Genomic DNA, 223,782 nt, shown 5'->3' on the forward strand with positions numbered 1-223,782 from the left:
TGTCGCAGGGGCGCGCTCTTTCTGTTGTGCGTTATATGGTTGACGCGTTGGGCATACCGCCGGATCGTTTGGCGGCAAACGGCTTTGGGGAATACCAGCCTGTGAACCCAGCGGATACGCCGGAAGCGCGCGCGCAGAACCGGCGGATTGAGTTGAAATTTACCGAGAAATAGATGCCCTCATGGCGCTGAGACGAAAAAGCCCCCGCGAGATGTTCGCGGGGGCTTCTTTATTCATATCGGCTGCTTCTGTTTAATCCGCAGTCAACAGTGGTGGTTTTTTCGAGGACAGGCGCGGGGTTCCCGGCTTTTCGATCTTGAGATCAAGTTTGCCGTCTTTCACGCCGACCTTCACCAAACCACCTTTCGCGAGCTTGCCAAAGAGCAGTTCTTCGGCCAGAGGCTTTTTGATGTTTTCCTGAATGACGCGGCCAAGTGGGCGGGCGCCCATCTTGTCATCATAGCCTTTGTCAGCAAGCCATTCCGCCGCAGGGCGGGTCAGCTCAATGGAGACATTGCGGTCTAGCAATTGCGCTTCGAGTTGGAGCACGAACTTCTCGACCACTTGCAAGATCACCTCTTTGCCGAGTGGCGCAAAGCTCACAACCGCATCAAGACGGTTGCGGAACTCCGGCGTGAACGTACGCTCGATGGCGGCGGTGTCCTCGCCCTCACGACGGTCACGTCCGAAGCCGATGGCCGCTTTGGCCTGTTCGCTCGCGCCAGCATTGGAGGTCATGATGAGGATCACATTGCGGAAATCCACAGTGCGGCCGTTGTGATCGGTTAGCTTGCCGTGGTCCATCACCTGCAACAGAATGTTGTACACATCCGGATGCGCTTTCTCGATCTCGTCAAGGAGCAACACACAATGCGGGTGCTGGTCAACGCCATCCGTGAGCATACCGCCCTGATCAAAACCGACGTAACCCGGAGGCGCGCCGATCAGGCGAGAGACAGCGTGTTTCTCCATATATTCGGACATATCAAACCGCAAAAGCTCCACACCGAGGGAATCGGCGAGCTGGTTGGCCACCTCGGTTTTCCCGACGCCGGTTGGCCCTGCGAAGAGGTAATTCCCGATGGGTTTTTCGGGTTCGCGAAGGCCGGCACGGGCCAATTTGATAGCGGAGGCCAGTGTTTCGATGGCCGTATCCTGTCCGAACACAACGCGTTTGAGCGTTTTCTCCAGATCGCGCAGCACTTCGGCATCGTCCTTGGAGACGTTCTTCGCCGGAATGCGAGCAATTTTGGAAATGACGGTTTCGATTTCCTTAACGCCGATAGTTTTGCGACGGCGGCTCTCTGGCAAGAGATGTTGCGCCGCGCCAGCTTCGTCGATCACGTCAATCGCTTTGTCCGGCAGCTTACGGTCTGTGATATAGCGCGCCGAAAGCTCAACGGCGGTTTTAATCGCGTCGTTGGTATAGCGGATATCGTGATGCTCTTCGAAATATGGCTTGAGCCCCTTGAGAATCTTAACTGCATCCTCAACCGCAGGTTCGTTCACGTCGATCTTTTGGAAGCGGCGCGATAGGGCGCGGTCTTTTTCGAAGTGCTGGCGGAACTCTTTATAAGTGGTTGAGCCCATGCAGCGCAGTTTGCCGCCTTGGAGGGCGGGTTTAAGCAGGTTGCTCGCGTCCATTGCGCCACCGGAAGTTGCACCAGCGCCGATTACCGTATGGATTTCGTCGATGAAGAGGATCGCGTCGTCGTGGCTTTCCATTTCGGTCATCACGGCTTTGAGGCGCTCCTCGAAATCACCGCGATACCGTGTGCCAGCCAGAAGCGCACCCATATCGAGCGAGTAGATCGTGGCTTTGGACAAAACCTCGGGCGTTTCGCCATTAATGATCTTGTAGGCCAGCCCTTCGGCAATGGCAGTTTTACCAACACCGGGGTCGCCAACAAGCAGCGGGTTGTTCTTGCGACGACGGCAAAGCACCTGAATGCAGCGCTCAACCTCGTGGCTGCGGCCGATGAGTGGGTCAACATCGCCCTTTGCGGCTTTGACGTTCAGATCAACACAGTATTTCGCAAGTGCGCTCTCTTTGGCATCGCCCTCATCAGTGATGGTGGCCTCTTCCTCTACATCGGTTGTACCGGTGACGGGACGAGATTCGCCAAAAGCAGGGTCTTTGGCCACACCGTGGGCGATGTAGTTGACCGCGTCGTAGCGGGTCATGTCTTGTTCCTGAAGGAAATAAGCGGCGTTGGATTCACGCTCCGCAAATATTGCGACAAGAACGTTTGCGCCGGTCACTTCTGTGCGGCCGGAGGATTGAACATGGATCGCGGCACGTTGGATGACGCGTTGGAATGCGGCCGTTGGGACGGCTTCGGAACCTTCAATCGTGGTTTCGAGCGAGGAGAGATCATCGTCGATGAAATCTTCAAGCGCAGCGCGAAGCGCATCCAGATCAACGCTGCAGGCGCGCATAACCTGAGCGGCATCCGGCTCGTCGATTAGGGCAAGCAGGAGGTGTTCCAGCGTGGCAAGTTCATGTTTGCGCGCGTTCGCCAAACCGAGGGCGTTGTGGATCGCGGCTTCGAGCGTGTTGGAAAATGATGGCATTCCACTTTCCTTTCTTAGGAATTGCGGACGCAGGCGTGCGCCCGTTCTTATAGAGTTCGGCTTTCTGGCGCAGTCTTCAAGAGGAAACACCAAATCATTGCAATTATTCTTGAGTTTTGCACTTTTTCGTTACCGCACTCCTAATAATAGAGCGCCTTTTTTCACTTAAACGTTATTCCGCCGCTCGCGGAGCTCGGTAAAGACGGCAAGATCGTCGGCGTTTTCCATTCCGAGCGTCTTTCGGATGTCGGGGCTGCCACATCTTAAGAAGGGATTCGTTGCCAATTCTTCCGACAGAAGAGATGGAACCGAAGGTTTGTTTTCTGCGCGGAGAGCTTTGGTTTCGGCAGCGCGATTGACGAGGTTTGCGTTAGACGGCTCCACCGTCAAAGCCCAATTCAGGTTGGTCGTTGTGTACTCATGGCCCGAGCAAACCAGCGTTTCTGGCGGAAGTTTTTTCAGTTTTTCCATAGATTTAAGCATCATCTCCGGAGAGCCTTCAAACAGGCGGCCGCAACCCATCGCCATAAGACTGTCTGCTGTAAAGACATAAGCTGACTGAGGAAGGTAGAGCGCGAGGTGGCCGATCGTATGGCCCGACACGTCAAAAATCTGGGCCTTTTCACCGCAAAGTGTCAGCGGGTCGCCTTCGGAAACCGCGAGGTCAAGGTCCGGAAGGCGATGCGCGTCGGCCTTGGCGCCAATAATGCGGGCATTTGAAGCGCCGTTGATGTCGCCAAGGGCGTCTACGTGGTCCCAATGGTGATGTGTCAAAAACACATCGGTCAAGTGCCAGTCGTTTTCCGCAAGCACCGCGTTGATAGGCGCGGCTTCGGGCGCGTCAATGAGAGCGGTCTCTTTGGTTTGGGAGTTGTGGATCAGATATGCGTAGTTGTCCTGAAGGCAGGGGATCGTCTTGAGTTCAAGGGGCATGGTCATTTGGCTTTGCTTTGGTATGGTTGCTTTGAGTTTTGCTGATTTGGCTCGCTATTCCAAGGGGAAAGCCAATGCACCTTGATGTGCGCGACCTGAAATCTTTTTACTACCGCAGCGCGCTTGGGCGAGCCGCGCAAAAGGCTGTGCGTGATCAGCTTGTTGAGTATTGGCCCGAAGCCAAAGGCCAGACAGTGGCTGGGTATGGTTTTGCCGTACCTTTGCTGCGGCCCTATCTGGAAGATGCGCGTAGGATTGTGGCGCTTATGCCGGGGCCACAGGGCGTTATGCCGTGGCCTGCTGGGCAAAAGAATGTCTCGGTCTTGTCGGAAGAGGTGAATCTCCCGCTCGATACCGGGTCGGTTGATAAGTTGGTTTTGCTCCACGGTCTTGAAACAAGCGAGCACCCTACGGCCTTGTTAGATGAATGCCTGCGCGTGCTCGGGCCGGGCGGACGGGCGCTTTTCGTCGTGCCGAACCGAGCAGGGCTTTGGTCGCGGAGTGATAAAACGCCCTTTGGTTATGGGCGCCCGTATTCACTTGCGCAGTTAGAGACCCAACTTAAGCAACACGCCTTTCTTCCGGAACGTCACAGCGCAGCGCTGTTCTCGCCGCCATCAAGCAAACGGTTCTGGCGACGGGCTGCACCGATGTGGGAAAAGGCGGGCCGCAAGGTTTCGCCATATCTTGCGGGTGGTGTTTTGATGGTTGAGGCCAGCAAACAAATTCATGCCCCAACGCGCCCGGGTTTGCCCGAAGCGATCCGCAAACCGCTTGGCGTTCTCGAAGGGATGGTCGCTCCGGAAGGCAAAACCGCACAAAACCCGACTTGAGCGGTATTTCCTGATTCCAATTTGCTCGGGTCGATACGACGAGATCGGCGTTTTCGCTCCGCGCCGAGCGCAATCAAAAGGCGAGAGGATTCGGCTTTAGAGCGGTTCAGCGCCTTAAAACCACTCACGGCGGGGCGAAATCAGCAAACTCCGCGGTGAATTCGCAAGATGCGTCGGTTTGGCGCAAAGGAAAATCTGCTGGCGCTTGGGCGTGCGAAAGGGGTGTGGCGGCGAAAAAGGCCCATAAAAAGAGGGGTTAGCCGAGGCTAATAGTCGCGGTTCATACAAATCAGGGTGCCGTGGGGAAAAATGATGCCTCATTAGACGCTATAGAGTGTTGCGACGTGGCAAAGGCTCTGTTACATCACAGCCGATTTTAGGCACATGTGCAAACATGTGTGACTTAGGCTGCCCCAAGATGATCTGCATACCGCAGTATACGGAAGGGGCACTGACAAGCGGAAGGGTGGACGTGTCCGAACCAGCTTCGATCTCCTTGGGCATTGCCGTGCGCTATGCCACGGCCGTGTTTGATCTGGCCAAAGAAGGCAAGAAACTGAAGGCTCTTGAGGCCGACATTGATGCGCTTGAGGGCGCACTTGCTGAAAGTGCTGATTTTGCAGATTTGATCAATTCGCCTGTGTACACACGCGATGAGCAAAGCGCCGCAATCACAGCCATTGCCAAGAAAATGAAACTTTCTCCCATCGTGTCCAACACGCTGGGATTGATGGCCGAAAAGCGTCGTCTTTTCGTGCTGCCCCAATTCGTACAGGCGCTGCGCGAGCAGCTCGCTGACGAGAAGGGGGAAGTGACTGCTGAGGTTACGGCAGCTAAGAAGCTGACCAAAGCTCAGTCTGACGCGCTCGCCAAGACGCTCAAAGCGTCCGTCGGCAAAGATGTCATCGTGAATGTGGTCGTTGATGAATCCCTCATCGGCGGCCTTATTGTTAAGGTGGGCTCGAAGATGATCGATACGTCGATCGCCTCCAAGCTCAATAACCTCCAGAACGCAATGAAAGAGGTCGGATAATGGGTATCCAAGCAGCCGAGATTTCTGCGATCCTTAAGGACCAGATCAAAAACTTTGGCCAAGAGGCCGAAGTGGCCGAAGTTGGCCGTGTATTGAGCGTAGGCGATGGTATCGCCCGTGTTCACGGACTTGATAACGTTCAAGCCGGTGAAATGGTTGAGTTCCCCGGCGGTATCGCCGGTATGGCGCTGAACCTCGAAGCAGACAACGTTGGTGTTGTTATCTTCGGTTCCGACCGCGACATTAAAGAAGGTGACACAGTTAAGCGCACCAACTCGATCGTGGACGTTCCTGCTGGTGACGAACTCCTTGGCCGCGTTGTTGACGGTCTTGGTAACCCGATCGACGGCAAAGGCCCGATCAAAACAAAGAACCGCGCCATTGCGGACTCCAAAGCACCGGGCATTATCCCGCGTAAATCGGTTCACGAACCGATGGCGACAGGCCTCAAATCTGTTGACGCGATGATCCCGATTGGCCGTGGCCAGCGTGAGCTTATCATTGGTGACCGTCAGACAGGTAAAACTGCCGTTGCTCTTGACGCGATCCTCAACCAGAAGTCTTACAACGAAGCTGCTGGCGACGACGAGAACAAGAAGCTGTACTGTGTTTACGTTGCGGTTGGCCAAAAGCGTTCGACTGTTGCTCAGCTCGTTAAGAAGCTCGAAGAAACCGGCGCGATTGAGTATTCGATCGTTGTTGCTGCGACAGCTTCCGATCCTGCGCCAATGCAGTTCCTCGCACCTTACGCTGCGACTGCGATGGCCGAGCACTTCCGTGACAACGGCCGCCACGCTCTGATCATTTACGATGATCTTTCCAAGCAAGCGGTGTCCTATCGCCAGATGTCCCTGCTTCTTCGTCGTCCTCCTGGACGTGAAGCTTATCCTGGTGACGTTTTCTACCTTCACTCCCGTCTGCTGGAGCGCTCCTCCAAGCTGAACGAAGAGAACGGTTCCGGCTCGCTCACAGCGCTGCCGATCATCGAAACCCAAGGTGGTGACGTTTCTGCGTTTATTCCGACCAACGTGATCTCGATCACCGACGGTCAGATCTTCCTCGAAACTGAACTCTTCCACCAAGGTATCCGTCCTGCGGTTAACACTGGTCTGTCGGTGTCTCGTGTGGGCTCCTCGGCGCAAACAAACTCTATGAAGTCTGTTGCCGGTCCTGTGAAACTTGAGCTTGCTCAGTATCGCGAAATGGCCGCCTTCGCGCAGTTCGGTTCTGACCTCGACGCCTCTACACAGGCGCTTCTGAACCGTGGTGCTCGTCTGACCGAGTTGATGAAACAGCCACAGTACTCGCCGCTTACAAACGCCGAAATCGTTTGTGTGATCTTTGCGGGTACAAACGGTTACCTCGACAAGATCGACGTAAAAGCGGTTGGTCGTTTCGAAGCGGGCCTTCTCAACCACCTCCGCGCGAAACATGCGGATCTGTTGCAGTGGATCACCGACGAAGACCCCAAAATCAAAGGGGAAGCCGCCGACAAGATCTCCGCTGCTCTGGATGAGTACGCCGCAGATTTCGCCTAGTAACCGTTTCTTAGGATAGGATTGGATACATGCCAAACCTGAAGGACCTAAAAAACCGGATCGAGAGTGTCAAATCGACACGTAAGATCACCAAGGCCATGCAGATGGTTGCCGCGGCGAAGCTTCGCCGCGCGCAAGATGCTGCAGAAGCCGGACGTCCCTATGCAGAGCGTATGAACTCTGTGTTGGGTGGTCTGGCGGCGGCCTCTGGTGGCTCGAATTCCGGTCCGAAACTTCTCACAGGAACTGGTTCAGATCAGACTCACCTCTTGGTGGTTATGACGTCTGAGCGGGGTCTCTGTGGTGGTTTCAACTCGTCGATCGTCAAACAAGCGCGGGTTCACGCGCAGGAGTTGATCGGTAAAGGCAAAACCGTGAAAATCATCACGGTTGGCAAGAAAGGGCGCGAACAGCTCAAGCGCGAATACGCAGAGAACATGATCGATCACGTCGATCTCTCTGATGTAAAGCGCATTGGCTATAATGACGCGCACAAGATCGCCCACGATGTCCTGCACCGCTTCAACGAAGGCGAGTTCGACGTTGCGACGATTTTCTACAACCGCTTCGAAAGCGTGATCAGCCAAGTGCCAACCGCACAACAGGTGATCCCGGCCTCGTTTGAAGATACGGCCGACGAAGCATCAACGCTCTATGACTATGAGCCAAGCGAAGAGGGCATCCTTGCGGACCTTCTGCCGCGTGGTGTTGCCACACAGATTTTTGCTGCTCTCCTAGAGAACGGCGCATCCGAGCAAGGCGCTCGTATGACTGCGATGGACAACGCGACACGGAACGCTGGCGATATGATCGACGCACTGACAATCGAGTTCAACCGCTCGCGTCAGGCCGTGATCACCAACGAGCTTATCGAAATCATTTCGGGCGCTGAAGCGCTCTAAAGGACCGGAGAAACAAAATGGCAAAAGCGAAAGCTACCGGTAAAATCACTCAGGTGATTGGCGCCGTTGTAGACGTTAAATTCGAAGGCGAGCTGCCTGAGATTTTGAACGCTCTCGAAACTGACAATAATGGCAAGGCTCTCGTCCTTGAGGTTGCACAGCACCTTGGCGAGAACACAGTCCGCACAATTGCGATGGACGGGACCGAAGGCCTCGTTCGTGGCGCTGAAGTTGTGGACCGTGGCGAGCCGATCTCTGTTCCCGTGGGAACAGGTACACTTGGCCGTATCCTCAACGTTACCGGCGATCCGGTTGACGAGCAGGGCCCTGTGAAAACAGATACAAAACGTGCGATCCACCAGCCAGCACCAGATTTCGCCGAGCAGTCCACTGCTTCTGAAATCCTCGTGACAGGCATTAAGGTGATCGACCTTCTCGCCCCATATACAAAGGGTGGTAAGATTGGTCTCTTCGGTGGTGCGGGTGTTGGTAAAACAGTTCTCATCATGGAACTCATCAACAACATCGCCAAAGTGCACTCTGGCCTCTCCGTGTTTGCGGGTGTTGGCGAGCGTACACGTGAAGGTAACGACCTTTACCACGAGATGATCGAATCCGGCGTTATCGTTCCTGATAACCTCGACGAGTCGAAAATTGCGCTGGTTTACGGTCAGATGAACGAGCCTCCCGGTGCGCGTATGCGTGTTGCTCTCTCCGGTCTGACACTGGCCGAGCAGTTCCGCGACGAGACTGGTTCTGACGTTCTGTTCTTCGTTGACAACATCTTCCGCTTTACACAGGCGGGTTCCGAGGTGTCTGCGCTTCTTGGCCGTATTCCTTCGGCTGTGGGCTACCAGCCTACACTGGCGACAGACATGGGTGCGCTGCAGGAGCGGATTACATCGACCAAAGCCGGTTCGATTACATCGGTTCAAGCGGTTTACGTCCCTGCGGATGACCTTACCGACCCTGCGCCAGCGACATCGTTTGCGCACCTCGATGCGACAACCGTTCTGTCGCGTGCGATCTCGGAGCTTGGTATCTACCCTGCGGTGGACCCACTCGACTCCTCATCGCGCCTGATGGACCCTGCGGTTCTTGGTGAAGAGCACTACAACGTTGCCCGTGACATCCAAGGTATCCTCCAGCGCTACAAGTCGCTTCAGGACATCATCGCGATTCTCGGCATGGACGAACTTTCCGAGGAAGATAAGCTGACCGTTGCTCGCGCACGGAAAATCCAGCGTTTCCTCAGCCAGCCGTTCGACGTTGCGAAAGTCTTCACAGGCTCTGACGGTGTTCAGGTTCCGCTCGAAGAAACAATCGCATCGTTCAAAGCCGTTGTTGCCGGTGAATACGATCACCTCCCAGAAGGCGCCTTCTACATGGTTGGCGGCATCGACGAAGTGATCGCCAAAGCCGAGAAAATGGCTGCTGACGCTGCTTAATCTAACGGGTCTGCTCTGGTTCGGGTTTCCGAGCCAGAGTAGCGCCGCTGAAGGAGGCCAATATGGCTGATACACTGCAGTTTGATCTGGTATCCCCCGAGCGCAGCCTTGCGTCGTTTCAGGCCACCGAGGTGCAAATCCCCGGAGCCGAAGGCGACCTCACAGCAATGGCCGATCACGCGCCGCTGATTACAACGCTGCGCCCTGGCATCCTCAAGGTTGTGGGCAAAGACGGCACTCAGGAATTCGTCGTAACTGGCGGGTTTGCAGAGATTTCTGCTGAAGCGACTTCTGTTCTCGCAGAACGCGCCATGCCGGTTGCCGAAGCGACACAAGAGGTTATCGACGAAGTGTTTGCCGAGTTTGCGGCTGCACGCGAGACAATCTCTGCAGATCGCCAAGACGCGCTGAACAAGCAAGTTGCCGATCTGAATGCGATCGCAACACAGCTTGGACTTGCTACAAAATCTGCCTGATACCAGTCGGATCAACAAAATTCAAAAGCCCTGCGCCACAAGCGCGGGGCTTTTTTTGTTTCCGTTAGACAAGTATCGTTGTAGCGCGCAATCGATCTCGCACCGCGTAGCAGTTCGTGGGGCTGGTTATTTCAACAAATCACCAACAATGCCCACTGCATCGATAACGGTTGAAACGTCGTCGGTCACTTCCAAGATTTCGTCATCTACGCGGATGTACCTGTTGCCTTTACCTGGGGGCTTCAGCTTCCACTTCGAAAGGTCCCCGATATCTGTGTATTTTAGATCGACCGGTAGCTTTGCGCCGCGGGTATAGCGTTTGATCTGGCCTGGAGGAATTGCTTTCGGTCCCTTGCCAGGCTTGTCTATCTGAACTTTTTCACCTTTTGCTTTTCCGCCTTTTTCATTTGCATCGGCCATATCTGCGCCGCCAAGCGCTAAGGATATTGCGAGGGCAAAGGATAGTGATGAGGCAAGTCTCATGGGCGGCTCCTTAGAAAGGTGGGCTGGGACTTTGAAGGTAATGTCGCAAAGACGTACTATCAACCCAACTTGGATTTAGGAGCGCTGGTAATTGAATCTTAGGCAGTGGATGCTTTGAAGTCACGGCGCGGTACCCGTTTCCGCGGTCCCCCTATTTCTGCCATGATTTCCGGTTTATCCTTGCTGCTATACGAGTACGGCCGATTTTTGAGTGATTGATTATGATGCGCATGCAGCCCCATATGCTTGGGATTCAACAAGATACAACAGTTCTATTCTCTGATTTTCAGCACAACGGAGAGATGTGGACAGGGACTGGTGATCGCGAATTCCGTAGCGAAATCACGTTTGAGGAGCCGTTTCTAAAGCCGCCCATCATGCAGGTGAGCGTGGAGCTTTGGGATTTTGATCACGAAACGAACCAGCGCGCTGAGTTGGTTGCCGAGGACATTGGCAAATCCGGCTTTACGCTCGTTTTCAAAACATGGGGTGACACGCGCGTCGCGCGAATGCGCGCGACGTGGACAGCGTTTGGGCCTGTTAAGAATGAGGATGATTGGGACGTCGAATGACAACGCCCCAAATGCGTTTAACCCGCGTAGGTGCCTTCGTAGATCGGGCCGAGGGTTTCGGCCTCAAACAGCGAGGAAACCGAGGTACCGTTCCATGTGTTGAGGATGGCTTGGGCAAACATCGGAGCCGTTGGCACGATCCGAATGTTCGGTGTGTTCTTGACCGCATCGGTTGGCTGGATTGAGTCAGTGATGACAAGCGATTTCATGACCGACTTTTCGACGCGCTCAACAGCGGGGCCAGACATAACGCCATGGGTGATATAGGAATGCACTTCCTTTGCGCCATTTTCCATCAGCACTTCGGCCGCCTTACAGAGCGTACCAGCGGTATCGACCATATCGTCCACGATGATGCAGGTTTTCCCTGTCACATCACCAATCACCGTCATCTCGGCAATCTCGCCGGGCTTCTCGCGGCGTTTATCAACGATCGAGAGCGGCGCGTTGATCCGCTTGGCAAGCTCGCGTGCACGGCCAACGCCACCAACATCGGGTGACACGACCATGATTTCGTCCATGCGGCCTTTGAACTCGTGTTCGATATCAAGGGCGAAAACGGGCGAGGCGTAGAGGTTGTCTACCGGAATATCAAAGAAGCCCTGAATCTGTGTTGCGTGCAGATCAAGCGTGAGCACCCGCTCAATTCCAGAGTTTGCGATGAGGTTTGCCACCAGCTTAGCGGAGATCGGTGTGCGGGCCTTTGTACGGCGGTCTTGGCGGGCATAGCCGAAATAGGGGATGACCGCTGTGATACGCGCAGCAGAGGAGCGGCGCAGCGCATCGGCGATAATCAGCAGCTCCATCAAGTTATCGTTTGCAGGGTTCGAAGTCGGCTGGATGATGAACATATCCTCGCCGCGTACGTTTTCGAAGACTTCGACGAAAATCTCCTGATCGTTGAAGCGCTCGACGCGGGCATCCACAAGCCCAACATTTACCCCGCGATGCAGGGACATGCGCCGCGCGACGGCGGAGGCAAGTGGGCGATTGGCGTTTCCGGAAATGAGCTTGGGAGCAGTTGTGGTGGGCATGGCAGCGGTTCCCCAGATTGGATGTCACATGACAGAATCGTAACGTTGACACCGCTTACCATCCGGTTACGGTCTTGCCAAAGAAAATGCCTCAGGGAGCGCTAAAATGACCCAGATTGACTATTATTTCGCAACAATGTCGCCGTTTACCTATCTTGCTGGTGGGCGACTTGAGGAGGTCGCGGCAAAACACGGCGCTACTGTGAAATATAAACCGCTGGATATTATGGCGCTGTTTTCCCGCACCGGTGGCACTCCGCCAAAGGATCGCCATCCGAACCGCATCGAATACCGGCTTCAGGAACTCAAGCGGGTCGCGAAGCACAACGACATGCCGATCAACCTTAAACCAGCGCATTGGCCCGGGAATATGGCGCCGTCGGCCTATGCAATTATCGCGGCACAGAATGCGGGCGGCGGTGATGTTGGAGGGTTAACTCAAGCGATCTTGCGCGCCTGTTGGGCCGAAGAGAAAGACGTTGCGGATGAAAGCGTGATCCGCGAGGCGCTTTCGGCGCATGGTTTCGATCCGGAACTGGTAAACTCAGGCTTGCTAAGCGGCGCGGAAACCTATTCGCGCAACCTTGACGAAGCGGTCGAGGCCGGAGCCTTTGGCGCACCGACCTATATCGTGGGCAAGGAAGTGTTTTGGGGGCAAGATCGCCTTGATTACCTCGATGACTATCTTGCCGAGATCTCCTAGCTCTTAAACAAGCCAAGAAACTGGTCGATGGCCGAGCGGTCGATTGACCAGTCGCACACAAATCGCGCCAGCAACGGCTCATCAGGGTCGGCACCTTCGAGCGTGCCTGACATGATGTGATACTTCGCGCCACCTTCCTTAAGCCGTTTGTGCGTGGCGCGGGGCAGGTTAGCGAAGATGATGTTGCCGCCGATCGGTTGGGTGATCTCTGCTCCTTCTTTGCGCAACCCTTCGGCCAGATAGGCGGTTGTTGCATTGGCCTGTTCAGCATTTTTGAGCCAGAGGTCGTCCGTCAGGTAGGCTTGCATTTGCGCGGCAAGATAGCGGTTCTTGGAAAAGAGATGCGCCGCCCGTTTGCGACGAAGTTCGAATTGGGCCGCAAGCTCGGGGTTAAAGAAGATCGCCGCCTCAACGCCCAGCAATCCGTTTTTCGTTCCGCCAAAGCTCAGACAATCAATGCCGGCTTCCCACGACATCTCTGCGGGGCTGCATCCAAGCGTCGCGACGGCGTTGGCAAAGCGCGCGCCATCCATATGCGTGGAAAGCCCATATTGCGTGGCAACGCCCGTGATAGAGCGGATTTCTTCGAGGCTATAGATCGAGCCGGTTTCGGTGATCTGGGTAATGGAAACAGGGCCGCGCTGGGGCCCGTGAACGCCGCGGTTCTCTTCCAGCAGCAGTTTGGCTTCAAGATCGCCGGCCGTCATCTTGCCGTCGGTTGTTGGCACCAAAGTGAGCTTCGCGCCGCCGGTAAAGAACTCGGGTGCGTTGCATTCATCTTCGTGGATATGTGCGCGATTAGAACAGAAAATGGTTTCAAACGGCTTGGTGATTGTCGAAAGGATCAGCGAATTCGCCGCCGTTCCTGTGGCCACCAAATAGACAGAGGCTTTAGGCGCCTCAAATAGCTCGCGTATCTTCGCGGATACCTGTGCAGAGAGCGGATCAGAACCATAAGCCGAGGCATAGCCCTCATTCGCATGAGAAAGAGCAGCCAGCACAGATGGGTGCGCGGGGCCGGAATTATCGCTTTCAAAAAACATCAGTCGAGGTCCTCTATGATATAGTTTTCCCATTCCTCTTCGGGGATTTCGAATTCGGGCACGGTCCAGCCGCGCACGGATTCTCCGGCTTCGTGAACCGTTTCGGGGGTGCCGGAAATCAGAGGATGCCAATCAAAAAGCGGCTTGCCCTCAAACAGCAACCGGTAAGCGCAGGTGCGCGGCATCCAATAGGCCACATCCTTGATCGTCTCGGGTTTCAGCACAACGCATTCCGGTACGAATTGCTTGCGGATGTCATATTGCGCACAACGGCAACTGTCGTCGTCAAGCAGGCGGCACGCCACGCGCGTAAAGGCAACCTCGTTGGTGTCAGGGTCTTCGAGCTTGTTGAGGCAGCATTTTCCGCAGCCATCACACAGCGCTTCCCACTCCTCGGCGTTCATTTTGGTCAGGGGAATTTTTTCCCAGAATTTGGACCGCAGCCCAGTGCGTTTGATCGGGTCTTTCATGGGCGGCTCAAGGTGTTTCTAGCGCATCAAGGATGTTCTGCGCTTCTTGGCAGTCCTTGTTCATCTGGGTGATGAGCGCCTCTACGTTTTCAAATTTCACTTCGGGGCGCAGGTATTCCACAAGCGCGACTGACAAGTTCTCGCCATAAATGTCGCCTTTGAAATCAAAGATATAGCTCTCGAGGTTCGGGAGGTTTTCGCCAAACATAGGACGAACACCCATAGAGGCCGCACCGCGGTACTGCCCTTTGTGTGGTCCGGTCAGAATTTCGACCAACACAACGTAAACGCCGAACTTTGGCGGGTGTAGACCCGTGATCGACATATTTGCGGTTGGATACCCAAGATCGCGGCCGCGTTGGTCTCCGCGGATTACGGGGCCTTCGATGCGGTGGTGGTGGCCGAGCATCCGCGCGGCGTCGCGCGGGCGGCCTTCGGAGAGCGCTTGGCGGATGGCGGAAGAAGACACTTCCTCGCCGGCGTCATGCATCAATTCGGCGATTGTGACGTCAAAACCAAGTTCGCGTCCAAACGCGATAAGATCTTGTACGTTGCCGCCACGGTTCTTTCCAAAGCAGAAATCCGCACCAACGGTTACATGTTTAACGCCCAGATTTTCCGCGAGGATCACCTCGGCAAACTCTCGGGCGGTCAGGTTCGAGAGTGTGTCGTTGAAGCTGAGTTCGTAGAGCCGCTCAACGCCAAGTTTCTCGAGCCGATGCGCTTTGGCCTCTGCATTCATCAGGCGGAAGGCGGGTGCTTTGGGCGCGAAATACTGACGGGGGTGCGGCTCGAATGTCAGAATGCCAAGCGGACAATCCGGCGCAGCGTTGCGCGCAATGTCGATCACCTTCTGGTGGCCTTTGTGCACGCCATCGAAATTGCCAATGGCAATGCTGGCGCCACGATCGGCAGGGGCTAGGAATTGGTAATCACGATAAATGCGCATGGGTTCGACATATCTTTGGCACCCACCGCACGCAAGGGTTAGTCGAACTTTCGTGACGTAGCGAGGACTTGCGCCTCGCCCTTCAGCACGGGCTTGTCTTTGATCGTGCAGATGCAATCCAGCGCAACGCGGCGGTTGGTGTAGTTAATATCCGCAACCGTAACTTCGGCGCGAACAACATCTCCGGGGCGTACCGGCGCAAGAAACTTAAGCGACTGGCCAAGATAGATCGTGCCATGGCCGGGAAGTTGCTCGCCGATCACCGCCGAAACGAGTCCTGCGGTTAACATCCCGTGGGCGATGCGGCCTTCGAAAATCGTGTCGTGCGCGTAGTCGTCATCCAAGTGAACAGGATTGTGGTCGGTCGAGACTTCAGCAAATAGCGCGATATCCCGATCTGTTATTTCCTTTTGGAGATAACGCGACATACCGACTTCCAAATCTTCGATACAGATCGTGCCGCGCGGGAGGTTGTCGCGGTGCGGGGCAAGCGGTTCTATGCTTGAAATCTGGGTCATTTGGGTGTCCTGCGGCAAGATTTGGTAAGCAACAAAAGTTCCGTAAATCACACATTACAGAAATTTTATTACTTTGCAACTGCAGAAAGCCCGGAGGCGTCAGCGCAGGAAGCCAATCGAATAAGTGGGCGAGAGGCTGTGTTTCGCGAGGTAATTGTCCAGAAGCTGTGGGTCTGGCTGTGTTTTGGTTGCCGTTTCAGCGGCTGCGAGGCCACCAGTGATGAACAGGCAATCAATATTCTCGCCAATCGCGCCTTGAATATCGGTATGGATGCCATCGCCAATCGCCAATACGCGGGTATCGGGGATGTTTGGATCAAGCTCTGCAAGGCGGCGGCGGGCGAGGTCATAAATCGGCGCATGTGGCTTGCCGAAGTAGAGGCTTTCGCCGCCCATTTCCGTATAGAGTGCCGCCAATGCGCCGGCGCAGTATTCGCGGCGATCACCACGGTCCACGACGATATCGGGGTTGGCACAGAGCAATTTCAGACCGCGCGCCTTAGCCGAGAGGAACGTGGGGCGGTTTACTTCGGGTTCGGCTTGCGCATCCGGTGCGCCGCAACAGACGATGCCCTCAGCCTCTTCGAGCGGAACAGTCGTGATTTCGTGGGGATTGTGCAGGAGGTGCAGCGGTTTGAAAAACGCAGCTTTCTCTTCTTCGGTGCCCATGAAATAGACCTTGTCCCCAACGATGCCTTCAAACATCGCCGCACGCGCGGAATCGCCAGAGGTTGCAATGGTGTCCCATGCGTCAGTCGGAACGCCGAAGCCCTTGAGCTGAATTTCGACCGAGGCGCGAGGGCGGGGTGAGTTTGTCAGCAAAACAACCTTACCGCCGGTTTTGCGATAGGCTTGGAGGGCCGCAACCGCATCGGGCAGAGCCGCGACACCATCGTGGACACAGCCCCAGAGATCGACGAACAGCGCGTCATAGGGGGCGGAAATCTCGGCCAGCGATTGAACGATACGTGTCATGGGGCACCTGTTTGGAAATGCGAATTTGAAAAGCACCTCGGGGCAGAATGGCCCGCCCCGAGAGTTTGTCTGGATCAGACCTTGAGGTTTGGAATGATCTGTTTCTTGCGGCTCATGATGCCTGGCAGGACAACGCTGTCGCCCTCAACGGTTGCGCCAAAGCTCTTCTCGGCCACGGATTTCACGGTTTCGTTTGGAATGAGAAGCGTGGCCTCTTCGTTGAGGATGTCGACAACAAAGAGCAGCACGTGATCAACGCCATCTTCCTTGGCAACGTCACCACAGGAATTCAGCAGGCTTGCTTTGCGGTCCAGAACGATAGCGGGCGCAGTCGTTTCCAGTACGGACACGCGGAATTTGGTGCCGTCCACGGCATATTCCTTGCTGTCCATGCGGATCAACTCGGCGTCGCTAAAGGCCGAAACGTCGGACTTTGCAGCGAACATTTCAGAGGCATACTCAGAGATGTCGAGGCCCAATTCACCGGCAAGTTTCTCGGCCAGTGCTTTGTCTTGATCTGTCGTTGTAGGGGAGCGGAATTCCAGCGTATCCGACAGGATGCAGGACAGCATAACGCCCTTAACCCAATCTGGCATTTTCTCTGCGTTTGGTCCCATCAGGTTGTGCATGATGGTTGCGGTACAGGCCAGCGGGCGGATTGTGATGTTGATCGGGCCTTTTGTCTCGATGCCGCCAACGAGCTTGTGGTGGTCGATGATCGCCTGAATGTCAGCGTCGTTGATGTTATCAGGCAGCTCGGCAGGGTTGTTCGTATCGACGATCACAACCGGTGTGTCTGCAGAAACTTCGGAGATAATCGAAGGCTTGGTTAGGTCCCAGCGTTTCAGAACAAAGGCGGCTTCGGTGTTGGGCTCGCCCAAGAGAACGGCTTCTGCTTTCTGTCCTTTGACATCGTTCAGATACCACGCCCAAATGATCGCGGAACCGAGGCTGTCTGTGTCGGGGGACTTGTGGCCAAATACGAGTGTTGTCATGAGTTTTTCCATATCGAGAGGGAGTTTGCCCGCCTTATAGGCCCGTTGGCATGGCTTGTCACCCTGTCTGCGCGTGATAGGCTGTGAATGGCCAAAGCAAAGTAAAACAAGCGGAACGGGTGGCGTGGCAAAAGCGGGCAGCAGCAAAGAAAAGGCAGCGAAAACAGGGTTTGCCCGTGAGGCTGATCTCTACCCACCGATCAAGACTTATCTTGAGGCGCAGGGCTATGAGGTCAAGGCCGAAATAGGTGCTGTGGATGTTGTGGCCATTCGCGGAGAGGAGCCGCCTGTTTTGGTCGAGATCAAGCGCGGATTTACGCTATCCTTGCTGCATCAGGGCGTTGCGCGGTTGGCCATCAGCGATGATGTGTATCTTGCGATTCCGCGCGGTAAGGGGAAGGCTTTTCTTACAGCACTCAAGGGGCACAAAACTCTGTGTCGTCGCCTTGGTCTTGGGCTTATCACCGTGCGTCCGCGCGATAATTTCGTCGAGGTGCATCTCGATCCCGGGCCGTATACGCCGCGCAAATCAAAGCTACGGCAAGGGCGATTGCTGCGTGAATTTGCTCGCCGTGTGGGGGATCCGAACGCTGGCGGCCAAACACGCAGTGGCATCGTAACCGCCTATCGCCAAGACGCGCTCAAGGTCGCGGCCTATCTTGCTGCAACAGGGCCAAGTAAAGGCGCTCATGTGGCCAAGGCCACGGGGGTTGAAATGGCCACGCGGTTAATGGCGGATGATCATTACGGCTGGTTCGAACGGGTAGAGAAGGGGATTTATGCGCTCACTCCCAAAGGAGAGGCCGAGCGTGGCGCTTTTGAAGGCGCGCTCCCAACAACTACTCCATCGGCGTAAGCGTATAGCCCGCTTCGGCGAGCAAATTCAAAACGCCTTCATCTCCTGCCAAGTGAGCCGCTCCGACCGCCACAACAACAGTTGCGTCTTCTGCAGCAGGGAGAAGCACATCCATCCAGTTTCGGTTCCGCCCGTTGATCATCAATTCCTCAACTTCTGTGAGCATCTCCGTCACCTCTTCACGCGTGGTTCCCGGCGTTTCGTAGGATTTCAGGCGGCTGAACTCCCAGATCAAGCTGTGCTCCCCCTCGAAATAGGCATCAACCAAAGTGACGTTCATATCTGCGCTGATGTCTGCTTGGGCGAGGGCGGTCCGAAGAAAATCCAATGCAGTTTCATCTTCACCCTGATCAAAAAAGGTAAGAGCGGTGTCATAAGGCTCAAGTCCGCTGGTCGGGATACCTTCACCCTCGGCATAGGCCATGAGCAGATGATCCAGCCCCTTGGCCTTACCGGTTAGCAGTTCAGAGGCGCAGGGCGGCACGGAAAGTGTCATCATCGCATAAGATGGTTTGAACTTGCTCGCCAAAAACGCAGGTATGCCCCGTTGGGTCATTTGATCGGAAAGCAACTGCCATTCCTCTTCAGTCAGCAATTCAGGCAGCGACGGCCCGTCAGTTATAAAGAGAAGTTCGGGTTGGCTGCCAATCGCGTCTTGTGCCTTGGCAAGGTCCTCGCTGTTGGCTTCGAAAAATACGATATCGCTTGCGTCAATCAGCGGCTTAAGCTTTTCGATCTGCGCTTCGTGGCGCGCATCGGGCATATGAAGCGTACCCTGCACGTAAATATCGCTTCCGTCCTTCTTTGCATGCCAAAGATTTCCAACGGGAAATGGCTTGGCGTGCGCCGTAGAAACAAGGGCTTCGCGCTGGTCATCCGGCAGGGCGGCAATCAAGTTTTCACCCTCGCAGGCCGCAGCGGCGGGAAGGGCGGAGAGAAGTAAAAATGCAATTGATTTCAATGTTTTGCGCATGCCGCCTCCAATGTCTTAACCTAACTTAATGCCCAATCGTTCAAATGCAATTTGGTTTCCGAAAAAAAATCGTATCCGCGCTGTTGACAGAGCATGACCCGATACATAGGTTCCGTTCGTTATCACTCGCACGTGATGAGTGATAACATTGATTGAAACCTCGAACGAAGGAGCGTTCAGAGATGGCATTTACCCCGTTGCACGACCGTGTTCTGGTCCGTCGCGTTGAAACCGACGAGAAAACCGCTGGTGGCCTCTATATCCCCGAAAGCGCAAAAGAAAAACCTGCCGAAGCAGAAGTTATTGCAGTTGGTGAAGGTGCCCGCAAAGACAGCGGCGAGTTGATCCCGATGTCTGTTAAAGCTGGTGACAAAGTTCTCTTTGGCAAGTGGTCCGGCACAGAAGTGACCGTTGACGGCGAAGAGCTGCTCATCATGAAAGAAAGCGACATCCTTGGCCTCATCAGCTAAGCGATCACTTTCCAATTTTTTAGAATTCTAGGAGTTTGAAATGGCTAAAGAAGTCCGTTTTGATACCGACGCCCGCAATAAAATGCTCGACGGCGTGAATGTTCTGGCTGATGCCGTCAAAGTGACGCTCGGCCCTAAAGGCCGCAACGTTGTGATTGAGAAATCCTTCGGTGCGCCACGCATCACAAAAGACGGTGTATCCGTTGCCAAAGAGATCGAGCTTGAAGACAAGTTCGAGAACATGGGCGCACAAATGGTTAAGGAAGTTGCTTCCCGGACCAATGACGAAGCAGGTGACGGTACAACAACCGCGACTGTTCTCGCACAAGCCATCGTTAAAGAAGGCCTGAAGTCGGTTGCCGCTGGCATGAACCCGATGGACCTGAAGCGCGGTATCGACCTTGCAGTTGCAAAAGTTGTTGACGCGATCAAAGCGTCCGCACGCGCTGTTAAAGACAGCGACGAAGTCGCTCAGGTTGGTACAATCTCCGCCAACGGCGAAGCAGAAATCGGCCGTCAAATCGCCGACGCTATGCAAAAAGTTGGCAACGAAGGCGTGATCACTGTTGAGGAAAACAAAGGTCTGGAAACAGAAACAGACGTTGTTGAAGGCATGCAGTTCGACCGCGGTTTCCTCTCCCCTTACTTCGTGACAAACCCAGACAAGATGATCGCCGAACTCGACGATTGTTTGATCCTGCTTCACGAGAAGAAACTCTCTTCGCTTCAGCCAATGGTTCCACTGCTCGAAACAGTGATCCAGTCCGGCAAGCCACTCCTCATCATCGCTGAAGATGTTGAAGGCGAAGCTCTTGCAACTCTCGTTGTGAACAAGCTGCGCGGCGGTCTGAAAATCGCTGCTGTTAAAGCTCCTGGCTTCGGCGATCGCCGCAAAGCCATGCTGCAAGACATCGCGATCCTTACAGGTGGTCAGGTGATCTCCGAAGAGCTTGGCATGAAGCTTGAGTCCGTCACTATGGACATGCTCGGCACTGCGAAAACTGTTTCGATCACAAAAGACGAAACAACTATCGTTGACGGTGCTGGCGAGAAAGCCGAGATCGAAGCACGTGTTGCTCAGATCCGCACTCAGATCGAAGAGACTTCTTCGGACTACGACCGTGAGAAGCTTCAGGAACGTGTTGCGAAACTCGCAGGCGGTGTTGCAGTTATCCGCGTTGGCGGCATGACAGAAACAGAAGTGAAAGAGCGCAAAGACCGCGTTGATGACGCTCTGAACGCGACACGTGCCGCTGTTCAAGAAGGCGTAATCGTTGGTGGTGGTGTTGCTCTGGTTCAGGCTGGTAAAGCACTTGTCGACATGACAGCAGCTAACTCCGACCAAGAAGCTGGTATCGCCATCGTTCGCCGCGCTCTCGAAGCTCCGCTTCGTCAGATCGCTGAAAACGCAGGTGTTGACGGCGCAGTTGTTGCTGGCAAAGTCCGCGAAAGCGACGACGTCACATTCGGCTTCAACGCTCAAACCGAAGAATATGGCGACATGTTCTCCTTCGGTGTGATCGATCCTGCCAAAGTGACACGGACAGCACTCGAAGACGCTGCTTCCATCGCTGGCCTTCTGATCACAACAGAAGCAATGATTGCTGAGAAGCCTGCTCCTGCATCCGCACCTGCTGGTGGCGGCATGCCAGACATGGGCGGCATGGGCGGCATGATGTAAGCCACCCGGCTATAACTTACGAAAGGGCTCGCCATGTGCGGGCCCTTTTGCTTTTCCGGCTCACGCTCAATTTTCGGTGACATGCGCTTGCCTTACAGTTCCAGTCCCGTATGAACCCATTATGAAACTCATCCTCCTTACCGCTCTCACGATGGTTGCCTTTGCGGCCAATTCGGTTCTGAACCGTCTGGCACTGGCTGACCAAGCCATCGATCCGGCAAGCTTTGCGGCTATTCGGATTGCGGCGGGGGCTCTCGTTCTGTGGCTTCTGGTTCTGCTGCGAAAAGGAGTGATCCGGTTCCACTTTGGTGGAGTAGTGTCGCTTGCGGCTTATATGCTTGGCTTTTCCTTTGCGTATGTCTCGCTCGATACGGGCGTTGGGGCGCTCATCCTCTTTGGCGGCGTTCAAGTTACCATGTTCCTCGGGGCACTCGTGAATCGCGAAGCCCTTCCGCCTGCGCGGTGGCTCGGCGCTGGTGTCGCTTTTGCCGGCCTTATGGTGCTTGTCTGGCCAGGTGGCTCGGTTGCGATTTCGCCCCTAGGCGCTGGGCTAATGGCTGCCGCGGCTGTGGGGTGGGGCGTCTATTCGCTGATCGGCAAAGGCGCTTCTGATGCGCTGGCCAATACGGCGTCAAACTTCATTTTTGCACTGCCATTTGGCCTCGTGGCGTTGCTGATTGTGCCGGAGTTACACGCCACTGGGTCTGGCGTTGTTTTGGCGGTCATCTCTGGGGCCGTGACGTCTGGTCTTGGTTATGCGCTTTGGTATGCGATCTTACCGCGTATGTCGGCTTCTATAGCGGCTATTGTGATGCTTACCGTGCCCGTGATCGCGACTGCGGGCGGTGTAATCTTCTTAGGTGAGAATGTTGGTCTGCGCTTCGCCACCGCGACGGTGCTTGTGCTGGGTGGTGTGCTGATTGCCGCCAAACCCGCGCGAACGTGATGTTACCCAAACGTCAACGCCCCTCGTAATTGCCGCGATGCATGGCTAAGCTTGGGGTATGAGATTTGTTTTTGCCTTTCTACTCGGCTTCGTCCCGTCACTTGCGCAGGCCGATTGCGTTGTGCTTTTGCACGGGCTGGCGCGGGGTGCCGGCTCTATGCTTGGGTTGGAATATGCTTTGCAATCAGCGGGATATCAGGTCGTAAACAACGGTTATCCGTCAACCTCCGCTGATGTACAAACTCTGGTGGACGAGGCTATTCCGCCCGCCGTTGAGGCTTGTGGCGACCAAACGGTGCATTTTGTGACCCATTCCATGGGCGGTATCCTCGTTCGCGCATGGCTAACCCAAAATCGCCCCAAAGATATGGGTCGCGTTGTAATGATGGGGCCGCCCAATCATGGCTCCGAACTCGTTGACATTTTTGGAGACTTTGAGCCGTTTCAGTGGATTAACGGCCCAGCAGGGCTTCAGCTTGGAACGGATGAGGACTCGGTCCCGTCGCAGCTAAGCTTCCCCGCCTTCGAGCTTGGCATCATAGCAGGGGACCTTTCACTCAACCCGATCTATTCCGCGCTCATTGAAGGGCCGGACGATGGCAAGGTTTCGGTTGAGAGCACGCGCCTTGTTGGCGCACGCGATCACATCGTACTCCCGGCCACCCATACATTTATGATGACCGACGCGTTGGTGATCTGGCAGGTGGTCGAGTTCCTCAAGACTGGCAGTTTTGACCGCGAAACAACTTGGACAGAAGCGGTCGAACATCTCCTGCTTGAGTGATCAGCCTGCTGATTTCTTGATCCGGTTGACGTGGCCCATTTTGCGGCCCGCTTTGACTTCGGCCTTGCCGTAAAGGTGTAGCGCCGCGTTCCCTTCAGCGGAAATCTCGGGGACCTTGTCCATATCATCGCCAATCAGGTTCAGCATCTCGACGTCGGCATGCCGCGTGCCATCGCCAAGCGGCCAGCCAGCCACGGCGCGAATATGCTGCTCGAACTGGTCAATCACACAGCCGTTCTGGGTCCAATGCCCTGAATTGTGCACACGCGGGGCGATTTCATTCACGATAAGCCCTTGCGGTGTAACGAAAAGCTCCACACCCATGACGCCTACATACTCAAGCGCATTGAGGATATTTGCAGTCAGGAGAACCGCATCCATCCGCTGGCTCGCGGTCAGGTTCGCTGGCACAGTGGTTGTGTGCAGAATGCCGTCGCGATGCACGTTTTCGCCGGGGTCAAAGCACGAAACCTGACCGGATGCAGATCGCGCACCAATGACAGAGACTTCGTGGCTGAAGTCAACAAACCCTTCAAGGATCGCGGGCGCGCCAGCCATATCTGCGAGCGCGTTGGCGGCATCTGCGGGTGATTTCAGGCGAGCTTGTCCTTTGCCGTCATAGCCGAAGCGGCGTGTTTTCAGAATCGCGGGCGTGCCGATTGCGGCAATCGCGCGGTCCAGATCTTCTGCCGTATCCACGGCCATATAGGGCGCAGTTTGCAGCCCCAGATCGCGGAGGAAATCTTTCTCGGTGATGCGGTCTTGGGACACGCGTAGCGCCTCGCGGCCGGGGCGGATCGGGCGCAACTTTTCGAGGTGGTTGAGTGCCTCTGTCGGGATGTTTTCAAACTCGTAGGTGATCACATCCACGGCCGAGGCAAAATCGGTGAGCGCACCAAGGTCGTCATAACCTGCTGTCGTAACCTGCGCGGCAACGTCGCCTGCAGGCGGATTGGCCCCCGGTTCAAAGATGTGCGTTTTGAAGCCGAGGCGAGAGGCCGCCACAGAGAGCATACGGCCAAGCTGTCCGCCACCCAGAATGCCGATGGTCGCGCCGGTTTGCAGGATGAAATCAGTCATCTTGTGGCTCGTCCGGAATCGAGGCAGCGAGGGCTTCACGCCAATCGTCAAGCCGCTCGGCAAGCGCGCTATCCTCATTGGCGAGGATACCTGCGGCCATCAAGCCAGCATTTGCCGCTCCTGCGGCGCCAATAGCCATCGTTGCAACAGGGAAACCTTTGGGCATCTGGACGATGGAGTACAGGCTATCAACGCCTGAAAGCGCCTTGGTCTGAACAGGAACGCCAACAACTGGCACACGTGTTTTGCTGGCCATCATGCCGGGCAAATGTGCCGCGCCGCCAGCGCCCGCGATGATGACTTTGAGGCCGCGCTTCGCAGCGGTTTTGCCGTAGGACCAAAGGCGATCCGGTGTGCGGTGGGCCGATACGATCTTTTTCTCATAAGGCACGCCCAATTCATCAAGAATTTCGGCTGCAAGCTTCATCACAGGCCAGTCGCTCTGGCTTCCCATGATGATTCCAACTTTTACATCTGTCATAGTATTCCCGTCGCAGGGTTAAAGTGCCGTAAACGGCGGCGGCAATCGAAGCGGCACTATAGCTATCTCGTACCGCTAGGCAATGATATCAGGGGTTAGTTCGTCCTCGATTGCGCGAATTTGGTCTTTGAGAGCCAGTTTTTGGCGCTTCAGGCGGCGAACTTGTAGCGGATCGGTCGACCGTTTCTCCTCCAGCGCCTGAATCGCAGCGTCTAGGTCGCGGTGTTCCTGTGTGAGAACTGAGAGCTTCACACGCAGGACCTCTTCATGAGACATTTCAGCAGAGTTTTCGGTCATAGTGTTCGTACGAGTCGCTCGTTAACTTTCGTTAAAACTAGCCCATATCGTGAGCGGCGGAAAGAAAATAGGGATGCTGCCGAAGGTGATGCGCCCGAACCCTTGCGACTCAGCCTGTGCCTCCCCATATTGAAAGAGAACGGTCGCCGGATGGTCGGGGCCTGCTTTGGACAGTCGCTTTTGAAAAGGACGCGTCGATGACGAAACTTACACTTGGATCGCACCCATTCCTATTGGGGTTCGATCAGCTTGAACGCCTCGTGGAACGGACCGCAAAGTCTGGTAACGATGGCTATCCTCCTTTTAACATTGAACAAACGAGCGATAACAGCTACCGCATTACGCTTGCTGTTGCTGGGTTTGCGGATGACGATCTATCGATCACGGTCGAGGACAAACAGCTTGTTGTGCGTGGCCGTCAGAGCGAAGACAGCGAGGGGCGTATCTTCTTGCATCGCGGAATTGCCGCACGTCAGTTCCAAAAAAGCTTTGTGCTTGCAGAAGGGGTTGAAGTTGGCGGCGCCAAGACCGAAAACGGCCTCCTGCACATTGATCTGACTCGGTCCGTGCCGGATTCGATCGTTCAGACGATCAAAATTAACAAAGGTTAAGAGTAGGAAAAGGGCTTGAAAATGCACACTAAATTCCAATTGCCCGACGCTGACAGCCGGATCGTATATGTCCGCGCTGTTGATGTGGCCGACCTTCCTCAGGATATCCGTGACGAGATTCCCGATGTGGATCAGGTCTATTCGGTTCATAAAGCAGATGGCGAGCAGCTTGCATTGGTAAACGACCGTCGTACGGCGTTTTTCCTCGCACGCGAGCATGACTATACGCCAATGACGGTACACTAACCGTCGCAAACATAATCGGAAAACAAGAAGGGCGCAGCCGAAGCTACGCCCTTTTTTGATGCTTTGTTACGCTTGGTTAGGCTTTGATCAAGCCGAGGCTTTCCAGCTTGAGAATGACCTGATGCGCGCAGTTGTCGACATCCACATTCTCTGTTTCTACTGAAAGTTCTGGGTTCTCAGGAACGTCATATGGGTCTGAAATACCTGTGAACTCTTTGATCTTGCCTTCGCGCGCAAGCTTGTAGAGACCTTTACGGTCGCGGCGTTCGCACTCTTCGATACTGGTTGCCACGTGCACTTCAACGAAGGCTCCGAATTGCTCGATATCTTCGCGAACAGCGCGGCGGGTTGTGGCGTAAGGTGCTATTGGCGCACAGATTGCGATACCACCGTTTTTCGTAATCTCGCTTGCAACATAACCGATGCGACGAATGTTCAGATCGCGGTGTTCTTTGCTGAAGCCAAGCTCGCTGGAGAGGTTTTTCCGCACGATATCGCCGTCAAGCAGCGTTACGGGGCGGCCGCCCATTTCCATCAGCTTGACCATAAGCGCGTTAGCGATGGTCGATTTACCGGAACCGGAGAAGCCGGTGAAGAATACGGTAAAGCCTTGTTTTGCCCGTGGTGGACGGGTGCGGCGTAGTTCTTTCACAACGGATGGGAAGCTGAACCACTCTGGAATTTCCAGACCTTCGGCCAAACGACGGCGCAGTTCTGTGCCCGAGATATTAAGGACAGTTACGCCCTCTTCGATCTCGTCGGCGGGCTCGTATTGCGCGCGTTCCTGCACATAAACCATGTGTTTGAAGTCGACCATTTCGATGCCCATTTCTTCCTGATGCTCGCGGAAGAGGTCTTGTGCATCATATGGGCCGTAGAAATCTTCGCCGGCGGAGTTTTTGCCGGGACCAGCGTGGTCGCGGCCAACGATGAAGTGGGTTACGCCGTGGTTTTTACGGATCAGGCCGTGCCAAACAGCTTCGCGCGGGCCAGCCATACGCATAGCGAGGTTTAGCAAGCTCATGCTTGTTGTCGATGCTGGGTACTGGTCGAGTACGGCTTCGTAGCAACGCACGCGGGTGAAGTGATCAATGTCGCCCGGTTTGGTCAGACCCACAACAGGGTGAATCAACAGGTTGGCCTGTGCTTCCTTCGCGGCGCGGAACGTGAGTTCTTGGTGTGCACGGTGCAGCGGGTTGCGGGTTTGGAAGGCAACGATCTTGCGCCAGCCCATTTTGCGGAAATACGCGCGGAGCTCGTTTGGCGTGTCGCGGCGTGCGCGGAAATCATAGTGAACAGGCTGTTGGATGCCGGTGACCGGGCCGCCGAGGTAAACTTTTCCAGCTTGGTTGTGCAGGTAATTCACGGCAGGGTGGGCGGAATCATCGGCGCCGAATACTTTCTCGGCTTCGCGCGCTTTGTTCGGCACCCAGTTGTCAGTGACTGTCATTGTGGCGAGGATCACGCCTTCTTGGTCACGCAGGGCGATGTCTTGTCCGGCCTCAAGGCCAGCAGCAAACTCTTCGCTCACGTCAAGTGTGATGGGCATGGGCCAAAGGCTTCCATCGGTCAAACGCATTGTCTCTACAACAGAGTTGTAGTCCTCTTCGGTGAGGAACCCTTTTAGCGGGTTGAAGCCGCCATTCATCAGAAGCTCCAGATCGCAAATCTGACGCGGTGTCAGATCCCACGACACGAGGTCGGCTGCTTCGAGTTTCAGTTTTTGGGCGCTGTCATAGGAGACATAAAGCTCTGGAATGGGCGCAAGAGGCGTTTGAGACATGGCGGTTATGGTCCAAATTAAGAAAGCCCCGATAATTGGGGCGCATAAGGTTTGACGCGGCATAGCCCGTAAAAAGGACGATATTCAAGTTGTCCGTGGGCTTTTTAGAAATTTTAGGCGGAAATCGTTCGAATTGCAGGGATTATGGGAAGAATTTCCGAAAGTTGCAATTGTTCTGAAACCCGCTGAAGAAATAATTGGGTCTTTATGTGCTTGCGGCAGCGCTTGGCCCCCACAAGCGGGTTCATATGGCGTTAAAATTTACGCTTCGGCGAGGAATCGTTCGGCCTCCAATGCGGCCATACACCCCATTCCCGCCGAGGTCACAGCTTGACGGTATTTATGATCCGTCAGGTCGCCCGCGGCAAAGATGCCTGGGATAGAAGTTTCTGTGCTGTCCGGCTTTGTCACAACATAGCCGCCCATGTGGGTTTCCAACACGTCCTTCACCAATTCGTTGCTAGGTGCGTGGCCGATGGCAACGAACACACCCTTACACGGAATTTCGGTGATCTCGCCTGTCTTGGTGTTCTTGGTGCGCACACCAGTTACGCCCAGTGGATTTTCATCCCCAACCACTTCAACAAGTTCATTGAACCAAAGTGGCTCGATCTTCTCGTTCTTCTCGAGTCGGTCGATCAGGATTTTCTCGGCGCGGAGTTCGTCGCGGCGGTGAACAAGTGTTACCTTGCTGGCAAAATTGGTGAGGAAGAGGGCCTCTTCAACGGCGGTGTTGCCGCCCCCGATCACAACGATCTCTTCGCCGCGATAGAAGAACCCATCACAGGTTGCACAGGCAGATACGCCGAAGCCTTTGAACTTTTCTTCGCTCTCAAGGCCAAGCCATTTTGCCCGTGCACCGGTTGCAAGAATAACGGCGTCAGCGGTGTAAACTGTGCCGGAGTCGCCAACGGCGGTGAAGGGGCGTTTGCTTGTGTCGAGGCTTAGAATGATGTCGCCGATGATTTCTGTTCCCATCGCGCGCGCGTGGGCTTCCATGTTCACCATCAGGTCGGGACCTTGAATTTCTGTGTGCCCCGGCCAGTTCTCGACCTCTGTCGTCGTGGTGAGCTGGCCACCTGGCTCAATGCCCTGCACAAGGATCGGCGAAAGCATGGCGCGGCTCGCATAAACCCCCGCTGTATAGCCTGCAGGGCCAGAACCAATAATCAAAACTTTTGTGTGACGTGTATCGGCCATCGGGGCCCCCGTTCTCTCGAATCAAAATCTGTTACATGCGCGAATTTCGGCGCGGCCTTTTCAACGCGTCGCATACATATAGAGATGCGAAACCCTTCCGAAAACCCTTGAGTTTGCGAATGTCATGAGCGTTGTTTTTGTGTTGGTTTCGGTTCGATTGTTGCTGAGGTGTGAAATTTTATTGCGCGTAGCTGGCGGGTCGCGTACGATTGCGCAAGTTCACTGGCCTTGCGCCGTATTGCCCATATCTTCAGGAGTTGCCATGCCCGTTGCCAAGCTCGACCCGATTGATCGCAAAATTCTTGCCGAGCTTCAGGCCGATGGTCGTATGACCAACGTGGAGCTTGCAAAACGCGTTGGTATTTCGGCGCCGCCGTGTTTGCGCCGCGTGCGTACGCTTGAGGATGAAGGCTATATTCGCGGCTATCACGCTGACGTTCATTCTCGTGCTTTGGGCTTTGAGGTGCTGGTCTTTGCGATGGTCGGGTTACAGTCTCAGGCCGAGTCTGATTTGGCCGCCTTTGAGGCGCTCTGTCAGGAGTGGCCGCTGGTGCGGGAGTGCCATATGCTGAACGGTGAGGTGGATTTTATCCTTAAATGCGCGGCGCCGGACCTCTCCACATTCCAGAGCTTTCTGACGGGCGAACTGCTCAAGGCACATAACGTAGCCAGCGTTAAAACATCCTTGGTTATTCGCGGTGCCAAAGATGAGCCGGGTGTTCCCTTTGAAGTCCTCGAAGAGCGTTTGGCGCGCGAGGCATAACGCCCCGCTTTGCGCAAACCCTATGCGTCAAGCTGCGGAATAGGCCGAGACACCCGCCTGCATTTCCTCGAAAGACAGTCGCGGTAAGCATTGCGGGCCGAAATCACTCATCTTTTCCACATGCGGGAACATCTCGAGAAAGAGTTCTTCCATTTCGTGGGTCAGGCTCATCGCGGCGTCATCGCCCGGATGATAGCTCTCAAGCTCAAGTCCGTTGATGCGGATGATGTGATGCTCGGCAAAGCCAATGTGATAAGTTTTGACGGGTGAAACAGGGGTGATGCCAATTACGGTCTCGCTGTTCTCCATCGCACGGATCGGAGCGAGCACCTTACCCTTTGCGCGGTTATGCATTGGCATGCGCGCAGCAGGGCCGACCATCAGATCAGGCATCGGACGACCAAGACCAAAGCTATCGGGCGCGATCCGAGTCAGTTTCCCCATCTCTTCGGCCTGATTGCCCGACATAACGAGGCGCTGTGGTACAATCATTGTGCTGCCAATCCACAAAACTTCCTGAAAACCGTCGTCCACAGTTTGAACTTTGCATCCCGGTAGAAGGTCTTCAACGGAGGTCGGGCCGACATCTGTGTGAAGAATCCCGCCATGTGCAACAGCAGAGAAAGCCTCCTCAAACAAAGGCAAGGAGGGGGCGACTTTGGTGAAGTTGTCGATAAGCCCGTTCGGATCAAGGCAAGCGATCTCGAAGCGGCGCATCGGTGCGGAAGAACGAGGGTCCAGCCTATCAGGGCGTGGTCTTAATGCGGATTGTGTGGGTGTTCTAAGTCTCGCCGCGCTGGCAGACGCGGCATGATGGGGTCTCATAGTAACGTCCTCTCGAACATTAAATGTTGGCCCCCACCGAGGATTAGAAACACCTATCAATGTGTCAATTTTGAGGAGTAGCAGGAGAGTTCCTGTATTGTAAGTTATTCAACCAATAATGATGTTGTTGCGCGGATATTGTTTCCGGTCGAGCTTCAATATTTACGGAATATGGCGTGCGCGCGGCGGGCTTGATGTCCGAATTTCCCAAGAATCAAAGGCTGGTCAGGCGTCAGAAGCCTGTTTCCAAAGTCGAGCCAATCAGGGATTCGACTGCAATATTGTTTCAGAGTCGAATGCAGGAAATCAGACGCCCGTAATCGGCCTCTTTTTTATGGGTCGCGCGGCGGTAGGAATAAAACCGATCCGCATCCGCATATGTGCAATGGCCGGTGTATTCTGCCTCGCCAATCCCTGCTTTTCGCAGGCAATAGAGGCCAAATCCAGGGAGGTTGAAATGCATCCGATCATCTTGGCCTTGGGCGAAAAAGCGGCTGTATTCAACGTCATGAGACATGAACTCGTCAGAGAATTCCGGCCCGACTTCATAGGCTGCCTGACTGATGCAAGGGCCGATAACCGCAACCGTGTTGTCGCGGTCCGCACCGAGGGTCTCCATCGCATCAAGTGTTGCGTCTAAAACGCCGTTGAGCGCGCCCTTCCAACCTGCGTGCGCCGCAGCAACGACGCCAGCGTCGTAATCGGCGAAAAGCACGGGTTGGCAATCTGCTGTGAGAATCGCGAGCGCAATATCCGGTGATTTGGTAACGATCGCGTCCGCCTTTGCCGGTGCGGGGCTGGCATCCTCGGCTATGTGAACATCGGCGGAATGCACTTGATGTACACCGCAGAGATGGCTTGTCGGAACCTGCATAGCCTCCGCGACGCGCGCGCGGTTGATCGCAACGATATCAGCCTGATCGGACGATCCAGTGCCACAATTCAACCCTGCGAAAACGCCAGAAGACGCGCCGCCTTTACGAGTGAAGAACCCGTGGCGCAGAGGGGCGAGGCTGTCACTTGTGAGGATTTCGAGCGTCATGTTTGCAATCCGGGCGGCGGGCTGAATCGGCCGTCATAGAGGGCGAGTATCTTGAAGAGGTTCCCCATTTCATCGGGGTGGGTCAAGCGCCGATGTGCGGCGATGTGGTTTTCAAGCGCTTCGCCGGAAAGAGCCTGAGCCAATTGCTGCGCGCGGTGCGTAATCCCGAGGCGTTCAAGAAACACGCCCTGTGGAATCATTGCCGTGGCAGCGCAGGATGCGGCCCCTTGCACGGCATTTGCCAGAGCAGCGAAATCGACATGCGCGGTAAGATCGGCTTGGCCGGGTGTTGTAAGGGGCGATGTTTTCTTGTGGGATTTCACGGCTTGGAACGTATCGCCGTAGCTTGCCCAATCGCCATAATCGATAATGAGTGCAGCGCCGCCGTGATCAGAGATATGGGTGCCAATTTCGCTGGCGATGGCCTCGGCAGCGGCGCAAATCTCAACGAGTTGCCCTTGCTCGGTCTCGGCGAGCCGCCCTGAGAGAGCCGGGACTTCGGCTGGGTCACCAGCGCCAAATGCAAGCTTACCATCGACCAAGCCAACACGCCGCTCGCGCCATGCATCACCTTCATCGCGCAGGAATTGGCGAATGGGGAGGGCATCGAAAAATTCGTTTGCCACAAGGAAAAGCGGCAGATCGGGCAGGGTAGAAAGCTGGTAGTGCCAGTCAATCTTGTGGCCGCTCAAAGCCTCGGCTTGCGCGGAACGGAGCGTATCTGACGCCTCGATAAGATGAATGCGCGCTGCGGCGTGAAAACCTGGCACAGAGGCCGTGGCGCGCAGAATGTCGGCCATGAGTGTTCCACGACCGGGGCCAAGTTCGGCGAGGGCAAAGGGGGCGGGTGCACCATGATCAAGCCACGTCTGGGCAAGGCACAGGCCGATCAACTCGCCGAACATCTGCGAAATTTCCGGCGCTGTTGTGAAGTCTCCTGACGCGCCAAGCGGATCGCGTGTTGTGTAATATCCAAGCGTCGGATGAAGCAGGCACTCGCTCATGTAATCCGCGATTGTGAGCGGCCCGTTGGCGAGGATCCGCGCCTTTAAGTGCTCGGTCAGGTCTTTGGGCGTGTCGGTCATGCGCGCTCTTTCGAGGGAGCTTTGCGCATTGCATAAACGATGAGCGCCACACCAACGAGGATCATCGGCACCGAAAGTTCTTGCCCGCGTGTGAGGCCCCACTCTCCGAGTTGAAGCGCATATCCGTTGGGGTTTGTCGCCGTTACAAATTGGCTGTCTGGCTGGCGGACAAATTCAACAACGAACCGCGCTGCGCCATATCCGATCAGGAAAACTCCAAACGTTAGGCCGGGCATCTTCAGGCTTTTCCGGCGGAAGACCAGCCAGAGCAGAAGCGCCCCCAATACCAAACCTTCAAGCGCGGCTTCATATAGTTGGCTTGGATGGCGGGCGCAGAACCCACCAGCAATTTCACCAATGGTCCCCGGGCAATAATTCGCTTCCGACCCAGGAAAGATCACGCCCCAAGGAACGTCAGTTGGCCGACCCCAAAGCTCTGCATTGATGAAATTTGCAAGCCGTCCAAGCAGAAAGCCGATGGGTGCGGACATTGTCAGGACATCCGCGAGGTTGAGGCGGGGTGTGTTGTTGCGAATGGCGAATACCCAAGACACAACCACAACCCCAAGGAAGCCGCCGTGAAACGACATGCCGCCTTGCCAGAACATCAGAATTTCTTGTGGATTCGCGATGTAGTATGCGGGCTGATAGAACAGGACATACCCAAGCCTCCCGCCCAGAACGACACCGATGATGATCCACGTTAGCAGGTCTTCGGCCTTGGCTGGCTCCATGATCGGGGTGTCATTCGGCCAAAGCGCAGGCCTCTTGAGTGCGGCCACGACCAACCGCCAAGCGATCAGGATGCCGACGATATAAGCCAATGCATACCAGCGCAGCGCGAGCGTGAACCCTCCGATTGAAAACGAAAAGAGTTCGGGCGAAATATCGGGGAATGGTAAAGCAGCCAGCATGCGCCTATCTGCCTCGCTCAAATCGGGGAAGTCAAGCTTGCGATTTTGCGGAGTTGCCCCCATATAGTTTGCAACAGACAAATTTATTCGCAGCAGCCCGCTAAGGAGCACCCATGCAGACGCGCAACAAGATTTTTGACGATATCTCGCAACTGATGACCAATGCCGTCGGCGTGGCACAAGGTGCGCGGGACGAAGCGGAAACTGCGATGAAGGGCTTTTTTGACCGTTGGATGGCAGACCGCGATTTCGTGTCGCGCGAGGAGTTTGATGCGGTGCGCGCCATGGCGCAAAAAGCCCGCGAAGAGAACGAAGCCCTGAAGGCACGTCTTGATGCGCTGGAGACTGTTCCAGCGAAAAAGCCTGCGGCTAAGAAAACAACGCGCAAGGCGGCTCCCAAAAAGGATTCGGACAAAGCGTAACCGAATATCACCGCTATTTTGACTGTTTGAGGCGTCCTTTTCGGGCGCCTTTTGCGTTTCTGGGCGACTCTCGCCGAATATGCGCAATATATAGCGTTTTTTGCGCCGTCATCGGCGCGTTATCCACAACTTATTGATATATCCACAGATATTTTCCTTTACAGGGCCACCTCCATCGCACACCATATTTAGTGTAAGGGCAGGGTGCCTCCCCTTTAATTTGTGTAGGCGCCGAATACTTGCGGCAAACGCGGGCAGAACAACAATCGAGGCTGGGCAATGTCACTCACGGAAGACTTTTTTGGCAGCGACGATATCCACCCGATTGATATGGTCGAAACCCTCGCGCAACATCATGCATGGGAGTTTGACCGCGTCGCCGACGACCAGATTGCAATGGCCGTTGAAGGGCAGTGGCGCACATATTCGATAACTCTGGCATGGTCCCCGCAGGATGAAACGCTTCGCCTGATTTGCACCTTCGAGATGGACCCGCCAGAGGAGAAGCTGCCGAAGTTCTTCGAGATGCTGAACCTTGTGAACGATGGCTGTTGGGCGGGCGCTTTCACCTATTGGCACGAGCAGCGGTTGATGGTCTATCGCTATGGTCTTGTCCTGTCGGGCGGGCAGCAAGCTGGCGTTGAGCAGATTGATACGCTGATCTCGGCGGCGGTCATGTCGTCCGAACGATATTACCCTGCATTCCAACTGGTGAACTGGGGCAATCAATCGCCCGAAGAAGCGATGCAAGTTGCCATTGCAGAGGCTTACGGACGGGCCTAGTCTCTCTCGCGAACGTAAGAGGGAGAGCTTTCATGCAAGAGATCAAAAGCCGCGGCATCGTCCTATTGGGATGTGGAAAGATGGGGTCTGCGATGCTTGCAGGGTGGCTTGAGAATGGCCTCACCGCGGATTCGGTTTGGATACTCGACCCAAATCCTTCGGACTGGGTCCAATCGCTTGGCGCACATGTAAACGAAGGCGTGCCAGAAAATCCGGCGGTGGTTTTGATCGCGGTTAAACCGCAAATGATGCAAGACGCGCTTCCAACTCTGAAACCTCTAGGGAATGGCGAGACACTGTTTGTTTCGGTTGCTGCAGGTTGCACCATTGCAAGTTATGAGGCGGTGTTGGGCGCACAAACACCAATCATTCGCGCGATGCCGAATACGCCCGCTGCAGTTGGGCGCGGAATAACTGCGCTTGTCGCCAATGCACACGCGAGTAGCGCGCAGCTCGATGCCGCAGACTCCCTGCTTGCGGCCGTGGGCCAAACGGTTCGCCTTGATGACGAAAGTCAGATGGATGCGGTTACGGCGGTGTCTGGGTCTGGGCCAGCTTATGTATTCCACCTCATAGAAACGCTGGCAAAGGCGGGCGAGCTTGAAGGGCTGCCCCCTGAATTGGCGATGAAGCTGGCCAAAGCAACCGTTGGCGGCGCTGGGCAACTGGCCGAAGACGCAAGCGAAACGCCAAGCGAGCTGCGTGTGAATGTGACCAGTCCAGCGGGAACAACTGCTGCTGCACTTGAGGTCTTGATGGATGAGGAAAGCGGGTTCCCCGATCTCCTTGCCCGCGCAGTCAAAGCTGCTGCTGACCGTAGTCGTGAGTTGGCGCAATGAGCGAGGCCATCTCGTTTGACGACTTCCTCAAGGTCGATATTCGTAAAGGCACTGTTGTTAAGGCTGAACAGTTCCCAGAAGCGCGCAAGCCTGCGATCAAGATTTGGGTAGATTTTGGCGATGAGATTGGCATCAAGAAATCCAGCGCTCAGATCACGGTGCATTACAACCCGGATGCGTTGATCGGCAAAGAGGTGATGGCGGTGGTTAACTTTCCGCCGCGCCAAATCGGCAAATTCATGTCCGAAATCCTCGTTCTTGGTGTGCCGGATGAGGCTGGCGAAGTCGTTTTGATCGGGCCAGACCAAACAGTGCCCAACGGCGCAAGGCTCTTTTGATATCTTTCGCGTTGCGGTAGCCTGCGCGCGACCCATAATAATACCGCCCTATAACCTATAGGAATAAAATGAAGAAAATCCTGATCACCCGTATCCTACCTGATAAAGTCCTTGATGCTGCACGCGCCAAATTTGATGTGACCGTGCGCGATGACGTTACTCCGCTGAATGTGAACGAAGCCGCCGATGCGCTTCAAACATACGACGGTATTCTACCCACGCTTGGCGATGCCTTCGACGCAACTTGCTTTGAGCAAGCAGGCAAACCGCGCTGCAAGATTTTGGCGAACTTTGGTGTGGGGTATAACCATATCGATGCCACCGCTGCGGCAAAAGCGGGGGTTTTTGTCAGTAACACACCTGGGGCCGTGACGGACGCCACAGCCGACATCGCCATGACGCTGCTCTTGATGACCGCGCGGCGAGCTTCTGAAGGGGAGCGCATCACCCGTGCTGGCGGTTGGAAGGGCTGGGGGCCCGTTCAGATGCTCGGCACACATGTTACCGGCAAGACGGTCGCGATCATCGGCATGGGCCGGATCGGCAAGGCCATCGCCAAACGCTGCCACTACGGCTTTGACATGAACGTTGTGTTCTACAACCGCTCAATTGTGCAAGAACCGGGTGTTCCTGCCGAACAGATGCCAACGCTTGAAGCAGCACTTGGCGCTGCCGATTTTGTGGTTGTTGCTGTTCCTGGAAGCAAGGAAACGCATCACCTCATCGATGGCAATGCGTTCCGCGATATGAAATCGACGGGCATATTTATCAATATCTCCCGTGGGGACGTGGTTGATGAGCCTGCTTTGATTTCCGCTCTTCAGAACAAGGTGATCCACGCGGCGGGACTTGATGTGTACGAGCAGGAGCCGTTCGTTCCGGAGGCTTTGCGTGCTCTGGATAACGTAACGCTGTTGCCGCATCTTGGCACGGCGGCGCTCGAAGTGCGCGAAAACATGGGAATGATGGCGCTGGATAACCTGATTGCCGCGCTTGACGGCAAGGCGCCGCCCAACAAAGTCTAAGCGCTTTTGGCGCGGGGGAGGCTGGTGACGTTTTCGCCCATCGCCTCGCGCCAATGCCGACGGCATAGCGAGACATAGGTTTCATTGCCGCCAATCTGAACTTGCGCGCCTTCGCGCAATACGTTCCCTGCATCATCTTGGCGCACAACCATCGTGGCCTTCTTTCCGCAATGACAAATTGTGCGCGCCTCACGCATTTCATCGGCGAGCGCAAGCAGTGCCGCTGATCCGGGGAACAACGCCCCCTGAAAATCCACACGCAGCCCATAGCACATCACTGGAACACCAAGGTCATCCACCACGCGGGCCAATTGCCAAACCTGATCTTGTTCAAGGAACTGCGCTTCGTCGATAAACACGCATGCACAGGGGCCAACCGCAAGTCTCGTCTTGATCTTGGCAAAAAGGTCTTCGCCCGTTTCGAATGTATCCGCTGGTTCGCCGATCCCGATCCGCGAGGCAATGCGCCCTTCACCTGCCCGATTGTCAAACCGCGCCGTGAGCAGATAGGTCTGCATCCCGCGTTCGATATAGTTGTGGGAGGCTTGCAGCAAAATCGTCGATTTCCCTGCATTCATTGTCGAGTAATGGAAGTAAAGCTTGGCCATGTCGGACCCTAGCGCGCACCCGAAAGTCGGGCAAGATCGAGAGGGCAAAATGCTGTGGATAAAGGCGCGAAAATTAACTTCGGGATCATGTGGAGAGGCCGCGAAGCATAGGCAGGTGCGGGGAGGGGGAAACCCGCAAAAACGCTTCATGACCCCTCGGTCCTGTTATGACATTGCCTTTCGCGCGGCATAATGGGAATGTTTGTCGACAGTTCCCCGTAAAAGTCACGAAGGGCACAGCGCATATGAGTATCGTGTCGAGCTATTTGAAAAAACATACAGAATCCCTAGTCAAAGACGTTGGTGTCGAGGCTGCTTGCAAGGTTACGGGAAAGTCCAAGGCAACGCTGGGCCGGTATTATTCCGACCATGACGACCACGCCGAACGTTTCATGCCCATTGATGCCGTGGCCGCTCTTGAGCAGGTAGCAAGCTTTCCGCATGTGACGAGCGCGCTATCGGAACTCAAGGGGATTACGCTGTCCTACGACCAAACACGCCGCAACGCACCCAGCGGCGGAGTCAACGGCGATGTAATCGCTCTTTCGCAGCGATTTGCGATGTTGATGGCGGAATATACGCTGTCGGTTGAGGACGGCAAAATCACGATCAGCGAAGCCAAGCGTTTGTTGCGGGAAACACTGGAACTCCAGAAGGTTTTGCTTGATATGAAGCTCAACCTTGAACATGAAGTGAGTAATCCTGATGGCTGATATTCCGCAAGTCGACCTCAATCACCTTGGCAAAATCGACATTGATGCCCTTAAATCCGCCGATGATGACGGCCACGCGCCACGGATTTTGCTGCTCTATGGCAGCCTGCGCGACGTTAGCTACTCGCGTAAATCTGTTGAGGAAGCTGCGCGCATCTTGAGCCATTTGGGTGCGGAAACCAAAATTTATGACCCGCGCGGCCTGCCGTTTCCAGAGGATGACAATGATGATCATCCCAAAGTGGTTGAACTGCGCGAATTGGCAAATTGGTCCGAGGGAATGGTCTGGAGCAGCCCGGAGCGGCACGGAACAATGTCCGGTATCCTCAAGACACAGGTTGATTGGCTTCCGCTCAAAATGGGCGGAGTGCGTCCGACACAGGGTAAAACGCTGGCACTGATGCAGGTAAGTGGCGGCTCACAGAGCTTTAACGCGGTCAATCAAATGCGGATTTTGGGACGGTGGATGCGCATGATTACGATCCCGAACCAATCTTCAATCGCTAAGGCGTGGCTCGAATTTGACGGCGAACGGCTTAATGCGGGCCCATTTTATAACCGTGTTGTTGATGTGATGGAGGAACTTTTCAAGTTTACCGTCATGACACGCGGGCGCTCGGACTATTTGACGGATCGCTATTCCGAGCGCGTTGAAAGCGCCGAAGAATTGAGCGCGCGGGTTTCCAAGAAATAGTTCGGTTCTGAAACCGATAACAAAAAAAAGGCCGCCCTGAATAGGCGGCCTTTTTTGTTTGTGTATGGGGCGCTTACTCTTGCAGCGCGCGTACCTTGATCTCACCCTGAATGCGCGATTTCATAGCGAAGGCGGCCGCGTGACTTGCAGCGGCGGTGGTGAAGTATGGGATCTTGTCATACAAGGCAACAGCGCGAATTTCGCGTGAATCTTCAACCGCTTGTGTGCCTTCGGTGGTGTTCATTACAACCGCGATTTCGCCGTTCTTGAGCTGATCGACGATGTTCGGACGGCCCTCATAGACTTTGTTGACCACCGTGCAAGCAAGGTCGTTTTCCTGCATCCAATCCGCAGTGCCGCGGGTGGCGACAATCTCGAACCCAAGTTCAAGTAGCGCTACGCACGCTTCAAGCATCTTGGCGTTTTTGTCTGCGTCTTTGATCGAGAGGAACACGCGCCCTTCGGTTGGCATCTCAACGCCGGCACCCATTTGCGCCTTAAGGAAAGCACGATGGAAATCCTTGTCGCTGCCCATGACTTCGCCAGTTGAGCGCATTTCCGGCCCGAGGATCGTATCAACGCCAGGGAAACGCGCAAATGGCAGAACCGCTTCTTTGACGGCGTAGGTGTCGATCGCAGGGTCGACAAGGTCGAACCCGGAAAGCGCCTCTCCAGCCATAACGCGCGCGGCGATCGCGGCGATGGGGCTGTTTACGGCTTTGGCAACAAACGGCACAGTCCGGCTGGCGCGCGGGTTCACCTCGATGAGGTAAATCTGCCCATCTTTCACGGCGAACTGGATGTTCATCAACCCAACCACGTTGAGCGCAAGCGCAAGTGCGCGCGCTTGTTCGTGGAGCGTTTCGATTGTCTCTTGCGAGAGGCTGTAGGGCGGCAATGAACAGGCGGAGTCACCAGAGTGAACACCCGCTTCTTCAATGTGCTGCATGATCCCAGCGATATGTACATCTTTGCCGTCAGAGATCGCGTCTACGTCAATCTCGACCGCGCCGGAGAGGTAGCTGTCAAGCAGCACAGGACTATCACCTGAAACCACCACGGCTTCCGCGATGTAGCGCTCAAGCTGGGCCATGTCGCGCACGATTTCCATCGCGCGGCCACCCAGAACATAAGACGGGCGGATCACCAGCGGGAAACCGATTTCAGAGGCAATCTTGATCGCTTCCGCGTCTGTGGCGGCAATGCCGTTCTTGGGCTGTAACAGTCCAAGACGGTTCACAAGAGCTTGGAAGCGCTCGCGGTCTTCGGCAAGGTCGATGGCGTCCGGGCTCGTGCCGAGGATTGGAATGCCTTCTGCTTCAAGCGCATTGGCGAGCTTGAGCGGGGTCTGGCCACCAAACTGTACGATTACGCCGTGCAGGGTGCCTTTTTCCTGCTCAACGCGTAGGATTTCCATCACATGCTCAAACGTCAGAGGCTCGAAATAGAGGCGGTCGGAGGTGTCATAATCGGTTGAAACCGTTTCAGGGTTACAGTTGATCATGATCGTCTCATACCCCTGATCCGTCAGCGCATAACAGGCGTGACAGCAGCAGTAATCAAACTCGATCCCTTGGCCGATCCGGTTGGGGCCGCCACCGAGAATAACGACCTTTTTCTTGTCGCTCGGGCGGGCTTCGCATTCCACATCGTCCATCGCTGGCGCTTCGTATGTGGAGTACATATAGGGCGTTTGCGCTTCGAACTCGGCCGCACAAGTGTCGATCCGTTTGAACACAGCGTTAACACCGAGGTTGCGACGCGCGCGGCGGATGTTAGCTTCGTCGCGACCCGTAAGTTTGGCAAGGCGCGCATCCGTAAAGCCCATCATCTTAAGGCTACGCAAGCCCTTTTCATCCATAGGCAGGCCATCGCGGGCGACACGTTGCTCGGTCTCGACGATTTCGCGGATACGGGCAAGGAACCACGGGTCAAATTTGGTGACAGCGTGGATTTCATCATTGCTTAGGCCATGGCGCATCGCTTGCGCAATTGTGCGCATCCGATCAGGTGTTTGCTGGCCGATGGCCTTGATGACTGCGGATTTCTCAGGGGCGCCATCGATCTCGACCTCGTCAAAACCGGACAAGCCCGTTTCCATACTCGCCAGCGCTTTTTGCAGGCTTTCGTGAATGGTCCGGCCGATGGCCATCGCCTCGCCCACAGATTTCATCGCTGTGGTCAGGTTTGGCTGCGAGCCCGGGAACTTTTCAAAGGCAAAGCGCGGAATCTTGGTGACAACATAGTCGATGGTTGGCTCAAACGATGCCGGAGTGACGCCGGTGATGTCGTTGTCCAACTCGTCCAACGTAAAGCCAACCGCAAGCTTGGCCGCGATTTTGGCAATCGGGAAACCAGTCGCCTTCGAGGCCAGTGCGGAGGAACGAGACACACGAGGGTTCATCTCAATGACAACCATACGGCCATCGGCGGGGTTCACCGCCCACTGCACGTTGGAGCCGCCCGTTTCCACACCGATTTCGCGCAGAACGTTGATCGAGTGCGTCCGCATCAATTGGTATTCTTTGTCCGTTAGCGTCAGGGCAGGGGCCACTGTGATCGAGTCACCCGTGTGAACGCCCATCGGGTCAACGTTCTCGATAGAGCAGACGATGATGGCGTTGTCGGCGGTGTCGCGCACAACTTCCATTTCATATTCTTTCCACCCCAAGAGGCTTTCATCCACGAGGATCTGATTGACCGGCGAAGCATCCATCCCTGTGCGGCAGTAATGCTCGTAGTCTTCGCGGTTATACGCCACGCCGCCGCCTGTACCGCCAAGGGTAAAGGCAGGGCGAATAATTGCAGGAAGGCCGATCTCTTCGAGCGCATCCAAGGCAATGCGAACACCCTCATTCAGATCAGCTTTGCCGTCTGCGAGTTTGGGCGCTGTTACGATGGTTGCCTTCGGGTTTTCAATACCGAGCCGATCCATCGCTTCGCGGAAGAGCTTGCGGTCTTCGGCCATTTCGATAGCTTCGCGCTTAGCGCCGATCATTTCCACGCCGAACTTGTCGAGCACACCCATTTCCTCAAGCGCCAGAGACGTGTTGAGGCCAGTTTGCCCGCCCATCGTCGGAAGAAGCGCATCGGGGCGTTCTTTCTCGATGATCTTTGCAACAACTTCGGGAGTGATCGGCTCAATATAGGTTGCGTCTGCAAGGCCCGGATCGGTCATGATCGTCGCGGGGTTCGAGTTGACGAGGATAACGCGGTACCCTTCTTCACGCAGCGCCTTACACGCTTGTGCGCCTGAGTAGTCAAACTCGCAGGCCTGACCAATCACAATCGGCCCCGCCCCAATAATCATGATTGACTTGATATCGGTTCTTTTCGGCATAGCAGACCCCAGACAGCGAAAATGAGCAAATTGTCGTGGGTTATAGCTATGCCTTTGGCATGTTCAAGCCCGATGAAGGATGAATCTGCGCTTTTTTGCCAAAGAGTGAGCTTCGGCGGATCAAAGCATAGAGTGCGACGATGATAATGAGCGCGGCATAGCCATCCACCGCATAGTGCCACGTGAGGTAAACGGAAAGGACGAGGAAGAGGAGGATGGTGCCAATCCCTGCTACCCAACCCGTTAAAAGCGCTGCGTTTTTCCGAAAAGGAGTGGAAGCGGCTGCTCTAATATCAGAGCCAAGCCGGATGAAATAAAGCCCGACCACCGCCGCCATTCCAACGTGAACTGAAGGGAAAGCAGAAATTCCCGATCCAGCGAGAGGGTCGTTGCCGGAATAGGCCAACCAGAGTTTCTCGCGGAGGAAATGCAGAATTTTAGCATTCTCTTGCTCTACAAACCCTCGGGCATACCCATGAATATTTGGATCTACACCGTCAATGTACCCCACAAAGATTGGCCCAGCAGACATGAAAATAAGTGCCAGAAAATTACCAAGCACGATCCAACACGCCGCCCACAATACGATGAACTGGCGTGACCGAGTTTTACAGGGATCAAAGGTAATCAACAAAACGGGCAGAAACGTCGCAATAAAAACCCAGCCACTATGGTATGCGATTGTAAGAGCGTCAGGGGTGAAGCTATCGAGAAAACTTAGTAGATCTCGCGGATTAATGCCAAAATGCAGGGCGAAATCCAAACGTGTAAAAAGCGGATCGGCCCAAAATGGAATTATGTTCGGAAGATATGCCTTAATCATACTAAAAACGAAGACAAAGCATGAGCAAAGGATGATTGCCAAAACTATGTTGGCGAGTTTGCGCATGGTTAGATTGCGCAGATTACCAAAATACAAAATCAAAGCGCCCGCGATGAGGTAAGACCACCAAGGCGCAAATTCCAAAGCGAGCATTGCAAACATACTAAAGGAACGAACAACGCCGATCCAAAGCAAAAGCGGGTCTTGGCCGGTTAGAAGCAAGAAGACACCGCCCAGAAAACAGTAGGCAAGCGCTATGACTGTGAACAGGCTGAAATCATCAAGATAGAACTGCCGCATTGCTTCACTTTTGTACCTTGGCATTGAGCGTGATTTAAAGCTTTCCCCGTAACCAAATCGATACCCGTTTCCAGTGGGGATTGCTGCCAAATGCCGATAATATTTTGATGCCGAGGATAGTTTTGACAGCCGTTCTTTGCCAGCGATTGCACCAATTGCCGCTTTAATCCGCCAATGTGTGTATTCTTTGCACCTTATTCCCTCGTGTCTCCCTTGACTTTGCCCACCTAAACCGATGTATCAGCATCGACCAGACATATAGAGAGACTATCAAAGGAATCCGCCATGCACGCCTATCGCAGCCACACATGCGCTGAACTCACGAGCGCCAATGTCGGCGAGACAGTCCGTCTTTCGGGCTGGGTCCATCGTGTTCGCGACCACGGGGGCCTGTTGTTTATCGATCTGCGCGATCACTATGGCATTACGCAGGTTATGGCCGACCCAGATAGCCCCGTGTTTGCCGAGCTTGAGAAAGTGCGCAGCGAGTGGTGTATCCGCATCGACGGCAACGTGATGAAGCGGGACGATAGCCTCATCAACCCCGCAATCCCTACTGGCGAGATCGAGGTATTCATCCGTGATCTTGAGGTGCTTGGCGCTTCTGAAGAACTGCCGCTGATGGTGTTCGGTGATCAGGAATACCCAGAGGAAACGCGCCTGAAGTACCGTTACCTCGACCTGCGCCGTGAAAAGCTACAGAACAACATGAAGCTGCGTTCCGATGTGATTGCGTCCATGCGCCGCCGCATGTGGGACACAGGCTTCCGCGAATACCAAACGCCGATCATCACGGCCTCTAGCCCAGAAGGCGCGCGCGATTTCCTCGTGCCGAGCCGCCTGCATCCAGGCAAGTTCTATGCGTTGCCGCAGGCGCCACAGCAGTTCAAGCAGCTGATGATGGTGTCCGGCTTCGACAAATATTTCCAGATTGCGCCGTGCTTCCGTGATGAAGACCCGCGCGCAGACCGCTCTCCAACTGACTTCTATCAGCTCGACCTTGAGATGAGCTTTGTCAGCCAGCAAGACGTGTTCGACACAATCCAACCCGTACTGACTGGTATTTTCGAGGAGTTCGGCGGCGGCAAGAAGGTCGATCAGACATGGGAGCAAATCTCCTATCGCGATGCGGCTCTGTGGTATGGCTCTGATAAGCCCGACCTACGCAACCCGATCAAGATGCAGGTTGTCTCTGACCATTTCCGCGGTTCCGGCTTTGCGATCTTTGCGAAGCTGCTTGAGAACGAAGGGACTGAGGTTCGCGCCATTCCCGCGCCAACGGGCGGTAGCCGCAAGTTCTGTGACCGGATGAACAAATTTGCCCAAGGTGAAGGCCTCCCCGGCATGGGATATATCTTCTGGCGTGATCAGGGCGAGGGCATGGAAGCCGCTGGTCCGCTGGCTAAGAACATCGGCCCGGAGCGTACCGAAGCTATCCGCCAGCAGCTTGGTCTTGGTGTTGGCGACGCTGCGTTCTTCTTGGCTGGCAAACCGAAAGCCTTTGAGGCTGTTGCTGGCCGCGCGCGGAATGTGATCGGCGAGGAGCTTGGCCTCACCGACAAAGATCGGTTTGCATTCGCATGGATCGTTGATTTCCCGATCTACGAAGCCGACGAGGAAACTGGCAAGATTGATTTTGAGCACAACCCATTCTCGATGCCGCAAGGCGGGATGGAAGCGCTCGAAGGCAATCCTCTCGAAGTTCTCGGCTATCAATACGACCTTGCCTGTAACGGCTATGAGCTTGTGTCTGGTGCCATCCGGAACCACCGCCCAGAGATCATGTACAAAGCCTTTGAAATTGCCGGTTATGGCGCGGATGAGGTGAACAAACGTTTCGGCGGTATGGTTAACGCGTTTAAATACGGCGCGCCGCCCCACGGTGGGTGCGCAGCAGGGATCGACCGGATCGTGATGCTGCTGGCTGATGAGGCGAACATCCGCGAGGTCATTATGTTCCCGATGAACCAACGCGCCGAAGACTTGATGATGAGCGCACCAAGTGAGCCGCTCTCTGATCAGCTAATGGAGCTTGGCCTGCGCGTTATTCCGCAAGACTAGGAAACACTCAAAACAAAGAAAAGCGGGCGCCAAATTGAGCGCCCGCTTTTCCGTTGGTACATAGGTTAATTCGGTTTGCTAGAGATTTACACGCTCAACAGTGAGCCCGTTGTCGATTGCCGCTGCTGTGTTCTGCGCCGCAGGGAGGTCCGGCGCGAATACGGTCATGGCAATGGCAAGAGCTAGGCTCACAAATCCGAAGCCAAACACACCCCATTCAACGACTTTCGTCATTCGGACGGGTTTCTCTGAAATTTGTGCAGTCGCAGACATTTAATAGACCTTTAGCTTAATATAGGTCTTTAACTGACGCTCGAATTGGGCAAATTTAGGGCGGAAGCAGGCAATCCTTGCGACGATTGGGTATTCAGCGTTGGTAAGGCAATAAAACCTCAAGCAAAAACGGGGAGAGGCAATGACAGGTTCCAAGATTTTCGGCGAGCCACTTCCTGATTGGACACCGCCGCCGATGCCTCAAGCCGCTGTTCTCAAGGGCCGCTATGCGCAGTTGGAGCCGCTCAATGCGGATGCTCATGCCTCAGGTTTGCACCAAGCGAATGCCGCGAGCGATGAAATCTGGAATTACCTCCCTTATGGTCCGTTTTCCTCTCTGCCTGCCTATCACCGCTGGATGCGCGGCGTTGAGGGGCAGAATGATCCGTTTTTCTATGCCATCCGCGACTTGGAAACTGGTGCCTTAGGCGGTGTTGCGAGCTTTCTGCGCATAACGCCCCAGTCTGGCAGCATTGAGGTTGGCCACATCAATTTCTCGCCCGCCCTGCAACGTACCCGCGCCGCGACAGAGGCGATGTTCCTGATGATGCAGTGGGCTTTTGAAGCCGGTTATCGCCGCTACGAGTGGAAATGTGATGCGCTCAATCTTGCGTCCCGTCGCGCGGCACAGCGGCTCGGGCTGAGCTATGAGGGCGTGTTTCGACAGGCCACGGTTTACAAAGGCCGAAATCGCGACACCGCGTGGTTTGCGGCGATCGATAAGGAGTGGCCTGCGCTCAAGTCGGCGTTCTCGACATGGCTCTCGCCCGACAACTTCGACACGCGCGGCCGCCAGATTGAACGGTTGGCCGATCTCACCGCTCTCGTGCGGGTCGCGGACGATCCCGAACTTTAGGCGCGCTTACATCACGGCATGAAGGTCTAATCGGGTTCTGAGGCTGCTCAGAAGGGCGGAGACATCGTAAGCCGAGGGTGGCTTGGATGATCCAGAGAGCAACCCGTCTGCTTTACGCGCAAGCGGTTCGTCTTTGGCGGAATGAGCGATGCTCGACATGAATTGCGTTAGATAGGCCCGTGTGTTGCCGTCTGCGCCATGTGCGATAACGTCTTCGATATGTGCGAGGTCATCCTGAAGCGCGATTGGGTCAGGGGTGATTTCGTCTGTATTGACGAGACGCGGGCCGGGGGGCTGGTCCTCCTCTGGAAGATGGGCAAGGATAGCTTCCTGAAATGCGGTCAGAGTTACAACCGGCTTTTCAAGAAACCCATCAGCGCCAGCGGCCAATGCGGTGGGCTCTGTGGCGGGATCACCAGAAGTGGCGATAATCACGCCCACACGCGGCGCAACCGCAGAAAGCTCGGCGATCAACTCCGCCCCCGAGCCATCAGGCAGCCCCATATCGACGATCACAGCCGTAGGTCGGTAAACCCGAAGGTGCTTACGCGCAGAGGCGAGGCTATCTGCGCGGCGGATACGTGCGCCGCTCCGAAGGCAGAGCATGCGCATTGCCTCGCTTGCGTAGCGGCTATCCTCGACGATGAGAACAGTGAGCCCAAGAAGCGGGCGTGTGGGCGTTGGGGGCGGGTTGGTCATGAAGCATTCTAGGTCATCCATATCCTTTTCCTGTGTTCGAGGGGTTTCAATTGTCGTGGGGCGAGCGATCGGGAGGAATCGCTTCCGACTCCCATTAGAGGCAAGAATGGCTAATGGTTCCTTAACGCCCGGCTAGCGGCGAGGTGACGCTTGGTGATTGCGGCATGCGGTCACTTGCGTCACAGGGGTATTCGATGGATAACACCCACAGGGAAACGAAGGAGTGCGCGATGATCGGACGTCTTAACCATGTTGCGATTGCGGTGCCGGACCTAGAGGCGGCAATGGCGCAATACGAAGGCACATTGGGTGCAAATGTTGGCGCGCCGCAAGATGAGCCCGATCATGGGGTGACGGTTGTGTTTATCGAGCTTCCAAACACCAAGATCGAGCTGCTGTATCCGCTGGGAGAGAATAGCCCGATCGCCGGTTTCCTTGAGAAAAATCCGTCTGGCGGCATCCACCATATCTGTTACGAAGTTGAAGATATTCTTGCCGCGCGGGACAGGCTTCAAGCGAACGGTGCGCGCGTATTGGGGAGCGGTGAGCCGAAGATCGGCGCACATGGGAAGCCGGTTTTGTTTCTGCATCCCAAGGATTTCAACGGCACTCTCGTTGAGCTTGAGCAGGTTTAAACATGGCGATTACATCCGCACTCGTACTTTATGCAGTTGTCTGGTTCATGACGCTGTTTGTGGTTCTGCCAATTCGGCTTAAGTCTCAGGATGAGGCAGGCGACGTGACACCCGGCACACCAAAATCCGCCCCCGCGAACCCGCAACTCAAAAAGCGAGCGCTGATCGTGACGCTGGTTGCCGCGGTCATCTGGGGCATTTTGTTTACCATCATCGTGACCGAAACGATCACCGTGCGTGACTTTGATTGGCTCAACCGTATGGGGCCGGATCCGCTTAGCGGGTCGTGAATTACACCCGCTGACGAGTCTTAACGGCCTCAAAAATATGGGTGAACGTCGCCGCAGCCAGCACTGGCACCAGAAGGTTTACGACAGGAATCGCCAGCGGCACCGCCATTAATCCACCGGCAATCCAGATTGTCAGCCCGTTATCGCGGTGCAGGGCGCGGGCGCCTTTGCGATCCATCCTGCGCATTGCGACCATCTGAAAATACTCCCGTCCCAGCAGAAATCCGTTCATTCCAAAGAAACAGAGTGGCGCAAACGGCCCCGTAAAGGGAAAGACGATCAGACCGATGATGTTCAGGCCGATCATCAACCCGAGAAAATTCGCCGTATCAACAATGACATCCCCGATTGGTTGGCCTTTGGCAGGCGGAAGCGCGGGGTAGTGGCGGTCTTCTACAGCTTCGGAAACCTCGTCGAGGAAAAGGCCGGTGAACGCACTGGCCACTGGAAACATCAGGAATACCGACAGCACCATCATCAACAGGAATGACCCCCAAGTGATGAGGCTCTGAACAATGGTGATTTCACCCACCAGCGGCAGCGTGATCGTGTCGGGCGTGACAAAGCTCAGACCAGTGACGAATAGCGCATAGATCGCAGCAAGCAGAAGCAGGCTGAGCCCGACGCCTTTCCAGATCACATTACGGAAACGGCGGTCGCTTAGCTGCGCCATGGATTTGAGAAAGCTGGAAATTATCACGTGTTGACCCAAGTTGTCAGGCTGTCGAGATCTGGGCGCGGACGCTCTGGCGGAGCGGAGGTTTCAGTTCCGATGTGGATGAAGCCGGCGATGTTTTCGTCCTCTGTGAGGCCAAGCCCTTGGGTGAGGAATTCTTCGTCAAACGCCATCCATCCAGTTAGCCAGTTTGCGCCCCAGCCTGCGGCAAGCGCGGCATTGAGCATGGCAAGGCAAACGGCACCAGCGGAATAGACCTGTTCGATGTGCGGAACCTTCTCCGAAACAACGGGCGCGGAGACGACAGCAACAACAAGCCCCGCGTCAGCGAATTGCGCGCGGGTTTTGATAACCTTCGCTTCTTCGATCCCAAGTGCTTTACCGCGTTCCTCTGTGAGGTTTGCGAGCCGCGCAAGTGCCGCCCCTTGCAGCACGATAAAGCGCCACGGCTCCAGCTTGCCATGGTCCGGGGTACGGGCCGCTGCTGTCAGGATCGGGCGCAGCTCCTCTTCGGTCGGAACCGGTAAAGCGAGCGTTTTCGCAGGGCGCGAGCGGCGGGAAAGCAGGAATTCGAGGGCAGATGGGTTTTCTTGGGGCATGGTCTCTCTAACTGTTGGATGGCATGTGGGCCATGGCGCTGAATTTTCAAGAGACTTGGCGGATTGTCCGACCTGTTGCAAGCCATTGACGGAAATTCCGATAGCAAGGGGGGCACGCGCGAGATAACTTGCCCTCAGTCGTTACAGCAGGACACGCTATGCCCAAACCAGAGATCGGAAGCCTTACCGCGCCTGGAGATGAGATCACAGTGCGCGTGACGCCCAAGGCCAGCCGCAACATGGTCAAACAAGAGGGCGAGACGCTGCGGGTCTATGTCACGACGGTTCCAGAAAATGGCAAAGCCAATGCTGCGGTCCAGAAACTGCTCGCCAAGGCGCTTGGTGTGCCGAAATCGTCGCTCACATTGGTGCGCGGGGCCACATCTCGCGACAAAACCTTTCGGATCAGCCGCTAACCTTTGCCAGCCTCGTCTTCGGGCACAAACCGATAGCTCCCTTCGGGCAAATCAAGCGCAGAGGCGAGTTCGCGTAATTGGGTATGCGAGAAGGTGATCTTTTGCATAGTCCGGCTGTGGGGATCCCATTGCTCGACCGTGTAGCAGTCTTCAAAAGCCTGAATTTTCACGTCTTCTTCGAGATGGGGGGAGCCTTCGTCAACAAGCGTGACGACGGTGGCGTCGAAATCGTGTTCAATGGTAAACATAGGTTGACTGTAAAAGCTGACGCGGGGATTGCAAGCCTGTCAAAAGACGGGCAAATTTGCGTGGATAGGCGGTTAAAACGACCGCGATGGCAGGAATAAAAGCAAGGAGCAGACGCAAGCATGCGATTTAGGCTTTGTAAATTCGGCATGGCGGCTTTGGTCAGTGCGATGGCTCTGGCGGGCTGTGTGCAGACGACACCTGCCCCTCAGCAGCAGGCACCTCAAGGACAGAATGTTTCGCGGCCTGCGTCCGCCAAAGGCGTGTCGCGTAGCGATTTCAGCGCGGTTGTAAGCCGTGTGGAGCCTGTCGCGGAGCGGACATGCAAGCAATATATTCCCAAAGGTCCGTGTGACTTCCTGATCGTCTTTGATGATCGTAAAGGCCAGCCCGCGAACGCGTTTCAGTTTGTGAACAAAAAGGGGCGTCCTGTTCTCGTGGTGACGGCGGCTTTGCTTGAAAGCATGTATAACCGCGACGAGATTGCCTTTGTTGTTGGTCACGAAGCAGCGCACCACATCCGTGGTCACCTCGCCCAGCAACAGCAGCTGGCCATGGGTGGCGCGATGATCGGCGGGCTTGCGGCGGCTGTCTTTGGCGGGAACGCTTCGGCTGTTGAAGCCGCGCAGAATCTTGGTGGGTTTGTTGGCTCGCGGCAATTCTCCAAACAACACGAGCTTGAGGCCGATCGACTTGGGGCCGTGATTGCGGAGCGCGCCGGATATAACGCCATGACGGGTGTGCTGTTCTTTACGCGTTTGCCTGATCCGGGGGATCAATTCCTTGGCTCGCACCCTGCAAACCCGGAACGTATCCGTGCGGTCCAGAACACCGTGCTGAACATGTGATGCAGCAATTTGAAGGATTCCTAACCGATCGCGGCAGCAAATACGCGGTATCTGGCGGGCCGGTTGCAAGCCGCGACGAGGCGCTTTCCTTTATCAAGACACTAAAACGCAAGAAAAAATATGCGAAAGCAACCCACAACACTTGGGCCGCGTTACTGCCAGAGGGGCCCGTCAAAAACGACGATGGAGAAGGCGGCGCGGGCGCAATCATCTTGCGGATGCTGGAGCGCGAAGGGTTGGAGAAACATATCATCGTGGTGACACGCTGGTATGGCGGCACGCATCTTGGCGGTGACAGATTCCGACGGGTTCAGGACTCGGTGCGGCATTATCTTGAGAACGCGGAGAATCTGGCAAAGGCGGATTGAGCAGAGATAAGGGAGGCGCGACATGCAAAACGAGGAAGCAGGTTTTCTGCGCAGCGAATGGAGCAAATTCACGGATCGGTGCCGCTGGTCTTGGGCAGGGTGGCTCATCGTGTGGCGGGAAGAATCGAGCGTAAAGCAATGGGTCTTTGCCAATATCATCTCTGCGGGCTTTGCGCTGACACTTGATCTCGCACCGGTTGAGCGCGCCTTAATCATTGCGCTGGGCGTACTTATTTTGGCAGCGGAGTGTTTTAACACGGCGATTGAGCGATGCGTTGACTATACCTCGCCCGCACATCATCCACTGGCCAAGGCCGCCAAAGATTGCGGTAGCGCAGCGGTTGCCATTACGGCGATTGCTGCGGGCTTGGCTTGGCTGATAATCCTTTTCGGGTGACCCATGGACTGGACAGAGCAGTTTAACGATTATTGCGAGCGTCTCGGCCCGGAGTTCTGGGCTGAACCCATCAACGCCGTAACCAACCTTGCCTTCGTCCTTATGGGCCTGCTGGCGTGGCGGGCATCGACTTTGCCACTGTCGCGCCTATTGTCGGCGGAGTTGATTATCATTGGGGTTGGCTCGTTCCTCTTTCACACCTTTGCTACGGCATGGGCGTCGATGGCGGATGTGATCCCGATCCTGATCTTTATCCTAACCTATGTGTATCTCGCTAATGCCGAATACCTCGGTTGGCCGAAATGGATGGCCTTGCTCGGCGTTGTCGGGTTCTTTCCTTATGCGATTGGCGTGTCATGGCTCCTTGGGCAAGTCGCACCAGGCCTTGGTGCAAACGCAATATATGGCTCGGTTGCGATTTTGATCGCGCTTTACGGCCTTATTCTTTGGCAAAAGCATCGTCAGACTGCCCAAGGCTTGCTGATCGGGGCAGGGCTTTTGACCGTTTCTATCACCCTGCGGGCGTTAGATGAGCCGCTCTGTGGTGCGATACCGTTTGGGACGCATTTCTTGTGGCATATCCTCAATGCGCTGATGCTTGGCCACATGATCCGAACCTATGTGCGCCACAAGGCGGCAAGTGGCCTTGCGGGCAGCGCATCTGCGGGTTAAATGCAGGGGATCGAAATTACATGAGCTGACGGAGACCCCGATGTCGATTGACAAGGATACCGCCGCGCGCGTGGCCAAGCTGGCCCGTATTCGCGTAGCCGATGACGCCCTTCCGGCGCTGGCCGAAGAATTCAACACCATCCTCGGGTTTATCGAACAGCTTAACGAAGTGGACGTTGACGGCGTTGAACCCATGACATCCGTTACCCCGCAGCGCCTCAAGCGCCGCGAAGACGTTGTGACCGATGGCAACCAGCAGGAAAAAGTGCTGGCCAATGCGCCGGATGCCCGCGAAGGGTTCTTTGCCGTTCCGAAGGTGGTGGAATAATGACCGATCTTAACAAGCTGACCATTGCCGAGGCCCGCGACGGGCTGCGCGCCAAGGATTTCTCCGCAGTTGAGCTAACTCGCTCTTGCCTGACCGCAATTGATAAGGCTGGTGCGCTGAACGCGTTTGTGCACAACACGCCCGAGATTGCCGAGACACAAGCCGCCGCCGCCGATACGCGCCTTGCCGAAGGTGATGCGCCCGACATGTGCGGCATCCCGCTGGGGATCAAGGACCTCTTCTGTACCAAAGGTGTGCCGAGCCAAGCAGCCTCTGCTATCCTTGAAGGGTTCAAACCAGAGTATGAAAGCACCATTACCCAGAACCTCTGGGACCGAGGCGCGGTCATGCTTGGGAAGCTCAACATGGATGAGTTCGCTATGGGCTCCTCCAACGAAACTTCGACATACGGAAACGCGGTAAATCCGTGGCGCCGTGAAGGTTCCGATGCTGCGCTTACACCCGGTGGCTCTTCCGGCGGTTCCGCAAGTGCGGTCTCTGCGGATCTCTGCCTTGCTGCAACAGGAACAGACACCGGCGGCTCGATCCGCCAGCCCGCTGCCTTTACGGGCATTGTTGGCCTCAAGCCGACCTATGGGCGTTGCTCGCGCTGGGGCGTTGTGGCCTTTGCCAGCTCGCTCGATCAGGCGGGTCCGATGACCAAAACCGTGCGTGACGCGGCGATCATGATGGAAGCCATGGCCAGCCATGACGCGAAAGACAGTACAAGTGCCGATCTGCCTGTGCCGGATTTCGAAGCCATGCTGACGGGCGACATCAAAGGCAAAAAGATCGGTATCCCAAAAGAATACCACATGGACGGCATGCCCGAAGAGATCGAAACTCTCTGGGCGGAAGGGCGCGAGATGCTCAAATCCGCAGGGGCAGAGATTGTTGACATCAGCCTGCCGCACACGAAATACGCGCTACCTGCCTATTACGTGATTGCACCAGCAGAGGCGTCGTCCAACCTCGCGCGTTATGACGGCGTGCGTTATGGCCACCGCGCAACGCTCTCTGCTGGGGACGGTATCGACGATATGTACGAAAAGACACGCGCCGAAGGCTTCGGTCACGAGGTTCAGCGCCGTGTTATGATCGGCACCTATGTTTTGTCTGCGGGCTTCTATGACGCTTACTACAACCGTGCCCGTAAGGTGCGTGCGCTCATCAAGAAAGATTTTGATGATGTATTCGCCAGCGGCGTTGACGCCATCCTGACACCGGCTACACCTTCCGCGGCCTTTGGCCTTGGCGAAATGACCGATGCGGACCCTGTGAAGATGTATCTCAACGATGTGTTTACCGTGACGGTGAACCTCGCAGGGCTTCCAGGTATCTCTGTTCCGACTGGGCTCGACGCTCAGGGGTTGCCGCTTGGCTTGCAGCTTATCGGACGGCCGTGGGAAGAGGGCGACCTGCTCAACACAGCCTATGCGCTTGAGCAATCCGCAGGATTTGTTTCCAAACCGGCGAATTGGTGGTAAACCAATACGGAACAACGGATTAGAGGGTTCTCATGCGGTCATATGTTGCAGCAGCATCACTTGCGGTTCTGGCGGCTTGTCAGTCAGGCGTGCCGAATTCCGGTTACGATGGTTATAATACATCGGATGCGCTGCAAGGATCGCCTGTTCAAACCGGCGTGATTTCGGATGAGTCCTATGGCGGCGGCGGTGTCTCCACAGAGCTTGATTCCGCGCTTCAGGGGCAGGGGACTGTCTCGACCAGCGGTAGCCCAACATATCAGCGTTCGGCCAGCCCGATCGGTATTTCTGATGAGCAGAACTTCGACGCCGTGACAGCGCGCGAAACCATTGAAAGCGACGCGGAACGCCTCGCGCGTCAGCGCGCGCAGTATCAGGAAATCGAACCGACTGCGCTCCCGTCGCGCAGTGGCAGCACCAAAAAGGCCGTTTCGATTGTTGCATTTGCGCTGAACACGACAAATTCCGTGGGCCAACAGATTTATCCGCGGTCCAGCAATCCATCAATGTCGCGTTTCCAAAAAGCTTGTGGGCGCTACACATCCTCGGATCAGGCGCAGATTGATTTTCTGAACAACGGCGGCCCCGAAAAAGATCGTCGGGGTGTTGATCCGGATGGTGACGGTTTTGCCTGCTACTGGGATCCAAGCCCGTTCCGCGCGGCACGTGGTGGCTAAAAGGGGGAGCAGGCCATGGCCTCTGACCCGCTGACAATAATCCAAAGACCTTCCCCGAATTTCGGCCCGCGCCGAGGTGATGCGGTGCCTGATATGATCGTGCTGCATTATACCGCGATGGACACCTGCGAGGCGGCAGCAGAACGCCTGTGTTCGCCAGAATTTGAGGTTTCGGCTCATTACCTGATTTCGGAAAAAGGTGATATATTTCAGCTTGTTGATGAGGATTCGCGTGCGTGGCATGCGGGTGCTGGGGCTTGGGGCGGTGTGAATGACATCAACTCGCGCTCTATCGGTATTGAATTGGCCAATACCGGCAAAACTCCGTTTCCTGCGCTTCAGATGAACGCGTTGGAGAGGCTGATGCGTGATATTATGGAGCGGCGCTGCATCCCAAAAGAGCGCGTGATCGGCCATTCGGATATGGCGCCAGCGCGCAAGGGTGATCCGGGAGCACGGTTCGATTGGCGGCGGCTCGCAATTGCGGGGCTTTCGATTTGGCCCGAAGCGGGGGAAGCACGAGATGCAACGCCAAAACCCGATGATTTCCAATCCGCCGCACGCACCTTCGGCTATCCGGCTGATGCCCCATTTGACGCATTGCTCTCTGCGTTTCGCCAAAGATTTCGCCCGCATTACACTGGTCCGCTTGACCAAACGGATATGGCGCAGATTCAGGCACTTGCTCGCCAATATCCCGCCCTTACCAGTTGACCCGCCGCGCCGAAGCGCCTAACTCAACCCCGTGCGGATGGCCGGATGACCGCGGGGTGGCAACACCGCGAGGAAAGTCCGGACTCCACGAAGAATGGTGCCGGGTAACGCCCGGCCGGGGAAACCCGAGGGAAAGCGCCACAGAAAACAGACCGCCCGTTTACAGGTCGTGCAAGCGATACCGTGGCGGGTAAGGGTGAAACGGTGGGGTAAGAGCCCACCGCGGCGGTGGTAACATCGCTGGCATGGCAAGCCCCACCAGGAGCAATGCCGAATAGGGATCTCGCGCGGGGCAACCCGCAGGACGGCTTCGGTCCAGAAGATCCGGGTAGGCAGCTTGACCCTGTTGGTAACAGCAGGGCTAGAAGAATGGTCATCCATCGCTGTGTCATGCAGTGAGGACAGAATCCGGCTTACAGGCCATCCGCGCACTTACCGCTTATTGCGGTTCCACGTCAGCACAAACGGCACAAAGGCACTGAGGAAAAAGAGCCGCGCCACATGATGCAGCGCCACATAGGCGGGGTCTGCCTGAACGATGGCGGCCATGGCGACCATGGTTTCAAGCCCGCCTGGTGCAAAGGCAATGATCACATCCAAAAACGGCAAATGCGTAAAGAGCGAGACGAGACCGGCAAAGACCACCGCGATCACCAGTGCAAGTAGTGTAAAGAGCAATCCAGCAACTGCGGCGCGGCGCAACATGGCAAGACTCACGCCGCTAAACCGCGACCCAATCAGCGTGCCCATTGTGACAAAGGCAATGACCGAAAGAACGGTTGGAACCTGTCCGGGGGTGAGGCCCGAACCATGTCCGAAAGAGGAAACGAACATGCTTGAAAGCAAGAGTGCAGCGGGAAGCTTCAATTTGAGAAAAACCAGACCAAGCCCCGTGCCCAAGACTGCCAATATGCCAAGGTGCATTGGCGAAAGTAGCGTATCAACGGGGATTGGCATTGTCATATCCGCGTCCGTCAAAAGCGCGACAGCGACCGGAACAAGCAGCGTCAGGAACAGCACACGGATCGATTGCACCATGGATATCATCGCCGTGTCGGCCCCGACATCGGTCGAGAACCCGAGAACATAGCTCAGGTGTCCGGGGCTTGATGCGAGGTAGGCTGTTTCTCGGTCCATCGCGAAATACCTCTGAAACATGAAGCCACCAGTCAGCATAATTAGCGCAACTCCGGCACACATACCGATGAGGCTCGCCGGCCAAGCTGCTGCCGCTGCAAGGATTTCCGGCGTAACAGAGGAACCAAGCGCCAAACCGATAATCACGAAAACCACGTTTCGCACAATGTCTGGCACATCGGTCTTGACCCCGAGCACTCCGGCCAGCGAGACAAAAAACGCAGGCCCCGTCAGGAAAGGCGCGGGAAATTTCAGAAGCCACGCGAGGGCTGCACCGCCGATACCAATCAGGAAAGAGACCGCATAGATGCGCATTTGGGTTGCCTTGTTTTTTACATCTGCGCGGGCAGGATTAGTTCAAAGAGACTTCGGACAAAAGAGCTGCCCATGAGGCGCCATGCATGTCGCGGTCATTAATTGCGCCTTGGATTGCGGGGCGCGGCAAGGAAAACTTTACGACGTTAAGGGAGGGAATTTCAAAGCGTTTGATTGTCGCGCTTTCCACACCAAATGCGCGCGCGACGCGTTCGGTCGATAGCCCCATGGTGATCTGTTCAAATGCCGCTACGGAGCCGCAGAATATGTCGACCGTGAGCCAAAATGGCCCTGCGTTTTTGGAGCGTACCTTATAGGCAATCTCGCGGAGGTTAGCCATGTGTGATCACCTCCAGCGAGAATGCGTCCATCGGGTCATCCAGCGACAGAGTGTGGTTCAGGCAGAAGCCATACACTGCTCCGCGGTTCAGGCTCGCGGGCGAGAAGGGGAAGGCGAACGTCGGTTGCTCTTCTTCTTGCGTCAACGGGTGATGTAGCAGGTAGGGGTTAAGCATTTGGCCGATCTCCTCGGCGAGGGCCTGAGTTCTAGCGCTCACGATGGCGAGCACTCCGATCTCGGGCGCTTGCGCGTGGTTGGTTTCGAGCGCACCAAAGCTTGCATTTTGCCCGATCAACCGCAGTTCAATGCTATAGTCATCAGTTGCCAACCCCATACGATCTTCGACCTTGGCGCAACATTTTTGATGAATGTCATCGGCCCAGATTTGCGCATTTTCAACATAGCGTTGGTCGCGCAGAAGAACGAGCAACACGGTTTGAAAAGCTTCAACCCGCGCGCCTTCGAGCTTCACGGTATAGGGCGATGTCTTGTGCCATTCAGAGCCCGTTACGCGCACGCGCCGAGCGTCAAGCGCGGTGTATTTCGCATGCGTCACGTCAAGATATCCGCCGGGTTCATAAAGGACGAACGGATCCGAGTTCTCATAAAGCATATGCGCCGAAACCGTATGCGGGGTGGCGGCGGAGTCTTCAGCCATGGGCGAAACTGTGAAGCCTTCGTCATCAAACTCGATCATCGCCACGCCCGATTGCGGGTTGGTGGCACATAGCGCGCCGCATTCGCCAATTTTCGCGCCGTGCCATGCCGCGCCCGCGTGCAAGCCGCGCATCAGAGGGAGAGCGGCGATTGTGGCCGTGTCTGTTGTTCGGCCCGCGATAATGATGTCCGCACCTGTATCAATGGCTGCTGCGATTTGCTCCGCGCCAGCAAGGGCAACGATGTTGCTACAGGACGCTATGGTTTCAGCGTCGATTTCAGGGGCTGCCCCGAGAGGAGAGATACGGCCGTTTTCATAAGCCTCGACCATTTTTGCAGGGTCCTGAGATGACCGTAGGACCGCAATCTTAACCTTCTGTCCCAACTCGTCAGCGATCTCGCGCGTTATGTCGAGGAGCCAATCAACTGCGGAGTCGGTGCCGCACGTTCCGGCAGTTCCGATCACAAGAGGTACGCCCGCTTTGGCACGCGCTTCCATCAGCCCGTGCCATTCCGTCTTCGTCGAGCTTCTGGCGTATTTTGATACCCCTTGGCCGAGGTACGCGGGGCCGGAATCTGTGCTGCCGCCATCAATGGCGATAATATCTGGTTTCATGGCAAGGCCACGCTCAAGCGCGGCCTTGTCATAGTTCAATCCGAGGGCTCCGGAGGGGATGAGCACCTTTAACATACTAGTCAGTTACTCTCTGTGGTTTCTTCAATACGTTCCGCAGGAACATCGGAGCGATGAAGCCTGCAATTGCTGCAACCCAAAGCCCGATCGCAATCGGAGAGGAGAAGAGATAGGCAGGATCGCCTTCACCAATCACCATCGCGCGGCGCAACGCGTCTTCCATATGACCGCCAAGTAGGATGCCGAGGATCACGGGAACCGTCGGTATATCAAGCTTGCGCAGTACATAGCCAAGAAGACCAAACGCGATCATCAGCAGGAGGTCAAAGTAGCTTCCCGATAGAGAGTAGATCCCCACGAAAGACACCATTGTAACACCAGGCAATAGGATCGCCGGCGGCACCTGAAGGATACGCACAAAGATTTTTACCATCGGTACGTTCATCAGAAGCAGCACCACGTTCGCAATCAGCAGCGATGCGATTAGCCCCCAGACAACCTCGGGCCTGTCGGTAAACAGGGTCGGCCCCGGTGTGATGTTGAGCGTCATCAGGAGCGCGAGAAGTACAGCTGTTGTACCCGAACCAGGCACGCCAAGTGTGAGCATCGGAACAAGCGCCCCGCCAGCAGCGGAGTTGTTGCCTGCCTCTGGTGCGGCGATCCCTTTGGGAACGCCGGTGCCAAAACCGCCTTTCTCGCCCGCAATAGATTTCTCGCTCATATAGGCCAGGAAGCTTCCGAGGGAAGCCCCCGCACCGGGCAAGATACCTGCGATAAACCCAACGCCAGAGGCGCGCATCATTGTCCAACGCGTAGACCAGATATCGGCCCAAGGCACGCGGACCTTCTTGAGCGTCGCGCCAACAGCGCCACCTTTGCCGTGCCCCTCGATAAAGAAGAACACTTCGGCAATCGCAAAGAGCCCGACGATAGCAACGAGGAAATCGATCCCGTCAAAGAGGTGCAGGTTGCCCCCTGTGAGGCGCGGCATACCCGAGGAGCTGTCCACACCAATCATCGCGATCCCGAGGCCAAGGCATGAGGCGAGCGCGGCTTTCGCTTGGTTGTTGCTCGCCATGCCGCCAAGTGTGCAGAAGGCGAGCAAATACAGCGCGAAGTATTCCGCAGGACCAAAGACATAAGCAACCCGCGCCAGCATCGGTGCCAAGAGCATCAAGCCGATGGTCGCAAGAAGAGCGCCAACGAAGGATGCAACGCCGGAAAGAACGAGCGCATCGCCCGCGCGTCCGGCCTTGGCCATCGGGTAGCCATCGAGCGTGGTCATGAGCGCAGGTTCATCGCCGGGTATGTTAAGCAGGATCGAACTGATCCGCCCGCCATACATCGCGCCGTAGTAAACCGCGGTCATCAAGACAAGCGCAGAGGTTGCATCAAGGCCAAGCGTGAAGGTTACAGGAATAAGGATCGCAACGCCGTTGCTAGGCCCAAGACCAGGTAGCGCACCGATGATTGTTCCGAGAAAACAGCCGACCACCGCCAGCATCAACGTGTAGGGCGACAGGGCGATCGAAAACCCCAATGAGAGGTTTGCAAGAATATCCATGATGTGCCGCTCCGGTTAGAACAGGCCTTTGGGGAAGGGGACAAGCCCAAGACCCAAGGCGTATTTGAATACAACGTAAAGACCCGCAGAAAGACCAAGCCCAGCAACAGCAGCACGGGCGGGTTTCGGCCCGATCTGATAACTCAGGAACCCAGCGGCAATGGCTGTCGGGATAAGAAAACCAAGCGGTTTAAGCGCGTAGGCATAGGCCACAAGCACCACAACAGAGAGTGCGATTGCACCGAAGGTGCGCGCAGCAGGCCACTCTGGTTCGGGGTCAGGCTTCAGGACCATAAAACAGGCACAGATCGCAGCGACGATCCCGATCCCGATGGGAAAGGCCTTAGGTCCGACAGGGTCTGACAAAAAGCTGGTCTGGATTTGTGTGGCGCTCGCGATATATGCGAGCGCCACAACGGCCATGACCAGACCAAAGATCCGGTCACTTGCCATTACTGGATAACCCCGATGTCTTTGGACAGCTGGTTGATCTCGGCTACGAGTCCGTCAACGTAGGCTTGGAAGTCGCTTCCGACCATTGTGAATGGGGCAAGGCCGTTTGCGGCCATGGCTTCTTTCCACTCATCGGAATCTGCAACTTTTTGAAGGCGGTCTGCCCATTTGTTGAAGTCGTCATCCGAAATGCCCTTCGGCACATAGAGCCCACGCCAGTTCACAGCAACAACGTCAAAGCCTTGCTCCTTGGCGGTCGGGATATCGTCAAAGCCGGGGATGCGCTCTTCGGTGAGAACCGCCAGAACCCGAACTTCATCAGCATTCAGGAAGCCAACCACTTCAGACATGTCACCGGTCATGGCTTGGGTAAAGCCACCGATGGTCTGGGTGATCGCATCTGCGCCGCCGTCAACACCGATGTATTTGATCTTGGTGATGTCGGTGAAGCCTGCGCGCTGAAGCAGCATCAGAGGCTTGAGGTGGTCAAAGCCGCCAACCGCAGAGCCGCCAGCAAAGGCAACAGAACCAGGGTCTGCTTTGATCGCGTCGATCATGTCACCGAGGTTTTGGAACGGGCTATCCTTGGCAACAACAATTACGCCGGGGTCCGCACCGATCGCGCCCACAAAGCGCACCTGATCCGCTGTCATTCCGGCATAAGCATTTTGCGCCAGACGCGTGGATGTGGCCGAAGAGGCCGCCACGATCAACTCGGCGTCGTCATTGCGCTCTGCAACCACGTGGTTGAACGCAAGGCCGCCACCGCCGCCTGCCATGTTTGTAACCTGAATCGGGCTATCAACCGCGCCGATGTCATGCATGATTTTGCCGATTTGACGGCAGGTGAAATCCCAGCCGCCGCCGGGGTTGGCTGGCGCAATACATTCCGCCGCCGTAGCAGCGCTGGTTGCACCAAGTCCGATCACCGCACTCGTCATGAGCGCTTTAACAAAACGTGTCGTCATAGTTTCCTCCCATTTGACATCCGAGCCTTCGCTCGCACATGCTTAGTTGCGCTAACCAACCTGACACGAACCTGTCATGATCATCGCAAGGGAGCATTGCGTGCGATTTCTTCTGGTCGAAGATAACATGGATTTGGCTCAGGCCGTAATGGATTGTCTGGCGCTGGACGGGCACGCCATTGATCACGCAAGAGATTTGGCCTCCGCGCAGGACTGTATCAACGCCGCGCCTTATGACCTTATTTTGCTGGATATCATGCTTCCAGACGGTGACGGGCGAGACTTTTTGGCCCGTCACAGGCGCAACGCAAACAGCACGCCAGTGATCGTTTTGACCGCCCGTTCGGAGGTCTCTGATAGGGTCGGATTGCTCGATTTGGGGGCGGATGATTACATTACGAAACCTTTCGATTTCACCGAACTTGAGGCCCGTTGCCGCGCCGTTTTGCGCCGACAGGGCGGGGTTGCTGACAACGTCAGGAGCTTTGGTGGTGCCGAACTTGATTCGCTTGCAGGGGCGATTCGTGCGGGAGGCGAGTCGCATCCTTTGCGCAATCGCGAGCTACGGCTTCTGGAGGTATTCTTTACCTCGCCCGGGCAAATTTTCTCAAAATCGCATCTCATGGATCGGCTGTTTTCTTTTTCTGATGATGTGTCGGAAAACGCAATCGAGGTTTATATCGGGCGGCTTAGGCGCAAACTCGAAGGCTCGGGCGCGCGGATCGAAACCGTGCGCGGCCTTGGCTATCGTCTGGTTGAAGCTACATGAAACGACGCTCGTACCGCACGTCAATCCGCCGACGGTTGTTGCTCCAGCTATTTACCATGGCGGCACTCTTGTCGCTTGCCTTTTTCCTCGTGGTTCGCGCGGTGGCCGAACGTGCGGCTGCAGACACCCAAGACAACATCCTGCTCGCTTCGGCGACCTCAATCGCGGATGCCATTTACTCTGAACAAGGGGCGGTGGCGGTTGATCTGCCGTATTCGGCGCTGTCGATGTTGGGCAGTATCTCTGAGGATCGCGTGTTCTACCGCGTTCTGATCGGAGAGGAGACGCTCACGGGGTATGATGATTTGCCGCTTCCTTCGCCTGCGCAGGGGGAGTTTGAAACCTTCATGTTCCGCGGTGAGGAGGTGCGTAGCGCGACCGTTACGCGCACCGTTAGCTCGGGGGGCTCCAAAGAACGGGCAACCGTGATCGTGGCGCAAACGCGCCTTGGACTTGCTGCAATCTCGCAGCGAATTTCGGGTATGGCGGCGGTTGTTGGTTTTGGGTTTCTGCTCGTTGCAACTGCGCTAAGCCTTGTTGCCGCGCAATCTGCCCTTGCTCCGCTCAATCGGATGACCCAATCGGTTGCGCGGCGCGGGCCGGACGATCTGCGCCCTGTTGATACGCAAACCCCAAGCGAGCTTGTGCCGTTGGTGGATGCGCTCAATAGCTTCATGGCGCGGCTTAAGGCATCATTGACCCAGTCCGAGGAGTTTATCGCAGAAGCGGCCCATCGCGTGCGTACGCCGCTTGCAACGGTGCGTGCGCAGGCGCAGATGACCTTGCGCCGTTCCGAAAAGCCGGAGAACAAGGCCTCGCTCCGTGCTATGATCCGTGCAGTGGATGAAAGCAGCCGTTCGGCTGGGCAGTTGCTGGACCATGCGATGGTGAGCCTCCGTACGGATCAGCTTCAGGACGAGGTGTTTGATCTTGTAGAGCTGACGCAAGACACCGTTGCGCACCTGCGCCCAACGGCTGACCTCAAGGATATTGCCATTTCAGTTGAGCTTTATGTTGAGACGCTTCCTATACGGGGCGATGAAATCCTCATGCAAAATGCGCTGCGCAATGTGCTCGATAACGCCATCAAATACTCGCCCGAGGACAGCGACATCACCGTCCGGATAACCGAAGAGCCGCGCATATCCTTCGTCGATCAGGGGCGCGGATTTTCCGCCGATGATTTGGGCGATATCACCAAACGGTTCTCGCGAGGCGCAAATGTTGGAGATATTGTTGGATCAGGACTTGGTTTGACAATCGCAGATGAGGTTATGCGCGCCCATGGCGGCACATTGGAAATTGCGCCGAATGAAGAAGGGAGAGGCTCATGCGTTTCGCTCGTATATCCACGCGATTAATCGCCGTGTTGCTCACGCACCTCGCTTTCGCTCTCGGCGCTTCTGCGTTTGAAATAGAGGATCGCCGTCAGTATCCGGCAGAAGACGGCGCGCGTGAATTGCGTATTATCTCGACAGCCGATGCTCCGGTGTTTGAGCCGATCATTCGCGCCTTTCAACTGGCGCATCCAGATGTGGCAATCGACTATGTAATCGCCAGCAGTACCGAGCTCATGAAAGCCATATCTGAGGAAGAGGCCGATTTTGATCTCGCAATCTCAAGCGCGATGGACCTCCAAACAAAGCTCGCAAATGACGGGTTTGCGCTTGACTACCGCTCCGAAGCGACGGATGCCTTGCCAAAATGGGCCAAGTGGCACGACCAGATCTTCGCCTTTACCCAAGAGCCAGCCGTGATGGTGATAGCGGAGGGGGCTTTTGCCAATCGCCCCGCGCCGCGCACACGTGATGATCTGATTGCGATGCTGCGTGACAATCCTGCAGAGTTTGACGGGCGCATCGGAACATACGACGTGCGGATTTCGGGCGCGGGGTACCTCTTTGCCACGCAGGATTCGCGCAACACAGATTCTTATTGGCGGCTGACCGAGGTTATGGGGCGCCTCAATGCGCAGCTATACAGTGGGTCAAAAGCGATGATCGAGGATGTTGCCGCGGGGCGGCTCGCGCTCGCGTACAATGTGGTCGGAAGCTATGCCGCGCAGCGTCTCGCGGATACGCCGGGGATTCGGATTGTGCCGTTTGAGGATTTTCTGTCTGTTATGCTCCGCACAGCGCTGATCCCAAAGAACGCGCAAAATATCGAAGACGCGGGGCTGATGATTGATTTTCTTGTGCAATTGAACCAGCGCGAGGACATTGAGCAGGAGACCTATCTTGCTCCGGTTAGCGCCCAATCCCTTAATGAAAACTACGCCGCGCGCCCCATTCGACTTGGCCCCGGACTGCTGGTTTTTCTCGACCGGCTCAAGAAAGAGACCTTTTTACGAAACTGGGAAAACGCCATCGTGCAGAAATAGGCGGAATTCATCGAGGTTTTCGCGGATAGCGGTTGACTCTGCGCGGCATAGGCTTAAAAGGCGGGCTTCAAGGATTTCTCGGGCGCATTCTGCGCCTGCGTTGAGGAGCACTATTATGGCGAAGCCGACCACAATCAAGATCCGCCTGAACTCGTCCGCGGGCACCGGCCACTTTTACGTGACCAAGAAAAACGCCCGTACCATGACCGAGAAGATGGTTGTGAACAAATACGACCCAGTCGTGCGCAAGCACGTTGAGTACAAAGAAGGCAAAATCAAGTAAGCTTGATTTTACTTTTTGAGTTTGAAAGCCCCGCACTCTGCAAGAGTGGCGGGGTTTTTCTTTTTCTGACCAAAAGCTGCGGCGTTATGCCAAGCGAAAATTATAGACTCGCTGCGTGCAGCGCTTCAAACTTCGTCTGAACGCACGGAGGATTGACGATGCCGAAGAATTTTTTGCCGACACAGATAGTTTTACACTGGCTCGTGGCAGTTTTCATTTTGCTTCAGTTTATAAGCAGCGGCCCCATGAAAGAGGCTTGGTCCAATGTAGAGAAGGGGCTGGATTTCGTGCCGCACCCTGCTGTTTTCGGGCATGTGATTGGCGGCCTATTGGTGCTGCTGTTTGCGTTGTGGCGGCTCTATTTGCGGCGCACTCACGGTGTGCCTCCGCTGCCGGAGGAGGAGCCACCCGTTTTGCGATGGGTGGCTAACGCAACTCATACGGCGCTCTATGTTCTGTTGTTGCTGACACCGCTATCTGGCGCTGTAGCGTGGTTTGGTAGCCTGGAGACCGTGGCTTTCGCCCATGAGGTTTTGAAGTCGCTTCTTCTTTTGTTCGTTTTGCTTCACATCCCCGGCGGGTTGTACCAGCAGTTTGTTCTCAAAACCAACATCCTCGCGCGCATGGGAATAGGGCGATAGAGCAAAAGAAAACGCCCGCTTCATTTCTGAAACGGGCGTCTTTTGATTTAAGTTGCTGCTCTCTTATTCGCGGTTGCCGAAGAGATGCAGCAGGAACATGAACATGTTGATGAAGTCGAGGTAGAGGCTCAGTGCGCCCATGATGGCCGCTTTGCCCAACCACTCGCTGTCACCAGATTGTGCGTGCGCGATGTAGGTGTTCTTGATGTTCTGCGTGTCAAAGGCTGTGAGGCCGGCAAAAATCAGAACGCCGATTGCGGAAATCGCCAGCTGCAGTACGCCAGATTGTAGGAAGAGGTTTACAATCATAGCGACGAACAGGCCGATAACACCCATCATCAAGAATGTGCCCATCGCCGACAGGTTGCGCTTTGTGGTGTAGCCATAGAGCGACAAACCGGCAAAAGCGACTGCAGTGATGAGGAAGACCTGAACGATCGATGCGCTTGTGTAGATCAGGAAGATCGAGCTGATCGAGAGGCCCATAACAGCAGCGAATGCATAAAACACCAGTTGCGCGCTGGCAGCAGACAGACGACCGATCCCGGCACTAAGGCCGAACACAAAGGCAAGCGGAGCAAACATGATCACCCAGCGCAGAGCCGATGTGTAGATCGTTGCGCCAAGACTTGTCAGGTATTTCGAGTCGCTGATTTGAGCGACCGCCAGAGCAGGGTCTGTTGTTGTGGCAAGCCCGGCGATAGCCCAAGCTGCCAAAGCTGTAATCAAAAGACCTACGGACATCGTGCCGTAGACTTTGTTCATATGAGCGCGCAGCCCCGCGTCGATTTCTGCGCTGATTGCGCCGACGTGTGACTGGGCTGTACCAAATTGTGCCATTCGTTCCTCCGGTTGGGAATAAGATTGAGGCGTGCAAATGCCCGCCGTTGCCTCAAATATCGGTAATGGCGGGCTAAATTTCAAGTTCAACCGGAGGTGTTTTAGCAAAAAAGCGAAGTGGTTGTGAAAAGGGCGCTTTTTGGGGGTGTTCGAGGGCCTAAAAATCCCAAAACGCGCGGTTTGCTTCTTTTTGCGCCTCTGCTCTGCTCAGGCCGAGGTCGTCAAGCGCGTCTGTGTCGAGTTTGGCGAGTGTCCGGCGCTGTGCATAAACCGCGAAGGCTTGGCGCAGTGTTGCTGCAAAAGATGTGCTGCGTGGTAATCCGCAGGAGGAGGCGGATGAAAGAGCTTGTGTCATGTCAGTTCCTTTCGGATTTTGTGATGTGAATATTGAATTGAATCATTTTCGTTGATGTATATGGCGGCGCATGTCATATTTGTGAAATGAATGTTTGTTTAGTTATGCATCAAGGATTGTGATATGCCGCGTAATCTCGATCTAACGTCCCTGCGATCATTTGTGGCCGTCGCCGATTCTGGCGGGGTGACGCGCGCCGCTGGATTTCTCAACCTCACGCAGTCGGCGGTGTCGATGCAGCTCAAACGGCTGGAGGAATCGCTCGGCGCTGAGCTTCTTGATCGCAGCGCGCGAACGATCGCGCTTACGCCAACGGGCGAGCGTCTGTTAACCTATGCGCGGCGGATGCTTGATCTGAATGATGAGATCTTCGCGCGGATGACCGATCAGGCCTATGAGGGCGAGATCGTTCTGGGGGTGCCGCATGACATTGTCTATCCCGCGATCCCTGAAGTGCTGAAGAGATTCGCTGCGGAATATCCGCGCATGCGCGTGCAGCTTTTGTCTTCGGTGACGGTGAAGCTCAAGGAGAAGTTCGCGCGGGGCGAAGCCGACATGATCCTGACCACAGAGGATGGATGCGACACAGGCGGGGAAACGCTTGTGGAGCGGCGTCTTGTCTGGGTTGGCGCGCCCAATGGCGTTGCTTGGCGGCAGCGCCCGCTTCGTCTGGCATTTGAGCCCAATTGTATGTTCCGCACGGCGGCGCAGAAGGGGCTGGATGCCGCCGATATCCCATGGGAGGTCGCGGTTGATTCAGATTCCACCCGAACCATTGAGGCCAGCGTGTCCGCCGACCTAGCAGTACACAGTGTGCTTGACGGCATGGAGGCGCCGCATCTGGAACAGGTGCGTCATGGCGGTGCGCTGCCGGATCTTGGATCGAAAAAGATCAACCTCTTCGTTTCGGAGTTGGCGAAAGGAAAAGTCGTCGAAGACCTCGCCGAAATTCTCCGCCAAGCCTATCGCCATCCGATGGTTCACCGAAGCTATGCAACCACAACCACCTTGCCCGTCGATTTGCGCGTTTTGAGCAACGAGAGCGCGCTAGCGGCCTCTGAGAGCGCAAGTTGATGGCTGATGTGCGGCGTGAGGCGGCCTTCAACTTGCCAGTCGAGTAGGGTCTTAAGGCTGTCCGAAAGAACCTTCGGTGCGAATTTGCGATAGCCGCCCCAGTACAGGCCAATAACGCTGATGTTCTTGACCAGCAGGATATTCGCCGGAATTTGCGGGACCGTTCCGCTTGCAAAGCCAATAGCAAGGATGCGCCCGTCGGGGTTGGTGACGCGCATTGCCGTGTCGAATGCTGCGCCGCCAACGGGGTCATAAACAACATCCGCACCGCCAAGCGCTTTGATCTGCTCTCGGATGTCGGGCGCGTCGCTGTCGATCACATGATCCGCGCCCGCCGCCTTCGCTATGGCCAGCTTATCTTCGCCGCGCGCCGATGCGATAACCCGCGCGCCCATCAATTTGCCCAGCTCGACCGCAGCGAGCCCAACACCACCGGCAGCGCCAAATACCAAAAGCGTTTCACCAGCCTTGATGTTTGCGCGATGGGATAGGGCGAGATGCGATGTTCCATAGGCAACCTGAAACGCCGCAGCCTCGGCAAAGCCAACCGCATCTGGCAGCGCGACAGTGGCCGCCGCCTCAAGCACAGCGTATTCGGCCAAGCCGCCGTGCCCTGCGACACCCGCCACGCGATCCCCAATCGAAAAGCCGGATACATCCGCCCCCATGTCAACGACGCGCCCCGCAATTTCCATGCCCGGACAGAAGGGCAATGCAGGCTTCTCCTGATAGGTGCCCTTGATCAGCAGCAAATCCGCAAAATTCAGCGCGCAGGCCTCCATCTTGATGAGAACCTCGTTTGGCGCGGGAATCGGTTTGGGGGTGTCCTGAAGCTCTGCGGAGCCCAATTCGTTTACAACGTACCCTATCATGTTACCTCTTTGGATTGACCGAAATACAATCTAAGCGAAAGTTCGCCTAGGTCGCCTGTTGCGGGATTGAAGTTTCCTATCTTCTTGACTAAAAAGTAAAAAACATTGAATTTCATCAATTGATGAAAAGAACAAAAACACGTTTTAGGTGCATAGATCACGAAACAGTTAACCTTATACAAGAAAAAGCGGTGGTGATTTCCCACAAATACACGTAATAATAGAACGGTAAGCGTAGTGACGTGAATGTGGTGAACATTGATTGGTGCTCTAAGTTGTTGGCATCATATTCGTTTCGCTTTATTCGCGTGTTTTAAAGTAGTGGAGCGTAAAAATGAAACACCCGGTAGACGTACACGTTGGAAAACGTATCCGCCATCGCAGATGGATGGTAGGCATGACCCAACAGCAACTCGCAGAACGTGTTGGAATTAAATTCCAGCAAATTCAAAAGTATGAAACTGGAATGAACCGTGTTTCCGCTTCCCGTCTTTGGGATATTTCGGATGCTATGGGGGTTCCGATTAGTTTCTTTTTCGAAGGGTTGGGCGGCAAGTCCGGCTCTGAAGCTAAGGAAACAACGGTTCGTGGTGATTTCATGGCCGATAAGGAGGCGCTTGAGCTCGTGCGCTCCTACTATGCGATTCCCGAGAATCAGCGACGTCGTTTGTTCGAATTGGCACGTGTATTGAGTGACGTTGCCTAATTAGACGGATCGAAAAGCGAAAAGGCGCGCTCTTGTATAGCGCGCTTTTTTGTTGCCTGCACGATAGGGAAGGGTGGCTCGCGGCTTGCGCGCGGTTGAGGGTCTGTCCTATCAAGGCGGCATCCAAACCCGAGTAGAGAACGAGGCGATCATGGACCTTTCACAAGCAGACATCACCTCGATTAGGGAAACAGCCGAGCTTATGGCCGACGCCGCGCGGCGGGTGACCCTTCAGTATTTCCGAGGCGGAGAGCTGGCAACTGAGAATAAGTGGGACGAGGGCTTTGATCCCGTTACCGTGGCTGATCGCGAAGCCGAAAAATCCATGCGCGCAATCCTTGCCGAAAAACGCCCCGAGGACTCTATTTTGGGCGAGGAGTTTGGGGTCACGGTTGGCACCTCTGGTTTGACATGGGTGCTGGACCCGATTGATGGCACGCGGGGTTTTATCTCTGGAACGCCTACATGGGGCGTTCTGATCGCGGTATCTGATGAGAACGGCCCGATTTTCGGCGTGATCGATCAGCCCTACATCGGCGAGAGATTTCGCGGTGGTTTCGGGCTAGCAAAGATGCAGGGGCCACATTGGGCGCGCGGATTGGGCGTGTCCTCCGTCAGCCGGCTGTCTGATGCGACCTTGTTCACAACCTTTCCAGAAGTCGGGACATTCGAAGAGGCCGCAGCCTTTCGCGAGGTCGAGCGCGAAGTGAAGTTAACGCGCTACGGCATGGATTGTTATGCCTATGCACTTCTTGCCGCAGGTCAGATCGATCTGGTGATCGAGGCGGGATTACAGCCCTATGACATCCAAGCTCCCATCGCGGTTATCCAAGCTGCCGGTGGTGTTGTGACGGATTGGAAGGGAGAGCCTGCGCACAACGGTGGACGTGTCCTTGCTGCCGCAACGCCAGAGCTGCATGCTGCGGCGCTCCTTCTGCTCTCAGACGCCTAATCCACATCCGCGAAGCTTGATTCCAGATGCCTGCGTGATATTCTTGCGCTCGTATCAGGTCCTTTGCCCTTTTCTGCTGATACGCTTCACACAACCGCCAAATGGCACCGAATTGGGCAGAATTGTGTGGAGACCTATGACAAACATCTTGATTGAAAACGCGACTCTTGCCCTCACCATGGATGATGCGGGCAGCGAAATTGCGAATTGCGATATCCATGTAAGGGACGGGGTGATTCAAGCCGTCGGCCCAAATCTACGGGCGCATTTGCAGGGCGAACAAGCCGAAGGACTTGCCGTACATCGCGCAGACGGTTGTCTCGTGACGCCTGGATTGGTGAATACGCACCATCATCTCTATCAAACGATGACCCGCGCGGTTCCTGCGGCCCAAGATGCTTTACTGTTTGGCTGGCTGCAGTCGCTCTATCCTATTTGGGGTCGTTTTGGACCGCGCGAAATGCATTCTGGCGCGGTTATTGGCCTTGCTGAATTGGCGCTATCCGGCTGCACGCTTAGCTCGGATCACATGTATATCTTCCCCAACGGAGCGCGACTTGAAGACTCGATCGAGGCGGCGCAGCGGGTCGGGCTGCGGTTCCATCCCACACGCGGCGCGATGTCGATCGGCGAGAGCAAAGGCGGTCTGCCACCCGATGCGTTGGTTGAAGATGAGGCCGCTATTCTCGAGGATTGCATCAGGCTGATCGATGCTCACCACGATCCACGCGACGGCTCGATGCTGCGAGTGGGTGTAGCGCCGTGTTCGCCATTTTCCGTCAGCACAGACCTCATGCGTGAAGCTGCACTTCTTGCGCGCGATAAGGGCGTGATGCTCCACACGCATTTGGCCGAAAACGACGAAGATATCGCCTATTCCCTAGAAAAGTTCGGCTGCCGCCCTGGCGAATATGCCCGCGATCTTGGCTGGCTGGGCGAGGATGTCTGGCACGCTCATTGCGTCAAACTCGACGCGACCGAGATTGATCTCTTTGCCGCAACCCGCACGGGCGTTGCGCATTGCCCTTGTTCCAATTGCCGCCTCGGTTCAGGCATCGCGCCTGTGCGCCAGATGCGCGATCAGGGCGTGCGGGTCGGTCTTGGTGTGGATGGGTCTGCGAGCAATGATCTCGGCTCGCTTTCAGCAGAGGCGCGACAGTTGATGTTGCTACAGCGGGTTCAAAACGGTGCCGATGCAATGAGTGCCCGCGAGGCGCTTTACATCGCAACGCGTGGTGGAGCAGAAGTACTCGGACGATCCGATTGCGGGCAAATCGCCGTTGGAAAACGCGCCGATCTCGCGATATGGGATTTGCAAGGGTTGGAGAGTGCCGGAAGTTGGGATCCTGCCGCTATTCTGCTCGCCGGACCGCAGAAAGTGCGCGACCTCTTTGTCGAAGGAAAGCAGATCGTACGTGATGGCGAAATGCAGACCATCAACTTGCCCCAAGCAATCAAAGAACAGAACAAACTTGCTAAAGACTTGATGTAGCCATAATTTCCGCTCAAAATGAGAAAAATTGGACGAGGGAAGATTATGAAAATCAAATTTGGTGCGATCGCGGCCGCGGCGGCATTCATGCTGGCAGCCTGCTCTGAGCAAACAACAGTGGTAACGGCGGGTGGTGGTAACGACCTTGCTGTTTCGCTTGAGGACATCGTGAATTTCGAGCGCAGAAATGCGAGCCTGCCTGAACTGACTTCAAATGCGCAACTTGATGCAGCCGCTCTTGCGCTTGCCGAAGACATGAACGCGAATGGCTTTGTAGGGCACACCGGCACTGACGGTTCGACCGTCAAAGACCGCGTTGAGGCTACGGGATATTGCGCACGCGTCCTTGCCGAAAACGCCTATAGAGGAGAGCGCGGCGGTATCGGCGCAATCGATTGGTGGATGCAATCTCCGCCGCATCGCGCAAATATTCTCAATTCGAAAGTCACTGAATTCGGCATGGCCGGATCGGGCCAGTCTTGGGCAATGGTATTGGCCGGTCGCCCCTGCTGATAAGTCAAAAATCAGGTCAGCGCACGTCGCTGGCCTGACACCCAAACATCAGAGATCGCGCGGTCATCTCCCATCATGATGGTGGCAAAGAGACTTTCCCAAATATCTTCTGCGCGCGCCGAACGCTGGGCAATCGCCGGAGTTGAGGCCAGATCAAGCGCGATGATGTCAGCTTCCATTCCTGGAGCGATGTTGCCGATCTTATCATCCAGATGAAGCGCCTTGGCCGAACCTGCTGTCGCCAACCAATAGAGCTCCGCAGCGTGTAGAGGGCTCCCGTTCAACTGCCCAACCTCATAGGCCGCAGCCATTGTGCGCAGCATTGAGAAATTTGAGCCGCCCCCCGTATCCGTCGCCAGTCCTATCCGGTGCCCATCCGCCGCAAGGCCCTTCATGTCAAAGAGGCCGGAGCCGATGAAGGTGTTCGACGTGGGGCAATGGATGAGGCTGGCGTCCATTTCAAGCAGCCGCGATTTCTCTCGTTCCTCAAGGTGGATCGCATGGCCATAAAGCCCGCCGCTCTTGAGCAAACCAAAATACTCGTAGGTATCAAGGTAATCTCGTGCGTCGGGGAAGAGGGTTTTGACCCACGCGATTTCATCTACCTGCTCCGAAAGATGCGTTTGCATGAGAACCTCGGGATGCTCCCCCCAAAGTGCACCGAGCGCTTCCAGCTGTTCTGGCGTGGACGTCGGCGAAAATCTCGGTGTGATCGCATAGTGCGCGCGCCCTTTGCCATGCCATTTCTCAAGCAGGCGCTTGCTGTCGTCATAGGCAGATTGCGGTGTGTCGCAAAGGCCCGCGGGCGCGTTGCGATCCATGCAGGTTTTGCCCGCCACAATCCGCATTTGCCGCGCCTCGGCCGCTTCAAAAATAGCGTCAACACTCTCTGGATGGATGGTGCAATAGCTGGCGACTGTGGTGGTGCCATTGGCAAGCGCAAGATCAAGATAGCGGGCGGCAATCTCGGCGGCATAGTCCGCATCTCCAAACCGCATCTCTTCGGGGAACGTGTAAGTGTTCAGCCAATCAATCAGCCGTTTGCCCCAACTCGCGATGATCGCGGTCTGCGGGTAATGTACATGCGCATCGACAAATCCGGCGGTCAGCAGATGATCTTTATAGTCGAAACTCTCGGCGTGGGGGTATTGCGCCGCCAGCGTGTCGGCCTCTCCGACGGCAAGGATCCTGCCGCTGTCAATCGCGATGGCGCCATGGGTGATGTGGCGGGCCGCTGCCTCGATGTTTCCATTCATCGGGGAGCCGTCGAACCATAAAACCTGTCCGCGCAAGAGTTCCATATCTATCCCTTTCACCGCATAAGCGTTGAGGATAGCCCCTCATTTTCCAAAGGTAAATCTGCCTTTCCCCCTGTTTCTTTTTGCGCGCCCATTCTATGCTGCGCGAAGCAGCGAACGGAGTCTCAGATGACCGAGCAGACACGCGAGTCCGAAGCCACGGACGAAGAGACATTCGGCCTTGACGACCAGACAGTCGATCAGGTTCTTGGCGCCGTTCGTAGCGGAGACGCCGCCGCACTCGCGAAGCTGATTGATCCGCTTCACGCGGCCGACGTTGCTGATATTCTCGAACAGATCGACCCAAGCACACGGCGCGATTTTGTCCAGCTTTGGGGTGGGGGGATTGATGGCGATATCCTCTCCGAACTTGACGAAGGCTTGCGCGAAGAGGTGATCGACGCGCTCGCGCCTGACGAGCTAGCCGACGCGGTGCGCGATCTTGAGTCTGATGACGTTGTCGACCTTCTTGAAGACCTCGAAAAGCCGCAACAGGATGCCATTCTTGACGCCCTCGACGATAGCGACCGTGTTGCCGCCGAGCGCGCGCTTTCCTATCCGGAGGAAAGTGCGGGCCGCCTTATGCAGCGCGAGGTCGTCATGGGGCCGGAGCATTGGAACGTCGGGCAAGCGATTGACTTCCTGCGCAACAGCAAGGAATTGCCAGAGCAGTTCTATCACATGATCCTCGTTGATCCGCGGATGCGGCCGGTGGGATATGTTACGCTCGGCAAACTGTTGAGCGCCCCGCGCAAAACCCCGCTTGTGGATTTGATCGAGGAAAGTTTCCGCACATTCCCTGCTACAGCACCCGAAGAAGACGTCGCCTATGCATTCAATCAATATCACCTGATATCGGCCCCCGTCACAGATGAGGATGACCGTCTCGTTGGGGTCATCACCATTGATGACGCGATGAACGTGCTCGATGAGGAACACGAAGAAGACATCCTGCGCCTCGCCGGTGTTGGCGAAGAGAGCCTGTCGGATAGGATTTGGGAAACGGCCAAGAGCCGAGCGCCTTGGCTCACAGTGAACCTCGGCACCGCAATCCTTGCCTCCGCGGTGATTGCCCAGTTCGAGGATGCAATCGCCCAGATCGTGGCGCTCGCGGTACTCATGCCGATCATCGCGTCTATGGGCGGAAACGCCGGAACACAAAGCCTCACCGTTGCGGTGCGTGCGCTCGCGACCAAAGACCTTACCTCGCGCAACTCATGGCGCATCTTGCGTCGGGAGGCGCTTGCGGGGCTTATCAACGGCTTGCTCTTTGCGTTTCTGATGGGGCTTGTCGGTTACTTCTGGTACGGGAGCGGCGCCCTTGGGATGGTGCTTGCCGCGGCGATGGTTATCAACCTTGTGGTCGCGGGTATCGTTGGTGTTGGCGTCCCCGTTGTGCTGGATAAGATCGGTATCGATCCTGCGCTGGCCTCGGGCACATTTGTAACGACCGTTACTGATGTCGCGGGCTTCTTGGCCTTTCTTGGCCTTGCATCGGCCTTCCTCCTATGAGCGTGGTTCTGGATAAGGCTGATCTGCGCGAGCGGGCTTTCGCGCGTCGAGCCGAGGCGCGTGCGCGTTTGGGCGCGACCCCGCCGAACGGGTTGGCCGAGGTGCTTGCGCCTCATGCGGGCAAAGTGCTGGCGGGCTATATGCCGATCCGAACAGAGATTAACCCGCTGCCTGAAATGCGCGCCCACGATGGTCCGGTTGCTGTGCCGGTGATTCAAGCCAAAGGGGCGCCGCTGAAGTTTGCGCTTTGGAGCGAAAATACAGAAATGACGCGCGGCGAATTTGGTGCAATGATCCCGGCAAAGCCCGAGTATGTGACGCCCGAAGTTCTGATCGTGCCGCTGGTGGCGTTTGATGCTGCGGGCAACCGACTTGGCTACGGCGGCGGGTTTTATGATCGGACGCTCGAAGAGCTCCGCGCGGCAGGAAACGCCATCGCGATCGGCTTTGCCTTTGAAGCGCAGTATTTTGAGCGAATCCCGTGTGAGCCCACGGATCAGCGGCTTGATGTGATGGTTACGGACGAAAAAATACGCCATTTCCCGTAAATTTCCAAATTTGGAACGATTTCTTGGGGTGTGCGTTAGAGTTTAGAAAGTACGAAATTCGATGAGAATACTGTTTTTAGGCGATGTTGTTGGCCGCTCTGGACGCAAAGCAATAACAGAGCGGCTCAAAGGGCTGCGCGAGAAGTGGCGGTTGGATTTCGTTGTGGTCAACGGCGAGAATGCCACCTCTGGTGCGGGGCTGTCGGCGGCTCATGCGCGGGTGCTGCTTGAGGCAGGTGCGGATTGTATCACGCTTGGCGATCATGCGTTCGACCAGCGCGACATGCTCACCTATATCGAGCAGGAACCGCGCATCATCCGCCCACTCAATTTTGCCAAGGGCGCACCGGGAAAAGGTGCGCGGCTGTTTGATGGCGGGCGCGGGCGAAAGATTCTGGTTACGCAAGTTCTGGGGCAAGTCTTTATGAAGCGGGCCTTTGATGATCCATTCTCCGCGATCGAGACCGAGTTGAAACGCCATCCGCTTGGCGGGCTGGCACAGGCAATTTTGGTCGATGTGCATTGCGAAGCCACCAGCGAAAAGATGGGCATGGGCCATTGGTGCGACGGTCGCGCGAGTGTTGTTGTCGGTACGCATACCCACGTTCCCACAGGTGACGCGCAGATCCTTCCCAAAGGCACCGCATTCCAAAGCGACGCGGGCATGTGCGGCGATTACAACTCTGTCATCGGAATGGAAAAGGCCGAACCGATGCGCCGCTTCATCACCGGGATGGGCAAGGGGCGGTTCACCCCCGCCACCGAAGAAGCAACGCTGTCTGGGCTATTCGTTGAAACCGACGATCGCACGGGGCTTGCAAAAACTGTGTCTATGGTGCGTGAGGGCGGAAGACTTGAGCCGTCTTCGCCCAAGTAACGGAAAAATCTCCCTGAAACACTGCGCGATCAAACCAGCACTTGTACAACGCAATGACATTCGGCAATGATTGATCGACTAAAAGAGGCGCGGCCAAATCATGGTGCTGTTTGAAATTTCCCAGACGTGGCAAGCTATTCTTGCCCTCTGTGTTGTCGGGGTCATGTTCGTTCTGTTTCTGCGCGAGCACTACCCGACCGAAGTCGTCGCGATAGCGGGCGTTGCCACGCTGTTGGTGCTTGGAATTCTCCCCTATGACGAGGCATTGGCGGTTTTGTCGAACCCTGCGCCTTGGACCATTGCAGCGATGTTTATTGTCATGGGCGCGCTTGTGCGGACGGGTGCGCTTGAATGGTTCACCCAGATGGCCGAGAAAAACGTAGAGACAAACCCAAAAGTCTCTATCGCGCTGATGATTGCATTTGTTGTGATTGCCTCAGCCTTTGTGTCCAACACTCCGGTGGTCGTTGTGATGATCCCTGTGTTCATCCAACTCGCCAAAAAGCTCAATGTTTCGGCATCCAAACTGCTGATCCCGCTGTCCTACGCGGCGGTCATGGGCGGCACGCTCACGCTGATCGGGACGTCGACGAACTTGCTCGTGGATGGTGTTGCGCGCGCCAATGGGTTGCCGGCCTTTACCATTTTCGAGGTTACGCCGCTGGGGATCGCAATTGTGGCGTGGGGTATGATCTACCTTCGTTTCATCGCGCCGCGTTTGTTGCCGGATCGGGATTCCATGGCGAGCTTGCTCTCGGACCGCTCCAAAAAGAAGTTCTTCTCCGAGGCGGCCATCCCGCCAGATAGCGATCTGATTGGCCGCGAGGTTTCTGGTGTGCAGCTGTTTAAGCGCGAAGGCGTGCGATTGATCGACGTCTTGCGCGGCGATGAATCCCTGCGGCGAAACATGGGCGATGTGGTGCTTCAGGTTGGGGATCGCGTTGTTTTGCGTACTGAAATGACCGAGCTTCTGTCGCTTCAGCGCAATAAATCTCTAAAGCGTGTTGATCAGCTTTCCGCCGTTGAAACCACGACGGTTGAGGTGTTGATTACACCGGACTGTAAAATCGTGGGCCGCGCGCTTGGGTCGCTGCGCCTGCGCCGTCGCTATGGCGTGTATACGCTGGCCATGCACCGCCGAAACCAGAATATCGGCCACCAGCAGCTTGAAAATCTTGTCGTCCGTGTGGGGGATACGCTCCTGCTTGAAGGCGCACCCGAGGATATTGGCCGTATGGCCAGCGATCTTGGTCTGGCCGATGTTTCACACCCTTCCGCGCGAGCATTTCGACGTGGTCATGCGCCGGTGGCTGTTGGTGCGCTCGTGGGGATTGTCGGGCTGGCCGCCTTTGGTGTTGCGCCGATCTTCCTTCTGTCTGTTTTGGCGGTGGCGGTTGTTTTGTTGACGCGCTGCATTGATGCGGATGAGGCCTTTGGCTTTATCGATGGCCGCTTGTTGGCGCTGATTTTCTCGATGCTGGCCATTGGTGCGGCGCTCGAGTCTTCTGGTGCGGTGCAACTCATCGTAGATGCGGTTTCGCCTGGGTTGGAAATGCTACCACCGTTCCTCATCGTCTGGGCGATATACTTGCTCACGTCGGTGCTGACCGAACTCGTTTCAAACAACGCGGTTGCCGTGGTGGTGACGCCGATTGCAATCGGGCTGGCCGCAGCACTTGGCATTGATCCGCGTCCGCTGGTTGTGGCGGTGATGGTCGCGGCATCGGCGAGTTTTGCGACCCCCATCGGCTACCAAACCAATATGCTGGTCTATGGTCCGGGCGGGTACAAATTCACCGATTTCTTGCGCGTGGGTATTCCGCTCAACCTGTCCATTGGGATACTGGCTTCGCTGCTTATTCCGCTTATCTGGCCGCTCTAAGAGCGCTATCGACGTTGCGGGGGCATCGGCCCCTTGAAGAACACGCGCGCGCTGGCCTATAAGCCACCTAACCGAGATTGAACCTAAGAGGCACACATGGCTGGCCATTCCAAATGGGCAAATATTCAGCACCGCAAAGGGCGGCAGGACGCAGCACGCTCCAAACTGTTTAGCAAACTTTCCAAAGAGATCACTGTGGCCGCCAAAATGGGCGACCCTGATCCAGAGAAAAACCCCCGTTTGCGTATGGCCGTTAAAGAGGCCAAATCAAACTCCGTTCCGAAAGATGTGATTGAACGCGCCATCAAAAAGTCCACTGCGGGCGAGGGCGACGATTACGAAGAAATCCGCTACGAAGGTTACGGCCCAAACGGCGTTGCCGTGATCGTCGAGGCCATGACAGATAACCGCAACCGCACCGCGTCAACCGTGCGCTCGACCTTCTCCAAGAATGGCGGCAACCTCGGTGAAACCGGTTCCGTGGGCTTCATGTTTGATCGCAAAGGTCAGGTTGTCTACGGCCCCGACGCGGGCGATGCCGACACGGTAATGATGGCCGCGATCGAAGCGGGTGCCGAAGATTGCGAAAGCACCGAAGATGGCCACACCATCATTTGCGCCGATACGGATTTGAACGCCGTCTCTACTGCGCTTGAGGCCGAGTTGGGCGAAAGCGAAAGCACCAAGCTGATCTGGCAACCAACCACCACAACCGAGCTTGATCTCGAAGGTATGCAAAAGCTGATGAAGCTGATTGACGCCCTCGAAGATGACGACGACATCCAGCGTGTCACTGCCAACTTCGAAGTGTCTGACGAGGTTATGGCGCAGCTTTAAAACGCTGTTCAGACCGGAAAATTCAAGCGCCGCGCTCATTGATAGAGCGCGGCGTTTTTGTTTGACGGTTATGACGGCGGCTGCAGCGCGCCTTTCGCAGCATCTCTGATTGCGCGTGTCAGCGGCGCTATGGCGGGGGCGATGCGGCGGTTGCATTGCCAGAACAACGGAACATCCAACGGCGTCTCCGGAATGAGCGGCACAAGTGTACCCTTCGCCAAATGATCGCGGATCAACGGCTCTGGGTTCATGCCCCAGCCCATGCCAAGCAGCGCGGCATCAACAAACCCACGGGACGAGGGCAGTTGATGGCTTGAAAATCGCAGGGCCCGCCCGAATTGCCGCTTGGCCCAAAGGATTTGCAGCCGGTCTTTTGTGTTGAACAACAGAGCAGGCGCGGCCTCGAGCGCGTGTTCGGTAACGCCATCTGGGAAATAGCGTCGCAGGAAAGCGGGGCTTGCCGAGGCGATGTATCGAAAATTCCCAAGCGCCACGCAATCGCTGCCTTGAACGGGTGTTGGGTGTGCGGTTATCGCGGCCTGAACCTCACCGCGTCGAAGCCAGTCGGCGGAGTGGTCCTGATCATCCACCACAAGTTCGAAGAACAAATCATCCTGGCCGGCAAGCGCAGGGAGCAACCAAGTCGAGAGGCTATCGGCGCTGGTGGCGATTTTGATATGCGAGGCGGCAGGAGCTTTGCCCAAATCCTTAGCGAGTGCGCTCTCCAGTAGGGCAATTTCCTCCGCGTGGCGATGTAGGCGCGCGCCTGTGGGTGTGGCGGTTGCGGGCGGGCCGCGCTTGATCAATGCTGCACCGATCTCTTCTTCCAACGCTTTGATCCGTTGCGAAATCGCCGAGGGGGTCACGCTCAATTCATGGGCCGCGGATTCGAATGAACCTGTGCGCAGAACGGCGGCAAGCGCCATAAGAGAACGTGTGTCGGGCAAATTAAGAACCTCTAATCCAGATCAAGAATCTTTAATTAGACTAATCAAACTGAAATGAATAGCAACAGCGGCACGTCAACATTCAGGAGCCTGATTTCTCGTGCTTTCTTCTATTCCGTTCTCCGTTGTCTTTACGGGCTTCCTAACCTCGCTCACTCTTATCATGGCGATCGGTGCGCAGAATGCGTTTGTGCTGCGCCAAGGGCTGCGGCGGGCTAATGTTTTGGCCGTCGTGCTGGTTTGCGCCTGTTCGGATGCGATCCTCGTGACAGTTGGTGTTTTTGCCTTTGAATGGGTCGAAAGCGTCTTGCCGGGTGTATTGCCGATATTCAAATACGGCGGCGCGGCGTTTCTGTTTGTTTATGGGGCGCTTTCGTTTCGGGCGGCGTGGCGCGGCGGCGAGTCTCTAGAGACAGAAAACGGCGCAACGCAGTCTACGCTCAAGGCGGTGCTGACCTGTCTCGCGCTGACGTGGACCAACCCGCATGTGTATCTTGATACAGTTGTGCTGCTTGGAAGTCTGTCCGCGCCTTATGGTGATGCGCGGTTTGCTTTCGGGTTTGGTGCGGCCTTGGCGTCTTTTGTGTTTTTCTTTGCGCTTGGATATGGCGCGCGGTTCCTTGCGCCCGTATTTGCCAAACCTGCGGCGTGGCGCGTGCTTGAGGTGATCATCGGTATTACCATGTGGTCGATTGCGGTTAACCTGCTGCTGTTTACCGCTTGAACCTTCGCGGCGTTTGCAGTCAAGTCACCCCATGGAAACTTCCGCACCAGTCTCTTCCACTCCAACGGTACGCCCTCTTGAGGGGGTAATATGGATGATGGTTACGGGCCTGTGTTTTGTCGCAGTTACAGCGCTGGTGAAATACTACGGCCAGCGTATCCCCGCATCGGAGGCGGCGTTCCTCCGCTATGCACTGGGCTTGGTGTTTTTGCTGCCGATGCTCCCTGCGATGGCGCGCGCGTGGCGAGATGGTAGCCTTAGCGCTCCGGTGCTCGGCCTGTTTGGCCTGCGTGGAATGGTGCATACTTTGGGCGTGATCTTGTGGTTCTTTGCCATGACCAAGATCCCCATCGCCGAGGTGACCGCGATGAACTATATGGCGCCGGTCTATATCTCTATCGGTGCGGCGCTATTTCTAGGCGAGCGGCTCGCGTTGCGCCGAATTACCGCGATTGTTGTGGCGCTCGTCGGTGGCTTAATTATCCTGCGCCCAGGCCTGCGAGAGGTGTCGGTTGGGCATATCGCAATGATCGGCACTGCATTGTTTTTCGCCGCGAGCTATCTTGTGGCCAAGCCGCTTTCCGGCAAGGTCAGCCCCACCGTTGTTGTTGGAATGCTCTCGCTCACGGTGACAATCGGTTTGTTCCCTTTTGCCGCCGCTGTCTGGGTAACGCCAACGCTCCAAGAGCTTTTCGGCCTGTTGCTCGTTGCGGCATTCGCAACAGCGGGGCACTACTCCATGACGCTTGCTTTCCGTGCTGCGCCCATGGCCGTGACCCAGCCTGTAACCTTCCTTCAGCTCATCTGGTCGGCCCTCGTTGGGTTGGTGTTTTTTGCCGAGCCGATCGATATCTGGGTTGTGGTTGGCGGTGCGCTTATCATGGCTTCGGTCAGTTTTATTGCGTGGCGCGAGATGGTGCTAAACAAACGTCGCGCCCGGGCGGATACTTAGAAAAACGCCCGAAACTTGATCCGCGTCAATTACCACCGCCGGCAGAGGGGCTAAGCTTTGTGTAACCCATAAAAGGAGAACGCGAATGTCGAACACACCCCATGAGCTTGCCGAAGAATTCCCCGAAATGGCGGATAAAATCCATGCCCTCAAAAGCAGTGATGCCCATTTCGCGCGGCTGGCGGATGAATACCATCAGGTGAACCGCGATGTGCATCGTGCAGAGGCCAATATCGAGCCGACAGATGATTTGCACGAGCAGGAGCTGCGCAAGAAGCGCATGGCCCTGAAGGATGAAATCTTCCGGTTGCTGTCTGCCTAAAACAGCCTATGCGGCGGGGGTGTCTTCTGATGCCTCGCCGCTATCCTCGGATGGGCCTTCGACGATCTCTTGAAACTTCTCAAAGAAGGATTCCGTCATCTTTTTGGCGAACCCGTTGATCAAGCGGTTGCCGAGTTGCGCGATCTTGCCGCCAACCTTGGCATCAACTTCATAGGTCAGCTCGGTGCCGCCTTCGGCATCTGCGAGCGTGACGAAAGCGCCACCCTTGGCAAAACCAGCCACGCCACCTTTGCCTTCGCCAGAGATGCGATAGCTGTTGGGGGCGTCTACATCGGTGAGGGTAACTTCGCCCTTAAACGTCGCCTTTACGGGGCCGACCTTCTGTTTCACCACCGCTTGAAAGCCGTCTTCTGGCGTTCCGGTTAGTTCCTGACAGCCCGAGATACAGGCTTTGAGGGTTTCGGGGTCGTTCAGATGCGCCCAGACCGTTGCGCGGTCGGCATTGATCAAACGTGTGTCGCTGAGTTCCATTTTTATTGTCCTTTGATCGCGCGCCCAGTTTTATGGGATGATTTTGTAAGGAAGCACGCCTCTGGCGTTGTGGTCAACATCCAACCGGCTTTCAAGAGGCGGCACAGAGCGTTGGTGACAGTTTGGCCGCTCGCAAATCCGACAGGAGACCCCGATTGGTTCAAACAATGCGGGGTTGGATTGGTCGAGGTCATCCGCATAGACCAGCGCCCCTGCATGCCGAACTTCACAGCCCAATCCGATGGCATACCGGCGAACGGGTGCCTTGAAGCTGCCTGCCGGCTTTGAGACATCCCGCGCCAAACAGAAATATCGCAACCCATCCGGCGTTTCGGCAAGTTGGCGCAGAAAGCGCCCCGGTGTCTCAAAGGCGGAGTGAACATTCCAGAGCGGACAAGCCCCACCAAAGCGAGCGAATTGTAGCCGCGTTGCAGAGTGTCGTTTGGTGATTGTTCCGGCCTGATCGACACGGACGAAAAAGAACGGGATACCCTTTGCGCCGGAGCGTTGCAGAGTTGAGAGGCGATGCGCGACCTGTTCGATAGACGCGCCAAACTGGCGGGCGAGCAGTTCAAGGTCGTGGCGGGTTTGCATGGCCGCTGTTAGGAACCTGTCATAGGGCAAGAGCGCGGCACCCGCGAAGTAATTGGCAAGGCCGATCTTGGCGATCTGGCGGGCTTCTTCGCTATGAAAACGGGCAAAATCGAGCGTGGCTTCTAACAGGTCGTCATAAGAGAGCAGCGCGATTTGGTGCAGAAGTTGAAACCGCCGCGTCGATGGGCTCGCATGTTGCGAAAGCGTGAGCGTTTTGTTGTCTGGGTCATAGCCGCGCAGCCCTGTGCCATCACTTTGCTTGAGCGTGATGCCTAGGCCTTCGATATGCCGAATGGCGCGGTCCTCGACAGAGAGATGCGTGTCGCGGCTTGTGGCAAAGCTTTCGGCGGCGCGGTCAACGGCATCGATGTAGTTATCGCAATAGTGAAAGAAGTCGCGCACGGCTTCCCATGGGCTGGGCGCAACACGGCTGTCTTCGCGGCCAAGGGCTTCGTCGAGTGACGCTAGGCGTTCGTGGCTCTGGCGATAGGCGCGGTGCAGTTCAAGAAAAGCGCGGGCGAGCGCAGGGGCGTTGGAGGCCGTCAGCCGCAAATCGGCAAGGGGTGGCGCTCCGTCTGCAAAGACAGGATCGGCGAAGGCCTCGCGCATATCGCTTACCATCCGCTCAGCATCGCCCGTTGAAAGCTCGGTCACATCAAAGCCGAACTCTTGGGCGAGAGCCAAAACTGCGCCTGTGCTGATCGGGCGGTTGTTGTTTTCCATCTGGTTCAGATAGGGCAGCGACACACCAAGCTTTTCGGCAAAGGCTTTTTGGGTCAGGCCAAGTCGCGTGCGGATTTCGCGCAGCTTTGCACCGGCATAGAGCTTTTGTGTTGCCATCTCGGCGGGTCCGTCCTGAGTTTGCAGATTTGCCGCCTGAGCAGCCTGATTTGCAAACTAGGCGATTTCCTGTTCGCGACGCAAGACATAGACAATCGAAACGACCCCGAGCGCCGAGGTGGTGAACATCAGGGCAATCAGCGGCGTCGCACCACTTCCTGGTCCAAGCAGCGTTCCGGCAAAGGCCGAAAGCGCAGCGCCGCCGCCAATCATGATCGCGCCGCCAATGCCAGAGGCTGTTCCGGCAAGATGCGGTCGTACAGAAAGCATGCCTGCGTTGGCGTTAGGGAGAACCATACCGTTGCCGAGCCCGACAAAGGTCATGAAGGCAAAGAAGATTTCAACTGATCCCGCGGTGAATGTGAAGATAAGTAGTGAAACGAGCAGCCCGAGCGCACAGATTATGCTGCCCCAGAGGATCATTTTGTTAACGCCCACACGGCGCGAATATTTGCCCGAAACATAGTTGCCTGCGAAGTATCCAAGTGCGGGTGCGCCAAAATAGATGCCGGTGAGATCGGGCGTGAGGTGATAGACCTCCGTCGCCACATAGGGCGCGCCACCGAGATAGGCAAAGAAAGAGCCAGAAGCGAAGGTCGCGCAGAGCACATAACCCCAAAACCGACGGGAGCCGAAAAGCTCGGGGTATTCGCGGAACTGCTCGCGCATGCTGCTTGAGGATTTGCGCGCCGTTTCGCCAAGGTCGCGGAAGGCAAGGAAGAAGATCAGTACGCCAAGCGCCAGCATCAGAACAAAGCTAGCTTGCCATCCGAATTGTGCATCAAGCACGCCGCCGATGGCGGGGCCAATCATTGGCACAACCGACATGCCCATGGTGAGATAGCCGATCATAGAGGCGGCTTCGTCCTGAGACACCATATCCCGCACCACCGCACGCGACAGCACCATACCCGCCACAATCACAGCTTGTCCCATGCGGAACGCGAGGAAAATCTCAACGTTGGGCGCAAAAAGGCAGCCGATGGTCGCGAGGATAAAGAGGCCGATCCCCCAAAGGATCACAGGGCGGCGACCAAAACGATCCGAGATCGGGCCAACAAATACCTGAAGTACCGCGTTAACGCCCAGATAGAGCGCAACTGAAAGCTGGATCAGGCGATAATCTGTCTCGAAATAGTCAGCCATCCCCGTCAGTGAGGGGAGAAAGATGTTCATGGCTAACGCAGAAAGACCGGCCAATAAGATCAGCGTCAGAAGATGAGGGGGGGTGGTTCGGTCAAGAAACCGAACCGCAGAATCGTTGCTCATGCAACAGAATTACGGTGCGGATACCGTAAAGTCCAGAGGGGATGCGTGGTGAAGGAGTTTGCAGATTTGCAATATGCAATCAAAGTTTGCGAAGTGATTTGCAAATATGCCGAAATTTGCTTTGGGAAATGCGGCGTCACGGCTAACCTGATTTCGATTTGCAAATCTTGCCCCAAAGGACGCGACGATGAAAGACGTAGACGCCCAACTCCTCGCCCGCCGTGAAGACGCCATGCTCGGAGGCGGTCAGCGCCGAATTGATGCGCAGCACGCCAAAGGTAAGTTAACCGCGCGTGAACGGGTCGAGCTTTTGCTCGACGAGGGCAGCTTTGAAGAGTTCGACATGTTCGTTGCGCATCGTTGTACCGATTTCGGCATGGAAAAATCTCGGCCCGCCGGTGACGGCGTTGTGACAGGATGGGGCACGATCAACGGGCGGATGGTCTATGTATTTTCACAGGACTTTACCGTGTTCGGCGGCTCGCTGTCGGAAACCCACGCCCAGAAGATTTGCAAGATTATGGATATGGCCGTTCAGAACGGCGCGCCAGTCATTGGCATCAACGACTCCGGTGGTGCGCGCATTCAGGAAGGTGTGGCGAGCCTCGCCGGTTATGCCGAAGTGTTCCAGCGCAACATCATGGCCTCGGGCGTGGTGCCGCAGATTTCGGTGATCATGGGGCCATGTGCGGGCGGGGCTGTGTATTCGCCTGCGATGACCGACTTTATCTTCATGGTCAAAGATACCTCTTATATGTTTGTGACCGGCCCTGATGTGGTGAAGACCGTGACCAATGAGGTTGTCACCGCCGAGGAACTTGGTGGTGCGGGGACGCACACAAAGAAATCAAGCGTTGCGGATGCGGCTTTTGAAAACGACGTGGAGGCCCTGACCGAAGTGCGCCGCCTCGTGGATTTCCTGCCGCTGAACAACCGCGAAAAACCCCCAGTCCGCCCGTTTTTTGACGCGCCGGATCGGATCGACGCCAGCCTTGATACGTTGGTACCGGACAATGCAAACACGCCCTATGACATGAAGGAACTGATCCACAAGATCGGGGACGAGGGCGATTTTTATGAAATCCAAGAGGATTTCGCGAAGAATATCATCACTGGTTTTATTCGCCTCGAAGGCTCCACCGTGGGTGTCGTGGCGAACCAGCCGATGGTTCTGGCGGGCTGCCTTGATATTGATAGCTCTCGTAAGGCGGCCCGCTTTGTACGTTTCTGTGACGCGTTTGAAATCCCGATCCTGACGCTCGTGGATGTGCCCGGTTTCTTGCCCGGCACAAGTCAGGAATACGGTGGCGTTATCAAACACGGCGCAAAGCTGCTCTTTGCTTATGGCGAGGCAACCGTGCCCAAGGTGACCGTCATCACGCGCAAGGCTTATGGCGGGGCTTATGACGTTATGGCGAGTAAGCACCTGCGCGGAGATTTCAACTATGCGTGGCCCACGGCGGAGATCGCTGTGATGGGCGCGAAAGGCGCAACCGAGATTATCCACCGCGCCGACCTTGGCGATGCCGAAAAGATTGCCGCGCATACGGCGAACTATGAGGAGCGCTTTGCCAATCCATTCGTCGCCGCCGAGCGTGGGTTTATCGACGAGGTGATTGTACCGCACAGCACCCGCAAACGTGTGGCGCGGGCCTTTGCGAGCCTGCGAAAAAAATCGCTCAAGAATCCGTGGAAAAAACACGACAACATCCCGCTATAGGACAAGAGATTGACCCGTACTTCCGCTCATAATTCCTCTGCTGTGTCGGTCACTTTGGTGCCGGTTTCGAGGCGTGTGGAGTGTATGGGATGAGTCGGCATGAATGGCATATCCGGCGCGAAAACGGCGTTTTGACCCTGTCGCGAGATGGAAACGAGCGGTTTGACATTGCCGCAGAGACCGAGTTGCCGATGATGGCGCGCGGGCGTTTGGCGCAGCAAATCCGGCAGGATATCTGGCGGGCACTGCAAGGGCTGCGCGGGTTTCGCCCGGTTGTGCGAATTCGCGAGGAGGGCGGCGCTCTCATGGTCACGGCAGGGGGGCGTTTGGACGATGCGCGCGTTGCAACGCCAGTGCATATAGAGCGTTTGAATGCTGTTCTGAACGATCCCGCAAACCGTAGCCGCTGGCAGCGTTTCGCGCGGAGGACTGCACATGGCTAGAGTGGCCCTTACCTGCGGACTCTGTACACGCGCGGCGGTTACCAAACTGGCTGTGACGCTGGGCGGCTCTGCGCTTGCAGAAGCCGAGCCGCTTCGTGTTCCTTCTGGTCAAGATGTTGAATTTCTTCAGCAAATCGAAGCAGAGGGCGCGCTGGGTGGGGGCGATCCATATGGTAAGTCAACGCATTTTCGATTTGTGGCACCGTCCTTGAGCCGAGAGCAGTCTTACGACGCAGTCGCAGAAGACCTGATGTTCCTGTGCAATCGGTTCGCGATCCCACGTTTGGACGAAGCGGGATATCAGGATGGTGCGGAAGTTGTGATCTCTGTGGCCAAGGCCCCAACCGAGTTCGGCGCGCTTACGCCAGATATCCCGAAATTCTTCGAGAGCTTCTCTGTGGAGAGCGGAATCTGTCATTGGGGAGATTACTAATGGCGGTTCAACTGGAGAATGAAACGAGCCATTGCGGCCAAGAGCCGTGCAAAAACTCGCAACCCTGTGAAGTAACTGTGAAATTCGGGCTTCCATTTGTGAGATGTTGCGATAAGGTGAGGTTAAGCCGTTGTTTTACCCCTCCCGCGGGAAAGGGATGGCTGCGCGTTTCGTATTGTGAAGCGCGCTATAACAATTGGATAAGGAGACAGATATGTCGAATACAGCCAAAATCGTTGCAGCACTCGGCCTCATCGTTGTTGTTGCAGCTTGTTCTAAAGAAGAAGAAGTGGTTATTGTTGAGCCAGTGGTCGAAGAGCCAACAATGTCCAAGTACTAAGAGATCTTGCGGGCAGGGCTTTGGTTCTGCTCGCACACTGCCCGACAGGGTCGGGCACCATGGGGCCGCCACCCCTTCGGACTATCTCCGAAATTTTGGTATTTCCGCACTGAACTTCCTCTGTGTTTGCTCTAGGATCGGGCGCAAACAAGCAAGAGGGGTTTTACCATGCTAAAGCATCGCGGATTTCCGGGTCGTTTGCCCGGCACAGATTTCCAATTCACCATTCGACGCGACAACAAAAAAGGCGCAACTGCAATCACGCAGCGTGAGCGCTATGCGGATCGGCGCCCAGCAGATCGACGCGCGGACGCTGGCTTCATGGCGGCGCTCTGGCATCACTTCGGCGATCAGCCGTTTGAGCGGGGCAATCTTGATGCGGGACGGTTGAGCTGGCTCTTTGGGCGCGAGGTTGTTGCTGTGGATGATCCGTTTGATCCGTGCAGCTATGAGGCGATGCTCCAGATCGACGAACAACGCGCGCGGGCGAGCTTTCCGGATGTTTTCGGCGCGGATTTTGACGATATTTTTGTCGACGAGGGAGGACGTTAGGCGTGAACCTGCTTACCCCTTCAATCTTTCGGCAGAAACCGGCTCATTCGGTGAGTCGTGCAATTTTTGGGGTATCCAGACCCGACGTCACTTGGCAGAAATTGCTTATGACAGCGCGTGTTACAGCATGTTTTGTCATGGCGCAGCTATTGCGTTACCCTTCCCCTGTCGGGCCCGGCCATCCCCAGGCTGGGCCCGCTTTTTCGCTTGATCAGAGCGGCCCTAAAATAACCGGGAGCGTAGAAAATACGGCCCCAAAAAACAGAGGTACTTACCAATGCTTGCAAAAAAACTCGTTGTCCTTTTTGTTGCGACTGCTTTCGTCGCAGGGTGTGAAACCAACGCACAAAACGCTGGCGTCGGTGCGCTTGCAGGTGGCGCGCTTGCAAGTGCAACTGGCGGGAACGTGGTTACCGGTGCGGCCGTTGGCGCTGCAGGTGGCGCTTTGTGTAAAGACGCAAACGTCTGTAAGTAACGCTACCGCAAACTTCTTAGAATTTTCCAATCGAGCACCATCCGCGCGCGGCGCGGGTGGTGTTTTTGCGTTTGGCCCCACGCGGATGGCCTGACGCCCAGACTTGAAGGACGTGCTATGTTTAAAAAGATCCTGATCGCGAACCGAGGCGAAATCGCCTGTCGTGTGATTAAATCCGCCCAGAAAATGGGGATCAAAACCGTCGCGGTTTATTCGGATGCGGATCGCAATGCGCTGCACGTTAAAATGGCGGATGAAGCTGTTCATATCGGGCCTGCGCCAGCGAACCAGTCGTATATCGTGATCGACAACATCATGCGCGCCATCAAGGAAACCGGCGCAGAGGCGGTTCATCCGGGCTATGGCTTCCTGAGCGAGAACAAGCTTTTTGCCGAGGCACTGGCCGAAGCTGGCGTAGCTTTTATCGGGCCGCCTGCTGGCGCGATTGAAAGCATGGGCGACAAGATCACCAGTAAGAAACTTGCCCAAGAGGCCGGGGTTTCGACCGTTCCGGGGTATATGGGGCTGATCGAGGATGCCGACGAGGCGGTCAAGATTTCCAACGAGGTTGGTTACCCAGTGATGATCAAGGCTTCCGCGGGTGGCGGTGGCAAGGGCATGCGGATTGCGTGGAACGATGATGAAGCGCGCGAAGGGTTCCAAAGTTCCAAGAACGAGGCGGCAAACAGTTTCGGTGATGACCGTATCTTCATTGAGAAATTCGTCACACAGCCGCGTCACATCGAAATTCAAGTGCTGGCCGACGGCCACGGCAACGCGATTTACCTGAACGAGCGGGAATGCTCGATCCAGCGCCGGAACCAGAAGGTGATCGAAGAAGCGCCAAGCCCCTTCCTTGATGAAGCAACACGCAAGGCAATGGGGGAGCAATCCGTGGCGCTTGCGGCGGCCGTTGATTACACGAGCGCGGGGACTGTTGAGTTTATCGTAGATGGGGAGCGGAACTTCTATTTCCTTGAGATGAACACCCGCCTTCAGGTGGAGCACCCAGTTACCGAGTTGATCACAGGCGTTGACCTTGTGGAACAAATGATCCGCGTTGCCTATGGCGAGAAACTGTCAATCAAGCAGAGCGACGTGAAGCGTAACGGATGGGCCATTGAAAGCCGCCTTTATGCCGAAGACCCTTACCGCAACTTCCTTCCGTCGATTGGTCGGCTAACACGGTACCGCCCGCCCGAAGAGGTTGTCGCCGACACGCATGTGGTGCGCAATGATACCGGCGTCTTCGAGGGTGGCGAGATCAGCATGTATTACGACCCTATGATCGCCAAGCTTTGCACATGGGCGCCCGATCGTGGGGCGGCGATTGAAGCGATGCGAGATGCGCTTGATGGCTTCGAAGTTGAGGGGATCGGGCATAACCTGCCGTTCCTGTCGGCGGTGATGGATCATCCAAAGTTTGTTTCGGGCGATATCACAACGGCCTTTATCGAAGAAGAATATCCTGATGGATTTCAGGGAGTTGCACTGTCTGATGCTGATCTTCGGCGGATCGCAGCGGCGACCTGTGCGATGTACCGTGTTGCCGAAATTCGACGCACGCGTGTGTCGGGGCGGATGGACAACCACGAACGTAAGGTCGGCACAGATTGGGTCGTGACGCTTCAAGGGGAGCGCTATGCGACGACGATCAAGGCGGACCCCGAGGGGGCGGATGTAACCTTTGAAGACGGGCACACCTTGCGCGTGGAAAGCGATTGGACACCCGGCGATAGCCTTGCGCGGTTGCGCGTGGGTGACGGGGATTTGGTGATGAAGGTCGACAAAATCACATCAGGGTTCCGCGTTCGGAGCCGTGGTGCAGACCTTGAGGTACGGGTACGCACGCCGCGTCAGGCCGAGTTGGCTGACCTCATGCCCGAGAAAATCGCGCCGGATACCTCCAAGCTTCTGCTTTGCCCGATGCCAGGTCTGATCGTTTCGGTCAATGTGGCCGAAGGCGACACTATCCACGAAGGGCAAGCGCTTTGCACTGTTGAGGCAATGAAAATGGAGAACATCCTGCGCGCCGAAAAGAACGGCGTAGTTGCCAAGATCAACGCTGATGCGGGCGATAGCCTTGCGGTGGATGACGTGATTATGGAGTTTGAATAGGGTGATGCCCCGTGCGTCACATACCTATTGTGGGGCAAGCGGTGAAATATCGCGCCTCTCGCGGACTTCGTCCTTGCGCAGTGGCATTTTGTCGATGGCGCGCAAAATTTCGCGGGCGGTCCACGGCGAGGGTTTGCGCTGGGCGATAGAGCCATCTTTGGCAATCAGCACCATCATAAAGCCACGCGGTCTGATGGTTTGGCGCACATCTGACTCCGCTGCTGGGTCCGTATCAAGGATCAACACAACATCACGGGCGGCAAACTCTTGCCAGTCTGCTTCGATCATCTCGACCTGCCGCTTGAAGTTGGGATCATTCGGGCTGTCGGCCATAACAACAAGGGGACGTGCGACCCATTTGTGCTCCGCGAGTGTGGTATCCGCGCCCGCAACAGGGGCAAATTCAGAGCCGAGTTCCTGTGCTTTGAGCGCGGTGCTGACGCCGAGTAACCCTATAAAAACCAATGTGAAAAAACGCATAGATAATCCTCTGTTCCTTTTGAATATAGGGTGGGCACTGCGCCTTGCACAGAGGGGAAGCACGCGGATTTTATCTGTTATCAAACATTTGTACGCCAATCCGCCAATCCCAACGATTTTCCGGCCCCAAATTGCCCCGATGGCATTGGGCTGCATATCGATCCAGACCGCAGACTGAGAAGGACGCGACATGACAGACAAGACAGAGAAATGGTCCGAGCTTGCCACAAAGGAGCTTCGCGGTCGTGCGCTTGACGACCTAACGTGGCAGACGCCCGAGGGGATCGCGGTCAAGCCGGTTTATACAGAGGACGACACACAGTCGCTGGACCACATGGGCAGCATGCCCGGCGTTGCGCCCTTTACCCGTGGGCCGCGTGCCACGATGTATGCGGGCCGCCCTTGGACCATCCGCCAATATGCGGGATTTTCGACCGCTGAGGAAAGCAACGCGTTTTATCGCAAAGCGCTTGATGCGGGGCAGCAGGGGGTGTCCGTGGCGTTCGATCTGGCTACGCACCGTGGCTATGACTCTGATCACGAACGGGTCGAGGGTGATGTCGGCAAAGCGGGCGTGGCGATTGACTCGGTCGAGGATATGAAAATCCTGTTCGACGGTATTCCGCTGGAAAAGATCAGCGTGTCCATGACAATGAACGGCGCGGTTATCCCGATACTTGCCAATTTTATCGTGGCGGGAGAGGAGCAGGGCGTCGATCGGAGCTTGCTTTCCGGCACAATCCAGAACGACATCCTCAAGGAATTTATGGTGCGGAACACCTATATCTATCCGCCCGAACCCTCGATGCGGATTGTCAGTGACATCATCGAGTATACCTCCAAGGAAATGCCGAAATTCAATTCGATCTCGATTTCGGGCTATCACATGCAAGAGGCGGGCGCGAACCTTGTTCAGGAGCTGGCCTTCACGCTGGCGGACGGTAAGGAATACGTGAAGGCCGCACTAGCGAAGGGGCTGGATGTGGATGCTTTTGCGCCGCGGCTGTCGTTCTTCTTTGCGATCGGTATGAACTTCTTCATGGAAGCGGCCAAGCTTCGGGCGGCGCGGTTCCTCTGGCACAAGATCATGTCGGAGTTTTCGCCCAAGAAACCCGGCTCGCTCATGCTTCGGACCCACTGCCAGACTTCGGGCGTGTCGCTGCAGGAGCAGGATCCGTATAACAATGTGGTGCGTACAGCCTATGAGGCGATGAGCGCGGTGCTTGGCGGGACACAATCGCTGCACACCAATTCCTTTGACGAAGCCATCGCGTTGCCGACCGATTTCTCCTCCCGCATTGCGCGGAATACGCAGTTGATTTTGCAAAATGAAACCGGCGTGACCAATGTGGTCGATCCTTTGGCTGGGTCATATTACGTTGAAAAACTCACGGCCGATTTGGCGGATGAGGCGTGGAAGCTCATCGAAGAAATCGACGAGATGGGCGGAATGACCAAAGCCGTGGCAACGGGCATGCCAAAGCTGCGGATCGAGGAAGCCGCGGCGCGACGTCAGGCGGCTGTGGACCGTGGCGACGAAGTGATTGTCGGCGTGAACAAGTTCCGTCTCGAGAAAGAAGACGAGATCGACATTCTGGACGTAGACAACGTGGCTGTTCGCGAAGCACAGGTCGCGCGCCTTGCCGAAATTCGCGCGAGCCGTGATGCAGCGGCCACAGAGGCCGCGCTTGCCGCGCTTGAGAAGGGAGCGGAAAGCGGCGAAGGCAACTTGCTCGCGCTGGCCGTTGAGGCAGCCCGCGCCCGTGCAACCGTAGGAGAGATTTCGATGGCGATGGAAAAGGCATTCGGACGGCACCGCGCTGAAGTAAAGACCTTGGCGGGCGTCTATGGCGCGGCCTATGAGGGCGACGAGGGCTTTGGCGCGATCCAGAAATCGGTTGAGGACTTTGCCGAGGAAACAGGGCGTCGTCCACGGATGCTTGTGGTTAAAATGGGACAAGACGGCCATGACCGTGGCGCCAAGGTGATCGCAACGGCCTTTGCCGATATCGGCTTTGATGTGGATGTTGGCCCGCTGTTCCAAACGCCGGAAGAAGCCGCGCAGGATGCGGTTGATAATGACGTGCACATCGTCGGCATCAGCAGTCAGGCCGCAGGGCACAAAACGCTTGCGCCCAAGCTGGTTGAGGCGCTGAAGGCGCAAGGCGCCGAAGACATCATTGTGATTTGCGGCGGGGTTATTCCACAGCAAGATTATGATTTTCTTTACAAATCCGGCGTGAAGGCGATATTCGGTCCTGGTACAAATATACCCGAGGCGGCACAAGACATCCTGCGTTTGATCCGTTCGAAATAAACAAAAAAGCCGTGCAATGAGGGGGTGCCTTTTGCGCGGCTCTTGGGTAGCCTTCGCAGGAAAATTGCAAAGAGGCCCCGCATGACATCGCTTGAAATTGACCATTTCGCCATTGCCGCCGAAACACTGGCCGAGGGCGTTGAATATGTGCAGGACACGCTCGGCGTGACACTGTCCGATGTGGGGCATCATGCGAAAATGGGCACGCACAATCGGCTGCTCTCGCTTGGACCGTCTGTTTATCTTGAAGTGATTGCAATTGACCCAGAGGCCAAGCCGCCAATGTTTCCGCGCTGGTTTGATCTTGACCATTTTCGCGGTGCGCCGCGCCTGACCAACTGGATTTGCCGCACAACGAACCTCCCCGCAGCGCTTGAGCTTGGACCGGACGGAAGCGGGGAGCCAATGGAGTTTGTGCGGGGAAATTTTCACTGGCATATGGGCGTTCCCGCCAATGGAGTTCTGCCCTTCGGTGGCGCGTTTCCAGCGCTGATTTCATGGCATGGCGATGCGCATCCTTGCGCGCGGCTTGAGGATCAGGGGTGTCGGCTTGAGGCGCTCACACTTGGCCATCCAGAAGCGCCAAACCTCGCGGCCTCGCTTGCGGCCTATCACATTACGCCCGAGGTCCAGATCGAAACGAGTGGACGCCCCAAGTTGCGCGTTGAGGTGCAGACACCAAGCGGCACAAAGGTGCTCGCATGATCCGCGCGGCCGAAAGTGCGGATTTGCCCGCCGTTCTTGAGATTTGGAACCACGCGATCCGCGAGACGATCACAACATTCAATTCGCGTGAAAAAACGTTGAAGGAAGTTCAGGAAACACTCGCGCAGAAGCAGGCAGATGATATGCCGTTTCTTTTGGCCGAGACCGATGTAGAGATCGTTGGATTTGCCACGTATGGCCAATTTCGAGGCGGTGTTGGCTATCGGTATTCCGTGGAGCACAGCATTTTCTTGAGCGAGGCCGCCAAGGGCAAAGGGCTGGGGCGCGCGCTTTTGGCCGAACTGGAGGGCATCGCCAAGAGCCGTGGTATGCATTCAATGATTGCCGGAATTTCAGGCGAAAACAGTGCCGCCATCGCATTTCACGCGCGTCTTGGGTATCGAGACGTTGCACGGGTTCCGGAAGTCGGCCATAAGTTTGGGCGCTGGTTCAACCTCGTATTGATGCAGAAAATGCTCTAAGCCGTTTATTTTTACTGATTTTAAGATAAAGTTTATTTATGTCTCTTTGGTCCAGAATTTCAGATGCCATTGCGGCGCTGCGAAGTGGTGAGAGCCTGTCACAGGTGTTTGACCGCCTCAGCGCGCCGCCGGAACGTTCGGTTGCCTTTACGATTGCCGTAATTGCGCTTGGGGCCAAGATGGCCAAGGCTGACGGGATGGTTACGCGCGATGAGGTTTCGGCCTTTCGCGAGGTGTTCCACATTCCCCCAGAGGAAGAGGCTAACGCCGCGCGGGTTTTTAATATGGCCCGCACTGATATAGCCGGATTTGACGATTACGCCCGCAAGATTGCCAAGATGCTGGGGCCGGATAATCCGATTAAGAATGATCTGCTGGAAGGGCTGTTTTATATTGCGGTTGCCGATGGCGAGTATCACCCGAACGAGAACGAGTTTTTGGCCAAGGTCGCGGAAATTCTTGGCATAAGTGAGCGCCAATTTAACAGCGTGAGAGCGCGGTTCGTGCCGGATGCTGCGCCTGATCCATATGAAATTCTTGGTGTGCCCCATGACGCGCCGATTGAGGACGTGCGTGCAGCGTGGCGCAAAGCTGTTCGCGAGAGCCACCCAGACCGAATGATTGCGCGTGGCGTACCGAAGGAAGCGATTAAGTTGGCTGAGAAACGGCTTGTTGCCGTTAATCGCGCGTGGGAAGAAATCCAGAAGGACGCGGCCTGATGCGCCTCGCGACCTATAACGTCGAGTGGTTCAACTTCCTTTTTGATAAGCAAAACAAACCCTTATTCGACGACGCCCCGTCCAAGCGGTATCAGACATCACGCGGAGAGCAGCTTGCCGCAATCGGCGCCGTATTTCAGGCGCTTGATGCAGATGCGGTGCTGATTATCGAGGCGCCGGATACTGCGAAGACCCGCTCTACCGTCACAGCGCTCGAGGCTTTCGCCGCCGATAATAATCTCAGAGCAAACCGCGCGGTTGTGGGCTTTCGCAATGAAACGCAGCAGCAAATTGCCTTGCTCTATGATCCGACAATACTCTCTGCGGTTCATGATCCGCAAGGCAGCGCCGCAGACGTACCCAGTTTTGACGGGCTTTATCACATTGACCTTGATGTGGATGGTGCTGGCGATGCGGTCCGCTTTTCAAAGCCGCCACTTGAGATCGCGCTTGAGACCAGCGAGGGGCGTAAGCTGCGGCTAATCGGGGTCCATGCGAAATCCAAGGCGCCGTATGGAGCCAAGAACAAGGACGAAGAAACCCGCATTTCCATCGAAAACCGACGGAAGCAATTGGCCCAATGTATTTGGGTGCGGCAGCGGGTAGAGGGTCATCTGGCAAAGGGCGAGGATGTGGTCGTTCTGGGCGATTTCAACGACGGTCCAGGGCTTGACGAATACGAACGTTTGTTTGGCCGTTCCGGGGTTGAGATTGTGCTGGGAGAGGAGGGCGAAGATTGCCTTTATGATCCGCATGCACGCATGGGGCAAACGCGGCGATTTGGCGGGCTTCCAACAACATCGCGGTTCTATATCTCGCGCGAGAAGCGCTTTCTCGGGGCCCTGTTGGATTACATTATGGTGTCGGAAAAGCTGCGACCGTTGGCACGGAACTGGCGGATTTGGCACCCGTTCGAAGATCCGCAAATCTACAAGACTCCGCTCCTGCGCGAAGCGCTTCTTACGGCGTCTGACCACTTTCCCGTCACGTTGGATATCGACATTTAACTTCTAGAATCGTGCCGATTTTGTTAGGTGTTGGCTATGAAACGCTTTGCTCTTGCCCTTGTTTCTTCTGTTTGCGTGGCGCTTGCTGCGCCTGTTGCTATGGCGCAGGACGAGCAGATGGAAGAGGGCGCTGACCTTGTTGAACGCGGCATGCGGCTGTTGTTTGAGGGGTTAATGGAAGAGATCAAGCCTAACCTCAACGAGATGATGGATTTGGGCGAAGAGATCGCGCCGAAGGTTCAAGCGCTGATTGACCTGATGGGAAATGCCGAAAATTACGAAGCGCCCGAAATCCTGCCCAATGGCGATATCCTGATCCGTAAGAAGCGCGATTTGAAAGAGGGCGAGATTGAGCTTTAGCTGCTCATCAAGTTCTTCTTTCCGCCTTTGATTTTCACCACGGTCTCTGCGTTTAGCGATGCCGCGAGGGATTTGAAACGGGCCTCTGCTACCTCTCCGAATAGGTCGCGCGCCGGTTTGGCGAGCCGAAGTTCAAGGACGCGTTTCTTGGAATAAAACTTGAGGCTGGCCATCGTATCCGGCGACTTCACAGAGAACATGGCGCCAAATCGCATTGCCTTTCCGAGGATTTCGGCCTGTAAGATTTGTTTTTCCGTCAGCATGTCGAACAGAGGCTCAAAACGCGAACCAGATCGTGAATTCTTGTAGCGGTGAAGCAGGGCGACGCCGAGGAAAACGCGCTCGCGATGTTTCAATCCGCCGAGGTTTGCGCGCGTAGCGTTATCAAAACAAACTTCCGCGCGGAAATCAGGGTGCGCGCGCCAGCTTACGTCGTGGAGCAAACAGGCTGCCTTCACGAGACGTAAGTCTTCTTCCTTAGCAGAGCTAAAGAGCGGCAGGACAAACTCGTAAAGCCCTTTGCCAAACCCGGGGAGCCGCGCATCCTTGGCTTCGGCAAAACGGCAGGCTTCGATCAACGGGTCGCGGTGGCGGAGGCGCTCTGGCATTTGCTCATAGAGCATACCCTCGCGGATTCCGTAGCTCGAAATCGCGATTTCTTTGGGTTTGAACGTCCGCAGTAGCTGCTTCAGAACAAGACATGCCAACGGCACAAGCGACATCCGAGCCTCGGAGGTTCCGGTGCGGGCGCGCAACTCTTCAAGGTCGTTCTCGGCGATCCACTTTGCCGTGTTGAGAACAGATTTCGGCGTCATCCTGTATTCGTGCAATACTGTGAGCGGATAGCCCCGCCGCTCCATATCAAGCCGCGCAATCGCCCGCCAAGAGCCGCCGACGAGGAACAGGCGCTTGTCGGTGCTGGGCATTTCTTTGTGAAGCCCCTCGATCACCTCTTTGATATGCGCGGTGCGGGCTTTCTTGGTTTTGATCGCCTTGAGTTTGAGCGGGCCGAGGCCAGAGGTCACGCAGTGGCCGACCTTGCCGCCTGATAGCTCTGCCAACTCCATCGAAGAGCCGCCGATATCGCAGACCAGCCCCTTTGCACCCGGCCAGCCGAGCAGAACGCCCTGTGCGGAAAGCCGTGCTTCTTCTTCGCCGTCGATAACAAATAGGCGGAGGCCAGTCTCCCGAGCTATCTCCTCCCGAAACTCGGGTCCGTCCTCCGCCTCTCGCACCGCGGCCGTGGCGACGGCTGTAAGCGGCGCGATGTTCATCCCCGCGGCCAAGAGCTGAAAGCGCTTGATCGCCGCGAGAGCACGCTTGCGCCCTTCGGGGTTCAGGCGGCCCGTTTCTCCAAGGCCAGCCCCAAGGGCACACATGATCTTCTCATTATAAAAATAAGCCGGACTACGGGCGGCACCGTCAAAAATAACGAGACGGACAGAGTTTGAACCCACATCCACAACCCCGACACGCCCAAGAGCGCGTGATGCGGGATCGTTGAAAAGCGGTCGTCCGAATGGGCCCCAGATACTTTCGGCCAGATCGGCGTCGCTCATGCCTGTCTCCTTCAATTCAGAACGAACTTTGCCGTGCAAAGCACGCGTCTGTCAATCTTTGGAATGCGCCAATTCAGGAACATCTGCTGCGCCGGCCTTGCCGCGGCCAGAAAGCGAGGGGTTTTCCATGAAGAACCTGTGGCAATTGAACACAAAGTCGTCCTCGCGCGCTTCGGGGCGCTTGTATGTCCCGTCTGGCGAGAGAATCCAGCTTTGGGCGCAGTCAGCCATATTGGCGGCCATGATCTGGCTGGTGATCTGGGCTTTCACCGTTGGGTTGGTGATTTTGACCAATGTTTCCACGCGGCGGTTCAGGTTTCGGCCCATCCAGTCGGCGGATGAAATATAGACCGAGGCTTTTTTATTGGGCAGGGCGTGCCCATTGCCAAAGCAAACGATGCGCGAATGCTCGAGGAACCGCCCAACGATGGACTTTACGCGGATGTTTTCCGATAGACCCTTGATGCCTGGCCGCAATCCGCAAATGCCGCGCACCACGAGGTTGATCTTCACCCCAGCCTGACTGGCGGCATAAAGCGCGTCGATGACATCGGGTTCAACCAACGCATTCATTTTCGCCCAGATTTCGGCGGGCTTGCCTGCGTTGGCAAATTCGGCCTCGCGGGCGATATTCTCAATCAGTGTCGATTTGAGAGTGAGCGGAGAGATAGAGAGGTTTTCAAGCCCTTCTGGCTGCGCATACCCCGAGAGGTAATTGAACACTTTGGTTGCATCACTTCCAAGCGCACGGTCGCAGGTAAAGAACGACAGGTCGGTGTAAATTCGTGCGGTGATCGGGTGATAGTTACCGGTGCCATAGTGGGTGTAGGTCACGAGTTGATCACCCTCGCGGCGCACGACGGTCGAGATTTTGGCATGGGTTTTATAATTGATAAACCCGTACACAACATGAGCGCCCGCGCGTTCAAGGTGTCGCGACTGGCGAATGTTGGCGGCCTCATCAAAGCGGGCTTTGAGCTCGACCAGCGCGGTGACGGATTTGCCCATTTCCGCTGCTTCGCAGAGCGCCGATACAATCGGGGACTCGCGGCTTGTACGGTAGAGCGTTTGCTTGATCGCCACCACATCAGGGTCGCGCGCGGCCTGATCAAGGAACCGCACCACCATGTCGAAGGTTTCGTAAGGATGGTGCAGCAGCATGTCTTTCTGGCGGATCGCGGCGAACATATCGCCGTCGTGGTCCTGAACCCGTTCGGGCACACGCGATGTGAAGCTGGGCCAGAGCAGGTCTCGGCGATCGTCAATCACGAGTTCCTTAAGGTCGGAAACACCGAGCAAACCTTTTATTTCAACAACTTCTTCGTCGGTGACGTGAAGCTCGTCCATAATCAGGCTGCGGAGGGATTTGGGGGCGTCGGCGGAAATCTTGAGCCGCACCACTTCGCCACGGCGGCGGCGTTTGAGCGCCACCTCGAATTCGCGCACGAGGTCTTCGGCTTCGTCCTCGACCTCGAGATCGCTGTCGCGCAAAACGCGGAAGGCACAGCTTCCTTTGGCTTTGTACCCGGGGAAGAGGCTGTCGAGATGTAGAAGCAAGAGTTCTTCGAGTGGGAGGAACCGATGGGTGCCTTCGTTGCTTGGCAGGGGCACGAAACGGTCGATCTGGTGTGGGATCGGCAAGAGTGCGCACAGCTGTTTCTTACTTGATTTGCCCTCAAGTTGCAGCGCCAGCGAGAAGCCTGTGTTCGGGATGAACGGGAAGGGGTGCGCCGGATCAATCGCAAGTGGCGAGAGGACGGGGAACACCTGAGTGAGGAAAAAGCTTTTGAGGAACTTTTTGTCTTCGCTCGAAAGCGCATCGCCTGTCAGGAGTGTTATTCCTTCGGCATCCATTTCTTTGGCGAGTTGATCCCATGTTTCCTGTTGCCGCTCAAGAAGCGCGCGGGCGTCGCGGTGGATCAAGACCAATTGTTCGGCGGGTGTCAGGCCATCGGCGGCGGGGGTTGTGTTACCCGCTTGTGCAAGTTCACGCAGGCCCGCTACACGGACGGTATAAAACTCATCGAGGTTGGTCGCAGAAATAGACAAGAACCGCAGGCGCTCCAAAAGCGGCACACGCGGGTTTGTGGCCTCTTCCAGCACGCGCCAATTAAAGGCCAGCCACGAAATCTCGCGGTTGAAGAAGCGTTTGGGGCCAGCAAACTCCTGTGGATCAAGTTCCTCAGGAGTGGCAAAGGGGGCGGTAAGGAAGTCTGTTTCAAACATAAGGGCGGCATAATCTACGATTGTAAAACTAAGGTGAAACTATGCGCCTTAGGAGGGGGAATTGTCCAGAGCGTCCAACACCTTGGCGGCCAACACGCGGGTTACGGCGCGACCTTCGGCCAATGCGGTCTGATCCAGAGCGCGTGAAACTTGCCCCATAACGCCGAGCGAGCGGGGCGCGCGCTTGATGACATAGTTCACGACTTCGGGTGCAATCGAGATTTGGCGGTCGTTGAAATGCTTGACCAAGACACCCGCCAAAAGCGCGTCGTCAGGCGCTTCGATGCGGGTAACGGCGGTAGCTTCAAGGCGGCTGCGCAAGTCAGGCAGGGTTAGGGGCCAGCGGCTCGGAGCGGTTTGACCAGTAAGAAGGAGAGGTTGCCCATTGGCCGCAAGCTGGTTGTGAAGGTGAAAGAGCGGCTCTTGAGCTTCTGGCGGCAACATATCAGCGCCATCTATGGCCACAGGGCCGGTGGCCAGCGCATCGATATCAGCGGTTGGCAGCGCATCGGGCGCGAGTACGGTTGCGCCACAGTCTTCGGCCCAGACGTGGCAAAGGTGGGTTTTCCCTGCGCCTTCGTCACCGACAAGCACCATCTTTCCAAGAGGCCATGCGGCCCAATCGGCGAGGGTGGCCACGGCCACGGAATTGGACGGGGCAACAAGAAAATCGTCGCGGCCAAGTGCAGCGCGCACCGGCAATTCAAATGCAAGCTGTTGGGGCATTAAAGTTCGTCTTGATCCAGATTTTCAGGCGTTTCTTCGGGGTCCAGCCCCTGATAAAGGCGGCCATTGATGTATTTGTCGATTGCAAAGCGGGCCACAACGCCAAGCGCCGCAGCAACCGGAACCGCAACAAGCATTCCGATAAATCCAAAGATAGACCCAAAAGCAGACAGCGCAAAGATGAGCCATACCGGATGCAGGCCAACGGAAGAGCCAACGAGTTTGGGCGTCAGAACATTCCCTTCGACCACTTGCCCGACCACAAAGATCACAACGACAGCGATAAGCGACCCCCACTCGCCCCAGAACTGGAACAGCGCAAGCCCGATGGCCAGCGCTCCGCCGACAAGCGCGCCGACATAGGGGATAAACGTCAGAATTCCGGCCACGAAGCCAGCGACTAGTCCAAAATTAAGCCCGACAATCATAAGCGCGACCGCGTAGTAGGTGCCGAGGATCAGACAAACAGTGCCTTGCCCGCGCACAAAACTGGCGAGTGTGCTGTCGATGTCAGAGGCAAGTTTGCGAATGACGGGCGCGTGGTCTCGCGGCAAGAGGGCGTCGATCTTGGCGACCATATTGTCCCAATCAAGCAGCAGGTAAAAGGCAACCACAGGAACGAGCACCAGCAAAACAAAGACATTCACCAGCGACATCGCCGAGGTGAACGCCCCTTCGAGCAGCTCGCCCCCTTTGGATTTTAGCGTGTCGCCAACCGCAAGTAGGGATTTGTGAATCGTGCTGTCCGCAACAAGCAGATCAGGAAAGCGGTTGGTAATAAAGTCGCGCAGCTTACCGAAATATTCCGGCATCTGGCTTGCCATATCGCTGCCTTGCCGCACCAGCGTCGGGATAATCAGAAGCGATATCACGATGAAAGCGATGATCGCCGTGATCGTGATGAGCGCCGTGGCCAAGGCGCGCGAGCAGCCCATACGCTCCAGACGGTCAGCCACAGGATCAAGGAAATAGGCCACAGCGCCGCCAAGCACAAACGGGAGTAGCACATCGCCCAGATACCAAAGCGTGACCATGAATACGGCGGTTGCGATCAGCCAGTATTTCGCTTGCGTCTGAACGGGTAAGGCCATGGCTGATTTCCTTTGTTGTCACCGTTGGAACGGGCGTTGATTACCCTTGTGTGGCGTAAAGCCACGTTGATTTCAACCCGAACAGCCGCGCCTTGAATGCCTAACGCTTTTGCCATAGAGCAAGGGAAACACGTCAATTGCCACAAAGGGCCCCTGTCATGCGTCTTTCCCGTTACTTCATGCCGGTTCTCAAAGAGACCCCAGCCGATGCCCAGATTGTGAGCCATCGCTACATGCTGCGCGCGGGGATGATCAAACAAACCGCTGCGGGGATTTACAGCTGGCTGCCGCTTGGCCTCAAAGTTCTGCGCAACATCGAGCGGATCGTGAACGAAGAGCAGGAACGCGCGGGTCACGTGCCGATTTTGATGAGCACCATTCAGCCTGCCGATCTGTGGCGTGAAAGTGGTCGCTATGACGACTACGGCGAAGAAATGCTGCGTGTTCGTGACCGCCATGACCGCGATATGCTTTACGGTCCCACCAACGAGGAAGCAGTGACGGATATTTTCCGCGCGCACGTCAACAGCTACAAAGACTTGCCGCTGACCCTTTACCAAATCCAGTGGAAATTCCGCGACGAGATCCGCCCGCGTTTTGGCGTGATGCGGGGCCGCGAATTCTTTATGAAAGACGGTTATAACTTCGACCTCACCAAAGAGGACGCGCTGCACGCCTATAACCGCCATTTGGTCAGCTACCTGCGCACCTATGAGCGCATGGGCCTTAAGGCGATCCCGATGCGCGCGGATGGTGGCCCGATTGGTGGCGATTACACCCATGAATTCCTTGTGCTGGCCGAAACCGGCGAGAGCGAAGTGTTCTATGACGCCGAAGTGACAGACCTGACATTTGGCGACCGTGAGGTTGATTACGACAGCGTCGAGGAATGTGAAGCTGTGCTGAAAGAATTCACTAGCCGTTATGCTCGCACCGACGAAACTCACGACGAAGCGCTGTTCAACGAAATCCCCGAAGAACGCCGCCGCTCGGCTCGTGGCATCGAAGTTGGTCAGATTTTCTACTTCGGCACCAAATATTCCGAAAGCATGGGCGCGACAGTTGTGAACGCTGATCAGGAACAAGTTCCGGTTCACATGGGCAGCCATGGCATCGGTGTAAGCCGCCTTCTTGGTGCGATCATCGAAGCGAGCCATGACGACAAAGGCATTATCTGGCCCGAAGGTGTCACGCCTTTCCACGTCGGAATCGTCAACCTCAAGCAGGGTGATGACGAAGCCGATGCCGCATGTGATGCACTTTACAAAGCCTTTGTGTCTGCAGGGCTTGAGCCACTTTACGACGACCGCAAAGAACGCGCTGGCGGTAAATTCGCGACGATGGACCTCATTGGTCTGCCGTGGCGGATCACGGTCGGACCGCGCGGCCTTAAGAACGGTGTTGTCGAGTTGACCAGCCGCAAAACTGGCGAAAGCGTTGAGGTTGCGCCCGAAGAGGCCGTGGCGAAAGTTAAGGCAATCTACGAGGCGCTATAACGGCGCCTCTTGACCACCTCACCGCCACCTGCGCAGAGTTGCGCAAACAGATGCAGGAGCCAGAAGTGGTAAACCAAACCGCCCCGTTTTCGCGTTTCGAGTGGTTGATTGCGTGGCGATATTTGCGCGCCCGTCGTGCCGATGGTGGCGTGTCGGTCATGACGTGGATCAGCCTCATTGGCATCATGCTCGCCGTTGCGGCATTGATTATTACGCTTGCCGTGCGCGCGGGCTTCCGTGCGGAATTTGTCGATACGATCCTTGGCGCCAATGCCCATGTCACGATCTATAACTCCGCGGCACTCAATGAAGGTGGCCAACCCAGCCGCGTGATCGAGGATTACACCGAACGCGCCGAAGCCATCCGGCAGGTGCCCGGCGTTATCCGAGTGGCCCCTTTGGTCAAAGGGCAAGTCATGACAAACCACGGCCAGCAAAACGCCTTTGCGCAGGTGTTCGGCATTGCGCGTGACGACCTTGCCGCCATCCCCCGCATCGCCAATCCAGAGACAGCCGATGGCGATCTGGCCGATTTCGATCGCGGCATTGCTGTGGGTCGAGAAGTGGCGCGGACGCTTGGCGTTGGCCTTGGCGATACGATCAAACTGATCTCGCCGAACGGGGCCAAAACTGCCTTCGGCACCAGCCCCCGTGTGAATGCCTATGAAGTCACTTATATCTTCACGGCAGGGCGCTATGACATTGATAACACACGCATTTACATGCCCTTCACAGAGGCGCAAAGCTATTTCAATCGCGAAGGCGTAGCTGACGAGTTGGAAGTCATGGTGGCCGAGCCAGAGAGCGTTCGGGACCTGACTATTCCTCTGCTGGAAGCAGGGGGCGACCGCACAATGATCTGGACATGGCAGGACGCGTCAGGCGGTTTCCTGCGGGCGTTGGAGATCGAGGATAACGTGATGTTCGTGCTGATGTCGGTGCTGGTTCTGGTGGCCAGCCTGAACATCATTTCAGGGCTTGTTATGTTGGTGAAAAACAAGGGCCGAGACATTGGAATCCTGCGCACGATGGGCCTGACCGAAGGCGCGGTGATGCGGGTATTCTTCATTTGTGGCGCGCTCGTTGGGGTGATCGGGACGATCTTCGGCGTGATCGCGGGCTGCCTCTTTGCAATCTATTTCGACCAGATCTTGGCCATCGTAAATGGCGCGTCTGGCGGTGATGTTTGGGATGCGTCCGTGCGCGGAATTTACAAGCTTCCGGCCAAGCTGGAATTGTCGGATGTACTTGTTTCTGTTGCACTTTCTCTGTTCCTGTCCTTCGTCGTAACGATCTTTCCGGCGCGGCGAGCGGCGCGTATGAACCCTGTGGAGGCGCTGCGCTATGAGTGATGTTCTGAGCCTTGAAAACGTCGCCAAATCCTATAATCGCGGCCGTCCGAACGAAGTTACGGTACTATCGGGCGCCACGCTCAACGTAGCGCGCGGCGAGGTCGTGGCGCTTGTGGCCCCATCGGGCGCGGGCAAGTCCACATTGCTGCATATCGCGGGCCTCCTCGATAGCGCGGACAGTGGCAAAATCGAGATTGCAGGGCGCGATGTTTCAGGCCTTTCAGACCGCCAACGCACCGGCATTCGCCGCGCCGAGGTTGGGTTTGTGTACCAGTTTCACCATCTGCTGCCCGAATTCTCAGCAGCGGAAAATATTGTGCTTCCTCAACTTGTTAACGCCGTTTCAACGCGTGAAGCAGAGGCCCGCGCGGCAAAGCTCCTCGCCAATGTTGGCCTTGCCGAGCGCGCCAAACATCGCCCCGCGGAAATGTCTGGCGGCGAGCAACAACGGGTCGCGTTCTGCCGTGCTTTGGCCAACGCGCCCAAACTCCTCTTGGCGGATGAACCGACCGGAAACCTCGATCCCGAAACGTCCGATATCGTGTTCGAAGCCCTCATGGCGCTCGCACGCGAGGAGGGGCTTTCTGCGGTCATCGCGACTCACAACCCAGAACTCGCCGCCCGAATGGACCGCATCGTAAGGCTCGAAGGCGGGGCGCTCAAACCGGCGTAAGATTTGCATATGATTTCCGTATGAAACGCATATGCGGGATATGTGTTGGAAACGTGCCGAACATTCACAGAACATTAACGCTTTGTCAGCTATAACGAGTCGTGTCAGCCAGTTAAGGGCCGACGCGGTTGGTAACGAGTTGGTTTGGTTTTTTGGGGGGGGAATAGGAAATAAGAACAGGCCAAAGGTCCGTAAAACGCGCCAAGTGGAGCCTTTTGGCGCCTAAGATTATTACAAAGAAAGGAGATCGCGGATAACCGCTTGAATAATGTCGATGGATGGGATGCTCAGCATCACAAAGCCTCCAAGAGCAAGAAAAAGTGTCACTACACGTGCGAGCTTTCGGGAGTTATTTTCTGATGCCCAGTATTCTCGTGCAAGCAAGCGAATTCTGATTTCATGATTTCTTAGAAGCATTTTTGTGTCTTGAGACCCTGACGTAATAGGGTCGCGAAAGTTCAACGGGTTGTTGCTTTCAATATATGATTTTATGTCAGTTCTGATGATGTGATCTTTGTCTCGACATTTAAGTTCAATTTCCTTGATATCGGTATGAGAAAAGTTGGAGACGACACGTTCGGAAAACTCTTGCATATCTCTTGATTGCTGAATGCAATTTGGCACTAAAACCCTAAACAGCACGTTTGAGCTAAAAACAAACAGACTTCCAAAGAACACGAGACGTAGTTTTGCCAGCCCGTCTAGAATAAAAGGCGACTCTTCAGAGTCTGATGCTCCGGCAAACAGACTGAGTGAAAAGTTTTCGATAATTGGGTCGCTGAACAGAATTAGATAGCCGACTAGCGGCACAATCCCAATCAACCTGCTGAGTTCATTGTCTGCAAAATGTGCGATGAAGTTCCACCGGAGCCAAATGGGGTCTTGTTTGGGCTCGCTCACAAATCCAGCTCTTCAACGAACCTTGCGTTCTCCTGAATGTACTGGAACCGTTTCTCCGGCTTTTTCCCCATCAAGCGTTCGACGAGGTCTCCGGTTTCGCCGGGTTCGTCCTCATCAATCGTGACGCGGATGAGCTTGCGGGTGGCTGGGTTCATGGTGGTTTCTTTGAGGTCTTTGGCGTCCATTTCACCAAGGCCTTTGAAGCGCGAAACATCGATCCGGCCCTTACCGCCAATCCCTTTGGCAAGGTGGGCGTCTTTTTCGGCCTCATCAATGCAATACACCCGCTTCGCGCCTTGGGTCAGGCGGAACAGTGGCGGGCAGGCAAGATAGAGGTGCCCTGTGTCGATCATCGGGCGCATTTGGGTGAAGAAGAACGTCATGAGGAGCGAGGCAATATGCGCGCCGTCCACATCCGCATCGGTCATGATGATGACCTTATCATAGCGTAGATCGTCCACGTTAAACTTGCTTCCCAACCCAACGCCAAGCGCTTGGCAGAGATCGTTGATTTCCGCGTTTGTCCCGATCTTATTCGAGGCCGCGCCAAGAACGTTGAGGATTTTACCGCGCAGGGGTAGGAGGGCTTGGGTCTTGCGATCCCGCGCCATTTTGGCAGAACCACCCGCAGAGTCCCCCTCCACGATAAACAGCTCCGTGCCTTCGCGGGAATTGGACGAGCAATCGGTCAATTTCCCCGGCAGCCGCAGTTTCTTGGTGGCGGATTTGCGCTGTGTTTCTTTTTCCTGACGTCGCCGCAGCCGCTCTTCGGCGCGCAGGACGAGGTAATCGAGAATCGCACCGGCGGCTTTCGTATCGTTGGCGAGCCAGTTGTCGAAATGATCCCGCACCGAGTTTTCGACCATTTTCTGTGCGGCTTCGGTAGAGAGCCTGTCTTTGGTTTGGCCAACGAATTGCGGATCGCGGATAAAGCAGGACACCAAAGCGCAGCCGCCTGTCATCAGGTCTTCGCGGGTGATCTGCGCGGCCTTTTTGTTGGAGACAAGTTCGCCATAGGCGCGGATGCCCTTCAGGATCGCGGCCCAGAAACCGGCCACATGGGTGCCGCCCTCGGGTGTTGGGACGGTGTTGGTATAGGACTGGATGAAGCCATCGCGGGCTGGGGTCCAGTTTATCGCCCACTCAACAGAGCCCGGAACGCCGAACTTCTCTTGGAAGCCAACTTTTCCGGCAAAGGGCGCATCAGCGTAAGTCGTTGATCCGCCGAGCGTTTCTGTGAGGTAATCTGCGAGGCCACCGGGGAAGTGGAATGTGGCTTCGGTGGGCGTGTCGCCGTCTTCAATGGCTGATTTCCAGCGGATTTCGACACCGGAGAATAGGTACGCCTTGGAGCGCGCCATTTGGAACAGGCGTTTGGGTTTGAACTTTTGACTGCCGAAGATTTCCGCATCTGGGTGGAAGGTCACGCTGGTGCCGCGTCGGTTGGGGGCGGCGCCGATCTTCTCAAGCGGTCCTTTGGGGATGCCGCGGGAGAATTCCATTGCGAAAAGTTCTTTGTTTTTAGCAACTTCGACGCGCAGGTAATCCGACAGCGCATTCACGACCGAAGAGCCAACACCGTGCAATCCGCCGGAGGTTTCATAGGCATCGCCGCCGAATTTTCCGCCCGCGTTTAGGGTGCAGAAGATGATTTCGAGCGCGGTTTTGCTTGGGTCTTTGGGGTGCGGATCAATTGGGATGCCGCGGCCGTTATCGCGGATGGTTACGGAGTAATCCGCGTGAAGCTCGACTTCGATGCGGGTGGCGTGTCCGGCGACGGCCTCGTCCATCGAGTTGTCAACAATTTCGGCCACGAGGTGATGGAAGGCGCGCTCATCGATGCCACCGATATACATACCGGGGCGGAGGCGGACGTGTTCCATATCTTCGAGCACCTGGATCGAGGAGGCGTCATAATCTTTTTCGATCTCGGATCCGGCAAGAAGGTCGTTGGCCATTGGCTGCTCGTTTGTTGGTTTTGGTTCGTTCTATTGTGACAGCAGGCGCCGTGGCAAGCAAGCGGCCACGGTTGAAATTCGACGCGTTTGGTGACGGTATTTGCTTGCGTCAGACCTGTGCGAGGGCGTTTTCAAGGTCGGCCCAAAGATCGCCCACGTCTTCGATGCCGACAGAGAGGCGCAGCAGGTTTTCGGGGATGCCGGTATGGGGCTCGATCGTGTGGCGATGCTCGACAAGGCTTTCAACACCACCAAGAGATGTTGCGCGGTGGAAAAGGCTGAGTTTGCCCGCAACGGCAAGAGCCTCACGCGCGCCACCTTTTACGCAAACAGAAAGCAGCCCACCAAATCCGCCGTTCATTTGCGACTTGGCAAGCTCATGGGCGGGGTGGCTTGGCAATCCGGGATAGAACACGCGTTCGACTTTCGGATGTGTCTCGAGTTTTTCCGCGAGAGTCAGGGCGGATTGCGACATGCGCTCGACACGAAGGGTCAAAGTCCGCATGCCCCGCAGAAGAAGCCACGCCTCGAAGGGTCCGATGACAGCGCCCGCATCATGGCGGTCTGTCTGGATTGTGCGCCAAAAATCGGCCTCGGCATCGGCGCAGGAGAGGACGCCGGCGAGCACGTCAGAATGGCCGTTGATCGCTTTGGTCGCGGAATGCATCACGACATCTGCGCCAAGGTCCAGCGGACGGCTTAGAACGGGCGTTGCCGCGGTGGAGTCGACCATCAGGAGGCCATTCGCGGCATGGGTTGCCGTGGCGATAGCGGTGATGTCGCTAATTTTGAGCCACGGATTTGACGGGGTTTCGATCATCACGAGGTCAGGTTTTTGGGCGGAAATCTGGGCTGTGAAGGCGTCTGTCTCGCTGGCGTCGGCCTCGTGGAGGGTTATCTCGCGACGAGCGCAGAAATCGCGAATCCATTTGGTCGCGCCCCAGTAAATGCCGGATTGAACAAGCACAGTTGCGCGGTTTGGCAGGCTTCGGAACATGGCGGCGATGGCGGCCATGCCGGAGGGGAATAGCAACGTGTCGGCGGCGTTTTCCAACTGTTTCAAAACGTCTTCTGCGGCGCGGGCGTTTTCGTTTTGATCGCGCAGATAGGTGTTTTGCGGGGCGACGAGGTCATAGTTTTCGTCACGTAGAAAGGTCGTCGCGGGATGGATCGCTGGCGTCACGCCACCTGTTGTTTGGTCTGTTTGGCCCGCGGCCTGCGCTGCGATTGTTGCGGGTTTTTGGTGATTTGCCATCTCTCTGCCTCCGGTTTGCGCGCCGGAGTATCGCAGAAAGATGGCCATGCACAAGGCGGCGCAAGTGCAGTGCGCCGCTACAGGTTTTGTTTAGAAAATGCCGTTACAGATAATCATGATCACGAGCGCAGCGAGCCAATACCCTGCATTAACGTTGCGGGAATAGGTGCTATGCCCCGCGAATGCGGCGTTTGCATAGCCCATGATGGTAAAGGCAACAGTCGCGAGGATAACCGTGAGGAGGAGGTTGGAGGCTGCTGTGACGGCAACAAACCAACTCATGAGAAAGAGCCCAAGGGCTTGGCTGATCATAGCGGCCGCGGGCATCTTATCGGCGCTGCCAAGGCTTACGCCAACGCCTTCGGCCCATTTCTCGCCAAAGAGTTTCGGGGAATACCAGAGCCACCCCACAAGGAAAGCTGCTACCGCGCCAACGATAACTGCAAGCCAACTAACATTTGTCGTCAATTCTGCCATGTCGTTTCCTTTCTTATTGTTCTGTCGCGGGGATATTTTGCGCTGATTTCCGTGAAACACCTAGAGATTTCGGGGTTTTGGGCCGTGTTCAGGAAAAACTGTTGCTGGGTTTGATGCACCTCAATGCAGGGTTTGCGCCTTGGGTGTAACGCTTTTCTTGACCAAGACAGCGAAGGAGAACGGGATGGCGACAGCAAATTCAAACACCAAGAAACCGGCCGGAAAAGCAACGACAAACACCGAAGACCGCGCGAATGGCGCGACTGAGGCGGCGCAGGCGGATGCGCTTGTTGATTCATTCGTGAATGTCGCCAATGGGCGGGATGCGGTCCGGCTTGCGTTTGAAACGGGCACCTATCCCTATGCCGAAAAGATGCGCGCCAAGGAGTATGAGGAGCAGAAAGCCCTGATCCAGATTGAGCTGTTGAAGGTGCAGAAGTGGGTCAAGGAAACAGGGCAGAAGTTTGTGTTCTTGTTTGAGGGGCGTGATGCTGCGGGGAAGGGCGGTACGATCAAACGGTTTATGGAGCACTTGAACCCGCGCGAGGCACGTGTCGTGGCGTTGAACAAGCCAACGGATGAGGAAAGAGGTCAGTGGTTCTTTCAGCGTTATATCCAGCATCTGCCGACGGCTGGCGAAATGGTGTTTTATGACCGCTCTTGGTACAACCGCGCGGGGGTCGAGCGGGTTATGGGCTTTTGCGAGCCGAACGAATACCTAGAGTTCATGCGGCAGACGCCCGAGTTAGAGCGCATGATCACCCGCAGCGGTATTCGATTGTACAAATACTGGTTCTCGGTGACGCGGGACGAACAGCAGCGCCGATTTGACTCGCGCAAGACCGATCCGCTCAAGCGCTGGAAGCTCTCTCCGATTGATGTGGCCAGCCTTGCGAAATGGGATGACTACACAGAGGCCAAAGAAGCGATGTTCTTTTATACAGACACCGCTGATGCGCCGTGGACCATCATCAAATCCAATGACAAGAAACGTGCGCGGCTGAACTGTATGTATCATTTCCTCAGCACGATCGACTATCCGGATAAGGACCACGCCGTTGCGAAAGCGCCAGACCCGCTGATTGTTGGTGGTGCGAACCATGTGATTCACGGATCGGACCATATCCTCGGGACGTCGCTTCACCCTGATCAGCGCAAGGTAAATCGCGGCTAAGTTGTTTTGCGATAGGTAAGAAATTGCCACAGTACAATGTGGTGATTGTCAAACTGCGAAATCGGGCGTAATCCGTATGGATGACTCAAGCCCTTTCATATCGCGGCCACCTAAAGGCCATTCTGTTGCTTGGCTTGCCGTTGATCGGCAGCCAACTGGCGCAGTTTGCCGTCCATATGACGGATACCATCATGCTTGGGTGGTATTCGGTCGAGTCCCTTGCTGCCGCTGTTTTGGCAACAGGGTTTGCGTTTATTCTGTTTATTCTCGGGTCTGGCTTTGCCTTTGCCGTTACACCTCTTGTTGCGACGGCGGATGCGCAGGGCGATACAACCGCGATCCGGCGCTATACGCGCATGGGGCTGTGGATCGGGCTGTTGTATTCAGCGGTCGTTATGACGCCGATGATATTTTCCGAACCCATTTTCCTCTGGATGGGGCAGGAGCCAGAGCTCGCGGAACTCGCGCAAAGGTATTTGCGGATTTCGGCGCCAGGCATGTTCATGGCGATCAGCGGCACCGTTATTCGGAGCTATCTGTCCGCGCTCGAACTGACGCGGCCCGTTCTATATGCCTCGCTTTGGGCGGTGGCGTTGAACATTGTCTTTAACTATCTGTTTATCTTCGGAAACTTCGGAGCACCTGAGCTCGGTATTCGCGGCGCGGCGATTGCTTCGCTGGCTGTGAACACGATGATGTTCGTATATTGGGCGGCCTATTCATTGCGCAAACTGCCTGAGCATGAGCTATTTGTGCGGTTTTGGCGGCCGGATTGGGATGCGTTCAAACAGGTTTTCCGATTGGGTTTGCCCATTGGCCTGACGAACCTCGCCGAGGTCGGTCTGTTCAATTTTGCCGCGATCATGGTGGGGTGGCTTGGCGCTATTCCATTGGCGGCGCATGGGATTGCTCTGCAATTGGGTGGGGCGGCGTTCATGGTGCATCTGGGCTTGTCTGCCGCGGCGACAATCCGTGCAGGGCGTGCGCTGGGCAATGGTGACGAAGAGCATCTGCGCCGTGGTGCCTATATGGCAACCGGTATGTCGGCGGCACTGTCGTTCATCGCGATGGCGGCATTCCTTCTGGTTCCACAGTTCCTGATCGGATTGTTCATCGATCCAGAAGATCCGCTGCGGCCCGAAATCATTGCAATGGGCACGGGCCTGTTGGTGTATGCCGCGATCTTCCAGCTTGCCGATAGCCTTCAGGTTATGGCGCTGGGCTTGCTGCGCGGCGTTCAAGATGCTCGCGTTCCCATGTGGATGGCAGGGATTTCTTATTGGGTGTTTGGCGCGCCTGCGAGCTATATCTGTGGCTTTGTGTTTGGTTGGGGCGCGGAAGGTGTCTGGATCGGTCTTGTGGTCGGCCTGAGCCTCGCAGCGGTCTTGCTGAACCTGCGGTTCTGGAAACGCTCAGTCAAAATCCACGAGTATCCTCCAACTAAATCGGTTGAGGCTCCGCCCGCAGTTTAACGCTCTAGTCGTCTTTTGCGCCGTCTGTTAGGCGCTCTGCCTTCCTGCGTACGAGAACCGCGCGCAGGTCGTGCATTGCCAAAAGCAGTGAATCTGTAACCTCTTCGAGCGCTTCAGGGCTGGCCTTGTTGGATTGTGCCCAGTGAGCGGTTCGGTTGAGTGTGTCAACGACGCGGTGAATCTCGTCTTTCTCGCGGGCGGCGAGCAACTCCTGCCGTGCGCGGAGCCAGTCAGAAATTTCGGTGGTCTCGTGCTCGGTGAGGCTGCGTCCACCATGCGGTTTGATTTCGCCGTTGCGGGTGTTCACAACGGCGATTTGCTGCATCTCGATCCGGCGTTGGCGGTTCTCGGTGTTGATCCGGAACACCGCCGCGCCATTGTCTCTGATGCGAAAATAGAGTTCCGGAAGTTCGTTCACCAATACTGCCCTTATGAAAGTGCCGCGCAGAAATTCTGGATGCGCGTGCAAGCCTCTTTGAGATTATCGTCTGAGGTAGCGTAGCTGACACGGAAGTTTGGCGAAAGGCCGAAGGCTGCGCCAAATACGACCGCAACACCAGTTTCTTCAAGCAGCGCGGTTGCGAATTGCTCGTCATTTTCGATCGTGGTGCCTGCTGGTGTCGTTTTGCCGAGGCAGCCGGAGATGTCTGGGTACACGTAGAAAGCGCCCTCCGGTTTGGGGCACGTGATGCCTTCGGCGGCGTTGAGCATCTCGACAACAAGGTTTCTGCGGCGCACGAAAATCTCGTTGTTGCTGGCAAGAAACTCCTGCGGCCCATTGAGCGCCTCAACCGCAGCCCATTGCGAAACCGAACAGGGGTTCGAGGTGCTTTGGCTCTGGATTTTGCGCATGGCGGCGATCAAAGGTTTTGGACCAGCCGCATAGCCGATCCGCCAGCCGGTCATCGCATAGGCTTTGGAAACGCCGTTACAGGTTAGCGTGCGTTCGTAAAGCGCAGGCTCAACCTCGGCAGGGGTAGCAAATTTGAAGTCGTCAAAAACGAGGTGCTCATACATGTCATCTGTCATCACCCAAACATGCGGGTGACGTAGAAGAACATCCGTCAAACCTTTGAGTTCGCTTGCGGAATAACCCGCACCAGTCGGGTTGCTTGGCGAGTTGAAGATCAGCCATTTGGTTTTGGGCGTAATCGCAGCTTCAAGCTGCTCCGGTGTCATTTTGAAGCCGGTTTCGATCCCTGCGGCCACGGGAACGGGAGTTCCGCCGGCGAGCAAAACCATATCGGGATAGGACACCCAATAAGGCGCGGGGATAATCACTTCATCGCCTGGGTTCAGCGTGGCCATGAGGGCGTTATAAAGGATTTGTTTTCCGCCGGTGCCGACAGTGACCTGATCCGGCGCATAGGAAAGTGCGTTGTCGCGTTCAAGCTTGGCGCAGATCGCCTGTTTTAGCTCGATAATACCATCAACCGATGTGTATTTCGTTTTGCCCGCGTTGATCGCGGCGATACCGGCTTCCTTGATGCTTTCAGGCGTGTCGAAATCCGGTTCCCCCGCGCCGAGGCCAATCACGTCTTTGCCTGCGGCCTTGAGATCAGCGGCAAGGTTGGATACCGCAATCGTTGGCGACGGTTTGACGCGCGATAAGGTCTTGGAAAGAAAGTCAGGGGATGTGCTAGACATGGGAGGCTCCGGTTTGTATCTGCCGGAACCATCTCATAGGCCGCAATGGCCCCTGCATCAAGTCGTTAAGGAGTCAAACGCCAATGGATATCCCCAAAGAGAGCCTAACGCCGGCGCCCGATGAAACCCGAGAAAACCGGATCAAGCGCCTGAAAATGCGCAGCTGGCGGCGTGGCACCAAGGAAATGGACATGATTCTCGGCCCGTTTTCTGACACCGAAATCGACAGCATGAGTGACACAGAACTTGATCTTTACGATGCGCTTTTGTGGGAAAATGATCAGGAACTCTATACTTGGGTGAATGGGTCTGTTGATGCGCCAGAGAAATATAACCAAATGATTTCAGTAATTTACAAGCATAAACTGTCAAAATAGCTGAAAATTTATTGCTAGATGTCTTGGGTTTAACCGAATGTTTGGGATTTCCCGCGAATGTCGTTTCCGACGGCTACATGCGGAGAAATTAATGAGTATACATTCAAATCTGGCCCTTCCTGCTGCGCAAGGTTTTATGACCAGCTATCTGGAGGGGCTCGCACTCGTGGAGCGACTTCATCGTTTGCTTCTGGATGTAATTAAGGATGAGTTCGAGCGTGTAGGCGTCCTCGAAATTAATGCGGTGCAGGCGCTTTTGCTGTTCAATATCGGCGAGAACGAAGTAACCGCGGGTGAGCTCAAGTCTCGCGGCTATTATCAGGGATCGAACGTTTCCTATAACCTTAAGAAACTCGTCGAGATGGGCTATATGCACCATCAACGCTGTGAGGTGGATCGGCGCTCTGTGCGCGTTCGTCTAACCGAAAAGGGCCGCAATATCCGCGACGTGGTGAATGAACTCTTCCTGCGCCATGCCGATGGATTGGAATCGAAGGGTGTCTTGGGGCCTGATGGAATGGATGAGATCAATACATCGCTTCGTCGGGTCGAGCGGTATTGGACGGATCAAATCCGATATATTTACTAGGCTGTGAGTTGATGAACTGGCCCCACTCCCTGCGGAGCCAGTTCAAGGCCTTACCAGTGGCCCGTGTTTTCCATGCTGGCCCAAGGCTCTGCAGGGGCAAGTGATTCACCCTTTTGCAGCAACTCGATCGAGATGTTGTCGGGCGAACGGACGAAGGCCATATGGCCATCACGCGGCGGACGATTGATTGTGACGCCAGCATCCTGAAGCTTTTGACATAGCGCGTAAATGTCATCGACTTCATAGGCGAGATGCCCGAAGTGACGGCTATCGCTTGGCAGCTCATCATCGCCGTCCCAGTTGTAGGTAAGCTCGATAGGCGCTTCTTCCTGACCCTCGGGTGCCATAAAGATCAGCGAGAATCTCCCGCCTTCGCTGTCATGGCGTTTGGTTTCCTTGAGCCCGAGCAGCTCGTAGAAAGCCATCGATTTTTCGAGGTCTTTTACTCGAACCATTGTGTGTAGATACTTCAATCCCATCGCAGGGTCCTCCTATTTTGGCCCCACAATGCCAGCTAAGTGAGTGAGCGCAAGACCTTGGCCTTAAAATTCGTCGTGATACCGTATTTAGCGTTTATTTTCGACCGTCATCGCAGATATAGTGGGCGGCGAGTCGGTGCAAAGCGCACGGTTAGATTGCTGCAAAACCGACATTGCCATGACCAAGAGGATCGAACATGCCGCTAAGCCCAGAACAACTTGCCGAAATCGAGGCCCTTCGCGGCAATCCACAGCCGACGCTTCGCGCAGTTGCCCCGGGCATGGAGAAACACCTCTATACGGCGCAGGAAGTTCTGGATCATGGGTTTGTTCGGGTTGTGGATTACATGGGCGACGATGCCGCGATCTGTCAGGCCGCGCGTGTTTCCTATGGCAAAGGCACGAAATCTGTACAGAACGACGCGGGCCTGATCCGCTATTTGATGCGCCATTGGCACAGCACGCCGTTCGAGATGTGCGAAGTTAAGCTTCACGTTAAGCTTCCGGTCTTCGTTGCGCGCCAGTGGATCCGTCACCGGACGGCCAACGTCAATGAATATTCCGCACGGTACTCGATCCTTGATCGTGAGTTTTACATCCCCGCTCCAGAGAACCTCGCGGCACAATCCACGATTAACAATCAAGGCCGCGGTGAAACTCTTTCAGGCGAAGAGGCGGCGCGTGTGCTGGATATTCTGAAGTCCGATGCGAACCGTGCGTATGACCATTATGAATCCATGATGTCGGACGAAGGCCAGCAAGGATTGGCGCGTGAATTGGCGCGGATGAACCTGCCGAGCAACATTTACACGCAATGGTATTGGAAGGTTGATCTCCACAATCTGTTCCACTTCCTGCGACTTCGGGCAGATAGTCATGCGCAATACGAGATCCGTGTTTACGCGGATGCAATTGCCAATGTCGTTAAGGACTGGGTGCCAGCTGCGTATGGCGCGTTCGAAGATTACCGCATGGGCGGCGCGAACCTGAGCGCGCAAGCGCTCGATATTGTGCGCCGCAAGCTGGCTGGCGAAACTGTGACGCAGGAAAACTCCGGTATGAGCGCGCGCGAATGGCGCGAGCTCGTTGACATTCTAGAGGGATAAAAGCGAACTGGCCGCGATCACATGGTGGCCAGTTTTGCAGCAACGGCGAGGCCGAGGCGGGTGTGCATTTCTGCTCCATAGTGGACGCCATCTATGGGGCTGACGTCTACAAATTTTCCGCCATCAAGGAACTCAATGCCCTTGGCTGAGGCAAGGTCTTGCAAAAGTGGCGTCAGCGCACGGGATTTTGGCTCGGCATCCCTGAATTTTTCCTTAAGGAATCCGGTCTCGCGCACAGGGGGCGGCGCGATCAGCAAAATCTTAAACCCGCTGTGCCGTTTCTGAATGTCTTCGCTTAGCGCGTAATCGACAAGACCTTCGATATGGCTTGCCACTGTCTTTGCGTCTAGTCCAAACGCGGTTTTTACATCGTTTGTACCAAGCATCAGCGTCATGACATCAAGCGGACCGTGGCTATTCAGCGCAATCGCAAGCCCGAGTCGGCCATCCATATGAGCGCCCATGTCTGGATCGGGGGTTGCAGCCGTTCGGCCGGGCAATCCTTCTTCAATCAGATCACACCCCAGTTCCGCCTGAACGATACCGGTCCAACGCTCTTCAGGTGCGAGGCGTTCATAGATGTCGTCGGCAAACTTCGGCAGGGTTCCGTGTGTGTTGCTGTCGCCGAATGTCAGTAGTCGAGTCATGCTTCCCCCATGTTTTCGCGCTATAAGATCATAGTTTACATACAAAAACACCCCGCAGAAAACTGCGAGGTGTTCATCGTCCGGCCTAAGAAAGGCGCGAAAACTTGCTTAGTCAACCAATGCGAGGTCACCAGCAGAGGCGCGACCGTCGCGACCTTCTTGCAGTTCGTACTCGATCTTTTGGTTGTCGGCGAGGCCAGTCAGACCAGCGCGCTCAACAGCAGAGATGTGTACAAATACATCAGAGCCGCCTGCGTCAGGTGCGATAAAGCCGAAGCCTTTAGTAGTGTTAAACCATTTTACGGTGCCAGTAGCCATCCCGTTTCTCCTTTGTCTTGCCGCCCACAGTATGTGGCAGCTTGGTGATCAGCCCTTGTTTAGTAATCGTTCCGGCTGCTTGTTTAGAGAAGGCGGGTAGATAAAGTCTGTCGTCACAAAAGCCGTATGAGGTGTTTTTACTGTCTTAGCAAGTATTTCCTTTGCATCAGGCAGAAAAACGCTGGGGCACAATATTCCCCAGATACGCAAAAACGGCCCGAAAGCTCAGGCCGTTTCAAATAAACGCGGCGGATTATCCGACCGCCTTGAGGTTGCCAGCGGACTCGCGTCCGTCGCGTCCAGCAACGAGTTCATATTCGATTTTCTGGTTGTCGGCGAGACCGGTCATGCCGGCTTGTTCTACTGCGGAAATGTGGACAAATACATCAGATCCGCCTGCATCAGGCGCAATAAAGCCATAACCTTTAGTTGTGTTAAACCATTTGACGGTGCCAGTGGCCATCCGTTTTACTCCCTGTTAGTTATCTTACCCAATCGCGGAATTGCGGCGGGCCGTGCAGCCAGGTCTTTAACTGTTCCGGCTGCCCCGAAAGCAAGGAGCGGACGTCTTGAGATCTGTGAACACGCATAAATCGTTAGCGGTAAATGACAAAAAGGCAAGAAAAAATCCTTACTTCCGGTTGTGGCAGGGGTATAGAAGCGAGGTGTAACAGGGGAATGACATGCGATTTTGGGGTCTGAAAAACTGCGATACATGCCGCCGAGCGGCAAAGGAATTGGAGGCCGCAGGCTATGATCTTGAGCGTGTTGATGTGCGTTCGGACGGCGTTGAGCGCGGCGATCTTGAACGGTTTTTCGAGGCGTTTGGTGATGCTTTGGTAAATCGCCGCTCAACCACATGGCGAGCGCTGGATGACGCCGAGCGTGCTGGTGATGCGATTGATCTCTTGATCGCGCACCCAACATTGATGAAGCGCCCCGTGATTGAACACGATGGGGCGCTTTATCTTGGATATGGTGCTGACGTTAGGTCAGTCTTGATTGGATAAATTGCTTCTAGTCGATTGAAATTTATATATTTTATCTTGACTATCGCACAATTCCGGTTTTGTTTGCCAGCAAGCGATCTAGCGAAATTGGCCCTGCGCCTTTCAGAACAAGAATGACGAGAGTCGTGATCCAGAACAGGCGTTGATCCATGATGACGCCATCGCTGGCGCGGTCAAACCATGCGCCGTATTGGGTTGCGCCGTGGCCGTAAATATCGGTCAGACTCTGTACAATCACAAAGCCGATCATCCCAACTGCTGCCAAGCGCGTAAACAATCCCAACAGGATAAGTGCGGGAAGGATGAACTCTGCGTACATGCCTGCCATGACCACGAGCCAATGGAATACGCCAAGCTGTGATGTGTCGTAATTTACGGCCTCAAAAGTTTTGGGAAAAATTTGAGCATATGCACCCGTTGAAGGCGATAAAAAGCCTAAAAATCCATCACCTAGCTTGGTCATGGCCGATCCCCAAAAGTAAAAAAGCAGGGTTGCGGCGAAGGTGAAACGGGCGAGAGTCGGCAAAAGCCAATCGCCCGCGAGCCGCTCAATGAATGAAAATACGCCGTTATAGAGGTTAACGATCATGGACATGTCAGGTCTCCTTTGGCGATGAGATTTTGGTTATTGCGGCCCCTGCGAGGAGAAGGCCGAGCGTGCGCGAGAGATCAAAGCCCGCGTCGAGGTTGGCGGCGGCTTCGAGCGCGGTTGCAAATGTCTTGTCTTCGCTAAGCGCTGTTAGGAATGCGGCTTCGGCGTCGGTGATCCGGTGGACTTCTGGATCAAACTCCGGCCGAATGATTAGAACATTTTGCGCACCTGAAAGGTTTGTTGGCTGTGTATCTGTTGTGTTGGCCACGTAAATCGCATGGATCGGCCAATTTGACGTCATGACTTTTAGAGACGGTGCCAAGGTCAGGCGGCTTTGCATCAACACGTCTGGAGGCAAGTTTTGCAAGTCTTCCGGTGAAATCGGCGTGGTGTCCGCCGCGTGGTAGCTTTTGCGGATTGCTAGTTCGAGGCGGGCCACATCGGCCAGATACGGATAGGCCGCCACAGGCTCAAACCCTTCAAGGAAAGCGGGCATATCCTCGCCATAGTGCATCATCAACGGTGAACGCGGCGGGAACTGCCGCAGGTGAACTCCGGCAAGCGCCTTGAAGAACTCGTCGCCAAGCAACTTGTGGATAACCGGATAGGCGACGATCAACGCTTCGGTTAGGGAAACGGCGACGTTGTTGCGATATACCGCAAAGCGCTTGTCGGCCACATTGTTTTGCGGATCAACGAGGCCCGACGGGGTCGCGCGATCCGGATCAAGCAGCGCGGCGATAAACTCGGATTGTGTGACAGCCTCAGTCATACGGTTGCCGTTTGCAAAACCTGCGTGGCGCGCGCCGCTTCGCTTGCGAGCGTTTGCCATTCGGGAACGTCATTGTCCCATTCGATCAGGCTCGGCTTTATGCCGCCGCGTTTGATTGTATAGCGGTACATTTCCCAAACGGGCTCTGCAACGGGGGTGCCGTGACTGTCGATCAGGAGTGGGTCACCGTTTTCATCTGTGTCTTCTTCGTGACCGGCAAGATGAATCTCCGAAACCAGATCAAGCGGGAAAGCGTCGATGTAACTATAGGGATCGGTTTTTTGGTTGGTGGCGGAGATGAAGACGTTGTTCACGTCAAAAAGGAGGCCACACCCCGTTCTGGCCGCGGTCTCGCGCAGAAACTCTGTTTCCGGAATTTGGGTTTCAGCGAAATTAAGATAGGCGGACGGGTTTTCGAGCAGCATCCGACGGCCAACATGCTCCTGAACATGGTCAATATGTTCGCAAATTCGGGCAAGGGTTTCTTCGGTATAGGGCAGGGGAAGTAGATCGTTCATGAACCCCATATCGTGGGTAGACCATGCAAGATGCTCGGAGAAACTCGCGGGCTGAAGCCAGTCGATCAGGTGTTTCAAACGGTCAAGATGGTCGCGATCAAGCGGCCCTTCGCCGCCAATAGAAAGGCCCACGCCGTGAACTGAAATCGGAAAGCGTTCGGAGAGGGCGCGGAGTTGCGCGATTGGGCGTCCGCCATCTCCCATGTAGTTCTCGGCATGAATTTCGAGCCACTCAACAGGGCTCGCGTCATTCATAATTTCGGAGAAATGCTGCGGTTTATACCCAACACCAGCGCTGTCGGGCAGGCGGTCAAAACGGTGCGGGGAAACATCAAGCATGTTGATCTCCTGAGTATTTATTACATTTGTCAGTTGTTTGACGGAGAAATCAAGAAGTTGCGCCTCGCCCTGTGTGCAAGCGAGGCGCGGTTGTCTTATGCAGGAAGGTCGCGATCAAGCGCTTCGAGGGAGCCCATGCGGCCGCCTTCTACTTCCATTGTTGTGCATGTACCAGCAGCAACGAGTTTCCATGCGTTGCCTTGGTAATCGACAGTGGATGTGCCTGCACATGTTGTGCCTGGGCCAGCGGCACAGTCGTTTTCACCTGCGAGGGAGACACCGAAGCATTTTTCTTTTTCGCCATCCGCGGCGGCGGGGCCTGTTGTGTGGGCCGCAAGAGCAGCAGCGACAGCACCAGCAACGGCAAGATTTTTCACAGTGTTGGACATCGGGATATTTCCTTTTTTTCAATAAAAGACTGTCACGCCAAAAGCGCGATGTCCAAACTCTAGGCGAGGGGGGCGTTAACAGGCCACTCACATCGGCGTTAATCACGGGCGCGTTAGGGAATGGGATCGTTTGTTAGCAAATGTGTCAGGCGCGGTTGAGAAGGATTCCGTCAGAAATGCTATTAAAAACAACGTTTCTGGCGCGTGGCCGCGGCTTGGGGCGGTTTGAATTGTTACTGTTCCAAATGCATTCTGCACACAGATTGTAACAATTAAACGCAACAGTTCACAAATTCCGTCGCAAGTTTTTTGCAATTATTTCAAAAATGAAAAGGGGCGCGCAATCAATTGCACGCCCCATTTATAGATTTCTGCGGAATTCAGGAGTCGCGCAGGTCTGGTGGCGTTGCGTCGAGCGCCAGTTCTTCTTTGATCTCGTCAAATGGCACAACCGTTGTCCGCTTCTCTCCGAGACGTCGGAGGGTGACGGTCCGGTCTTCAACTTCCTTCATGCCAACCGCAAGGATGACTGGAACTTTACCAAGGCTATGTTCACGAACCTTGTAGTTGATCTTCTCGTTGCGGATATCGGCTTCGGCGCGCACACCCAGACGGCGTAGGTCGGCGACAACTTCGTCGACGAAATCATTGGCGTCTGACACAATCGATGCCACCACAACCTGACGCGGCGCGAGCCAGAACGGCAGCTTGCCTGCGTGCTCTTCGATCAGAATGCCGATGAACCGTTCGAAGCTGCCCAAAGTTGCGCGGTGCAGCATGACGGGTGTGTGCTTTTCGCCATCTTCGCCAATGTAGGTTGCACCAAGGCGTTCGGGGATGATGAAATCTACCTGCAGGGTTCCGCACTGCCAATCGCGTCCGATTGCGTCGGTCAGCACAAACTCCAGTTTCGGGCCATAGAATGCGCCTTCACCAGGGTTGAGGTCATATTCACAGCCCGCCGCGTCACAGGCTTCTTTTAGCAAGCGGTCGGCCTTGTCCCACTGTGAATCTGTTCCAGCGCGGGTTTCAGGGCGGTCCGAGAATTTAACCTTGAAACTTTCGAACCCAAGATCACGATAGATATTGGCCAAGAAGGTCAGGAACCGCTTGGTTTCGGCTTCGATTTGGTTCTCGGTGCAGAAGATATGCGCGTCGTCCTGAGTAAACCCACGAACCCGCATGATGCCATGCAGGGCTCCAGAGGGCTCATACCGGTTGCACGACCCGAATTCCGCCATGCGCAGCGGCAAGTCGCGATAGGATTTCAGGCCCTGCTTGAAAATTTCAACATGGCAAGGGCAGTTCATCGGTTTAAGCGCGTTAACGGCCTTTTCCCGAGCGTGCTCTTCGTCAACTTCGACGATGAACATGTTTTCTTGGTATTTTTCCCAGTGGCCGGATGCTTCCCAAAGCTTGCGGTCGACAACCTGCGGCGTGTTCACTTCAACATAGCCGCCGCGCTTTTGCTGGCGACGCATGTAATCTTGAAGCTGGGTGTAAATTGTCCAGCCGTTTGGATGCCAGAAGATCTGTCCGGGGGCTTCTTCCTGCATGTGGAAAAGGTCCATCTCGCGGCCAAGTTTTCGGTGGTCGCGTTTAGCGGCTTCTTCGAGCATGTGGAGGTGCTTCTTCAGGCCGTCTTTGTTTTGGAAGGCCACACCGTAAATCCGCTGGAGCATCGCGCGGTCACTATCGCCGCGCCAATAGGCACCCGCAATTGACATCAGCTTGAATGCATCGCCCGGAACTTGGCCGGTGTGCTGCAAATGCGGTCCACGGCACAAATCTTGCCAGTCGCCGTGCCAGTACATGCGCAGCGGCTCGTCACCTGGAATGGATTCGATGAGCTCGACTTTATAGGGCTCATTGTTGGCCTCATAGAACGCCACCGCGCGGTCACGTTCCCAGATTTCGGTGGTCACGGGCTCGCGCTTGTTGATGATCTCTTTCATCTTCTTCTCGATGACCTCTAGGTCTTCGGGAGTGAAAGGTTCTTTGCGGTCAAAATCGTAGTACCAGCCGTTTTTGATCACGGGGCCGATTGTGACTTTTACATCGGGCCAAATTTCCTGCACGGCGCGGGCCATGATGTGCGCGCAATCGTGGCGGATAAGCTCGAGCGCCTGATCCGCGTCTTTCATCGTATGGAGCGCGATGGACGAGTCTTCGGTGATTGGCCACTGAAGATCCCAATGCGCGCCGTTAACGGTTGCGGAGATTGCCTTTTTGGCAAGCGAATTAGAAATGCTCGCAGCAACTTCAGCAGGGGTTACGCCTGCGTCGTATTCACGGATATTGCCATCGGGAAGGGTGAGTGCGATCTGGGCCATGAGAGCCTCCTCGTCAGTTTGGCGCCTACGAAACGCCCGGTTGCGGGTTTGGTTTGGCGCCTTTTGCCGCGCGCAGAAGGCAAAGTCAACGGCCAGTGGGCGGGTTCATGGAAATTCGCAAGACCGGCGCAAGGTTGCGCTTGAAACGGGCGGGGGAAGTGGCCACCATCACAAGAAACAACCACCCAGAGGATACCATGAGCACACCGAATTTCTTGAAGACCTCAACTGGCCGAAGCATTGCATATCACAAAACAGAGGGCGAGGGGCCCGGGGTCGTGTTTCTTGGCGGCTTCAAGTCTGACATGCAGGGGACCAAAGCCGTCTACCTTGAGGAATGGGCCAAGACGAACGGGCGCGCGTTTCTTAGGTTTGATTATTCGGGGCATGGTGAAAGCTCTGGTGAATTTACCGACGGCGCGATTGGCGAGTGGGCTGCCGATGCAATGGAAGCGATTGAAGAACTGACCGAAGGGCCGCAGGTTTTGGTGGGCTCGTCGATGGGGGGCTGGATATCGCTGCTCGTAGCGCGGAACATGCCAGAAAAACTCGCAGGCTTGGTCGGGATCGCTGCGGCTCCTGATTTCACCGAGGACGGCTTTTGGAATGGTTTCACTGACGCGCAGAAAGAAGAGCTTGCGCGTGACGGGCAGGTTGCCTTGCCGAGTGACTATGATGATGGCCCCTATATCATCACTGAAAAACTGATCGCAGAAGGGCGCGATCAGCTTGTGCTGCGCTCACCACTTTCCTTGCCATTTCCGGTTCGGTTTTTACAAGGGACCGCTGATGAGGATGTCTCGGTCGCGACGGCTGTGCAATTGTTAGAGCACGCCGAGGGGGATGACATGCGCCTGACATTGGTTAAGGGGGCGGATCATAGATTTTCAACACCGGAATGTTTGAATTTGATAAGCAAAACCGTTGAAAAAGTGCTCGCTCGGGCGAAAAATGTTTAAAATTTGCAAGTCCGTTTCAGAGCAAAGGAGAGTGTTGATTGAGCAAAACTCCAGCGTTTGAACCCGTTGACCTCGCGGTTTCCTTCGACGAAACCGAGCTACACAATGGTGTTGAGCCGTATCTCGCACGCACTGAAGGCGCGGTTGATGGAGTGTTGGACGGCATTCGAAAACGCGTGGTCTGGGCAGGCGCGGCAGAGACTAAAACACCGGTTTCTGTGGTCTATATTCACGGGTTCTCGGCGACATCAGAAGAGATCCGTCCGGTCCCTGATAGAGTCGCGGAGGAACTGGGTGCGAACCTATATTTCACGCGGCTCAAAGGTCATGGACAGGGTGGCCCCGCGATGAGCACAGCTGCGGCGCGAGATTGGGTTCACGATACAGCCGAGGCGATGGCGATCGGGCGGGCCATTGGAGAGCGGGTGCTGGTCATTTCTGTATCAACGGGCGGTACGCTTTCGGCCGTTGCGGCGGCGGATACAAAGATGTCAGAGCGGGTTGCTGGAATGGCATTTGTGGCGCCGAATTTCGGGGTGAAACACCCCGTTGCCGCACTGCTGACTTGGCCGTGGTCGCGGATTTGGGGGCCGAGATTGTTTGGGAAGACAACCGGCTTCATCCCTGCAAACGAGGGTCACGAAACCTATTGGACCGCGCAATACGACAGCGTGGCGGTCCTGCCGATGTTGGCGCTTGTACGCAGTGTTTCGAAGCTTGATTTTGCGTCTATCCGTATTCCTGCGCTATTCTATTTTTCGCCTGACGACCGGATTGTTCGCCCCAAACGAACAGAGCGCGTTGCGGGGTTGTGGGGTGGCAAAAAGACGGTCGAACGGATCAGTGGCAGCACCGTTGATGATCCGGATAACCATGTCATTGCGGGCGATATTATGAGCCCGTCAAACACTGAGCATTGCATTAAGTCCATTTTGAAATGGGCGAAAACTCTTGATTTGAAAAGGTGAATTATGGACCAACGCATTAGCTTGATTACGCTTGCTGTGAATGACGTGGCGACTTCGGCGGCGTTCTACGAAGGGATAGGCTGGCAGCGCGTCGAAACAGAGGACGGCGTGGTTGCGTTCGATCTGATCGGGCAGACGCTCGGCCTTTATCCGCGAGAGATGTTGGCCAAGGACCTAGGGATGGAAGCCCATGAAATCGGCGGGTTTTCAGGTGTTACGCTTGGCTACAATGTGCGCGAGAAAGATGAGGTTGCGCCGCTGCTTGAGCGGGCCAAGGCCAGCGGGGGGCGTATTGTTAAGCCCGCGCAGGATGTGTTTTGGGGCGGTCATCACGGCTATTTCGCCGATCCTGACGGGCATATTTGGGAAGTCGCCCACAACCCGTTTTCGCCGCTTGGCAAAGACGGCGCGTTCCAGTGGAACGGGGCAGGGTAATGCGCAAACCGGCCAGCATGCGCGGGCTTGAAACTCTCGGGCGTGTTCGGCTGTCCAAATATTTTTATATGCGTGATTTCCTGATGTCAGAGATCGGGATAATCCACGGCATACCTAATATTCCAGACCATCCCGTTCTGGCGATCGAGGCTGGATCAAACCTGTGCCAAAACCTGCTTGATCCGCTTCAGGAAACATTCGGTGCGGTGGCTGTTCGTTCAGGCTATCGGGCGCCGGCGCTCAATGAATTTGGTAATCGCAACGGGTTAAACTGCGCATCAAACGAGGCGGATCAGGGCGGGCATATCTGGGATTGTCGCGATGGGCGCGGCGCTCTTGGGGCGTGCGCGAGCATAGTTATCCCATGGTTCGCCGACAGGTACGAGGCGGGGCGGCACTGGCACGATCTTGCGTGGTGGATCCACGACCATCTTCCGTACTCTGAGCTTCGGTTTTTCCCAAATCTGTGTGCGTTCAACCTGCACTGGAGCGAGATGCCCAAACGTGAAATTCGTGGTTGGATTGGTGGAAACTCTGTGCTGCTACGCCAAGGCGAGGAGCCAGCCGAGCCCGCCGAAACCCGCGCAAAACGTTACGCGGATTTTCCGGTGTTTCGAGGTTTGGATTTACCCTGAGATTTGGCTGTGGTTTTCGGCTTTGCCTTAGCCGGTGCCTTTTTCTCTGGTGCGAGTTCTGCTTTTATTGGCGTAACATTACTCTTGGCTTTCTCAGGAGCGGCTTTCTTTGGCTGCTCTGCGTTCGCGTCAATGAAGTCGAGCACCAAGGGGCGGATATTGTTACGCCAGCTTTTCCCAGCGAAAATTCCGTAGTGGCCAGCGCCTTGCTCAAGATGGCTTGCTTTTTTGCTGTCGGGCAGTCCGGTTAGCAAATCCAGCGCGGCCACACATTGGCCGGGTGCAGAGATATCATCCTTGGAGCCTTCAACGGTTTTAACCGCAACCGAGGTGATTGCCGAAATATCGACCTTTTTGCCATTCACAACAAATGCATTCCGCGCGATTTCGCCACCTTTGAAGATGCGCTCGACCGTGGAGAGATAAAACTCGGCGGTCATATCCATCACAGCAAGGTACTCGTCATAGAAGCGGTTGTGCGGATCATGGTCGGCGGCTTCGCCTTTGGTCACGCGCAGGATTTGATCCTGAAACGCTTTGGAGTGTCGCTCGCCGTTCATCGACATGAAGGATGCAAGCTGCAATAGGCCGGGGTACACCATGCGCCCGACGCCTTTGTATTTGAAGCCAACGCGTTGGATTGCGGTCTCTTCAAGTTGGCCCATTGTGATGCGGCGGCCAAAATCGGTAACGTCGGTTGCGGCAGCGTCCGGATCAATCGGTCCACCAATGAGCGTAAGTGTGCGAGGTTGTGCTTTCGGGTCCTCAGCGGCGAGATAGGCCGTTGCGGCCAAAGCAAGCGGGGCGGGTTGGCAAACGGCGATGACGTTGGTGTCTGGGCCGAGCTCGCGCATGAAATCGACCAGATAGAGCGTGTAATCCTCAATGTCGAACTTGCCTGCGGAAACCGGAATGTCGCGCGCGTTGTGCCAATCGGTGATGTAAACCTCTGCATCAGGCAGAAGCGAGGCTACGGTCGAGCGCAGCAGAGTTGCATAGTGGCCCGACATCGGAGCAACCAGCATGACCTTGCGCTTTTTCTCTGGGCGGCCTTGGACGTGGAAGCGGATCAGATCGCCAAACGGGCGCTCGACAACCGGCTCCACTGAAACGATATGGTCGCGGCCATCTTCTGACGGGATCGAATGAATGCCCCAATCCGGTTTGGCGACCATGCGGGCGAAACTGCGTTCCGTAACTTCGCCCCACGCGGCGACCCATTGCACCATCGGGTTGGGCGATAGCGCTAACCCAGGGTAGGAAGCAAATGCCTTGGCAGACGCGCCGAGCCATTGGTTGGTGTTGCGCATCGTCTCCATCAGGTCGTAAGTGGCCATATACCGCATGTTTCGATCCTTCACAGGCGGGATTATCCCCGCTAACTTGATTACAGACGTTGAGAAATCTGTTATGCTGCACTTGCAGAAAGATTAGGGTAGAAAGTTTTCAATGACAACTGATCAAAGCGACGGAAGCAAAAAACCTTCGGATATTGAGGGTGACGTTGGGTCATCCCGGTTGAGCGAGAACCTCGCCAAACTGGAGGTGCTTTCGGCGCGTCTTGTGGCCGCAATGTCCAAGAAACGCACGGTTGATCCGAGTTTGCAGGGCCCAAGCGGTGATTTGTTTATGAAGGCGGCTGCGGCCTATATGGCCGAGATGATGAACAACCCCTCAAAAATCGTGGAACATCAGGTTGCATACTGGGGAAAGTCGCTCAAACACTATGTCGAAGCACAGCAAGTTCTAAAAGAAGGGCAGCTTGTTGCTCCCCCTGATTCTACGCCAAAGGACCGCCGCTTCTCCAATCCGATGTGGGAAACGCACCCATATTTCAATTATATCAAGCAACAGTATCTAATGAGCAGCGAGGCCATTTCGCAGGCCATCGAGGATATGGAGGGGCTGGACCCGTCCGACAAAAAGCGTGTGGAGTATTTCAGCCGCCAGATCGTCGATATGTTCGCTCCCAATAACTACCTCGCCACCAACCCCGAAGCGCTGGCCAAGGCCGCCGAGACCGAGGGGCAATCGCTGGTCGACGGGCTCGAGAACCTCGTGCGCGATATCGAAGCCAACGATGGCGAGCTTTTGGTGACCCTTGCGGATAAGAACGCATTCAAGGTTGGCGAGAACCTCGGAACGAGTGAAGGCAAGGTTGTTTTCCGCAACCATATGTTCGAACTTATCCAATATGCGCCAAAAACCGAAACGGTGCATAAAACGCCGCTGGTTATCTTTCCGCCGTGGATCAACAAATTCTATATTCTCGACCTCAAGGAAAAGAACAGCCTGATCAACTGGATTGTGGAGCAGGGCTTTACGCTCTTTGTCGTGAGCTGGGTGAACCCCAATGCCTCTTATGCCGACGTCGGGATGGAGGACTACATTAAGAGCGGTTATCTGACCGCGATTAACGAGGTCAAAGCGATCACCAAAGAGGAGAAGGTTAATGTTGTCGGCTATTGCATTGCCGGAACGACACTTGGCCTGACCCTCGCGCATATGAAGAAGATCGGCGATAAATCCGTCAACTCCGCAACCTTCTTTACCACGCTCACTGATTTCTCTGATCAAGGGGAGGTTGGCGTATTTCTTGATGAGGGGTTCGTTGGCGGGATTGAGCGCGAAGTTAAGAACAAGGGCGTATTGGACTCCTTCTTTATGTCGCGGACATTCTCTTATTTGCGGTCCAACGACCTTATCTATGGCCCCGCGATCCGCAGCTATATGATGGGAGAGGCGCCTCCTGCCTTTGATCTCCTGTATTGGAACGGTGACGGTACCAACCTTCCGGGGCGCATGACCGTCGAGTATTTGCGCAACCTGTGCCAAGACAATCACTTTGCACAAGGCATCTATGAGTTTGAGGGCGAGAAACTGTCGCTCAAGGATATCACCGTGCCTATGTGCGCGATTGCCTGCGAGACAGATCACATCGCGGCGTGGAAAACCTCTTATCACGGGGTTAAGCAATTCGGCAGCCGCTCCAAAACCTTTATCCTCTCGGAAAGCGGCCATATCGCGGGGATCGTGAATCCGCCGAGCAAAAAGAAATACGGTCACTACACCAACGAAGACATGAAACTGGAGAGTGACGCATGGAAAGAAGGCGCCGAATTTCACGAGGGGTCGTGGTGGCCGCGCTGGGGTGAATGGCTCGCGAAGCGGTCTGGAAAGCAGATTCCAGCACGTATTCCTGGTGATTCGAGCCATCCGGCGCTCTGTGATGCGCCCGGAACTTATGTTTTGTCTGTCATAAGGTCCTGATAAATAAGGGTTATCAATATTTTTGCTGCGCTGCAGCACAAAAATCCTTGAAATGCTGCGCTGCAACATGCATATTGTTTGCACACGCAGAATTTCAGCGGGGCCCATCCCGCACTAAGGAGTAAATGACATGACCAAGGCACAAGATTTCACAAAGATCATGCAAGACATGGTCGGCGCATTTCCAGTAGACACAAAAGCTGTCGAAGACGCATTCAAAACATCTGCCGCTCTGAGCGACAAGATGTCTAAAGTTGCTCTTGATGCAGCAGAGAAATCCAGCGAGATCTCTGCGAAATGGACAAAAGAAACTCTGACCAAACTCGGTTCGGTTTCCGCTGCAAAAACAGAGCCTGCTGACTACAGCAAAGCCCTGACAGATTTTGCTTCGTCCTCTGCTGAGATGGCTGCCGAAAACCTCGCAGCATTCGCAGAAGTTGCGAAAAAAGTTCAAGCCGAAACAGTTGAGCTGATGCTCGCTGCTGGCAAGGACCTGTCCGAAGAAACAACTGCTGCTGTTAAAAAAGCAACTGCAGACGTTCAGAAGGCCGCTAAAGCAGCTTCTAAGTAAGACAGATCGAGTTAACGCGGAGCCTTCTCCTCCCTCCTCCCGCTCCGCGTCTCATAAAGGCGAGCCCCATCCTCCCGGGGTTCGCCTTTTCTTTTTGTTGCAATCTTTCTGCGCATGCGTAACTGTTCTGCAATGCAGAAGGAGGGAACCCCCGTGAGCGACACCGAAAAACCGCTGTTGATCAAACGATATGCCAGCCGGCGTTTGTACAACACCGAGACCAGCGACTATGTCACGCTTGATGACATCGCCAGCTTTATCCGCAACGGGCGCGAAGTTCAGATTATTGACCTCAAGAGCGGCGATGACCTGACGCGGCAATATCTCCTGCAAATCATCGCCGAGCACGAAAGCCGTGGCGATAATGTCTTGCCTATCAATGTGCTGACGGATTTGGTTCGTAGCTACACAAATCAAGCTGGTAGCATGGTGCCTGATTTCCTTGCGGCGAGTTTCGAGATGCTGCAGGAGAGCCAGAGCAAGGTGATCGACAATTTCGGCGGTATTGCCAATCCGCTCGGCTTGCCCGCATTTGAGGCGATGAAAGCCCAGCAGGAAGCGTTCCTCAAAACGATGACTGGCAGTTGGGCTGGCGCGACAACCGGGGACAAGCCAGAGCCCGAAGAAAAGAGCGAAGCCGAGCTTGATGACATCAAGAAACAGCTCGCCGAACTTCAAAGCAAGCTGTCAAAACTAGGTCAGTAGGGGCGCTTTGGTGCTGCGTGCTTTGCGGTGCGCAGCAGATTGTCTAAAGAACTGAGCGAATTGTTCGGCAACAAGCGCGGAATCTGTATGGCCAAACGGAGCCTCACGGGCCGCGCGCATCATGTCTTGCGGATAAGCATCTGAATCCTCGCGTGCCAACAGATAGGCGCGCAACACCGGATCGCTGAATTCGGGGTGTGCCTGAACCGATAGGGCCCGATTGCCATAGCGCAGCCCGGCAAAACGGCAGAAATCATTGCTTAGAATCGTTTCTGCATCTGCTGGTGGCTCTATCACCTGATCCTGATGCCATGCGTTTAACGTCAGCGTGTTGCCTTCGTTCGTGTGGTAGTGGCGTTTGCCGATGGACCAGCCGCCAGCAAATTTCTCAACCTTGCCACCAAGGGCTTGCGCAATAAGTTGGTGCCCGAAGCAAACGCCAACCATCGGAACCTCTTGCGCATAGGCTTCGCGGATCAGCTCTCGGAGCGGTGGCTGGAACGCATGATCCTCATAGACGCCATGTGCTGAGCCGGTGAACAGCCAGCCATCTGCTTCTGTTGCGCTCTGCGGAAGGTCATGGCCAACGGCGTGGTAAATCTTAAGGTCAAACCCATGAGGTGCGAGCAGTTTGGTGAACATATCGCCAAAGCCGCCAAACTCGGCGCGCACATCGGGATGAACCTCTCCACACTCCAGAATGCCGATCTTCACGTGTTTGACCTCTTAGCGGATGTATTGCGGGCGGAAGCGGAACTTGCGCCGTTTTTCTTGTGGCACATGTCGGTTCAAGCGCCGTCCGATTGCGCCGTAAATCCAGATGATGACCAAGGTCAGCAGGATGTAATAGAACGCCAAAATGGGGTAGGGGATGAAGGGGTTGAACGTCTTGTCCGCAAAATATTTTGCGTAATAGAGCGCATCACCGCGTTGCTGCCATGCTGGAAAGCCCGAGAAAAACACAAGCGCCGTGGCGTGGAACAGGAAGATTGCCTCGTTGGTGTACCCGGGCCAAGCAAGGCGCAGCATCGTCGGGAACACAACCTTCCGGAATTTGGGCCAACCGGACAGGCCGTAAGCGTCTGCGGCCTCGATATCGCCCTTCGGAATTGAGCGCAGCGCACCGTAGAAGATCTCGCCTGAGTAGGCGGCGGTATTGAGGAACAGTACGACAAGCGCCCCGAGCCAAGCGCTCGTGAACCACTTGAATTTGCCCTCAAAACTCACGCCGAAAATCTCGAGATTGTTGAGTTGCAGGAAGAGGAAATAGGCAAGGAAGAACTGGATAAACAGCGGGGAGCCACGGAACACAAAGATGAACCACTCCGCAGGACGGCGCAGCCACGGGTTCCGCGAGTCTTTGGCAACGGCCACGGCCACAGCAAGGAAGAACCCCGAAAGCAGGGCAAAGACGCCGAAATAGATGTTCCAAAGCATCCCAGAGCCGATCAGGGTGAACTGATCGCACAGGGTATAATCGCTGCGAGGCAGGAGGCGTTCGCCAATCCCGATAGAACGGAGCGCATAGGCTTGAATGGTCTCAAGGCAGGTCATGATGTGGCCTTCCTTTGTGCTTCGCCCGCGGCGGTGGCTTGTCCATGGCTCAGGCGTTGCGTGATGCGCTCAAGCACTACTTCGCTTACCTTGGTAAAGGCGAGGTAAAACGCCAGCAGGCCGAGGAAATACCACATGCGCCAATCGCCGTGCGGATAGTCTGTAAAGCGGGCCGTCTTGGTGCCGCCGAGTTCGCGCGCCCAGTACACGATATCTTCGATGCCAAGGATGAACAGCAGCGGCGTGGCCTTGATCAGGATCATCCAGAGATTTGACAGGCCGGGAAGCGCATAAATCCACATTTGCGGCACGAGAATGCGCCAGAAGCTTTGACGGTTGGTCATGCCATAGGCTTCGGCGGTTTCAATCTGTGCGCGAGGTACAGCGCGCATTGCGCCATAAAGCACATTGGCCGCGAAAGCCCCGAAAACAATCGCAAACGTTAGAACCGCGATTAGGAAACTATAGGTTTCATGCACCCATTCCGGAGAGGTCGAGAGCGGCAACTTCGCCGCATCACAGACAACGAAATCGCTGCCTTGTCGGATCGGCTCGCTCCAGTCGGGGCATTTGATTTTGTGACGGGTCCACTCCAGCGCCTGATCGATTGCAATGACGAAGAAGAGGAAAAAGACGATGTCGGGTACACCGCGCACGATGGCCGTGTATCCTTTGCCGAGCCAGCGAAGTGGCGCAAATCCGGACCGCGCTGCCATCGCTCCGAAAAAACCGAAGAGCAGCGAGACAGGGGCGGTAATGGCCAGCAACAGCAGCACTGTCCCCACCGAGCCGTAAAGCGACATATGCTTCCCCGTTGTGAGGTAGCATGACAGCCATTTCAGGCCTTCAAGAGTTGAGGGATCGGCGCAATATGAAAACATAAACAGCATACACGCGCCCAAAAGTTTTGAGCGCGTGTTTTTCCTATGAGGACAGGTTTAGAACGGCGCGGACTCAGGCAGCCATTTTACGATCAACTCGTTGAGTGTGCCGTCGTCTTTCATGGACTGGATCGCTGCGTCGAACTTGTCGCGAAGCTCTGTGTCGCTCTTACGCAGACCCATGCCAATGCCGCCGCCAAGCAGCACATCGTCACCAACGAGTGTAAGGTCAGCGTCTGCTTCTGCGATTTCAGCGAGGTACGCTTTGTCAGCAAGAACAGCGTCGGCTTCGCCATTGCGAACTGCTGCGACTGTTTCGTCAGGTGTTGCGAACTCGACAAGTGTTGCACCGGATGCGGCAACGTGGCTTGCCTGAATTGTACCTGTTTGCGCAGCGATCACACCGCCTTCAAGGTCAACACCCTCAGACGCCGCGAGGTAGGACGATGGATCAGGCTGTGTGTAGTTTTGTGTGAAGTCGATAAGCTCTTTGCGCTCGTCTGTGATCGACATGCCAGCGATGATTGTATCGTAGTTGCCGGATGTGAGGTTCGGGATGATGGAATCCCAAGCGTTTGTGACCCACTCGCACTCAAGCTCGGCGCGTTTGCAAAGCTCGTCGCCAAGCTCGCGCTCAAAGCCGTCAACTTCGCCGTTGTCGTTGAGGAAGTTGTATGGAGGGTAGGCGCCTTCTGTGCCCATGCGAACTGTGTCTGCCATAGCAAAGCCCGCCGAAAGGGCGAGGGCCGTTGCGGAAATAAGAAGATTTTTCATGTGTGTCTCCCATCTTGGTTGGTTGTTAGTGTTGAGTTTACTCGGTGAACTGCGTGTGCGCGGTTGGTGCTCACGCGGAAACGGTTGCAGAGAGGAACTGCTGCAATCGTTCGGATTTCGGTGTGTTGAACACAGCCTCGGGCGGGCCTTCTTCTTCAATGAGGCCCTTGTGCAAAAACACGACGTGGTCTGAAACGTCATTGGCAAGGCGCATATCGTGGGTCACGATGATCATCGTACGCCCCTCTGCCGCCAGATCTTTGATAACTTTGACAACTTCCTGCTCAAGCTCAGGGTCGAGCGCGCTGGTTGGTTCGTCAAACAACAGCGCTTTGGGTTGCATCGCAAGCGCTCGGGCAATGGCGGCTCGTTGCTGCTGTCCACCGGACATCTGTGCCGGGTAGACATCGCATTTATCGCCAATGCCCACCTTGGCAAGCAAAGCGCGCGCACGGGTTTCGACCTCGGCTTTGTCCTCGCCAAGAACGGTAACAGGCGCTTCCATTACGTTCTGCAAGATTGTCATATGGGCCCAGAGATTGAACTGCTGAAACACCATCGAAAGGTTTGTGCGAATACGTGTGACCTGCGCGCGATCAGCGGGGCGGCGATTCAGGCCGGTGCCTTTCCATCGGATCGGCTCCCCCTCAAAAAGTATTTCACCGGACTGGCTGTCTTCGAGCAGGTTGGCACAGCGCAAAAGCGTAGATTTCCCCGAACCGGACGACCCGATTAGCGACACGACATCGCCGCGCTTCGCAGAGATATCGACGCCCTTTAGGACCTCAAGATCGCCATAGCTCTTGTGCAGGTTTTTAATTTCGATGACGGGGGGCTGCGTAGAAGACTGTTTTTCTGTCACGATGCTGCATCTGTTGAGTGATTAGGGTCCGAGTAGGGCGGAGAATTATCTTAAATGCAATGATAAAGAAACGTTTACGCAGGGTCACTGCCGAGATTCTTGTCTCTTGGTTGAAAATTCAGCAATGAATTTCCGCAAAAGTTGAGATTTGCCTTATTATTAAGGCGATCACTTAGGGTTTCGGCGCGCAAGTACCCGCTGACGGCAAAGAGCGCTGTCGCGGTCGTTGATGCCGAGAAGATTGGCCAGCAGCCGCATGAGGGCGTCTTCGCTTTCGTCGCGCACCCCATCCTCAAGCACCACATCCCAAAGGTCTTCGACAACAGCAAAGCGTTCGTCCAACGGCACGTTTTCCTTGATTGCCCGTGTAAAGCGAACGGTGTCAGGCGCGTTGGCCTCGTAGTCTTCGGCTTCAATCCGCAGTGCGGCGGCTTCTGCGGCGGTTAGGCCGTATCTTGCGGCGAGGAGACGGTCGATGCGCGTGATTTCACTTGCAGCATAGGTGCCGTCGCTACGGGCAAGCCGAACCATGAGCCCTGCGATGGCAAGCCGATCATCGCCATAGTCTGGCGCTTCGGGTGCGAAAACCGTCATGAGTTTGCTAAGCATTGGCCGTTCTCCTTTACCCCTACATAGGGCGCGCGGCCTTGTGTCTCAAGCCGCGCATGCGGGATTGAAACCTGACTGCGCGGTCGCGCTAAACTAGGCGCGAGTTTTCCTTGGCGGCCTTGACGAAGCCGTCAAACAACGGATGCGGCGCAAAGGGTTTTGATTTCAGTTCTGGGTGATATTGCACACCGATGAACCACGGGTGATCTTTCCACTCGACAATCTCCGGGAGCTTGCCGTCCGGGCTCATGCCGGAGAAATGCAAACCACAGGCTTCGAGCTGATCGCGGTATTTGATGTCGACCTCATAGCGGTGGCGGTGACGCTCTTCAATTGTCGTCGCGCCATAGACTTCGGCAACTTTCGAATCTGGATCAAGAACGGCTGTATAGGCGCCAAGGCGCATGGTGCCGCCCTTGTCGTCTGTAACTTTGCGCGCAACCTTATGGTTGCCCTGTACCCATTCCTTGAGGTGGTAAACAACTGGAGTGAAACGTTTTTCACCTGCTTCGTGGTCAAATTCTTCGGAACCGGCATCAGGAAGCTCGGCCACATTACGGGCGGCTTCAATCACAGCCATCTGCATACCGAGGCAAATTCCGAGGTAAGGAATTTTGCGTGTACGGGCAAATTCGGCTGCTTTGATTTTGCCTTCGGTGCCGCGTTCGCCAAACCCGCCAGGTACGAGGATCGCGTGATACCCTTCGAGGTAAGGAGCCGCGTCTTCTTTGTCGAAGACTTCGGCGTCGACCCACTCGACCTTGACCTTCACGCGGTTGGCCATGCCGCCATGCGTAAGCGCCTCGGCGATGGATTTATAGGCGTCCTCAAGCTGGGTGTATTTACCGACGATGGCGATTTTTACTTCGCCTTCTGGGTGGAATACACGATCGGCCACGTCGTCCCAGCGGCGGAGGTCCGGCTTGGGGGCGGGGGCGATGTTGAAGGCGTCCAGAACGGCCTGATCCAGCCCTTCGCGGTGATAGGCAAGCGGCGCCTCGTAGATCGATTTCAGGTCATAAGCTGCGATGACGTTTTCTTTGCGAACATTACAGAAAAGGCCGATTTTAGCGCGCTCTTTCTCTGGGATCGGCTGCTCGGAACGGCAAACGAGCACATCAGGCGCGATGCCGATGGAGCGCAGTTCTTTTACGCTGTGCTGTGTTGGTTTGGTCTTGAGTTCGCCAGAGGCCGCCAGATACGGCAGGAGCGTAAGGTGCATAAAAATGCATTGCCCGCGTGGCTTGTCCTGGGAGAATTGGCGGATGGCTTCAAAGAACGGTAGGCCCTCGATATCGCCTACAGTGCCGCCGATTTCGCAGAGCATGAAATCAACTTCGTCGTCGCCGACATGAAGGAACTCTTTGATCTCGTTGGTGACGTGAGGGATCACCTGAATGGTCTTGCCGAGATAATCGCCACGGCGTTCTTTCTCGAGCACAGTTGAATAGACGCGCCCCGAGGAGACAGAATCAGTATTGCGCGCTGCCACGCCGGTAAAGCGCTCGTAGTGCCCAAGGTCGAGGTCCGTCTCAGCGCCATCATCGGTTACGAAAACCTCGCCGTGCTCGAACGGGCTCATCGTGCCTGGATCAACGTTGAGGTAGGGGTCAAGCTTGCGCAGGCGTACGGAATAGCCCCGTGCCTGAAGCAATGCGCCAAGAGCCGCCGACGCGAGGCCTTTGCCAAGCGATGAAACAACGCCACCAGTGATGAAGATATAACGAGCCATTGGGCGATCGTCTCCCGTGAGAAGTGTTTTACAAGTGCTGGAAAAAGGCCCGACAGCCACAGCATCACGGGATTTAAGTCATAACGGATTCGCAAGCGATCCGCAACCAAAACCCAAGATGCTGCGGCGCAAATCCGCCGCTAGCCTATCTGTTGTGGTAGTTTGTGAGGTGTTGTTGGCTTATTCTGCCGCTGGAGGCGTCAGGGGTGCATCACCTGCGGAAGGCGGCAGAAGCGCGTCTGCATCACCAAGCGGGCTGCTTTCCTCGGCTACTGGAGCGGGCGCTGTGCCGCCAACGCGGTCAAGAACCGAACCGCTGGAGGATTTCTGCGCTGCAATCACAGTGAGTGTGATCGACGTCACAATAAACCCGATTGCCAAGAACCAAGTGATCTTGCCCAAAGCTGTTTCGGCCGAACGCGTGGATACGCCTTTGTTACCGCCGCCCCCAACTCCCAGACCGCCCCCTTCGGAACGCTGGAGCAGTACGATGCCGATGAGCGACAGCGCAAGGATCAGGTGGATGACAAGAACGATATTTTCCATGAGGCAACCCAGTTTAAGCTTTGCGGTTATCTAGGCGGTCTTGCGCCGGCTCGCAACCCTATTCGTGGCATTCACCTGTGTTGAAGGCGGGCGACGTGGCTTTATACAACATCTTTGCCGGATTTTGACCATGCGGAAGCGGTGAAAAGCGAGTTTTTGAGGAATATAAATAAAGTGGTTTCACCAAGACGCGCGGCGCGCTATACGGGCGCGGGTTTTCTAATTCCGGGAAAGAAGTATGGCTAACGTTGTCGTTGTAGGCGCCCAATGGGGTGACGAAGGAAAAGGCAAGATCGTGGATTGGCTTAGCGAGCGCGCTGATGTCATTGCACGATTTCAGGGCGGGCATAATGCTGGCCACACGCTGGTAATTGACGGCAAGGTTTACAAACTTTCGCTCCTGCCTTCGGGCATCGTGCGCGGCGGCAAGCTTTCTGTCATCGGCAACGGTGTTGTGCTTGACCCGTGGCACCTCAGCGAGGAAATCACCAAGTTGCGGGATCAGGGCGTTGATATTACGCCAGAAAATCTGATGATCGCTGAAAATACGCCGTTGATCCTGCCAGTGCATGGCGAGCTTGATCGCGCCCGCGAAGAGCAAGTGTCTGTGGCCAAGATCGGCACAACAGGTCGCGGTATTGGCCCAGCTTATGAGGATAAAGTGGGGCGTCGCGCTATTCGCGTGGCTGACCTTGCGGATGAAGCGACGCTGGAAACACGCGTTGATCGCCTCCTGCTGCACCACGACACTCTGCGCCGCGGTATGGGGCTTGAACCCGTCGATCGTGCGGACCTTTTGGCCAAGCTCAAGGAAATCGCCGAGATCGTACTTCCCTATGCTGCGCCGGTTTGGAAGGTGCTGAACGAGCAACGCAAATCTGGCAAGCGGATTCTGTTTGAAGGGGCGCAAGGCTCGCTTCTGGACATTGATTTCGGCACTTATCCTTTTGTGACATCCTCGAACGTGATCGCAGGGCAAGCCGCAACCGGGACCGGTATCGGCCCTGGTTCTATCGACTATGTCCTTGGAATCGTTAAGGCTTATACAACCCGCGTGGGCGAGGGGCCGTTCCCGGTAGAGCTGGACGACGCCGACGGTCAACGCCTCGGCGAGCGTGGGCATGAGTTTGGAACTGTAACAGGCCGGAAGCGCCGCTGCGGTTGGTTTGATGCGGTTCTTGTCCGCCAGACATGCGCGACTTCGGGCGTAAACGGCATCGCATTCACCAAGCTTGACGTGCTTGACGGGTTTGAAGAGTTGAAAATCTGTGTGGGCTATGAGCTTGACGGAGAGCGCATCGACTATCTGCCGACTGCGGCGGATCACCAAGCCCGCGTGAAGCCGATCTATGAAACACTCCCTGGTTGGAGCGAAAGCACTGAGGGCGCGCGGAGTTGGGCTGATCTTCCTGCCAACGCCATCAAATACGTGCGTCGGGTTGAAGAGTTGATCGACTGCCCTGTTGCGCTTCTTTCGACGAGCCCTGAGCGGGACGACACGATCCTCGTTCACGACCCATTCGCCGACTGATGGCTGGCCTCTCTTATAAGGCGCGGCGGCGGTGGTCTCTGGTGATTTTGCTCGTTGGGCTGCCGGCCTATATCATTGCGTGCTGGGTGATCCTGAGCTTTCTGGATCGTCCACCGTTCATTGTTGAGCTGGCCGTTTACATCATCCTTGGCGTGCTGTGGGCCTTGCCCTTCAAAGCGGTGTTCAAGGGGATCGGTAAAGCTGATCCGGATGCGCCGCCAGAAGATGGCGAGAATCGTTAAAGCATTGCTCTTAAATTGAAAAAGGCAGCCCTTTGGCTGCCTTTTGCTTTTCTATGGCGCTTTTAATTACTCGCCTGCGATACGGGCGTCCGGTTTGAACCGTGTGGATTCGGCAACCTTGAACTGGCCGCGCTTGACCTTTTCGATCTTGCCCTGACGGAGCAGGAGACCAAAGGAACGCAGGCGCTCTTCGCGGGTGAGGCCCTTTACATCGCTGTGACGCTCAACCTGACGCATGAGTTGCGGGCGGGTGAAGCTTTCGAGACCTTCAACATAAGACGTATATGCTGCTGCGGCTTCAAGCAAATCTGGAAGATCCTTGGCGCCAACACGGTCAGCAAACTCTGAGAAAGAGCTGCTGTCTGCCAGATGCGCGGCACTTGCGCTGCTCATCGGAGTTGTGCGGCCTTCGTTGACGTCTCGAAGCTCAAGCGGTGTTTTGCGCTTGGGTGTTTCGTCGGCTTCGTCCACGTCGATGCGTTGCGCGGAGACCAGCATCAGAGGGGCCGGACGCTTTTCGCCATCGTCGGATTTTGCTTCGCCAGGACGAACAACCTCTGCGAGGTCTTTGCGGTATTCGTCGGCAACGTCGTCTTTGGCTGGCTTCGCGCCACCGAGGATTTTGCGATCCGCGACGGTTGCGGCAACAGCGGCCTTCAGATGTGCAATCGCGCTGCGGCGGCGTGTGCCTTCTGTTTCGGCGAACTTGCTGTCTGTCTCTTCCATCAGACGATCAACTTTTTCTTCGTCAGACAGTTGCGGCAGAACGTGGCGCTCGCTGGAAACCACAGCTTCATCTTCGGGTGCATCCACCTTTTCAGCGGCGGCCAGATCGGCAAGAAGCTCGGCTTCGTCCTCAGCGGAAAGAACCTTTTCTTTGCGGACACGGCGCGGCGTGATTTTGCGCGGTGTGACAGGCTTGTCCTCTGCAACGGGCTCTTCAACCTCTGCGGCCGGAGCAGGTGCATCTGGAACCGGAGTTGGCGTTGGTTTGCTAACGCGGATTGCACGAGCACGGGCACGTGCGGCAACGCTGGAAACTTCTGGGTTTGCGACGCGCTGTTGGCCGTCCTGCGGGGTATTATCTCCGCGGGCTTCCTCTTCTGGCGCCTCGTCAATTGCTTCGACTTCTTCGATTTCAGATGTTTCGAAAGCTACAGCCTCGGCAACCTCTTCTTCCGCTTCTGTTTCCGCAGCGGCGAAGTCTTCTTCGGTTGCGCCATCAAGGGCGGCAAGGTTCAGAATGTCTTCTTCCGAAGCCTCTGTTTCCTCGATGTGGTCTGTGAATTCGGCTTCATACTCGTTTTCAAGCGCGGCGCTCTCAGCCTCTGGCTCTGCGTCGAATGCGTCGCGGATCGAGTCCATGCCGACAACTTCAATCTCGTCTTCGACTGTCTCTTCTGCTTCCGCTTCGACCTCCGAGGCACTTTCGTCCTCAAGCTGAGTCTGTGCAAGGATGGAAGACGGATCAAAAGCGGCCTCTTCGACCTCTTCTTCAGCTTCTTCGGCTTGCGCTTCAACAACGTCGCCTTCGTCGTCCAATCCGATAAAGATGTTGCGGGTATCTTCCTCGACATCCTCATCAATATCGTCGAACGGCTCTGCTTCTTCGGCGACTGTTTCCTCAGCGACCTCTTCAGATGCGGCTTCAATCTCTGCAGTCTCTTCAACAGTTTCTTCTACTGTATCTTCGGCTTCTTCTTCTGCGACGAGAGGAGCTTCTTCTGCGATCTCTTCAACTTCTTCGGAGACAGCTTCTGTTGCTTCCGGCTCTTCGATCTCCGCAGCAGGAGCAGCCTCTTCTACGGCTTCCTCTTCGATGTCGGCGAAAGCGCTTTCAATCGGGGGCAGCAGATCTTGTGGCGCATCTTCTTCTGTTGTGGTGTCTGTAACAGGGGCCGCTTCGGGAGCGCGTGAAACAACGGCGCGGATGCGCTGGAGCTTGGCGGCAACGGATTCGGTGTCTTGTGTCTCGGCAACTGGTGCTGCAGCGGGTGTGGGCGTTGCTGCTGGTGCGGCAGGTTCCGGCTGTGGTGTAGGTTGCGCGGCTTCTGGCTGTGGAGCCGGAGCGGGCGCTTCAGCTGCCGGTGCCGGGGCTGCGGGTGCATCGGCCTTTGGGGGCTCTGCAACATCTTCGCTTTTGCGCAGCAGAATTCCAGTTTCGCCCACTTTTGCTTCAACGCGCGACTTAATCTCGCGTTCCGCAATACGTGTAAGCATATCGGCGTCGGGAGTCGGAGGCTCTGCCCCGAAATAGCGGTCATCCGCTGCCAAATCCCTAAAGTATTCAGCAATCGCCTTCATTGTCGTAAATGAATCGTCGAAACCTTCAAGTGTGCAAGAGAAGGTTCCGTATGATACGGTCAAGATCTTGCTTGTGCCTACCATGTTACTACTCGCTTTCTCTCCTACCCAACGGCAATATGTTTACCATCACAGGGCCCACAGAAATGATCGGAACTGCGTTAATTAAAGTATCATTTTTGGGCAGGAATGTGGCCTGAATAGCAAAATAAGGCACAATGGGCATGGATCGGGCTATTGTTTCGAAAACGAAAGCAATCACTTTGGTGGGCGGCGGAGACGCAGATTCCGCAATGCTGGAAGAGGCGCAAAAATTCGCGCCAACTCTTGTGGCTTGCGATGGCGGAGCGGGTTTTGTCCTGAAAAACAAGGGGAATCCCGAGGCCGTTATCGGCGACATGGATTCAATTGATGCGCGAACAAAGGCTGCTATCGCACCGGATAGATTACATTTTGTTGCCGAGCAAGACACGACGGATTTCGAGAAAGCGCTACTGCGAATTGAGGCGCCATTAATTTTGGGGGTCGGCTTTCTTGGGGGGCGGTTAGACCACGAATTGGCGGTTTTACACGCTTTGGTTAAGTACGATTCGCCTAAAGTGATTCTTCTGGGGCGTGAAGATATCGCCTTTGTTGCGCCCGAGCGGATCGCGCTTGATCTGCCGATTGGGTCGCGGCTGTCGCTTTTCCCGCTTGGGCCCGTGTCGGGTGTATCTGAGGGGCTAGAGTGGCCAATCAAGGGGTTGTCCTTTGATCCGCTAAGCAAGATCGGCACGTCCAATCGTGTGACAGGGCCGGTTGAACTGAGCTTTTCAAATCGTGCGATGCTATTGATCTTGCCGCGTGCGGGTCTCTCGGCAGCTATTAATGCGTTAGGGGCGGGTTGATGCAGTAACTGCAGCCGCTGTTGCCGCCGCGGCCAAACGGCGTTCGCGGAAAATCACATAAAGGCCAGAGCTGATCGTAATCAGGATACCAACCGCAGCCAGCCCGTTCGGCCAATCGCTAAACAGCCAGAAGCCGATCATCGTAGCGAAGGGAATTTCGAGATATTGCATTGGCGCAAGCGTGGCCGAAGGCGCAAACCGCAGCGCCCATGTCATAAAGAGATGGGCCGTGGTGCCGACAAGGCCAACCGCAACGAAGAGCCAGAACTCGCGCCCTGATGGTACATGCGCCTCAAAGCCGGACCAGCCCGCTGTATTGCCGATGAACCAGACCGGAAACAGAATCACAACGGCAATACCCCCACCAACGGCCTGAAGCGCAATTGGCTCGATTTCGCGGGCTATGACGCGTGTCACGAGCATGAAGGCCGCAAAAAACAGCGCGACCCCAACCGGCAAAAGCGCAGGTGCTCCCACTTCTTCGAAGCTTGGCTGGATGACCATCAAGGTGCCGATAAAACCAATGCCCGCCGCGATGATACGGCGCGGGCCAACTTCTTCATTCAGGAACAACCAGCCAAAGAACAGCATGATAAATGGCATCACAAACCCGATGGCCACAGCATCGGCAAGCGGCAGATATCGCAGGGCGAGGAACATCGTACTGATGCCGAGGATATGAAATACCGTCCGCAACACGACAAAGCCAAGCACGCGGCGGCGCATCCGAAACTTGCTCCCGATCAACACCACAATCGGTGCAAGGATGAGCACCTGTGCCAAAAAGCGGATCGAGACGAGCTGCATCACCTCTGATGTTTCGCCAATAAGTTTCGAGAGCGCATCGCCAAGCGGGGCAAATACGCAAAACACCAGCATCAGGAGTATGCCAAGATAGGGGCGGTCATAGTTCATGTTGGCGACGGTAGGCGCGCTCTTTGGCCTGCGCCAGTGGATTCGACATCGGCCAGAAAAAATCGCCATCGTACCGATACAATTCCGCTCTTTTCACGGTGTTTGATTTCGCGCCATAGTCGCGCGCATGTCTGCTGAACTGTTACAGGCGCTTGTAGTCTTTGCCTTTACCATGTCGATCACGCCAGGGCCGAATAACCTGATGCTTATGGCGTCGGGTGCGAATTTCGGTCTTCTGCGCACGGTCCCGCACGCGTTGGGCGTGGGGAGCGGTTTTGTTATTATGGCCATTGTAGTGGGCGCGGGGCTGTCGCGGGTGTTTGAGGCATTTCCCGCCACTCAGATCGCGCTCAAGGTAGCGAGCGTCTGTTTCATGCTGTTTCTCGCGTTTAAAATCGCCACAGCTGCGCCGCCCAAAGATGGCGAAGCGCGCAGCACACCGATCAGCTTCATGCAGGCCGTTCTGTTTCAGTGGATGAACCCAAAGGCGATCATCATGGCGGTTTCGGCCATGTCACTCTATGCGCCAGACGGAAGTCTCCGCTCAGTCGTACTTGTAGCGCTTGTGTTTGGTGCGGTGAATTTGCCCTCGGTCAGTTGCTGGGCACTTGTCGGAGTGCAATTGCGCCGTATCCTAAGCAACCCTGCGCGGATGCGTGTATTTAATGGCGTAATGGCGGTGCTTCTATTGGCGTCGTTGTATCCTGTGGTTACCGCAGAGTTCTAAGCCGCTAGCAATTCGGCACGTTCACCGCGAGCCCGCCGAGCGAGGTTTCCTTGTATTTTTCGTGCATGTCTTCGCCTGTTTGGCGCATGGTCTCGATCACGGAATCTAGTGGCACGAAATGCGTGCCATCCCCGCGCAAAGCCAAAGAGGCTGCGGACACAGCTTTAATCGCGCCAAGACCGTTGCGCTCGATGCATGGCACCTGGACCAGCCCTTTCACCGGATCGCAGGTCATGCCGAGGTGATGTTCCAGCGCGATTTCAGCGGCGTTTTCAACCTGTTCTGGCGTGCCATTCATCACGGCGGTTAGCCCAGCGGCTGCCATGGCCGCCGCACTTCCGACTTCGGCCTGACATCCGCATTCCGCACCGGAGATCGAGGCGTTGTGCTTGATAAGGCCGCCGATTGCCGCCGCCGTCAAAAGGAACTCCGGCACGCGCGTCACCGTCGCGCCGGGAACGAACTCAAGCCAATAGCGCAACGTTGCCGGAAGCACTCCCGCCGCGCCATTCGTGGGCGCGGTAACAACCTGACCACCTGCGGCGTTCTCCTCGTTTACGGCCATGGCAAAGCAACTCATCCAGTCATTGATGGTATGCGGAGCGGAAAGGTTCAGCCCGCGTTCCGCCAGCAGGTGCTCATGGATTGCTTTGGCCCGTCGCTTAACGCGCAGCCCGCCAGGCAATTCGCCGTCATGTTCAAGGCCGCGTGTGATGCAATCATTCATGACCTCCCAAATCCGCATAAGCCCCGCGTTTAGATCGTCGGAAGTTTTGCGGGCGTATTCGTTGGCGCGCTTGAGGTCAGCGATGCTTTTGCCGGTTTCGGCGCACATGCGCAGCATCTCCGCGCCGCTATGGAAAGGATAGGGGATCGGCGCACCGGGATCGGTGTTTTTGCCCGCAGCGAGTTCGGCCTCTGTCATCACGAAACCACCGCCGACGGAGTAATAGATTTCGCGTAGGATAACATCGCCTTGCGCATCGGTCGCCATCAAGATCATACCATTGGCATGGCCCTCTAGCGGCGTGTCATAGTCGAACTTGAGGTCGTTGGCGGGGTCAAACACGAGCGGCGGCAATCCCTCTGGTGTCACATGCTTGTTTGCGGCGATTTCGGCTAAGGCCGCATCGGCTTTCGCGCGGTCGTATGTTTCAGGATGGAACCCCGCGAGGCCAAGGACCGTAGCGCGGTCAGTGGCGTGGCCGATGCCAGTAAAGGCCAGAGAACCATGCAGCGAAGCCCGAAGCCCGTATGCGGAGAAAGGCGAGCGGCGCAACTTGTCAAGAAACCGCGCGGCCGCAACCATCGGCCCCATGGTATGGCTTGAGGACGGGCCAACGCCAATTTTGAACATATCAAAGACAGAAAGAAACATGGGCCGCGCCTTTAACGTAGAAAGTTTCCTATAGGAAACATGCGCGCAGAACAGAGGCAAGCCCCGTTTCCGACCATTTCATGCAAATTTCGTCATCCATTGCGCAAATGGCGACTCGCCGCCGTAAACATCGGCTTGTATAACGCATTGAACCAAAGAGGAGTCGGAGCATGACTGGAGAGTTGTCCCCCATTGATCGGGCCAAATTTGTGGCCGCGAAAAAGGCGGTTGAGTTTATCGAAGATGGAATGCGCGTGGGTATGGGCACCGGCTCCACAGCGGCGTGGATGGTCAAATGTCTGGGCGAGCGGGTGCGGGATGAAGGGCTGAAAATCACTGCCGTACCAACCTCCTCGCGCACTGCGAAACAGGCCGCCGAGGTGGGCATCAAGGTGTCGACACTTGACGAGGCGAAGTGGCTCGACCTGACGATTGACGGCGCGGATGAATTCGACGCCGACCTCAACCTGATCAAAGGCGGCGGTGGTGCGCATCTTCAGGAGAAGATCGTGGCGGCAGCCAGTGACCAGATGTTGGTGATTGCCGATGCGTCCAAATCCGTAGAGCAGCTTGGCGCCTTTCCTTTGCCGGTCGAGGTTATTCCCTTCGGCGGGCAGGCCAGCCGCCGTTTGATCGAAGAGATGCTGGAAGATATGGATGTTGACGGGCGCATTGCGAGCCTTCGGATGAACGGCGATGTGCCGTTTGTGACCGATGAGGGCAACCACATCCTCGATCTCAACCTTCGCCGTATTGGTAACCCTGTTGCCCTAAGCGCGCGGCTCAACCAGATTCCAGGTGTGGTGGAAAACGGGTTGTTTATAGATATTTGTGACGCAGTTGTGATCGGCCATGGGGATGGACGCTGCGAGGTGCTCGACCTATCTGGAAACTTCAACGGAGGTTCGCAGGCCGATGGCGCGGGTGATAACCTCTTTTCCGAGCTTGAGGATTAGGACAGATGGCATTTGATTTCGATCTCTTTGTAATTGGCGGCGGCAGCGGCGGTGTACGTGCGGCGCGTCTTGCGGCAAGCGAGGGCGGCGCGAAAGTCGGCCTGGCCGAGGAATATCGCATGGGTGGCACCTGTGTGATCCGCGGATGTGTGCCCAAGAAGCTGATGGTTTTTGCCAGCGCCTTCAAAGATCAGATCGAAGACGCGGCAAGCTATGGTTGGGATGTGAACTCCGGACCGTTTGATTGGCAGGTTTTCCGCCCCAAGCTGCGTGCGGAGCTTGACCGTTTGGAAAATGCCTATCGCAACACGCTTAAAAACAACACGGTTCAAACATTCGATGCTCGTGCCGAATTGGTTGATCCGCATCGCGTACGACTTTCAACCGGCGAAGAGTTCACCTGCAAGCACATCCTTGTTGCGACTGGTGGACGACCCTTTGTTCCCGAATTCCCCGGCTCCGATCTTGCGATTACGTCGAACGAGATTTTCCTTTGGGAAGAACTTCCGAAACGTGTGTTGATTGTTGGCGGCGGGTTCATTGCTTGTGAGTTTGCCTGCATCCTGCACGGTCTTGGTGTTGAGGTGACGCAATTCTATCGCGGTGCCCAAATCCTGCGTGGTTTTGATGACGAAGCGCGCGGCCATATTGCGGCCTCGATGGAAGATCGCGGGATCAACCTGCGACTTGGCGAGAATGTGGAAACCATTACCAAGAAAGATGATGGCCTGCATGTGCGATCAACCAGCGCCAATGATGGTGTATTTGATGCGGTGATCTACGCCACGGGGCGCGTGCCCAACACAGAAAAACTTGGCCTTGAAAAGGCGGGCGTTGAGACGGGCAACAAGGGCGAAATCCTTGTGGATGACTATAGCCAAACCAACGTGCCCTCGGTCTTTGCTGTGGGGGATGTGACCGATCGTATTAATCTTACGCCCGTGGCCATCCGCGAAGGCGCGGCCTTTGTGGAAACCGTGTTCAAGGGGAACCCAACAAAGCCGGACCATGATTTGGTGGCAAGCGCGGTCTTTACCCAACCCGAGTTCGGAACCGTGGGCATGACCGAGGAAGAAGCCCGCGAAACCGGTACGATCGAGGTCTACTGCACCAGTTTCCGCCCGATGCAGACGCTCTTTGCGGGGCGCGAAGACAAGGTATTCATGAAACTGCTCGTGGCGCAGGAGAGCCGCAAGGTTCTGGGCTGTCATATCGTAGCGCCGATGGCGGGCGAGATGATCCAGCTTGCGGGGATCGCCATTAAGATGGGTGCAACCAAAGAAGATTTCGACCGTACTTGCGCGGTTCATCCGGTCATGGCCGAAGAATTGGTCACGATGAAATCACCAACGCGCGTGGTTTAATGCGAAGTTTCGGGCAAAAGCACCACATTGTGCGGTGGCTCTTGCTTGAAATTCCGCTATAAATCCGCATTTAAGTAAGCAGACAGGTTAATTCAGACGATAGGAAGCTTTATGGCTGGGAACAACGGCGGCCCTTGGGGCGGCAGTGGTGGAAACGGCGGCGACAAAGATAATCGCCCCAGCGGAGGAGGAGGGCGCAAGCCCGGCCAGGACGGTCCACAAATCCCCGAAATCGACGATTTGCTCAAAAAGGGCCAAGACCAATTGCGCGTTCTTATGGGCGGCAAGGGCGGCGGTGGCCGTGGTACCGGTGGCGGCCAAGGTGGCTCCGGTGGACCGGGCCTCAACAAAACGACGGTTGTGATTGGTGGCCTTGTGGCTGTTGGTCTTTGGGCGTTGGCGTCTTTTTATTCGGTGAAGCCAGAAGAGAAATCGGTAGAGTTCATGTTTGGTAAATATCACCAAACTGGCGAACCGGGCCTTAACTTTGCGCCATGGCCGATTGTCAAAGCCGAGATCGTTCAGGTTACACGTGAACAAATCGAGGATATCGGCGTTGGTGGCCGCGGCGGTGATGCCGGCCTAATGCTGACTGGTGATGAAAACATCGTAGACATCGACTTCCAAGTTGTTTGGAACGTTCGTGACCCCGCTGCTTTCCTCTTCAACCTGCGTGACCCACAGCTCACAATTCGGGCGGTATCCGAATCTGCGATGCGTGAGATTATTGCGCAATCCTCGCTCGCTCCGATCCTCAACCGTGACCGTGGCGCGATTTCGCAGCGGCTCGAAGATCTGATTCAGTCGACGCTTGATAGCTATAATTCCGGCGTGAACATTGTTCGGGTAAACTTCGACAAAGCCGAGCCTCCGCAAGAGGTTATCGCGGCATTCCGTGATGTTCAGGCTGCCGAGCAAGACCGTGACCGTCTTCAGAAAGAAGCCGACGCATACTCCAACCGAGTACTTGCGGAAGCCCGTGGTGACTCTGCGCAGATTCTTGAAGAGGCCGAAGGCTATCGTGCCGAGGTTGTGAACCAAGCTGAAGGTGAAGCCAGCCGCTTCTCCGCTGTGCTTGAAGAATACCAAAAAGCGCCCGAAGTAACGCGTAAACGTCTGTTCCTTGAAACGATGGAACGTATTTATGGCCGCGTAGACAAAGTCATCATCGAGAACGAAGTTGGTGATGGTGTCGTGCCGTATCTGCCACTGAACGAGCTTACAAAAGGGGCAACAAAGTAATGAAGAAGACAGTATATATTCTTCCCGTCCTTGTCGTCGCGATTGTGGTTGCGGCGTCCTCGATCTTTATTGTGGACGAGCGTGAAAAGGCGCTGGTGCTGCAATTTGGTATGGTGAAAGACGTTAAAGAAGAGCCGGGTCTCGCGTTCAAAATCCCGCTGATCCAAGAGGTCGTGCGCTATGATGACCGTATTCTCAGCCGCGACGTTGGCGAGCTCGAAGTAACGCCACTTGATGATCGTCGCCTTGTTGTCGATGCCTTCGCGCGGTACCGGATTGCCGATGTAGAGCAATTCCGTCGTGCGGTTGGTACTGGTGGTATCGCGACTGCCGAAAGCCGTTTGGACAGCATCCTGCGGGCGCAAACCCGTGAGGTTCTAGGTTCGGTGTCCTCCAACGATATTCTGTCGTCGGATCGGGCCGCGCTTATGTTGCGGATCAAGAATGGTGCGATTGCCGAAGCAAAACCACTCGGTGTTGAGATCATCGACGTGCGCTTGAAGCGGACGGACCTTCCATCGGCCAACCTTGCCTCCACCTTCGAGCGGATGCAGGCCGAGCGTGTACGGGAAGCAACAGACGAACGTGCCCGTGGTGAAGAAGCCGCGCAACGGGTTCGCGCCCTTGCAGATCGTTCCGTTGTGGAGCTTGTGTCTGATGCCAAGCGTCAGGCCGAGATCATCCGCGGTGAGGCTGATGCCCGCCGGAACTCGATCTTCGCTCAAGCCTTTGGTGCTGATCCTGAATTCTTTGAATTCTATCGCTCGCTCAATGCCTATGAGACGGCGTTCCAAGAAGGCAACTCGAAGCTTGTTCTGTCGCCTGACAGCGAGTTCTTCAACTACCTTCAGTCCGATCAAGGTGCGGAAGCGAAATCAAGAGAAAGCCAGTAATCCGCTTTCAAACGTCATAGAAAAGGGCCCGTGCGTTTACGGGCCCTTTTTTTGTTGTTCATAGAGGCTACATCGACATTAGCGGCGCTACGTCGATTGTTCCCATTTCAAGGAAGGGGCAACTCTTGGCAATCGCCGTTGCGGCATCCATGTCCGCCGCCTCGATTAGCGTATAGCCCATCATCCCTTTCAAAATCTTGCTTTCGCCTGATCCTTCGGTCGATATGTTTTGCGACGGGCCAAAGGGGTTGGCTGGCTCAAGAATTGCATCGCCGTTGTCTTTGATCCAGCTTTCGTAACGCTTGCGATGCGCGGCGCCTTCGTCGGGGGAGGGTTGCGGGGCATTTCCGGGAATGTAAGCAAGTATAAATCTGGGCATCAATTGCTCCTTTGGTGTGAATGAACGAGTGTTGCGAGCCGTTCGAGCGCCGAGTTCCAGCCCTTGTTACGCATGTCCTCGATATGCTCGGCTTCGAGGCCGGTCTGTGTCAGGCAGAGGCGCGTTTCCTCTGGTCCTTCGGAAAATAGCTCAAATTTAATCACGCTTTGTGGGCCTTTGCTGCCATCTTCGTGAAAGAAGGAAAGCGTGAGTTCAACTGATGTTGGTGGCTCTAGCCGAACAACATCGCCGCCCACTTTAGCACCATCGCCACTGGGGCCGACCATCCGCGCCCACCACGGGCCAAGGCTGGCAAAATCAAGGTTGTGCTCGGGGATCGTCGTGCCTTCGGGCCCCCACCATTGCAACAGGTTTTCACCTTCTGTGAGAAAGCGGAAAACCTCCACTCGGTTTGCCTTGAGGCGTCGTTCCATCTCCAGTGTGGCCACTATGTTTTCCCCGCTGTTTCGAGGGCGCGCTCTAGTCTGTCGAGGCTGCCCTGCCAGAATGTCCGATAGCTCATGGCCCAATCGTTGATCGCCTTAATGGCCTCTGGCCGTACCGAATAGAGTCTGCGCTGTTTATCGATCCGCTGCGCCACGATACCGGCCTCACGCAATACCTTGAGGTGCCGAGAAATAGCCGGAGCAGAGATTGCGCCCACGTCCTGAAGGGCGCCCGCTGGAGTTTCGCCCTCACGAAGAAGGCGCTCCACAATCGCAAAACGTGTGGGATCACCCAAAGCGGCAAAGGACGTATTCAGAGCGGTCATATAAATTTACCTTTCTGTTAATTAACATACCGTGAAATTAATAACAGTCAAGCAACGCTTGAATTCTGCGCGGGCAGGGCGCATCTTCTGGGCATCTGTTACAGAGTTTCACAGCCCTGTGTTGTCACGCGATTTAAGTTAGCTTGATATTCCTGTGAGGGACTAAATATTACATGTGTGACTAGCCCATTCAGGGCGTAACGGACTCTGGATGTGACGACATAACAAAGGAGCACGAAGTGAAATCTTTGGCATTAACACAACAGTCAGAACATGGCAGATCGACAGGGGCGAAGCGCGCATTTGTCTTTGCAACGCTCGCGATAATCCTGCTGTTACTGCAATCGGTTATGGCGGCTGCGAGAGGCGCGCCGGAGAGCTTTGCCGATCTGGCAGATAGAGTAAGCCCAGCAGTGGTTAACATTACGACCACAACAACCGTAGCCCAGCCGGCGATGCCGGGACCAATTGTACCGGAAGGTTCTCCGTTTGAAGACTTCTTCCGCGATTTTCTGGATCGGCGCGGTGGCCCGAACAATCAACCACAGCGCAGTCAGGCGCTCGGTTCTGGTTTTGTGATTTCCGAAGATGGTTTCATCGTGACCAACAATCACGTGATTGATGGTGCCGATGAGATCATGGTCGAATTTTTCTCGGGGGACGAGCTTCCCGCCAAGTTGATCGGACGTGACGCAAACACCGACATCGCGGTTCTCAAGGTCGAGAGCGAAGGACCGTTACCGTTCGTAACATTCGGCGATAGCGATGTTGCGCGTGTTGGTGATTGGGTGCTTGCGGTGGGTAACCCGCTCGGGCAGGGGTTCTCGGTTTCTGCGGGGATTATTTCCGCGCGCAACCGTGCGCTATCCGGAACCTATGACGACTACATCCAGACCGACGCTGCGATCAACCGAGGCAACTCTGGTGGTCCGCTGTTCAATATGGACGGCGAAGTTATCGGTGTGAATACCGCGATCCTGTCGCCCAACGGTGGCTCGATCGGTATCGGCTTTTCCATGTCCTCCGCAGTTGTGACCAAGGTTGTCGATCAGCTTAAGGAATTCGGCGAAACCCGCCGTGGTTGGCTCGGCGTGCGTATTCAGGATGTTGACGAAGGCGTTGCCGAAGCGCTCGGACTTGAGAAAGCCGCAGGCGCTCTTGTGACCGACGTTCCCGAAGGTCCGGCGCGCGAAGCAGGTATTCAAGCCGAAGATGTGATTGTTTCATTCGATGGCGTCGAAGTAACGGACACGCGTTCGCTTGTCCGTCAGGTCGGCGCAACGGATGTTGGCAAAACTGTTCGCGTTGTAGTTGTGCGCGATGGCGAGGAAACCACGCTCAAGATCAAGCTTGGTCGCCGTGAGACTGCCGATGGTTCTGGCGATGTGCCAGATACCAGTGGCGAAAGCGCGGCTCCGGAAGTCGAAAGCATGCTGGGCATGACCGTTTCGACCCTCACTCCGGCAATCCGCGACGAACTCGGCCTTTCTGACAGCAGCACCGGACTGGTTATTCAAGAGATCGACCAGACAAGCGAAGCCTTTGAAAAAGGTCTACGTGTTGGTGATGTGATCGAAGAGGCTGGACAGCAAGCGGTTGAGACCGTGGCCGAGCTTGAGGCCCAGATCGCCAGCGCCAAGGATGCAGGGCGCAAGTCACTGTTGCTTCTGGTGCGCCGTGGCGGTGAGCCGCGCTATACGGCACTGACGCTTCAGTAAAGCGAGAGACATTGTGAAAACATCTAGGGCGTCCCATCGCGGGGCGCCCTTTTGCTACCGCAACGCAACGTTTTGACACGTGTTTGTGAGCCTTTTGCAAAAGAGGGTGGAACTGCCTGCCGCGCTTATATATTGAGCGATGAGCAAGTTTAGAGGACGCGAGAATGGCCAAGATTACATATATCGAGCACAACGGCACACGCCACGAGGTCGAGGTTGCCAATGGGCTTTCCGTTATGGAAGGCGCGCGGGATAACAACATCCCCGGTATCGAAGCAGATTGCGGCGGGGCCTGTGCCTGCTCGACCTGCCATGTTTACGTGGACGGCGCTTGGGTTGAGAAAATTCCGGCCAAGGACGCCATGGAAGAAGACATGCTTGATTTTGCATTTGAACCAGACGCCGAGCGCTCGCGCCTTACCTGTCAGATCAAGGTAACCGACGCGCTTGACGGGCTTGTTGTTCAAATGCCCGAAAAACAGATTTGATGCGCCGCGCGGCATTGGGATTTCTGGTGGGGGTGGCTTTGGCTGCGCCTGCTTGGGCAGAGATCACTGCCGCGCAGTTTGTTGACCCCACGGGCCGATATGGGCACGGGGTTCTGGGTGATGCCATTGAGTATGGCGCGCTTGAATACACGGTGCAGGAAGGCGGCAAAACGCGTCGCCTGCGCATTACGCTTCCACAAGATCATGTGTTCGAAGATATCGCCCCGCGTCTGGCGGACGTGGATGGTGACGGGTTGCCTGAAATCATCGTTGTTGAAACCGATATGCGCCAAGGGGCTGCCCTCGCCATCTATGGCGTAAACGGCAAGATCACAGAGACGCCGCATATTGGCCAATCCAATCGATGGCTCGCGCCCGTGGGCGTTGCAGATTTGGATGGGGACGGAGCGGTTGAACTCTCTTATGTGGATCGTCCGCATCTCGCGCGGGTTCTCACGGTTTGGCGGTTTCAAGATGGCGCACTTGAGAAAGTCGCAACTCAAACGGGCCACACAAACCACAGCATCGGCCAAGATTACATCACGGGCGGGGTGAGAACATGTGGCGGTGTCGTCGAGATGATTACGCTGTCGCCTGATTGGTCGCGCATTTATGCCACGCGCCTTATTGACGATGCTCTAGAGCGGCGCGACATCGGCCCAAATGAAAAGGGCGCATCCGTTGAACGCGCCCTTGATTGTAATTTCTAATTCCTCTGCTCAGAGTGCCCGCCAGCCAATATCGCGGCGGCAGAACCCTTCGGGCCAGTCAATCTGATCGACCATCTCATAGGCCCGCTTCTGCGCATCTTTGAGCGAATTGCCCCGTGCCGTTACGTTCAAAACACGACCGCCGTTGGCAAGGATTTTCCCATCGCTTTCTTTGGTGCCCGCGTGGAACACCATGTTGAAGCTATCTTCAGGAAGTGCGTCCAGCCCTTTGATCTCTGAGCCTTTTTCATAGGCGCCCGGATACCCGTCGGCGGCAAGAACAACCGTCATCGCGTGGTCATTGGCCCAATTTGCCTGTGCTTTGTCGAGCTCGCCTTTGGCGCAAGCCAGCAACAGGTCAAGCGCCTGTGCACCAAGACGCATCATCAAAACCTGACACTCCGGATCGCCGAACCGTGCGTTGTATTCCACAAGGCGGGGCTGGCCATTTTCGATCATGAAACCCGCATAGAGGACACCCTGATAGGGCATCCCACGCTTGGCCATTTCGGCCACTGTGGGTTTGATGATCTCGTCCATTGCTTTTTGCGTCACGGCATCGGTCATCACTGGGGCGGGAGAGTAGGCGCCCATGCCGCCGGTGTTGGGGCCGGTATCACCTTCGCCAACGCGTTTGTGGTCTTGGGCCGTACCAACGGGAAGAACGTTCTCGCCATCGCAGAGCACGAACCAGCTTGCTTCCTCGCCGGTCATGAATTCCTCGATTACGACTTCCGCACCCGCTGCGCCAAACTCGCCAGAGAACATATCGTCAATCGCAGCAAGGGCGTCGGCTTCGGTCATGGCAACGATAACGCCCTTACCTGCGGCAAGCCCGTCTGCCTTAACAACAATCGGTGCGCCTTGCTCTTCGATATAGGCTTTGGCGGCGTCGGCTTCGGTGAAATGCGCATAGGCCGCTGTTGGCGCGCCGGAGGCATCGCAGATTTCCTTTGTAAAGCTTTTGGAGGCCTCAAGCTGCGCGGCTTTGGCCGAAGGGCCGAAACAGAGAATTCCCGCGCCGCGTAGGTCATCTGCAACACCTGCCGCAAGGGGCGCTTCGGGGCCGATGACCACGAAATCCACTGCGTTTGCTTCGGCGAATGTGACAACGGCCGGTCCATCGCACGGATCAAGATCGGCGCATTCCGCCAGCATCGCAATGCCCGCATTTCCGGGCGCGACAATAAGGCGATCACATTTCGGGTTTTGTTTGATGGCCCACGCCAGCGCATGTTCGCGCCCGCCGCTGCCTAGAATAAGGATGTTCATTGCGTCCCCCGCTTGGCCTTTGTTGTTGGGCGTTCTAAGGTGCTTCCAACCAAGAAACAAGCGAGCAAACAGGCGAGCAAAGATGTCAGACCTAATCGACGATCCAGAACCCGGCCAGAACGCACCGGAATTTACCGTTACCGAGGTTTCCGGCGCGGTGAAACGTACCATCGAAGGTGCGTTTTCGCGGGTGCGGGTGCGCGGCGAGGTTGGTCGTGTGAGTCGCCCTCGATCTGGGCATATCTATCTTGATCTCAAGGATGACCGCGCGGTTCTTGCCGGTGTCATATGGAAGGGCGTTTCCGCGCGGCTCGCAACCCAGCCCGAAGAGGGGATGGAGGTTGTTGCCACGGGTAAGCTCACCACCTTTGGCGGGCAGAGCAAATATCAGATGGTGATCGAAGATATAGCGCCAGCAGGTATGGGCGCTTTGATGGCGATGCTTGAAAAGCGCAAGAAAATGCTCGAAGCCGAAGGGCTCTTCGCGCCGGAACGCAAGCGGGAGTTGCCGTATTTGCCTGAAGTGATCGGCGTTGTGACCTCGCCGAGCGGGGCGGTGATCCGTGATATTCTCCACCGGCTGCGGGATCGATTCCCGCGCAAAGTCCTGATTTGGCCCGTTGCCGTACAAGGCGCGAAATGTGCACCCGAGGTGGCCGCCGCGATCAACGGTTTTAACGCCATGACACCCGGCGGCTCTATGCCTCGGCCGGATTTGTTGATCGTGGCACGGGGCGGCGGCTCCATCGAAGATCTCTGGGGCTTTAACGAAGAGGTTGTGGCGCGTGCCGCTGCTGCAAGCGAAATCCCCCTTATTTCGGCTGTGGGGCATGAAACTGATACGACGCTTATAGATTTCGCCGCCGACCGCCGCGCGCCAACGCCAACGGCGGCAGCGGAGATGGCCGTTCCGGTGCGGATGGATCTGATGTCGCATCTGGATACGCTTGGCGGGCGATTGCTGCGCGGCGTGTCACAGGGCACAACACTGCGGCGCCAGCGGCTTGCGGATGTATCCCGCGCTTTGCCACGGCCAGAAACGCTGCTTGATAGCGCCAAACAGCGGCTCGACATCGCAAGCCTGCAACTTGGTCCAAACCTCCAGAAAATGGTGCAGGGTAAACGGCTTGAGTTGCAAAGCACGGCATCGCCCCTACACCCGCGCATTCTGCGCAGCCGCATTGCCCACCTCGAAGAACGCAGCAACGAGCTGGCAAAGCGGCTTGGACCAAGCCTTGTGCGCAATACTGCAACGGGACGGGATCGTTTGAACCGCGCAGAGCAGCGGTTGCAGCCTGATGTCATTCGCCGTGATATTAAACGCTCGCGCGAGAAATTGGATGGCCTTAATCGGCGGTTTGCCGCGCTCGCGTCATCACAAGTCGCTGCGCATAAGGAACGTCTGAACAGCCTTGAACGGATGCGTCAAACGCTTGGCTATACCGAAACGCTCAAGCGCGGCTATGCCGTCGTGCGCGATGACGCGGGTGGGTTGGTGACAACAGCAGATGCCGCAAACGCTGCCGCTGGCCTCGAAATTCAGTTTCAGGACGGGCGCGTGCAAACTGGCAAAGGAACGGCGACAAGCGGTTCAACACCACAAAAGAAGCCGCAAAAGAAACCAGCGAAAAAGACGCCGCCGCCAGAGGATCAGGGTAGTTTGTTCTAGGGCGCATTTTTTGTGGATCGCCATCAGAAAAAACGCTTCTGCGAAATGATTTGTCGCATTTGGAGTGGTGTCAGGCGATGCGCGCTCTAAAATGACGGCAACAAGGGAGGCCGCATTGGACCAGAAATCGGGCGTTTGGAAATCGGGAAAAGGCAAAGGGCGCGCCACGCCAAAGGGGCGTCAGCTTGATGATCAGGCCCATGCCGAGGTGCGCGCGCTTTTACAAGATCGCCCGCGCCGCCATGATCTGTTGATCGAGTTTCTGCATTTGATTCAAGATGCTTACGGTCATTTAAGCGCGGCGCATCTTCGGGCTTTGGCCGAAGAAATGCGGCTCTCTATGGCCGAGGTGCAGGAGGTTGCGAGCTTTTATGCGCATTTCGATATTGTGCGCGAAGGAGAGACACCGCCACCTGATTTGACGATCCGTGTGTGTGATAGTCTCTCCTGTGAGCTGGCGGGTGCGGAGCAGTTGCTTAAGGCGCTTGAGGCAGGGTGCGACGCACGTAAAATCCGCGTCCTGCGCGCGCCGTGCATGGGGCGGTGTGATCTGGCGCCGGTGGCGGAAGTTGGCCATTATCACCAGTGTTTGGCCACGCCAGAGAACGTGATGGCCGCCGTTGAAGCGGGGAAAACCCACGCTGAAATTCCACAGTATCAAGATTTCGCAGGCTACAGCGCTGCTGGCGGATATTCTGCTTTAGAGGCCCTACGCACTTCAGGAGAGCGCGAAAAGGCCATTGAAACCGTTCTTTCAAGCGGGCTGCGCGGGCTTGGCGGTGCAGGATTTCCAACAGGGCGCAAACTGCAATATGTGCTGGCCGAAGAGGGGCCAAGGTATCTCGCTGTGAATGCAGACGAGGGAGAGCCGGGCACGTTTAAAGACCGTTTCTTCCTCGAAGAGAAGCCGCATCTTTTCCTTGAAGGTGCGCTGATCGCGGCTTGGGCAATCGAAGCAGAGAAGCTCTTTATCTATTTACGGGATGAATACCCCGCCGCGCGTCTTCTGCTATTGGAGGAAATCTCAAAACTTGAAGATAGCGGTTTGATTCAGAAGGGATATATCGATCTGCGCCGTGGGGCGGGCGCGTATATCTGCGGCGAAGAAAGCGCGATGATCGAGAGTATCGAAGGCAAGCGCGGCCTACCACGGCATCGTCCGCCTTTCGTGGCACAGGTTGGAATATTTGGTCGCCCGACGCTGGTGCAAAACGTCGAAACCCTATGTTGGGTCACTCGGATTTTGCGCGATGGTCCGGAGGTTTGGCAGGGTGTCGAAAAGAACGGCCGCAAAGGGCCGAGGAGCTATTCGGTTTCGGGGCGTGTTGCCAATCCGGGAATGTACGAGCTTCCAGCAGGGTCTACGATTCTGGATGTGATTGAAGCCGCTGGCGGCATGGCCGACGGGCACAGTTTCCATGCTTATCAACCGGGCGGGCCGTCTTCGGGTTTGTTGCCCGCAACTCTGGATGATGTGCCGCTCGATTTTGATACCTTGCATGAGCACGGAACGTTTATTGGCTCTGCCGCTGTTGTGGTCTTGTCCGATAAGGACCGCCCGCGTGATGCCGCGCTTAACATGCTGCGGTTTTTCGAGGATGAAAGTTGTGGGCAATGTACGCCGTGCCGTGTTGGCTGCGAAAAGGCGGTGAAGCTTATGCAGGCAGAGGACTGGAATAAGCCGCTCTTGGAGGAGTTGTGCGAGGCCATGGCAGACGCATCAATTTGCGGTTTGGGGCAGGCCGCGCCCAATCCGATCCGGCTTGTGATGAAGCATTTTCCAGAGGAAATTTAAACACCGCGGAAACCTGAAATGCCACTTCCCCCTTTTATCTTTAGCGCAGGTGGATTAGGTGGAAAGGGTCAATACAGGGCAGGTTTATGTCGTTTTTCAAGAAGCTCAAAAACAAGTTAACAAAATCGTCGTCTAAGATTGACGAAGGGTTGGACGCGATTGTGAGCGAAGGGGCCGAAGAGGTTCCTGCGATCGAGGACGCCGCTCCGGTTGAGGCACAGCCAGAGCGCGCGCCAGAGGCGGTTGAAGAGGCCGCACCTGTACCCACACCAGAGCCGGAGCCTGAACCAACTCAGGAGCCAGAGGCAGCACCCGAGCCCGAGCCCTCTGTTGAGCCAACGCCCAAGCCCATCTCCAAACCTGCCGCCACGCCAACTCCAGAACCCGCACCCGCGCCAGAAAAGCTGGGCCTTGTCGGGAGGTTGTTTGGGCGCAGCGCACCAGCGAATGAGCCGCGCCGCGAGCTTGATGACGAAATGTTGGAGAGCCTTGAGGAGCTTCTGATCTCTGCCGATATGGGCGTAGATACGGCGCTGCGTGTTACTGCAAATATGGCAGAAGGGCGCTTTGGCAAAAAGCTTTCCAGTCGTGAAATTAAAGAGTTGCTGGCCAGCGAGATCACGAGGATCATGGAGCCGGTGGCCAAACCTTTGCCGATCTACCCCAAGAAACCGCAGGTTGTTCTGGTGGTGGGCGTCAACGGTTCCGGCAAAACAACGACCATCGGCAAACTCGCAAGCCAATTCCGCGCGGCGGGCAAAAACGTGGTGATCGCGGCGGGCGATACCTTCCGTGCTGCAGCGGTTGAGCAACTTCAGGTTTGGGGCGAACGCGCCAATGTGCCTGTGCTGACCGCTCCCGAAGGATCAGACCCCGCAAGCCTCGCGTTTGATGCGATGACCAAGGCCGAGGAAGATGGCGCAGACCTCTTGATGATCGATACGGCTGGCCGCCTGCAAAATCGCGCTGACCTTATGGAAGAACTCGCAAAAATCGTGCGCGTGATCCGCAAGAAAGACCCGTCAGCGCCGCATAACACGCTGTTGGTTTTGGACGCGACAACGGGGCAGAACGCGCTCAACCAAGTCGATACCTTCCAAAAACTTGCCGATGTCTCCGGCCTTGTGATGACCAAGCTTGACGGTACAGCGAAGGGCGGCGTTCTTGTGGCGCTGGCGGATCGTTTCGGATTGCCTATCCATGCTATTGGCGTGGGTGAGCAAATCGACGACCTTGATGCCTTTGACCCTGAAGAATTTGCCAAGGCGCTCACAGGGACCGACGCTTGAGCGATTGGATTACCTCGATCGAGGGCACAGCAACGGGGCATAACGTTGCGCTTGGCCTCGCGCTTTTGGCTGCTTTTCTGCATGCGATCTTCGGCGCGCTACAAAAGGGCGAGCACGATCCGTGGCTAAGCCGAGGCGCAATTGATTTTCACTATGGTTTGATCGCCGCGCCATTTGCACTCTTTGTTGTGCCGTGGCCCGAGCCTCATATGTGGCCGATATTCGCAGGCGCCTTTGTAATCCACGTGGGTTACAAGGTGATGCAGGCTCAAACCTATGTGCTTGGTGCCTATACGGTGGTCTATCCGGTCGTGCGCGGCACGGGGCCTCTGTTTGCGGTTATCGGAGCAGGCATTGTTTTTGGCGAGACCTTTACGGGCGGGCAATGGCTGGGCGTGGCGGTATTGCTTTCAGGAATTTTCGGGTTGGCGCTCTATAACCTGATGTTCCTAGAGACAAACCGCGACACGCTTGTTCCCGCGCTTTTTATGGCAGTCGGGACAGGATTTTTCGTGGCTTTATATACCACTTACGATGCATACGGTATTCGCGCGACGGCTAATCCTTTTACCTTTTTAGCATGGTTTTTCTTTATCGATGGTCTGGCAATTCCGCCCTATGCCTATTACCGCTATTGCAAGATGGAGAATAAGCCAGCCCTCAAACCGCTCATGCGGCGGGGCCTGATCGGGGCCTTTGTGGCCTATTTCAGCTTCGGCTCTATAATGCTGGCGACGCGGCTTGATAACGTGGGCGAAGCGGCGGTCCTGCGCGAAACATCTACAGTATTTGCGGCCCTAATTGGCTGGCTTGTACTGGGTGAAAAGGTTGGGCCAAGGCGGCTCGTTTTGATGGCTCTAATCGCGATTGGCGCGGTTATGGTGGAATTTAACGGATAGGTACATGGAAGAGAAAAAGATCAACCCGTTTTTGAAACTCGCGCTGGAGCTAGGGCCGGTGATCCTGTTCTTCGTGTTCTACGGGCGCGTTAAGGAACGGGTGTTTACCATCGGTGGTGTGGAGTACGAGGGGTTCATTGTGGCCACTGCGTTGTTCATACCGCTGATCCTTTTGACCACCGCGATCATGTGGAAGCTCACCGGCAAGCTGTCGAAAATGCAGTTGATGACGGCGGTGCTTGTCGTGATTTTCGGGGGGCTGTCAGTTTGGCTAAACGACGAACGGTTCTTCAAGATGAAGCCGACGATGATCTATCTGCTCTTTGGCGGGTTGCTTGGAATTGGACTTTTGCGCGGCCAAAGCTACCTACAGCTTGTGATGGAAGAGGTCATGCCGCTACAGCCCGAAGGGTGGATGATCCTGACCAAGCGGCTTGCGCTGTTCTTCCTTGGTCTTGCTATTGCGAACGAGCTTGTTTGGCGGCTGATGAGCACTGATGCTTGGGTAAATTTCAAAACCTTCGGCCTGACGGCGGCGGTGTTCTTGTTCTTCATGTCGCAAGGCAAGCTGATGCAGACCTATGCCGTGCCCGAGGATGAAGCAGAGTCCTAAGAGGTATCGGGCCAGATGCTGCGTGCATCCGGCCCGAAACCACTAACCTTTTTGCTTGAAAAGCAATTCTTGTGCGGCTTTGTCTTTCTTGAAGTCGCCCCGCTGTTCCGCAGCAAGCGCACGTCCGCGCTCCACCCCGGGCCTGTTGCCGACAGTTTCAAGCCAGCGCGCCAAATGCGGCTTGTCATCAAGGGTTTGTTGCTGGCCTTCCCACAGGCTCGCCCAACCCCAAATCGCCATATCTGCAATCGAATAGAAATCACCGGCAACAAATTCGTTGTCGGCTAGGCGCTTGTTCAACACGCCATAAAGGCGACCTGTTTCATTGCGATAGCGATCTTTGGCATAGGGCAGGTCGTTGGGCGGATCCATTGCCGGTGCGTATTTCAGGAAGTGATGCGCTTGCCCTGCCATCGGGCCAAGCCCGCCCATTTGCCACATAAGCCATTCTGTTACTGCAACAGTTTCACGCTCAGTGGAGCCGCCGAATTTGCCGGTCTTGCGCGCAAGGTACTGAAGGATTGCGCCGCTTTCAAAAACAGAGATCGGAGCGCCATCTGGCCCGTTTGGATCAATAATCGCCGGCATCCGGTTGTTCGGCGCGATTTTAAGGAAATCGGGCTCAAATTGCTCTCCGGCACCGATATTGACGAGGTTCAGATTGTAGGGAAGTTCCATCTCCTCAAGCGCAATGGAGATTTTCCAGCCATTCGGTGTTGGCCAGTAATAGAGTTCGATCGGTTGTGTCACGGGATGTCCTTCTGGTTTTTCGGGATAATTGCAGATCAGCCCTGCATGACAAGAGGCTCAGCGGCGCTTCACGAAAAAATGTCAGCGCCGTGTTTGCGCGGTTTCGGTTGACGTTTGGGCGGCTGCGGCCTATGGATTGCCCCGTGGCGATTTGTTCTCCGGATTGCGGGCCACATTAAATATGCCGCTAAAGAGGTTTGGGACGTGACCCCTCGCTTCTTTTGCGGTGGGTTTTTTTTGTTTTTGGCGACCGGACGTCGAGAACATGGAATGCGCATTAACAAAGGTTAAGACGATGAGCAAAGACTGGAACGCCCGCACCAAGATGGTGCATTCGGGAAGCCGACGCAGCCAATACGGCGAAGTTTCCGAGTCGATCTTTTTGACGCAAGGCTTTGTCTATGACTCCGCTGAAGCCGCAGAAGCGCGGTTTATCGAGACAGGCGAAGACGAGTTTATTTACGCCCGCTACGGCAACCCGACCGTGCGGATGTTCGAAGATCGCATCGCGGCAATTGAGGGGGCAGAGGACGCCTTCGCAACAGCAAGCGGTATGGCCGCAGTAAACGGCGCGCTCATGTCGGTTCTCAAGGCTGGCGATCACGTGGTTTCTGCGCGCGCGCTCTTTGGGTCTTGTCTCTATATTCTCGAAGAAATCCTTGCACGTTTTGGCGTTGAAATCACCTTTGTAGATGGTGCTGACATCGAGCAATGGCGCGCGGCGATCCGTCCTGATACGGCGGTTGTGTTCCTTGAATCTGTCTCGAACCCAACACTTGAAGTTGTTGATTTAAAATCGGTTTCTGAGATTGCGCATGAGAGCGACGCGCTGGTTGTGGTCGATAATGTGTTTGCCACGCCTGTGTTCTCGCGTGCTCTGGAGCTTGGCGCGGATGTGGTCGTTTACTCCACCACCAAACATATCGACGGTCAGGGGCGCTGCCTTGGCGGCGTTGTGCTCGGGCGCGAAGAATTCATCCGCGGCCCGCTTGAGGCTTACATGAAGCACACTGGCGGTTCCATGAGCCCGTTCAACGCTTGGGTGATGCTTAAGGGGCTTGAAACGCTTGACCTTCGCGTGCGCGCGCAGGCTGCTTCGGCGCAGGCCATTGCTGAGGCGCTTGAGGGCCACGACAAACTTGAGCGTGTGTTGTTCCCATTCCTTGCAAGCCACCCGCACCAAGCGATTGCCAAGGCGCAGTTTGAAAAGGGTGGCACTGTACTTTCGATCGACCTCAAGGGCGGTCAGGAAGCGGCGTTTACATTCCTTAATGCATTGGAGATTTGCATTATTTCCAATAATTTGGGGGATGCAAAGAGCATCGTGACACATCCGGCAACAACAACCCATCAGCGTTTGCCAGACGATCAGAAAGAGTTGCTCGGCATCACGCCAGGCCTTGTGCGGATCAGTGTCGGCATCGAAGACACGCAGGATTTGCTCAACGATATTCTGCAGGCACTCGAGGCAGTTTGAATAGAGAGCAGCGCGGGGTTGGTTTTCCCGCGCCGTTCGTCCTATATGTTGGTCACGCGCGAAGAGGGCCATCAGATGAAAAAGACAGAGGCGAACGCAAGCCAGATACGCCAAGACGCAGAAGATGCGCTTGCTGTGTTGCGCGCTTGGGCCGAGGCGGCAACGCCCACAGAAATTGCCGAGCTTGATCCGGCGATTGCTCGGTTGCTCCCCGAACGGGCTCTTGAGAATTATCCCGCTTTGGCAAGGGCTTACCCCGATGAGTTTACGGCTGATGAAGCCTATCGCGCTACACTTCCAGACCTTCAGAACGGCCCCGAGAGCCTGATCCGAGGCGCTCGTCGTCAGATCCAGCATGTTGGCATCTCCAACTTTCGCTTGCCGATCAGATTTCAGGCGCGTGCGGGCGGTGATCTTGCGATTGAAACGTCTGTCACGGGGACGGTCAGCCTAGATGCAGGTAAAAAGGGCATCAACATGTCGCGCATCATGCGCACATTTTACAAGCATGCCGAGCGGGTGTTCAGCTTTGACGTAATCGAGGCCGCGCTCGCCGATTATAAAGCCGACCTAGAGAGTTTTGACGCCCGTATTCAGATGCGGTTTTCCTTCCCTGTGAAACGCAAGAGCCTGCGGTCAAAGCTGGAAGGGTATCAATATTATGACCTCGCGCTTGAGCTTGTCTCCGTTGCCGGAGATATCAAGAAAATCATACATTTAGACTATGTCTACTCCTCAACTTGCCCGTGTTCGTTGGAGCTTTCCGAGCATGCGAGACAGGTGCGCCACCAGCTTGCCACGCCGCATTCGCAGCGGTCTGTTGCGCGTGTTTCCGTATTGGTGAACCCGAGCGAGCCGCGGCTTTGGTTTGAGGATATAATCGACCTGTGCCGCACCGCCGTGCCGACCGAAACGCAGGTCATGGTCAAACGCGAGGACGAGCAGGCCTTCGCGGAACTGAATGCTGCCAATCCGATTTTCGTTGAAGACGCCGCGCGGCTGTTTAGCGAACAATTGCAGGGCGATTCCCGCATTCTGGATTATCGGATTGTCGCCAGTCATCAGGAAAGCCTTCATAGCCACGATGCGGTTAGCATCTTGACCGAGGGCGAGACATTTTCCACCGAAAGCATCGATCCTAAACTGTTTTCTACGTTGTTCCACGTTGGTTAGCGCGCGCGGGCGCATGGGCAACGCAACTGTTGTATCCAGTCGCCATGCCTGCGGATTTCGCGCGGGATGCTTGACAGGGGCGGGTTGAAAAGCCAAGCGTTGCGCATGTTTGATCTTCGCCCTGTCGGCTATGTCATTGGTCTTTTGGTTACGGCTCTTGCGTTTACGATGCTCGGCCCGATGGCCCTTGATATGTATGACGGCAACGGACACTGGCCTGTTTTCCTCGAGTCCGCAGTAATTACCGGCCTGACCGGCGGATTGATCGCGCTGGCCTGCGTAAACGGGGTTCAGCGCGGGCTTTCGATTCAACAGACCTTTTTGCTCACAACCGGTGTTTGGGTTGCCTTGCCGATCTTTGGCGCGTTGCCGTTTTATTTTGGTGCAACCGAGGCGCGGTATGTTGATGCGTTTTTTGAGGCAACATCCGGCCTCACAACAACAGGTTCCACCGTGTTTTCCGGCCTTGACCAGCTTCCGCGCGGATTGCTGCTGTGGCGCAGCATGCTTCAGTGGTTTGGTGGTGTGGGTATCATCGTTGTGGCCATGGTGTTTCTACCTGAGCTTCGGGTTGGTGGTATGCAGATTTTCCGCTCCGAAGCCTTTGATACATTGGGTAAAATCCTGCCGCGTGCGGCGGAGATTGCCTCGCGGATTATGGCGATCTATGTGGGGCTGACGCTCGCTTGTTTTCTTAGTTATGTGGCGGTCGGCATGACGCCCTTTGACGCGCTCAACCATGCGCTGACGACCCTTTCAACGGGGGGCTTTTCAACCCATGATGCCTCGTTCGGGGCGTTTTCCGGCCCTGCGGAATATATTGCGTCGGTATTCATGATTTTGGCCAGTTTGCCGTTCGTGCGCTATGTTCAGCTCATCAGCGGTACGGCGATGCCGATCTGGCGAGACACACAAATCAGGGCGTTTTTGCTTGTGATCTTCGGGCTGGTTGCGATCTTGTCGTTCTATCACCTGTTTACCAGCACCGTAGACAACATGCCCTTCCGCGAGATCGTGTTTAACACCAGTTCGATCCTGTCGGGCACCGGATACGCCAGTGTTGATTATCAAACTTGGGGCGCGTTTCCGGTTGTTATTTTCTTCTTTATGGGGCTGATCGGGGGCTGCGCGGGGTCAACCTGTTGTTCAGTCAAAATCTTCCGCTATCAGCTTTTGTTTGCCTCGATCCGCGCACAAATTCGCAAGATCCACTCTCCGAGCGGCGTGTTTATGCCGCGCTACGACGGACGCACCGTGGGCGAAGATGTTTTGGCATCGGTGATGAGCTTCTTTGTGTTTTTCATCGTGAGCTTGGGTGTCCTAGCGGTTTTGCTCGCGCTCACGGGCCTCGACTTTGTAACTTCTGTTTCTGGTGCGGCGACGGCGATCGCCAATGTCGGTCCTGGCCTTGGCGATATTATCGGCCCCGCAGGAAATTTCGGCTCACTTGATGATACGCCGAAATGGTTACTTGTCGGAGGGATGCTGCTCGGTCGGCTCGAGATTATGGCTGTGTTCGTCATCTTCACAGTCAAGTTCTGGCGCGCCTGATACCAACACCCTAAGCGGAAACGCCAACAAAAAAGGCGCGACCAAAGCCGCGCCTGTCGATATTAGAATTGCCTATTTGGCATTACTCCCAGCATGCCACCAATACGGTCATGTCAGAGGCAATCGTTGTAAGGTCCAGTGGATGCAGCGCAGTTTCGCCATTGGCTTTTGAAACTTTGATTCCATTGGCGCGCAAGGCTTCGGTAATTGCGTCACTCGCCGAAGAGAAGCTTACGCTGTTTGGCAAGCTGCGGCCGTCACGGGCTTCATTCGGTTGAAGCATCCCGATCACAGAACCCGCAGCGTTGACCACAGGGCCACCCGCATCACCAGGAAGCGGCGACATGGCGAGGCGCTGGAGGTTTGGCTCGCCGTTAAGACCTTTTACATCCGAGAGTTTGCCGAATGTCAGTGTTGGCGCGTCCAGCGCTCCGCCGAAAGAGAAACCTGCAACAGCAACATCAGAGTTGAGGCGCGGGGCGGCTTCGGCGAATTGTGCGTAAGCAATTGGCGCAACAGGCTCTTGCGGCTTCAGAACGGAAATTCCAAGCGCTTCGTCGCTAAAGGCAATTGTGGCTTCGATGCCGTCTTCAACGGTTATTTTGCTGCACTGAGCGACGGCTTCTGTTGTTGTGAGGATGTGTCCGCTGCCATCCAGATAAAACCCTGAGCGCGCGCTCTTGGGTTTACGGATTTCCAGCCCTGCGAGGAGATCGACACTTTGGGGCGCATCACCATCGCTGGCCATATCATCAAGTGCGATGCTGTCATTCGGGGTAAAGCTCGCGCGCATCGAGGATACGACTCGTTCCATCCGCTTGCTGTCTCCGGCGGGCCAAACAAGGGTAAAGCCCTTGATCGTGCCGCCCGCGAGCGTGGCGTATGTATAGGAGCTGATGTCGTTGTTTTCACCTGTTAGGGTGAAGCTGTTTTGGTTGCGCTCGCGCTCGCCGTTCAACGGCACGATTTCAAGCGTTTGCATGATTTCGTAAAGACCAAAGAGCGTTGCTTGATCGCCGTATTGCGAGATGAGAGAGACGCGAACGCCATCATCTGTTGTGGGCGTGAAATGGGCAAATGGTGCCTCATAACCATCAAACTCTACCATCGCCATCGGTAGACGGATGGTGATGCCCGCTTTTGTGTCGGTATAGGCTTCCATGCCAAGGCTGCTCAGGATCGCGTTGTAGTTCTCAAGCAGTTCGGCGCGTTGGCGCGTGGTGAGGATGCCTGTCTCGTCATACCCCTTTGCGCGTTGGTAAAGTGCCATTGCATTGCGGGTACCGCGGCCGAAATCACCGTCGATTGCCGCGTTATAGAACCCTTCCCATTGCATCGCGCGCTGAAGCTCCATCTTGGCTTCGCGTGACAGAAGGCGCTCTGACGCGCGCGCTTCGCGTGGCGTTTCGTCGGGAAGGTAGGTGAGTGAGGTGACAGGATCGGTTTCGGTCAGGCTGCTTTCCGGAACAGGGAGTGCCACAACGGTATCGTCCAGTCGGTTCGCGCCAATCGGCCAGTATTGTTGCGTGAAACGGTCGCTCGTCACGAGATAGCTGTCGGCGGGAATAAGGTTTTCAACGGCAAGGCGTTGCAGTTCGTTTTCAGCGGTCACGGCATCATAGGGGCCGAGCGCAATGACATACCAACCCGAGTTGGAGCGAAACCCGTTTACGTTATCAAACGCACCGGCAAACGCCTGCGCACGGACCTGAGCCTCGTTCAGGGAGGGGTGTGCTTCAATCTGGATCCAAGAAGCTTGTTGTGCATTGGCGGTCTGCGCAGACAGCGCAAAAGAAAACGGAAGAAGCACGAAAAGGAAGAGGGTCAAATAATGCCGAAGGATGCGCATGGCGGTCGAAATTCCTATCAATCTGTTCAATTGGCGTTTTTTAGCATGTTTTGCGTGTTGCGCCTTAATAATGCAAGTGCAAGCAATTGACCCTGTAAGCTGAGCGGCCTATTTGGAACTAGTTTTTTACGAAGGGCCAAATATGACTTCCGTTCTGTCGCAAGAAAGAAACACGCCACGTAGTTTTCAGGAGATCATCCTGCGTCTGCAAGCCTACTGGGCTGAGAAGGGCTGTGCTGTGATGCAGCCTTATGACATGGAAGTCGGGGCAGGGACCTTCCACCCCGCAACAACCCTGCGTTCGCTTGGAAGCAAAGCATGGGCCGCAGCCTATGTGCAGCCCTCGCGCCGTCCAACCGACGGACGCTATGGCGAGAACCCGAACCGCCTTCAGCATTACTACCAGTATCAGGTGTTGATCAAACCAAGCCCGCCCGAATTGCAGGAGCTTTACCTCGGATCGCTTGAGGCAATCGGCATCAACATGGACATGCACGACATCCGCTTTGTCGAGGATGACTGGGAAAGCCCGACACTTGGCGCGTGGGGCCTTGGTTGGGAAGTTTGGTGCGACGGCATGGAAGTAAGCCAGTTCACCTATTTCCAACAAGTGGGCGGCCATGATTGCCAGCCTGTTTCTGGTGAGCTGACCTATGGGCTTGAGCGGCTGGCGATGTATGTGCTGGGCGTCGATCACGTGATGGATATGCCCTACAACGATCCGGACGCACCGATTGCGCTTACCTATGGTGATGTGTTCCGCCAGACAGAGCAGGAATACAGCCGTTGGAACTTCGACGTGGCCAACACTGACAACCTATTGCAGCATTTCCTTGATGCCGAAGCCGAGTGCAAAGCCATCCTTGAGCAAGAAGCCGTTGATCCCAAAACAGGCAAGCGCATTATTATGGCGCATCCTGCTTACGATCAGGCGATCAAGGCGAGCCATCTCTTTAACCTCCTTGATGCGCGCGGTGTGATCTCTGTAACAGAGCGCCAAGCCTACATCGGTCGAGTGCGTGCGTTATCAAAGGCTTGCGCGGATGCCTTCGTGCAGACCGAAGCTGGCGGCTGGGCGGCTGAATGATCGGGAAACTTCTGGCGGGTGTTATCGTGATTTCAGCTTTGGCCGCAGGCGCGGCGATGTATTACTTTCAGGTTTACGGTTTCTACACCGAGGTAGAGGCCAGTTCCCCTGACGCCGAAATCCGCATCACCAATATCGTGACAGGTGAGCCGGAGCCAATGTTGATTGCCGGTTTTGAAGGCATCGATTCCGATAGCTCCCCGATCCGGTTCCGTGCGTGTTTCACAACGCCAATGTCCAATGCCATGATGACCGAAACCTTTAAGGGATACCCCGCCGCAGAGCCACTTGTGGCTCCGGACTGGTTCAGCTGCTTTGACGCAAAGGCACTCGGCACAGCGATCAAGGCCGGAACAGCGACGGCGTATCTTGGCGAGGAAAACATCATTTACGGCATTGATCGTGTCATTGCGGTCTATGACGATGGACGCGCCTATGCGTGGCACCAAATAAACACCTGTGGCGAATATGCGTTCAACGGAGACCCGTTGCCCGCGTCTTGCCCTCCGAACCCGTCAGAGTAAGCGAGCACCGATGGAGCATGTTCACACCATACCGGAATTTATCACCGCGACCCTTGGGTTCGCGGTATTTCTGCTTGGTGCGCGGCTGACGCGGAAGGTTGCCTTCCTGCGCGAGTTCAACATTCCAGAGCCAGTCACCGGCGGGTTGTTGGCTGCGGTTCTGTTTGGGCTTTTCAGCTATATTACGAACTCCTCGATTGTGTTCATGATGGAGTCGCGGGACGTTTTTCTCGTGGTGTTCTTTACCGGTATTGGCCTGAATGCGCGGCTGTCTGATCTGGTGAGCGGCGGCAAGCCTCTTGCTTTGCTGATGATCCTCACGCTCGCGATCATTGTCATACAGGATATCATCGGTGTGGCGGGCGCTGTGTTGTTCGATATGCCGGCGCAGGCTGGTGTGTTGCTTGGGTCCGCGTCCTTGATTGGCGGGCACGGCACGGCCATTGCTTGGGCGCCGGAAGTCACGCGGATTACGGGAATGGACTCTGCCGCAGAGCTGGGCGTCACCGTGGCGACGGTGGGTCTGGTCTTGGCTGCGCTTGTTGGTGGTCCGGTGGCGAAGTTCCTTGTGAACCGCTACGATCTCCATTCTTCACACCCAAATGCAGAGAATACCGTTGGCGCAGTATACGAGGATGACGCCCATCCAGAGCCGATCACCCATATCAGCCTGATGCGCACACTCCTTGTGCTCAATCTGGCGATCATTGGCGGATTTCTTCTGCATGAGACGCTGCTGGATTGGGGCTTGATGCTCCCTCTGTTCGTGCCATGCCTAATTATGGGGATTGTGCTGGGCAACCTTCACAGCATCTTGTTTCCAAAGGTTCCAGCAGTGTCGCGCACGCCAACGCTTGCCGTTGTAACTGATTTCGCGCTGGGCGTATTCCTTGCAATTTCGCTGATGACGCTGGACCTCGCTGCTTTGGCGGGGCTGGGCGGGCCTGTCTTTGCAACAATTGCTGTTCAGGCCGTTGTAACGGTTCTGTTCGTGATCTTTGTGTTGTTCCCTGTACTCGGCCGCGGCTATCGAGCTGCCGTTTTGGCATCGGGTTTCGCGGGCTTTTCGCTCGGAGCAACGCCAACGGCAATCGCCAACATGACCGCCGTAACCAAACGTTACGGCCCATCACCTATCGCCTTTGTCGTTTTGCCGCTTGTGTCGGCATTTTTCGTAGATATAGCCAATGCGATTGTCATTCAGACAATCGTGAACTTCTAGGGACTTTTCATGCCTGATCTCCTGATTGAACTCTTTTCCGAAGAAATCCCGGCCCGTATGCAAACGCGTGCGGCGGCGGACCTGAAGAAACTCGTTACCGATGGGTTGGTCGAGGCTGGGCTGACCTATGCCTCGGCGGGGGCATTCTCGACTCCACGCCGTCTTGCGCTTTCCGTTGAAGGATTGCTTGCCGAAAGCCCCGACACCGTTGAAGAACGCAAGGGCCCCAAGGTCGGTGCGCCGGAAAAAGCGCTCGAAGGGTTCCTGCGCGGCGCAGGCGTGAGCAAGGATGACCTTGAAATCCGCGACGACAAAAAAGGGCAAGTGTATTACGCCACGATCAAGAAGCCGGGTCGCCCCGCTGCAGAGATCATTGCCGAAGTGCTTGAGGCAACCATTCGCAAGTTCCCGTGGCCGAAGTCCATGCGCTGGGGCGCAGGCAGCCTGAAATGGGTGCGGCCGCTGCATTCGATCCTTTGTGTTCTTTCGGATGAAGCAGGGGCAACCGTTGTCCCGCTTGAGGTTGATGGCATCGCGGCAGGCGACGAAACACGCGGCCACCGCTTCATGGCGCCTGATGCGATCAAAGTCACTAGCTTCGACGACTACGTTGTAAAACTCAAGGCAGCCAAAGTCGTGCTTTCTGCAGAAGAACGCGCCGAGCATATCTGGGCGGACGCCACCAATGCCGCCTTTGCGCAGGGGCTTGAAGTTGTAGAGGATAAGGGCCTTTTGGCCGAGGTCGCAGGGCTGGTTGAATGGCCTGTTGTACTGATGGGAGACATTGCAGAGGACTTCCTCGAACTGCCGCCTGAAGTGCTGCAGACCAGCATGAAAGAGCATCAAAAGTTTTTCTCTGTGCGGGATCCGAAATCGGGCGGCATTGTAAAATTCGTGACCGTTGCCAACCGTGAAACCGCTGATAACGGCGCGACCATCCTTGCAGGGAACCAAAAGGTTCTGTTCGCGCGACTTTCGGATGCGAAATTCTTCTGGGAGAACGATTTGCGCGTTGCAAAATCGGACATTTCGCAGTGGACCAAAGCGCTTGAGAACGTGACCTTCCACAACAAACTCGGAAGCCAGACCGCACGGATTGAACGCATCGCCCAACTTGCGCGTGAAATCGCGCCCGTGGTTGGCGCAGATGCAGATCAGGCAGAACAAGCCGCGCGCGTGGCAAAGGCCGATCTTTCAAGCGAAATGGTTTATGAATTCCCCGAACTACAGGGGCTCATGGGCCGTTACTACGCCGAAGCTGCTGGCCTTCCAAAGGCCGTTGCCGCCGCCTGCGAAGCGCATTACAGCCCGCTTGGTCCGTCTGACACGGTGCCGACCGAGCCTGTATCCGTTGCCGTTGCCATGGCCGATAAACTCGACACGCTTACAGGATTCTGGGCGATTGACGAGAAGCCAACAGGATCGAAAGACCCGTTCGCCCTGCGCCGTGCGGCTTTGGGTGTTATTCGTTTGGTTCTCGAGAATGATGTGCGGATCAATCTGGCTGGCGCAAACGCCTTTGAACCCGCATTTGCCGCAGTAAACGCTGCCGTCGCGGAGGCCTCTGAGCAAGAAGTGTCCGAGGTAAACGCAAACCTTCTCTCCTTCTTCCATGATCGCCTGAAAACCTATCTCAAGGATCAGGGCATCCGCTTTGATGTCATCGATGCTTGCCTTGCGATGCCAGGAAACGACGATCTGTCGCTCTTGGTTAAACGCGCAACGGCGCTTTCGGACTTCCTTAAGACCGACGATGGCGAAAACCTGCTTCAAGGGTTTAAGCGCGCGGCCAATATCCTTGCGCAAGCCGAAGAGAAGGATGGCGTTGAGTATAGCTATGGCGCGGATGTGAAATACGCCGAGACCGACGAAGAGCGCGCGCTCTTTGCGGCTCTGGACGCGGCAGAAAAAGACATTGCGCCTGCGATGGAGAAAGAGGATTTCGTTGCTGCTATGGGCGCGATGGCCAGCCTGCGCGCGCCGATTGATGCGTTTTTCGAAGCTGTACAGGTTAATGCCGACAGCCAAGTGGTGCGCCGCAACCGCCTCAACCTTCTGAGCCGTATTCGTACCCTGTGTCTCTCTGTCGCGGACCTGTCCAAGGTCGAGAGTTAAGCGCGACAACCTTTAGAAATAGCATTGTTGCCCCCTAGGCTCGGGGCAATGATACCTTTGCCGATAAGCACACCAAGCCTTGCCAGAAACGCCGCATCGGGTATTGTCTGTGGCAAAGGAGTGCTGCGGTGCAGAAACACACGGATATTGCGACTTATACCGAGATAACGCCCACTGCGCCCATTTACGTGGGGCAGCACGGCGGGCGGGCGAAATGCCTGCAACGCTTGGTTCGGCTTGATATGCCGGTTCCGCGCACGATTGCCTTGCCGTTTGATAAGGTGCAGGCCATTGCGGCGGGGTATCCGCCCAACACGGCGGCGATGATTGCGGAATTTGGTGAAGATGCGCTGATTTCGGTGCGGCCAAGCTCGGAAGATCCCGATTGGGGTGGGCCGCGTGCAATTCTGAATATCGGTATGAACGACGCGCGCCATGCTGCGCTGTGCGAGACCGAAGGGCCGGCAACGGCCAACGCCCTCTATTTACGCTTTATCCAAGCCTATGCGGTTCATGTGGCGCGGCTTGATCCTGATATGTTTGATGCGCCGATCCTGACGCCTTGCGCGGATGATCCCGACCTGTCAAAGGCGCTCGCAACGGCATTGCGGGCCTATGAAGACGAAACCGACGAGCAATTCCCGCAAGATCCAGCGCGTCAGCTTGGCGAAGTGTTGCGCTCCATGGCGCGCGCATGGGCAGGGACAACAGCGCGGCTTTTACGTCAGGCGAAAGGCGCCCCCGAAGATGCAGGGCTCGGCCTTGTGGTGCAGCAGATGGCGATGGGGATTGGTTCGGGCGAGAGCGGCTCTGGCGTGATCCAATTCGTCAACGGAACAACGGGCGAACCACAAATCACGGGCCGTTACAAAAGCCAAAGCCAGGGGCGCGATGCGCTCGGGGCAAAGAGCGAGGCGATATTCCTGAACAAAGACCCGCGCGGCACGTCGCTGGCCGAAATCCTGCCGGAACAGTTTGAAGCGCTTGTGCGTTTCGGCAAGCTTGGCCGCGAGCGCCTTCGCGATGAGATGCAAATTGAGTTCACCATCGAAAACGGTGAATTGGTTATCCTTGATGCTGTGCGCGTGTCTCGAACATCGGCAGCAGCGGTCGCGATTGCTGTGTCCTTGGCCGAAGACGGTATCATCAGCCGCGAAGAGGCGGTGCTTCGGATTGATCCGCGCGCGTTGACGGAAATGCTCCACCCGCAAGTCGACCCAGAGGCCGAACGCGATATTATCGCAAGCGGCATCGGTGCGTCGCCAGGTGGGGCGACGGGCAAAATCGTGTTTTCTGCTACCGCCGCACAAGCTTCCTTGGCTCAAGGAGACGATTGTATCCTTGTGCGCCGCGAAACCGCACCAGAGGATATTCGGGGCATGCACGCTTCTGTTGCCGTGATGACCGAGAAAGGCGGCATGACAAGTCATGCTGCCGTGATTGCGCGGGGGCTTGGTGTGCCATGTATCGTTGGCGCGCACGGGATTTCGATCAACCACCGCGACAAGATTTTGAAGTTACCTGATGGCCGCTTCTTTACTGAGGGCGATATCATCACCATTGATGGTACAACCGGCGAGGCGCTTGCGGGTGCGGCCAAGATGTTGGACGCAAGTCTTGATGGTGCCTTTACGACGTTGCTTGAATGGGCTGATGAGTTCCGCGACATCGGTGTGCGGGCCAATGCGGATACGCCGACAGATGCGCTTACGGCGCGGCGGTTTGAGGCGCAAGGCATCGGGCTCTGCCGTACAGAGCATATGTTCTTTGAGGACGACCGCCTGACCGTCATGCGCGAAATGATCTTTGCAAAGCAGCCAGAAGACCGGCGCGCCTCTCTTGATCAGCTTCTTCCGATGCAGCGCGCCGATTTTATCGAGCTGTTCAAAATCATGCAGGGGCAGCCCGTTTGCATCCGCCTGTTTGATCCGCCGTTGCACGAGTTTTTGCCGTCAACCCGCGAAGGGATGCGCGAACTGGCCGAGTCGCTCGATCTGCCTCTGTCTGACGTAACGCGCCGCATTGCCAACCTCAAAGAGTTCAACCCGATGCTTGGCCTGCGCGGCGTGCGGCTCGGGATTACCCTGCCCGAGATTTACGACATGCAGGCCCAAGCGATCTTTGAGGCCGCAGTCGAAGCCAGCAAGCATGGTGATCCTGTCGTACCTGAAATCATGATCCCGCTGGTCTCGGCCCAACGCGAGGCGGAGCTTGTGAAAACCCGTATTGATGCTGTTGCCTCGGCCGTTCGGTTTGCGACTGGTGTCGAGTTTACCTTCAGGCTTGGCGTGATGGTTGAAACCCCGCGCGCGGCACTTCGCGCCGGTGACATTGCCCAGAATGCCGCCTTCCTTAGTTTCGGTACGAACGACCTCACCCAGATGACCTATGGCCTCTCGCGAGACGACGCAGGGCGCTTCATGTCGGACTATGTACAGCAGGGGGTGTTTTCCGAAGATCCGTTCCATGTGTTGGATACGGACGGGGTCGGGGAGTTGCTTATGATTGGTGCCGATCGCGCGCGTGACGCTCGAGAGGGAATCATGTTGTCGCTTTGTGGCGAACACGGCGGAAATCCGGAATCTATCTCGTTTTGTCGTAAGGCAGGGTTCGACTATGTGTCTTGCTCGCCATATCGCGTTCCCGTTGCGCGACTGGCCTCTGCACAGCTTGCAATTGCAGACCCGAAACCTGAATAACCTCAAGTTTTTAAGGTAAATCGTTCAATTTAAATCAAAATTTCCGATTGTCTTTTTCGCGGCTGCGATTGTTCTTGAACCGTAGACAATGCAACCTTCCGCCGATCCTTGTTGCCAAAATGTCACGAGGGTGGACATTGCCAAGTTTTTGACATAGTTCACGCCTCGATCGCGGCCTGGGGGCTGCTGATCCACGGACGTGGGTTGAGAAAAGGTGTGTAATGTTAAATGTTAAATTGGTTGGCTTGCCCAGCAAAACGCTGCGCAGGTCTAAGGCGCTTTTGCGTCAAAGTTTTGCTCTTTTTTCTGTCCTCGGCGCAGGTTTCTTCGCGACTCCGCCAGAGGCCGAGTCGGTAACCGGAACCAAAGGCTCCGCAGAGTTTCAAATGGAGATGGACAGCTGGCTGTCTGCTCTCATTTCCTCCGAACGGGAAGCCCTAAAGCCGACTTCCGTCGCTCGCTCGAATCCCTTCAATCTTTCCGCGAATTCATCCGGCGAGTCTTCGTTTGAGTATTCGCGCGATTGGCTCGCCAGTCAACAGTTTGTTGAAGGAAATGAGGGCTGGGAATGTCTCACGCAGGCACTTTACTTCGAAGCACGTGGTGAGAGCGTAAAAGGGCAGTTTGCCGTGGCCGAGGTTATCCTGAACCGCGTGGCAAGCCCGCTCTATCCCAATTCGATCTGCGAAGTGGTGAATCAAGGGACAGGGAAGAAATTCCAGTGCCAGTTCACCTACACCTGTGATGGCCGCGCAGAGAAGATAAACGAACCCAAGGCGCATGAGCGGGTCGGTAAAGTGGCCGCTGCGATTTTGACGGGGGCAGCGCCATTCGGCCTGACCAAAGGCGCTACGCACTATCATACCAAGGCGGTAAACCCGCGTTGGGCGCGTAAATTCCCGCGGACTGCGACCTATGGGGCGCATCATTTCTATCGCCAGCCAGGCGCCTCGCGCAGCTAAAACCTCTGGCCTAGGTGGTCGGAAGCCTGATAAGGACGGCCCACCAACACGGGGGTCGCCATGTCTGACGAAATTTCTGTTGCATTCGCTCATCCCGAGGCCCGATCCCGCGCGCATCGGCCAGACGGCATAGCAGACCGGATTTCGCTGCGGGATCATATTGTTACTGTTGAAATCGGAGCCTTTGAGGTTGAGCGCGGCATAGAGCAACGGCTGTCGTTCAATGTGGTGGTTGAGGTTGCAGATGTTCCGCAGCCCCTTGAGGATGATGTGGATCGCATCCTCTCCTATGACCGGCTTACCGAGGCGATTGCCGAAGCCCTTGCTGCGCAACGGGTAAACCTTCTCGAAACACTGGCTCAAGACATTGCAGAGCGGATTCTACGAGAGCCGCAGGCCGAGCGTGTGTATCTTCGGATTGAAAAACTCGACAAGCCCGCCGGCGTTCTGGGAGTCGAAATTGTGCGCGAGGCTGGTGGCGCGCGCTCCGAAAGGGCTGAAACACGAGCAAAACCGGTTATTGCTGTCGCCGGATGCGATCTTGATGCAGTGCGCCGTCACTATCCTGATCAGCCAATCCTGTTGGTGCCGTCCGCTAACGCGCCATTGCCGGCTGCTGAGGTGGGAGAAGAGGCTGCGCGGCGCATTGCGCTTTTGGCTTGGGACCAAGCTGCTTGGATTTGGGCGGACGGACAATCTGACGTGACTGTTGTCAGCAGCCGTACCGAGGTTGAATGGGGCATCGCGCAAGGGCAGGTGAATATCTGGGCGCCGATGAAGCAAATCCTCGATAGCCCGACGCCTCCCAAAACTCTTACAACCCAATCGCTTGCACGGTGGATATCAGGTGTTCTTGAGGGCGAGGTCGCCGAACAATGACTCGATACTACCGCCCAATCTGCCAAGGTGGCGCAAATCGTCCGAAAGAGGCCCATGTGCTCGCGGGGGGCTGGACGTGGTTCACCCATGTGGAAGTGTTAGAGCGCAACACTGCGCCACGAGTGATTTCCGCAAGCGAAGTGCCTGACGACAAGCTGCGCCGATTAACCGCGCCGCGCGCGCCGATCTGTGGCATCGAAATGGCGCGACCCAGTGTGATGGGCATTCTCAATATCACGCCCGATAGTTTTTCAGACGGTGGGCAGTTTGACAGTGTTGATTCCGTTGTGGCACGCGCTTCGGCGATGGTGAAGCAAGGGGCGGATATCCTTGATATCGGTGGAGAGTCGACAAGACCGGGCGCCGATACGGTTTCGATTGAGGATGAGATTTCGCGGGTTGTTCCTGTCATTTCGGCAATTCGCGGCGCGATGAGCGCACCAATTTCCATTGATACGCGTAAATCTGCGGTGGCAGAGGCCGCACTCTCTGCGGGGGCGGGGCTGGTGAATGACGTGTCTGCGTTTGGCTATGACAAGGCGATGGCGGGCTATGTTGCGGCAACGGATGCACCTGTGTGCCTGATGCATGCGCAAGGGTCGCCCGAAACGATGCAAAACGATCCGACCTATCAGAATGTGGTTCTGGATGTTTACGACGCTTTGTCGGAACGCGTGGCCAAGGCCGAAGCCGCAGGCATTTCGCGCGACCGCATTCTCGTTGATCCAGGTATCGGGTTTGGTAAGACGCTTGACCATAACCTCGCACTTTTGCGTAACATCAGCCTATTTCACGGGCTTGGATGCGCAATCCTGCTCGGCGTTTCGCGCAAAAAGTTTATCGGAACCCTCTCAGGTGCCGAGGTCGCTTCAGAGCGCGTTGCCGGAACGATTGGTGTGACGCTTGGGGCGGTGATGCAGGGTGTTCAGATGCATCGCGTTCATGATACCAAAGAAGTTAACGAGGCCATGAGCCTTTGGGCGGCGGCATATTTGTAGAGGGACCCACAATTATGGGCAGTATTTTTGGCACGGACGGCGTGCGCGGGCAGGCAAATACATATCCAATGACAGCCGAGGTCGCGCTTAAACTCGGCGCTGCTGCGGGGCGTTATTTCCGCAAAGACGGGCAAAACCGCCACCGCGTTGTGATCGGCAAGGATACACGGCTCTCCGGATATATGCTGGAGAATGCGCTGACTGCTGGCTTAACGAGTACGGGTATGGACGTATTGCTGATGGGGCCTGTGCCTACGCCGGCGGTTGGGTTTCTAACGCGGTCCATGCGTGCGGACTTGGGGATCATGATTTCGGCCAGCCACAATCCGCATTCTGATAACGGCATCAAATTCTTTGGTCCGGATGGTTACAAGCTGTCTGATACGGCGCAGTCCGCAATTGAGGAGCTCCTTGCCGGAGAGATCACACCTGCGAAGCCAGCCAATATCGGCCGTGCCAAACGAATTGACGATGCTGTTGGCCGCTACGTCGAATATGCAAAAACAACCTTTCCCGCGCGAGGGTTACTTTCCGGCCTTAAAGTTGTGATCGATTGCGCCAACGGGGCGGCCTATCGCGCGGCGCCGGAAGTTTTGTGGGAGCTGGGTGCGGATGTGGTGCCAGTTGGCGTTGCGCCCAACGGTTTCAACATCAACGAAAACTGCGGCTCGACCAGCACCCAAACCGCGAGCGAAGCCGTGGTAAGCCATGGCGCAGACCTTGGTATTTGCCTCGATGGCGATGCCGACCGTGTGATGATCATTGACGAGACCGGACAGGTTGCCGACGGGGATCAGATCATGGCGCTTCTTGCCGCCCGTTGGGCGAGCGAGGGTAAGCTTGCAGGCAATACGCTCGTGGCAACGGTTATGTCGAATCTTGGCCTTGAGCGCTTCCTTGAAGGGAAGGGGCTGACGCTTCTACGCACCAATGTGGGTGATCGTTACGTAGTCGAGGCAATGCGGCAGGGCGGTTACAACCTTGGAGGTGAGCAGTCGGGCCATATTGTCATGACCGATCACGCAACCACGGGCGACGGCCTGATTGCAGGGCTTCAATTCCTTGCAGAAATGGCCCAGACCGGACAAAGCGCAAGCGCGCTCACACAAAACTTCGCACCAATCCCGCAAATGTTGAAAAATGTAAGGTTTAAGGCCGAAAACGATCCTTTGATGAACGGAAATGTTCAAAAAGTGATAGAGGCCGGACACGGAAAACTCGCAGGAACGGGCCGTTTGCTCATTCGGAAATCTGGTACAGAGCCGCTCATTCGTGTGATGGGCGAAGGCGAAGACGAAGGGCTCTTGCAATCGGTGATCGAAGATATCGTCGGCGCGGTTGATCAGGTTGTGAAGGCGGATGCCTAGGGCCTAGCTACCTTCCATTGCGAGGTGCGGTTTAATGAGAATAAGCAGTTCGCTGTTGCGCTGGCGCGCTGTTCCGATGGCATCGCTGCGGCGGAACGAGTCTCCAATGATTGGCGTGCTGAGCGAGAGCGGTTTGGGCCGTCCCGGAACCTCATACTCATAGTCGCGATGGGTTAGCAGTGTCTTTTTCGGACGCTGCATACTTGCGGCCAAGGGGACCAGAATGAGCATCGTGTTGATCAAATACATCGTTGCCACAACCGGAGCGTTTCTAAATTGGCTTGCAAGTGTTTGGCGGGTGAGATCGCCAAGGATGGGGATATTTGACGTATCCGCACGGTTGGCCGAAAACCGCTTAACCGGAGACCCGAGATTGTACCCGAACGGCGAGTTGCCCAGCAGCATAATCAAATATGTAAGTACGATAATCGAAGTACCGATTTGAAGCTGGATGCGTGCAAGGGATTGGTCAACGCCGCCTTCGCCTTGGTGTCCTTTATCGTTGTTTGCGATGAAGCTTTGTGACGGGGAGGGCCGCAAAATCATTGGAGCGGCCACTCCGGAAAGCAAAAGGCCCTTAGAAAAATCGCGTCGGTCCATACTCAATACTCCCCTACTAAATGCAGGCAGCATACCATATTTCTGAATAATCTCGAAAAGGGCGGGTTTTCCGAGCCCTAGGGGAGGCGCGACGTTGGTGAGAACATGCGCCGTAACGTGCCCCATTGGCTTATGGCGACACCTGACAAAATCAGCGCAAGTGCGATAACAAGGCTCGCCGGTAGCGGCTCGTTCAGGAAAACCGAACCAAAGATCACAGCCCAAACAGGAACCTGATAGGCCGTAAGGCTCATAAAGCCGGGGCCTGCGCTGCGGATTACCAGCACACGGAGCAGGTTTGCGCCAGCAGTGGGAACGAGCGCGAGCAATAGTAACAGACCGAGTGTCGTCGCATCTGTTTTCGGGACGGGGCCCTCAACCACGAAGGCAGTTGGTACAACAACACAGGTTCCGATCAACATGGTCATCGCGGCAAGCCCGATGGGGTCGACCTTTGGGAGGTTGCGCATTGTTACGGAGCTAATCGCATATCCGGCCGAAGCGGTAAGGCAGGCTATGCGACCTGCGGTTTCCAATGGGTTGCCCGAGCTCTCGAAGGCCTGAAAGCCTATGAGTACGACAACTCCGAAGAAACCGATCAGGAAGCCAAGAAACTTCCGGAGGTTAAGCCGTTCATGCGGGACCAGAAAATGCGCAAGCGGTAGAACAAGAAGCCCGACAGCCGCCATCGAGACTCCCGCAAAGCCGGAAGCCACATACTGTTGCCCCCAGCTTAGAAGCATGAAGGGCAGCGCAGTTGAGCAGATGCCAACAAGCAAAAGTTTCAGAGTGTCGCGAAGGCTGGGACGGACTTCAAACAATCGAAATCCACGCAGGGACCAGATCCCGGCCAAAAAGAGTGCCGCAAATCCGATACGCGCCGATGCGAGCCAGAACGGGGATATGCCGCGCAAGGCGAGAGATTGCACCAGAAATGTTCCGCCCCAGGTCATCCCGAGCAAAAAAATCATCAGCCAATCAACTGGGCGGACATTCGGGCCCATGGGCGCTCCGTTCTGTTTGACTTGAAAGCAATTGACCCCGACCAATGGCCGGGGTCAATCTAAGAATTAAAGCGTTTGCTTCGCTTAGTTTTTCTCTTTGTCGACCATCTTGCCAGCAGAGATCCAAGGCATCATGGAGCGAAGTTTCGCGCCAGTTTCTTCGATCATGTGCTCGTCGTTTGCACGACGCGAAGCTTTGATGGTTGGCTGACCAACAGCATTTTCCAGCATGAAGTCACGTACGAATTTACCTTGCTGGATGTCCGAAAGAACGTCTTTCATCCGCGCTTTGGTTTCGTCGTAGTTCAGGATGCGAGGGCCGGTGACATACTGGCCGTATTCCGCAGTGTTGGAGATCGAGTAATCCATGTTGGCGATGCCGCCTTCGTAGATCAGGTCAACGATCAGTTTCACTTCGTGCAGACATTCGAAATAGGCCATTTCAGGTGCGTAACCTGCTTCAACCAGAGTTTCGAAACCACAGCGGATAAGTTCAACAAGGCCACCACAAAGAACGGCTTGCTCACCAAAGAGGTCAGTTTCGCATTCTTCGCGGAAATTTGTTTCGATGATGCCGGAACGACCGCCGCCGATCGCGGAACAGTAGGACAGGCCGATTTCCAGCGCTTTGCCTGTTGCGTCGTTGTCAACGGCAACAAGGCAAGGAACGCCGCCGCCTTTAACATATTCGCCGCGCACAGTGTGGCCTGGGCCTTTTGGCGCCATCATGATGACGTCAACGCCTTCTTTGGGCTCGATCAGGCCAAAGTGAACGTTCAGGCCGTGGGCGAACGCGATTGCGGAGCCTGGCTTGATGTGGTCGTGAACGTATTTCTTGTATGTCTCGGCCTGAAGCTCATCGGGCATTGTGAACATGATCACGTCGCACCATGCAGCGGCTTCGCTGATGCCCATAACCTGAAGGCCTTCGGCTTCGGCTTTCTTGGCGGATGCAGACCCTTCGCGCAGGGCTACAGCAAGGTTTTTCGCGCCGGAGTCACGCAGGTTGAGCGCGTGGGCGTGGCCTTGGGAACCATAGCCGAGGATGGCTACTTTTTTGTCTTTGATCAGGTTAATATCGCAGTCGCGATCATAGTAAACGCGCATTGTGGCGCTCCTTTTGCAGAAGTTTCTCTTGAGGTGGAAAGTACGCATTTCCTGAGTGCTCTGCGGAGTTATTTCAGTGGATTTCTAAGTATTTTCGATATATTTATTCGCGCAGGCGAGTAATTAGGTGAAATTTATGCGCGTTGACGAAATAGACCGAAAGATTTTGCGGCAAATGCAGGCTGATCCTGACTTGCCCATGAGTGCATTGGCAAACCGCGCTGGCCTGACCTCAAGCGCATGTGCGCGGCGATTAGAGAAAATGCGCGAGGCGGGAATCTATCGCGGGCAACAGGCGGTCATCAATTGGGCTGCGCTTGGGTATAACGTCGAGGTTTATCTGCGGGTTACGCTCGACAAAACCCAACCCCGCGCATTTGATGATTTCATCGAAGAGGCGCGTAAAATTCCAGAGGTGAGTGAGGTTCACACTTTTCTTGGGCGGGTTGATGTTCGGTTGGCTGTTCTTGCCCGTGACATGGCGCATTATCAAGAAATCTATAAAACACGGATACTTACCCTGCCTCATATCACTGATATCGAGGCGCTGATGCGGGTTTCTTCGATCAAGGATACGGAGATATTGCCGGTATGATCGAACTCGATGACATCGACCGCTCGATCCTTCGCGCGCTTCAGTCGGATGCAACGCAGGGTGCTGGGGCGCTCGGCAAACGTTTCGGCTTGTCGCAGCCTGCAACGTGGCGGCGGATCAAACGGCTTGAGAGCGCAGGTGTCATTGCCGGGCGGCGCATTCTGCTTGATCGCGAAGCGCTTGGTTTTGGTGTGACCGTTTTTCTTGGCGTGAAGTTGGCGACGAAAGGGCGGGTGAGCCTTGAAGACTTCGAGCGCGCGGTAACGGCGATTCCCGAGGTTCAGGCGGTGCACCATGTTTTGGGGCTGTATGATTATCGCCTCAGAGTCGTGGCGCGGGACCTCGCGGACTTCGAGCGCGTTTTGCGGCGCCGGATCATGACGCTGCCGGGGGTTGGCAACGTTGAGGCCAATGTAATCCTAACCGAAGAGCGCTTAGCCGGTCCGATTGGTTAACGTGCACCCAAACCCGCACGCATTAACCCTTTGCGCAGGGGCGTAAAGGCATAGAGACCCGTAAGGGCTTCGGCGCGGAGATCGCGCAACCCTTGAGCGCCAAGCATTGAAGCGCGGTTCAAGAGGTCAACGCCCGAGACGCGGATTTTCGCTTCGCGCATCCTTTTGCTTTCATAGGTATCAAGCATTTGCGTTGAACCAATTTGGGCGGGGTTTTGAACTGCCAACTCGCGCAATACCCGAAGATCGCCAAGGCTCATGTTCAACCCCTGTGCGCCAATCGGCGGAACAACATGGGCGGCTTCGGCCATTAGAGCGGTGCGTTGGGCGGTCATGCGATGGGCGATTTGGCTAATGATAGGCCACTTGCTGCGACGTGTGGCGAGTTTGAGCGGGCCGAGAATATGCGCGGAGCGGGCGCTCATTTCCTCTTCAAATTCTGCTTCGGACAGCGCGGCGAGGCGTTCGATCTCCGGCCCTTCGTTCTTCCAGACCACAGCTGAAAAGTGACGCCCCTCGCGGCTCGGCAAGGGCACCAGTGTGAACGGCCCGCCACTTCGGTGCACTTCTGTCGAGATATTGTGATGCTCAAGGTGGTGTTCAACCGAAAATGCGAGGGCCTTTTGCCCGTAACGCATTGTTTTAACATCTATACCATGCGCGCGGCGCACGTGAGAGTTCCGACCATCCGCCCCAATCAGCAGTTGCGTAGTATAGCGGCTTCCGTCGCTCAAGCTCACCAGCGCCTCTGCCTCGCGGGTCACGATATTCTGTGTGGCAACACCTGCGCGGAAGGTGACGTTTGGCATGGTTTCAAGTTGCGCTAAAATTTCGCGCCGCAAGAGCCAGTTGGGCAGGTTCCAACCAAAGGGAAGGTCACTGATTTCGGCTGCGTCAAAATCCTTGATAATCCGAGGTTCGGGTGTTTCTCCGCCTGCGTCTACGATGCGCATGATCTGAAGCGGTGCGGCATAATCGGCCAGACGTTCCCAAAGCCCTGCGTCCATCAGTGTTTGGCGCGCGGGCTGTAAAAACGCGGTGGTGCGCAGATCTGATTTGGGGTCGGCCTGTTCGGTTACGGGGGGCGCGGGATCAACACAGACAACAGAAAACCCTGCCGCCCCAAAGGACGCCGCCGCCGTAAGCCCGGCAATGCCGCCGCCGGAAATCAGGATATCTGTGCTGTGTCTGCTCATCTAATCTACTTTTGTATCAATGGTTTGCGTCAAGTATGCGAGAGAGAAATCCGCTGAGGTCGTCAGTGTGATGATGAATATGCTCAGCGCGTTCTGCGACAGGAGCCACATGGATTGTGCGCATGCCCATCTCGTGGGGGGCTTGCAGGTTGCGCGGATCGTCCTCAAACATCGCAGCTTTTTCCGGCGCAATGCCGTCACGGGTAAACACAGCCTCAAAAGCGCGGCGTTCGGGCTTGGGCCGGAAATTCGCGTGCTCAACGCCATAAACCGCGTCAAATAAACCACTCAGGCCACGCGCAGCAAGAACGCGTTCGGCATAGGGGGCGGTTCCGTTTGTATAGACGATTTTGCGCCCTGGTAGGCTTTTGATTCTGTTCGAAAGTTCCAGATCCTCTTGCATATGATCCAAAGAGATTTCATGCACATGCGTGAGGTATGGGGCAGGGTCGACGCCGTGTTCATCCATCAATCCGGCGAGTGTTGTGCCGTAAGTGCGCCAATAATGCTGCCGGAGGTGATTGGCCTCGTGACGCGGCACATTGAGCGCCTGCATCACGTAATCGGTCATCCGCACCTCGATTTGCGAGAATAGCGCATCCTCAGGCGGGTACAGGGTGTTGTCGAGGTCAAAAACCCATTGGCTCACATGGGTGAAATCGGCGGCTGGACCGCGAAGGTGGGACGTGTCGTTCATGCCGGCAGGATAGGGTGAATTGCAAGGAGGGGCAACGGCGGGGTTGATTGCGGAAGGGTGCGAGGGATAGTCTGTCGCGAGCGATATGGGGAGACCGGAATGGGCGATCAGAAACAAGGGCAAAAGGATGCCTATGCGTTGATACTTGATGCGATCGACGTGGGTATGTATCGCCCCGGTGATCGACTTGTGGAGAGCGAATTGGCAGAGCGGTTCGGCGTTTCGCGGACCCCAATTCGTGAAGCATTACAACGGCTTGAGACCCAAAGCCTTTTGGCGCGTGATGGTCGGAGCTTGATTGTGTCATCGCTTGATCACAACCAACTCGCGGAACTTTATGTGGTGCGGACCGAGCTTGAAGGTTTGGCGGCGCGTCTTGCCGCGCGCCATGCCGCCGAAGAAGAAATCCGCGTATTGCGCGAGATGGTCGAGGATGATCGCAAGATAGTGAACGACCCGAGCGCGCTATCGCGATCAAATCGACGCTTTCACAAACAGATTCATTTGGCTTCTCACAATCGGTATCTTGTGCAGCAGCTTGACCTTGTTCACCGCACGATGGCGCTTTTGGCAACCACATCGCTTGCCGTTGAGGGGCGTGGTGAGACGGCTATTGAAGAGCACGAGGCGATTGTTGCTGCGTTGGAAAATCGTGACGGTGAAGCGGCACATGAAGCTCTCAAGAACCATATTTCCAAGGCATTCGAGACACGCTTGAAGCTGGACTCGGGGATGGACTAGGCCTCTTTGGCAGGTTCGGAATTTTTAGTTTTAAATTCAATGCCGTGTTCTGTTTTGTCCCAGTAGAATGGTTTTGTAAGCAGCTCGAATATGCCTTTGAATGCAGCGACCGTGCCGAGCGGGAAATAGAGGTGCAGGCTTGGTAGCCACCAGCGAAGCCGTTTGTGTTGTGTTTTCGATAAGACAACCGCACTCACACCGATGCTCACCGCTTCGCAAAATAAGAACAAGCCTCCGAGCGCCAAGAGTGTCGAGTGGGCAAAAATCTGTTCCAGCGGGTGTTGAATTGGTAAGAGCACAAGCCACATCGACCAGAGGAGCGGCGCGAGGATGTATTGGCTCAGGGAGCCAAGAAACAGCAGTTGAACACCGAAAAAACGCCAAGCCCCTAACTCACGCAAGAGAACTCGCGGGTGGCGCATGTGTACCGCCCATGTGATGGCGTATCCTTTGAGCCACCGTGAACGCTGCTTAACCCAAGGCCAAAGGCGGCAATTTGCTTCTTCCTGCGTAACGGTATGAATCATCTCGGTTTTATAGCCGTGTCTGGCAAGGCGAATACCGAGATCTGCGTCTTCGGTAACGTTATGCGCATCCCAACCGCCGAGCCGCTCGAGCGCTTCGCGACGGAAGAACAAGGTTGTGCCGCCGAGCGGAATGGCAAAGCCAAGCTTCTGTAGCCCCGGCAGAACGAGGCGGAACCATGTGGCGTATTCAATGGTGAAGCACCGCGATAGCCAATTGGTTCTCGGGTTATAAAAATCAAGGATGCCCTGTAAGCATGCCACTTCCGGCCCGCGTTGGTGAAAATTTCGGACCACGGCGTGAATCTGGCCAGGGTCGGGCGCATCCTCAGCGTCATAAACCCCAATGATCGTCCCGCGGCAGAAATCCAACGCATAGTTCAACGCGCGCGGCTTCGTACGCACGCTTCCAGCGGGAACTGTAATCACGCGCGCCCATGTTGGGAGCTCACATTGGGCAATCGTGTGTTGGGTTGTAAGGTCATCGGCTTCGACCACAAGGCAGATATCCAACAACTCGCGCGGATATGAAATGCGTGCCAATCGGCGGATTAGATGACTTGCGATTTTCCGTTCTTTGAAAAGAGGGACCATTACCGAAACAACGGGCAGGCGCGCAACGGCCACGTTATCAGCGTGAACGAATGCTGGCTTCTTGCGAGGTAGAAACCGTGGCGCTTGGGTAAGTGCGGCGGCGAGTTTCAATCCGGTCGACAGGATGAGGGTGGCGATTGCCCAAAAGAACAAGGCTGTAAACACAAGCTTTGGCACAGCGATGAGTGCAGCCGCGAAGCCCAAGAGAGCGCATGTGGCGATACGCATGTGGCGTTTGCTTTGCCAGTTTCGGCAGCTTTCGGCTTCGGAAACGCAAGTTTCGGCATTCTCGATTAGCTGATCTTTTCGGACTTGTTGTAGCGCGCTAAGAACCTGTTTTTCCGAAGAAATAGCCATTTGCACAGGGCCAAAATCCTCTGGCAGTCTTGCGAGGAGGTCTTCGAATTCCGCAGGGCGTGAGGTGCAAATCACCGTGACCGCTCCGATGCGTTTCCACGGGACAAATCGGCCCATAAGGCAGGTTCTTACGCCTATGTCGTCGATCAGTCGGGGGTCTGGAGCCTCGGCGCTGAGGTCAATGGTTTCTGTGCCCCACTGTTCTGACAATCCAGAGAAAAGGGCGTCTTCGCTAACGAGTCCATGGCTAAGGAGGATATCGCCGAGTGGCACATCTTCGCGGTTTTGGAGCGCAAGAGATTTAACCAAATCACCCGGTGCGAGAGCGCCTTGCTCTACCAATATTTCACCCAACGGTCTTCGACCAGCGACGGGCCGAGGCAATTTCGGGTGATTGTGGCGTTGAACCGGTACGGTTTTGAGTGCGCTGCTCAGCATTTGCCGTAGATTTCCTTGAGTGACTTAAGGATTCTGGGAAGAAATGGTTAATGAGAGGTTAACAGCCGTGCGCGCTGCTCAAATTGCCGCGTGTGTGATATCAATGCCGCGCTTCTGACAGCGATTTGATTTCAGAGCAAAGCTGCCATAGGCTTAGAGTATTCCTGCGCATTCTTTGCGTTTTTTCTTTTTATTCAGACAGAAAGTGCTCGCTATGAAACATTTCAAACTGATCTCAGCTGCTCCGATTATCCTGTCGATCGCCGCCTGTACCAACACGGGCGCGAGTTATCAGCCTGTGATTGATGGGCCGGTTGGCCCGAATTACGGCGCGGACCTTGCCTCCTGTCAGAACCTCGCGGCGCAACAGGGCGCTTTGTCGAGTGATACCGCAGGTAAAGCAGCGGCTGGTGCGGGTGTTGCCGCGGCGTCGACGGCTGTGTTTGCTAACAGCGGAAACAACGTGCGGGATGCGGCGATCCTTGGTGCTGCGGCTGGTGTAACTGCTGGGGCGCTTGACCAGAATTCCAAAAAAGAAGCCATCATCAGAAACTGTATGGCGCAACGCGGCTATAAAGTTGTTGGCTAAGGCATAGCGAAAAGGCCGAGCGCAGGATATGCGTTCGGCCTTATTTTTGTCTTTGAAATTCAGTTTCTTATGCTTCTTCAGGCAGGCAATGCTTCGGCACGTTTAGCCATGGCGTCTGCGAAGCGCTCGAACAGGTAATAGCTATCTTGCGGGCCGGGGGAGGCTTCTGGGTGATACTGCACAGAGAATACGGGTTTCCCATCAACACGCAGACCGCAGTTTGAACCGTCAAACAGCGAAACATGGGTTTCGAGAACACCTGTTGGCAGGGATTGACTGTCTACTGCGAAACCGTGGTTCATCGAGGTGATTTCAACTTTGCCGGTGTCGTGGTCCTTGACCGGATGGTTGGCGCCGTGGTGACCGTGGTTCATTTTCACGGTTTTTGCACCAAGGGCGAGGGCCAGCATTTGGTGACCAAGGCAAATGCCGAAAACAGGGATGTCTTTGGCAAGAACGTCTTTGATCATCGGCACGGCATATTCACCTGTTGCCGCCGGATCGCCAGGGCCATTGGAGAGGAAGACACCATCTGGGTTATGAGCCAGAACTTCCTCGGATGTTGCTGTTGCAGGAAGCACAGTCACATCGCAGCCCGCAGAGGCAAGGCAACGTAGGATATTACGCTTTGCGCCGAAATCGATGGCGACAACCTTGTGGCCCTTCTCGGTCCGCTTTGGGAAGCCGTCGGGCCACGCCCAACGCATTTCATCCCAAGTGTAGCTCTGAGAGCATGTCACTTCTTTGGCGAGGTCAAGCCCTTCCAACCCTTTGAATGCGCGCGCTTTTTCAACGAGCGCAGCAATGTCAAAGTTACCCTCTGGGTCATGCGCAATTGCAACATGCGGCGCACCTTGTTGGCGGATTGCGCGAGTCAGGCGGCGCGTGTCGACACCACCGATACCGATCCGGCCACGGCGGGCCAGCCATTTGGTTAGCTCTTCGGTGGCGCGCCAGTTGCTTGGTTCTGTCGGGTCCCATTTTACCACCATACCGGCGGCGAAAGGATCGGCGGTTTCGTCATCCTCTGGGGTGACGCCGGTGTTGCCGATGTGCGGGAAAGTGAAGGTCACGATCTGGCCCGCATAGGACGGATCAGTCATGATTTCCTGATAGCCGGTCATGGCGGTGTTGAAGCAAAGCTCGGCTTCTGCAACGCCGGTTGCGCCGAAGCCCACCCCATAAAACAACGTTCCATCCGCAAGAGCCAAACAGGCAGTTGGATGATCGGGAAGTGAAAGCGGGGTGTTAAGGGCGGCAGACACGGGCGACTCCTTTGTCAGACGGGCGCAAACTTGCGGGAAACTAGAGGCCTGAGCCGGAACGGTCAAGGGGGCGGAAGAAAAATAGATTCCCCTTATTTTATGGGCTTTTACCAAGACAGTGAGTGGTTGAACGGTTAGCGCTCACGGGATAATATCAAAGGCTCGGAAATAATTCGGAAACCAGGGGATGGGCCACCGATGGATATGCGAAGCAGACTGACAACCTCGATGAAAGAGGCGATGAAGGCCAAAGAGGCCGAACGCCTTTCGACGTTGCGCCTGATTAATGCGGCGATCAAGGATCGCGATATCGCCATGCGTGGCGAAGGGAAAGACGGGGGCGTCGGAGATGATGAAGTCCTTGGAATTCTTGGAAAAATGGTGAAACAGCGTCAGGAAAGCGCGCGCGCCTATGAGGAAGGCGGGCGGCTTGAGCTGGCGGAAAAGGAACGTTCGGAAATCGCGATTATCGAAGAGTTTTTGCCTCGTCAGCTAGACGAATCAGAGACAGAGAAAGCGGTTGAGAAGGTTATTTCTGAAGTAGGCGCAGAATCGATCCGTGACATGGGCAAAGTCATGGGTGCGCTAAAATCAAAGTACACCGGCCAAATGGATTTCGGCCGTGTCGGACCGATGGTCAAAGACAAACTCGGCTAAAACCGGTGTAAGATTCACATATGTTTTGCATATGATTTCCATATGCGAATTTTCAGAAAAAACGGCGTCCACTTCGGGCGCCGTTTTTTTTGTGCAAGGTAGTCCCAAAGTAGATTTGGCGGCCAAAATTCTCTCGAATTGACAAATTGTCATGATGTATGCGTAAATATATGCGTTATTGGTGTTTCTTAACGAGTTATTTCTAGGAGTTTGATATGAAATTTGCACTTTCTTTCATTGCTGGAACGGCCATTGCGACCGGTGCGTTTGCAAGTTGTCCTGCGTCTTCACCGAATATCAAATGGAATACCCATTCGGGAGATCAGCGCGTAAATGCTGCTTTCCTTCAGAAAACCTTGCCGGGAATGAAGGTCGATTTTGGGAGTGACGGTGCGGAAATTTATGGGGCAGACGGAACCTATATCTATCGTGCGGGCAATCAAGCTTACAAAGCCCCGAGTTATAAGTTTTATGATGATGGAACGCGCTGCATCAACTACGCAAATCCGCGTTTTGATCTCTATGTGGTAAATGAAAAGCGGCTTGTTTTGGTAAATGCTGCCGGAGCTCGATTGGAAGGCAAGCTGATGAAATAAGTTTCATCAAGTTCTCACGCAAAGCTAATCGACCTCCGGCGGGCTGAGCTTATTTTGGCCTCTATGGCGCAGCGATCCGGAGCGCCTTGAGCAAGCGGATAAGCTCGCGGGCTTCGGCGGGTGGCTCCTGTTCAATGCGCAGGTAATCGGTCCCGTCATTGTTGCGGGTAAGCATTTTCTTTCCGATCATGGTACGGCGCAGGATTGGCGCATCGTTGAAGGCGTGCCGTGCGTTCAAGATAGCGTTGATCTCTTTTTCTTGGAGTAGGGTGGCCGCTGGAATGGCTGACCAGAAACTCCAGATGGCGAGATCTTGCTGCGCGCGGCGGCTGGGCCAACGCAGCATTGTCCCGTCGTCGTCGAAATTGCGCAGGCATTTTCCCACCAGCTTGAAATCGATGTCCTCGGGAACGACGGGTGTATCAACACGGGCCTGCGCCGTTTGCGCCGCCTTGAGGTGTTGATAGTTCCGAAACCCTGCGGCCCGCGCCACGATGTTCATCATGGATAGGTGCGAGGGTGTTTCTTCGTTGTCTTTCAGCTGTTTGGAAATCGCGCGTGTAAGTTTGGAAATATCCGCCACGGCGAGCGGAATCGGAGCGTTTGACATGTCCTTGTCCTCTTGCGTGCCTGTTAAAGTGTCGTGGTCGCTGACTTGTGACGGGGCACTGGACTGTTGTGTCAATGCTGTCGATCGTATGGCAGGTTTAGCTTCCCTCGCGGGACAGCGACGCCTTGGTGAACTGCCGACCAAGGGTGAGCGTACTGGAGAGCTTCAGGGAGGGCAATACGTGTTCGAATGTTGCGGGCGCTTTGAATTTAGAGCGTGCGCGGCATGAGCTCCTTCTTGCACTCTTTAGGCGGGAGCTTGCCGCTGGTGAAAGCTTCTGCATTACAGGTTTTGCAATTCCAGCGTGTCATTGGCTGTTGATGTTTCTGGCGTTTCCATTTGCATCTTGGCTTTGGGTTACGCGAAAAATTGCCCTTGTTTACAAGAAATATGAGCCCCGCACATGAAACAACAGCCACAACGATTAAGATGCTATTGGCTTCTATGAACTGTAATATTGGGCCAGTTTCTGGCTCTGGTTTTATGAATTTTGAGCCGCTCAATAGAAAATCTCTCTTGATTGATTGAAGCAGTCAAACGCGAGGTCTCTGTTTTGTCAAATCAGTGCCTAGCCTAAATCCTAACGAAAAAGGCCCCGCCGAATGGCGAGGCCTTTGTTTGTTTCTATTCGGTCAGCAGCTTAGTGGCTGTGGCCTTTGTCCCATTCGGACTGCTTTGGAAGCGTTTCGAATGTGTGCTCTGGTGGTGGGCATGGCAGGGTCCACTCGAGAGTGTCTGCATACTCGTTCCAGTAGTTGTTTTCGGTGACTTTCTTACCCCATTTCAGGGAGTAAACCACAACACCGATGAAGAACAAGAAGGACGCAAAGGAGAGGAACGCACCGTAGGAGCTGATTTTGTTCCAGTAAGCGAATGCTTCAGGATAGTCGATGTAGCGACGTGGCATACCCTGACGGCCCAAGAAGTGCTGTGGGAAGAAGGTCAGGTTGGCGCCGATGAACATCGCCCAGAAGTGCAGTTTGCCTGCCCATTCTGGATAGTGGCGGCCTGACATCTTGCCGAAGTAGAAGTAGATGCCGGAGAAGATACAGAATACGGCACCAAGGCTCATCACGTAGTGGAAGTGCGCCACAACATAGTATGTGTCGTGATATGCGCGGTCCACGCCAGCTTGGGACAGAACGATGCCTGTAACGCCGCCAACAGTGAAGAGGAATAGGAAGCCGAGTGCCCAGAGCATCGGAGTTTTGAACTCGATCGAGCCGCCCCACATAGTGGCGATCCACGAGAAGATCTTAATGCCGGTTGGCACCGCGATCACCATAGTGGCCATCATGAAGTAGCTCTGCTGGGTGAGGGACATACCAACGGTGTACATGTGGTGCGCCCAAACGACGAAGCCTAGAACACCAATCGCAACCATCGCGTAAACCATCGGAAGGTAACCGAAGACCGGTTTCTTGGAGAACGTCGCGATGACGTGGGAAACGATCCCGAAGCCAGGCACGATGATGATGTAAACTTCAGGGTGACCGAAGAACCACAGGATGTGCTGGTACAGAACAGGGTCACCGCCACCGGCAGGATCAAAGAAGGTTGTGCCGAAGTTACGGTCTGTGAGGAGCATGGTGATCGCGCCAGCAAGCACTGGAAGCGCGAGAAGAATGAGCCATGCGGTCACAAAGATCGACCATGAGAACAGCGGCACTTTGTGAAGCGTCATGCCCGGTGTGCGCATGTTGAGGAAGGTTGTGATCATGTTGATCGCGCCGAGGATCGAGCTGGCACCGGAGACGTGCACCGCAAAGATCGCAAGGTCCATCGACATGCCGGACTCTGTTGTGGAGAGCGGCGGATAGAGGACCCAGCCAACACCGGAGCCAAGCTGGCCGTTACCACCAGGTGCAAAGAGCGAGGCAACGCCGAGGCTTACACCGGTAACATAGAGCCAGAAAGACAGGTTGTTCAGACGTGGGAATGCCATATCAGGCGCGCCGATCTGAAGCGGCATGAAGTAGTTGCCGAACCCGCCGAAGAGAGCAGGGATAACAACGAAGAACATCATCAGGACGCCGTGATATGTAATCATCACGTTCCAGAGGTGTCCGTTCGGGGTACACTCTGCGCCGGCATCCGCGAACAGGCGGGCACCTTCAAGGCACATGTACTGTACACCAGGGTCCATAAGCTCGAGGCGCATGTAAACGGTGAATGCCACCGAAATGAAACCGACAACTGCGGCAACGATCAGGTATAGGATGCCGATATCTTTGTGGTTTGTAGACATGAACCAACGGGTAAAGAATCCCCGCTCGTCATGATGTTCGTCGCTATGAATAGCTGCCTCGGCCATTTCAAGCCTCCCCGGTTCTCTAAATCAGTTAGACGCGCAGGGATGGACCCTACGCGACGCGTTCCGCTTTTGTCTTTAGTGCGGTTCTGTCATGCGGGCAATCTATCAGAGGCCGCATGACACATTTTTTTTCGATTATTGCAGGGCAACCCGCCTTAGCTGGCGCCGTCAGCCAGTGAATTCAGGAATGCAGCAACGTCTTCGCCGCCTTTTTTCAGCTTGAAAGTCATTTTCGACTTGGCTTTCGAATCGCCTGTGGCCTCTTGAATGTAGGCTTTCGGGTCTTGGACATAGGCAACGAGGCTTTCCTCATCCCATGTCAGGCCTTGTTCAGCAGCGGCAGCAAGGCCGGAACCGTATTTGAAACCTTCTTGAGAGCCCATAGTCTTGCCGATGATGCCATAGAGGTTCGGACCGGTTTTTCCACCCTTTACCAGGACTTCGTCGCCATTTGCGACCATGTGGCAAGCGGTGCATTTTTTGAATGTCTTAGCGCCTGCTTCTGCATCACCTTCTGCGAATGCGGGCGAAGCGAGAGAGATGGCGGCAGCCGCGGCTGTAGCTGTCAGTCTTAATAGTGTCATTTCTAACCTCATGGGTCTGAGTTGTTATCGCGTTGTTCCCCTATACCATAGCGAACCGGATCAAAGGGAAAGGGAAAACTTGTCGCACGGGGTCTTTTAAGCTGTGAAAAACCTTCGGCCCATAACAATAGTCAAGAGCAGGTTATGTTGTGGCGCAGGCAGGGCGGTTCTCTGTAACGCATTGATCAAAGGTGCGTTTTAGCGCCAGGTCGACATCATCCATGGTTACGGGAAGACCAAGATCAACGAGGCTGGTCACGCCGTGTTCACGAATTCCACAGGGGACGATTCCCTCAAAATGACTCAGGTCTGGCTCCACATTGATCGAGATGCCATGAAAGCTGACCCATTTGCGCAGGCGCACACCGATCGCGGCGATTTTGTCTTCGCGTGGGGAGCCGTCTGCGTTGCGTGGCTTGTCATCGCGGGTCACCCAGACACCAACGCGTCCTTCGCGCCGTTCGCCGCGCACGTTGAATTCGGCAAGGGTTGTGATCACCCATTCCTCAAGCTCATGCACAAAACAGCGGACATCTTTGCCACGTTTGCCCACATCAAGCATCGCATAGGCCACCCGTTGGCCCGGTCCGTGATAGGTATATTGCCCGCCGCGTTTGCTTTCATAGACGGGAAAGCGGTCTGGATCGACCAGATCGGCGGGTTTGGCAGAGGTTCCGGCCGTATAGAGCGGCGGATGCTCGACGAGCCAGATCGCCTCTTCAGCCTCGCCTTTTGCAATCGCATTGGCGCGGGCTTCCATAAACGTCACAGCTTCATCGTAATCTGTTAGGCCGTCTGTTGTGATCCATTCTACCATATTTTTAGTCTTCTTTTACGCATCTCACCCCGATCTAGGCCTATTTGTGCCGTATTTCTATAGCACATCACCGCAAACGTAGATTTGTTTGGAGGTTTTGATGTTTTCATTCCGTGCACTGTCGTGCCGTTGTGCTGTTTTGTCGTTTGCCACTGTTTCTGTAATGGCCGTGCAAATGCAACCGGCAAAAGCAGATTTCGGGGAAGCGTTGGTTGCGGGGGTTATCAACGGACTTGTTTCAGAAGCATTTGAGCAGCAAGACCAGACAACAACCTCAACACAGCAGGCGACCGTAAAAAAGAAGGTTACGGTCTCTCCTGAAGTTCAGGAAAATATGGATTTGCAACGTGCGCTTAATCATTTTGGTTTTGCTGCGGGGCATCCTGATGGTGTGCTTGGAAAGAAGAGCCGCGCGGCGATGGCGCAGGTACAATCCGATCTTGGCTATCCTGTCACGGGCGAGTTCGACGACTATGAACGCGCGTTTATGCTCCGCAGCTATGATCGCGCCATGGCCAACCCCGAAGAAGCGAAGCAGATCGCGGCGACAAGCCCCTTAGGAATGCGCGCGGTTTTGGTCGAGTACCAGATTCTGGAAGAGGCACGTATGACGCCGGATAATCCGGATGCGCCAATAGAAGGAGACGGTGCGGCAGAATTTCCAGACCTTTTCGGTGATGCAGGGGAGGGCGACATTGCGCTCTCAACCTATTGTGACGAGGTTGGCACGCGCAGCTTTGACAGCAGTGGGCCGGTTTTAAGTCAGCAGAACGCAGATATGTTGCTTGCTGAACAGTTCTGCTTTGTTCGTGTCCCTGCGATTGAAGATGGCGCGCAGGCCGCGGCTTCGATTGCTGGGCTGACCGACGCGCAGATCGAACAAGAGTGTATGGGGCTGGTTCCGGCGATGAACGATCTGAGCATTGCTGTTTCGATGCAGTCAATGGACGAGGTTTTGGTCGCCACTCATGAGTGGACGCAGAGCACTGGCGCTTCGGAAGAGCAATTGTCTACGACGGGCAAGATCTGTCTCTCGGTTGGTTATGACATCGACAATATGGATGTGGCGCTGAGCGCGGCGTTGCTTTTGGCTGCGGTTGATAATCCGGCATATGCCGAATTGGTTGGGCACCATCTATCGCAGGGATTCGGCGCGACGATGCGGCCGGAGTTGGCGATTGATTGGTATGAAAGCGCTGCACAGAGCGTTGCTGCCGGTGGCGAAGAAGTCTTTTTGTCTGAGAACATCCTTCGCTTGATGCAGATTTATATGGCAGGGCAAGTTCTTGCCGCCAATCTCGGTGGTTAAAGAGAAAAGGGCAGCAGCGCATTCGGTGACGCTGTTGCCAGTGATACGGTGAATCGGTTTCACGTGGGCGAGGGCGTCGATTTGGGTGTTGCTTGGTCGTATTGGCGACTGTCGCCAGAATAAGAGCGGCGAAATTGCGGAAAATTTTGCAGCACTTTTCCCATATAAAACAAGGGTATTATCGCCAAAGACGTGGGGCAAAGGCGGGTTTTAGGATTTTGTGCGCATTTTCCTCTTCACATCCCCGAATGCCTTGGCTATACCGCCGCCACCTACCTGATCACGTGCGGTCGTGGCGGAATTGGTAGACGCGCAGCGTTGAGGTCGCTGTGGGGTAACTCCCGTGGAAGTTCGAGTCTTCTCGACCGCACCAATCAGTCTCCTGATAGAGATGTGATTTGATCTAGATGGTTGGTTCTCCTGCATTTTTTCGTTTTTTGCGCAGACATTCCTGCCATGCGTTCGGTCATACTGCTTTGCTGCGTTGCGTGATTCAGGGGCGTGATATAGGCTTCATGTATTCGTTTATTTCACCGCATGGGCTCTATTTCGGCCCAAGAAAGCGGTGCAAATTTCTGTCGAAGCGCGAATTGCTTTTTAGCTCGGAGAGTCAGGATGTTGCCAAAAATTATTCCCGCCATTGCCGCTTGTGCAATCACATTGTCTGTGGGTTTTGCCCCGGTTTCTGTCAGCGCGGAGGCAAGCGGACCTGATTATTACCGCGTTACTGGGGTTTCGGCCGATGATGTGCTGAACATCCGAGCACAGCCAAAAGCCTCCGCAACCAAAGTTGGACAAATTCCGGCCAACGGAGACGGGCTGCAAAATCTTGGCTGTGTTGGCGAGATGAGCTTTGCCGAATGGGAAAAAGCTTCAGAAGCAGAGCGGGCGGCAGCAGCCAAGAAGCGGTGGTGCGAGATTGAATACGCCGGTACGCGCGGATGGGTTGCGGGCTGGTTCCTTGCGGAAGGAAACGCGCCTGCACAGGTATCTGGCTCAAAGCCCGCATTTGATTGCGCCAAGGCTTCGAGTGAGGTTGAGAACGCGATTTGCGCCGATCCGCGCCTTGGGCAATTGGATCAGGAACTCTCGCGCGTTTACAATTTGGCGGTAAACGGGCCGAATATGACAGCAGATCGGTTGAAAGAGCTGAAAGCCTATCAGCGCGGCTGGATCAAAGGGCGTGATGAGTGCTGGAAATCTCAATCCGACCTGACCGATTGCGTTGTGGATAATTACGCATTGCGGATCAACGAGATCAGAACGGGATATGCAGATGCACGCGCCGATGATGCGAGCGGCGTTTCAGTTGGGCCATTTCCTTATGTTTGCGACGGCCTGACCGCGGTAGTTTCTGTGGGATTTGTGAATGTTGACCCAGGCGTTGTTACTCTGCGCTGGGCGGATAACGCGGTTGCGCTTGATCAGGTCCAAGCAGCGTCTGGCGCGAAATACGAAGGCGAAACCTATCGCGGCAAAGTCGGTTTCTGGTCCAAGGGAGATGAAGCGATATTCTCGCTGTCGGATCGGGGCGATATGCAGTGTAAACAGGACGCGATGGGCTGATATTTCGCCTTAGCTATCCAAAATACGCAGAAACCGTGTGGCTTTCATCCGCGATCACCAAAAATTTTACGTGGTGAGGGCCACACGATCTTTGAAGATCTCAAAAACCTGTTAGGCTCCAAGAAACAATTTTTACGGAGTTTTTCGCTTGCGATTTATACAGGGCGCCAACTTTCTAGCGCAGCGCGCATCAACGACGTTGCGATCAACTTGGCAGAGCAAATTGGCGGGGCACTGGCTGCGTCGGGGTATTCACGGGCTGGCGTTTCTTGGGGCAACAGCAAGTGCGGCCTTCGCGTTTGATGCGAGCTTGAAAGTGTCGCCAGCAAACGAAGAGCTTCAGGATACACTTGAAGCGCAATCGCTGACGTTCCTCCTTACGGAGCAGGAAACCGAAAACGCCTCCGAGATCGTGTCGACTGCGCTTGCGGACTACGGCAAACTGCTCGGCGCGTTGTACGAGCAAGGGTATTTCGGCGCTGTTATCAGCATCAAAGTGGATGGTCGCGAGGCGGGGAATCTGTCGCCCGTTGTTCCGCCGACTTCGGTGAACCGGATTGTGATCGATGTTCAGCAAGGGCCACAGTTCAAGTTCGGCAAAGCGCAGGTTTCACCAATCGCGCCGGGAACGGTCATGCCGCCTGAGTTTGCGACCGGACAGATTGCCGGAACGCCACAGATCGAAAATGCAGTAAGCACAGCGGTCACCGGTTGGCGAGATGTCGGACACGCAAAGGTCGAGCCGAGCGGTCAGAAGATCGTTGCGGACCATCGCCGCCAAACGCTTGATGCAGAGGTACAGCTTGCGCCGGGGCGTCAACTCAAGTTTGGCGATTTAAATGTAACCGGCACCGAGCGTATGAAACCCGCGCGGGTTCAAGAGATTGCCGGCCTGCCAACGGGTAAGGTATTTTCGCCCAAGGAGCTTTCGGATTCTGCAAAGCGCCTGCGCCGGACAGGGATATTCCAGTCGGTTTCAGTTACCGAGGCCGATAACGCCAATCCGGACGGCACACTTGATATTGATCTGTTCGTGACGGAAAACAAGCTGCACCGCTTCGGCTTTGGTGGTGAACTTTCAACGGACCGTGGCCTTGGTGTCTCGACATATTGGCTCCATCGCAACTTATTTGGTGGTGGTGAACGGCTTCGGGTCGAGTTGAAGTTTGACGGGATCAGCAATGACAACGTGAACCGCGAAGATCGTTTTCAGGTGCGGTTCGAGCGCCCCGCGACGTTTAATCCTGACATAGATTTCTTTACGCAGTTCCAGCTCCTTCGCTCGCGGCAGGAAAACTACGAAGGTGATTTCGCCAGCTTCGAGGTTGGTATCCGTCGCTATGCGGGCGATGATTACATCTATAATCTGGGCCTTGGATACCGTGCCGGTAACGTTGAGGATATTCGCGGCAAAAGCACGTATCATTTGGTTGCCGTACGTTACTCGGGTTTTCTGGACAAACGCGACGATCAGCTTGCGCCAACGTCGGGCTATTATCTGAACCCTGAAGTGACGCCATTCTTCTTGTTTGATGACAGCAAGTTCGCGCTGCAATCCTATGTTGATGCGCGGTTTTTCCAAGAATTGGGTGATACAGGAACGGTTCTTGCCGTACGCGGACAGATTGGCAGTATTGCGGGGATTTCGCTCGATGATACGCCCGGCGATCTGCTTTACTATTCCGGTGGTACAAATACTGTTCGTGGCTTTTCCTATCTCTCGGTCGGGATTGATTACAAAGACGGTCTTCTTGGTGGCCGCTCGTTCTTTGCCTCTTCCATCGAAGGGCGCTTCCGCTTGAAAAACAAAGAAGGCTGGATGGGCGATCTTGGCTTTGTGGCGTTTTATGACGTTGGATATGTCGGGTCTGAGTCCTTTCCGGACGGCAGCAATGATACGTGGCACGCGGGTGCTGGCGTTGGGGTGCGATATTACACGTCGTTTGGTCCGATCCGCTTTGATGTTGCCGTGCCTGTATCGGAGCGCAAGTACGATTCCGATTATCAAATCTACCTCGGTATCGGGGAGGCATTCTAATGCGGCTGTTCAGACATACACTCTTATTACTGCTCGCAGCGTGTTTGGCCTTGTTTCAGGCCTTCGCAGAGCCCGCCTATGCGCAGGAGGAAGAGGAAGAAGATCGCGGGTTGGTTCAGGGTTTGCTTGAAGACAACCTGAGCGGCGAGGGGCGCACAGTTAAGGTCAAAGGGTTTAAGGGCGCGTTGAGTTCAACAGCGACCATGGACGAACTGACGATTGCCGATAAGGAAGGCATCTGGCTGACGCTTACTGATGTTCGGCTCAACTGGAAACGTTCCGCCCTGTTGCAAAGGCGGCTTGAAGTAAAGGAACTTTCGGCGGCCTCTATGGTCGTTGCGCGCGCGCCCATTCCTGTTGAAAGCACCGAGCCGCCGGATCCACACGCCAAGGAATTCGCGCTGCCGGAACTTCCTGTCAGCGTTGATGTACAGAAGGTTGCAATCGAAGAAGTCGTGCTGGGCGAGCCGCTCTTGGGCGAAGAGATCGCGCTTGAGTTGGCCGCATCTGCAGTGCTTGAGGCGGGGTCTGGCAAAGTCTTGCTGAATATGGGGCGGATCGACGACAGCTTCGGCGAGTTTGACATTCGTGGCGGCTTTGATGCGGAAACCAAGATTATTGACCTTGATATTGCCCTAACCGAGGAAGAGGGCGGGCTTGCGGCAACGCTGCTCAAAATTCCAGGTGCGCCAGCGCTTGAGCTTGATCTCAAGGGAACGGGCCCGCTTTCGGACTACACCGCCGAGGTCAAATTGGTGAGCGAGGGCGTTGAGCAGCTTTCCGGTCAGGTGAATCTCGTGACATTGCCAATCAAAGAAGGAGAGGACGAGACAACCCCAGCGGATATGGAATTCCGTGTGGATATTGGCGGCGATCTTACCTCGCTTTTCGTGCCGGAGTACCGCCCCTTTTTCGGTCCGAATGTTCAATTGAAATCCGAAGGCACGCTCAAAGGCAGCGGTGCGCTTGATCTTGCGCATTTCCGACTTTCCGCAAACAGTTTGCTTTTGTCTGGGCGCGCCTATCTGAACGCGGATATGTGGCCGGAGCATTTTGATGTAAGCGGACGCGTGGCAAACGCGGATGGCTCCTATGTGTTGCTTCCAGTTCCTGGAGGTAAGACGCGGGTTGAGTCCGTTGCGCTTGCGCTTTCGTTCGATGCGGATGAGGGCGAGAAATGGCACGGCAAATTCGATGTCCGCAATCTCGAAACAGAAGGGCTGTCGCTTGAGCGCAGCCAGTTGATTTCAGATGGCGAGATTTTTGGCGAGGTCGGAACGCTTGGCAAAATTACCTCTGATCTGACGTTTAGAGCTTTGGGGCTGGAGCTGGATGATCCTGCGCTCACCGCTGCGATCGGACCGGCGACAGAGGGGCGCGTGACGGTTTCTTATGAAGAAGGGCAACCGCTTCGGCTCACGGATATGGATATCAAATCCGCGACCTATGAATTCAGGGGCAACGCGGCGCTGACTGGCCTCGAGAGCGATCTTGAAGCCGAGTTTGATATCGCCGCAGAGATTGATGATATTTCCCAATTCTCGCTCTTGGCTGGGCGGCCGATTGCGGGGCAAGCAGAGGCAACAGCAAAGGGCAGCTATGCCACGCTCACTGGCGCGTTTGATGCGGTTTTGACCGGCCTTACGCGCGACCTTGCCTTGGGAATTGAGCAGTTTGATACCTTGGCCAAAGGTGAAACCGTGATGCGAGTCACAGCGAAGCGCGACACCGAAGGGACAGTGCTGCGCGGGGCGAGCTTGCGCAACGATGCCTTGTTCGTGCGGGGTACAGGGGAAATTGCCGACGGATATTTCGACGGTGAGTTTGATGCAAACCTTGTTGATCTGGGCCTTATCGTACCGGATTTCCCAGGACCGCTGACCTTGAAGGGGTACACAACCCAAAGCGAGGAGGGTGTCTCTGTTAATCTCGCGGCCACCGGACCATTGGACACAAACGCAACTGTCGAAGGTTTGGCGACGGGGCCGAACGCCAATATGGCCTTCTCTGCCAGTCTGCCCGAAGTGGGGACGTTGGTTGCGAACCTAACGGGTGGCGTAAACCTTGAGGGGGCGCTCGCCAAAGCAGGTGAGAAATGGCAGATCGACGCAACAAGCTCTGGCTCGCTCGGGGTGGCGGCGAATGTGTCAGGGCTAATTGATCCGGAAGGTGATCATGATCTCGCGCTGACGGGGACTGCTCCGCTTGGCCTTGCCAACCGCATTCTACGGCCACGGGCGATTTCGGGCATTGCGACACTTGATTTGGCGATGAAGGGTGTTCCAAGCCTTGCAGCAATCAGCGGCACCATTTCAACCAATGGCGCCACATTTACCGCGCCGCGCTTGCATGCCGCGATCGAGGATATCAGCGGCACGGTTCGGCTTGCAAACAGCACCGCGACGATAGACATCGGCGCCAGCCCGCGGGAAGGCGGACGGGTTACAGCGAGCGGAACTGTTGGATTTGGAACCGGGTTCCCTGCCAATTTGGCTGTGGTGCTCAATCGGGCCAAAATTGTTGACCCGCTGCTCTATCAAACGGTCTTGAACGGTGAAATAGATGTGACGGGTCCGCTGACCGGTGGCGCGCTGATTGCCGGAACCATCAACGTCGGGCGGACAGAGGTGACTGTTCCCAATACATCTATTGGGGGGGTGACCGCTATTCCTGACATCACACAGGTTGGCGCAAGCGGGGCGGTCCGCCGTACGCTTGAATTTGCGGGTGTTGAAACCGATCCTGCTGCGCAGACAGCCGCAGGACCAGCCTATCCGTTGCAAATCCAGATCAACGCGGAGGATCGTGTATTCGTGCGCGGACGTGGGCTTGATGCCGAACTTGGCGGCAGTCTACAGATTTCCGGCACAACGAATAACGTTGTATCCGCGGGGAGCTTTGGACTTATTCGTGGCCGCATCAATCTGCTTGATAAACGGTTTGAACTCACCGAAGGTCAGATTGAGCTTCAGGGGAGCCTTGATCCATATGTGCGCCTCGTCGCGACAACATTCACAGATGGCGGCTCCTCAAGCATTATTGTTGAAGGGTTCCTGTCCGAGCCGGAAATCCGATTTGAATCATCGCCTGAAGCCCCGCCAGATCAGGTTTTGACGCGGCTTTATTATGGCGAGGACGCTTCAAACATTTCGGCCTTTCAGGCCCTGCAACTTGCAAACGCTGTAGCTGTGCTGTCCGGACGCGGAAACGATACGGTTATGGGATCAATCCGCAAGGGACTTGGTGTGGACGACATCGAGATCATCAACGAATCCGACGGAGAAACCGCCGTGCGCGCAGGGAAATACCTGACCGATGATCTCTATAGCGACATAACCGTGCGTGGCGATGGCAAGACCGAGTTCTCGTTGAACTATGACGTGACCAAGAAACTCTCGGCCAAGGGGAAGGTCATTTCGGACGGGAACTCTGCCATCGGGTTGTTCTATGAAACGGACTATTAGCAGGGGCGGTTGACGTAAACCCAAACCCACAAACTCAAAACGGGCGCCCGATGGAGCGCCCGTTTTTCGTATTTCTTGGGTGGGGTTATGCCGCGCGTTTCACCTGTGCGCGTCGCCGCAACATGTTGAGCCCTTCGACGAACGCCGCGAAGGCCATTGCCGCATAGATATACCCTTTTGGCAAATGGTGGCCGAGGCTGTCGGCAATCAGCACCATGCCGATCATCAACAAGAAGGCGAGTGCCAGCATGACAACCGTTGGGTTGGCGTTCACAAAGTTTGTGACCGGCGTGGCCGCAATAAACATAACGGTCACCGCCACGATCACAGCAGCGACCATAATTGGAAGCTCTGTTGTCATGCCGATGGCGGTCAGGATGCTGTCGATAGAAAACACTGCGTCAAGGGCTACGATCTGAAGGATGATCGAGGTGAAAGAAGCCTTTGGTTTGGCCTCGAACACTGTGTGGGCGGGTTGTGGCTGTACCTTATGTTGAATTTCGGTCGTCGCCTTCCACACGAGGAAAACACCGCCCGTCATCAAAATAATGTCGCGCCAAGAGAACGAGGTTTCAAACATCGGTACGCCGTGTTCATCGAGCGGCCCTTGAATGCCAAGATCAAACACTGGCTCCGTCAGTCCGACAATCCACGCGATCACCGACAGCAGCGCAAGCCGCAGCACAAGCGCAAGGCCGATGCCGATCTGGCGCGCACGCTTTTGTTGGTGTTCAGGGAGTTTGTTGGAAACGATGGAAATGAAAATCAGGTTGTCGATCCCCAAAACGATTTCGAGTGTAACAAGCGCGAGAAACGCGGCCCAAGCTTCGGGGGAGGAGAGGAGTTCGAGCATATCAGCCTCTTAGATCAAGAAATTTGCAATCAATACCGCCCAATGTGAGCGAGACGCGCGCAAATTGCGACCGAAAACCTGAACTGCAGCGGAATTTCTATGAGAGCGTGGCTTATGGCTTCTCGGTGACGCGCGGAACCGAGCAGGAGCCACGTACGATCAAATCACCATGCAAAAGAGATGTGTCGACGGGAATCGTACGTGTCGGCAGGAAATCCAGCAGATGCGCCATAGCGATTTCGCCAATCTGGCTGCGCGGTTGGCGGATTGTCGTGAGGGACGGGGTTATGTTGCTCGCAAAGGGGATGTCGTCAAAGCCGACGACCGAGAAATCATGCGGGACATCAAACCCGCGCGACTGAAGCGCAGCGATTACGCCAATGGCGGTGTTGTCATTGTAACAGAAGAAGGCAGTTGGCAGCGTATCGCGGATAAAGAGCCGCTCGATTGCGCTGCGCCCGCCTTCGGTGGTGCCGTCGCCTTGAATGCGCCAGACGGAGCTTTGATCATAGGCTTGTGAGAGCGCGTCGCAATAGCCGCGGTGGCGGTTTTCCGAAAGAGCATCCCCTGCTGGGCCAGAGACATAGACGATCCGCTCATGCCCCAAAGAGATCAAGTAATCCGTTGCAACCTTGGCGGCGGCGGCGTCATCAACGCCCACATAGCTGATGTCGGGGCGGTTGACGGGGCGGGCGGCGGCGACCATTGGCGGGAAGTTGGCCGTTGGGCTCTGAAGCCACCCTGCGACAGGAAGGTGCCCCGTTAGCAAGATCAGTGCATCGGCCATACCTGTGGAGAGAAACCGCAAGTGTTTCTCTTCAAGCGAGACATCGCCCTCTGTGTTGCCGATCAAAACACCATAACCGCGGGATTTCGCGACCTTCTCAAGCCCAGTGAGGATACCGGGGAAGTTGGGGTCCGAGATTGACTGCGCCAGAACCATGACCATTTGCGATCGTTGCATCCGAAGGTTTTGCGCCATGGCATTGGCGGTATACCCTGTTCGAGCAATGGCCGCCGTCACCTTTTTGCGGGTGCTTTCTGCTACTTTTTCAGGCGTTCGAATCGCCCGACTCACGGTTGCGATCGACACTCCGGCAAGCTTGGCGACATCTTCGATTGTCGCGGGTTTTGGGGCTTGTTGCTCCACGGTTTACGCGGCCTCTACTTATCTACTTTCAAAAAACATTCAATGTTTTCAATATGAAAGCCTTGGTGGCTTTGCCTTTTCCTGCATCATATCCGTTGTGTCGTAAAACGCCAATGAAAAGGTTTACAGGTCGCCATGAAAAGGTTTACATTATTTCTGAAAAGGTTTTCATAGTCGGCACTTTCCTGCGGGAGACAGGGGTGTCGTGGGGAGGAAAAGTAATGCTGGATAGCGTGCAGGCGGAAACGCCCGTGCTCGCCGCAGAGCGCGTCAGCAAATCATTCGGAGCCATTCCGGTTCTGTTTTCAGTGAGTTTTGATCTTCGTGCTGGTGAGGTTCATGCGCTGATTGGTGAGAATGGTGCTGGCAAATCCACCTTGATGAAAGTGCTGTCCGGTTTTCATCCGGCAACCTCTGGAACGCTGCGTGTGGATGGTGAGGAAGTTACCCTTCCGCCAAACGGGCAGGCCGAGGACATGGGGATCGTATTGATCCACCAAGAGCTTAACCTTGCCGAGCAGATGACGGTTGAAGAGAACATCTTCCTTGGCCGCGAACAGAGCCGCAACGGCTTTCTTGATCGTGCCGCCATGACTGAAGCCGTGCGCAAGATGTTCCTTGACGTGGGTCTTGATATTTCGCCCAAGGCGCGGATTTCGAGCCTGTCGATTGCGGAAAAGCAGATGGTCGAGATCGTCAAAGCCATGAGCCGCAATGCGCGGGTCCTGATTATGGACGAGCCGACCGCTGTGTTGACCGAAGCGGAAACCACAGTGTTTTTCGCGCAGGTCGAGAAGCTCAAGGCAAAAGGCACCGCAATCATGTTTGTGTCTCACAAGCTTCAAGAAGTGCAGGCGATTGCGGATCGCGTAACGATCCTGCGCGACGGTCAATGGATTGCAACAAAACCAACAGGTGAGTTCACGCTTGATGCGATGGCGCAGATGATGGTGGGGCGCGAGCTCTCCGATCTGTATCCGCCGATGAATGAAGCGGATGTGGATGCTGAGCGCGTTCTTGAGATCGAGGGCCTGACGACGCAAAACATTCGCAACGTGAGCTTTGATCTGCGCAAAGGCGAGGTCTTGGGATTTTCGGGGCTGATCGGCTCCGGCCGGACAGAAGTTTTCGAAGCTATTTGCGGGCTCAAGGATATTGATAGCGGCGTTATTCGTGTGCATGGCGAGGAAGTGCGGTTCGCCTCTGTGGCCGATGCGCGGGACGCTGGGATTTGCTATCTTACAAAGGACCGTAAGGAAAAAGGGCTACTGCTAGAGCAGGAAATGCGCCCTAATATGACGCTGCTGGCGCTGCCGCGCTTTGTAAAAGGCTTCATGATTGACCGTGACGCAGAGCAGGAAGCGCTCGCGCGGGGTATCCGCCGGTTTGATATCCGCGCACGTGATCCAAAGGTCAAAGCAGGCGATCTTTCTGGCGGCAACCAACAAAAGCTGTTGCTGGCCAAGATCATGGAAGCCGACCCGAAGATCGTCATCATCGACGAGCCGACTCGCGGCATCGACGTGGGCACCAAACAGCAAATCTATCATTTTATTGCCGCACTTGCGGCGGAGGGGATGTCCGTTGTGGTGATCTCTTCGGAGATGCCCGAGATCATCGGCGTGTGTCACAGGGTTTTTGTGATGCGTGACGGCCAAATCATGGGCGCGCTCACCGGAGACGCTATCAACGAGACAGAAATCGTGCGCTATGCCGCTGGATTGAAAGGGGAGAAACACCATGGCTGAGACAACGGCTGGCGAAACCAAAAATAGCAGATTGCGGAACTTTGACTTCAAGACGATGGGGCCGGCGATTGCACTGTTGATCCTGTGCATCATCGGGTTCTCGCTAAACTCGGCCTTCTTGAGCGAGGGCAATATCACCAACTTGCTGACGCGGAGTGCCTTTATCGGGATTATCGCAGTTGGCGCGACTTTTGTGATTACGGCGGGCGGCATTGACCTCTCTGTTGGGTCCATGGCGGCGGTGATCGCGGGGATCATGATTATCGTGATGAACAACGCGGTCGAAACGCTCGGCACGGGGGTTGCAACTGTTCTTCTTGGCTGCGGGTGTAGTGTTATTCTCGGACTTGGTGCGGGATGGGTGAACGGGTTCCTGACGACAAAAGGGAAGATCGAAGCCTTTATCGTAACGCTCGGCACCATGGGGATTTTCCGTTCGCTCGTGACCTATTTCGCGGATGGTGGCACATTGAGCCTCGATTTTGACCTGCGCGGTACATATCGCCCTGTCTATTACGAAGCTTTCTTTGGTCTGCCGATCCCTGTTTGGGTGTTCATCATAGTTTCGATTGCCGGTTGGATTTTGCTTAACCGCACAGCGTTTGGTCGCTATTGCACGGCCATCGGTAGCAACGAAGCCGTGGCGCGCTATTCCGCGATCAAGGTCGACCGTATCAAAACATGGACCTATGTGATCCAAGGCCTCTGTGTGGCTCTGGCGACGATCATCTATGTGCCGCGTCTTGGGTCGGCATCCTCGTCAACGGGTGTGCTTTGGGAACTTGAAGCGATTGCCGCGGTGATCATTGGCGGAACCGTACTTAAGGGTGGCTATGGCCGGATCGGAGGCACCATTCTGGGCGCTCTTATCCTGACGACCATCGGCAACATCCTGAACTTCACCGATATGATTTCCAACTACCTAAACGGAACGATGCAGGGCCTGATCATCATTGTGGCGGTTTGGTTGCAGCGCGCCGATTGGGGCCGGAAATCATCCAAAGAATAACGACAACAGAGATTTTGCGAGAAGTGGCGGTCAACCGTCACACCGCAGAAAACGGGCCAATCCGGCCCATCCATAACTAGGGAGGAAGACTATGACATTGAAAAAATCATTGTTTGCGGTAGCCGCAACGGGGGCGATGCTGCTGTCTAGCGCCGTATCCGCTGATGACAAGATCACCATTGGTGTATCCTATCCGACGCCAACACACGCTTGGGCTGCGGGTATGAACTGGCACGCTGAGCAGGCAGAGAAGCGTCTTGAAGCGCTCTATCCTGACGTTGATCTTGTGCTTGTGAACTCGCCTGATCCAGGTGCACAGGCTTCGGCGATCGAAGACCTTGTATCCGTGAACCAGATTGACGCGCTTGTTGTGCTTCCGTTTGAGTCCGAGCCGCTCACAGATCCGGTTCTTAACGTTAAGAAAACCGGCGCGCTGATCACAGTTGTTGACCGTGGTCTGAGCCAGCCTGGCATCGAAGACATCTATGTTGCGGGTAACAACCCAGAGCTTGGCCGTGTGTCTGCGCAATACATGAAGACGCGCCTCAAAGAAGGCGACAACATCGTTGTTCTTCGCGGTATTCCAACGCTGATCGACAACGAGCGTTTTGATGCGTTCATGGCCGAAATCGAAGGCTCCGGCATCAATGTTCTCGATCACAAGCACGCCAACTGGAACCGTGACGATGGTTTTGAAGTGATGCAGGACTTCCTGTCGCGCTTCCCTGACATTGACGCTGTTTGGGCGCAGGACGATGACATCGCAATCGGCGTTGTTGCTGCTCTGAAACAAGCTGGTCGCGATGGCGACGGCATGTTCGTTGTTGGCGGTGCCGGCATGAAAGAAACAATCAAGTCCATCATGGACGGTGACGAACTGATCCCAGTTGACGTTCTCTATCCGCCTTCGATGATCGCAACTGCGATGGACGTAACAGTCAACGCGTTCAAATCGAACGGTCCGGTTGCTGGTCGTTACATTCTCGGCGCGACATTGATCACACCTGAGAACGCAGCAGACTTCTATTTCCCTGACTCTCCTTTCTAGGCCTCCCTTTAGAGTACTGAAAGAAAATGGCGAAATAGATCGGGGGGGCTTCGGCTCCCCCTTTTGCGTGTGTGATAACGGTTGGTTTACTTGGAGGGGCGTGAGTTTCCTTTGACAGCCACTTGAGCCTCGCGGCCACTTTGTGCCAAGGTCAGGGGATAGTCCTATGTTTTTCTGGAGCAATTCCTTGCGTTTACTATCCCTTACCAAAACTCTCTTACTGTCGTTTTTCTTGGCCTTTTCTCTGTTTATGCCAGCACTGGCACAAGAGGGTGAGGGTGATGATGCGGAATCGGCAAAGATCGAGGCCGCTGTTGCCGAAATTAAAGCCGCCGACCATCGACAGATGAAATTCCTGTTGCTGCCCTATACCGCTGCGGAACTGTCCTCCGCGGCTGACATTTGGCAGGGCGTTTTAAAGCAAGATTTGGTTGTGGTGAGCGGAACCAACTCCAAACTCGAAGTTGCAAGCGGTAAAGAAGCCGATGCGCTCCGCGCCGAATTGGAAACCCAAACATCGGCAATGGCCGATACGCTCGAAAAGTATCAAGACATTCTGAGCAGTTGGGAAGACAAAGGCGGTAACCCAGACGAAATCAAAGTGCACGAAGACTATATGTCTGCGGTATCTTTGGCGACCCTGAGAACCACTGATTTGCAATCCTTGTTGCGTGGTGCCGGTGATTGGCTCATCGCGCTTGATGGTGGTTTGAAAATCCTGCTGATCATTGTTGCAGGTATTGTCGCGTTTTGGATTTTGCGCTTCGTTGCCCGTTTCGTGCGCAACTTGGTCAATCGCAAGATGAACCTTGTGCCGAATGTTTCACGCCTGCTGCGCAATTTTATCGGCACAATCGTTTACTGGGCCGTTGTTGTAATTGGCATTATGGTCGTGCTCGGCTTTATGGGCGTGAATGTGACACCTCTGTTCGCTGTACTTGGTGGCTTGTCTTTCATTGTTGCCTTCGCCCTGCAGGATACGCTGAGCAATTTCGCGAGCGGGTTGATGATTATGTTGCTGAAGCCCTTTGATACTGGGGACTACATTATCACGGCTGGTATTGAAGGTACGGTTGATGACATGTCGATCGTTTCAACGCGTTTGCGAACTGTCGATAACAAGGTGGTTGTTGTGCCCAATAGCAAGATTTGGGGCGATGTTATTACCAACGTTACCGCTTCGAATACGCGGCGTGTCGATATGGTATTCGGGATCGGTTATTCCGACGATGCACAGCAGGCGATTGATGAGCTGACAAAACTGGTCAATGCGCATCCGGCGACCCTCAAAGACCCTGCACCGGAAATCTTTGTTGGTGAGCTTGGCGACAGTTCGGTGAATATCTTCTGTCGGACATGGACCAAGACCGATGATTATTGGGCGTTCCACTGGGATATGATGGGGCAAGCCAAAGAGAAATTCGACGAAAAGGGAATTTCAATTCCGTTCCCACAACGGGATGTCCATATCATTTCGGAGTAACGCGTATGCATAAGTCCGCCCCCAACGGAGCAGCCAACATCACCACATCAACCTATCGTCGGTGTGGTGATCAAACGGCCATGGCATGCGAAGCGGGGCGGGCCATCGATCGCGCCGGTGTTGTAGCAGCCGCGATGAAGGCGAAACCCCCGATGCGCGGAGTCGCATGGTTGGCGACATTTGTCACCACCGTATTGATGGTGTTCCTCTTGTTCTTGGCGCCTGTCTTTGCACAGGACGCCCCGAACACCACCGACTTTCCACAAGACAGGCAGGTCACGCCGGAGTTTGCTGCAAACGTAAAGCTGGATGGCAAGGAGTTGTTTGTTGTGCGCGGCTCGCATGTGCTGCCAGCGGACGATCGCGCCAAACGGGTTGAAGAGCGACTAATTGAAGCCGCTGAAGCTTCGGATTCCGCGACTGTAGATATTCAAATTGTCGATGGTGAATTCGGCAAGGAAATCATAGTTAATGGCAAGATGGTCACCGTTGTGGCGCCGATTGATGCCGAATACGAGCAACTGTCGCAGGAGCTTCTTGCGGCGCTCCAGGCCGAGCGGATTGAGGCTGCTATTCTGGAGTATCGAAGCCGTCGCTCCCATACGGCGCGGGTGGAAAGCACCAAGGAAGCCGTGGCCTATACTATTGGCTTCCTGATTATCTCCTATTTCTTTTTCAGCCGCCGCAAACGCGTGGTCAATGCTGTTGGCCGCGTGGTTAAGAAACAGTCGAAAGACCTTGAGACAGTAACAAAATCTATGGTCCGAACCCGCGCCATTGCAGCGCTGGTGAGTTATCTGATGAACCTGCTGCTTTGGGTCATTTATCTGATCTTATTCTATTACTTCCTCTCTTTTGTTCTGATCTCCTTCGCCGAGACGCGGATGATCGCCGAGGTTCTACTCTCTACCGTTTCTGATCCGCTAATAAATCTCGTGCGCGGTATCATGGACTACATGCCGAGCCTGATTACGCTGATCATCATTTTCATCGTAGCGCGGTTTACGCTTCAGGGGGTGAAGCTATTTTTCGACAATATGGAAAGCGGCCTGATCGAGATCGAATCCTTCGAGAAACAATGGATTGCTCCAACTCTATTTCTGGTGCGCATTGTGATCATCATGATCGCGCTGGTCTTTGCCTATCCCTATATTCCGGGGTCGAATTCAGCAGCCTTCCAAGGGCTGACACTTCTGGCGGGTGTGATGCTCTCGCTCGGGTCTAACACCGTTGTCAGCAACATGATGGCGGGCCTGTTCGTGATTTACCGGCGCAGTACCAACATCGGTGACCGCATTCAGGTCGGCGATAAGGTTGGCGATGTGGTTGAAATCAAACTGATGGAAACGCTGATCAAGTCGACAAAGAACGAAATGATCTCGATCCCCAATGCGCAGCTTTTGAACTCCGAGATCGTGAACTATACGCGCCACGTGGACGGCCGCGGCATCCTTGTACATACCACGGTTGGGATCGGCTATGAGGAACCGCCAGAGAAGGTTGTGGCCATGCTCAAGGAAGCGGCTTTCCGCACCAAGGGGCTGCTGAAAAATCCTGATCCGTTCGTGCTTTGGACCCAGCTTGGGGATTATGCGATCAACTATGAAATCAACGCGTTTACAACACGGGGCATGTCGCTGCCGAAAATCAGATCTGATCTGCATGAACACATCGTTGAGGTTTTCAACGAAAACAGCACCCAGATCATGACGCCGTCTTATATCGCAGATACGGAAATTCCGAAAATTCCGGAAGGTCCGTGGGATGGAAAGCTCGCTCTCGCAAAAAAGCCCGTCAAGGAGCCGGAACCCGCAAAAGAGCCAAAGCCAGAACCCGCGAAAGAGCAAGCGGAGACTAAGGCAGCGGCCAAAACGGAGCCGGCCAAAAAGACCAAAGTAAAGCCACGGCGCAGGTCGCTCAGATCGCGCAAAAAATCTTAGCCGTGCAATTTCGCGCGGAAAAAGGAGTACGTAAGTTATGATGAAAGTTATTCTTGGAATCGTTATCGGCGCCGCAGTTGTCGGCGGCGTCTATTACTGGCAGACCAAGCCAGAGCCAACGCCCGCCGAGCGGATTGAAAAGGCGCTGAATGACGCCGGAGATGCCGCCAAGGAAGCGCAAGAGGCGCTTAAAGACGGCGCGACGATGGCGGGTAAAGACCTGCAAGCCAAAATGGAAGAGACTGCCGCTGAGTTTGCTGAGAGCATCGGTATGACTGTTGAACAGATGAGTGCCGAGGTTACGGGGCTTGTCGAGAAATGGGAGCAGGAGGGTATCCTGACCGAGAACGGCTTTGATTATAACAAGGCCACAGATGCGGTTAATGACAGCACGCTTGCGCAGGACACCAAAGATCAGATTGACGCGCTTCTTGAACAGATTCGCGACACGCCGGAAGTCTTCGAGCAGAAGTGGAAAGAGATCGGCGCGCTGCTCAAGGCGGAAAACTAGGATTAGTGCCGCGCCTCTGTTTTCGCAGGGGCGCTGGCAATCGGAAAAGATAGCCTTAAAAACAAAACAACCGCCCGAAGGCGGCTGTTTTTTGCGGATCATTGCGGCGGCGAATTTGCCTTCGCACATTGATCTAAATGGTGGGCGACCCTGGAATCGAACCAGGCGTGAGTCGCCTCGAGGGAGTTACAGTCCCCTGCCACACCTTGCGGCCTGTCGCCCAACGAGGGAGGGGATACCCGCCTGTGATTAGGGCGTCAACAGGAAAATACCTTGCATCTGCACGCGGGCTCTGCGCATTGTCCGCCGCGCACGTAAACAAAGGCGAATGACCATGCAAAAACCAAAGTGGGTGATCGAAAAAGAGCAGGAAAAACGGGCTTCGGCCAATGCAACGGTGTGGCTGTTTGGTCTGCACGCGGTGCGTGATGCTTTGGTCAATCCCAACCGCGAGCGATTGCGCCTTATAGTGACGAAAAACGCCTTCAACAAGCTTGAGGCCGAAATCAACGCTGCGGGAATCACTCCGGAAATCGTGGACCCGCGTAAATTCACAGCGCCAATCGATCCGCAGTCTGTCCACCAAGGGGCCGCACTTGAGGTGAAGCCGCTGGATTGGGGGCCCCTTGAGGAGGCCTGCATGGCTGCAGACGGGCAGGTGCCGCGCGTGGTTCTGCTTGATCGGGTCACAGACCCGCATAACGTCGGGGCGATTCTGCGTTCGGCAGAGGTCTTCGGTGCGCGGGCTGTTGTCTCTCTCCTGCGCCATTCCGCACCCGAAACTGGTGCGCTGGCTAAAACCGCATCTGGCGCACTGGAGCGCCAACCTTATCTCCGCATCCGAAATCTCGCTGATGCCATTACGACTTTGCAACAAATGGGCTATTTCGTTCTTGGTCTGGACGGTGAGGCGGAGACTGATATTGCAACTGCAGTTGAAGGCAAGATCGACCGCCCCATTGCGCTGGTGTTCGGCGCCGAAGGGCCAGGGCTGCGGCAGAAAACTAAAGAAACCGTTGATATGCTTGTGAAAATTCCGTACGCCTCGGATTTCGGTTCGCTCAACGTGTCCAACGCTGCTGCCGTCGCGCTATACGCTGTGCGCCCATAATTTGGTTGTCAGAGCACTCGCGCGCGGTCACAGATTTGCGAGGGGGCTTGGATTTTCTGCGTGAAACGTCATCCTTACGTTAACGAAAGGTTTGATATGCTTACACGCCGCCATTTTATTGCTCTAAGTTCTGCTGCCCCGCTATTAGGCGGCGCATCTGTTTTGCGCGCGCACGACCATAATTATGTGTTCAATACCGGCGGTGTTGCGATCAACGGATTTGACCCAGTGGCGTATTTCACCGAGGGCGCTCCAGTGATGGGTGACACGCGCTATGAGGTGAAATGGGAAGGCGCGGTTTGGGTGCTTGCGAACATGGAAAACCTCGAGATGTTCATGGCAGATCCTCACCGTTACAAGCCGCAGTACGGCGGCTATTGCGCATTCGCGATGTCAAAGGGCGCAGTGGCCCCTACAGAGCCTGATACTTGGACAATCCACGATGGCAAACTCTATCTGAATTATAATCTCGCGGTGCGCGATGCGTGGCGTCAGGACATCTCCGAAAATGTTAAGAAAGCCGATGCGCATTGGCCAAGTGCGCTCGGCTAAACGGTTTTCCCGTTAGCGGTAATATCACAAAAACTTGAGAACTCTTTAAACCAGAGGCTGCGATACACAACTTATACTGTAGCTAGGGTTTGGAACGCCCGAGCATTTCACTGTCCCTCGTTCCACACTTGCGCCCGTCCTTTCCCCAAGGATCGGGCGCTTTTTCTTTGGTGTGTTGCCTTATCTGGCGGCCTTTTCGGCAATGCCGGAGGTGCCCTCGCGGCGCGCGAGCTCGGCCTCTACTTCGGCCAGTGTGACGCCGCGCGCCTCCAGCATGACGAGGAGGTGAAAGAGCACATCCGCGCTTTCGCAGATCAGTTCTTCGCGGTCGTTCTTGACGGCGGCGATGATCGCCTCAACGGCTTCTTCGCCAAATTTTTCGGCGCATTTTTCCGGCCCCTTGGCAAGGAGCTTGGCTGTCCAGCTTTCGGTTGGATCCGCTTTTGCGCGTTCTGATACAGTCTGGGCGAGTTTGGTGATCTGGGTCATGCGTCGAGCCTCACGTCTATGCCATTGGCGGCCATGTGTTCCTTGGCTTCACGGATTGTGTAATCGCCAAAATGGAAGATCGATGCGGCCAGAACAGCGGATGCGCCGCCTTCTTTCACGCCATCAACGAGGTGATCAAGCGTTCCGACCCCGCCGCTTGCGATCACCGGAACCGGTACAGCATCGGAAATGGCGCGGGTGAGGGGCAGGTTAAAGCCCGCACGGGTTCCATCGCGATCCATCGAGGTCAAAAGAATTTCACCTGCGCCCTTGGCCACAACGGTTTTGGCGAATTCAACCGCATCAATACCCGTGGCGCGGCGGCCACCGTGGGTGAAGATTTCCCATTTTCCCGGCGACACAGTTTTCGCATCAATTGCCACAACGATGCATTGGCTGCCGAAATGATTGGCCGCATCGGCCACCACATCTGGGTTGGCCACGGCGGCGGAGTTAAAACTCACCTTATCTGCACCGGACAGCAACAGCTTGCGCACGTCTTCGCGGGTACGAACACCGCCGCCAACCGTTAGTGGCATAAAGCAATGCTCTGCTGTGCGGCGCGCAAGGTCGTACATGGTGCCACGGTTTTCGTGGGTGGCCTTGATATCAAGAAAGCACAGCTCGTCTGCGCCCGCTGCATCATAAGCTTTGGCGCTTTCAACCGGATCGCCCGCGTCAATGAGATCAACAAAGTTGACGCCCTTCACAACGCGCCCTTCGGCAACGTCAAGGCAAGGAATAATGCGGGTTTTTAGCATGTTGTAGCTCTTTGGGTTGTCGTGCTGTGACACTCATACGGTAAAGCGGCAATGCGGGCCAGAGGTTTGCGCTGCTTTAGGCCAGCACTTTCAGCGCTTCCTTAAGATCGATCGCACCGTCATAGAGCGCACGGCCAGAGATCGCGCCGTTGAGTTCTGCGCCGCACGTTTTAAGCGCCTCAAGATCAGCAAGAGAACTTACACCGCCTGAAGCTATCACAGGGATCGAGACCGCATTTGCCAGAGCTGCTGTTGCCTCAACGTTGGGGCCTTGCATCGCACCGTCGCGGTTGATGTCGGTATAGATGATGGCTGCAACGCCTGCGTCCTCAAAGGATTTGGCGATGTCGGTGACCATCACATCGGTTTCTTCGGCCCAGCCACGGGTGGCCACGCGCCCGTTGCGTGCATCAAGCCCAACGGCCACTTTGCCGGGAAACTCGCGCGCTGCTTCGCGCACAAGATCAGGATTTTCAACGGCTACGGTGCCGAGGATGACCCGCGCCAGCCCTTTGTCGATCCAGCGGGCAATCGTCGCCATGTCGCGGATGCCACCGCCAAGTTGTGCGGGAACTTTGCACTGCTCAAGGATCGCTTCAACGGGGGCAGCGTTTACGGGTTCGCCTGCAAATGCGCCATTGAGATCAACGAGGTGTAGCCACTCGCAACCCGCTTCGACAAACTCGAGCGCTTGTGCGGCGGGGTTCTCGTTAAACACGGTCGTTTGGTCCATGTCCCCTTTGAACAGGCGCACGGCATTGCCGTCTTTGAGGTCGATAGCGGGGTACAGGATCATGGCGGTTCCTCTTGGAATATTCTGTGTGCCCGTCGCCACATAAACCGCGAACAGGGCAGGGTTCGCGCGCTTTTGGCATGGATCGCAACAGATTGCAAAACCTTGCGGCATTAGGCCGATATTTACAGCGACCCCACGTCAGGCTTGATCGGATTCGCATGCCAAGGGCAAAGTAGCGGAAATTGAGGAGGATCAAATGAAGAAGCTTGGATTAAGCCTTGCGGCGCTTGTTGTTGCGGCCACAGGTGCTTTGGCAGACCCTGTTGCGGGGGTGTGGAAGACACAGGAAGATGAGGGTGCTTTTGCGCACGTCACGTTGGCGCCCTGTGGTGACAAGATTTGCGGTGTGATTTCGCGGACATTCCGTGCCGAGGGGGAGTTTAAATCTGACACAATCGGCAAACCGCTGGTATGGGATATGGTTGCCCAAGGCGGCGGAAACTATAAAGACGGAAAGATCTGGCAGCCGTCCAAAGATAAAGTATACCGCTCCAAAATGGCGCTGAGTGGTGACACGCTCAAGGTTTCTGGTTGTATCGGGCCAATCTGCAAGAAGCAGACATGGACACGCGTGGACTAGACTGTTCGACCATTACAGAAAAGGCCTGCGGGTTGATGCGGGCCGATTTTCGATTAGGGCTTCCAGTTTAGAAAGTTTGCAATCATCCGCAGGCCTGTCGCCTGTGATTTCTCTGGATGGAATTGCATGCCCACAAGGTTATCCCGCCCGACGATCGCTGTAATATCACCGCTGTATTCAACATGCGCGAGGCGATGAGCGGGGTCGTTTACACGGAAATGATAGCTGTGGACGAAATAGGCGTGATCGCCTTCGTTGACGCCCTCAAGAACCGGGTGTGGGTTATCAAGTACGAGGTTGTTCCACCCCATATGCGGCACTTTGAGTGTTGGATCAGAGGGCGTGATTTTCACAACATCGCCACCGATCCAGTCAAAGCCTGCCGTATCCCTGTATTCGTGGCCTGTTGTCGAGAGCATTTGCATTCCGATGCAAATCCCAAGGAACGGGCGACCCTTTGCAATGACCGCTTCCTCGCAAGCCTCAAAAAGGCCCGTGTGGTCGAATAATTCGGCCTTACACGCAGGAAACGCGCCGTCACCAGGCAATACAACACGATCCGCTGCCAACACCTCAGCAGGGTCGGAGGTTACAACGACGGTGCCTGCGCCTGTTTCGGCGGCCATGCGCTGAAACGCTTTTTCCGCCGAATGCAGGTTGCCACTGTCATAGTCGATGATCGCCGTGCGCATTAAAGGGCGCCCTTGGTTGAGGGGATGGCGTCTGATTTGCGCGGGTCAACTTCCACAGCTTCACGCAACGCGCGGGCCACGGATTTAAACGTGGCCTCGGCAATGTGGTGGCTGTTGAAACCGTGCATCTGATCGATGTGGAGCGTGATGCCGCCATGCGTGCTAAGCGCCTGAAAGAACTCGCGCACCAATTCAGTGTCGAAGGTGCCGATCTTGGGCGTTGGCATATCGTTGTTCCAGATGAAGAATGGCCGCGCCGATAGATCAAGCGCTGTACGAATTTGTGCGTCATCCATCGCCAAGAGGCAGGAGCCATAGCGGCGGATGCCTTTCTTGTCTCCGAGGGCTTGGGTCAGAGCTTGGCCGATTGCGATGCCCACGTCCTCGACGGTGTGGTGGTCATCGATGTGCAGGTCCCCAGTCGCGCGTACGGTGAGGTCGATCAGCGCGTGGCGGCCGAGTTGGTCCAGCATGTGATCGAAAAAGCCCACGCCGGTCTGGTTGTCATAGAGGCCTGTGCCGTCGAGATTTACCTCAACAGTAATGTCGGTCTCTGCCGTTTTGCGCGTAATCTTTGCCGTCCGCATGGTGGTCTCCTGTGGCTTTTGGGGCCTTATAGGCCGCAGTTCTGTGCATTGAAAGGGCAAGTCGCGCCAGCTTGCGAGATGCCTGATCGCCTGTGCCTGAATTGCATCCGGACGGCTTCGAATCAAAGTTGGAATCATTTTGGCGTTGGGGCCTCTTAAGGCCGGAGAGCACGTGCTTACTGCCCTTTTTTGCCCAATAATTGTGCAGCACTATGTGTGGATAGGGCCAGTTTGTAGGGTGAAATTTACCCGAACAGGCCTTTTTTAGATGCGGATTTTCTGTGCAATTATTGGGATTTTGCCCCGATTTCGCTCCGAAAACCTTGGTGAACCCACGGAAACCTCAACAAAACCCTTGCCGAAACCGGTTTCGGAAATCAGCGTTTAGCTACGGGGAGTCTGAAGTTTGCACAAAAAAACGACGCACAAATCGGCATCACATGCCCAAATGACCGCTGGGATGAAACCGAAACCGGTTTCGTCGGCGGGTGCGCGTCGTACGACGATCTCTGACGTTGCAAATGCACTAGGCATGGCAAAAGGGACGGTTTCGCGGGCGCTGAACGGGTATTCCGATATCAGCGAAGGCACGCGGCTTCGGGTTCAGAACATGGCGCGGCAGATGGATTATCGGCCCTTGAGCCACGCGCAGGCGATCCGAACAGGGCGCGTGCGCAGCCTCGGTCTTGTTCTGCAAACCGGCGAATATGATGGACACAGCCCGATGCTGGCGGATTTCCTTGCGGGGATTGCCCATGAGGTTGGCACCCAAGGTTGGACGCTGACGGTAGGTGCCGCAACGACGATGCAAGACACGCTCGCGACGCTGAAATCCCTGTCTGAGGAGCGCAAGGCCGATGGTTTCATCATTCCAAGGACCTATACGAACGACCCGCGCGTTGATCTTTTACGGCGGCTCGAAATTCCGTTTGTGCTCTATGGCCGAACTCAGGATCCGCAGGATTGCGCGTGGTATGACATCCACGGCGGGGAAGCGATGAGCGATGCGGTGGCGCGGCTTGTCAGCTTTGGGCACCGTCGGATCGCCTTTATCAATGGCGGGGTCGAGTATTACTACAGTCGACTGCGCCTTGCGGGATATTACGCGGGCCTCGATCAAGAGGGCATGACGCGTGAGAGTGCGCTTCTTCGCCAAGGGGCCGTCACAGAAGAGCAGGGCGAAGCCGCAGCGCTTGAACTTCTACACCAAGATTCACCTCCGACAGCAATCATCTGTGCGGTGGATCGCGCGGCACTCGGCGTATTTCGCGCTTTGCGGCGGTTTGGCCTCACAGCAGGGCAGGAAGTTTCGGTGATCGGTTATGACGGGATTGCCGAAGGCGCATTCGCTCGCCCGCAGCTCACCACCTTTGCTGTTGATACCTACAAGGCTGGAAATCGTCTGGCTCATTTACTGATTGCACGGCTCCTCGGCTCTCCGGTCGAGGGGCTACGCGAAACCGATGTGGCTGCCTTGGTGGCGCGTGACTCTGACGGGCCTGCAAAGGTCACATCCGAAGAACTGGCCGTAATTTTGCGGCAAAACTCAACCCAAAACACATAAAAGGGAGGACTTTTCAATGAAGATAAATTCAACAAAAACAGGAGCCTTGATGCTCGGAGCGGCAATGTCGCTTGCGCTTGGGGCCGTGTCGGCCTCGGCGGATATCCGGTTCTGGACAACAGAAACCCAGCCGGAGCGTCTTGAGAAACAGCAAACAATGGCAGCCGAGTTTGAAGCGGCAACAGGAACCGCAGTTGAGGTGATCCCTGTTGAGGAAAAAGACCTCGGAACACGGGCCACCGCGGCCTTCGCTGCGGGCGATTTGCCTGACGTGATCTACCATCCG

231 protein-coding genes, 2 tRNA genes, 1 other RNA gene and 1 riboswitch (2 of these 235 cut by a window edge) are annotated in these 223,782 nt (G+C 55.6%); of the genes, 135 read left to right on the plus strand and 99 right to left on the minus strand.

Annotated elements, in window-relative coordinates; all coding sequences use genetic code 11:
* A protein-coding gene (locus tag N9C89_RS03845; RefSeq protein ID WP_263952517.1) for a peptidoglycan -binding protein crosses the window boundary here: on the plus strand, nt 1–173 show its 3' end. The gene continues 1,639 nt to the left of window position 1, outside the view; only the last 173 of its 1,812 coding nucleotides appear in the window; the start codon falls outside the window, past its left edge; the stop codon is at nt 171–173.
* 79 nt (nt 174–252) lie between these two features.
* Here N9C89_RS03845 and clpA read toward each other — a convergent pair whose 3' ends face one another.
* Entirely contained in the window at nt 253–2,574 is a 2,322-nt protein-coding gene (gene clpA, locus N9C89_RS03850) for an ATP-dependent Clp protease ATP-binding subunit ClpA (RefSeq protein ID WP_263952518.1), read from the minus strand.
* Nucleotides 2,575–2,739: 165 nt separating this feature from the next.
* The gene (gene gloB / locus N9C89_RS03855; protein WP_263952519.1) at nt 2,740–3,513 is read right to left on the minus strand and encodes a hydroxyacylglutathione hydrolase; all 774 of its coding nucleotides are present in this window, start codon (nt 3,511–3,513) and stop codon (nt 2,740–2,742) included.
* Between the two features lie 68 nt (nt 3,514–3,581).
* Between gloB and N9C89_RS03860 the strand changes: the two genes are divergently transcribed.
* From N9C89_RS03860 to N9C89_RS03885, 6 genes are all read left to right on the plus strand, one after another.
* Nucleotides 3,582–4,340 (plus strand): class I SAM-dependent methyltransferase, encoded by a 759-nt coding sequence (locus N9C89_RS03860; RefSeq protein WP_263952520.1) that lies wholly within the window; start codon nt 3,582–3,584, stop codon nt 4,338–4,340.
* Nucleotides 4,341–4,812: 472 nt separating this feature from the next.
* A complete protein-coding gene (locus N9C89_RS03865) occupies nt 4,813–5,373 on the plus strand; it encodes a F0F1 ATP synthase subunit delta (RefSeq protein ID WP_263952521.1) in 561 nt (186 codons plus the stop codon).
* Nucleotides 5,373–6,911 carry a F0F1 ATP synthase subunit alpha gene (gene atpA / locus N9C89_RS03870; protein ID WP_263952522.1) on the plus strand — a complete coding sequence of 513 codons (1,539 nt, stop codon included), beginning with the start codon at nt 5,373–5,375 and terminating at the stop codon, nt 6,909–6,911. The genes N9C89_RS03865 and atpA overlap by 1 nt, the downstream gene beginning before the upstream one ends.
* A gap of 29 nt (nt 6,912–6,940) precedes the next feature.
* Nucleotides 6,941–7,813, plus strand: coding sequence for a F0F1 ATP synthase subunit gamma (locus N9C89_RS03875; protein WP_263952523.1), 873 nt, complete (start codon nt 6,941–6,943; stop codon nt 7,811–7,813).
* A gap of 17 nt (nt 7,814–7,830) precedes the next feature.
* Nucleotides 7,831–9,261 (plus strand): F0F1 ATP synthase subunit beta, encoded by a 1,431-nt coding sequence (gene atpD / locus N9C89_RS03880; protein WP_263952524.1) that lies wholly within the window; start codon nt 7,831–7,833, stop codon nt 9,259–9,261.
* A gap of 62 nt (nt 9,262–9,323) precedes the next feature.
* Entirely contained in the window at nt 9,324–9,737 is a 414-nt protein-coding gene (locus N9C89_RS03885) for a F0F1 ATP synthase subunit epsilon (protein WP_263952525.1), read from the plus strand.
* A 126-nt stretch (nt 9,738–9,863) separates the two neighbouring features.
* On the opposite strand, the gene N9C89_RS03890 is transcribed toward N9C89_RS03885, so the two are convergent.
* A complete protein-coding gene (locus N9C89_RS03890; protein WP_263952526.1) occupies nt 9,864–10,220 on the minus strand; it encodes a hypothetical protein in 357 nt (118 codons plus the stop codon).
* Between the two features lie 242 nt (nt 10,221–10,462).
* Between N9C89_RS03890 and N9C89_RS03895 the strand changes: the two genes are divergently transcribed.
* Entirely contained in the window at nt 10,463–10,792 is a 330-nt protein-coding gene (locus N9C89_RS03895) for an H-type lectin domain-containing protein (protein ID WP_263952527.1), read from the plus strand.
* A 17-nt stretch (nt 10,793–10,809) separates the two neighbouring features.
* On the opposite strand, the gene N9C89_RS03900 is transcribed toward N9C89_RS03895, so the two are convergent.
* Entirely contained in the window at nt 10,810–11,826 is a 1,017-nt protein-coding gene (locus tag N9C89_RS03900) for a ribose-phosphate pyrophosphokinase (RefSeq protein ID WP_263952528.1), read from the minus strand.
* 106 nt (nt 11,827–11,932) lie between these two features.
* Here N9C89_RS03900 and N9C89_RS03905 point away from each other — a divergent pair, with 106 nt between their 5' ends.
* Nucleotides 11,933–12,529 (plus strand): 2-hydroxychromene-2-carboxylate isomerase, encoded by a 597-nt coding sequence (locus N9C89_RS03905; RefSeq protein WP_263952529.1) that lies wholly within the window; start codon nt 11,933–11,935, stop codon nt 12,527–12,529.
* Here the strand turns inward: N9C89_RS03905 and N9C89_RS03910 are convergent.
* The 6 genes from N9C89_RS03910 to N9C89_RS03935 form a co-directional block, all read right to left on the minus strand.
* Entirely contained in the window at nt 12,526–13,572 is a 1,047-nt protein-coding gene (locus N9C89_RS03910; RefSeq protein WP_263952530.1) for a threonine aldolase family protein, read from the minus strand. The genes N9C89_RS03905 and N9C89_RS03910 overlap by 4 nt on opposite strands.
* Complete coding sequence (locus N9C89_RS03915; protein WP_263952531.1) at nt 13,572–14,042, minus strand: YcgN family cysteine cluster protein; 471 nt, start codon at nt 14,040–14,042, stop codon at nt 13,572–13,574. The genes N9C89_RS03910 and N9C89_RS03915 overlap by 1 nt, the downstream gene beginning before the upstream one ends.
* A gap of 7 nt (nt 14,043–14,049) precedes the next feature.
* A complete protein-coding gene (locus N9C89_RS03920; protein WP_263952532.1) occupies nt 14,050–14,991 on the minus strand; it encodes a bifunctional riboflavin kinase/FAD synthetase in 942 nt (313 codons plus the stop codon).
* A 38-nt stretch (nt 14,992–15,029) separates the two neighbouring features.
* Entirely contained in the window at nt 15,030–15,509 is a 480-nt protein-coding gene (locus N9C89_RS03925; RefSeq protein WP_263952533.1) for a MaoC family dehydratase, read from the minus strand.
* 99 nt (nt 15,510–15,608) lie between these two features.
* Nucleotides 15,609–16,484, minus strand: coding sequence for a TIGR01459 family HAD-type hydrolase (locus N9C89_RS03930; protein ID WP_263952534.1), 876 nt, complete (start codon nt 16,482–16,484; stop codon nt 15,609–15,611).
* A 74-nt stretch (nt 16,485–16,558) separates the two neighbouring features.
* Nucleotides 16,559–17,479: a manganese-dependent inorganic pyrophosphatase gene (locus N9C89_RS03935; protein WP_263952535.1), complete on the minus strand. Its 921-nt coding sequence runs from the start codon at nt 17,477–17,479 to the stop codon at nt 16,559–16,561.
* Nucleotides 17,480–17,603: 124 nt separating this feature from the next.
* On the opposite strand from N9C89_RS03935, the gene N9C89_RS03940 reads away from it, so the two are divergent.
* Nucleotides 17,604–18,335, plus strand: a complete 732-nt coding sequence (locus N9C89_RS03940) for a DUF2161 domain-containing phosphodiesterase (RefSeq protein WP_263952536.1) — start codon at nt 17,604–17,606, stop codon at nt 18,333–18,335.
* Here N9C89_RS03940 and N9C89_RS03945 read toward each other — a convergent pair.
* Entirely contained in the window at nt 18,319–19,308 is a 990-nt protein-coding gene (locus N9C89_RS03945; RefSeq protein WP_263952537.1) for a TraB/GumN family protein, read from the minus strand. The two genes, N9C89_RS03940 and N9C89_RS03945, sit on opposite strands and share 17 nt — an antisense overlap.
* 182 nt (nt 19,309–19,490) lie before the next feature.
* On the opposite strand from N9C89_RS03945, the gene N9C89_RS03950 reads away from it, so the two are divergent.
* The 4 genes from N9C89_RS03950 to N9C89_RS03965 all read left to right on the plus strand — a co-directional run bounded on the left by N9C89_RS03950 (nt 19,491) and on the right by N9C89_RS03965 (nt 23,189).
* Nucleotides 19,491–19,778, plus strand: a complete 288-nt coding sequence (locus tag N9C89_RS03950) for a co-chaperone GroES (protein WP_263952538.1) — start codon at nt 19,491–19,493, stop codon at nt 19,776–19,778.
* Between the two features lie 40 nt (nt 19,779–19,818).
* Complete coding sequence (gene groL / locus N9C89_RS03955; protein WP_263952539.1) at nt 19,819–21,459, plus strand: chaperonin GroEL; 1,641 nt, start codon at nt 19,819–19,821, stop codon at nt 21,457–21,459.
* A gap of 121 nt (nt 21,460–21,580) precedes the next feature.
* Nucleotides 21,581–22,405, plus strand: coding sequence for a DMT family transporter (locus N9C89_RS03960; RefSeq protein ID WP_263952540.1), 825 nt, complete (start codon nt 21,581–21,583; stop codon nt 22,403–22,405).
* A gap of 58 nt (nt 22,406–22,463) precedes the next feature.
* Entirely contained in the window at nt 22,464–23,189 is a 726-nt protein-coding gene (locus N9C89_RS03965; protein ID WP_263952541.1) for an esterase/lipase family protein, read from the plus strand.
* On the opposite strand, the gene N9C89_RS03970 is transcribed toward N9C89_RS03965, so the two are convergent.
* The 3 genes from N9C89_RS03970 to N9C89_RS03980 form a co-directional block, all read right to left on the minus strand.
* Nucleotides 23,190–24,269: a 5-(carboxyamino)imidazole ribonucleotide synthase gene (locus tag N9C89_RS03970; RefSeq protein ID WP_263952542.1), complete on the minus strand. Its 1,080-nt coding sequence runs from the start codon at nt 24,267–24,269 to the stop codon at nt 23,190–23,192.
* Nucleotides 24,262–24,750, minus strand: a complete 489-nt coding sequence (gene purE / locus N9C89_RS03975) for a 5-(carboxyamino)imidazole ribonucleotide mutase (RefSeq protein ID WP_263952543.1) — start codon at nt 24,748–24,750, stop codon at nt 24,262–24,264. Before purE ends, N9C89_RS03970 begins: the two co-directional genes overlap by 8 nt.
* A 75-nt stretch (nt 24,751–24,825) precedes the next feature.
* Nucleotides 24,826–25,047, minus strand: coding sequence for a YdcH family protein (locus N9C89_RS03980; protein WP_263952544.1), 222 nt, complete (start codon nt 25,045–25,047; stop codon nt 24,826–24,828).
* A 197-nt stretch (nt 25,048–25,244) separates the two neighbouring features.
* Here N9C89_RS03980 and N9C89_RS03985 point away from each other — a divergent pair, with 197 nt between their 5' ends.
* Both N9C89_RS03985 and N9C89_RS03990 read left to right on the plus strand, forming a co-directional pair.
* Nucleotides 25,245–25,658 carry an Hsp20 family protein gene (locus tag N9C89_RS03985; RefSeq protein ID WP_263952545.1) on the plus strand — a complete coding sequence of 138 codons (414 nt, stop codon included), beginning with the start codon at nt 25,245–25,247 and terminating at the stop codon, nt 25,656–25,658.
* Between the two features lie 21 nt (nt 25,659–25,679).
* Nucleotides 25,680–25,904: a DUF1150 domain-containing protein gene (locus tag N9C89_RS03990; protein WP_263952546.1), complete on the plus strand. Its 225-nt coding sequence runs from the start codon at nt 25,680–25,682 to the stop codon at nt 25,902–25,904.
* A 76-nt stretch (nt 25,905–25,980) separates the two neighbouring features.
* Here N9C89_RS03990 and N9C89_RS03995 read toward each other — a convergent pair whose 3' ends face one another.
* Nucleotides 25,981–27,687, minus strand: coding sequence for a bifunctional sulfate adenylyltransferase/adenylylsulfate kinase (locus N9C89_RS03995; protein ID WP_263952547.1), 1,707 nt, complete (start codon nt 27,685–27,687; stop codon nt 25,981–25,983).
* Between the two features lie 261 nt (nt 27,688–27,948).
* Nucleotides 27,949–28,887, minus strand: a complete 939-nt coding sequence (trxB, locus tag N9C89_RS04000) for a thioredoxin-disulfide reductase (RefSeq protein ID WP_263952548.1) — start codon at nt 28,885–28,887, stop codon at nt 27,949–27,951.
* Nucleotides 28,888–29,149: 262 nt separating this feature from the next.
* On the opposite strand from trxB, the gene N9C89_RS04005 reads away from it, so the two are divergent.
* Entirely contained in the window at nt 29,150–29,650 is a 501-nt protein-coding gene (locus N9C89_RS04005; protein WP_263952549.1) for an Lrp/AsnC family transcriptional regulator, read from the plus strand.
* Between the two features lie 27 nt (nt 29,651–29,677).
* On the opposite strand, the gene N9C89_RS04010 is transcribed toward N9C89_RS04005, so the two are convergent.
* The 4 genes from N9C89_RS04010 to lgt all read right to left on the minus strand — a co-directional run bounded on the left by N9C89_RS04010 (nt 29,678) and on the right by lgt (nt 33,516).
* Entirely contained in the window at nt 29,678–30,475 is a 798-nt protein-coding gene (locus N9C89_RS04010) for a Hint domain-containing protein (protein WP_263952550.1), read from the minus strand.
* A gap of 286 nt (nt 30,476–30,761) precedes the next feature.
* Complete coding sequence (pgeF, locus tag N9C89_RS04015; protein WP_263952551.1) at nt 30,762–31,517, minus strand: peptidoglycan editing factor PgeF; 756 nt, start codon at nt 31,515–31,517, stop codon at nt 30,762–30,764.
* The gene (locus N9C89_RS04020) at nt 31,514–32,602 is read right to left on the minus strand and encodes a class I SAM-dependent methyltransferase (RefSeq protein WP_263952552.1); all 1,089 of its coding nucleotides are present in this window, start codon (nt 32,600–32,602) and stop codon (nt 31,514–31,516) included. The genes pgeF and N9C89_RS04020 overlap by 4 nt, the downstream gene beginning before the upstream one ends.
* Complete coding sequence (gene lgt, locus N9C89_RS04025; RefSeq protein ID WP_263952553.1) at nt 32,599–33,516, minus strand: prolipoprotein diacylglyceryl transferase; 918 nt, start codon at nt 33,514–33,516, stop codon at nt 32,599–32,601. Before lgt ends, N9C89_RS04020 begins: the two co-directional genes overlap by 4 nt.
* A 113-nt stretch (nt 33,517–33,629) precedes the next feature.
* On the opposite strand from lgt, the gene N9C89_RS04030 reads away from it, so the two are divergent.
* The 5 genes from N9C89_RS04030 (at nt 33,630) to N9C89_RS04050 (ending at nt 36,923) form a co-directional block, all read left to right on the plus strand.
* Nucleotides 33,630–33,938, plus strand: a complete 309-nt coding sequence (locus N9C89_RS04030) for an accessory factor UbiK family protein (protein WP_263952554.1) — start codon at nt 33,630–33,632, stop codon at nt 33,936–33,938.
* 279 nt (nt 33,939–34,217) lie between these two features.
* A complete protein-coding gene (locus N9C89_RS04035; protein WP_263952555.1) occupies nt 34,218–34,721 on the plus strand; it encodes a YbjN domain-containing protein in 504 nt (167 codons plus the stop codon).
* A 32-nt stretch (nt 34,722–34,753) separates the two neighbouring features.
* Nucleotides 34,754–35,560 (plus strand): pyrroline-5-carboxylate reductase, encoded by an 807-nt coding sequence (proC, locus tag N9C89_RS04040; protein ID WP_263952556.1) that lies wholly within the window; start codon nt 34,754–34,756, stop codon nt 35,558–35,560.
* Nucleotides 35,557–35,898, plus strand: coding sequence for a tRNA-binding protein (locus N9C89_RS04045; protein ID WP_263952557.1), 342 nt, complete (start codon nt 35,557–35,559; stop codon nt 35,896–35,898). The genes proC and N9C89_RS04045 overlap by 4 nt, the downstream gene beginning before the upstream one ends.
* A 68-nt stretch (nt 35,899–35,966) precedes the next feature.
* Nucleotides 35,967–36,923 (plus strand): 2-hydroxyacid dehydrogenase, encoded by a 957-nt coding sequence (locus N9C89_RS04050; protein ID WP_263952558.1) that lies wholly within the window; start codon nt 35,967–35,969, stop codon nt 36,921–36,923.
* Here the strand turns inward: N9C89_RS04050 and N9C89_RS04055 are convergent.
* Nucleotides 36,920–37,531 (minus strand): thymidine kinase, encoded by a 612-nt coding sequence (locus tag N9C89_RS04055; protein WP_263952559.1) that lies wholly within the window; start codon nt 37,529–37,531, stop codon nt 36,920–36,922. The genes N9C89_RS04050 and N9C89_RS04055 overlap by 4 nt on opposite strands.
* Before the next feature lie 245 nt (nt 37,532–37,776).
* On the opposite strand from N9C89_RS04055, the gene N9C89_RS04060 reads away from it, so the two are divergent.
* A complete protein-coding gene (locus N9C89_RS04060) occupies nt 37,777–38,244 on the plus strand; it encodes a hypothetical protein (protein ID WP_263952560.1) in 468 nt (155 codons plus the stop codon).
* On the plus strand, nt 38,237–38,938 hold the full coding sequence (gene arsH / locus N9C89_RS04065; protein ID WP_263952561.1) for an arsenical resistance protein ArsH: 702 nt from the start codon (nt 38,237–38,239) through the stop codon (nt 38,936–38,938). Before N9C89_RS04060 ends, arsH begins: the two co-directional genes overlap by 8 nt.
* Before the next feature lie 73 nt (nt 38,939–39,011).
* Here arsH and carB read toward each other — a convergent pair whose 3' ends face one another.
* Entirely contained in the window at nt 39,012–42,278 is a 3,267-nt protein-coding gene (carB, locus tag N9C89_RS04070; protein ID WP_263952562.1) for a carbamoyl-phosphate synthase large subunit, read from the minus strand.
* A 46-nt stretch (nt 42,279–42,324) separates the two neighbouring features.
* Entirely contained in the window at nt 42,325–43,401 is a 1,077-nt protein-coding gene (locus N9C89_RS04075) for a phosphatase PAP2 family protein (protein ID WP_263952563.1), read from the minus strand.
* A gap of 285 nt (nt 43,402–43,686) precedes the next feature.
* On the opposite strand from N9C89_RS04075, the gene aspS reads away from it, so the two are divergent.
* A complete protein-coding gene (gene aspS / locus N9C89_RS04080; RefSeq protein WP_263952564.1) occupies nt 43,687–45,462 on the plus strand; it encodes an aspartate--tRNA ligase in 1,776 nt (591 codons plus the stop codon).
* A gap of 78 nt (nt 45,463–45,540) precedes the next feature.
* Here aspS and N9C89_RS04085 read toward each other — a convergent pair whose 3' ends face one another.
* Nucleotides 45,541–45,735: a hypothetical protein gene (locus N9C89_RS04085; RefSeq protein ID WP_263952565.1), complete on the minus strand. Its 195-nt coding sequence runs from the start codon at nt 45,733–45,735 to the stop codon at nt 45,541–45,543.
* A 142-nt stretch (nt 45,736–45,877) separates the two neighbouring features.
* Between N9C89_RS04085 and N9C89_RS04090 the strand changes: the two genes are divergently transcribed.
* Nucleotides 45,878–46,591, plus strand: a complete 714-nt coding sequence (locus N9C89_RS04090) for a GNAT family N-acetyltransferase (RefSeq protein ID WP_263952566.1) — start codon at nt 45,878–45,880, stop codon at nt 46,589–46,591.
* A gap of 6 nt (nt 46,592–46,597) precedes the next feature.
* Here the strand turns inward: N9C89_RS04090 and N9C89_RS04095 are convergent, their stop codons facing one another.
* Complete coding sequence (locus tag N9C89_RS04095; protein ID WP_263952567.1) at nt 46,598–47,311, minus strand: response regulator; 714 nt, start codon at nt 47,309–47,311, stop codon at nt 46,598–46,600.
* Nucleotides 47,312–47,520: 209 nt separating this feature from the next.
* Here N9C89_RS04095 and mce point away from each other — a divergent pair, with 209 nt between their 5' ends.
* Together mce and N9C89_RS04105 are read left to right on the plus strand one after the other, a co-directional pair.
* Nucleotides 47,521–47,925: a methylmalonyl-CoA epimerase gene (gene mce / locus N9C89_RS04100; RefSeq protein ID WP_263952568.1), complete on the plus strand. Its 405-nt coding sequence runs from the start codon at nt 47,521–47,523 to the stop codon at nt 47,923–47,925.
* 2 nt (nt 47,926–47,927) lie between these two features.
* Nucleotides 47,928–48,215 carry a DUF1467 family protein gene (locus tag N9C89_RS04105; RefSeq protein ID WP_263952569.1) on the plus strand — a complete coding sequence of 96 codons (288 nt, stop codon included), beginning with the start codon at nt 47,928–47,930 and terminating at the stop codon, nt 48,213–48,215.
* A gap of 1 nt (nt 48,216) precedes the next feature.
* On the opposite strand, the gene N9C89_RS04110 is transcribed toward N9C89_RS04105, so the two are convergent.
* Together N9C89_RS04110 and N9C89_RS04115 are read right to left on the minus strand one after the other, a co-directional pair.
* Nucleotides 48,217–48,912 (minus strand): EI24 domain-containing protein, encoded by a 696-nt coding sequence (locus N9C89_RS04110; RefSeq protein WP_263953276.1) that lies wholly within the window; start codon nt 48,910–48,912, stop codon nt 48,217–48,219.
* Entirely contained in the window at nt 48,912–49,490 is a 579-nt protein-coding gene (locus N9C89_RS04115; RefSeq protein ID WP_263952570.1) for a nitroreductase, read from the minus strand. The genes N9C89_RS04110 and N9C89_RS04115 overlap by 1 nt, the downstream gene beginning before the upstream one ends.
* A 158-nt stretch (nt 49,491–49,648) precedes the next feature.
* On the opposite strand from N9C89_RS04115, the gene N9C89_RS04120 reads away from it, so the two are divergent.
* Nucleotides 49,649–49,906 carry a DUF167 domain-containing protein gene (locus N9C89_RS04120; protein WP_263952571.1) on the plus strand — a complete coding sequence of 86 codons (258 nt, stop codon included), beginning with the start codon at nt 49,649–49,651 and terminating at the stop codon, nt 49,904–49,906.
* Here N9C89_RS04120 and N9C89_RS04125 read toward each other — a convergent pair.
* A complete protein-coding gene (locus tag N9C89_RS04125) occupies nt 49,903–50,154 on the minus strand; it encodes a hypothetical protein (RefSeq protein ID WP_263952572.1) in 252 nt (83 codons plus the stop codon). The two genes, N9C89_RS04120 and N9C89_RS04125, sit on opposite strands and share 4 nt — an antisense overlap.
* Nucleotides 50,155–50,274: 120 nt before the next feature.
* Between N9C89_RS04125 and N9C89_RS04130 the strand changes: the two genes are divergently transcribed.
* The 9 genes from N9C89_RS04130 (at nt 50,275) to rnpB (ending at nt 56,075) form a co-directional block, all read left to right on the plus strand.
* Nucleotides 50,275–51,000: a M48 family metallopeptidase gene (locus N9C89_RS04130; protein WP_263952573.1), complete on the plus strand. Its 726-nt coding sequence runs from the start codon at nt 50,275–50,277 to the stop codon at nt 50,998–51,000.
* A complete protein-coding gene (locus N9C89_RS04135; protein WP_263952574.1) occupies nt 51,000–51,368 on the plus strand; it encodes a YigZ family protein in 369 nt (122 codons plus the stop codon). Before N9C89_RS04130 ends, N9C89_RS04135 begins: the two co-directional genes overlap by 1 nt.
* A 22-nt stretch (nt 51,369–51,390) precedes the next feature.
* On the plus strand, nt 51,391–51,765 hold the full coding sequence (locus N9C89_RS04140; RefSeq protein ID WP_263952575.1) for a diacylglycerol kinase: 375 nt from the start codon (nt 51,391–51,393) through the stop codon (nt 51,763–51,765).
* Nucleotides 51,766–51,768: 3 nt separating this feature from the next.
* Nucleotides 51,769–52,437 (plus strand): ceramidase, encoded by a 669-nt coding sequence (locus tag N9C89_RS04145; RefSeq protein WP_263952576.1) that lies wholly within the window; start codon nt 51,769–51,771, stop codon nt 52,435–52,437.
* A 40-nt stretch (nt 52,438–52,477) separates the two neighbouring features.
* Complete coding sequence (gene gatC / locus N9C89_RS04150) at nt 52,478–52,765, plus strand: Asp-tRNA(Asn)/Glu-tRNA(Gln) amidotransferase subunit GatC (protein ID WP_263952577.1); 288 nt, start codon at nt 52,478–52,480, stop codon at nt 52,763–52,765.
* Nucleotides 52,765–54,252 carry an Asp-tRNA(Asn)/Glu-tRNA(Gln) amidotransferase subunit GatA gene (gene gatA, locus N9C89_RS04155; protein WP_263952578.1) on the plus strand — a complete coding sequence of 496 codons (1,488 nt, stop codon included), beginning with the start codon at nt 52,765–52,767 and terminating at the stop codon, nt 54,250–54,252. The genes gatC and gatA overlap by 1 nt, the downstream gene beginning before the upstream one ends.
* Nucleotides 54,253–54,284: 32 nt before the next feature.
* On the plus strand, nt 54,285–54,929 hold the full coding sequence (locus N9C89_RS04160; protein ID WP_263952579.1) for a hypothetical protein: 645 nt from the start codon (nt 54,285–54,287) through the stop codon (nt 54,927–54,929).
* Nucleotides 54,930–54,944: 15 nt separating this feature from the next.
* Nucleotides 54,945–55,643 (plus strand): N-acetylmuramoyl-L-alanine amidase, encoded by a 699-nt coding sequence (locus tag N9C89_RS04165; protein WP_394358470.1) that lies wholly within the window; start codon nt 54,945–54,947, stop codon nt 55,641–55,643.
* Nucleotides 55,644–55,676: 33 nt separating this feature from the next.
* Nucleotides 55,677–56,075: RNase P RNA component class A (rnpB, locus tag N9C89_RS04170), an RNA gene on the plus strand.
* Here rnpB and N9C89_RS04175 read toward each other — a convergent pair.
* The 6 genes from N9C89_RS04175 to N9C89_RS04200 are packed head-to-tail and all read right to left on the minus strand — an operon-like array spanning nt 56,076 to nt 61,711.
* Nucleotides 56,076–57,095: an AbrB family transcriptional regulator gene (locus N9C89_RS04175; RefSeq protein WP_263952580.1), complete on the minus strand. Its 1,020-nt coding sequence runs from the start codon at nt 57,093–57,095 to the stop codon at nt 56,076–56,078.
* 37 nt (nt 57,096–57,132) lie between these two features.
* Nucleotides 57,133–57,435, minus strand: coding sequence for a DUF4387 domain-containing protein (locus N9C89_RS04180; RefSeq protein WP_263952581.1), 303 nt, complete (start codon nt 57,433–57,435; stop codon nt 57,133–57,135).
* The gene (locus tag N9C89_RS04185) at nt 57,428–58,747 is read right to left on the minus strand and encodes a DUF1446 domain-containing protein (protein WP_263952582.1); all 1,320 of its coding nucleotides are present in this window, start codon (nt 58,745–58,747) and stop codon (nt 57,428–57,430) included. The genes N9C89_RS04180 and N9C89_RS04185 overlap by 8 nt, the downstream gene beginning before the upstream one ends.
* Nucleotides 58,748–58,784: 37 nt before the next feature.
* Nucleotides 58,785–60,290: a tripartite tricarboxylate transporter permease gene (locus N9C89_RS04190; RefSeq protein WP_263952583.1), complete on the minus strand. Its 1,506-nt coding sequence runs from the start codon at nt 60,288–60,290 to the stop codon at nt 58,785–58,787.
* A gap of 15 nt (nt 60,291–60,305) precedes the next feature.
* Entirely contained in the window at nt 60,306–60,743 is a 438-nt protein-coding gene (locus tag N9C89_RS04195) for a tripartite tricarboxylate transporter TctB family protein (protein ID WP_263952584.1), read from the minus strand.
* Nucleotides 60,743–61,711: a Bug family tripartite tricarboxylate transporter substrate binding protein gene (locus N9C89_RS04200; protein ID WP_263952585.1), complete on the minus strand. Its 969-nt coding sequence runs from the start codon at nt 61,709–61,711 to the stop codon at nt 60,743–60,745. The genes N9C89_RS04195 and N9C89_RS04200 overlap by 1 nt, the downstream gene beginning before the upstream one ends.
* Nucleotides 61,712–61,811: 100 nt before the next feature.
* On the opposite strand from N9C89_RS04200, the gene N9C89_RS04205 reads away from it, so the two are divergent.
* The 5 genes from N9C89_RS04205 (at nt 61,812) to N9C89_RS04225 (ending at nt 65,784) form a co-directional block, all read left to right on the plus strand.
* On the plus strand, nt 61,812–62,480 hold the full coding sequence (locus N9C89_RS04205; RefSeq protein WP_263952586.1) for a response regulator transcription factor: 669 nt from the start codon (nt 61,812–61,814) through the stop codon (nt 62,478–62,480).
* The gene (locus tag N9C89_RS04210; protein ID WP_263952587.1) at nt 62,477–63,841 is read left to right on the plus strand and encodes a sensor histidine kinase; all 1,365 of its coding nucleotides are present in this window, start codon (nt 62,477–62,479) and stop codon (nt 63,839–63,841) included. The genes N9C89_RS04205 and N9C89_RS04210 overlap by 4 nt, the downstream gene beginning before the upstream one ends.
* A complete protein-coding gene (locus tag N9C89_RS04215; RefSeq protein ID WP_263952588.1) occupies nt 63,811–64,860 on the plus strand; it encodes an ABC transporter substrate-binding protein in 1,050 nt (349 codons plus the stop codon). Before N9C89_RS04210 ends, N9C89_RS04215 begins: the two co-directional genes overlap by 31 nt.
* Nucleotides 64,861–64,975: 115 nt before the next feature.
* Nucleotides 64,976–65,143, plus strand: a complete 168-nt coding sequence (gene rpmG / locus N9C89_RS04220; protein ID WP_263952589.1) for a 50S ribosomal protein L33 — start codon at nt 64,976–64,978, stop codon at nt 65,141–65,143.
* Nucleotides 65,144–65,301: 158 nt separating this feature from the next.
* Entirely contained in the window at nt 65,302–65,784 is a 483-nt protein-coding gene (locus tag N9C89_RS04225; RefSeq protein WP_263952590.1) for a cytochrome b/b6 domain-containing protein, read from the plus strand.
* Between the two features lie 63 nt (nt 65,785–65,847).
* Here the strand turns inward: N9C89_RS04225 and N9C89_RS04230 are convergent, their stop codons facing one another.
* Entirely contained in the window at nt 65,848–66,624 is a 777-nt protein-coding gene (locus N9C89_RS04230) for a Bax inhibitor-1 family protein (protein WP_263952591.1), read from the minus strand.
* 157 nt (nt 66,625–66,781) lie between these two features.
* Nucleotides 66,782–66,979: a DUF1127 domain-containing protein gene (locus tag N9C89_RS04235; RefSeq protein ID WP_263952592.1), complete on the minus strand. Its 198-nt coding sequence runs from the start codon at nt 66,977–66,979 to the stop codon at nt 66,782–66,784.
* Nucleotides 66,980–67,102: 123 nt separating this feature from the next.
* Between N9C89_RS04235 and N9C89_RS04240 the strand changes: the two genes are divergently transcribed.
* A complete protein-coding gene (locus N9C89_RS04240; RefSeq protein WP_263952593.1) occupies nt 67,103–68,053 on the plus strand; it encodes a LysR family transcriptional regulator in 951 nt (316 codons plus the stop codon).
* Here the strand turns inward: N9C89_RS04240 and N9C89_RS04245 are convergent.
* A complete protein-coding gene (locus tag N9C89_RS04245) occupies nt 67,969–68,925 on the minus strand; it encodes an NADPH:quinone oxidoreductase family protein (protein WP_263952594.1) in 957 nt (318 codons plus the stop codon). The genes N9C89_RS04240 and N9C89_RS04245 overlap by 85 nt on opposite strands.
* Before the next feature lie 334 nt (nt 68,926–69,259).
* Here N9C89_RS04245 and N9C89_RS04250 point away from each other — a divergent pair, with 334 nt between their 5' ends.
* From N9C89_RS04250 to N9C89_RS04265, 4 genes are all read left to right on the plus strand, one after another.
* On the plus strand, nt 69,260–69,631 hold the full coding sequence (locus N9C89_RS04250; protein ID WP_263952595.1) for a helix-turn-helix domain-containing protein: 372 nt from the start codon (nt 69,260–69,262) through the stop codon (nt 69,629–69,631).
* A gap of 202 nt (nt 69,632–69,833) precedes the next feature.
* A complete protein-coding gene (gene hisN, locus N9C89_RS04255) occupies nt 69,834–70,583 on the plus strand; it encodes a histidinol-phosphatase (RefSeq protein ID WP_394358480.1) in 750 nt (249 codons plus the stop codon).
* A gap of 136 nt (nt 70,584–70,719) precedes the next feature.
* Complete coding sequence (locus N9C89_RS04260) at nt 70,720–72,075, plus strand: 8-oxoguanine deaminase (protein ID WP_263952596.1); 1,356 nt, start codon at nt 70,720–70,722, stop codon at nt 72,073–72,075.
* A 45-nt stretch (nt 72,076–72,120) separates the two neighbouring features.
* Nucleotides 72,121–72,588 (plus strand): CAP domain-containing protein, encoded by a 468-nt coding sequence (locus tag N9C89_RS04265; protein WP_263952597.1) that lies wholly within the window; start codon nt 72,121–72,123, stop codon nt 72,586–72,588.
* A gap of 11 nt (nt 72,589–72,599) precedes the next feature.
* On the opposite strand, the gene guaD is transcribed toward N9C89_RS04265, so the two are convergent.
* Nucleotides 72,600–73,889: a guanine deaminase gene (gene guaD / locus N9C89_RS04270; protein WP_263952598.1), complete on the minus strand. Its 1,290-nt coding sequence runs from the start codon at nt 73,887–73,889 to the stop codon at nt 72,600–72,602.
* Between the two features lie 126 nt (nt 73,890–74,015).
* On the opposite strand from guaD, the gene mgtE reads away from it, so the two are divergent.
* The 5 genes from mgtE to N9C89_RS04295 all read left to right on the plus strand — a co-directional run bounded on the left by mgtE (nt 74,016) and on the right by N9C89_RS04295 (nt 79,542).
* Nucleotides 74,016–75,398, plus strand: coding sequence for a magnesium transporter (gene mgtE / locus N9C89_RS04275; RefSeq protein ID WP_263952599.1), 1,383 nt, complete (start codon nt 74,016–74,018; stop codon nt 75,396–75,398).
* A complete protein-coding gene (locus N9C89_RS04280) occupies nt 75,395–75,946 on the plus strand; it encodes a 5-formyltetrahydrofolate cyclo-ligase (protein ID WP_263952600.1) in 552 nt (183 codons plus the stop codon). Before mgtE ends, N9C89_RS04280 begins: the two co-directional genes overlap by 4 nt.
* 61 nt (nt 75,947–76,007) lie before the next feature.
* On the plus strand, nt 76,008–76,823 hold the full coding sequence (locus N9C89_RS04285) for a TIGR00282 family metallophosphoesterase (RefSeq protein WP_263952601.1): 816 nt from the start codon (nt 76,008–76,010) through the stop codon (nt 76,821–76,823).
* A gap of 100 nt (nt 76,824–76,923) precedes the next feature.
* The gene (locus N9C89_RS04290) at nt 76,924–78,705 is read left to right on the plus strand and encodes an SLC13 family permease (protein WP_263952602.1); all 1,782 of its coding nucleotides are present in this window, start codon (nt 76,924–76,926) and stop codon (nt 78,703–78,705) included.
* Nucleotides 78,706–78,801: 96 nt separating this feature from the next.
* On the plus strand, nt 78,802–79,542 hold the full coding sequence (locus N9C89_RS04295; protein WP_263952603.1) for a YebC/PmpR family DNA-binding transcriptional regulator: 741 nt from the start codon (nt 78,802–78,804) through the stop codon (nt 79,540–79,542).
* 68 nt (nt 79,543–79,610) lie between these two features.
* Here the strand turns inward: N9C89_RS04295 and N9C89_RS04300 are convergent, their stop codons facing one another.
* Entirely contained in the window at nt 79,611–80,489 is an 879-nt protein-coding gene (locus N9C89_RS04300; protein ID WP_263952604.1) for a LysR family transcriptional regulator ArgP, read from the minus strand.
* A 163-nt stretch (nt 80,490–80,652) separates the two neighbouring features.
* On the opposite strand from N9C89_RS04300, the gene N9C89_RS04305 reads away from it, so the two are divergent.
* The 3 genes from N9C89_RS04305 to N9C89_RS04315 all read left to right on the plus strand — a co-directional run bounded on the left by N9C89_RS04305 (nt 80,653) and on the right by N9C89_RS04315 (nt 82,487).
* Entirely contained in the window at nt 80,653–81,213 is a 561-nt protein-coding gene (locus tag N9C89_RS04305) for a LysE/ArgO family amino acid transporter (protein WP_263953279.1), read from the plus strand.
* 94 nt (nt 81,214–81,307) lie between these two features.
* Nucleotides 81,308–82,165: a DMT family transporter gene (locus N9C89_RS04310; protein ID WP_263952605.1), complete on the plus strand. Its 858-nt coding sequence runs from the start codon at nt 81,308–81,310 to the stop codon at nt 82,163–82,165.
* 85 nt (nt 82,166–82,250) lie between these two features.
* Nucleotides 82,251–82,487 carry a YdcH family protein gene (locus N9C89_RS04315; protein ID WP_263952606.1) on the plus strand — a complete coding sequence of 79 codons (237 nt, stop codon included), beginning with the start codon at nt 82,251–82,253 and terminating at the stop codon, nt 82,485–82,487.
* 6 nt (nt 82,488–82,493) lie between these two features.
* On the opposite strand, the gene N9C89_RS04320 is transcribed toward N9C89_RS04315, so the two are convergent.
* Genes N9C89_RS04320 through N9C89_RS04330 form a run of 3 tightly spaced genes read right to left on the minus strand, consistent with a single transcriptional unit; the run spans nt 82,494 to nt 85,682 of the window.
* Nucleotides 82,494–82,979: a CoxG family protein gene (locus N9C89_RS04320; RefSeq protein WP_263952607.1), complete on the minus strand. Its 486-nt coding sequence runs from the start codon at nt 82,977–82,979 to the stop codon at nt 82,494–82,496.
* A 30-nt stretch (nt 82,980–83,009) separates the two neighbouring features.
* On the minus strand, nt 83,010–84,413 hold the full coding sequence (locus N9C89_RS04325) for a helix-turn-helix domain-containing protein (protein ID WP_263952608.1): 1,404 nt from the start codon (nt 84,411–84,413) through the stop codon (nt 83,010–83,012).
* Between the two features lie 57 nt (nt 84,414–84,470).
* Nucleotides 84,471–85,682 carry a multidrug effflux MFS transporter gene (locus N9C89_RS04330; protein WP_263952609.1) on the minus strand — a complete coding sequence of 404 codons (1,212 nt, stop codon included), beginning with the start codon at nt 85,680–85,682 and terminating at the stop codon, nt 84,471–84,473.
* A 187-nt stretch (nt 85,683–85,869) separates the two neighbouring features.
* Between N9C89_RS04330 and N9C89_RS04335 the strand changes: the two genes are divergently transcribed.
* From N9C89_RS04335 to N9C89_RS04365, 7 genes are all read left to right on the plus strand, one after another.
* The gene (locus N9C89_RS04335) at nt 85,870–87,402 is read left to right on the plus strand and encodes an acyl-CoA carboxylase subunit beta (protein WP_263952610.1); all 1,533 of its coding nucleotides are present in this window, start codon (nt 85,870–85,872) and stop codon (nt 87,400–87,402) included.
* An 89-nt stretch (nt 87,403–87,491) separates the two neighbouring features.
* A complete protein-coding gene (locus N9C89_RS04340; protein WP_263952611.1) occupies nt 87,492–87,845 on the plus strand; it encodes a hypothetical protein in 354 nt (117 codons plus the stop codon).
* Nucleotides 87,838–88,278: a DUF6497 family protein gene (locus N9C89_RS04345; protein WP_263952612.1), complete on the plus strand. Its 441-nt coding sequence runs from the start codon at nt 87,838–87,840 to the stop codon at nt 88,276–88,278. Before N9C89_RS04340 ends, N9C89_RS04345 begins: the two co-directional genes overlap by 8 nt.
* Nucleotides 88,279–88,492: 214 nt before the next feature.
* A complete protein-coding gene (locus N9C89_RS04350; protein WP_263952613.1) occupies nt 88,493–88,618 on the plus strand; it encodes a hypothetical protein in 126 nt (41 codons plus the stop codon).
* Between the two features lie 168 nt (nt 88,619–88,786).
* The gene (locus N9C89_RS04355) at nt 88,787–89,170 is read left to right on the plus strand and encodes a hypothetical protein (protein ID WP_263952614.1); all 384 of its coding nucleotides are present in this window, start codon (nt 88,787–88,789) and stop codon (nt 89,168–89,170) included.
* Nucleotides 89,171–89,447: 277 nt separating this feature from the next.
* Entirely contained in the window at nt 89,448–89,645 is a 198-nt protein-coding gene (locus N9C89_RS04360; protein WP_263952615.1) for a hypothetical protein, read from the plus strand.
* A gap of 117 nt (nt 89,646–89,762) precedes the next feature.
* A complete protein-coding gene (locus N9C89_RS04365) occupies nt 89,763–91,763 on the plus strand; it encodes an acetyl/propionyl/methylcrotonyl-CoA carboxylase subunit alpha (RefSeq protein ID WP_263952616.1) in 2,001 nt (666 codons plus the stop codon).
* Nucleotides 91,764–91,787: 24 nt separating this feature from the next.
* On the opposite strand, the gene N9C89_RS04370 is transcribed toward N9C89_RS04365, so the two are convergent.
* Nucleotides 91,788–92,243: a DUF4174 domain-containing protein gene (locus N9C89_RS04370; RefSeq protein ID WP_263952617.1), complete on the minus strand. Its 456-nt coding sequence runs from the start codon at nt 92,241–92,243 to the stop codon at nt 91,788–91,790.
* Between the two features lie 190 nt (nt 92,244–92,433).
* Here N9C89_RS04370 and scpA point away from each other — a divergent pair, with 190 nt between their 5' ends.
* From scpA to N9C89_RS04400, 6 genes are all read left to right on the plus strand, one after another.
* A complete protein-coding gene (gene scpA / locus N9C89_RS04375; RefSeq protein ID WP_263952618.1) occupies nt 92,434–94,560 on the plus strand; it encodes a methylmalonyl-CoA mutase in 2,127 nt (708 codons plus the stop codon).
* A gap of 81 nt (nt 94,561–94,641) precedes the next feature.
* Entirely contained in the window at nt 94,642–95,265 is a 624-nt protein-coding gene (locus N9C89_RS04380; protein ID WP_263952619.1) for a VOC family protein, read from the plus strand.
* Complete coding sequence (locus tag N9C89_RS04385) at nt 95,262–95,747, plus strand: GNAT family N-acetyltransferase (protein ID WP_263952620.1); 486 nt, start codon at nt 95,262–95,264, stop codon at nt 95,745–95,747. The genes N9C89_RS04380 and N9C89_RS04385 overlap by 4 nt, the downstream gene beginning before the upstream one ends.
* A gap of 38 nt (nt 95,748–95,785) precedes the next feature.
* Nucleotides 95,786–96,466, plus strand: coding sequence for a molecular chaperone DjiA (locus N9C89_RS04390; RefSeq protein WP_263952621.1), 681 nt, complete (start codon nt 95,786–95,788; stop codon nt 96,464–96,466).
* Nucleotides 96,466–97,473 carry an endonuclease/exonuclease/phosphatase family protein gene (locus N9C89_RS04395; protein WP_263952622.1) on the plus strand — a complete coding sequence of 336 codons (1,008 nt, stop codon included), beginning with the start codon at nt 96,466–96,468 and terminating at the stop codon, nt 97,471–97,473. The genes N9C89_RS04390 and N9C89_RS04395 overlap by 1 nt, the downstream gene beginning before the upstream one ends.
* A gap of 36 nt (nt 97,474–97,509) precedes the next feature.
* Nucleotides 97,510–97,833, plus strand: coding sequence for a hypothetical protein (locus N9C89_RS04400; RefSeq protein WP_263952623.1), 324 nt, complete (start codon nt 97,510–97,512; stop codon nt 97,831–97,833).
* Here N9C89_RS04400 and N9C89_RS04405 read toward each other — a convergent pair.
* Genes N9C89_RS04405 through N9C89_RS04420 form a run of 4 tightly spaced genes read right to left on the minus strand, consistent with a single transcriptional unit; the run spans nt 97,830 to nt 103,435 of the window.
* Entirely contained in the window at nt 97,830–99,392 is a 1,563-nt protein-coding gene (locus N9C89_RS04405) for a Ppx/GppA family phosphatase (RefSeq protein WP_263952624.1), read from the minus strand. The two genes, N9C89_RS04400 and N9C89_RS04405, sit on opposite strands and share 4 nt — an antisense overlap.
* A 51-nt stretch (nt 99,393–99,443) precedes the next feature.
* Nucleotides 99,444–101,618 (minus strand): RNA degradosome polyphosphate kinase, encoded by a 2,175-nt coding sequence (locus tag N9C89_RS04410; protein WP_263952625.1) that lies wholly within the window; start codon nt 101,616–101,618, stop codon nt 99,444–99,446.
* Nucleotides 101,619–101,666: 48 nt separating this feature from the next.
* Entirely contained in the window at nt 101,667–102,344 is a 678-nt protein-coding gene (locus N9C89_RS04415; RefSeq protein WP_263952626.1) for a DnaA ATPase domain-containing protein, read from the minus strand.
* Nucleotides 102,344–103,435 (minus strand): AI-2E family transporter, encoded by a 1,092-nt coding sequence (locus N9C89_RS04420; protein WP_263952627.1) that lies wholly within the window; start codon nt 103,433–103,435, stop codon nt 102,344–102,346. The genes N9C89_RS04415 and N9C89_RS04420 overlap by 1 nt, the downstream gene beginning before the upstream one ends.
* A 158-nt stretch (nt 103,436–103,593) precedes the next feature.
* On the opposite strand from N9C89_RS04420, the gene proS reads away from it, so the two are divergent.
* Genes proS through N9C89_RS04435 form a run of 3 tightly spaced genes read left to right on the plus strand, consistent with a single transcriptional unit; the run spans nt 103,594 to nt 106,956 of the window.
* Nucleotides 103,594–104,931 carry a proline--tRNA ligase gene (gene proS, locus N9C89_RS04425; protein ID WP_263952628.1) on the plus strand — a complete coding sequence of 446 codons (1,338 nt, stop codon included), beginning with the start codon at nt 103,594–103,596 and terminating at the stop codon, nt 104,929–104,931.
* A 50-nt stretch (nt 104,932–104,981) separates the two neighbouring features.
* Nucleotides 104,982–106,283 carry a lipoprotein-releasing ABC transporter permease subunit gene (locus N9C89_RS04430; RefSeq protein WP_263952629.1) on the plus strand — a complete coding sequence of 434 codons (1,302 nt, stop codon included), beginning with the start codon at nt 104,982–104,984 and terminating at the stop codon, nt 106,281–106,283.
* Nucleotides 106,276–106,956, plus strand: coding sequence for an ABC transporter ATP-binding protein (locus N9C89_RS04435; RefSeq protein ID WP_263952630.1), 681 nt, complete (start codon nt 106,276–106,278; stop codon nt 106,954–106,956). Before N9C89_RS04430 ends, N9C89_RS04435 begins: the two co-directional genes overlap by 8 nt.
* A 231-nt stretch (nt 106,957–107,187) precedes the next feature.
* Here N9C89_RS04435 and N9C89_RS04440 read toward each other — a convergent pair whose 3' ends face one another.
* From N9C89_RS04440 to N9C89_RS04455, 4 genes are all read right to left on the minus strand, one after another.
* On the minus strand, nt 107,188–107,856 hold the full coding sequence (locus N9C89_RS04440; protein ID WP_263952631.1) for a hypothetical protein: 669 nt from the start codon (nt 107,854–107,856) through the stop codon (nt 107,188–107,190).
* Nucleotides 107,853–109,814, minus strand: a complete 1,962-nt coding sequence (gene parE, locus N9C89_RS04445; protein WP_263952632.1) for a DNA topoisomerase IV subunit B — start codon at nt 109,812–109,814, stop codon at nt 107,853–107,855. Before parE ends, N9C89_RS04440 begins: the two co-directional genes overlap by 4 nt.
* A gap of 109 nt (nt 109,815–109,923) precedes the next feature.
* A complete protein-coding gene (locus N9C89_RS04450; RefSeq protein ID WP_263952633.1) occupies nt 109,924–111,069 on the minus strand; it encodes a trans-sulfuration enzyme family protein in 1,146 nt (381 codons plus the stop codon).
* A gap of 90 nt (nt 111,070–111,159) precedes the next feature.
* Complete coding sequence (locus N9C89_RS04455) at nt 111,160–111,546, minus strand: DUF1761 domain-containing protein (RefSeq protein WP_263952634.1); 387 nt, start codon at nt 111,544–111,546, stop codon at nt 111,160–111,162.
* A 184-nt stretch (nt 111,547–111,730) separates the two neighbouring features.
* On the opposite strand from N9C89_RS04455, the gene ppk2 reads away from it, so the two are divergent.
* Both ppk2 and N9C89_RS04465 read left to right on the plus strand, forming a co-directional pair.
* A complete protein-coding gene (gene ppk2 / locus N9C89_RS04460) occupies nt 111,731–112,720 on the plus strand; it encodes a polyphosphate kinase 2 (protein WP_263952635.1) in 990 nt (329 codons plus the stop codon).
* Nucleotides 112,721–112,800: 80 nt separating this feature from the next.
* Nucleotides 112,801–114,192, plus strand: a complete 1,392-nt coding sequence (locus N9C89_RS04465; RefSeq protein ID WP_263952636.1) for an MATE family efflux transporter — start codon at nt 112,801–112,803, stop codon at nt 114,190–114,192.
* A gap of 4 nt (nt 114,193–114,196) precedes the next feature.
* Here N9C89_RS04465 and N9C89_RS04470 read toward each other — a convergent pair whose 3' ends face one another.
* Both N9C89_RS04470 and N9C89_RS04475 read right to left on the minus strand, forming a co-directional pair.
* Entirely contained in the window at nt 114,197–114,613 is a 417-nt protein-coding gene (locus tag N9C89_RS04470) for a hypothetical protein (protein ID WP_263952637.1), read from the minus strand.
* 8 nt (nt 114,614–114,621) lie between these two features.
* On the minus strand, nt 114,622–115,839 hold the full coding sequence (locus N9C89_RS04475; protein ID WP_263952638.1) for a pyridoxal phosphate-dependent aminotransferase: 1,218 nt from the start codon (nt 115,837–115,839) through the stop codon (nt 114,622–114,624).
* 83 nt (nt 115,840–115,922) lie between these two features.
* Here N9C89_RS04475 and N9C89_RS04480 point away from each other — a divergent pair, with 83 nt between their 5' ends.
* Both N9C89_RS04480 and N9C89_RS04485 read left to right on the plus strand, forming a co-directional pair.
* Nucleotides 115,923–116,216: a succinate dehydrogenase assembly factor 2 gene (locus N9C89_RS04480; protein ID WP_263952639.1), complete on the plus strand. Its 294-nt coding sequence runs from the start codon at nt 115,923–115,925 to the stop codon at nt 116,214–116,216.
* A 91-nt stretch (nt 116,217–116,307) separates the two neighbouring features.
* Entirely contained in the window at nt 116,308–116,805 is a 498-nt protein-coding gene (locus N9C89_RS04485; RefSeq protein WP_263952640.1) for a MarR family winged helix-turn-helix transcriptional regulator, read from the plus strand.
* A 50-nt stretch (nt 116,806–116,855) separates the two neighbouring features.
* On the opposite strand, the gene N9C89_RS04490 is transcribed toward N9C89_RS04485, so the two are convergent.
* Nucleotides 116,856–117,284, minus strand: a complete 429-nt coding sequence (locus tag N9C89_RS04490; protein ID WP_263952641.1) for a VOC family protein — start codon at nt 117,282–117,284, stop codon at nt 116,856–116,858.
* A 197-nt stretch (nt 117,285–117,481) separates the two neighbouring features.
* On the opposite strand from N9C89_RS04490, the gene thyX reads away from it, so the two are divergent.
* Nucleotides 117,482–118,390, plus strand: coding sequence for an FAD-dependent thymidylate synthase (gene thyX / locus N9C89_RS04495; protein ID WP_263952642.1), 909 nt, complete (start codon nt 117,482–117,484; stop codon nt 118,388–118,390).
* 17 nt (nt 118,391–118,407) lie between these two features.
* Here the strand turns inward: thyX and N9C89_RS04500 are convergent, their stop codons facing one another.
* The 3 genes from N9C89_RS04500 to N9C89_RS04510 form a co-directional block, all read right to left on the minus strand.
* Nucleotides 118,408–119,037, minus strand: coding sequence for an SGNH/GDSL hydrolase family protein (locus tag N9C89_RS04500; RefSeq protein ID WP_263952643.1), 630 nt, complete (start codon nt 119,035–119,037; stop codon nt 118,408–118,410).
* 108 nt (nt 119,038–119,145) lie between these two features.
* Entirely contained in the window at nt 119,146–119,355 is a 210-nt protein-coding gene (locus N9C89_RS04505) for a cold-shock protein (protein ID WP_263952644.1), read from the minus strand.
* A 253-nt stretch (nt 119,356–119,608) separates the two neighbouring features.
* On the minus strand, nt 119,609–119,818 hold the full coding sequence (locus N9C89_RS04510) for a cold-shock protein (protein WP_263952645.1): 210 nt from the start codon (nt 119,816–119,818) through the stop codon (nt 119,609–119,611).
* 220 nt (nt 119,819–120,038) lie between these two features.
* On the opposite strand from N9C89_RS04510, the gene N9C89_RS04515 reads away from it, so the two are divergent.
* Nucleotides 120,039–120,365 (plus strand): ArsC/Spx/MgsR family protein, encoded by a 327-nt coding sequence (locus tag N9C89_RS04515; protein ID WP_263952646.1) that lies wholly within the window; start codon nt 120,039–120,041, stop codon nt 120,363–120,365.
* A gap of 40 nt (nt 120,366–120,405) precedes the next feature.
* Here N9C89_RS04515 and N9C89_RS04520 read toward each other — a convergent pair whose 3' ends face one another.
* The 5 genes from N9C89_RS04520 to thrS all read right to left on the minus strand — a co-directional run bounded on the left by N9C89_RS04520 (nt 120,406) and on the right by thrS (nt 125,308).
* Complete coding sequence (locus N9C89_RS04520; protein WP_263952647.1) at nt 120,406–120,960, minus strand: DoxX family protein; 555 nt, start codon at nt 120,958–120,960, stop codon at nt 120,406–120,408.
* Nucleotide 120,961: 1 nt separating this feature from the next.
* The gene (locus N9C89_RS04525; RefSeq protein ID WP_263952648.1) at nt 120,962–121,729 is read right to left on the minus strand and encodes a DUF2063 domain-containing protein; all 768 of its coding nucleotides are present in this window, start codon (nt 121,727–121,729) and stop codon (nt 120,962–120,964) included.
* Nucleotides 121,726–122,586: a DUF692 domain-containing protein gene (locus N9C89_RS04530; RefSeq protein ID WP_263952649.1), complete on the minus strand. Its 861-nt coding sequence runs from the start codon at nt 122,584–122,586 to the stop codon at nt 121,726–121,728. Before N9C89_RS04530 ends, N9C89_RS04525 begins: the two co-directional genes overlap by 4 nt.
* 95 nt (nt 122,587–122,681) lie before the next feature.
* Complete coding sequence (locus tag N9C89_RS04535) at nt 122,682–122,975, minus strand: DUF2282 domain-containing protein (protein WP_263952650.1); 294 nt, start codon at nt 122,973–122,975, stop codon at nt 122,682–122,684.
* 380 nt (nt 122,976–123,355) lie between these two features.
* Complete coding sequence (thrS, locus tag N9C89_RS04540; RefSeq protein WP_263952651.1) at nt 123,356–125,308, minus strand: threonine--tRNA ligase; 1,953 nt, start codon at nt 125,306–125,308, stop codon at nt 123,356–123,358.
* A 197-nt stretch (nt 125,309–125,505) separates the two neighbouring features.
* On the opposite strand from thrS, the gene N9C89_RS04545 reads away from it, so the two are divergent.
* From N9C89_RS04545 to N9C89_RS04560, 4 genes are read left to right on the plus strand one after another with little or no spacing between them, the layout of a single operon-like run.
* Complete coding sequence (locus N9C89_RS04545) at nt 125,506–126,267, plus strand: alpha/beta fold hydrolase (protein WP_263952652.1); 762 nt, start codon at nt 125,506–125,508, stop codon at nt 126,265–126,267.
* Nucleotides 126,268–126,305: 38 nt separating this feature from the next.
* Nucleotides 126,306–127,235: an alpha/beta hydrolase gene (locus N9C89_RS04550; protein WP_263952653.1), complete on the plus strand. Its 930-nt coding sequence runs from the start codon at nt 126,306–126,308 to the stop codon at nt 127,233–127,235.
* Nucleotides 127,236–127,238: 3 nt separating this feature from the next.
* Nucleotides 127,239–127,670 (plus strand): VOC family protein, encoded by a 432-nt coding sequence (locus N9C89_RS04555; protein ID WP_263952654.1) that lies wholly within the window; start codon nt 127,239–127,241, stop codon nt 127,668–127,670.
* On the plus strand, nt 127,670–128,305 hold the full coding sequence (locus tag N9C89_RS04560) for a hypothetical protein (RefSeq protein ID WP_263952655.1): 636 nt from the start codon (nt 127,670–127,672) through the stop codon (nt 128,303–128,305). The genes N9C89_RS04555 and N9C89_RS04560 overlap by 1 nt, the downstream gene beginning before the upstream one ends.
* Here N9C89_RS04560 and phaZ read toward each other — a convergent pair.
* Entirely contained in the window at nt 128,263–129,651 is a 1,389-nt protein-coding gene (gene phaZ, locus N9C89_RS04565) for a polyhydroxyalkanoate depolymerase (RefSeq protein ID WP_263952656.1), read from the minus strand. The two genes, N9C89_RS04560 and phaZ, sit on opposite strands and share 43 nt — an antisense overlap.
* Nucleotides 129,652–129,754: 103 nt before the next feature.
* Between phaZ and N9C89_RS04570 the strand changes: the two genes are divergently transcribed.
* The 3 genes from N9C89_RS04570 (at nt 129,755) to phaR (ending at nt 132,851) form a co-directional block, all read left to right on the plus strand.
* On the plus strand, nt 129,755–131,575 hold the full coding sequence (locus tag N9C89_RS04570) for a PHA/PHB synthase family protein (protein WP_263952657.1): 1,821 nt from the start codon (nt 129,755–129,757) through the stop codon (nt 131,573–131,575).
* A 130-nt stretch (nt 131,576–131,705) separates the two neighbouring features.
* Nucleotides 131,706–132,146 (plus strand): phasin, PhaP, encoded by a 441-nt coding sequence (locus tag N9C89_RS04575; RefSeq protein ID WP_263952658.1) that lies wholly within the window; start codon nt 131,706–131,708, stop codon nt 132,144–132,146.
* A 153-nt stretch (nt 132,147–132,299) separates the two neighbouring features.
* Nucleotides 132,300–132,851: a polyhydroxyalkanoate synthesis repressor PhaR gene (gene phaR / locus N9C89_RS04580; protein WP_263952659.1), complete on the plus strand. Its 552-nt coding sequence runs from the start codon at nt 132,300–132,302 to the stop codon at nt 132,849–132,851.
* On the opposite strand, the gene N9C89_RS04585 is transcribed toward phaR, so the two are convergent.
* The 8 genes from N9C89_RS04585 to secG all read right to left on the minus strand — a co-directional run bounded on the left by N9C89_RS04585 (nt 132,840) and on the right by secG (nt 139,809).
* The gene (locus N9C89_RS04585; protein WP_263952660.1) at nt 132,840–133,565 is read right to left on the minus strand and encodes a type 1 glutamine amidotransferase; all 726 of its coding nucleotides are present in this window, start codon (nt 133,563–133,565) and stop codon (nt 132,840–132,842) included. The two genes, phaR and N9C89_RS04585, sit on opposite strands and share 12 nt — an antisense overlap.
* Nucleotides 133,566–133,577: 12 nt before the next feature.
* Nucleotides 133,578–134,405 carry an ABC transporter permease gene (locus N9C89_RS04590; protein ID WP_263952661.1) on the minus strand — a complete coding sequence of 276 codons (828 nt, stop codon included), beginning with the start codon at nt 134,403–134,405 and terminating at the stop codon, nt 133,578–133,580.
* Entirely contained in the window at nt 134,402–135,286 is an 885-nt protein-coding gene (locus N9C89_RS04595; RefSeq protein ID WP_263953280.1) for an ABC transporter permease, read from the minus strand. Before N9C89_RS04595 ends, N9C89_RS04590 begins: the two co-directional genes overlap by 4 nt.
* Nucleotides 135,287–135,343: 57 nt before the next feature.
* Nucleotides 135,344–136,060 carry a transporter substrate-binding domain-containing protein gene (locus tag N9C89_RS04600; RefSeq protein ID WP_263952662.1) on the minus strand — a complete coding sequence of 239 codons (717 nt, stop codon included), beginning with the start codon at nt 136,058–136,060 and terminating at the stop codon, nt 135,344–135,346.
* Between the two features lie 70 nt (nt 136,061–136,130).
* Nucleotides 136,131–136,922 carry an ABC transporter ATP-binding protein gene (locus N9C89_RS04605; RefSeq protein ID WP_263952663.1) on the minus strand — a complete coding sequence of 264 codons (792 nt, stop codon included), beginning with the start codon at nt 136,920–136,922 and terminating at the stop codon, nt 136,131–136,133.
* 168 nt (nt 136,923–137,090) lie between these two features.
* Complete coding sequence (locus N9C89_RS04610) at nt 137,091–137,531, minus strand: TerB family tellurite resistance protein (RefSeq protein ID WP_263952664.1); 441 nt, start codon at nt 137,529–137,531, stop codon at nt 137,091–137,093.
* A gap of 88 nt (nt 137,532–137,619) precedes the next feature.
* A complete protein-coding gene (locus tag N9C89_RS04615) occupies nt 137,620–139,263 on the minus strand; it encodes a CTP synthase (RefSeq protein WP_263952665.1) in 1,644 nt (547 codons plus the stop codon).
* 180 nt (nt 139,264–139,443) lie between these two features.
* A complete protein-coding gene (secG, locus tag N9C89_RS04620) occupies nt 139,444–139,809 on the minus strand; it encodes a preprotein translocase subunit SecG (protein WP_263952666.1) in 366 nt (121 codons plus the stop codon).
* A 238-nt stretch (nt 139,810–140,047) separates the two neighbouring features.
* On the opposite strand from secG, the gene N9C89_RS04625 reads away from it, so the two are divergent.
* Together N9C89_RS04625 and N9C89_RS04630 are read left to right on the plus strand one after the other, a co-directional pair.
* Nucleotides 140,048–141,340 (plus strand): adenylosuccinate synthase, encoded by a 1,293-nt coding sequence (locus N9C89_RS04625; RefSeq protein WP_263952667.1) that lies wholly within the window; start codon nt 140,048–140,050, stop codon nt 141,338–141,340.
* Entirely contained in the window at nt 141,340–141,582 is a 243-nt protein-coding gene (locus N9C89_RS04630) for a DUF2842 domain-containing protein (RefSeq protein WP_263952668.1), read from the plus strand. The genes N9C89_RS04625 and N9C89_RS04630 overlap by 1 nt, the downstream gene beginning before the upstream one ends.
* A 66-nt stretch (nt 141,583–141,648) precedes the next feature.
* On the opposite strand, the gene N9C89_RS04635 is transcribed toward N9C89_RS04630, so the two are convergent.
* Entirely contained in the window at nt 141,649–143,970 is a 2,322-nt protein-coding gene (locus N9C89_RS04635) for a hypothetical protein (RefSeq protein ID WP_263952669.1), read from the minus strand.
* A 140-nt stretch (nt 143,971–144,110) separates the two neighbouring features.
* Between N9C89_RS04635 and N9C89_RS04640 the strand changes: the two genes are divergently transcribed.
* The gene (locus tag N9C89_RS04640; protein ID WP_263952670.1) at nt 144,111–144,773 is read left to right on the plus strand and encodes a thiamine diphosphokinase; all 663 of its coding nucleotides are present in this window, start codon (nt 144,111–144,113) and stop codon (nt 144,771–144,773) included.
* On the opposite strand, the gene N9C89_RS04645 is transcribed toward N9C89_RS04640, so the two are convergent.
* Entirely contained in the window at nt 144,759–145,688 is a 930-nt protein-coding gene (locus N9C89_RS04645) for a DMT family transporter (RefSeq protein ID WP_263952671.1), read from the minus strand. The genes N9C89_RS04640 and N9C89_RS04645 overlap by 15 nt on opposite strands.
* 127 nt (nt 145,689–145,815) lie before the next feature.
* Here N9C89_RS04645 and N9C89_RS04650 point away from each other — a divergent pair, with 127 nt between their 5' ends.
* Nucleotides 145,816–146,415, plus strand: a complete 600-nt coding sequence (locus N9C89_RS04650; protein WP_263952672.1) for a LysE family translocator — start codon at nt 145,816–145,818, stop codon at nt 146,413–146,415.
* Nucleotides 146,416–146,419: 4 nt separating this feature from the next.
* On the opposite strand, the gene N9C89_RS04655 is transcribed toward N9C89_RS04650, so the two are convergent.
* Nucleotides 146,420–147,793, minus strand: a complete 1,374-nt coding sequence (locus N9C89_RS04655; RefSeq protein WP_263952673.1) for an L-serine ammonia-lyase — start codon at nt 147,791–147,793, stop codon at nt 146,420–146,422.
* Between the two features lie 170 nt (nt 147,794–147,963).
* Between N9C89_RS04655 and rpiA the strand changes: the two genes are divergently transcribed.
* From rpiA to hflC, 4 genes are all read left to right on the plus strand, one after another.
* Nucleotides 147,964–148,749: a ribose-5-phosphate isomerase RpiA gene (rpiA, locus tag N9C89_RS04660; protein ID WP_263952674.1), complete on the plus strand. Its 786-nt coding sequence runs from the start codon at nt 147,964–147,966 to the stop codon at nt 148,747–148,749.
* Nucleotides 148,750–148,754: 5 nt separating this feature from the next.
* The gene (gene gor / locus N9C89_RS04665; protein ID WP_263952675.1) at nt 148,755–150,113 is read left to right on the plus strand and encodes a glutathione-disulfide reductase; all 1,359 of its coding nucleotides are present in this window, start codon (nt 148,755–148,757) and stop codon (nt 150,111–150,113) included.
* Nucleotides 150,114–150,224: 111 nt separating this feature from the next.
* Nucleotides 150,225–151,355 (plus strand): FtsH protease activity modulator HflK, encoded by a 1,131-nt coding sequence (gene hflK / locus N9C89_RS04670; protein WP_263952676.1) that lies wholly within the window; start codon nt 150,225–150,227, stop codon nt 151,353–151,355.
* Nucleotides 151,355–152,248, plus strand: coding sequence for a protease modulator HflC (gene hflC / locus N9C89_RS04675; RefSeq protein ID WP_263952677.1), 894 nt, complete (start codon nt 151,355–151,357; stop codon nt 152,246–152,248). The genes hflK and hflC overlap by 1 nt, the downstream gene beginning before the upstream one ends.
* Nucleotides 152,249–152,315: 67 nt before the next feature.
* Here the strand turns inward: hflC and N9C89_RS04680 are convergent, their stop codons facing one another.
* Genes N9C89_RS04680 through N9C89_RS04690 form a run of 3 tightly spaced genes read right to left on the minus strand, consistent with a single transcriptional unit; the run spans nt 152,316 to nt 153,399 of the window.
* A complete protein-coding gene (locus tag N9C89_RS04680; RefSeq protein ID WP_263952678.1) occupies nt 152,316–152,627 on the minus strand; it encodes a YciI family protein in 312 nt (103 codons plus the stop codon).
* Nucleotides 152,627–153,076 (minus strand): SRPBCC family protein, encoded by a 450-nt coding sequence (locus tag N9C89_RS04685; protein WP_263952679.1) that lies wholly within the window; start codon nt 153,074–153,076, stop codon nt 152,627–152,629. Before N9C89_RS04685 ends, N9C89_RS04680 begins: the two co-directional genes overlap by 1 nt.
* A complete protein-coding gene (locus N9C89_RS04690) occupies nt 153,076–153,399 on the minus strand; it encodes an ArsR/SmtB family transcription factor (RefSeq protein WP_263952680.1) in 324 nt (107 codons plus the stop codon). The genes N9C89_RS04685 and N9C89_RS04690 overlap by 1 nt, the downstream gene beginning before the upstream one ends.
* A 350-nt stretch (nt 153,400–153,749) precedes the next feature.
* On the opposite strand from N9C89_RS04690, the gene N9C89_RS04695 reads away from it, so the two are divergent.
* The 3 genes from N9C89_RS04695 to N9C89_RS04705 all read left to right on the plus strand — a co-directional run bounded on the left by N9C89_RS04695 (nt 153,750) and on the right by N9C89_RS04705 (nt 156,315).
* Entirely contained in the window at nt 153,750–155,117 is a 1,368-nt protein-coding gene (locus N9C89_RS04695; protein ID WP_394358481.1) for a Do family serine endopeptidase, read from the plus strand.
* 164 nt (nt 155,118–155,281) lie between these two features.
* The gene (locus tag N9C89_RS04700; protein WP_263952681.1) at nt 155,282–155,605 is read left to right on the plus strand and encodes a 2Fe-2S iron-sulfur cluster-binding protein; all 324 of its coding nucleotides are present in this window, start codon (nt 155,282–155,284) and stop codon (nt 155,603–155,605) included.
* Nucleotides 155,606–155,637: 32 nt separating this feature from the next.
* On the plus strand, nt 155,638–156,315 hold the full coding sequence (locus tag N9C89_RS04705; protein ID WP_317134928.1) for a VCBS repeat-containing protein: 678 nt from the start codon (nt 155,638–155,640) through the stop codon (nt 156,313–156,315).
* Nucleotides 156,316–156,324: 9 nt separating this feature from the next.
* Here the strand turns inward: N9C89_RS04705 and purD are convergent, their stop codons facing one another.
* Nucleotides 156,325–157,587 carry a phosphoribosylamine--glycine ligase gene (gene purD, locus N9C89_RS04710; RefSeq protein ID WP_263952683.1) on the minus strand — a complete coding sequence of 421 codons (1,263 nt, stop codon included), beginning with the start codon at nt 157,585–157,587 and terminating at the stop codon, nt 156,325–156,327.
* A gap of 82 nt (nt 157,588–157,669) precedes the next feature.
* Between purD and xseA the strand changes: the two genes are divergently transcribed.
* The 5 genes from xseA (at nt 157,670) to N9C89_RS04735 (ending at nt 163,852) form a co-directional block, all read left to right on the plus strand.
* Entirely contained in the window at nt 157,670–159,256 is a 1,587-nt protein-coding gene (gene xseA, locus N9C89_RS04715; protein WP_263952684.1) for an exodeoxyribonuclease VII large subunit, read from the plus strand.
* 91 nt (nt 159,257–159,347) lie between these two features.
* Nucleotides 159,348–161,051, plus strand: coding sequence for an NAD(P)H-dependent oxidoreductase subunit E (locus N9C89_RS04720; RefSeq protein ID WP_263952685.1), 1,704 nt, complete (start codon nt 159,348–159,350; stop codon nt 161,049–161,051).
* Nucleotides 161,052–161,137: 86 nt separating this feature from the next.
* Nucleotides 161,138–162,340 carry a signal recognition particle-docking protein FtsY gene (gene ftsY, locus N9C89_RS04725; protein WP_263952686.1) on the plus strand — a complete coding sequence of 401 codons (1,203 nt, stop codon included), beginning with the start codon at nt 161,138–161,140 and terminating at the stop codon, nt 162,338–162,340.
* Nucleotides 162,337–163,239 carry a DMT family transporter gene (locus N9C89_RS04730; RefSeq protein ID WP_263952687.1) on the plus strand — a complete coding sequence of 301 codons (903 nt, stop codon included), beginning with the start codon at nt 162,337–162,339 and terminating at the stop codon, nt 163,237–163,239. The genes ftsY and N9C89_RS04730 overlap by 4 nt, the downstream gene beginning before the upstream one ends.
* A 4-nt stretch (nt 163,240–163,243) precedes the next feature.
* Nucleotides 163,244–163,852 carry an inner membrane-spanning protein YciB gene (locus N9C89_RS04735; RefSeq protein ID WP_263952688.1) on the plus strand — a complete coding sequence of 203 codons (609 nt, stop codon included), beginning with the start codon at nt 163,244–163,246 and terminating at the stop codon, nt 163,850–163,852.
* 42 nt (nt 163,853–163,894) lie between these two features.
* On the opposite strand, the gene N9C89_RS04740 is transcribed toward N9C89_RS04735, so the two are convergent.
* Nucleotides 163,895–164,602, minus strand: a complete 708-nt coding sequence (locus N9C89_RS04740) for a glutathione S-transferase N-terminal domain-containing protein (protein ID WP_263952689.1) — start codon at nt 164,600–164,602, stop codon at nt 163,895–163,897.
* 133 nt (nt 164,603–164,735) lie between these two features.
* A riboswitch (SAM riboswitch) is annotated at nt 164,736–164,814 on the plus strand.
* Between the two features lie 83 nt (nt 164,815–164,897).
* Between N9C89_RS04740 and metZ the strand changes: the two genes are divergently transcribed.
* From metZ to N9C89_RS04755, 3 genes are all read left to right on the plus strand, one after another.
* A complete protein-coding gene (gene metZ, locus N9C89_RS04745; protein ID WP_263952690.1) occupies nt 164,898–166,079 on the plus strand; it encodes an O-succinylhomoserine sulfhydrylase in 1,182 nt (393 codons plus the stop codon).
* Nucleotides 166,080–166,154: 75 nt separating this feature from the next.
* Nucleotides 166,155–167,252, plus strand: a complete 1,098-nt coding sequence (gene folE2, locus N9C89_RS04750) for a GTP cyclohydrolase FolE2 (RefSeq protein WP_263952691.1) — start codon at nt 166,155–166,157, stop codon at nt 167,250–167,252.
* Nucleotides 167,253–167,357: 105 nt separating this feature from the next.
* On the plus strand, nt 167,358–168,803 hold the full coding sequence (locus N9C89_RS04755; protein ID WP_263952692.1) for a TrkH family potassium uptake protein: 1,446 nt from the start codon (nt 167,358–167,360) through the stop codon (nt 168,801–168,803).
* Nucleotides 168,804–168,885: 82 nt separating this feature from the next.
* On the opposite strand, the gene N9C89_RS04760 is transcribed toward N9C89_RS04755, so the two are convergent.
* A complete protein-coding gene (locus N9C89_RS04760; protein WP_263952693.1) occupies nt 168,886–170,652 on the minus strand; it encodes a serine protease in 1,767 nt (588 codons plus the stop codon).
* 142 nt (nt 170,653–170,794) lie between these two features.
* Between N9C89_RS04760 and N9C89_RS04765 the strand changes: the two genes are divergently transcribed.
* The 9 genes from N9C89_RS04765 to glmM all read left to right on the plus strand — a co-directional run bounded on the left by N9C89_RS04765 (nt 170,795) and on the right by glmM (nt 182,505).
* Nucleotides 170,795–171,739 (plus strand): glycine--tRNA ligase subunit alpha, encoded by a 945-nt coding sequence (locus tag N9C89_RS04765; RefSeq protein WP_263952694.1) that lies wholly within the window; start codon nt 170,795–170,797, stop codon nt 171,737–171,739.
* The gene (locus tag N9C89_RS04770) at nt 171,736–172,263 is read left to right on the plus strand and encodes a DUF6446 family protein (protein WP_263952695.1); all 528 of its coding nucleotides are present in this window, start codon (nt 171,736–171,738) and stop codon (nt 172,261–172,263) included. The genes N9C89_RS04765 and N9C89_RS04770 overlap by 4 nt, the downstream gene beginning before the upstream one ends.
* A 10-nt stretch (nt 172,264–172,273) precedes the next feature.
* Nucleotides 172,274–173,485, plus strand: coding sequence for a sodium/glutamate symporter (gene gltS, locus N9C89_RS04775; RefSeq protein WP_263952696.1), 1,212 nt, complete (start codon nt 172,274–172,276; stop codon nt 173,483–173,485).
* Nucleotides 173,486–173,494: 9 nt separating this feature from the next.
* A complete protein-coding gene (gene glyS, locus N9C89_RS04780) occupies nt 173,495–175,600 on the plus strand; it encodes a glycine--tRNA ligase subunit beta (protein WP_263952697.1) in 2,106 nt (701 codons plus the stop codon).
* Nucleotides 175,601–175,728: 128 nt separating this feature from the next.
* Nucleotides 175,729–178,299, plus strand: a complete 2,571-nt coding sequence (gene ppdK / locus N9C89_RS04785) for a pyruvate, phosphate dikinase (RefSeq protein ID WP_263952698.1) — start codon at nt 175,729–175,731, stop codon at nt 178,297–178,299.
* A gap of 221 nt (nt 178,300–178,520) precedes the next feature.
* Entirely contained in the window at nt 178,521–179,261 is a 741-nt protein-coding gene (locus N9C89_RS04790) for a cell wall hydrolase (protein ID WP_317134925.1), read from the plus strand.
* A gap of 60 nt (nt 179,262–179,321) precedes the next feature.
* Nucleotides 179,322–180,140 carry a dihydroneopterin aldolase gene (locus N9C89_RS04795; RefSeq protein ID WP_263952699.1) on the plus strand — a complete coding sequence of 273 codons (819 nt, stop codon included), beginning with the start codon at nt 179,322–179,324 and terminating at the stop codon, nt 180,138–180,140.
* Nucleotides 180,137–181,138 carry a dihydropteroate synthase gene (gene folP, locus N9C89_RS04800; RefSeq protein ID WP_263952700.1) on the plus strand — a complete coding sequence of 334 codons (1,002 nt, stop codon included), beginning with the start codon at nt 180,137–180,139 and terminating at the stop codon, nt 181,136–181,138. Before N9C89_RS04795 ends, folP begins: the two co-directional genes overlap by 4 nt.
* An 11-nt stretch (nt 181,139–181,149) precedes the next feature.
* Complete coding sequence (glmM, locus tag N9C89_RS04805; RefSeq protein ID WP_263953283.1) at nt 181,150–182,505, plus strand: phosphoglucosamine mutase; 1,356 nt, start codon at nt 181,150–181,152, stop codon at nt 182,503–182,505.
* A gap of 3 nt (nt 182,506–182,508) precedes the next feature.
* Here the strand turns inward: glmM and N9C89_RS04810 are convergent, their stop codons facing one another.
* The 3 genes from N9C89_RS04810 to ilvC form a co-directional block, all read right to left on the minus strand.
* Entirely contained in the window at nt 182,509–183,105 is a 597-nt protein-coding gene (locus tag N9C89_RS04810; protein WP_263952701.1) for a hypothetical protein, read from the minus strand.
* 77 nt (nt 183,106–183,182) lie between these two features.
* Nucleotides 183,183–184,109, minus strand: a complete 927-nt coding sequence (locus N9C89_RS04815; protein ID WP_263952702.1) for a DMT family transporter — start codon at nt 184,107–184,109, stop codon at nt 183,183–183,185.
* 84 nt (nt 184,110–184,193) lie between these two features.
* Nucleotides 184,194–185,216 (minus strand): ketol-acid reductoisomerase, encoded by a 1,023-nt coding sequence (ilvC, locus tag N9C89_RS04820; RefSeq protein WP_263952703.1) that lies wholly within the window; start codon nt 185,214–185,216, stop codon nt 184,194–184,196.
* Nucleotides 185,217–185,352: 136 nt separating this feature from the next.
* Here ilvC and N9C89_RS04825 point away from each other — a divergent pair, with 136 nt between their 5' ends.
* Nucleotides 185,353–185,811, plus strand: coding sequence for an Lrp/AsnC family transcriptional regulator (locus N9C89_RS04825; RefSeq protein WP_263952704.1), 459 nt, complete (start codon nt 185,353–185,355; stop codon nt 185,809–185,811).
* Nucleotides 185,808–186,266: an Lrp/AsnC family transcriptional regulator gene (locus N9C89_RS04830; RefSeq protein WP_263952705.1), complete on the plus strand. Its 459-nt coding sequence runs from the start codon at nt 185,808–185,810 to the stop codon at nt 186,264–186,266. Before N9C89_RS04825 ends, N9C89_RS04830 begins: the two co-directional genes overlap by 4 nt.
* On the opposite strand, the gene N9C89_RS04835 is transcribed toward N9C89_RS04830, so the two are convergent.
* Together N9C89_RS04835 and N9C89_RS04840 are read right to left on the minus strand one after the other, a co-directional pair.
* A complete protein-coding gene (locus tag N9C89_RS04835; RefSeq protein ID WP_263952706.1) occupies nt 186,263–187,462 on the minus strand; it encodes a UbiH/UbiF family hydroxylase in 1,200 nt (399 codons plus the stop codon). The genes N9C89_RS04830 and N9C89_RS04835 overlap by 4 nt on opposite strands.
* A 16-nt stretch (nt 187,463–187,478) precedes the next feature.
* Nucleotides 187,479–188,159: a pyrimidine 5'-nucleotidase gene (locus N9C89_RS04840; protein ID WP_263952707.1), complete on the minus strand. Its 681-nt coding sequence runs from the start codon at nt 188,157–188,159 to the stop codon at nt 187,479–187,481.
* Nucleotides 188,160–188,258: 99 nt separating this feature from the next.
* Between N9C89_RS04840 and N9C89_RS04845 the strand changes: the two genes are divergently transcribed.
* On the plus strand, nt 188,259–188,900 hold the full coding sequence (locus tag N9C89_RS04845; protein WP_263952708.1) for a GntR family transcriptional regulator: 642 nt from the start codon (nt 188,259–188,261) through the stop codon (nt 188,898–188,900).
* Here the strand turns inward: N9C89_RS04845 and N9C89_RS04850 are convergent.
* Nucleotides 188,897–190,813: a glycosyltransferase gene (locus tag N9C89_RS04850; RefSeq protein ID WP_263952709.1), complete on the minus strand. Its 1,917-nt coding sequence runs from the start codon at nt 190,811–190,813 to the stop codon at nt 188,897–188,899. The two genes, N9C89_RS04845 and N9C89_RS04850, sit on opposite strands and share 4 nt — an antisense overlap.
* A gap of 214 nt (nt 190,814–191,027) precedes the next feature.
* On the opposite strand from N9C89_RS04850, the gene N9C89_RS04855 reads away from it, so the two are divergent.
* A complete protein-coding gene (locus N9C89_RS04855) occupies nt 191,028–191,402 on the plus strand; it encodes a glycine zipper family protein (protein WP_263952710.1) in 375 nt (124 codons plus the stop codon).
* Between the two features lie 77 nt (nt 191,403–191,479).
* Here N9C89_RS04855 and carA read toward each other — a convergent pair whose 3' ends face one another.
* Nucleotides 191,480–192,667 (minus strand): glutamine-hydrolyzing carbamoyl-phosphate synthase small subunit, encoded by a 1,188-nt coding sequence (gene carA / locus N9C89_RS04860; protein ID WP_263952711.1) that lies wholly within the window; start codon nt 192,665–192,667, stop codon nt 191,480–191,482.
* A gap of 198 nt (nt 192,668–192,865) precedes the next feature.
* On the opposite strand from carA, the gene N9C89_RS04865 reads away from it, so the two are divergent.
* Nucleotides 192,866–193,324, plus strand: a complete 459-nt coding sequence (locus N9C89_RS04865; protein WP_263952712.1) for a GatB/YqeY domain-containing protein — start codon at nt 192,866–192,868, stop codon at nt 193,322–193,324.
* Nucleotides 193,325–193,539: 215 nt separating this feature from the next.
* Nucleotides 193,540–193,920: a hypothetical protein gene (locus N9C89_RS04870; RefSeq protein WP_263952713.1), complete on the plus strand. Its 381-nt coding sequence runs from the start codon at nt 193,540–193,542 to the stop codon at nt 193,918–193,920.
* Nucleotides 193,921–193,981: 61 nt separating this feature from the next.
* Here N9C89_RS04870 and N9C89_RS04875 read toward each other — a convergent pair whose 3' ends face one another.
* The 4 genes from N9C89_RS04875 to lipB all read right to left on the minus strand — a co-directional run bounded on the left by N9C89_RS04875 (nt 193,982) and on the right by lipB (nt 198,245).
* Nucleotides 193,982–194,530, minus strand: coding sequence for a DUF2087 domain-containing protein (locus N9C89_RS04875; protein ID WP_263952714.1), 549 nt, complete (start codon nt 194,528–194,530; stop codon nt 193,982–193,984).
* A 640-nt stretch (nt 194,531–195,170) separates the two neighbouring features.
* A complete protein-coding gene (gene ctaD, locus N9C89_RS04880; RefSeq protein ID WP_263952715.1) occupies nt 195,171–196,844 on the minus strand; it encodes a cytochrome c oxidase subunit I in 1,674 nt (557 codons plus the stop codon).
* A gap of 155 nt (nt 196,845–196,999) precedes the next feature.
* Nucleotides 197,000–197,428 carry a c-type cytochrome gene (locus tag N9C89_RS04885; protein WP_263952716.1) on the minus strand — a complete coding sequence of 143 codons (429 nt, stop codon included), beginning with the start codon at nt 197,426–197,428 and terminating at the stop codon, nt 197,000–197,002.
* Nucleotides 197,429–197,570: 142 nt separating this feature from the next.
* Nucleotides 197,571–198,245 carry a lipoyl(octanoyl) transferase LipB gene (gene lipB / locus N9C89_RS04890; RefSeq protein ID WP_263952717.1) on the minus strand — a complete coding sequence of 225 codons (675 nt, stop codon included), beginning with the start codon at nt 198,243–198,245 and terminating at the stop codon, nt 197,571–197,573.
* Nucleotides 198,246–198,345: 100 nt separating this feature from the next.
* Here lipB and N9C89_RS04895 point away from each other — a divergent pair, with 100 nt between their 5' ends.
* The 5 genes from N9C89_RS04895 (at nt 198,346) to N9C89_RS04915 (ending at nt 206,622) form a co-directional block, all read left to right on the plus strand.
* Complete coding sequence (locus N9C89_RS04895) at nt 198,346–199,554, plus strand: peptidoglycan-binding domain-containing protein (RefSeq protein ID WP_263952718.1); 1,209 nt, start codon at nt 198,346–198,348, stop codon at nt 199,552–199,554.
* 286 nt (nt 199,555–199,840) lie between these two features.
* Nucleotides 199,841–199,927: transfer RNA gene (locus tag N9C89_RS04900), tRNA-Leu, on the plus strand.
* A 242-nt stretch (nt 199,928–200,169) separates the two neighbouring features.
* Nucleotides 200,170–201,120 carry an MliC family protein gene (locus tag N9C89_RS04905; RefSeq protein ID WP_263952719.1) on the plus strand — a complete coding sequence of 317 codons (951 nt, stop codon included), beginning with the start codon at nt 200,170–200,172 and terminating at the stop codon, nt 201,118–201,120.
* Between the two features lie 148 nt (nt 201,121–201,268).
* Entirely contained in the window at nt 201,269–203,158 is a 1,890-nt protein-coding gene (locus N9C89_RS04910; protein WP_263952720.1) for an autotransporter assembly complex protein TamA, read from the plus strand.
* Entirely contained in the window at nt 203,158–206,622 is a 3,465-nt protein-coding gene (locus tag N9C89_RS04915) for a translocation/assembly module TamB domain-containing protein (protein WP_263952721.1), read from the plus strand. The genes N9C89_RS04910 and N9C89_RS04915 overlap by 1 nt, the downstream gene beginning before the upstream one ends.
* A gap of 85 nt (nt 206,623–206,707) precedes the next feature.
* On the opposite strand, the gene N9C89_RS04920 is transcribed toward N9C89_RS04915, so the two are convergent.
* Together N9C89_RS04920 and N9C89_RS04925 are read right to left on the minus strand one after the other, a co-directional pair.
* Nucleotides 206,708–207,475: a TerC family protein gene (locus N9C89_RS04920; RefSeq protein ID WP_263952722.1), complete on the minus strand. Its 768-nt coding sequence runs from the start codon at nt 207,473–207,475 to the stop codon at nt 206,708–206,710.
* 112 nt (nt 207,476–207,587) lie between these two features.
* Nucleotides 207,588–208,625, minus strand: coding sequence for a LacI family DNA-binding transcriptional regulator (locus tag N9C89_RS04925; protein WP_263952723.1), 1,038 nt, complete (start codon nt 208,623–208,625; stop codon nt 207,588–207,590).
* 221 nt (nt 208,626–208,846) lie between these two features.
* Here N9C89_RS04925 and N9C89_RS04930 point away from each other — a divergent pair, with 221 nt between their 5' ends.
* From N9C89_RS04930 to N9C89_RS04955, 6 genes are all read left to right on the plus strand, one after another.
* Entirely contained in the window at nt 208,847–210,373 is a 1,527-nt protein-coding gene (locus N9C89_RS04930) for a sugar ABC transporter ATP-binding protein (RefSeq protein ID WP_263952724.1), read from the plus strand.
* Complete coding sequence (locus N9C89_RS04935) at nt 210,366–211,382, plus strand: ABC transporter permease (RefSeq protein ID WP_394358471.1); 1,017 nt, start codon at nt 210,366–210,368, stop codon at nt 211,380–211,382. Before N9C89_RS04930 ends, N9C89_RS04935 begins: the two co-directional genes overlap by 8 nt.
* A gap of 91 nt (nt 211,383–211,473) precedes the next feature.
* Nucleotides 211,474–212,430: a substrate-binding domain-containing protein gene (locus tag N9C89_RS04940; protein WP_263952725.1), complete on the plus strand. Its 957-nt coding sequence runs from the start codon at nt 211,474–211,476 to the stop codon at nt 212,428–212,430.
* Nucleotides 212,431–212,617: 187 nt separating this feature from the next.
* On the plus strand, nt 212,618–213,913 hold the full coding sequence (locus N9C89_RS04945) for a mechanosensitive ion channel family protein (RefSeq protein ID WP_263952726.1): 1,296 nt from the start codon (nt 212,618–212,620) through the stop codon (nt 213,911–213,913).
* A 5-nt stretch (nt 213,914–213,918) separates the two neighbouring features.
* The gene (locus N9C89_RS04950) at nt 213,919–215,853 is read left to right on the plus strand and encodes a mechanosensitive ion channel domain-containing protein (protein WP_263952727.1); all 1,935 of its coding nucleotides are present in this window, start codon (nt 213,919–213,921) and stop codon (nt 215,851–215,853) included.
* Nucleotides 215,854–215,890: 37 nt separating this feature from the next.
* Nucleotides 215,891–216,364 carry a hypothetical protein gene (locus tag N9C89_RS04955; RefSeq protein WP_263952728.1) on the plus strand — a complete coding sequence of 158 codons (474 nt, stop codon included), beginning with the start codon at nt 215,891–215,893 and terminating at the stop codon, nt 216,362–216,364.
* A 138-nt stretch (nt 216,365–216,502) separates the two neighbouring features.
* On the opposite strand, the gene N9C89_RS04960 is transcribed toward N9C89_RS04955, so the two are convergent.
* A tRNA-Tyr gene (locus N9C89_RS04960) sits at nt 216,503–216,586 on the minus strand.
* Nucleotides 216,587–216,698: 112 nt separating this feature from the next.
* Here N9C89_RS04960 and rlmB point away from each other — a divergent pair.
* Complete coding sequence (rlmB, locus tag N9C89_RS04965) at nt 216,699–217,475, plus strand: 23S rRNA (guanosine(2251)-2'-O)-methyltransferase RlmB (RefSeq protein WP_263952729.1); 777 nt, start codon at nt 216,699–216,701, stop codon at nt 217,473–217,475.
* A gap of 96 nt (nt 217,476–217,571) precedes the next feature.
* On the plus strand, nt 217,572–218,027 hold the full coding sequence (locus N9C89_RS04970) for a YHS domain-containing (seleno)protein (protein WP_263952730.1): 456 nt from the start codon (nt 217,572–217,574) through the stop codon (nt 218,025–218,027).
* A gap of 180 nt (nt 218,028–218,207) precedes the next feature.
* On the opposite strand, the gene N9C89_RS04975 is transcribed toward N9C89_RS04970, so the two are convergent.
* The 3 genes from N9C89_RS04975 to hisA form a co-directional block, all read right to left on the minus strand.
* Entirely contained in the window at nt 218,208–218,516 is a 309-nt protein-coding gene (locus N9C89_RS04975; RefSeq protein ID WP_263952731.1) for a phosphoribosyl-ATP diphosphatase, read from the minus strand.
* The gene (gene hisF / locus N9C89_RS04980) at nt 218,513–219,277 is read right to left on the minus strand and encodes an imidazole glycerol phosphate synthase subunit HisF (protein WP_263952732.1); all 765 of its coding nucleotides are present in this window, start codon (nt 219,275–219,277) and stop codon (nt 218,513–218,515) included. The genes N9C89_RS04975 and hisF overlap by 4 nt, the downstream gene beginning before the upstream one ends.
* 76 nt (nt 219,278–219,353) lie before the next feature.
* Nucleotides 219,354–220,073, minus strand: a complete 720-nt coding sequence (hisA, locus tag N9C89_RS04985) for a 1-(5-phosphoribosyl)-5-[(5-phosphoribosylamino)methylideneamino]imidazole-4-carboxamide isomerase (protein ID WP_263952733.1) — start codon at nt 220,071–220,073, stop codon at nt 219,354–219,356.
* A 196-nt stretch (nt 220,074–220,269) separates the two neighbouring features.
* On the opposite strand from hisA, the gene N9C89_RS04990 reads away from it, so the two are divergent.
* Nucleotides 220,270–220,653, plus strand: a complete 384-nt coding sequence (locus N9C89_RS04990; protein WP_263952734.1) for a DUF2147 domain-containing protein — start codon at nt 220,270–220,272, stop codon at nt 220,651–220,653.
* 53 nt (nt 220,654–220,706) lie between these two features.
* On the opposite strand, the gene hisH is transcribed toward N9C89_RS04990, so the two are convergent.
* Both hisH and hisB read right to left on the minus strand, forming a co-directional pair.
* Nucleotides 220,707–221,345 carry an imidazole glycerol phosphate synthase subunit HisH gene (gene hisH / locus N9C89_RS04995; RefSeq protein WP_263952735.1) on the minus strand — a complete coding sequence of 213 codons (639 nt, stop codon included), beginning with the start codon at nt 221,343–221,345 and terminating at the stop codon, nt 220,707–220,709.
* Nucleotides 221,345–221,932: an imidazoleglycerol-phosphate dehydratase HisB gene (hisB, locus tag N9C89_RS05000; protein WP_263952736.1), complete on the minus strand. Its 588-nt coding sequence runs from the start codon at nt 221,930–221,932 to the stop codon at nt 221,345–221,347. The genes hisH and hisB overlap by 1 nt, the downstream gene beginning before the upstream one ends.
* A gap of 460 nt (nt 221,933–222,392) precedes the next feature.
* Here hisB and N9C89_RS05005 point away from each other — a divergent pair, with 460 nt between their 5' ends.
* Nucleotides 222,393–223,496: a substrate-binding domain-containing protein gene (locus tag N9C89_RS05005; RefSeq protein ID WP_263952737.1), complete on the plus strand. Its 1,104-nt coding sequence runs from the start codon at nt 222,393–222,395 to the stop codon at nt 223,494–223,496.
* 16 nt (nt 223,497–223,512) lie between these two features.
* Nucleotides 223,513–223,782: the beginning of an ABC transporter substrate-binding protein gene (locus N9C89_RS05010; protein ID WP_263952738.1), read on the plus strand. Its footprint extends 1,086 nt past the window's final position; 270 of the gene's 1,356 nt are visible here — the first part of the coding sequence; it begins with the start codon at nt 223,513–223,515; the stop codon falls past the right edge of the window.

This window comes from Halocynthiibacter sp. SDUM655004 (genome assembly GCF_026015885.1).
GTDB classification, from domain to species: Bacteria; Pseudomonadota; Alphaproteobacteria; order Rhodobacterales; family Rhodobacteraceae; genus Falsihalocynthiibacter; species Falsihalocynthiibacter halioticoli.

Coding starts and splice junctions, on each gene's coding strand:
- N9C89_RS04915 (WP_263952721.1), top strand. CDS start 203,158: ATGCGGCTGTTCAGACATACACTCTTATTACTGCTCGCAGCGTGTTTG.
- N9C89_RS04815 (WP_263952702.1), bottom strand. CDS start 184,109: ATGGGCCCGAATGTCCGCCCAGTTGATTGGCTGATGATTTTTTTGCTC.
- N9C89_RS04875 (WP_263952714.1), bottom strand. CDS start 194,530: ATGTCAAACGCTCCGATTCCGCTCGCCGTGGCGGATATTTCCAAACTT.
- N9C89_RS04485 (WP_263952640.1), top strand. CDS start 116,308: ATGAGTATACATTCAAATCTGGCCCTTCCTGCTGCGCAAGGTTTTATG.
- N9C89_RS04295 (WP_263952603.1), top strand. CDS start 78,802: ATGGCTGGCCATTCCAAATGGGCAAATATTCAGCACCGCAAAGGGCGG.
- N9C89_RS04650 (WP_263952672.1), top strand. CDS start 145,816: ATGTCTGCTGAACTGTTACAGGCGCTTGTAGTCTTTGCCTTTACCATG.
- N9C89_RS04905 (WP_263952719.1), top strand. CDS start 200,170: ATGTTGCCAAAAATTATTCCCGCCATTGCCGCTTGTGCAATCACATTG.
- N9C89_RS04480 (WP_263952639.1), top strand. CDS start 115,923: ATGGATATCCCCAAAGAGAGCCTAACGCCGGCGCCCGATGAAACCCGA.
- N9C89_RS03895 (WP_263952527.1), top strand. CDS start 10,463: ATGCTTGGGATTCAACAAGATACAACAGTTCTATTCTCTGATTTTCAG.
- N9C89_RS03960 (WP_263952540.1), top strand. CDS start 21,581: ATGAAACTCATCCTCCTTACCGCTCTCACGATGGTTGCCTTTGCGGCC.
- N9C89_RS04515 (WP_263952646.1), top strand. CDS start 120,039: ATGCGATTTTGGGGTCTGAAAAACTGCGATACATGCCGCCGAGCGGCA.
- hisB (WP_263952736.1), bottom strand. CDS start 221,932: ATGCGGACGGCAAAGATTACGCGCAAAACGGCAGAGACCGACATTACT.
- N9C89_RS04520 (WP_263952647.1), bottom strand. CDS start 120,960: ATGTCCATGATCGTTAACCTCTATAACGGCGTATTTTCATTCATTGAG.
- thrS (WP_263952651.1), bottom strand. CDS start 125,308: ATGGCCCAGATCGCACTCACCCTTCCCGATGGCAATATCCGTGAATAC.
- clpA (WP_263952518.1), bottom strand. CDS start 2,574: ATGCCATCATTTTCCAACACGCTCGAAGCCGCGATCCACAACGCCCTC.
- atpA (WP_263952522.1), top strand. CDS start 5,373: ATGGGTATCCAAGCAGCCGAGATTTCTGCGATCCTTAAGGACCAGATC.
- trxB (WP_263952548.1), bottom strand. CDS start 28,887: ATGGCCGATACACGTCACACAAAAGTTTTGATTATTGGTTCTGGCCCT.
- N9C89_RS04415 (WP_263952626.1), bottom strand. CDS start 102,344: ATGCCCCAACAGCTTGCATTTGAATTGCCGGTGCGCGCTGCACTTGGC.
- N9C89_RS04035 (WP_263952555.1), top strand. CDS start 34,218: ATGTCACTCACGGAAGACTTTTTTGGCAGCGACGATATCCACCCGATT.
- pgeF (WP_263952551.1), bottom strand. CDS start 31,517: ATGACGCTCGAAATCCTCACAAGTGACAGCCTCGCCCCTCTGCGCCAC.
- thyX (WP_263952642.1), top strand. CDS start 117,482: ATGCCGCTAAGCCCAGAACAACTTGCCGAAATCGAGGCCCTTCGCGGC.
- N9C89_RS04325 (WP_263952608.1), bottom strand. CDS start 84,413: ATGGCAACACAAAAGCTCTATGCCGGTGCAAAGCTGCGCGAAATCCGC.
- gloB (WP_263952519.1), bottom strand. CDS start 3,513: ATGACCATGCCCCTTGAACTCAAGACGATCCCCTGCCTTCAGGACAAC.
- N9C89_RS04305 (WP_263953279.1), top strand. CDS start 80,653: ATGGCGATCGGTGCGCAGAATGCGTTTGTGCTGCGCCAAGGGCTGCGG.
- mce (WP_263952568.1), top strand. CDS start 47,521: ATGATCGGACGTCTTAACCATGTTGCGATTGCGGTGCCGGACCTAGAG.
- N9C89_RS04430 (WP_263952629.1), top strand. CDS start 104,982: ATGCAGGAGCCAGAAGTGGTAAACCAAACCGCCCCGTTTTCGCGTTTC.
- xseA (WP_263952684.1), top strand. CDS start 157,670: ATGTCAGACCTAATCGACGATCCAGAACCCGGCCAGAACGCACCGGAA.
- N9C89_RS04645 (WP_263952671.1), bottom strand. CDS start 145,688: ATGAACTATGACCGCCCCTATCTTGGCATACTCCTGATGCTGGTGTTT.
- N9C89_RS04160 (WP_263952579.1), top strand. CDS start 54,285: ATGCGGTCATATGTTGCAGCAGCATCACTTGCGGTTCTGGCGGCTTGT.
- N9C89_RS04250 (WP_263952595.1), top strand. CDS start 69,260: ATGAAACACCCGGTAGACGTACACGTTGGAAAACGTATCCGCCATCGC.
- N9C89_RS04525 (WP_263952648.1), bottom strand. CDS start 121,729: ATGACTGAGGCTGTCACACAATCCGAGTTTATCGCCGCGCTGCTTGAT.
- N9C89_RS04500 (WP_263952643.1), bottom strand. CDS start 119,037: ATGACTCGACTACTGACATTCGGCGACAGCAACACACACGGAACCCTG.
- N9C89_RS04165 (WP_394358470.1), top strand. CDS start 54,945: ATGGCCTCTGACCCGCTGACAATAATCCAAAGACCTTCCCCGAATTTC.
- N9C89_RS04850 (WP_263952709.1), bottom strand. CDS start 190,813: ATGCTGAGCAGCGCACTCAAAACCGTACCGGTTCAACGCCACAATCAC.
- N9C89_RS04920 (WP_263952722.1), bottom strand. CDS start 207,475: ATGCTCGAACTCCTCTCCTCCCCCGAAGCTTGGGCCGCGTTTCTCGCG.
- N9C89_RS04245 (WP_263952594.1), bottom strand. CDS start 68,925: ATGATAGGGTACGTTGTAAACGAATTGGGCTCCGCAGAGCTTCAGGAC.
- N9C89_RS04465 (WP_263952636.1), top strand. CDS start 112,801: ATGACTCAAGCCCTTTCATATCGCGGCCACCTAAAGGCCATTCTGTTG.
- N9C89_RS04055 (WP_263952559.1), bottom strand. CDS start 37,531: ATGGCCAAGCTTTACTTCCATTACTCGACAATGAATGCAGGGAAATCG.
- N9C89_RS04045 (WP_263952557.1), top strand. CDS start 35,557: ATGAGCGAGGCCATCTCGTTTGACGACTTCCTCAAGGTCGATATTCGT.
- N9C89_RS03935 (WP_263952535.1), bottom strand. CDS start 17,479: ATGACAACACTCGTATTTGGCCACAAGTCCCCCGACACAGACAGCCTC.
- N9C89_RS03900 (WP_263952528.1), bottom strand. CDS start 11,826: ATGCCCACCACAACTGCTCCCAAGCTCATTTCCGGAAACGCCAATCGC.
- N9C89_RS04410 (WP_263952625.1), bottom strand. CDS start 101,618: ATGTTTGAAACAGACTTCCTTACCGCCCCCTTTGCCACTCCTGAGGAA.
- N9C89_RS03905 (WP_263952529.1), top strand. CDS start 11,933: ATGACCCAGATTGACTATTATTTCGCAACAATGTCGCCGTTTACCTAT.
- glyS (WP_263952697.1), top strand. CDS start 173,495: ATGCCTGATCTCCTGATTGAACTCTTTTCCGAAGAAATCCCGGCCCGT.
- N9C89_RS04595 (WP_263953280.1), bottom strand. CDS start 135,286: ATGTTTTCATATTGCGCCGATCCCTCAACTCTTGAAGGCCTGAAATGG.
- N9C89_RS04225 (WP_263952590.1), top strand. CDS start 65,302: ATGCCGAAGAATTTTTTGCCGACACAGATAGTTTTACACTGGCTCGTG.
- N9C89_RS04930 (WP_263952724.1), top strand. CDS start 208,847: ATGCTGGATAGCGTGCAGGCGGAAACGCCCGTGCTCGCCGCAGAGCGC.
- N9C89_RS04420 (WP_263952627.1), bottom strand. CDS start 103,435: ATGGCCTTACCCGTTCAGACGCAAGCGAAATACTGGCTGATCGCAACC.
- N9C89_RS04755 (WP_263952692.1), top strand. CDS start 167,358: ATGTTTGATCTTCGCCCTGTCGGCTATGTCATTGGTCTTTTGGTTACG.
- N9C89_RS04770 (WP_263952695.1), top strand. CDS start 171,736: ATGATCGGGAAACTTCTGGCGGGTGTTATCGTGATTTCAGCTTTGGCC.
- N9C89_RS03995 (WP_263952547.1), bottom strand. CDS start 27,687: ATGTCTCAAACGCCTCTTGCGCCCATTCCAGAGCTTTATGTCTCCTAT.
- N9C89_RS04210 (WP_263952587.1), top strand. CDS start 62,477: ATGAAACGACGCTCGTACCGCACGTCAATCCGCCGACGGTTGTTGCTC.
- N9C89_RS04530 (WP_263952649.1), bottom strand. CDS start 122,586: ATGCTTGATGTTTCCCCGCACCGTTTTGACCGCCTGCCCGACAGCGCT.
- guaD (WP_263952598.1), bottom strand. CDS start 73,889: ATGGAACTCTTGCGCGGACAGGTTTTATGGTTCGACGGCTCCCCGATG.
- N9C89_RS04195 (WP_263952584.1), bottom strand. CDS start 60,743: ATGGCAAGTGACCGGATCTTTGGTCTGGTCATGGCCGTTGTGGCGCTC.
- proC (WP_263952556.1), top strand. CDS start 34,754: ATGCAAGAGATCAAAAGCCGCGGCATCGTCCTATTGGGATGTGGAAAG.
- N9C89_RS03890 (WP_263952526.1), bottom strand. CDS start 10,220: ATGAGACTTGCCTCATCACTATCCTTTGCCCTCGCAATATCCTTAGCG.
- aspS (WP_263952564.1), top strand. CDS start 43,687: ATGCACGCCTATCGCAGCCACACATGCGCTGAACTCACGAGCGCCAAT.
- N9C89_RS04140 (WP_263952575.1), top strand. CDS start 51,391: ATGCAAAACGAGGAAGCAGGTTTTCTGCGCAGCGAATGGAGCAAATTC.
- N9C89_RS04315 (WP_263952606.1), top strand. CDS start 82,251: ATGTCGAACACACCCCATGAGCTTGCCGAAGAATTCCCCGAAATGGCG.
- N9C89_RS04535 (WP_263952650.1), bottom strand. CDS start 122,975: ATGTCCAACACTGTGAAAAATCTTGCCGTTGCTGGTGCTGTCGCTGCT.
- ctaD (WP_263952715.1), bottom strand. CDS start 196,844: ATGGCCGAGGCAGCTATTCATAGCGACGAACATCATGACGAGCGGGGA.
- N9C89_RS04545 (WP_263952652.1), top strand. CDS start 125,506: ATGAGCACACCGAATTTCTTGAAGACCTCAACTGGCCGAAGCATTGCA.
- N9C89_RS04990 (WP_263952734.1), top strand. CDS start 220,270: ATGAAGAAGCTTGGATTAAGCCTTGCGGCGCTTGTTGTTGCGGCCACA.
- N9C89_RS04180 (WP_263952581.1), bottom strand. CDS start 57,435: ATGGCTAACCTCCGCGAGATTGCCTATAAGGTACGCTCCAAAAACGCA.
- N9C89_RS03990 (WP_263952546.1), top strand. CDS start 25,680: ATGCACACTAAATTCCAATTGCCCGACGCTGACAGCCGGATCGTATAT.
- hflC (WP_263952677.1), top strand. CDS start 151,355: ATGAAGAAGACAGTATATATTCTTCCCGTCCTTGTCGTCGCGATTGTG.
- purE (WP_263952543.1), bottom strand. CDS start 24,750: ATGACAGATGTAAAAGTTGGAATCATCATGGGAAGCCAGAGCGACTGG.
- N9C89_RS04865 (WP_263952712.1), top strand. CDS start 192,866: ATGGATATGCGAAGCAGACTGACAACCTCGATGAAAGAGGCGATGAAG.
- N9C89_RS04005 (WP_263952549.1), top strand. CDS start 29,150: ATGCCCGTTGCCAAGCTCGACCCGATTGATCGCAAAATTCTTGCCGAG.
- N9C89_RS04175 (WP_263952580.1), bottom strand. CDS start 57,095: ATGCGCATCTATGCGGTCTCTTTCCTGATTGGTATCGGCGGTGCAGCC.
- N9C89_RS04455 (WP_263952634.1), bottom strand. CDS start 111,546: ATGGCAGAATTGACGACAAATGTTAGTTGGCTTGCAGTTATCGTTGGC.
- lipB (WP_263952717.1), bottom strand. CDS start 198,245: ATGGTAGAATGGATCACAACAGACGGCCTAACAGATTACGATGAAGCT.
- hflK (WP_263952676.1), top strand. CDS start 150,225: ATGGCTGGGAACAACGGCGGCCCTTGGGGCGGCAGTGGTGGAAACGGC.
- N9C89_RS04390 (WP_263952621.1), top strand. CDS start 95,786: ATGTCTCTTTGGTCCAGAATTTCAGATGCCATTGCGGCGCTGCGAAGT.
- N9C89_RS04895 (WP_263952718.1), top strand. CDS start 198,346: ATGTTTTCATTCCGTGCACTGTCGTGCCGTTGTGCTGTTTTGTCGTTT.
- N9C89_RS03950 (WP_263952538.1), top strand. CDS start 19,491: ATGGCATTTACCCCGTTGCACGACCGTGTTCTGGTCCGTCGCGTTGAA.
- N9C89_RS04215 (WP_263952588.1), top strand. CDS start 63,811: ATGCGTTTCGCTCGTATATCCACGCGATTAATCGCCGTGTTGCTCACG.
- N9C89_RS04405 (WP_263952624.1), bottom strand. CDS start 99,392: ATGAGCGACGCCGATCTGGCCGAAAGTATCTGGGGCCCATTCGGACGA.
- N9C89_RS04870 (WP_263952713.1), top strand. CDS start 193,540: ATGAAATTTGCACTTTCTTTCATTGCTGGAACGGCCATTGCGACCGGT.
- gltS (WP_263952696.1), top strand. CDS start 172,274: ATGGAGCATGTTCACACCATACCGGAATTTATCACCGCGACCCTTGGG.
- N9C89_RS03875 (WP_263952523.1), top strand. CDS start 6,941: ATGCCAAACCTGAAGGACCTAAAAAACCGGATCGAGAGTGTCAAATCG.
- proS (WP_263952628.1), top strand. CDS start 103,594: ATGCGTCTTTCCCGTTACTTCATGCCGGTTCTCAAAGAGACCCCAGCC.
- N9C89_RS04885 (WP_263952716.1), bottom strand. CDS start 197,428: ATGACACTATTAAGACTGACAGCTACAGCCGCGGCTGCCGCCATCTCT.
- N9C89_RS04285 (WP_263952601.1), top strand. CDS start 76,008: ATGAGAATACTGTTTTTAGGCGATGTTGTTGGCCGCTCTGGACGCAAA.
- N9C89_RS04290 (WP_263952602.1), top strand. CDS start 76,924: ATGGTGCTGTTTGAAATTTCCCAGACGTGGCAAGCTATTCTTGCCCTC.
- N9C89_RS04340 (WP_263952611.1), top strand. CDS start 87,492: ATGAGTCGGCATGAATGGCATATCCGGCGCGAAAACGGCGTTTTGACC.
- N9C89_RS04125 (WP_263952572.1), bottom strand. CDS start 50,154: ATGTTTACCATTGAACACGATTTCGACGCCACCGTCGTCACGCTTGTT.
- N9C89_RS04690 (WP_263952680.1), bottom strand. CDS start 153,399: ATGACCGCTCTGAATACGTCCTTTGCCGCTTTGGGTGATCCCACACGT.
- N9C89_RS04970 (WP_263952730.1), top strand. CDS start 217,572: ATGCTTACACGCCGCCATTTTATTGCTCTAAGTTCTGCTGCCCCGCTA.
- N9C89_RS04335 (WP_263952610.1), top strand. CDS start 85,870: ATGAAAGACGTAGACGCCCAACTCCTCGCCCGCCGTGAAGACGCCATG.
- ftsY (WP_263952686.1), top strand. CDS start 161,138: ATGTCGTTTTTCAAGAAGCTCAAAAACAAGTTAACAAAATCGTCGTCT.
- N9C89_RS04935 (WP_394358471.1), top strand. CDS start 210,366: ATGGCTGAGACAACGGCTGGCGAAACCAAAAATAGCAGATTGCGGAAC.
- N9C89_RS04835 (WP_263952706.1), bottom strand. CDS start 187,462: ATGAGCAGACACAGCACAGATATCCTGATTTCCGGCGGCGGCATTGCC.
- N9C89_RS04380 (WP_263952619.1), top strand. CDS start 94,642: ATGACATCGCTTGAAATTGACCATTTCGCCATTGCCGCCGAAACACTG.
- N9C89_RS04020 (WP_263952552.1), bottom strand. CDS start 32,602: ATGACCGACACGCCCAAAGACCTGACCGAGCACTTAAAGGCGCGGATC.
- N9C89_RS04795 (WP_263952699.1), top strand. CDS start 179,322: ATGTCTGACGAAATTTCTGTTGCATTCGCTCATCCCGAGGCCCGATCC.
- N9C89_RS03910 (WP_263952530.1), bottom strand. CDS start 13,572: ATGTTTTTTGAAAGCGATAATTCCGGCCCCGCGCACCCATCTGTGCTG.
- N9C89_RS04330 (WP_263952609.1), bottom strand. CDS start 85,682: ATGAGCAACGATTCTGCGGTTCGGTTTCTTGACCGAACCACCCCCCCT.
- N9C89_RS04200 (WP_263952585.1), bottom strand. CDS start 61,711: ATGACGACACGTTTTGTTAAAGCGCTCATGACGAGTGCGGTGATCGGA.
- N9C89_RS04310 (WP_263952605.1), top strand. CDS start 81,308: ATGATGGTTACGGGCCTGTGTTTTGTCGCAGTTACAGCGCTGGTGAAA.
- N9C89_RS03980 (WP_263952544.1), bottom strand. CDS start 25,047: ATGACCGAAAACTCTGCTGAAATGTCTCATGAAGAGGTCCTGCGTGTG.
- N9C89_RS04700 (WP_263952681.1), top strand. CDS start 155,282: ATGGCCAAGATTACATATATCGAGCACAACGGCACACGCCACGAGGTC.
- N9C89_RS04720 (WP_263952685.1), top strand. CDS start 159,348: ATGACGGCAACAAGGGAGGCCGCATTGGACCAGAAATCGGGCGTTTGG.
- N9C89_RS04505 (WP_263952644.1), bottom strand. CDS start 119,355: ATGGCTACTGGCACCGTAAAATGGTTTAACACTACTAAAGGCTTCGGC.
- N9C89_RS04695 (WP_394358481.1), top strand. CDS start 153,750: ATGGCGGCTGCGAGAGGCGCGCCGGAGAGCTTTGCCGATCTGGCAGAT.
- ppk2 (WP_263952635.1), top strand. CDS start 111,731: ATGGCGACAGCAAATTCAAACACCAAGAAACCGGCCGGAAAAGCAACG.
- N9C89_RS04360 (WP_263952615.1), top strand. CDS start 89,448: ATGCTTGCAAAAAAACTCGTTGTCCTTTTTGTTGCGACTGCTTTCGTC.
- carB (WP_263952562.1), bottom strand. CDS start 42,278: ATGCCGAAAAGAACCGATATCAAGTCAATCATGATTATTGGGGCGGGG.
- rlmB (WP_263952729.1), top strand. CDS start 216,699: ATGCAAAAACCAAAGTGGGTGATCGAAAAAGAGCAGGAAAAACGGGCT.
- N9C89_RS04085 (WP_263952565.1), bottom strand. CDS start 45,735: ATGTCTGCGACTGCACAAATTTCAGAGAAACCCGTCCGAATGACGAAA.
- N9C89_RS04640 (WP_263952670.1), top strand. CDS start 144,111: ATGGATCGGGCTATTGTTTCGAAAACGAAAGCAATCACTTTGGTGGGC.
- N9C89_RS03930 (WP_263952534.1), bottom strand. CDS start 16,484: ATGACACGTATCGTTCAATCGCTGGCCGAGATTTCCGCCCCCTATGAC.
- metZ (WP_263952690.1), top strand. CDS start 164,898: ATGAGCAAAGACTGGAACGCCCGCACCAAGATGGTGCATTCGGGAAGC.
- N9C89_RS04355 (WP_263952614.1), top strand. CDS start 88,787: ATGCTAAAGCATCGCGGATTTCCGGGTCGTTTGCCCGGCACAGATTTC.
- N9C89_RS04075 (WP_263952563.1), bottom strand. CDS start 43,401: ATGCGGCAGTTCTATCTTGATGATTTCAGCCTGTTCACAGTCATAGCG.
- N9C89_RS04350 (WP_263952613.1), top strand. CDS start 88,493: ATGTCGAATACAGCCAAAATCGTTGCAGCACTCGGCCTCATCGTTGTT.
- N9C89_RS04095 (WP_263952567.1), bottom strand. CDS start 47,311: ATGGATGACCTAGAATGCTTCATGACCAACCCGCCCCCAACGCCCACA.
- N9C89_RS04265 (WP_263952597.1), top strand. CDS start 72,121: ATGAAAATCAAATTTGGTGCGATCGCGGCCGCGGCGGCATTCATGCTG.
- arsH (WP_263952561.1), top strand. CDS start 38,237: ATGGCTGATATTCCGCAAGTCGACCTCAATCACCTTGGCAAAATCGAC.
- N9C89_RS04790 (WP_317134925.1), top strand. CDS start 178,521: ATGTTAAATGTTAAATTGGTTGGCTTGCCCAGCAAAACGCTGCGCAGG.
- N9C89_RS04635 (WP_263952669.1), bottom strand. CDS start 143,970: ATGGTAGGCACAAGCAAGATCTTGACCGTATCATACGGAACCTTCTCT.
- N9C89_RS04400 (WP_263952623.1), top strand. CDS start 97,510: ATGAAACGCTTTGCTCTTGCCCTTGTTTCTTCTGTTTGCGTGGCGCTT.
- N9C89_RS03965 (WP_263952541.1), top strand. CDS start 22,464: ATGAGATTTGTTTTTGCCTTTCTACTCGGCTTCGTCCCGTCACTTGCG.
- N9C89_RS04490 (WP_263952641.1), bottom strand. CDS start 117,284: ATGGGATTGAAGTATCTACACACAATGGTTCGAGTAAAAGACCTCGAA.
- rpmG (WP_263952589.1), top strand. CDS start 64,976: ATGGCGAAGCCGACCACAATCAAGATCCGCCTGAACTCGTCCGCGGGC.
- phaZ (WP_263952656.1), bottom strand. CDS start 129,651: ATGCGGTATATGGCCACTTACGACCTGATGGAGACGATGCGCAACACC.
- N9C89_RS04365 (WP_263952616.1), top strand. CDS start 89,763: ATGTTTAAAAAGATCCTGATCGCGAACCGAGGCGAAATCGCCTGTCGT.
- N9C89_RS04825 (WP_263952704.1), top strand. CDS start 185,353: ATGCGCGTTGACGAAATAGACCGAAAGATTTTGCGGCAAATGCAGGCT.
- N9C89_RS04260 (WP_263952596.1), top strand. CDS start 70,720: ATGACAAACATCTTGATTGAAAACGCGACTCTTGCCCTCACCATGGAT.
- N9C89_RS04810 (WP_263952701.1), bottom strand. CDS start 183,105: ATGGACCGACGCGATTTTTCTAAGGGCCTTTTGCTTTCCGGAGTGGCC.
- N9C89_RS04190 (WP_263952583.1), bottom strand. CDS start 60,290: ATGGATATTCTTGCAAACCTCTCATTGGGGTTTTCGATCGCCCTGTCG.
- N9C89_RS04680 (WP_263952678.1), bottom strand. CDS start 152,627: ATGCCCAGATTTATACTTGCTTACATTCCCGGAAATGCCCCGCAACCC.
- N9C89_RS03945 (WP_263952537.1), bottom strand. CDS start 19,308: ATGCGCAAAACATTGAAATCAATTGCATTTTTACTTCTCTCCGCCCTT.
- purD (WP_263952683.1), bottom strand. CDS start 157,587: ATGAACATCCTTATTCTAGGCAGCGGCGGGCGCGAACATGCGCTGGCG.
- atpD (WP_263952524.1), top strand. CDS start 7,831: ATGGCAAAAGCGAAAGCTACCGGTAAAATCACTCAGGTGATTGGCGCC.
- N9C89_RS04560 (WP_263952655.1), top strand. CDS start 127,670: ATGCGCAAACCGGCCAGCATGCGCGGGCTTGAAACTCTCGGGCGTGTT.
- N9C89_RS04610 (WP_263952664.1), bottom strand. CDS start 137,531: ATGCTTAGCAAACTCATGACGGTTTTCGCACCCGAAGCGCCAGACTAT.
- folE2 (WP_263952691.1), top strand. CDS start 166,155: ATGAAAAAGACAGAGGCGAACGCAAGCCAGATACGCCAAGACGCAGAA.
- N9C89_RS04145 (WP_263952576.1), top strand. CDS start 51,769: ATGGACTGGACAGAGCAGTTTAACGATTATTGCGAGCGTCTCGGCCCG.
- N9C89_RS04950 (WP_263952727.1), top strand. CDS start 213,919: ATGCATAAGTCCGCCCCCAACGGAGCAGCCAACATCACCACATCAACC.
- N9C89_RS04845 (WP_263952708.1), top strand. CDS start 188,259: ATGGGCGATCAGAAACAAGGGCAAAAGGATGCCTATGCGTTGATACTT.
- N9C89_RS03920 (WP_263952532.1), bottom strand. CDS start 14,991: ATGCGCATTTATCGTGATTACCAATTCCTAGCCCCTGCCGATCGTGGC.
- N9C89_RS04570 (WP_263952657.1), top strand. CDS start 129,755: ATGACAACTGATCAAAGCGACGGAAGCAAAAAACCTTCGGATATTGAG.
- N9C89_RS03970 (WP_263952542.1), bottom strand. CDS start 24,269: ATGACTGATTTCATCCTGCAAACCGGCGCGACCATCGGCATTCTGGGT.
- groL (WP_263952539.1), top strand. CDS start 19,819: ATGGCTAAAGAAGTCCGTTTTGATACCGACGCCCGCAATAAAATGCTC.
- N9C89_RS04510 (WP_263952645.1), bottom strand. CDS start 119,818: ATGGCCACTGGCACCGTCAAATGGTTTAACACAACTAAAGGTTATGGC.
- scpA (WP_263952618.1), top strand. CDS start 92,434: ATGACAGACAAGACAGAGAAATGGTCCGAGCTTGCCACAAAGGAGCTT.
- secG (WP_263952666.1), bottom strand. CDS start 139,809: ATGGAAAATATCGTTCTTGTCATCCACCTGATCCTTGCGCTGTCGCTC.
- N9C89_RS04630 (WP_263952668.1), top strand. CDS start 141,340: ATGGCTGGCCTCTCTTATAAGGCGCGGCGGCGGTGGTCTCTGGTGATT.
- N9C89_RS04115 (WP_263952570.1), bottom strand. CDS start 49,490: ATGCCCCAAGAAAACCCATCTGCCCTCGAATTCCTGCTTTCCCGCCGC.
- N9C89_RS04230 (WP_263952591.1), bottom strand. CDS start 66,624: ATGGCACAATTTGGTACAGCCCAGTCACACGTCGGCGCAATCAGCGCA.
- N9C89_RS04050 (WP_263952558.1), top strand. CDS start 35,967: ATGAAGAAAATCCTGATCACCCGTATCCTACCTGATAAAGTCCTTGAT.
- gor (WP_263952675.1), top strand. CDS start 148,755: ATGGCATTTGATTTCGATCTCTTTGTAATTGGCGGCGGCAGCGGCGGT.
- N9C89_RS04625 (WP_263952667.1), top strand. CDS start 140,048: ATGGCTAACGTTGTCGTTGTAGGCGCCCAATGGGGTGACGAAGGAAAA.
- N9C89_RS04385 (WP_263952620.1), top strand. CDS start 95,262: ATGATCCGCGCGGCCGAAAGTGCGGATTTGCCCGCCGTTCTTGAGATT.
- N9C89_RS04760 (WP_263952693.1), bottom strand. CDS start 170,652: ATGCGCATCCTTCGGCATTATTTGACCCTCTTCCTTTTCGTGCTTCTT.
- N9C89_RS04590 (WP_263952661.1), bottom strand. CDS start 134,405: ATGACCTGCCTTGAGACCATTCAAGCCTATGCGCTCCGTTCTATCGGG.
- N9C89_RS05005 (WP_263952737.1), top strand. CDS start 222,393: ATGAAACCGAAACCGGTTTCGTCGGCGGGTGCGCGTCGTACGACGATC.
- hisH (WP_263952735.1), bottom strand. CDS start 221,345: ATGCGCACGGCGATCATCGACTATGACAGTGGCAACCTGCATTCGGCG.
- N9C89_RS04600 (WP_263952662.1), bottom strand. CDS start 136,060: ATGAAAAATCTTCTTATTTCCGCAACGGCCCTCGCCCTTTCGGCGGGC.
- N9C89_RS04655 (WP_263952673.1), bottom strand. CDS start 147,793: ATGTTTCTTTCTGTCTTTGATATGTTCAAAATTGGCGTTGGCCCGTCC.
- N9C89_RS04370 (WP_263952617.1), bottom strand. CDS start 92,243: ATGCGTTTTTTCACATTGGTTTTTATAGGGTTACTCGGCGTCAGCACC.
- N9C89_RS04345 (WP_263952612.1), top strand. CDS start 87,838: ATGGCTAGAGTGGCCCTTACCTGCGGACTCTGTACACGCGCGGCGGTT.
- N9C89_RS04130 (WP_263952573.1), top strand. CDS start 50,275: ATGCGATTTAGGCTTTGTAAATTCGGCATGGCGGCTTTGGTCAGTGCG.
- N9C89_RS04955 (WP_263952728.1), top strand. CDS start 215,891: ATGATGAAAGTTATTCTTGGAATCGTTATCGGCGCCGCAGTTGTCGGC.
- N9C89_RS04240 (WP_263952593.1), top strand. CDS start 67,103: ATGCCGCGTAATCTCGATCTAACGTCCCTGCGATCATTTGTGGCCGTC.
- N9C89_RS04855 (WP_263952710.1), top strand. CDS start 191,028: ATGAAACATTTCAAACTGATCTCAGCTGCTCCGATTATCCTGTCGATC.
- N9C89_RS04735 (WP_263952688.1), top strand. CDS start 163,244: ATGGAAGAGAAAAAGATCAACCCGTTTTTGAAACTCGCGCTGGAGCTA.
- N9C89_RS04975 (WP_263952731.1), bottom strand. CDS start 218,516: ATGACCCAGATCACCAAACTCGCCCAGACTGTATCAGAACGCGCAAAA.
- N9C89_RS04135 (WP_263952574.1), top strand. CDS start 51,000: ATGCAGCAATTTGAAGGATTCCTAACCGATCGCGGCAGCAAATACGCG.
- N9C89_RS04030 (WP_263952554.1), top strand. CDS start 33,630: ATGCAGACGCGCAACAAGATTTTTGACGATATCTCGCAACTGATGACC.
- hisF (WP_263952732.1), bottom strand. CDS start 219,277: ATGCTAAAAACCCGCATTATTCCTTGCCTTGACGTTGCCGAAGGGCGC.
- folP (WP_263952700.1), top strand. CDS start 180,137: ATGACTCGATACTACCGCCCAATCTGCCAAGGTGGCGCAAATCGTCCG.
- mgtE (WP_263952599.1), top strand. CDS start 74,016: ATGACCGAGCAGACACGCGAGTCCGAAGCCACGGACGAAGAGACATTC.
- N9C89_RS04840 (WP_263952707.1), bottom strand. CDS start 188,159: ATGAACGACACGTCCCACCTTCGCGGTCCAGCCGCCGATTTCACCCAT.
- gatA (WP_263952578.1), top strand. CDS start 52,765: ATGACCGATCTTAACAAGCTGACCATTGCCGAGGCCCGCGACGGGCTG.
- N9C89_RS04615 (WP_263952665.1), bottom strand. CDS start 139,263: ATGGCTCGTTATATCTTCATCACTGGTGGCGTTGTTTCATCGCTTGGC.
- gatC (WP_263952577.1), top strand. CDS start 52,478: ATGTCGATTGACAAGGATACCGCCGCGCGCGTGGCCAAGCTGGCCCGT.
- lgt (WP_263952553.1), bottom strand. CDS start 33,516: ATGCTGGCTGCTTTACCATTCCCCGATATTTCGCCCGAACTCTTTTCG.
- N9C89_RS04120 (WP_263952571.1), top strand. CDS start 49,649: ATGCCCAAACCAGAGATCGGAAGCCTTACCGCGCCTGGAGATGAGATC.
- N9C89_RS04395 (WP_263952622.1), top strand. CDS start 96,466: ATGCGCCTCGCGACCTATAACGTCGAGTGGTTCAACTTCCTTTTTGAT.
- N9C89_RS04555 (WP_263952654.1), top strand. CDS start 127,239: ATGGACCAACGCATTAGCTTGATTACGCTTGCTGTGAATGACGTGGCG.
- N9C89_RS03915 (WP_263952531.1), bottom strand. CDS start 14,042: ATGAAAGACCCGATCAAACGCACTGGGCTGCGGTCCAAATTCTGGGAA.
- N9C89_RS04575 (WP_263952658.1), top strand. CDS start 131,706: ATGACCAAGGCACAAGATTTCACAAAGATCATGCAAGACATGGTCGGC.
- N9C89_RS04280 (WP_263952600.1), top strand. CDS start 75,395: ATGAGCGTGGTTCTGGATAAGGCTGATCTGCGCGAGCGGGCTTTCGCG.
- N9C89_RS04830 (WP_263952705.1), top strand. CDS start 185,808: ATGATCGAACTCGATGACATCGACCGCTCGATCCTTCGCGCGCTTCAG.
- N9C89_RS04450 (WP_263952633.1), bottom strand. CDS start 111,069: ATGGCAAATCACCAAAAACCCGCAACAATCGCAGCGCAGGCCGCGGGC.
- N9C89_RS03925 (WP_263952533.1), bottom strand. CDS start 15,509: ATGACCCAGATTTCAAGCATAGAACCGCTTGCCCCGCACCGCGACAAC.
- N9C89_RS03885 (WP_263952525.1), top strand. CDS start 9,324: ATGGCTGATACACTGCAGTTTGATCTGGTATCCCCCGAGCGCAGCCTT.
- N9C89_RS04940 (WP_263952725.1), top strand. CDS start 211,474: ATGACATTGAAAAAATCATTGTTTGCGGTAGCCGCAACGGGGGCGATG.
- N9C89_RS04320 (WP_263952607.1), bottom strand. CDS start 82,979: ATGGAACTCAGCGACACACGTTTGATCAATGCCGACCGCGCAACGGTC.
- N9C89_RS03860 (WP_263952520.1), top strand. CDS start 3,582: ATGCACCTTGATGTGCGCGACCTGAAATCTTTTTACTACCGCAGCGCG.
- N9C89_RS04060 (WP_263952560.1), top strand. CDS start 37,777: ATGAGTATCGTGTCGAGCTATTTGAAAAAACATACAGAATCCCTAGTC.
- rpiA (WP_263952674.1), top strand. CDS start 147,964: ATGACTGGAGAGTTGTCCCCCATTGATCGGGCCAAATTTGTGGCCGCG.
- N9C89_RS04090 (WP_263952566.1), top strand. CDS start 45,878: ATGACAGGTTCCAAGATTTTCGGCGAGCCACTTCCTGATTGGACACCG.
- ilvC (WP_263952703.1), bottom strand. CDS start 185,216: ATGCGCGTTTACTATGATCGCGACTGCGATATTAACCTGATCAAAGAC.
- N9C89_RS04010 (WP_263952550.1), bottom strand. CDS start 30,475: ATGAGACCCCATCATGCCGCGTCTGCCAGCGCGGCGAGACTTAGAACA.
- N9C89_RS03985 (WP_263952545.1), top strand. CDS start 25,245: ATGACGAAACTTACACTTGGATCGCACCCATTCCTATTGGGGTTCGAT.
- N9C89_RS04435 (WP_263952630.1), top strand. CDS start 106,276: ATGAGTGATGTTCTGAGCCTTGAAAACGTCGCCAAATCCTATAATCGC.
- hisN (WP_394358480.1), top strand. CDS start 69,834: ATGGCCGACGCCGCGCGGCGGGTGACCCTTCAGTATTTCCGAGGCGGA.
- N9C89_RS04105 (WP_263952569.1), top strand. CDS start 47,928: ATGGCGATTACATCCGCACTCGTACTTTATGCAGTTGTCTGGTTCATG.
- N9C89_RS04475 (WP_263952638.1), bottom strand. CDS start 115,839: ATGTCTAGCACATCCCCTGACTTTCTTTCCAAGACCTTATCGCGCGTC.
- hisA (WP_263952733.1), bottom strand. CDS start 220,073: ATGATCCTGTACCCCGCTATCGACCTCAAAGACGGCAATGCCGTGCGC.
- parE (WP_263952632.1), bottom strand. CDS start 109,814: ATGGCCAACGACCTTCTTGCCGGATCCGAGATCGAAAAAGATTATGAC.
- N9C89_RS04235 (WP_263952592.1), bottom strand. CDS start 66,979: ATGACACAAGCTCTTTCATCCGCCTCCTCCTGCGGATTACCACGCAGC.
- N9C89_RS04765 (WP_263952694.1), top strand. CDS start 170,795: ATGACTTCCGTTCTGTCGCAAGAAAGAAACACGCCACGTAGTTTTCAG.